Here is a 166,847-nt window from a genome sequence, read left to right as displayed (position 1 = left end):
TATAAAACAGATGCACTCATCAGCCAGAAAGTCAAAATAATTGGAGTTTTGCCGGGCAATTCCCACAGCCCGATTGTTTATCCACTGGCTTTGACCAAACAGGGTGCAAAAAATAAAGAAGCCCTACAATTTGAACAGTTCATAAAAAGCAGTTACCCAGCTAAAAGCATTTTCCAGCAATATGGCTTTAAGCTGAAATCCTAGGCAGATGCAACAGGAGACAGCGAACCCATGTTCAGTCCCGAAGAACTGAGTGCCTTATATCTTTCGGCAAAAGTCGCCTTATGGGCAACGGTCACGAGTCTGCCTCTTGCTATAGCTATGGGCTGGTATTTGGCGCGTTATGAATTCCGGCTGAAGTTTCTGGTCGAAGCGTGTTTACAATTGCCGATGGTCTTGCCGCCTGTGGTTTTGGGTTATTTGCTTTTGGTTCTGTTTGGCAATAAAGGCTGGATCGGACAATATCTGAATGCAATGGGGATTGAACTGGCATTTAACTGGAAGGGGGCAGTACTGGCTTCGATGATTGTGGCGTTTCCATTGATGGTGCAGCCGATTCGCCTGTCTTTTCAATTGATTAATCGGCAATTGGAACAGGTGGCCGGTTCATTGGGAGCAAGTCCGTTCAGGGTATTTTGCAGTATTAGCCTGCCTTTGGCGATTCCCGGAATTGTGATTGGCAGTATTTTATGTTTTAGCCGAAGTCTGGGTGAGTTCGGTGCCACCATTACTTTTGTGGGAAATATTCCTGATGAAACCCGCACCATTCCTATTGCGATTTATTCATTTCTGCAACAGCCGGATGGTGAAAACATGGCAATGCGTCTGGTTGCCTTGTCCTTGGTTTTGGCATTTTCAGCTCTGATTGCCAATTATTTTATTTTGCAAAAGTATCAACGTAAATTGGGAGGCTGATATGTTGAAATGTGATTTTCAATATCAACAGGCTGATTTTTTATTAAAGATCAAACTAGAAGTGCAGCAAACGTTATTAGGCATCGTCGGGGCATCAGGAAGTGGTAAAAGTACATTTCTAAAAAACATTGTTGGGCTGTTGCAACCTCAGCAGGGTTCCATCCAGTTTAATCAGCGTATTTTAGTAGACACAGAGCAAAAAATTTATGTACCGATGCATCAACGTAAAATTGCTTTAGTTTTCCAGAATGCCTTGCTGTTCCCACACATGAATGTACAGCAGAATCTACGTTATGCAGAAAAATTAGTAGCCAACTTGGAAGGAAAATTTCAGTTTGAAGAAGTGCTGGAATTACTGGAATTACGACCCCTGATTCAGCGTAAAGCACATCAACTTTCAGGCGGGGAAGCACAGCGTGTGGCGATTGGCCGTGCCTTATTATCTTCACCGAATTTATTGTTACTGGATGAGCCTTTAACCGGATTGGATAGCAAACTAAAACAGCAGATTTTACCGTTTTTAAAACGGATGAAAGATGAGCTGGATTTGCCGATGATTTATGTGACTCATCATCTGCAGGAACTGGAATATTTAGAGGCAGATATTGTGCAGTTAAATCAAGGGCAACTACAGAATAAGTAAAATCCAATATCTAAGCGGTCATCTTACTTCATTCAATAAAAAATAAAATAGCCTAAGCATTTTAAATCCTAAGATACTCAAGCTATCGCCATAAAAATTAAAATAAATTATTCAGGTTTTTGATATTCATTAATGACTTCAAGTGCGGCACGAAAGGCTTCTTGGGTTGCGGGCGCGCCACAGTAGGGCAAGCTGTGAAGCAATACTTCCTGAATTTCTTCTACCGTCGCCCCGTTATTGAGTGCACCACGGACATGACCCTTAAGCTCAGTTGGGCTTTTTTGTGCAGTTAAAAATGCAATGGTAATGAGTGAGCGGTACTTACGTGGCAATACGCCTTCACGTTGCCAGGTTGAGCCCCAGGCATGTTCATTTATCCAGTCCTGCAAGGGTTGAGTAAAGGGCACAGTATTGTCTTGCGCACGTTTTACGAAAGATTCGCCCATGACTTCGGTACGAACTTTTAAGCCATTTTCAAAATCTTGTTGTGACATATTTTTTTGCTCTTTCAAGGTCTATAAAAAAGAAGTGATCAAAGTTTATTCCCTAATCACGTTCATGCGTATAGTTTTATGGTCGTAGCTCAATTGGAATTTTAATTACTTTCCTACGACGTGTATTTTAATGAATTATTGAGTATTCAAATACATAAAAGCAGCCGAAGCTGCTCTAATTTTCACCTGACTATTTTTAAATATTAAGCTGCATTTAATTCAGTGGTGATCAGTTCCACACCTGTGGCTGCCTGAATCTGTTCAAGCGTGACATCTGTTGCCAGTTCAATCAGTTTGATGCCATCAGCCGTAATATCCATCACGCCTAAATCGCTAATCACCCGGTTGACCACACCTTTTCCGGTTAAAGGCAGGGTACACTGATTGACGATTTTCGGGCTGCCGTCTTTGGCATTCTGTTCCATCAGCACCACTACTTTTTGTACCCCAGCAACCAGATCCATGGCACCGCCCATACCTTTGACTTTTTTACCCGGAATCATCCAGTTGGCCAAATCACCCGTTTCTGATACTTCCATCGCGCCTAAAATCGCGATATTGACATGACCGCCCCGGATCATGGCAAAGGATTCTGAACTCGAAAAAAATGCTGCGCCGGGGCGAGCCGTTACGGTTTGTTTACCGGCATTAATCAGGTCGGCATCGACTGTTTCCGCTGTGGGAAATTCATCAATGCCCAATAAGCCATTTTCTGACTGTAACCAGACATTGATGCCTTCAGGAATATAGTTGGCAACCAGAGTCGGCAAGCCAATCCCTAAATTTACGTAGAAGCCATCTTCAAGCTCAAGCGCAGCGCGCTGTGCCATTTCATTGCGTGTCCAAGCCATGATTTAAGCCTCCACTTTTAAAGTCATTTGTTCAATGCGCTTTTCAGGCGTTGCATTGACGACGATACGGTTGACGTAAATACCTGGTAGATGGATATCATCAGGATCGATCTCTCCAATTTCAACCAGTTGTTCAACCTCAACTACAGTGAACTTACCTGCAATAGCACATTCAGGATTGAAGTTGCGTGCAGTTTTACGGAATACCAAATTGCCGGCCTTGTCTGCTTTATAGGCTTTCACCAAAGCCACCTCAGCAGTCAGGGTGTTTTCCAAGATGTATTCTTTGCCATTAAAAAAACGACTTTCTTTACCTTCAGCAATTGATGTACCAACACCAGTTTGAGTGAAGAATGCGGGAATACCTGCACCGCCAGAACGTAATTTTTCAGCCAGGGTACCTTGGGGAGTGAGTTCGACTTCAAGTTCACCATTTAAATATTGACGTTCAAATTCCTTGTTTTCACCGACATAGGATGAAATCATTTTTTTGATTTGTTTGGTTTGCAATAATTTGCCCAAACCAAAATCATCCACGCCAGCATTGTTGGAAATACAGGTTAAACCTTTCACTCCGGTTTGTTTTAATGCATCAATCAATGCTTCAGGAATACCGCATAACCCAAAACCGCCTACGGCTAAAGTTTGGTGATCTGCGACAATACCGGCTAATGCTTCTTGTGCACTGGCAACGACTTTATTCATGACTCAATCTTCCCCTGATTTTTTAGATCAATCGCCTAGTTTTTTTTAGATCAATGATTAGGAATCCACTTTTGTAAGAGCAGTGGCTTCGTCCAGTTCATCTGCATGCAAGAAATGGGTATGATGGGGTGCACGTTTACTTCGGCTCCACTGTTCCAGCATGTCATATTTCATTTCTTCCGTGATCATGGCGATTTTTGCCGGTGCTTTTTCATCGTCATACGCCAACTCCAGACGGTGACCATTTGGATCGAAGAAGTAGATTGAATGGAAAATACCGTGATTGGTGATGCCCAATACATTGTTGCCATTGGCTTCTAGATGTTCTTTTGCCTCAAGCAGTGCTGCACGGTCTTTTACTTTTAATGCAATGTGCTGTACCCATTTTGGCGTGTTTTCATCACGGCCCATTTCCGGTTGGGTCGGCAATTCAAAGAAGGCCAAAACGTTGCCATTACCGGCATCTAAAAATAAATGCATGTAGGGGTCAAAGGCTTTGGTTGAAGGGACATAGTCTTCAGCAAAGGCTAAAATGAAGTCCATATTGAGGTTCTTTTTGTACCATTCCACGGTTTCTTTGGCATCTTTACAGCGGTAAGCCACGTGGTGAATTTTTTCGATTTGAATCGCCATATAAATATCCTTATTTAAAATTTAAGCTGCATCAGCTTGCGCTTCAGGCGCAGCGTTCTGGAATGCAGAGAGCGTATTACAGTGCTGGTAAATCGCAGCAATTTTAGGGTAGGCTGCTAAATCAATATTGAAACGTAATGCGTTATACACTTGTGGCACCAAGCAGCAATCTGCAAAAGTGGCTGTTTCGCCAAAGCAGAATTTGCCATTTGAATCTTTAAGCTGGACTTCTAATCCGGCAAAACCGGTTTCAACCCAATGCTTGTACCAAGTAGATTTCTGTTCATCCGACACTGTTAAAACGTGGGATAAATATTGCAAAACCCGTAAGTTGTTGAGTGGATGAATATCGCAGGCAATGCTTTGGCTAAAGGCGCGGATCAAGGCACGTTGTTCAATGTCCTGCGGCAATAAGGCTGTTTCTGGATGCTGTTCTTCTAGATATTCCAAAATGCTTAAAGATTGGGTCAGGATGAAGCCACCTTCATGTGCATCCTCAACCCAAGCAGGTACAAGTTCACTCGGATTAATCTGACGGTATTCAGCGCTGTGCTGCTCACCGCCATTTTTAAGCAAATGCACAGGGATAACTTCAGTTTCCAGACTTTTTAAGTTCAAGGCAATCCGTACACGGTATGCCGCAGAACTTCGAAAGTAGCTATACAGTTTCACTGAGTTGCTCCTCGGCAGTATCGGCAGCGAAGTCAAATTCAACCGCAGGCAGCACGGTACCAGACACTTCACCGAAACCGATGCGTAAGCCATCTTTTTCACAGTAGCCTTTCATGGTCAATGTGTCGCCATCTTGTATAAAACTGCGCTGTTCGCCATTGGAAAGGGTCAGTGGCTTAGTCGCATTCCAGGTAATTTCCAGTAAAGAGCCATAAGAGTCAGGTGTAGGACCAGAAATCGTACCTGAACCCATCAAGTCACCGACTTGGACATTACAGCCAGCAATGGTGTGATGGGTTAACTGTTGAGACATCGACCAGTACATATATTTGAAATTGGTTTGGCTGATCACGTCAGCTTTTTCGCTACCTTCAGCCTGAATTTCTACAGATAGGTTAATGTCATAACTGTTGTTTAAATGATCTTCACACAAGTAGGCGAGAGGCTTTGGTTCCTGGACAGGTGAGCTGGTTTTAAATGGCTCAAGTGCTTCCATGGTCACAATCCATGGCGAAATTGAAGATGCAAAAGTTTTTGCATTGAATGGGCCTAAAGGTACGTATTCCCATTGTTGTAAATCGCGTGCCGACCAGTCATTAAATAACACCATGCCAAAAATATGATCCCAGGCATTTTCAATGGAGATGGGTTCACCGAGTTTATTGGGCTTACCCACAATGAAACCGGTTTCAAGTTCGAAATCGAGTTTGCGACAAGCCGAGAATACTGGACGATCACTATTTGCAAGTTTGATCTGACCGGATGGACGCACTATATTTGTACCACTCACGATCACAGAGCTGGCACGACCGTTATAACCTACAGGTAATTCTGACCAGTTGGCCAAGAGTGCATTTTTAGGATCACGGAACATGCAACCGACGTTGGTGGCGTGTTCTTTCGATGAATAGAAATCGGTATAGCCTGGAACATGGACTGGTAAATGCAGCGTTACATCTGCTTGTTTAAAGAAAGCTTGCTTACGTAATGCTTCATTATCACGTAATGTTGCATTCTCTGCAGATAAAATATCTTGAAGTTCTGCACGAACCTTAGACCAATTGGTTTTTCCGGATTCAATGAACTTGTTCAATGTCGATTGATTGAAATAAGTTTCGTCTGGATTGATTTTCAAGAAGCCATTCGCCTCAAGAGCAGCAAGATCGACCACCCACTCGCCTAATGCGACACCCACACGACGTTCGCCTTCAGCTGATTCACTAAATACACCAAAAGGTAAGTTCTGGATGGGGAAATCCGAATCCTGTGCGACCTCAATAAATGATTTTAATTGACCTGTCATGTAAACGTTCCTTGTATTGAAAGGGAGTAATGTCCGGATATTGCTTTACTCATCGAGTTTTAAAAATTATCCACCTAACCCAGACTTGGGTTTTGAATGCTTTAATTTTATTTTTCATTTAAAAAACAAATGATTAATGAAATTAAAAAAACTTATATAACGTATTGCTAAGCTGTCTTGATTTTTGCTATTCCTTTTATAATACTTATTTTATAAAATTACGCAATATATAATTTAATTATGAATAACGTAACTTTGATTAAGTTTTAGATCATCAAGGGAAAAGGGTAGCCTCAGTCGAAAAGCCATTTTTTCTTGTGTAATGCTTTGAAATTGACTAGCTTCGAGTAGAATGCTGGTCATTGCAGTTAAGAGTTTGAAAACCAATGTCAGAAGAAAAAACACAAGCTGGGGTTCAATCTTTAGAAGTAGGGTTGACGGTACTTGATGCGCTGATTGCCCATCGAACCCCCATGATGCTGAAAGAACTTGCTGAAAATTTGTCGATGCATCCTGCAAAAGTTCATCGTTATGTCGTGAGTCTAGTTCGAATGAATTACGCCAGACAACTGGGTGATGGACGATATGCACTCGGGGAACAGGCGTGGCGTTTAGGTTTAAGTTGTATTCAAAGAACCGATACGATTCAGGCGGCTCAACCGATGATTTACGATTTGCACCGCAAGATTGATTGCGGTTTACAGATCAGTAAATGGACCTCTCAGGGACCATTGATCGTGCAATGGATTGAACCGAATCAACAGGTTTCGGTCATTACCCGAGTTGGTTCAATTATGCCGTTACTGAACTCAGCAACCGGTCGTACCTATGCTGCATTCATGGCGGAAGATATTGTTCGACCATTGATGGAACGTGAATGGCAACAGAAACAGGCACTCAGTCAACAGGTTTATCCTGCCAATTGGGAAGAGTTTCTGGAATTGAAACAAAGCATCATCCAGCAAGGTGCTGCGACAGTTTCAGGCGATATGCTGGTGGGTGTAAATGCGATCTGCGTACCAATTTTTAATAGCCATGGCGAGATTGAGTTTTGTATTGCAGCGTTAGCAAGCGACTTACATCTTCCTATTGATTTTGAACACGAAAGAGTTAAAGCATTGAAGGAAACAGCAGCAGCTTTAACTCGTTACATTACTCAAGACTAAAGCTAGGTGATCTGTACTTTTTCCTTGGGTTAGGTGATTGACTGTTCAGGTAATTGACTGTAAGGAAACAGGGGGGAGTACTGAACGACTTGAACAAGTTTTTCTATGCTTGGTAGATTTTTTTGGTGTGAATGGCGGTATTTGGTACAACCATTACACTGACCATTACCCCATTTAATATTTATTTAAATCAGTTGACGCAGTTTATTGGAATTTCACCGACGCAATTTGCTTTGTATTCAATTTTAAGACCGTCATGAGTAATGATCTAAATTTATGTTCAGCTTATTTTGCAGTATTTGTGGTGTTTCGGCTGGGATGCCATTAACTTAAGATCATTAATATTTTATTGAATGTAAATGCATTCTGGTGAAGGGGAGTGCAAAAATAGAATGCCTGTTTTGGTCGTATGCGTGCCTTGAGTTAAAGCAGGGATAAAGGATTGAGATTAAAACTATAAAAATAACGATATAAAAAAAAAGCCCTGATCAATGATCAGGGCTTTTTCGTATTCTGGAGCGGGAAAGGAGACTCGAACTCCCGACCCCAACCTTGGCAAGGTTATGCTCTACCAACTGAGCTATTCCCGCAATGGTTGTGAATTATAGAGAATTTAACGAAACTGTCAACTCTTTATGCTTCCAAATGTTTAATTAATCAGCACGACGCCAGATTGTACCTTGACGTGTATCTTCCAAAACTACACCTTGATCGAGTAAAGACTGGCGAATTTCATCGGCTTTGGCAAATTCTTTGGCTTTTTTGGCCTCAACACGTTGTTGAATTAAATCTTCAATTTGTTCTGCAGTTAAATCTAAAGTTTCCTGACCAATATCGGACTTTAAGAAATCATTCACATTATGTTGAACTAATCCAAGAATATTGGTGAGGTGGCGTAAAGTTGAATAGTAAAGCGTTGCCTGTTCTTGGTTTTCATCTTTTACCGCACGATTTAATTCTTTGTTGATCTCAAAGAGTACTGCAATCGCTTCAGAGGTATTGAAGTCATCACGCATTGCTGTATTAAAACGTTCAACTAAAGTTTCATCTAAATTTTCCACCTGTTTGTCACCATACACTGCTTGATAAGCTTTGAATGAATGGTAGAAACGAGAAAGGGTATTTTTTGCTTCTTTCAGGGCAGTATCCGAGAAATTCACTGGACTACGGTAGTGTGAAGACACAATAAAGTAACGGATCACTTCAGGATGAAATTTATCCATCACATCACGGATAGTGAAGAAGTTGCCTAAAGATTTAGACATTTTTTCGCCATCAACATTAATGAAACCGACGTGCATCCAGTAGTTTACATACTGCTCACCCGTTGATGCTTCACTTTGTGCAATTTCATTTTCATGATGCGGGAAGGTCAAATCCGAACCGCCACCATGAATATCAAAATGATTGCCTAGGCAGCAAGTCGACATGGCTGAACATTCAATATGCCAGCCTGGGCGACCATTGCCCCAAGGTGAAGCCCAAGATGGTTCATTTTCTTTGGCATGTTTCCACAGCACGAAGTCAAACGGATGTTTCTTTTCAACTTCGACATCGACCCGCTCAGAGGCTCCGGCTTGCATATCTTCCAGTTTGCGACCAGAAAGACGACCGTATTTGGCAAATTTTTCAACCTGGAAATACACATCACCATTACTCGATGGATAAGCCGTACCTTTATTGACTAAATTACCAATCATGTTTTGCATTTGATCAATATAGTCAGTCGCACGTGGTGCTTCATCTGGGGCTAAGCAACCCAAATTTTTAGCATCTTCATTCATCGCTTGAATAAAACGATCTGTTAATGCAGTAATGCTTTCGCCATTTTCATTGGCACGTTTAATAATTTTGTCGTCAATGTCAGTAATATTACGAACATATTTTACCTTCCAGCCTTGACTGCGCAAGAAGCGAATAATGTAGTCAAATGCAACCATGACTCGAGCATGTCCAATATGACAATAGTCATATACGGTCATACCGCAAACATACATATCGATATGTCCCTCCACACGCGGAACAAATTCTACTTTTTTACGTTGCTCTGAGTTATATAGAACAAAAGGTTGCATAGGTCTTCAAAAGGCTAAATATAAGATGGCTCATCTTAACCTAAGCATTTTTTTTCATAAAGTTTTATACGCTTTTTTTATATACGTGTGAAAAGTTATACATTTAGAAACGTGAGATTTGCATAGATATGATAAAATTGCGAAAATTATTTTTGCTTGAATAGAGTCAACGCTTTACAGCGTTAAGGTAAACCTACTTTGAACCCACCAAATATGCCAAATCAAATAGATTTCCAAAAAGTCGCCTTAGAAACTTTGCGTATAGAAGAACAAGCGCTAGAAATATTGGCGACGCAAATTGATGACCGTTTTAGTCATGCATGCGAAATTATTTTGCATTGTCGAGGGCGATTAGTCATTACCGGGATGGGCAAATCGGGTCATATTGGCCGTAAAATGGCGGCCACCTTTGCATCTACTGGTACACCCTCATTTTTTATGCATCCAGGTGAAGCAGGGCATGGCGATTTAGGTATGCTGGTACCGGGTGATGTTTTGATTGCAATTTCAAACTCGGGCAAGAGTGATGAAATTATGATGCTAATGCCATTAATTAAGCGTTTGGAAATTCCGTTAATTACCATTAGTGGTGATGACAAAGGACCAATGCCGCAAAATGCAGACGTGGCTTTAACCTTGGGTAATATTCAGGAAGCTTGTCCGCTGGGTTTGGCACCTACTTCAAGTACTACTGCGACTCTAGCCTTGGGTGATGCACTGGCTGTCGCTTTGCTTGATGCACGTGGTTTTACTGCGGATGACTTTGCCATGTCACATCCAGCGGGTGCATTGGGTAAACGTCTGTTATTGCATGTCAAACATTTGATGCATACCGGTGCAGAATTACCCAAAGTATCTCCAGATACACCAATGAATCAGGTTTTATACGAAATTTCAAACAAACGCCTAGGTTTAACCACAATTGTAGATCAAAATGATGTTCTACTGGGTATTTTTACCGATGGTGATTTACGTCGCCTAATTGATAAGCAACAAGGTTTTGATGTGAATTTGGCGGCGTCGGAAGTGATGATTAAAAATCCTTTAACCATTTCGCAAGACGCTCGCGCTGTTGAAGCTTTAGAGCGAATGAACGAAAAGAAAATCAATCAATTTGTTGTTGTAAATGATGTAAATAAAGTCATTGGTGTCATTAGCATGCATGACTTGATTCAAGCTGGGGTAAATTAACAAATGGCATCTTATATTTTATTGGAACAGGCGCGTCATATTGAAGCTTTGGTTCTTGATGTCGATGGTATTTTAAGTGATGGCTTTGTGACACTCACCAATACTGGGGATGAAATTAAATCTTTCGATATTCGTGATGGCCTGGGTATGAAACTTGTACAGCAAGCAGGTGTCAAAGTCATTATTATTACTGGACGTAAAAGCAATATTGTTGAAAAGCGCATGTCTGATTTAGGTGTAGACTTGGTTTTTCAAGGTCGTGAAGATAAAGGTACTGCATTGCGTGAAGCATGTGCACAATTGAATGTTGCTCCAGAAGACTGTTTATATATGGGTGATGATTGGCCTGATCTTTCTGCATTTGCCATTGCAGGCATGAAAGTGACTGTGCCGAATGGTCATGTCGAAGTCCGTCGCCGTGCAGATCTGGTGACTCAGGCAATGGGTGGCCGTGGTGCGGTACGTGAAATCTGCGATATGATTTTGATGGCCAAAGGGGCTTACCAAACGCTTCTTGAAAAATATACGTCTATCCCACATTAATAGTTAAATAATTCATTTCATTTGAGTTAAGTACCACACTTATGGATACAAAAGTTTTATACGTAACTGCTATAGCCATTGCAGCTATAAGTGGTGGTTACTACTATTACAGCGGTAAGGGTAATAAACTTGAGGTTGATTCAGCAAGGAGTATGACCTATTCTGCTGAAAAAATTAATCTTACCCAAACTGATGATAATGGTAATTTGCATGTTCGTGCTCAGGTCGATCGTCTTGAACAGGACATGCAAAAACAAACCTCAAAACTCACCAATCTAAATGCGTCTATGTATAAAAATGGTGCTGTAGATGCCACTTTTTATGCCAAAGTCGCAAATGGTTATGATGATAATGAACGCGTGGTTTTGTCTGGAGATGTGTTGGCGGTTAAGTTGATGCAACAGGGCAAAATGCAGTTTCGAACCACAGAGTTGACTGGATACCCTAAAACTCGTGAAATCGAAACCAATAAACAAGTAATTGTGCAATCTCCGCAAGCTGAATTTGTAAGCCAAGGTCTGAAAGCCAATTTTAATAACGGTCAATACGAATTTTTTAATATTCGAGGAAAATATGAACCAGAATCTTAAGCTTACATTTTCTAAAACCTTGCTTCAGCAAGCAGCTTTAGTCGGTTTGGTTGTATTCTCATCGGCAACGGCATTTGCCATTCCTTCTGACAGAACTCAGCCCATCTCCCTGGTGGCTGATCGGGCAACCTATAATGAAAAGACGGGTGTGACAACTTATAGCGGTAATGTCATCATCGAGCAAGGCACAATGAAATTGCAGGCCAATTCAATTATTGCCAATCTGAACAGTCAAAAAGAAATCAGCACGATTACGGCAACAGGCGGTCCTGCGCGTTTTCAGCAAAAAGTAGATGTCAATAAAGGTTTAGCCAAAGGGCAGGCACAAAAAATTCTCTATAATGCCCAAACCGGAATAATCACCTTGTCGGGCAACGCATTATTAGAGCAAGGTGGCGCAAGTATTCGTGGTAATACTTTGAAATATAGTATGAACAAGGGTGATATTGAAGCTACTGGTACGCCAAATAACACGGGTTCATCTTCAGGTCGTGTTCAAATTGTCATTCCACCTTCTAGTTCAAAATCATTCCCGGGAGCACGTGATTAATGGAACAATCGTTAAACCAACCACAAACGCTTTGTATTAAACATCTTGCAAAAAACTATAGTAAAAGATGGGTGGTTAAGGACGTTTCTTTCCAAATGCAAAGTGGGGAGATTGTCGGATTACTTGGACCAAATGGTGCAGGTAAAACCACGAGTTTCTACATGGTGGTTGGTTTAGTCCGAATGGATAAAGGCGAGATTCATTTGGATGATCTTGATTTATCCGATTTGGCCATGCATGAACGTGCCCGTAAAGGGATTGGTTATTTACCTCAAGAAGCTTCTATTTTTAGAAAACTGACCATTTCTGAGAATATTATGGCGATTCTTGAAACCCGTAAGGATTTGAACAAACAGCAACGCCAACAGCGTTTAAGTGAATTGCTGGCCGATTTTAAAATCAGCCATATTAAAGATTCTTTAGGGATGAGTGTTTCAGGTGGTGAACGCCGTCGTGCCGAAATTGCTCGCGCTTTGGCTGCTGATCCTAAGTTTATGTTACTCGATGAACCTTTTGCCGGGGTCGATCCTATTTCTGTAGGTGATATCAAAGACATTATTCGAAATTTAAAAGATCGTGGAATTGGGGTGCTGATTACTGATCACAATGTACGAGAGACTTTAGCAATTTGTGAGCGCGCTTATATTGTCAGTGAAGGTGCAGTAATTGCAGAAGGAACGCCGCAAGAGGTGCTTGAAAATGAAACGGTGCGCCAAGTGTATTTAGGTGACGATTTTACGGTTTAAAAGTCTAAAAAATAATCAAAATAAAAGATGATTTTGTTAACAATAAATAACAGGATCATCTATACCTTATCATTATAAAAAATAACAATTAATTTATAAAAAAAGACGTATTTTTTACTAAATAAGTTAAGATATTTTTAAATGTAATTGTCACTTAAATAATGTTAAAAAATCAATCTAAATTAGTTTTGCTGCAACACTTATGTAAGAGGAGCATACAATGCCTGATATGTATTGTGCCTCTACAGATAGGCTATGCATATGCAGACGGTTCAAAAGAGTTTATGCAATCGGTCAAGTCTGGGATCAGCCAAATTTTTGTTCCTAAGCCCGATGAAAACTATAATAAAGCTGATATTCAAACCCTTAGTAACTTTCAATTAGATACCTCAAAAGTTCAGGAATTACCTGTAATACAGCGTTCTGATCAGACACATACTTTTTCTAAAAATCAGCCCGTATATCAGCCTGTTAGCCAATTAGGTTTCAATGAAACCATTCTTCGGGCATTACAGCGCAGTCCAGATGTTTCACAGAGTGTTTCGGTTTTAGCTGGACAGGGGGCTTATATTGATGTTGCCAAAGCCGGGTATTATCCCCAGCTTTCAGGTGGATTATCCACCGGAGACTTAAGTTCGGGTGAACGTGGGCATCAGCTCATCAGTCTGAATGCCACCCAGATGCTCTACGATTTTGGCAAAGTGAAAAGTGGAGTTGATATTCAACAGGCAAAACTTAGCGCTGAACAGGCCAATGTTTTAGTGAGCATAGATAATGTAGCTTATGAAACTGTGAATGCGATTGTGAATATTAAGCGTTATCAGGAAATCACCCAAATCGCACAGCAGCAGATTAATGGCATTTCACGCATTGCTGAAATTGCCAATTTAAGGGCAAAGGCCGGGATCAGTACCCAGGCAGATCCCGTTCAGGCACGTGCAAATTTAGAAGCCGCACAAGCCAATTTAGTGGTACAGCAAACCCAGCTGAGAAAATTTCAACAGAAATTGCGCACATTATTGGGTGCAGATGTGACAGGCCAGGATTGGTCTATTCCAGAGCGTGTGGTGAGGGATTCCGATTTATACCGTGATCCAGAATTTAACAAGATTCCGAGTATGATTGCGGCACAGGCCGAGGTCCAAGTTGCTAAATTTCAAAAGCAACAATCAAAATTAAGTAACTATCCAACGCTGAGTGTTAAGGGTTCACTTAGTCAGGCCTTGAATGGCCGTAATCCCAATAATAATGAAGATGATGGGATGTATAATTCCATTATGCTGGAAGCGAGCAGTAATCTGTATCAGGGAGGAGCAAAAGCATCCCAGACCCGCGCTGCCAGTTATGCCGAAGAAGCGGCAAAAGCAAAGGTCAATTCAGTCTATTTGGATGTGCTAGATGAAATCCGGCTATTACGTGAAGAAATCGAAAATAAGCAAGGTTTAATGGGTATTTTGGTTGCGCGTAAGGAAACTACCATTCGTACCCGAGAGCTGTATCAGGAGCAATATAAACTCGGGACACGCTCAGCGGTTGATTTGCTCAATGCAGAACAGTCCATTCACAGTGCAGCTCAGGAAATCGAAAATGCACGTTATGACATTTATGACGCAATTGTAAGATACATTAATGTCACAGGACGTTCTCGTGATCTCTATGAGCTTAATAATATTCCAATCCAGGGGTTTGAGATTCAGCCATGAATAATAAAAACAATTATCAGCCGTGGCTTCAAGCGGTACTTACGATTGCCAAACATTACCGTATAGAACCATCTGAAGAACGTATCCGTTTACAGCTTGACTGGAATTCCAACCAGAATGTAGATGACATCATGACATTAATTACGCGCCAGGTCGGTATGAGTTTGCGTAAGTCTACATTTAGTAAAGATTTAATCAATCCGTGGCGCCTACCTGTTGTGGTGGAATTTAATGATGGTCAGGTCGGTGTTGTTGGAAAAGTTGATGCTGAAGGTAATGCCAATGTCCAGTTGAGTGGTGATCAGGGACTTGCCCAGACTTTAACCCTAGATGTGCTGCAATCCAATATTCGTCAGGTCTATATTCTTCGACCTGAAAAATCCGTACCAGATGCGCGGGTGGATGAATACATCAAACCTTATGAAAGCAGCTGGTTCTGGTCAATTGTGTTACGTGACTGGAAACGTTATATCGATGTGATGTTTGGCTCCATGATTGCCAACATTTTAGCCTTGGCGACTGTTGTTTTTTCCATGAATGTCTATGACCGGGTGATTCCGGCCCAATCTATCCCCACTTTATGGGTACTGGCTGGTGGTGTACTGATTGCTGCAATTTTCGAATTCAGTTTGCGGGTCGCACGAATTTATCTGTCTGATATTATTGGTAAACGTGCAGATTTAAGAATTTCAGATCGAGTTTTTGGTCATGCTTTAAGAATAAAAAATAGTGAGCGATCAAAATCCACAGGTACCTTTATTTCACAGATTCGTGAGCTTGAGGGCGTGCGTGAACTGGTGACATCAACCACAATATCAGCCATTGCCGATTTACCTTTCTTTCTGCTGTTTTTGGGGATTTTCTGGCTGATTGGTGGCAACCTGTTTTGGGTGATGCTTCTGGTGGTGCCTTTAATGATCCTGCCTGGAATTTTGGCACAAAAACCTTTGGCTAAACTGGCCAGTGAAGGAATGCGTGAAGGTGCAATCCGCAATGCCATGCTGGTTGAAGCAGTACAAGGGATTGAAGATATCAAGCTGTTGCGTGCAGAAGCCAAATTCCAGAATCAGTGGAATCACATGAATGAATCATCGGCAGATATTTCAATGCGTCAACGCAAGATTGTGGGTGTCATGAACGCTTGGACCCAGAAAATTCAGGGTTTGACCTTTGCCATTGTAGTGCTTGTGGGTTGTTTTGCGGTGATGAAAGGGGATATGACCACGGGTGCTTTAGTGGCTTGTTCGATGTTGTCTTCACGCATGCTTGGGCCAATTGCGCAAATTACCGGTGTACTTGGTCGCTGGCAGCAAGCCAAAGTGGCTAAAAATGGACTGGATGAGTTAATGAAGAAACCGGTGGATCAGCCGGACCATGCCCACTTGATTCATCGTCCGGCACTAAATGGTCATTATGAATTGACGGGCATGACCTTTAAATATGGTGAAGATGATCCAAAACCAAGCCTAATGATTCCAAATTTAGAAATCAGATCGGGTGAAAAGATTGCGATTCTTGGGCGTAATGGTGCAGGTAAATCGACCCTGCTGCAATTGTTGTCAGGCATGCAAACTCCCGTTCAGGGCAAAATTAAACTTGACGGTGTTGAGCTGAGCTTAATCGACCCTTCGGATGTGCGCCGTGATATGGGGTTGCTGAACCAGAATGCACATTTATTCTTTGGTTCGGTACGCGAAAACCTGACGCTTGGCGCGCCTTTAGCCAGTGATGAAGAAATACTGAATGCCTTGAAAATTACTGGTGCAATTCATTTTGTGCAGGAGAAAAAAGAAGGCTTGGATCATATGATTCTTGAAGGCGGTATTGGTTTTTCTGGTGGTCAGAAACAGGCACTGTTACTGGCACGTTTACTGATTCGCCAGCCAAATATTCTGCTGCTGGATGAACCAACAGCATCAATTGATGATGTATCAGAAAAACAACTGATTGATCATTTGAAATTATGGCTCGGTCAACGCACCCTGATTGTTGCAACACACCGCCGCGCAGTACTGGAACTGGTAGATAGAATTATTGTGGTGAATGATGGCAAGATTGTAATGGATGGACCTCGTGATCAGATTCTCAATCAAAATCAGTCACAGCAACGTCAGGTTTCAGGAGCTAACTCATGAGCGCGAAATCACAGCATCTAAAAAGTACTATTAAAGTTACTGAGCTTGAACCGCCCTTACCTAAAGCCAGTTTGTTTATCTGGATTATCTGTTTAGGATTAGTCACCTTATTGCTATGGGCATGGTTCTTTAAACTTGAAGAAGTGTCTACGGGAAGCGGTAAAGTTGTGCCTTCTTCAAAAGAGCAGACCATCCAGTCCCTTGAAGGTGGTATTTTAACCAAGTTAAATGTTCGTGAAGGTGAAATTGTCAAGCAGGGACAGATCCTGGCTCAGCTCGATCCGACTCGACTTGAATCTAATGTTGGTGAATCAGCTTCATTGCTGATGTCTTCACGCGCCACTTCAGCACGTTTAAGAGCAGAAGTGAACGGAACGCCGCTTTCTTTTCCTGAAGAAGTTTTAAAAGACAGTAAACTGGTGAAGGAAGAAACCGCACTCTATAATTCACGCCGTGCCAATTTGGATGAGTCCATAGCCGGTCTACGTCAGGCGTTAAGTTTGATTGAACAGGAGCTGAGCATGACTGAACCGCTTGTGGCTAAAGGTGCTGCAAGCGAAGTGGAAGTTTTACGTTTAAAACGTGAAGCCAATAATCTGCGTAATCAGATGAATGATATTCGCAACCAGTATTATGTGAAGGCGCGTGAAGAATTATCCAAAGCCAATACCGATGTAGAAACACAGCAACAAGTGGTGAGAGGAAAGTCGGATACTTTAAGTCGTACGGTTTTTAAAGCCCCGATGCGAGGGATAGTCAAAGAAATTGATGTTATGACGATTGGTGGAGTTATTCCTCAAAATGGCAAGCTCATGACCATTGTTCCTTTAGATGAACAGTTATTGATTGAAGCGCGAATTTCACCACGAGATATTGCATTTATTCATCCTGGTCAGGAAGCTTTGGTTAAAGTTACGGCTTATGACTATTCCATTTATGGAGGATTAAAAGGCAAGGTCGCGACTATTTCGCCAGATACCATACGTGATGAAGTGAAGCAGGACCAGTTCTATTACCGGGTCTATATTCGAACCAATACGGATAAACTAATCAATAAAGCGGGTAAGCAATTCAGTATTACGCCTGGTATGGTAGCTACGGTGGACATTAAAACCGGCCAGAAATCAGTACTGGATTATCTGCTTAAACCGTTTAACAAAGCGCAAGAAGCATTACGTGAACGTTGATTAAAATAAGAACCTTGGTTTAAAAATCTTCTTTTTACAGGAGGTTTTTTATTGCTTGGATGAGTGGATGAAGTGTTTTGGTGATTTATTTAGCTCGGAACTGGGATAGTATTTTTCATTCCAAATCCCTTGGCCAAAGCTGACTTCCACTTGAACAGCAAACGAAGATCATCAAAGTTTTACTGATAATGATTATTATAGTAGTGATTGCATCGACTTGGTTTTTGACGCTGTAAATATTTGCCTAAGATAAAAAATCCCGCCGAAGCGGGATTTTTTATCTTTAGTATTGGATTTTCTAAGAAAAGATTTCGAAAAAACTTTTCTTATCTGGCTAATTAAATTTGATTATATTTAATTAAATCATCAAGAACTAAACTTGTACTGGTTGTATTTTGCAAAATAATCAGCTCTGTTGGCGCATAGCTTGGGTCTGTTACCAAACCATCACGATCGATTTTTACTACCGTATCGTCTCCACGCTGTTCGAGTGTTATATAATTTCCAAGATTCGATGCATTTACAGCCTGATCACTCAATAAAGCCGAAACATCAATCATGTCACCTTCAGCAGCATTAAAGTCAGTCCAAATATCGGTACCATTACCCCCAGTCGCATCAGTATTATTCAGTAAATAATAGATTGCAGTATCTGCTCCAGCACCGCCGGTCAGAGTGTCATTACCTGCACCGCCTTGTAACAGGTTATCTGTTGGGTCATCAGCATAGTTAATGATTTGATTTACGGTATCGATATTAATAGTCAAGTCTGCTGAAGCTGTTTCCTCATTCGTCTGTCCAGCATTGCGCGTTACGGTATAGTTGAATACCTCACTGATCGGAGTACCTTGTCCATTTAAACTATTAGAATCATAAATAAAATTACCATCATCATAGAGTTTAAGGACTCCATAGGTTCCCTGAATAAGAGTGAACTTACCATCTGCATCAGTTGAATTAAAAGTTATCGGCAAGCCATTTACTGCAGTTAATACACCATCCCCCCAGTTATCAGCCTGAGTACCATCTTCTGAGGTTTCCTGAATATTTCCTGTTGCACGGTACGTTTCTCCATTCACAACATATACTTCGGCGGTCGTTCCACCTAATATAGTTAATGGATTACTCAAAATTTCTTGAGCCACAATATCCAATAATCCATCGACAGTGGGTAAAACGTTACCTAATCCCAGAGTATTGAGTAATGTATTTATTGAACCTAACAAGCTATTCAATCCAGTTTCCAGGTCGGAACCTTCGAGTACCGTATCTAATAAGATATCTCTAACTAACGGTTCTACTAAATTATCAAATAATGCTTGGCCCGCACCATCTACACCATTCAATATTCCATTTACTAGACTGTTTAGGACTGTACCTAGTCCAAGCGTAGTTAATAGGAATCCTAATGCACCTTCTGCATTACCTGCAATTATGTCGCCTACAGATGTATTATTTAAATCACCCAATAATGAATTATTCAATAAAGGAGAGAGAATAGTATTAACAGCTCCGGTCAAGGTGCCTAAGGCTGGTATGTCAGTAGTTACCTCTAATAACTGGCTGAGTGTCAATTGTTCTAATAGCCCACGGGGATCAGCATCTGGGCCTGTTAAAGCTGTTTCTAGTAAGCCTAATATAGTATCGGACACCAGATCATTGACAGTATTGTCACCTAAGCTCGCTAAATTTACAGTAGCCAAAATATCTGCTAATTGTGAAGAGTCACCATAGATGGAAACTTCATAATTGCCTGCAGGCAAGTCACTAATGTCCAATCTCAGCCCTTGAGCATCTGCAACTCCCCCTAATAATTCTAATCCTAGTGCACCAGCAACTAATCCTCCTTGACTTGTATCTGCTGCTGCCACCTGAAACTCTTCACCAGTCGTCGTATTTCGTACTACGAAAGTGAAAGCACTAGCTAAGTCCACTAAATTATCTTGCTGTACAGCAATCACAACATCTTCTGTACCACTATCAATAGTGAAATTCATTACTGCTATTCTTGAATCTCCAGGAAGAACACTAATCAAATCTTGTTCATCTATTGTCGCAAGTGGTGTAGCTATATCAATAGACTTATTAAAGAGTAAGGCAGAAATCTCATCATTGGCTAAACTCAGTGGTAGTTCCTGATTATTCACTACACCATTTGGCAAATCAGCCGCATCAAATTCTTGCAGCACATTGCCGTCCGAATCCTGGATCCCTTGAGCATCTCCCGGCGTGCTGTCGCTATAGGTGACTTCAACGGTCTGGTTCGCGGAGATTTCAGGGTCAGTGATCAGGGTGATGATGCTGCCATTGATCAGAATGTCCGTCACCGGCACGACTGTACCATCTACAGTTACGGTGAAATCAGCTTCCAGGGGATTGGAACCGGAAACATCTTCATTAAAGCTCAGTTCGATATTGCCATTTTCATTGACTTCAGCATCGATCAGTACCGGTGCATCGACATCCGGATTCTGCTGCTCTGAGTTGTTTTCGACTCCGCCGACATCAACTGCATCAAATTCTTGCAGCACATTGCCGTCCGAATCCTGGATCCCTTGAGCATCTCCCGGCGTGCTGTCGCTATAGGTGACTTCAACGGTCTGGTTCGCGGAGATTTCAGGGTCAGTGATCAGGGTGATGATGCTGCCATTGATCAGAATGTCCGTCACCGGCACGACTGTACCATCTACAGTTACGGTGAAATCAGCTTCCAGGGGATTGGAACCGGAAACATCTTCATTAAAGCTCAGTTCGATATTGCCATTTTCATTGACTTCAGCATCGATCAGTACCGGTGCATCGACATCCGGATTCTGCTGCTCTGAGTTGTTTTCGACTCCGCCGACATCAACTGCATCAAATTCTTGCAGCACATTGCCGTCCGAATCCTGGATCCCTTGAGCATCTCCCGGCGTGCTGTCGCTATAGGTGACTTCAACGGTCTGGTTCGCGGAGATTTCAGGGTCAGTGATCAGGGTGATGATGCTGCCATTGATCAGAATGTCCGTCACCGGCACGACTGTACCATCTACAGTTACGGTGAAATCAGCTTCCAGGGGATTGGAACCGGAAACATCTTCATTAAAGCTCAGTTCGATATTGCCATTTTCATTGACTTCAGCATCGATCAGTAAAGGAGCGGTAGTATCTGGATTTTTTACACCTCCTACTTCAGCCGAATCGAAATCTTCCAGTACATTACCTTCCGAATCTTTGATGCCTTGATCATTATTTGGCGTACTATCTTGATAATCAACGATAACTTCTTGACCGTCGCGAATTTCTGGTTCAGTAACTAAGATAATCTTATCGCCCTCTACGATAATGTTAGTGACTGGAATTTCTTCTCCATCCACGATTACATTAAAATCCTCAGGACGTGGATTTGAACTGTTTATATTCTCATTAAAGCTTAATTCCAGCTGACCATTTTCATTAACAATTATGTCGGTTAATTTAGGTGGGGTATTGTCTCGACTTCCTGAACCAGAATCACCCCCAGAAGAACCTCCTGAACCTGCAGCAGCGGCTATAGCCCCAATCGCTAAAGCTCCACCCAACCATGGTAGAATTCCGGCAGCCATATTTGCGCTTTCGACAGTACCTTCTGTGAGTGGATGATAAAGGATAGTATTCAGCATTTCGCCATTTTGATCAGTAAACTCTGCCCAATATAATTTTCCTTCGTTCTCAAAAACAATTCGATTAGCATTCACCGGATAGTCGAAATAGTTTTCAATAATAATGCTTTCGCCATTTTTGAGGCGAATAACTGCAGAATTTCCTTGACGAGTAATAGTCGCTACTTCATCAATATTTGCACTAATCTGAATAACTGAATTTTGTGTTAGTTTTACAATATTATTATCAATATTCTGAATAACTTCTCCATTTTTCACAGATAATATTTTAATCGTAGCCATATCGAATCTCCCGCCTTTTTTATAAAGTATTTATTTCTAAAAATTAACCAAATTTAAATAACATTAAAATTGAAGATTGGGAATCGAGAAAAAATAGCTTGTAAATTATTTTAAATTTCTAACAAATTATTAATTAAAAACTACAAAATTATAATTAAATGAATTAAAAAGAATTAATTTTTAATTCCTTAAATAGAATAGGGTGTATTTTGTGGTATAAAGCTCAATAAGATCATTACAATGTGTCATATATCACATAAATAAAGGATTTATATTTGTGTAAATTTAGATGCAATTTACTACACAAATAAACAAATATTAAATTATTTTAACTAAATGAAACATTAAGAGGTTAAAAAGACCGCTTTATTTTATAGGTATGTTTAATTTATATTAATCAAAGTAACTAAATTTTTTTATATAAATTTAATTTATAAAAATTTATTGCTTCAATAGAAAACAATAGGATTAAAATTATTTATTCGATATAGAAAGTAAGTTAATAAATAACTGGCTCAACAATTATGTTTACTAAGCCCACGTTATGCTTTCACCATTATAGTTTCAGACATTGTTTCCGAGGAAGAAAGAATTCTTACAGTTTAGTTACACAATGAAATATATTTACCTCACTCAATCATAAAGCGATTGGATTAATACTTTAACTCGCGTAAATTTTTCTAAGCGCTCATTGCTCCTAATACTGGAGCATACTGGATCTGTTGGAGGGTGTTGCAGCTCAAATGCTGATTCAAGTTGGCTACAGATGTTTTAAAACACGTTATAATTTTATATTGATTTTTTTATTGTCAGATTTATGCCATTTACGATTGCCTCACTTGTTTCATTTGAAGAAGACATCAAAAAAAGTCGCTTCCAAGCCATTGCTGTACCTGTCGAAAATGAACAGGCGGTCAAGGATTTTTTGGAGACTCATAAGGATCTTAGTACCACACATCAATGTTGGGCATGGAAAATTGGATACAATGTCCGGTTTAATGATGATGGAGAGCCATCTGGAACTGCAGGAAGGCCGATTCTAGCCACTATTGAAGGCAATGAATTAACCAATATTCTGGTTCTGGTCAATCGCTGGTACGGTGGTATCAAACTCGGAACAGGCGGCTTGGTTCGCGCTTATGGTGGCTGTGCAGGGCAATGTTTATTACTGACCGAAAAAATTGAACTGATTGAAAAGAAAAAAGTCAGTTTTGTCTGTCAGTTTAATGAATGGTCGATCTTTCAATATGAACTTGATCAACAGCAGGTCGAATTTAAAGCAGACTATACCGCAACGGGAGTTCAGGTCGAAGCTTTACTACAAATTCATCAAATTGAACCCTTGTCATTAAAAATTCAGGATGTGACGCGCGGTCGTGAACAACTCAAAATTGTAGAAGAGCCACAGGATGACTGAACAAGATCCACTGTTAAAATATCGTGAACAGCATAGGCACCGTTTGAATTATATGCCGTGGTTATATTGGTCATTAAAACCAAAAAATCGGGATTGGGCCGAAGCATGGCAAAAAGAATATCAGGCCTATTTAATGCAAATGGAAACGGTCGAGATTGGTGAAAACTGTTTCATTTCACCCTTGGCGCATATTTTTGCCGAGCCGGGGCGAAAAATTGTGATTGGCGATAATACCTTTATTGCAGCAGATTGTACTTTGCATGGACCATTAGAAATAGGCAATGAAGTAGCGATTAACCACCACTGCATTCTTGATGGTGGACGCAGAGGGATCAAACTACATGATCAAGTCCGCATCGCTGCATATTGTCATTTGTATGCTTTTGACCATGGTATGGAATTAGAGCAGCCGATTTACCAACAACCAGTGCGTTCACAAGGTATAGAAGTTGGGCAAGATGTGTGGCTAGGTGCACATGTGGGTGTGAAGGATGGCATAAGCATTGGATCGCATGCGGTGGTGGGAATGAATAGCATGGTGACTAAAGATATAGAACCCAAAGCGGTCGTTGCGGGCAATCCTGCCAGATTTATTCGATATCGAGATTAAAAAAAATTCAATAAAATTAAGATAGATATCATCGTAAGTTGTGATTACATAAAAGCATGCACAGTAGGAAAGAGATGTGCTAAGTTAAAAGTAACAAATAGACTTAAAGCCTTCAACGGCGAAAAGCGAGGCGAAAATAAAATGAAACGTGTAATCGCTTGTATTGATTCTTCTCCATGCGTAAATGCGGTTGCTGAAGCTGCAGCATGGGTTGCGAAGCAGACTCAGCGTGAATTGGTGTTATTACAGGTTTTAGATTATTACCCTGCCAGTTATCACTTGGGGGAAATAAGTGGAGTAATAGGCTTTGAAAGTAATGCAATGTTACTCAAAGAGCTGGCTGAACTTGAACAAAAACAAAGCGAATTGGCACTGAATTATAGTAATAATTTACTCGATCATATTAGCGAAATGATTCAGCAAAAATATGGTTTAACTGCTTCACATCTACAAGAAAAAGGCGATTTTTTAGAGCAAAGTTTTAATGTGCTCAGAGATGACGATATTGCGATTATTGGTCGAGTCGGGGAGCGCTCTGCAGAGCGGAATAAACCCATTGGCAGTAATGTTGAAAACTTTATTCGCGGGATAAATTGTACAGTAATGACTGTAGGTGAGAACTTTAAGCCACCGACGCGATTTATTTTCGCCTATGAATATTCACCCACCTGCGTCAATCTAATGAAAAGAATTGCACAAAGTGATTTGTTAAGACTGTTACAGTGCCATGTACTCTATGTGGGTGACCATCCGGAAATATTAAATGAACCTGCACAATATTTAAGAAATGCTGGGCTAGATGTGGTCATGGAATATCGTTATGGTGAGGTTGCTGAAAATATACTTGAATATCAGAGTGAACATGAGATACAACTGATTGTACTCGGTGCATTTAGTCACAGTAAAATTCACCAGTTCTTTTTGGGCAGTGTTGCAACGACTATTTTCCGAAATTCAACTGTGCCGTTACTGGTGGTAAAATAAGCAAAATTGTTGCTTATAACGTGTGATTAAAAATCAGTCATAGTTATCCGCATAACTTGTGGATAACTATATGGACAGTCTGTGTAAATTGTTAATAAATAAATAAAAAAACAGTACGATTGTTTTTTGATCTTTGTGTCAAATTATTTCACTATAGCCAGTGCAAAGCCATCGTGCCCCTTGCTGCCTACGGTTTGTAAGGCAGTACAAGACAGGATTCGAGGATGGTTTTGTAAAGCGACAAACATCTCTCGGATACCTTCAATGCTCGGTTTGTGATTTTCAGGATTGATGATATCGCCAGCACGAATGACATTATCGAGCACGATAATGGTTCCTGAATGAGACAAGTCCAAACTTAATTCTAAATATTCAGGGTAACTCTGTTTATCGGCATCAATAAAAATAAAATCGAAAGCTTCGAAGTCAGCAGGCAAGGATTTTAATACATCAGCTGCCCGTCCAACTTTCAGGTCTATCGTTTGCGGAAGTTTGGCATTGTCGATATTTTCTTGACCCAAAGCTGCATGTGTGTCGCGACCTTCAATGGTTAAGATATACCCATCTTCAGGCAGTGCACGAGCCAGCCATATGGTGCTGTAAGCTGCAAAAGTACCGAGTTCGAGTACACGCTTACACTTGTTCATCTGAATGAGCATTTGCAGTAGCATACCCTGATTGGGAGCGACTGCAAGGTGATCTGGAAAACCTTTTTCTTCGGTGTTTTTTAAAGTTTGTAGAAGAATAGGGTCTTCTGGAATTAAATGTGAATCGATGTAAGCATCAATCTCTGTCCACATTTTTTGCATAGCTTCGTCACCTTTGTTGCGATGCAAGCATTTTAAACCTTTCCATTCAGAGTGCAATTTATCCTTTAGGTTTATTGAAAATAGGGCAATAAAAAAGAGATCATCAAGATCTCTTTTTATCTGAACTAGCCCCTAGTAATTACACATAGATGAATGACGCGATAAATCAGGTCCCCAAGTACGATAACCTTGGGTATCAATATGGATTTGACCTGAAGCATAGAGTCCAAGTCCCATATTCAGACTTTGACCATGTTGCGCCCAGAATTGGCATAATTTAAATTTGGAGTTTTCGATGTAAGCATAATCTTCAGCCTGAGGATAAGCAGGGCCAATACGAAAATCGATCGCAGAGTTAAATAAATGACGAGATGAATTTGCCCCGCCGGCACACTGATTCAGTGGTAAATCACGGTAAACTGAAGTGACTTCAAAGTCTGTGAGAACTTTGGCTGCCACCAGATATTTAAATACACGCAAAGTTGAAATTTGGTTGTCCCACAATTCACGGTTTGGAATCATGTATTGAGAACGGGCGCATTTTTGCCAATCACGTGCTGTACGCATCAGTTCAAAACTGGGAATGATATTGCCCACGCCATTACGTTCAAGAAACACTTCATATTCGCGTACGCGTCGCAAATTATCGCCTATAGCCACCCAAGCATTATAAGCATAAGGAACTGTTTTAGGCGGAACAGAGCGTTCAATAATGATACGTTCTTGTGGAATGAAGATCCGTTTTCCATCGGGAGTCGTGGTGGTACGTCCTTGTTTCTGAGGAGATGTCGTACATCCAATCATGACAAGCGGGATTAAACCGAACCCGATTAATCCCTTTAGAAAATGCTTCATTATAGAAATCAAATATTTATAGATACCTGTACTATTTTAATCTAAATTAAGGGATAAAATTTGAAAATATTGCAATCAAATGTGTGTTTTAGGTATAAAAAAAGATCAGCAATTGCTGATCTTTTTTTTAGTTTAAAAATACTGTTATTTTTCCAAGTATTGTAACTTGTCAGTTTTACCATTCCATTCTTCACGGTCGGCAGGTTGATCACCGATCTGAGTAATATTTGGCCATTTTTGTGAAAGTTCAGTATTCAGTTCAATAAAGACTTCTTGACCTTCTGGTAATTCATCTTCCGAGAAAATAGCATTCGCAGGACATTCAGGTTCGCACAGTGCGCAGTCGATACATTCATCAGGGTTGATGACGAGGAAATTTGGACCTTCGTAGAAACAATCCACTGGACAAACTTCTACGCAGTCTTGGTATTTACATTTAATACAATTTTCAGTGACAACAAAGGTCATGGCGACAGCTACCTAAAAAATATGGTTCTAATTACTCTTGCTGTATTTTAGGCAAAAATGCATGTAAGTAACAATTGCTTTTATTGATATTTGTTATATATAGGGCTGTTAATTTTAATAAAAACTGAATATCTGCCTAAAAGTGCGATATAAATGAAAAAGACTCCTATTTAGAAGCCTTTTTCTTATTCAGTACGCTTTTAAATTAAGCCTCTAGCGCATCTTTCAAAGCATAAATTTGTTGTAGTGCTTCACGGGGTGAAAGATTATCGACATCTAAAGCTCTTAACAGATTCAGCGCAGGCACATCTTTTTCCACTTCCACAACACGTTCAATCACCTGAATGGAAGACTCATCCGCCCCACTGAATAAATCATTTTGTACCGCTTTATTGAGTTGTTGATGTTGCTGTTTTTCCAAAATCTTTAAGCGATTTTGGGCTTCTTTAATTACGCTGGCAGGAATACCGGCTAATTTCGCCACTTGCAGACCATGACTTTGACTGGCTGGTCCATGCTGAACTTTATGCAATAAAATTAAATTGCCATTTAATTCTTTGGCGGTAACATGGTAGTTATCGATGCCAGATTCTTTGCCGAGTTCCGTGAGTTCAAAATAATGGGTCGCAAATAAGCACAGGCATTTAATCCGTTTGCTTAGGTCGATTACACAAGCCCAAGCTAAAGATAAGCCATCATAAGTACTGGTACCGCGTCCTACCTCATCCATTAATACCAGAGACTGGTTGGTGGCATGATGCAGAATTTGTGAAGTTTCAGTCATCTCAACCATAAAGGTCGATTTGCCGGTGGATAAATCATCCGCTGAACCAATACGGGTAAAGACCCGATCAATTGGACCTAATACTGCAGATTTCGCCGGTATATAGCATCCACAGTAAGCTAATAGAGTAATCAGTGCGGTTTGACGCATAAAGGTCGATTTACCGCCCATATTTGGCCCCGTCACAATGGCCATACGGTGGTTAAAATCTAGAGTGGTATCGTTTGGCGTAAAAGCTGTTTTGCTTAAGGCTTCAACTACAGGGTGGCGACCGGCGATAATTTTAACCCCAATTTCAGGGCTGAATTCTGGACGCGACCAGTTGCGTAAACGCGCCTGATGAGCAAAGTTAGCCAGCATATCAATCTGCGCAATCGCACTGCTCATCATTTGTAAATTGCCGATGTCCTGACGTAATTCATCCAGCAGCATTTCAAACAGCATTTTTTCACGCGCTAGTGCACGCGACTCACTGGACAGTACTTTATCTTCAAAAGACTTGAGTTCCGGCGTGATATAGCGCTCTGCATTTTTTAAGGTCTGGCGACGAATGTAGTGATCTGGTGCCTGCTCAGCTTGCGCGCGGGTCAGTTCAATGTAGTAGCCACTAACACGGTTATAACCGATTTTCAGGGTTGAAACCCCAGTATTTTCACGCTCTTGGGTTTCCAGATCAATCAGGAACTGACCGGCATGATCACGGATTTTACGCAGTTCATCCAGTTCACTGTCAAAGCCTTCTGCAATAACATTGCCATCACGTAGTAATACCGGCGGATGTTCAACAATGGCAGACATCAGGCGTTGGTATAACCCCTTAAAATCACCCAGTTCATGATCCAATTGCTGAATTAAGCTAGATTGTTTTGCCTGAGTCATCGGCTGAATGGCATGGCGCAATAAAGGAATTTGCGCACAGGCTTGACGCAGTTGGACTAAATCACGTGGACGTGCACTGCCTAAAGCAATACGGCTCAGCACACGTTCAATATCACTAATCTCTTTCAGCACCAAGCGAATCGGTGACTCATGATAGCCATTGAGCATCGCTGCAGTTGCATCAAGGCGCGCGTCAAGTAATTTGGTATCACGTAGTGGCTGCATTAAGGTACGGCTAAGTAAACGCCCGCCCATCGCAGTTTGACAGTCATTGATCAGTTGAAACAATGAGGTGCCGTGATCAAATAATGGCTCGACTAACTCTAAATTGCGACGCGTGACTGGATCTAAGGCAATAAAGTCACTGCTTTGTTCTAGCTGAATGGAACGGATATGCGGTAAAGCCGTTTTTTGGGTTTCTTTGGCATAGTGAATCAGTGCGGCTGCGGCAGCTTTGGCAAGCGGTAAATGATCAATCCCAAAACCTGACAGTGTCGATACGGCCAACTGATCACATAAGGTTTTTTGCGCATTATTGACGTTGAAATCGACATTTGGACGCTTGGTGACCGGGCACTCAAGTTGCTTTTTGATTTGCTCAATAATATTGGGATCAACAATATCTTCATCCACCAGAATCTCGCTTGGCATTAAGCGGGAGAGCTCAATCGCGAGTTGCTCGTGTTGGAAGTCTAGTTGTTGAACCTTGAAAATACCTGCGCTTAAATCCAACAACGCAATACCAATTTGATTTTGTTGAATGCAAAGCGCGACCAGATTGGAAGATTGATGACTGTTAAGCAGCGCATCATCGGTTAGTGTACCGGGCGTAATAATTCGGACCACACCACGTTCCATAGGGGCTTTACCGCGAGTGCCTGCGCTATCGCCTTCACCGAGCTGTTCACAAATGACAACGGTTTCGCCTTTCTTGACCAAACGTGCCAAATAACCTTCAGCTGCATGGTAAGGTACGCCTGCCATAGGAATAGGTTCACCATTGGCCTTGCCACGATGGGTTAAAGTAATCCCCAGTAATTTGGCAGCTTTATGCGCATCATCAAAAAACAACTCATAAAAGTCACCCATACGGTAAAACATGAGTGAGTGAGGATGCTGCATTTTGACGCTCATGTATTGCTGCATCATGGGTGTTAAAGTGGAAAGATCAGCCATGATTTCCGGGTAACTCATTGAGGTAAAATCCTTAAATATTTGAATAAATCTAAATCACTAAAAACTTGGCTGTCTCACCAATTTCAATTTTTTGCATGAAGATAAGTTTATTTACCAGCAAGACATTCAGGTCTAATATTTTTTGATTTTCTGGCAAGTCGTGTCTATCAAAAAACTTAACTTCATTCGAGTGGCTTATCTTATCAAATTTGCAAGAGTAGAGAAAAATGCTTTGCAACAAATACGTAAAAATGAGGAAACAGTTTTTTGATTTTTTATGAGGATACTGAATAGCCACTAAAATTCTAGACACACGTAACCATCTTTTGATGGGCCTTTTTATAATCTAATGGAGAACGCTGACCATTGGAACCATGTCGTCGTTTCGAGTTGTAAAACATTTCAATATATTCAAATATGTCTGCTCTAGCATCTGATCTCGATACGTAAATTTTCTTCTTAATACGCTCTCGCTTTAGCAACTGAAAGAAACTCTCAGCAACAGCATTGTCATGGCAATTTCCTCTCCTGCTCATACTACTTTCCAGATTATGATGTTTGAGGAAATCTTGCCATTCATGACTTGTATATTGGCTACCTTGATCTGAGTGGATGAGTACTTTGTTCTTCGGTTTCCTTCGCCATAGAGCCATCAATAAGGCATCTAAAACCAGATCTGTCGTCATTCTCGATTTCATAGACCAACCAACAACAAGACGTGAAAATAAGTCAATCACCACAGCAAGGTATAGCCATCCTTCATGTGTACGAATATAAGTAATGTCAGTCACCCACAGTTGTTTGGGATGAGTTGGATTAAACTGCCGATCTAAAGTATTTTCAGCCACAACCGCTGAAGTCCCAGTATGTACTCTAGGTTTACGATAGCCACGTTGTGATTTAAGACCACCCACTTTCATCAACCGATGGACTCGATTGATTCCACAACTTTCACCTATGTCTTTTAAGTCACAGTAAATCTTACGATAGCCGTAAACTCCACCAGATTCGAGCCAGAGTTGTTTAATCAATCCTGAAAGCTCTTGCTGTTTCTGAGCAGTCTTACTGATGGGTTGCTTTAACCATGCGTAATAGCCACTGTGATGAACATCTAAAGTTGAACACAAACGACGGATCGGCCAGATACGCTGGTTGTCCTGAATAAAGGCATACCTCACCTGGACTGGCTTGCGAAGTACACCGCGGCTTTTTTTAATATGTCTCTTTCTTCTGTGACTCTTTGAAGTTCTTTTTTTAGCTTTGCCAATTCCGCAAGTGGATCACCAGATTCTGTGATTTTAGGCTGTTGAGGATCATAACGTTTAATCCAGGCATAAAGACTATGCGTGGTTATACCTAAACGTGCGGCAACTTCAGCCACGCTATGACCTTTTTCAGTCACTTGCTTTACTGCTTCAATTTTGAATTCTTCAGGATATCGTTTGCTACTGCTCATAAACACCTCGTTAATTAGCCATTTTATCTAACTAAAGAGTGTCTACAAAATCGGTGGCTATTCATACTAAGGGTGGATGAATATAGCTGTAATGAAGATCAGTAAGCTACATCTGAACTATTTTAATGATGCTTGGAAATAGTCTAAGAAAATATCTTCACATTAAATTTAATAGAAAATCAGTCGACAATGCTTTATCCACATTATCGCCTGAGATTAGTAAATCTTTGTCCTTAAGGTTTATGTAAACCTAACTGGATGAGATGGAGGCGCAATATTCGACGTAATTCTAAAATGGCTTCTGGTGTTTCTTGAATAGAATGTCCGCCTTTAATGATCTTTTCAGAAACAGCTCCATCTAAGTGAGCACTTTGATAAGTAACGACATCATCGCTAATGATATTCAGATCATCACTGTCGGTGATGTTGCCCATAATAGAATGGAACATGAGGCCTTTACGCGGGTTAATGTCTTTGGTCAGTTCCATAAATTTTGACTGATGGCTTAAGTCACTTGGACCATTTTGAATAAGACCATGATCAATCTGGGTTAAGAGTTCTTTAACGTCAAGATCCTGGGTTTGTATGCTGTCAGTGATGGCAGACAAGAATGCACCCGGTATACGAATAATTTTACGTGCTGCCTTGGTAAACCAGCGATCTGCATAATCGGTTCCTTTATGCGGGGTGGCAAGAAATATCGCACGACTGAAATTAGGAATATCTTTAATTACTAAGCGCTGAGAAATGATCGGTAATTTTTGGTATTTATTTAATTGGCGATTATTCATCATGGCTAAAGCTTTTTTGGTCACATCTGCATCACTTACCAATAACCGGGCAATAATACCGCCCATACTATGTCCAATCAGAACGGCATCTTTTTTGGCTGGTGCTGTGGAATCAACCTGTGCAAAAGCCTGGTTAAGAAGGGCATAGATTTGAAAGCGACTTTCAATAATGGGCATATTGGTTGAATAGAATACTTGCCAAACCTGAAAGTTTTCTCGCAGTACTGCATCTCCCATAATATCATTGGTCAGTCGAATCCATGCTTCAGGACTGCTGGCCAAACCATGCACTAATACAATCACTTTTTTCTTCGGGTTGTAAGGCTCGAGCATGTATAAATGAGGCATAGTGAGATGATTATCACGATCAATCAGGGTTAAGTAGGCAGCTTTGCCTAGATTATTTTGTGCCAGCCATAAACCATAGGGAGTCGAAAAGTTACCTGCAAGCGGGTAGGTCTTACCGGCCATGGTTACTTTTTCATATTTGTAAGGATCAAAGGCTTTTAGTTCAAACTCTGACTTAGTTAAAATGTCCTCAATATTGGTCGCAGATTTTGGTTGCGCGGTAATGGTGGCTGCCAAATAACGGGCCTGATGGATATTCGGATTGATGCCATTTTTGTAGCTAAAATTCATCGGGTCGATAATATATTTATTTTTACCTTCGCCAATATCATCTTTAACTTGGGGTAAAACGACGACAAATTCTGAACCAAAACCATCACGGCGGTTAATGGAGCGTAAACCTGAAAAATTCAAATTATAACTTGAAAGCAATTGCTCAATTTTTTGTTCTTTAAGCTGTGGGTAATAATCAAAGTTAATGCTGTAGATGCTTTTTCCAACTTTAATCTGGTGTTCAACTTCTGTAGGTTTGTGACGCAGCGCATAAGCGGAAACCAGTTTAGCCAAAGCTAAGTTGTAAAAGTCACGAATTTGAACCTGTCTGTTATCAAAAATACGGTCTTGGGGACCGCGTTTTGTTTTAAACATATAGGCATAACTGTATCGAATACTTTTATCCAGCATGTAAAGTTGTTGGTCCAAACATTTATCATAAGTCAGTTGCTGGAGCTGCTGTTTTTCTTGTGATTTGGTGCTAGTTAATATTCCACTCTTACAATCACTTGAATTTTCAAAGGTTAAGGCTTTGGCTAAGTAGACTTCACTGGCAGTAGATAATAATTGTTCATCTTGAATTTGGGGAATTTGTTGCAGTTCCTGCACACATTGTTCAGGTTCGTCAGAGCAGATTTTTGCTTCACGACCTGTCATGGAAAGCACGTTTAAACTCGCTTCACTCAATTTGTTGCGGGTGAGTATGCTTTCTCGTTCATTGGCGATGGTGACGTTGATGGCTTGGCTTTTAACACTTACGATTTGACATCCTGTCAGCAAATAACTACTGACTAGCGCAGCAAATAAAACTTTGTATATCTGTTTTGGCATAATAAAAGTCTGCAATAAGGATTTGTTTGAATTTTTATTCATCATACGACAATTCTTCTAATTTTCAATTCACCCAAATAAAAATAGACCGTACTGGACGGCCTATTTAAATCATTAATTAAAATTAAGATGCTTTAGGTGGAGTAAGGATTTGCCATACATTCCAGCGACCTTGCTTTTCAATTTCAGCAATTAAACGGTCAGCCACTTCAGCTTCTTGCGGATATTTTACTTTGTAATTTTTCAAAGTTTGAATCGCATTTTTCTTTTGTTCCATGGCAATGTAGTTATTTGCCGCAGAGAGATAGGCTTCTTGAACACCCGCTTTCATCGCCTTATCTAAATAAGGAATTGCTTCACGCTGACCACCACCTTCGGATAAACCAAAACCAAACCAGAAGTTTGCTTCCGCATCTTCTTTATTAATTTTTAAAATACGTTGTGCATAGGTTAAAGATTTAGTGGTGTAGACTGAACCCAAGTCCAGGTTACGCGCCATCACGCTGGCTTTAAATGCGCGGATCAGAACATCAAACGATGCATTGTCTCTAGATGCTAATGTATCGAGCTGTTGAGTCAATTCTCTTAATTTTGCTTCAAACCCTTTACGTTCTTGACGCTCAGTAAAACGAGGTGGGTAATGACGTGCTTTACCTTCAACCAGTTGTAAAAAATCATCAATTTCAGTGACATCAATTTCATTTTCACCTGCAAGTACGGCAAATTTTAAATTACGCTCATTGCTGTTCACGGTTGGAATAATCAGCTTGTTTACATCTAGCGTTACTTTCTTGGAAGGATCACTTTGAAGATTCACTTCCACTTTATTTACAGGCTGTACTGCAGCTTGTTTTAAAGCGATTTCAAAAGGAGGCGGAGCATCATAGTTAAATGGATTCAGTGCATAGAATGGGGCAGTCAAATCAGGTTCAGTGAAAATAATCGGACTATTTGGCTTTTCATCTTTTTTAGGGGTCGTGCTACACGCGGATAATAAAGATACAGCAATTAATGTATATGCCAAAGGCTTAAGGGTCATATAGGTCATCCATTCATTTAATTTTAAAATTGATTAGTGTTTACTGCTATATCGTTACGAAGCACTCATTTATAAAATAACTAAATTCCTGCTTCATCTCATATCAGCTAAAAGTATGCGCCGTCACAAACATAAATGAAGTGCCAACAAACCGAACTTGCATGCTCATCAGTCTAAAAAAACTGGCATCAACATGCAAGTTAGCGCTTGTTAATCTTTTAGATAAGTACTTTAGGCTTTGGATTGACTGCTTTGCGCTTCACATTCACGGCGTACATCTTCAATAATTTTAAGTTCTTCAACACTGAACGGCTGTTCGTCTTGCTGTTTTTTAAATGAAGGATCGAGTAAAGATAAACGCTGGCATAAACTGTTCATGCGTTTTTCATTATGCTGAATGCGATCCAGTAGAACACGCATACCATCTAAAATAGGATCTGACTGATCTTGTGTTGCCGCATAGGGTTGGAAACCAATGCTCTCTGCATAATCTCGGCGACGTGCCTCTTCAGCATCTTTGGGTTTGTCTTTGGTGATAAAGCGGGCGGGGTTACCAACAGCCGTAGTATCTGGCGGAACTTCTTTGGTCACAACTGCATTGGAACCGACTTTGGAGTTTTTACCGACAGTAAATGGTCCAAGAATCTTGGCACCAGCACCCACCACCACACCATCTTCAAGGGTTGGATGACGTTTACCTTTATTCCAGGTGGTTCCGCCAAGTGTTACGCCGTGATAAAGCGTGACATCATCCCCGATTTCGGCAGTTTCACCTATCACCACACCCATGCCATGATCGATAAAAAAACGACGACCAATTTTCGCACCCGGGTGAATTTCAATGCCAGTGGCAAAACGGCTAAAAGAAGACAGCAGGCGCGCAGAGCCTTTACACTCTTTTTGCCAAAGTTCATGGGCAATCCGGTGCATAATCAGCGCATGTATGCCGGGATAGGTGGTGAGAACTTCTAGGGTGTTTCGAGCTGCAGGATCGCGCGCGAATACAGCCTGTATATCTTCTTTAAGCTGTTTAAGCATTAGATTGATCCTCTGAAGAATCTGTTGTTTTATCCATAGATTTTTTCCATTTACCGCTATTTATCGCTTGTACACGCGTGAATATGCCGCGAAGTAAATGATATTCCATACGGTCTAATTGTATACGTCCAAAGAGCCGACGCAAGCGTAAAGGCAATAAACGTGGATTTTTTGGATCCATAAATTCAATTTCTGCCAACATTTTTTCAATATGCGGGTAGAACTGTTCCATTTGTTTATGCGTAACCAATGGCTCATCCCAGTGCATGTCAATTTCATCGGTCACATGCATGGTGGCTTCTGGATCTTCTTTCTGCTCAGTCAATGCCATTGCCGCCATACGCATTTCATAGCAAATTACCTGAATGGCTTGGGCAACATTGAGTACGCCGTAATCGTTATTGACCGGAATAGTAACGTGATAATTGGCCATCGCCAATTCTTCATTGGTCAAACCACGGTCTTCACGACCAAATATAATGGCAATTTCCTGTTGGTCATTTACCACAGCATTCAGTGATTTTTCCGCAGCAGGACGAGCATCCAGCAAAGGCCATGGAATGGTACGGCTACGCGCACTGGTGCCAAAAACCAGATGACAGTCTTTAATCGCGTCTTCTAAAGTGGGCACAATTTCAATCTGTTCGATTAAATCTGCCGCACCTGCTGCCAAAGCATTGATGTCCGGGTGCGGATAGGTCTTAGGCTCAACCAGTACCAGCTTGGATAAGCCCATGGTTTTCATTGCACGTAAAGCACTACCGATATTCGCCGGTAATGTGGTATTGACCATGACAATACGCACATGGGAGAGATGTGCTGAAACAACAGCATTGTCAACTTGACTCATAATGTGTCCGATTTGAATTTAAATATTTAAAAATTAAGAATATTGTTTGGCTTCTGCCTGATATAGATCCATCGCATCATCCATGCTGACATTGGCCGGCGGCGGTGCGATCTGGACTGGCTTGCCCTGATGATGCGCAGCCTTCGCGGCTTTGGATTTCACCTGGTATTCAATATGGATGACATCTTTACCAAAATAATCGCGCAATTTTGACAGCAGTTCATCCTGCGGTGCAACTTTCCAATTCAGACCCAAGTGAACTTGCGCTGAAGCGTAGGGGTAATCAATTTGTAATTGCATTGGAATATGATTGCACATATCGACATTACAAAACGGAAGCAGAATCTTTTGTAAATCCTGACTCAATGTTTTGCTCAGATGTTCATGATTGAGTTTAATCTGGATGCTATTGGCACGTTTCTGGCGAATTTCATTCAGGCTAAAGGCTTTGGTCAAGCGTCCCATTGGACGGTCATAACCTTCACGTTCATAGATTTCGCCTTCAATCACCACCACACGGTCGGCCTGAATGACATCTTTAAAACGCTGGAAGCGTTCATGATTGGCAGAAACTTCTATACGTGCCGTACCATCGTCTAGAGTCACCATCATCCGGTTCGGGAAGTTGGCAACATCCACCACCAATCCAGCAAATACCGTGGTGACACCGCGACGTGTCGGGGTTAATTCATTAATTCGTACAGGAATAAAGGATTTTAACTCTGGACGATAAACATCAATCGGATGTCCGGTGAGATACAAGCCAAGCGTGTCTTTTTCGCCTTTAAGGCGAACTTCATCTGACCATGGTTTTACTGGTTTAGACGGTTTGCGTTGAACTTCTTCAACTTCACCAAATAAATCCATAATTCCGGTTTCGCGATTAGAGCGTGCCTGTTCAGCCGCTTGAACCGCTTCAGGCAACTGCGCCATAATGCTGGCACGATCAATGCCCAAACAGTCTAGAGCACCTGAACGGATGAGGGCTTCCAAAGTCCGTTTATTAATTTTTTTCAAATCAATACGGTGGCAAAAATCGAATAAATCTTTGTAAGGACCATCCTGAAAACGTGAGTCAATCACCGATTGCATAGCTGCTTCACCCACGCCTTTAATGGCACCTAGACCATAAACAATGGTTTTTTCATCACTGGCATGGAACTGGTAAAAAGACATATTAATAGAAGGTGGAAACACTTCTAAGCCATTAATTCGGCAGTCATCAATCAAAAATACAATACTGTCGGTATTCTGCATTTCCGAAGTGAGTACTGCTGCCATAAATTCAGACGGATAATAGGCTTTTAACCATGCTGTTTGGTAAGCAATTAAGGCGTAAGCTGCCGCATGTGATTTGTTAAAACCGTAACCTGCAAACTTCTCCATATAGTCAAAAATATGGTTGGCTGTGGCTTCATCAATGTCTTTTTTTGCAGCACCTTCAATAAAGATTTGACGCTGCTTGACCATTTCTTCAGGTTTCTTTTTACCCATGGCGCGACGCAACATGTCCGCGCCACCGAGGGTATAACCGGCACAGTACTGTGCAGCCTGCATCACCTGTTCCTGATATACCATGATCCCGTAAGTCGGCTCAAGCACGCCTTCCAATAAGGGATGCAGATATTCAAACTCACCGCCATGCATACGGTGGATAAAGTCAGGAATAAGATCCATTGGACCCGGACGGTACAAGGATACGAAAGCGATAATTTCTTCGAACTTGCTTGGACGCGCCTCTTTCAGCATTTTTTTCATGCCGACGGATTCAAACTGGAAGATCGCTGTGGTATTGGCATTTGCGAATATCGAATAGGCTTTGGCATCGTCTAGCGGAATATGCGCAATATCCACGGTTTTTTCCGGTCCAACGCGTTTATTAATATTTTGAATCGCATCTTCAATTACGGTCAGGTTACGCAGACCCAAGAAGTCGAATTTGACCAGACCGGCTGATTCAACATCGTCTTTGTCGAATTGGGCGACGCGGTTGGTGCCATCTGCATCACACATGACGGCTGAATAGTCGGTAATTTTACCCGGTGCAATCACCACACCACCGGCATGTTTACCGGTATTACGGGTAATACCTTCAAGTTTCAGCGCCATTTCCCAGATTTCAGCCGCATCATCATTGTCTGGATTGGATGGATTGGTGACGATATCTTTAAGCTGCGGTTCCATGTCGATGGCCGCACGAAGGTCTACACCTAAGGGCTTGGTCGGGATCAACTTGGAGATACGGTCTGCAAGTCCATAAGATTTACCCAGTACACGCGCAACATCTCGGATGGCACCTTTTGCCGCCATGGTGCCGAAAGTGGCAATCTGTGATACTGCATCTCGTCCGTAATGACGGGCCACATAGTCAATCACCCGGTCACGACCTGCAATACAGAAGTCGATGTCAAAGTCGGGCATCGAAACACGTTCAGGGTTCAAGAAACGTTCGAACAGCAGGTCATAACGTAGCGGATCGAGATCGGTAATTTTCAGGCTATACGCCACCAGTGAGCCTGCACCTGAACCACGTCCCGGACCGACCGGTACGCCATTATTTTTGGACCACTGAATGAAGTCCATCACGATCAGGAAGTAGCCGGGGAATCCCATGTTCAGGATGGTACCAATCTCGTAGGCTAGACGTTCATCATAAACTTTACGAATTTCAGGCCAGTCTTCATCACGTTTTTCAACGGGATAAAGGAAATTTAAACGTTCTTCCAGGCCTTCCTGAGAAATATGCTCAAAGAAGGTATCAATGGTATGACCTTCTGGAATGGGGAAGTCGGGAAGGTCATTGAAGCCTAAACGCAAGCTGACATTACAGCGCTTGGCAATGTGGTAGGTATTTTCAATCGCTGTTGGAATGTCTGAAAACAGTTCAGTCATTTGCTCGGCAGTTTTGAAATATTGTTCAGGCGTGTAAGAACGTGGGCGACGGTTATCACCAAGCACATAACCATCGGCAATACACACGCGCGCTTCATGTGCTTCGAAGTCGGTTGGTGCAATAAAATGCACATCATTATGTGCCACAACACCAATATTGTATTTCTGGGCCAGCTTAACTGCGCCTGCAATAAAGCTCTCTTCATCGGGGCGGTCAGTACGGGTCAGAGCCAGATAAACACGATTACCAAATTTTTCAATCCATTCTTCTAGCAGGGCTTCAGCTTTTTGCGGGTTGGAGGAATTGAGCATTTTGCCGACATCACTATGCATGCCTAATAGCACGATGATGTCTTGATTCTGTTCAAGCACCCATTCTTTTTTTACGCAAGGAATATCAAGCTGCTGACCTTCAATAAAGCCACGCGAAACAATTTCAGTGAGACTGCGCCAGCCTTTATTGGTCATGGAAAGCAGGGTTGCTTTATGTTCTGCATCATTCAGGCGAATGACACCGCCCAAAATCGGTTTGATGCCGTTATTCAGACATTTTTTATAAAATTTAACTGCGGCATGCAAATTGGACAGATCTGTTAATGCCAAAGCTGGCATTGCATCATTCTCTGCAGCTTTCATAAGATCAGGTATACGTACGATCGATTCCGTAATTGAAAATTCTGTATGTATTCCAAGATGAACAAAGTGCATAAATGAGTCCCTGCAAAAACTGACGGCTATTTTAGCATGCTCTGAATACAGGAATGGCTTAATATTTATCAAAATCGAAGCAGATTTTTAATTGCAATATTGGTTAGAACTGATGTTTTTATTGATAAAGTCGGAAATTGAATTATTTTTAACCAGAATATTTTTGCCAAATAAAAACCCTCTAAGTAAGTAATGCTGATCAGTTATGAGAGTGAATCATGAACTCCTTAGCTTTTAGCTTATTCACAACGGAGTCTTATCTTTTTAACCCAAGTATTCAGATTTCGTCAGTTCTTTTGTTTAGCCAAATGAGAAGCGAAGCTTCGCAAGAAAAGCATCTTACAAAGACTTTAAATAATTTATTTAAAGTCCTTTCATCGCAAAGCTCGTTCATTACCACCAAGTAGCAAATCTGTCGCAGAAACAGTAACTTGTTAAATATATTCTTGTCTCAAGCAGTTGCGAATGACGTTTCCTCGTCTCAAATAACATGATGAATTCGAAATAAAAAATGCCAGTCAATTTCTTAACTGACTGGCATTATTCTAACTGAGGGTTTTAAAGCTTTGACCGGATGATTATTTATCTTAAATTATCTTAATTTGGCGAGCCATTCACCCATGGTCTGAACAATTTGTACCAAGAGTAAAAGCACAATCACGGTTAAAATGACCACGCTGGTATCAAAGCGTTGATAGCCATAGGAAATCGCCAAATCACCAATACCACCGGCACCGACTGCACCCGCCATCGCGGTTGCACCAATTAAACTGATGGTGGCAGTGGTTAAATTTAAAATCAGTGAACTGCGTGATTCCGGCAAAATAAACTTGAAAATAATTTGTAATGGGGTAGCACCCATGGCCTGAGCAGATTCCACGATGCCTTCATTGACTTCTAATAATGACGTTTCAATCAGGCGTCCCATATACGGGCCAATATAGATGGTCAGTGGAACAATCGCTGCCCAAGTCCCGATTGACGTACCCACTAAAAATTTGGTTAAAGGAATAACCGCAATCAGTAGAATGATGAAAGGGAGCGAGCGTAGGGCATTCACAATCGGATTTAAAATATGATAAACCGCACGATTCGGCAGAATCCCTTCAGGTCGGGTGACCAATAACACAATACCCTGAATAAATCCCCAAATTCCGCCAAACAGCATCGCAAAGAACACCATGTGAAAGGTTTCTTGTAGGGCAGTGACAAACTGGTCAATCGACAGGGAACTCTGCCAAAACGGTGCGGTAAGTTCAGTGAGCCACTGTACGATTAAATCTCTCATACCTGATCTCCTGAATGTTCAACTTTCACGCCATTTTTCTCTAAAAATTCAATTGCTTGCTGGATAATTTCCGGATCACCCAGCAACTGGATAAACATTTGTCCAATTACGGTGCCATTAATTTCAGTCATATTGGCGAACAAGATATTTAAACTGATATCAAATTTCTTAATCACCGCTTGGACCACAGTTTCTTGGGCAGATCTGCCTAAGAACTGCAGGCAATAAATACTGTTGTGATTCTGATTTTCCAGGTTCTTTAATATGTTGACCGGCAACTGTTGCTGAAGCACAGTCTGAATAAAGTTTTTAGTGGTCGGATGTTGTGGCTGACTAAAAATTTCAAGGGTGGAACCGGTTTCAATGACTTTGCCTTGTTCCATCACAGCAACATAATCACAAACCGTTTCAATCACATCCATTTCATGGGTCACCATAACAATGGTGATATTCTGTTCTTTATTGATTTTTTTGAGCAAGGCCAAAACAGATTTGGTGGTTTGTGGATCAAGTGCAGAAGTCGCTTCATCGCAGAGTAAAATTTTGGGATGATTGGCAAGTGCGCGGGCAATACCGACCCGTTGTTTCTGCCCGCCCGAAAGCTCATCGGGGAAAGCATCTTTTTTATGCTTGAGATCAATAAACTCAAGTAATTCGTTTAAGCGCTTTTCACGTTCAACCTTGCTTACACCCAAAAGTTTCAGTGGCATTTCAATATTTGCCGCGACAGTTTTGGTTTGCAATAAATTGAAGTGCTGAAAGATCATACCGATATTTGCACGTTCTTGACGTAATGAGCGTGCATCCAAAGCAGTAAAATCTTTTTGATTAATAATTACCTGACCTTCATTCGGTCGTTCCAATAAATTAATCAAACGAATTAAGGTGCTTTTACCCGCGCCACTATAACCAATAATGCCAAAAATACTGCCTGCTGGAATTTCCAAATTAATTTGGTCCAAGGCACGTATAGTTTGACCTTTGAGCTGATAGTGCTTTGAAATGTTTTTAAATTCAATCATATCGTCAGAAACTAGGCAGAAAATAAAAAACAGGCAAAATGTCTTTGCCTGTTTGGTTTAGATGATTATATTACTATTTCGTTTCAGTTAAATAACTAATTGGTTTATTTACATCAACCTTAGTGCCACCAAAGTGTTCTTGAACATATTTGTTCACAGCTTCAGTATGATACAACGCACCTACTTTCTGTAGTAGAGGATCATCTTTACGTGATTCAGCAGTCGCTAAAATATTTACATTTAACTTGGTGCTTTGGTCTACTGGCTCATAGTAGATCGAATCTTTCAGTACGTTCAAGCCACCTTCAAGCGCTAGCGTATTGCCTAAAACAATTGCATCTACTTCATCTTTCACGCGAACAGCGGTTGCCATTTGAATCGGTTTAATCACGATTTTTTTAGCATTTTCAGTAATGTCGTTTGGAGTGCCTGTTGCAGGATTAAAGTCAGCTTTAAGTTTTAACAGACCTGCAGATTGAAGAAGTAGCAGGGCACGTGCTTCATTTGCTGCATCGTTTGGAATGGCAATGGTTGCACCATTGGCAAATTCTTCAACTTTTTTTACTTTGCTCGAGTAAATACCCATTGGCTCAAGGTAAGTGGTAGACACGGGTGCAATCTTGTCTTTATTCGATGCATTGAATGCTACCAAATAAGCATATGACTGGAATGCATTGATATCGACTTCTTTATTAGCTACCGCAGTATTCATGGCAACATAATCAGTGAAGTTTTTCACTTCAAGCTTAATACCTGCTTGCTTGGTTTCAGGTAATGTAGCAATAAAACGCCAGATATCTGCATCTGAACCCGTCGATGCCATAACTACAGTTTGTTCTTTTGCGGTATCATTTTTTGCCGCGTCAGTTGCAGGTGCTTCTGGTTTAGAGCAGCCTGTCAAGCCAACGGTTAGGCCTAAAACAAGTCCAAGGAGCTTTTTCATGTATTCATCCCAAGTAAATTTAATTTTGGCTTTAAATTTACGAATCATTTATTAAAGAGACTAAGTCGAATCGAAATCAGTATAGAACGAAGGCATGATGACAGTCATCATGTCCAAACTTTTCTCTGATAGATGTGCAGCACTATATAATTTACAAATTACGCTATGCAATCAGCAATCTGTCGAATAATAATTTAAAATGATGATAGTTTTTTAAATCATTGTATTCATTAATAAGATTGCGTTTTTATCCAATCAAAATTTGCCTCATCATAGCAATAAATCTATATGCGTAATAGTGATTATAAATCTTATACTTAGCTTTATTTTGCATAAGAAAGTTTAAATTTTTTATAAATTAATCCATAAAACAATAGATTAATTTTATTGAAATTATGATTTTAATGAATATGTTTAAATAGTGAGCTTTATAAGATTTTATCCAATCTAAATCATAAAAATGGATATATGTGATTCATTGATGGAAGCGGGTTGCATTGGAGATAACTTCATTTGGGAAATAGCGCATGACTTTATCGTGTGCACACATTTTGATAAATGGAGCAGTGTATGAGTCTTGCCATTGGCGGAGGATGAGCCGAGGGGTTGATATTTTGATCATCTTTTTTAAATTCTATATATCCTAGATTGTCTAAATGATTGATTTAAATTTGATTAAAGATATCATCAATTTAATTCAAATCATAATAAGTGCAAAAATGAAGGAAAAGATCATAAAAGACTTAATAATAAGTTATCTAGCTATTATTTTTATCATGTTAATTATAACCTATTTTTTAATCTATCCATTAGCAGTTGATAAGGGGACAGCAATAGCAACCATGTTTGGTTGGTCAGCGGGACTTTTTGCACCATTATCTGCTTTTGTTTTGTTAAATGCATGGAAAGAGCAAAACAATTTCATGGTTAAAAGGGATTTAATGATTAATACATTGGAATATTTAGATGAAGTATCTAGGTCAATAGGTCAAATATATTGATTAATTTATATAAATGAAACCAAGAGTTATTTTTATCCTTACAATGAAAAAAACATACCTTTAGACTTACATAAATTTATTATGGATGAGTATACAATTTTTGTTAAAAATTTAGGGAAATTTCACAAAGTTGCATTGAGGGTTTTAGATAAAGGTGAATCTAATGAGTTTAATGATCTATATAAAACTTTGAATAAGTTGCATGACAAAATCATATATGCCTTAGATTAAAAAAATAAAAAAATTGAAGTAGATGTTCAAACATATAACGATAAATTCCTATTTTGTATGACTATTACCATGAACTTCTTAAACACAAAGAAAAATTTGAGCAAATAGCTAATAATTATCTTATTGCAAAGTAAGAAAAACCCCGCACGCAGCGGGGTTTTTACTTAATTCAAATTAAGATTAAGCATTTTCGCGCGCAATCGCACGGTAACCAATATCTTTACGATATTGAACACCGTTAAAAGTCACTTTTTCACAAAGCTCTAATGCTTTTGCTTGTGCTTCGCCAATTGTGTTACCGAGTGCAGTTACACATAGAACACGACCACCAGCAGTCACAATGTCGCCATTTCCATTGGCTTTCGTACCTGCGTGGAATACTTTCGCATCTGTCATTTCAGTGTCGAGGCCTGAAATTACATCACCATTGCTAGATGTTTCTGGATAGCCTTTAGATGCCAGCACAATACCAACAGTTTTACGCTCATCCCATTCTGCTTCCGCAGGAAGATTACCTTCGAGGCCTGCTTGAACCAAATCTACTAGGGATGATTTTAGACGCATCATGATCGGTTGAGTTTCAGGGTCACCAAAACGGCAGTTGAACTCGATCACTTTCGGTTGACCTTGTTCATCAATCATCAAGCCAGCGTATAAGAAACCTGTGTATACGTGACCGTCTTTTTTCATACCTTCAACAGTCGGACGCATTACTTCATTCATTGCTTTTTCGAAAACGTCAGCAGTCACAACAGGAGCAGGAGAGTAGGCACCCATACCGCCAGTGTTTGGACCTTGGTCGCCTTCAAAGATACGTTTGTGATCTTGTGAGGTCGCCATTGGCAGGATGTTGTCGCCATCAATCATACAAATGAATGATGCTTCTTCACCGGCAAGGAATTCTTCGATTACAACACGAGAACCTGCATCACCAAATTTGTTACCTGCCAACATATCATCAATGGCGTCGAATGCTTCTTGATTGGTCATGGCAACGATGACGCCTTTACCTGCAGCAAGACCATCTGCCTTGATGACGATTGGTGCACCATTTTTTTCAACAAATGCTTTGGCAGCATCTACTTCTGTGAACACATCATAAAATGCGGTTGGAATGTTATGGCGTTTAAGGAAGTGTTTTGCGAAAGCTTTAGAGCCTTCAAGCTGTGCCGCAAATTGAGTTGGACCCCAAACTTTTACATCAGCTGCACGGCAAGCATCCACTACACCGTTTACAAGCGGTGCTTCTGGACCAACAATGACTAAATCAACTGCATTTTCTTGAGCAAAAGTAATGATTGCAGCATTGTCTAAAATGTTGAGTGCAACATTTTCGCATTTGTTTTCTGTTGCTGTGCCGGCATTGCCCGGAGCAACAAAGACTTTCGCTACTTTATCGTCTTGCGCGATTTTCCATGCAAGTGCGTGTTCACGACCACCATTACCCAAAACTAAAATATTCATCGGTTCATACTCCATGAATCGAAATAACATAAAGTCCTCAACCCAAAGGGGAGGAGGACTCTATGAAAGATTTAAGAATCTATTTTATGTAGCACGTATGACTGTAAATAAGTCATGATCAATTCGCCAACTTAGTGACGGAAATGACGCATGCCCGTGAATACCATCGCAATACCAGCTTCATCAGCCGCTGCAATGGTTTCTTCATCACGCATAGAACCGCCCGGTTGAATGATGCATTTGATACCTGCTTTCGCAGCGTTATCAATACCATCACGGAATGGGAAGAATGCATCCGATGCCATAACTGCACCTTCAACCACCAAGCCAGCATGTTCAGCTTTGATTGCAGCAATACGAGCAGAGTTTACGCGGCTCATTTGACCTGCGCCTACACCAATAGTTTGACGACCTTTGGCATAAACAATTGCATTCGATTTGACGTATTTCGCAACTTTCCAGGCAAAAATCATATCGTCGATTTCAGCTTCAGTCGGCGCAACTTTGGTTACAACTTTAAGATCATCTTTAGTGATCATGCCCAAGTCTTGGTCTTGAACCAATAAACCGCCATTCACACGTTTGTAATCAAGTTGCGATTGACGTGCATCAATAGCTGGAAGCTCGCCACATACAAGTACACGGACGTTTTTCTTCGCGCCAGTCACTTCAAGTACGCCATCAGCAATACTTGGTGCAATGATCACTTCAACGAATTGACGATCAACAATGGCTTGTGCAGTTACTACGTCTAACTCACGGTTGAATGCAATGATGCCACCGAAAGCAGATTCAGGATCTGTTGCATAAGCAAGATCATAAGCCGCTTGAATACCGTCAAGAGAAACAGCAACACCACATGGGTTCGCATGTTTAACGATTACACAAGCAGGTTTAGCGAAAGATTTCACACATTCAAGCGCTGCATCTGTATCTGCGATGTTGTTATAAGAAAGTTCTTTACCTTGTAACTGTTTTGCAGTTGAAACAGAGGCTTCAGTTGCTGTGTCTTCTACATAGAATGCAGCAGATTGATGCGGGTTTTCACCGTAACGTAAATCTTGTGCTTTATTCAATTGTGTATTGAAGGTACGTGCAAATTTGTCTGCTTGACCTTCTTCCTTACCTACGCGAGCCCCGAGATAAGAAGCGATCATGCCATCGTATTGTGCAGTATGTTCAAATGCTTTAACGGCTAAGTCGAAACGAGTTTCAAGAGATAACGCACCGTTTGCTTTCATTTCAGCAATCACAGTGTCGTAATCAAAAGCATTGACCACAATACTTACAGAGGCATGATTTTTCGCAGCAGCACGAACCATGGTAGGGCCACCGATGTCGATATTTTCGATTGCATCAGCAAGTGAACAGTTAGGTTTTGCAACAGTTGCAGCAAATGGATAAAGGTTCACAACCACTAAATCAATAGCATCAATGTTGTGTTCAGCCATCACAGCTTCATCTAGACCACGGCGAGCTAAGATACCCCCATGAATTTTAGGATGTAGTGTTTTAACACGACCATCCATCATTTCCGGGAACCCAGTGTGCTCTGAAACTTCTACTACAGCAATATTGTTGTCTTTAAGCAACTTATATGTACCGCCAGTAGATAAAATTTCCACCCCAAGAGCTACAAGGTTTTTAGCAAATTCAACGATCCCTGATTTATCAGATACAGAGATTAATGCGCGTTTAATAGTCATGATTTTCGTCAACAATATTAAAGGTCTAGATTAAAACAGCGGGCAAAACATAAGATAAAAAAAATGCCCACGGTAACCGTGAGCATTTTATCATTTATTCACTCATTAAACCGTGAGCTTTTAACTTTTTACGTAAAGTACCACGGTTGAGTCCGAGAATCTCGGCAGCACGTGTCTGATTTCCACGTGTATATTCTAGAACTACAGATAGAAGAGGTTTCTCCATTTCTGCCAGCACCATGTCATATACCTGAGAAGGTTGCTCGCCTTGTAATTGTGCAAAATAGTGGCGAACTGCGCGATCTACGTGAATACGAAGAGCGACATCAGATTGTGCAGTAAAAATAGGAGATTTGCTATTCATGCGAATTAATCCGAAAAATCAAATATCACTTGGGTAAAGAGATATATAAAAGTGGTATATAAAATTAAATGAACACCGTTTTAGATCCTAAAACGGAAGTTCTAAAACTTGTACATTTAGCTTGCCACAACTCGACAGTTTTTGGTTAAAAAATAAGCGTAACAATAGTTTAATATTTGTTACCGGCCAAAATCAAAACAAAAAATCTACTCAATACGCATTATTAGAATAAAGCGCATATAAGCTAAACTTTAATTGTTGTGAAAATACTGAGGAGTTTGCAGCACAAAGCTTTCGTGGCGCGTATGATAGCATTGTCTAAGAAAAAGTGAGCAAGAAAACTGCATTTTTTTTACATTTTTTTGTTTTTTTTAATAGTTTTTTTCAATATTAAGGTCTAATTATTTCTAAACTATAGGTATCAAAGCTTTTACGTTCAATAGGAAGGCTAAACTTAAATTTAAAAGGACTATTTTGTGGAATTCGTTGTAATCCTTTAAGACTAGCAATTAAATATTCAGAAGGTTGTAAAGAATAAGAAGAAATAATTTCTCCCTTATCTTTTAAATCTACCTTGATGATCGGTAGAGCCAAACTTTTAGAATGGTAATTGATGAGCTCACCGGTAAATTGCGTCTTTTGATTGGAAATTTGTTTTACTTTAACTTTATTGGTTGATATGAGTCGATAATTTTGTTCCATGAGTGAACAATTAAATGCCTGACATGCAGTATTTAACAAAGCACTAAAGACAGGGCTGTTATTTAAAATTTTCGGGTTAAACCAAAAAAATTGAAAAATAAGTAAACCCAGCAGGCATAAATTTACAGCGCCCCATACCATGTAGTTCCAGCTACTTATTTTTTGTTCTGGTTCTGATTTTTCAGACCAATTAAGTGCGGGGTAGGTGCCAATCGGATCTGTGCTGAAATAATTTAAATTGTTGAGATAGGTTTTTAAATCAATATTGGAGTTTTCTACTTTGCGATCAAAAATATCTAATAAATGCGGTTCTGTGTGCTGACTTGCCATGAAAGTCTCAGCCGTGATTTGATGTGATTGAGAATTTTTATTATCAAGATTGAAAGCAGAGGCTGTTGTAGTAGAAGAAGGTTGATCTTTTTCTACTACAAGATGTGTTAACGCATTAAAATTTGTCGAGCATTTTGCACAACAAACCATGCCTCGAGCAACTGTCAGTTGAGCCACGGAGACCTTGTACTTGGTAAAACAGTTGGGGCAGTAGGTTTGTTTTTCGCTCATGGTCTATTCAAAATTTTAATGGATATTTTGGCGTTTTCCCGAAATTCGGCACCAATGTTCATCACGTTTTTCGATTTGGAGTATAGCAAAAAACTCAGAATAAACACTAGAAACATCAGCAACTTGCTCTTCTAATATGCCAGCAAGTGCGAACTCTCCCTCAGATTTAATTAAAGTTGCGAATTCAGGCGCAAGTGTCATAAGCGGGCCGGCAAGAATATTTGCGACAAATACATCCGCTTTTTGATCTTTAAACTCTTCATTAAATTCCTCGGGTAGACCCACAAATAAATTCTCTAATACCCCATTCAATTCAGCATTTTGTTGGGTTGCAAGCACTGCCTGAGGATCAATATCTGTGGCATATACTTTTTTGGCACCTAATAACAGTGCAGCAACCCCTAAAATACCTGAACCACAACCATAGTCGATGACAACTTTATCTTTTAGATCCGTTTTACCGAGCCATTGCAAGCACAAGAATGTACTTGCATGGTTGCCCGTGCCGAAGGCTAGACCTGGGTCAAGCTTAATGTTTACAGCGTCTGCTTCTGGTGCTTCCATCCATTCTGGAACAATCCAGTATTTCTCACCAATTTGAATGGGCTCATAGGCATCCATCCAAGTACGTTCCCATTCTTGGTCTTCAAGAAATTCATGGCGTAATGGCGCTTCAGGCATTTGTGCAGTAATAAATGTCGTTAAAGCATTAACGTCAATTTCTTCGCCTTCTTCTTGGGCATATATACCGGTTACAATGACTTTATTCCAAAGTGGAGTTTCACCTGGAAGTGGTTCAAGTAAGTCCTGATTTTCAGCATCATCCAAAGTTACGCTTACAGCGCCTAAAGAGTTGAGCAGGGTTTCAGTAAAATCGACTTGAGCTTGATCAACGGTAATATGAATTTGTAACCACTTCACGGAGATAACCTAAATTTGTGTTTTTAAAAATAGTATTGTAACGGAACTCGGGCTTGAACAACTACATATTGATAAAAACTATGCTGAAAATAAAAGAACGTAGGTTGAAATCCCTTTATCTTCAGCATATTTATTAACTTGTAACTACTTGTTGTGGCTGGGGTGCAAACTTATTAAGTAACATGCCAAACACAGCGGCAAAAACATACATGAAAATTGAATACACGGCCGCAGGCATAGCAATGGTGGAACTTGCCATGACAGTAAGTGCAATGGTCATGGCAAGGGTGCTGTTATGAATACCAATCTCAAAAGCGCAAGCACGTGCTTGAGCACTATTAATACCCAGCAAGCGCGGTACAAAATAACCAATAATCAAACTACATAGACAGAATAAAACAGTTGCCAGACCCACTTGTGCCAAATATTCTAAAATTTGATGACGTTCTTTTGCGACTGCACCAATAATAATCAGGATCAAAAAACTCACCGCAAAAATACGCAGGGGTTTATTCAGTTTTTCAGTGAAGTTTGGGGCATAGTGCCGAATCAGCATGCCGATACAGACAGGGATAATGATAATGGCAAATACTTGCAATATTTTACTGAACTGCAAGCTGATTTGTTGTCCATCATTCATAAAATGCTGAATTGAAAAGTTAACAATAAAAGGTAGAGTGAAAGCAGCAATGACTGAATTGATCGCAGTTAAAGTAATATTTAATGCTATATCACCTTTAAAAAGATAGCTAAATAAATTGGCTGTACTTCCTCCGGGTGAGGCTGCAAGTAGCATTAAGCCGACAGCAAGAAGAGGAGGCAGCGCTAAGACTTTGCAAATAATAAAGGCAATGCTGACTAAAATAACCAATTGGCAAAACAGGGCAATTAAGACAGCCTTAGGCTCCTTGGTTACGCGAGAGAAATCTTTCGGGGTGAGCTCCAGTCCTAAACCAATCATAATGATGGCAAGTGCTAGAGGTAATAAAATGGTGATAATTCCTGAATCCATTCGAAATTTCCTTTCTTTAAGTGATGCTTTTTTGATTTAGGCTACGTGTTGTTGTATTGATTTTTATACATTGAATGATAATGGTATAGCTGATCAACCCAATATTTGGAATAAGTCGGAATTAACTTTCGATCAGTATAGCTAGAGTGGCCTTAATTTATTTTCGTCTTTCTAAGTAGAATGAAAGCAGTTAAGCGCTAGAATCATTATTTTTTATACCTGATTCATCTGGCAGCTATGAATCAGGTACTTGCTAATCATTGAGTGCTTTTGAATTTCCCTCTTTAAGCAGAAGTGGGCGTCTTGTTAAAATGTAGCCAAAAGAAAATGCAAAAATGTACATGAAAATAGAATAGATTCCTGCAGGAAGCGCAATCGTGGTATTGGATAAAACGGACAGGGCAATCGTCATGGCAAAAGAAGTATTGTGAATACCTATTTCAAAGGTACAGGCGCGTGCCTGTTTGTCAGAGATTCCGGCAAGATGGGGCAATAGATAACCCATTAATAGACTGATAAAACAAAAAAGTGCAGTTGCCAAGCCGATATCAACAAAATACTCACCCAGATTGAAGCGTTCTCTATAAAGTGCAAAAAAGAAAATAGAGAGTAAAAACAGCACGGAAAATAAGCGCATGGGCTTGTTGAGCCGTAATGCAATATGCGGTAGGGTTGAGCGAATAAACATTCCCAAACAGACAGGAATAAAAACAATTAAAAATACCTGTGTGATTTTTTCCGTTGGCATACCAATTTTTGGATGATCACCTAGAAAATAATGAATCGACAGATTGACGATAAACGGCAAGGTGAAAGTACAAATCAGAGAGTTGATTGCGGTGAGAGTGATATTGAGTGCGACATTCCCTTTAAAAAGATAGCTGATTAAGTTTGCAGTTGGTCCACCTGGTGAAGCAGCCAGTAGCATCAAGCCTACAGCTAACAATGGGGGAAGTTTTAATAAGATACAGATTAAAAACGCCACAAGAACCAGAATAATCAGTTGTGTAAATAAAGCTAAAAAAATAACTTTAGGGTGGCGTTGTATACGAAGAAAATCTTTAACTGTAAGTTCTAGCCCTAATCCTGTCATCATAATGGCAAGCGCTACGGGTAAAAAAAAAGCAAATAACCCCGAATCCATGCAATATCCTTTTTTCTATTTTTTATCCTTAATATACTTGGAGTTTAAACGAGTTTTTTAAATAATCAATATGCAAAACGGGTAAAAGTAATTCTTTTACCCGTTGATAATTTTAATAAAATTAGTGTCTTATATAAATTATTGAGACAGAAGTTTAGGTTAAGGTTGCATTTGTGGTTGAGTTTGCATTTCAGGTTGAGAATGCATTTGTGGTTGCATTCCAGGCTGAGAATACATTTGACGTTGCATTTCAGGTGAGGACTGCATTTGACGTTGCATATTAGGTTGAGACTGCATTGAAGGTCGAGGTGGTACAAAACCTAAAGCGCATTTTCCTTTGATTTCTGTACCATTCACCATTGCCATTTTAGCATTCATATCTCCACTACAAGCAGTGGTTAATTCTGCTTCATCTCCATTAACAGAAGCATTTTTTGCAGAAGGGAAGAATTGAGGTTCACAGGTACCATTCCAGATCACACCTCGATAAGCAAAGCTGACTTGAGCGCCTTGAGTTTTACCTTTACAAACCTGTTGATATTTCTGCGCATTATAAACCTTTTCAACTTTATCATTGGCCGAGGCTGCAAACGGTGCAAGACATAAACCACATAGAATGGATGAGAGGAGGAAATTCTTATTCATCTTTTATACCTTTGTTTGTAATGTATCCAACATCAAGCTTAAAAAATAACCAAAATAAAACAATGCCAATCACGTAAATTTTTGCCCACTAAGTGTTTTATTTCTATAGTAACTCTGCAAAGCATGATTACATTTCAACTTTTTTGCGAATGTATGTCCAGTCAAGTCTTCATTGATAAAATCGACTCATTTTGTCAACTTATCTTTCCAAGTTTTGATATAATACTCCGTCATTCTTTTTTATCTCTCAAACCATTATGCATTATCCTAAAGTTTACGATGTCATTGTTATCGGTGGCGGTCACGCAGGTACCGAAGCAGCACTTGCTGCAGCGCGTATGGGTCGCCAGACTTTGCTCTTAACTCATAACATTGAGACTTTAGGGCAGATGAGCTGTAATCCTGCCATCGGTGGTATTGGTAAGTCGCATTTAGTTCGTGAAATTGATGCCTTGGGCGGCGCAATGGCATTGGCTGCCGACAAAGGTGGTATTCAATTCCGTATCTTAAATTCACGTAAAGGTGCTGCAGTACGTGCAACACGTGCGCAAGCAGACCGTGTTCGTTTTAAAGCAGCGATTCGTGAAACTCTGGAAAATCAGGCTAACTTAGATATTTTCCAGCAATCAGCTGATGATTTAATTGTTGAAGGCGATACAGTTAAAGGTGTAGTGACTCAAATGGGGATTCGCTTTGATGCGAAAACTGTTGTGTTGACTACGGGAACCTTCCTGGGTGGTGTCATCCATGTTGGTCTTGAAAAGTCTAGCGGTGGTCGCGCGGGTGATCCACCATCAATTTCATTGGCTGCACGTTTACGTGAATTGAATTTACCAGTCGGTCGCTTAAAAACAGGTACACCGCCACGTATTGATGCGCGTTCAGTGGATTTCTCTGTGATGACGCCACAACCGGGTGATTTTCCGTCTCCAACCATGTCATTCATGGGCGATGCATCTATGCACCCGGAACAGGTGAACTGCTATATCACGCATACCAACGAACGTACGCACGAAATCATCCGTGGCGGACTCGACCGTTCACCGATGTACACCGGTAAAATTGAAGGTGTAGGTCCGCGTTATTGCCCATCCATTGAAGATAAAATCCATAAATTTGCCGATAAAAATTCTCACCAAATATTCCTGGAACCAGAAGGTCTGGATACGCATGAGCTTTATCCAAATGGTATTTCAACATCTTTACCCTTTGACGTACAGTTTGAATTGGTACGTTCAATTCGTGGTATGGAGAATGCGCACATTCTTCGTCCGGGTTATGCAATCGAATACGATTATTTCAATCCACAAGCATTGAAATTCTCACTTGAAACCAAAGCAATCAATAATTTGTACTTTGCTGGCCAAATTAACGGGACCACTGGTTATGAAGAAGCCGGTGCGCAAGGTTTGCTTGCAGGCTTAAACGCAGCACGCCGTGCTTGGGATCAAGAACAATGGACACCAAAACGTGATGAAGCGTATATGGGGGTGCTTGTAGATGACTTGATTACACTCGGGACTAAAGAACCGTATCGTATGTTTACCTCACGTGCCGAATATCGTTTGATGTTGCGTGAAGACAATGCAGATCAGCGTCTAACTGCAATCGGTCGCGAAATAGGCTTGGTTGATGATACGCGTTGGGCAGCTTACTGTGAAAAAATGGAAGCCGTTGAGAAAGAAACAGGTCGTTTACAGCACTTATGGGCAGCACCAAATAATCCAATGGGTAAAAAATTCGTTGAGATGACAGGTGCGGATTTAAGTAAAGAGTGTAGTGCAATTGATTTACTTAAACGTCCAAATATCAGTTTTGCTCAAATTGCAGAATTAACCCATTCTGAAGTCACTCCATTTGTGGGTGAGCAAATTGAAATTGCGGTGAAATATGCCGGTTATATCAACCGACAGCATGAAGATGTTGCTCAGATGAAACGTCTGGAAGAAACGCGTATTCCTGCTGATTTTGACTATGATATCGTTTCTGGTTTGTCTCGTGAAATCACATTGAAATTGAAAGATGTGCGTCCTGAGACTTTGGCACAAGCTAGCCGTATTCCAGGTGTTACACCTGCTGCAGTACAGCTCGTCATGATTACGATTCGTAAGAATGTACAAGCTAAAAAATCTGCATAATTTGCCGATTTAAAAAACTCGCATTATGCGGGTTTTTTAATGCTTAATTTTCATAAATCAATTTTGAGTATAGTTTAATCATAAATAACTACTATAAATGTAAGTGTTTGAAAACAAGTGTTAATAAATAAAACTAAGATTTAAATTGTCTATTTGTTTAATCTTTTAAGTCTAATTTGATTGGTCTTTCATATTTTTATGCCATGAAATCCGACTATTGTAGTGCTATTTCTAGCGAGCGATTGCACAGAGAATGGTGAGATGAGTCGTTATTGTAAAAACGATTTGTATACTATTGATGGAGATCAATCATGGCACAAACACACACAGGGAAACTACAAAAAATCTTAACGATATTTTTGTGTTTTTGGGTCGCATTTTTTGAAGGTTTCGATCTTCAAGCACCGGGTATTGCAGCGAAAGGAATTGCAGCAACCTTCGGTTTAGATCAGGTTCAGATGGGGTATGTCTTTAGTTTAGGCGTATTTGGAATGCTGTTTGGGGCATTCTTTGGTGGGCGTATTGCGGATTATTTGGGACAAAAGAAAGTCCTGATGTTATCTATTGGTATTTTTGGTGTGTTCATGTCGTTGACTGCAATTGCACCAAGCATCGAAATCTTATATGCAGCGCGCTTCTTTACCGGACTTGGCTTGGGTGCGGCAATGCCGACCATGATTTCAGTGGTGGGTGATGAAGCAACGGAAGCCAATCGCGGCAAGTTAAATAGCTTGATGTATTGTGGTTTACCCGTTGGCGCAATTTTTGTAGCGGGTCTGGCAATTTTATTGCCCGAGATTCAATGGCAAACCTTGTTCTTGATTGGTGGTTTAACGCCGTTAGCGCTTATTCCATTTATGGCCATTATTCTTAAAGATAAGCCAAAACCTGTGGCTGTAATGCAAGTGTCTACAGAAGCGGTTCCTGGAATGGCGCAAGTATTGTTTAAAGACCAACAATATAAAAACACCTTGCCACTTTGGGTAGGTTTTTTCTTTACCCTCATGATTAATTATATTTTGATTAGCTGGTTACCCAACTTGCTCATGGAGCAAGGTTTGCAAAAACAACAAGCATTCATGGTGATGTTGGTATTCCAAGTGGGCGCGGTGATTGGAACTTTGGCTTTGGGTTACTTGCTTGATCGCTTAAAACTTTGGCAGATGGCCGTGATTATCTATAGCGGTTTATTTGTTGCCCTGAGTCTGTTGTTCACTACAAATTCTATTCCACTGTTGGTTATGGCAGGTGTAATGGGCGGGATCTTCTCAACAGGTGGGCAGTCTATTCTTTACGGCATTTCACCCATCTTCTATTCGGGCACGGGCAAAGTAACTGGTGTGGGCAGTGCTATTTCACTAGGTCGGTTAGGCGCCATGACTGGACCACTACTGACAGGGAAAATCTTAGCACTCGGTTTAGGAACCACAGGTATTTTAATGGCGAGTTTGCCGGCAGTTGTAATTTCTGCTGTGGCAGTTACTGCATTATCGCGTTATAAATCTGCGCATAAATAGATTTCTGATCTTTAAAAAAACATGACTTTAAAAAGGGAATCTAATGATTCCCTTTTTTATTGCAAATCTTGATTGAAAAAATAAAGAACTTTAGTTTTTTTGCTAAAATGTATGTATAGCAACTTGATGTCTTATATATGGCTTATCAACTTATTCCCTTATCTGTTCAAGCAACGGACAACATTCAGTGTCCACATTGTCAACAAGATGTCATTAATTGGGCTGAAGAGCAGTATGTGCAGCCTTGTGAGCATACCTTATTTATTGCCATGGATATCGGCTTTGAATATATGACCGATGAATTTGAGCAAAGCATGCCGCGTTCGGTGGATGATCTGCATGCGCATGATGATCAGGTGAATATGTTTGCCGAAATCACGCAATCAATTTATCCCAATTATTTGATTTTTAAATCTGATTTGGGCATAGCCGGATATTCTCGCTATGTAGGTTTTACTGCATAAGTAAATAGAACTGAATAAAAAGCTCCCGAAGGAGTAATGCGAGACAGTTAAGAAATTTTAAAATAAATTCTTTAACTTTTTGGTTATTTACGACGGAGTCTTATCTTTTTTAATCAAATTTTTGGAGTTCGGTGGTTCCCTGCGAAACCGTGTTTCTCATTTGCCAAAAGAACCAAAAACATTTTGTCATTCGTAAAACCTGTTCACTTTCTGCATTTTACTACTTTAATGCAAAGACAATAATTTACAAACACCACGCAGGTTGCGAATAACGTTTCCGTGTATCGAATGAATATACAGGATTATAAAAAAGAAAATGCCAATCAATTTTTTAACTGACTGACATTATCCCGAAATAGCTTTATTTTTAGATGAGTAGAAAAATTAGTTTTCGATAACTTCTTCTTCAACATCCTCATCTGCGGTGTCCATTCCTAATTCTTTCAGCTTGCGAGTCAGCGTATTGCGTCCCCAGCCGAGCAATTCAGCAGCATGACGTTTACGACCACGGGTTTGCTGTAAAGCGGCAGTAATTAAAGTACGCTCGAACATGGGTGTAGCAATGTCGAGAATCTTCATTTCGCCGTTTTTAAGTTTTTGGATCGCCCATTGCGCCAGTAATTCATCCCAATGATGTAGCGAAACACGATCAAAAGAACCATGGGGTTGCGCTTCATCACCAGAGCGTTGAATTGGAATTTGTTTTAACTCAGACGGTAAGTCTTCCGGATAAACCTCACGACCTGTGATCATCACCGTTAACCAGCGACAGGTGTTTTCTAGCTGACGGACGTTGCCTTGCCAAGGTAATTGCTGCATATACTCTTGGGTTTCTGGACGTAAGATTTTAGGGTTTACGCCTAACTCCTTACCTGCACGTGCCAAGAAATGCTGCGCCAACATTGGAATGTCTTCACTGCGATGCGCCAGTTTTGGAATATGAATACGAATCACGTTCAGGCGGTGATATAAATCTTCACGGAAGCGACCATCTTGTACCAGTTTCTCCAAGTCCTGATGCGTGGCTGCTACAATCCGCACATCTACTTTAACCGGGATATGGCCACCGACACGATAGAATTCACCATCTGCCAAAACACGCAGTAAACGGGTTTGGGTTTCAAATGGCATATCACCAATTTCGTCTAGAAAGAGCGTGCCGCCATTGGCCTGTTCAAAACGACCTTGGCGTTGCGAGTTGGCACCGGTAAAAGCACCTTTCTCATGACCGAAAAGTTCAGTTTCAATCAGGTCCTTAGGAATAGCGGCCATATTTAAGGCAATAAAAGGCTTGCTGCTACGTGGCGAATGGCGATGCAGGGCATGCGCAACCAGTTCTTTACCCGTTCCCGATTCACCGTTAATCAGTACAGTAATGTGCGACTGTGACAAACGGCCAATCGCGCGGAAAACTTCCTGCATTGCAGGTGATTCACCAATGATCTCGGTCGTTTGAATAGGCGGTGCTGTTTTTGCAGATTCTTGTTGTTGCAACTTGGCAATATGCAAAATTGCGCGATTGACCAATGCCAAAGCTTCATCAATATCAAAAGGTTTTGGCAAATATTCAAAAGCACCGGTTTGATAGCTTGAAACCGCAGATTCCAGATCTGAATGTGCAGTCATAATAATGACAGGTAGATCAGGGTGGCTGGTTTTGACTTTGCCTAAAAAGGTTAGACCATCTATTCCCGGCATACGGATATCGGTCAAAATTACATCAGGTGTGTCTATACTCAGTTGATCAAGCGCAGATTGGGCTTCTTCAAAACTGGTAACGTCAAAACCTTCTTCTTTAAATGTTTTTTCCAGTACCCAGCGCATGGCGCGATCATCATCAATTACCCATATTTTATTTCGCGACATGGTTAAACTCCCAAGGTAAATATAAGCTAAAAACTGTTTTTCCTGGAACTGACTGGCATTCAATCATTCCGCTATGTTGGTGCATAATATTTTGTGCAATGCTCAAACCAAGGCCTGTGCCTTTGGCACGTCCTGTGACCAATGGATAAAACACCGATTCTAAAATTTCTTCCGGCACACCCGGACCATTGTCTTCAATGTCAATACGAACAGCAGAACGCTTTAAAACACCATTAATAGTAACGAGGCGTTGAATTCGTGTTCGCAAGATAAGTTCAGGTTGATGGTCAACAAAGAATTCTTTATTTTCCATCATGGCTTGTACTGCATTTACGCTAATGTTGAGCATGACCTGAATCATTTGATCGCGGTCTGCCATGACATCGGGTAAAGACAAATCATAGTCCCGGATGATTTTGATTTTCTTTTTGGTTTGATTGGTAATCAGCGAACGGACACGTTCAAGTGGCTCATGTACATTGACCAATTCATAACTTGGTAATTGACGTGAACCGAGCATGGTATCCGCCAGATTACGTAAGCGATCCACTTCACTAATAATAATGTCGGTAAATTCTGAATATTGAGGATCATTTAAACTACGTGCCAGCAGTTGGGTTGCACCACGAATGCCGCCTAAGGGATTTTTAATTTCGTGTGCCACACCACGAATCAGTTGGCGGGCAACTTGGTGTTGTTGAATCAGGTTTTCTTCTTTGGAGATTTTTAACATCCGGTCAATTGGATTCAATTCTATCAGTAGAAGAGGGTGATACGGTTTTTGGGCATTTATTTGTGAAACCGTATAATCCACATGAATATCTTTAAAGTTCACACTAATAGTGGCTTCCCGGCGAGTATAGTGCTGTCCTGTGACAAAGGTATTTAACAAGGCTTCTTCAGTATTGAATTCATCATTCGGCATATGCAGTAAATTTAAGACAGGTTGACCTGAAGCACGTAGCAAACTAATGTCAAACAAAGATTCACAAGAAGAATTTAAATAAAAAATATTCAGCTGCCTATCAACCAGTAAAATGGCAGTGGTTAAGTTATCCACTAAAAGGCGATAGTCGATCCCGACGGGTTGATCCATTAGCGAAAGCATCCTGTATTAAAATAGCGCAATGGCATCTGCACCTCTTGTTATTCCTCCCTGTTATGGGACATTCAACGCGTTAAATGTTGTCGAAATAAAGCAAAATGCACGCCAACTTTGAGCATGGGTGAAAATAAAAATTCTGACGCTATAAAAGTGTGCTTTTTGTTGTTTGATTACAGAATTTAAATAGCATATTAAAGGAAATAAAAATATTAGTGAACCAAAATGGTGCGCTTAAAATATTTGGTAAAAATTTGGACGTATTTTGGTGCGTTATGCAAAGAGTCGGCTTTCTACCTATTTTTATAATCGGAAAAGACATACAATACGCGCATTATAGTGGAGTGCAGATTCATGAGATCCCCCAAAGTCGGTTTTGTTTCTTTAGGTTGTCCTAAGGCATTGGTAGATTCCGAACGAATTTTAACTCAGTTAAAGACTGAAGGTTATGATGTAGCATCAGATTATGATGGTGCTGATTTGGTTGTTGTTAATACCTGTGGTTTTATTGAATCTGCAGTACAAGAATCGTTAGATGCCATTGGTGAAGCTATGAGCTCAAATGGTCGTGTCATTGTGACTGGCTGTTTGGGTAAAGATGAAGAAAAAATTCGTAAAATGCACCCGAATGTCCTCAAAGTGACTGGTGCGGCGGCATATCAAGAAGTGATGGAGGCCGTACATCAGTACGTACCTGAACCACCGAAGCATAACCCATATATTGACCTTGTTCCTGAACAAGGAATTCGTTTGACCCCTAAACATTATGCCTATTTGAAAATATCGGAAGGCTGCAACCATCGTTGTACATTCTGTATTATCCCAAGCATGCGTGGTGATCTGGTTTCACGTCCTGTTGGTTCAGTGTTGACTGAAGCACAAGCCTTAAAAAAAGCCGGTGTGAAAGAAGTTCTGGTGATTTCTCAGGACACATCTGCTTATGGTTTAGATACCAAATACAAACTGGATTTCTGGAACGGTCAGCCGGTCAAAACCAAATTCTTCGATATGTGTGAAGCTTTAGGTCAACTCGGTATTTGGGTGCGTCTACATTACGTTTATCCATATCCACATGTAGATGCTGTGATTGACTTGATGGCACAAGGTAAAATCCTGCCATATCTAGACATTCCTTTTCAGCATGCCAGTCCGCGTATCTTAAAATTGATGAAGCGACCAGCGCATAGTGAGAATACATTAGAGCGTCTAAAATTATGGCGTGAAAAATGTCCTGAACTGGTAATTCGTTCAACATTCGTGGTGGGTTTCCCAGGTGAAACTGAAGAAGATTTTCAGATTCTGCTTGAATGGCTCAAAGAAGCCCAGCTTGATCGCGTAGGTTGCTTTACCTATTCACCTGTAGAAGGTGCGACAGCAAATGATCTGCCGGATCATTTACCTGAAGAAATCAAGCAAGACCGTTACGAACGTTTCATGCAAGTACAGCAAGAAATTTCAGCAGCCAAACTGCAAAAACGCATTGGTCAAACCATGACTGTACTGGTTGATGATCTGGAAGATGAATTTCCGGTTGCTGTGGCACGTTCTTATGCAGATGCGCCTGAAATTGACGGCAATGTTTTTGTTGAAGATATTGATAAAAGCCAAATTAAAGCTGGTGATTTGCTTGAAGTCGAAATTACCGATGCAGATGAATATGACTTATACGCAAAGTTAATTCAGATTAAATCAGCTTAAATTTGTAGTTGAAATATACGAAAAAATTTAGATATTGGAAGATTCGGAGATTTCCTGATGTTGGATTCAAAAAAGCCCCGTTACGCACGTATTTTACTCAAACTTTCTGGTGAGGCACTTGCTGGAAACAAAGACATGGGGATTGATGCACAAGTGCTTGATCAAATGTCTTTAGCAATTGCTCATTTGGTCGGTTTGGGTGTGCAAGTCGGTATCGTGGTTGGTGGTGGTAACTTGTACCGCGGTAGCCAACTGCAAAAAGATGGCTTGGTTGGCCGTGTAACCGGTGACCAAATGGGGATGCTTGCGACTGTGATGAACGGTTTAGCATTACGTGATGCATTGGTACGTCGTAACATCAAAACCCGTTTAATGTCTGCTTTACCTATTGGTGCAGTAGTTGAAGCATATTCAAGCCGTGATGCGATTCGTCATTTAACTCAAGGCGAAGTATGCGTATTTGTTGCAGGTACAGGTAACCCGTTCTTTACTACAGATACAGCCGCTTGCTTGCGTGGTATTGAAATTGAAGCCCACTTGATCTTGAAAGCCACTAAAGTAGATGGCGTATATAATAAAGATCCAAGCAAATATGACGATGCAGTAAAATATGAAACCCTTACCTTTGATCAGGTTTTAGACGAAAAGTTGGGCATTATGGATTTGACGGCAATCTGTTTATGCCGTGACCACAATGTGCCACTTCAAGTATTTGACATGAATAAATCGGGTTCATTGCTTTCAGTGGTTATGGGCGAAAAAGAAGGGACTCACGTTACCAATTAATGACGTGGGCCTGAAAGCTCTTTATACTATATCCTATTCAATATTTACATCTCTTAGAATTAAGTAAGGAAGATCATATGATTAACGATCTTAAAAAAGACAGTGAAGACCGTATGAACAAGACTTTAGAGTCTTTAGAACATGGTTTTGCTAAAGTTCGTACTGGCCGCGCACATCCATCTATCTTGAATGGTGTGATGGTTCCTTACTATGGCTCTGACGTGCCTTTAAACCAAGTGGCAAACGTTGGTCTTGAAGATTCTCGTACACTTGTTATACAGCCATTTGAACGTACAATGGTTTCAGCAATTGATAAAGCCATTCGTGAAGCAGGTTTGGGTTTAAATCCGATTACCGCTGATGCCATTCGTGTACCGATGGCTGCATTGACTGAAGAAACACGTCGTGACATGCAGAAGGTTGCGCGCACTGAAGCGGAAAATGCCAAAGTTGCGATCCGTAACATTCGTCGTGATGTATTGGGCGACATTAAAGCATTATTGAAAGAGAAAGAAATTTCTGAAGATGATGATCGTCGTGCGTCTGATGATATTCAGAAAATTACCGATAAATTCGTTGCTGAAGTGGATAAACGCCTCGCTGCGAAAGAAGCTGAATTAATGAAGGTCTAAGATTTAATGACCGTATCAGAAGACAGTTTGCCTCTTCCAAAACATGTTGCCATCATTATGGATGGCAACAATCGTTTTGCAAAAAAAATGCAAATGCAAAAGGGTGCTGGACACCGTGAGGGAAAAAATGTCCTGGATCCGATTGTTGAGCACTGTAGAAAAAATAAAATACAGGCGTTAACTGTTTTTGCATTCTCTAGCGAAAATTGGAATCGTCCCCAGTTTGAGGTTGATTTACTCATGGCATTGTTGGAAGAAACAATCCAAGAGCAGTTACCTCGAATGGAAAAATTCAATATTGCTTTACGTTTTATTGGTGATCGTTCTCGTTTGCCTGCGCATTTACGTGAGTTAATGTTGCAAGCTGAACAAAGGACTGCTAAGTTCGACAGCATGGCCTTGACCATCGCGATTAGTTATGGCGGTATGTGGGATATGGCCCAGACTGCAAAACAAATTGCAGCAGATGCTGTTGCAAAAAAAATCGCAGTTGAAAATATAAATGTTGAGCTGTTTGGACAATATGTCAGTATGGCAGATTTGCCCGCAGTGGATTTATTAATCCGTACGGGTGGTGATTACCGTTTGTCAAACTTTTTACTTTGGCAAGCTGCTTATGCTGAACTGTATTTTACCCAAACCTTATGGCCTGAATTTACTGTTGAAGAATTCGATGATGCATTGGCAGTTTTTGCTGGTCGTGAACGTCGTTTTGGTAAAACTTCAGAGCAAATCCAACAAGAGAAAATTGAGAATTAATAAATGTTAGAGCGGATTATAACCGCATTGGTATTGGTAGCAGTCGTACTTAGTTGTATGTTTGTTACACAGTCTCAGTATCCAATGTTTGTGCTGATGATTGTTGCAGCAGGGGTCGCAGGGTATGAGTGGTTTAAGCTTATGCCAAGAAAAAATAAAAACCTGGTGAAACCGATTGCTTGGGGTTATGGATTAGCGACAGCAGCATTAGCAACTTTGGCATTATATTTTAATGATATCGCTCTATTACTTTGGGCAGCGTCCATTTTTTCATGGATTTTAAGCATCTTTTGGGTTAAATCGTATCCGAGTTATGATGGGTGGTATAACCCAAGCTTAAATGTAATCGGTTTTATTTTAATTTCTGCTGCGGTTACCGCAATTTTTTCGGTTTGGCATAGCTCGCCATGGTGGCTCATGTACCTGTTTTTACTGGTATGGGGCGCAGATAGTGGAGCTTATTTTGTCGGACGTAAGTTGGGTAAGAAAAAACTGGCACCTGATGTGAGTCCAAATAAATCAGTTGAAGGGTTATATGGCGGTATTTTCACTGCAATGATTATTGTGGTGATGGTCGAAGTCGTTTATTTGGATTTAACCTTAGCTCAGCATATTTTATTTTTAATTTTATCTATAATAACTGTATTTAGTTCTGTATTGGGCGATTTGTTCGAGTCTATGATCAAACGTCGTGCAGGAATTAAAGACTCGGGTCGTATTTTGCCAGGTCATGGTGGGGTGCTTGATCGTATTGATTCATTGCTTGCTGCTGCTCCAATTTTTGCTGCAGGCATGTATGTTTTAAAACTTATTGGTGTAGATTTATAGATGTCACAATCTGTTTGTATATTAGGTGTAACGGGTTCCATTGGTCAAAGTACCTTAAAGATTCTGCAACAGCATTCTGAAAAGTATTCTGTATTTGCAGTTACGGCGCATAGTCGAATTTTGGAACTTGTGGAAATATGCAAACAATATCGACCAAAGATCGTGGTTGTTCCATCCAATAAAGTAGATGAACTCAAACAGTATTTTCGAAATCAAAATCTGAAGAATATTGAAATTCTGTCCGGTGAAGCTGGGTTAATTGCCGTTGCTGAACATACAGATGTCGATGTAGTGATGGCAGCGATTGTTGGTGCTGCAGGTTTGTTGCCTACACTGGCTGCAGTGAAAGCCGGTAAGCGTGTTTTATTGGCCAATAAAGAAGCGCTAGTGATGTCGGGTGAACTCATGATGCAAGCTGCACATGATTATCACGCAGAATTGCTTCCTGTCGATTCTGAACATAATGCCATTTTCCAATGCCTGCCTCAGAATTATTTCCAAACAGAACGAAATGGACAACCCAAACAAGGTGTGTCACGTATTTTGCTCACTGCCTCTGGTGGTCCATTTTTAAACCATAGTTTTGAACAATTACAAAGGGTGACCCCTGCACAAGCGTGTAAGCATCCAAATTGGTCGATGGGGCAAAAAATCTCTGTAGATTCTGCAACCTTAATGAATAAAGGCCTGGAACTCATTGAAGCTTGCCATCTGTTTGCAATTTCAGAACAGTTTGTAACAGTGGTGGTTCATCCGCAGAGTATTATCCATTCTATGGTTCAGTATGTGGATGGTTCGACTTTGGCACAAATGGGCAATCCGGATATGTGTACGCCAATTGCACATGCGCTGGCATGGCCAGATCGTATTCAAACCCATGTACCTGCACTTGATCTGTTTATGAATCAACAGTTGGATTTTCAAGAACCTGATACCAGTCGGTTTCCAGCATTGAAACTAGCGCGACAAGCAATGCAAAGTGGCGGTTTGGCACCCGCAATTTTAAATGCTGCCAATGAGATTGCCGTAGCTGCCTTTTTGAAAAATAAAATTGGCTTTACTGAAATTCCTCAAGTGGTTGAGCAGACTTTGAATCAAGTTGAAAGCGGGATTGCAGAATCTATTGACCTTATTTTACAAGCTGACCAAGTTGCTCGTTCTGTAGCACAGCAAATTGTCATCAATAAAGGAAACTAAATCATGAGTGCCTTGTTTATTGTCGTGGCAGCCATTCTTTTACTTGGACCGCTTATTGCGATTCATGAGTTTGGGCATTATATTGTCGCACGTAAACTCGGTGTAAAAGTTTTAGTTTATTCGATTGGTTTTGGACCAACATTGCTGAAATGGACGTCTAAGAAGTCTGGTATTCAATATCAGCTTTCTGCATTGCCATTAGGTGGCTATGTAAAAATGTTGGATGAGCGTGAAGGCAATGTTGCTGAACAGGATTTACCCCGAGCATTTAACCGTCAGCATCCCTGGAAGCGGATTGCGATTGTTGCTGCAGGTCCACTGATTAATTTAGCCTTTGCCGTGGTTTTATTCTGGATTTTATTTATCCCGTCACAAGAACAGCTCAATACTCGCGTAGGTAAAGTGTTGCCGAATACACCGGCTGCAACTGTTCAAATGCAAGTTGGTGACAAAATTACTACAGTAGACGGTACGCAAATTACTACTTGGGAAAAGCTAAATTTTGCCTTGGTCGATCGGGTCGGTGAAACAGGTTCAATCCAGATTCAGGCTGATCGTGACGGGCAAGTTAAAACCTTCCAGTTACCCATTCAAGATTTCTTAAAAAATCAGAATCAATCTGTTTTAGATAGTTTGGGTTTTTTACCCTATCGTCCCTATATCGCACCTGTTGTGAGTAAGCTGAGTGAAGATGGTGCAGCGATCCGCCAAGGGATGAAAGAAGGCGATAAAATTATTGCAATTGATGGTGTAAAAATGAATGACTGGTTCGATGTGGTTCAAGTTGTTCAGGCTTCACCAGAAAAATTGTTAAAAATAGATATTTTACGTCAAAATCAATTGATACATTTAGAAGTGATGCCACAAGGCAAACGTGACAACATGGGTAATGTTTCAGGTGTGCTTGGCGTACAGAATATCCCCGGGAAAATAAATATTCCTGCAGACTATAAACAAATGATTCAATATAGTCCGACTGAAGCATTTATGATGGCAGTTGATAAAACGGGTCAAATTTCAGGTATGATTTTGAACTCAATCATCAAAATGTTTCGTGGTTTAATTGGTCTGGATAATTTATCTGGTCCAATTACCATTGCTAAAGTGGCAGGACAAAGTGCGGAAATGGGTTGGCAGACCTTTATCTCTTTTATGGCTTTAATGAGTGTAAGCTTAGGTATTTTAAATTTATTACCGATTCCTATGCTGGATGGTGGACATTTAGTTTACTATTTTATTGAGCTGATTCGTGGTAAACCTGTTTCTGAACAAATACAATTGGTTGGTTTAAAAATTGGTATGGTACTGCTCGGTAGCATGATGCTCCTTGCATTATTCAATGACTTCATGCGTTTATAACAACGTAGATTCGAAATAAATTAACATCGGAAAAGACTGGCATGCAGCACACACATTTATTTATGCCTTTGGCGCTCATTAGTGCAATGGCAGCAGTACAACAAGTATATGCAGCAGATGAATTCATTGTCCGCGATATCAAAATTGACGGGCTTGTTCGTTTAACGCCAACAAATGTCTATGGGATGTTACCTGTCAATGCTGGCGATCGTGTTGATAATACGACTATTGCAAATTCAATTCGTGCTTTGTATGCCACTGGCTTGTTTGATGATATCAAAGCCTCAAAAGAAGCTGATACGCTGATTTTTACAGTGGTTGAACGTCCATTGATTTCTAAGGTTGAGTTTAAAGGAAATAAGCTTATTCCTAAAGAAGCACTTGAAGAAGGGCTAAAAAAAATGGGTATTGCAGAAGGTGAGGTTTTAAAAAAATCGGCACTGCAAACCATTGAAACCGAGCTTGAACAACAATATATGCAGCAAGGTCGTTATGACGCAGATGTAAGTGTTAAAACGGTGGCTAGACCGAATAACCGTGTTGATTTAACGATTGATTTTGTCGAAGGTAAAGCAGCTAAAGTTGTTGATATCAATATTATTGGCAATACTGTGTTTAAAGAAAGTGAAATCAAGCAAGCTTTTGCAGTCAAAGAAAGTAGTTGGAGTTCGATTGTTACGCGTAACGATCGCTATGCACGTGAGAAAATGGCAGCAAGTCTGGAAGCTTTACGTGCATTGTATTTAAACAAAGGTTATATCAATTTTAATATTACCAATTCAAGTTTGAACTTGAGTGAAGATAAAAAGAATATCTTTGTTGAAGTCACTGTGGAGGAAGGTGAGCAATTTAAATTTGGTGAAACCAAGTTCTTGGGTGATGCACTTTATAAACCAGAAGAATTGAAAGCTCTACAAATTTACAAAGATGGCGAAACTTACTCTCAAGAAAAAGTAAATGCGGTTAAACAGCTTCTACTTCGTAAGTATGGTAATGCAGGTTATTACTATGCCGAAGTGAACATGGTTCCTGAAATTAATGAAGAAACCAAACTGGTTAACTTGAATTACTATATTAATCCAGGTCAACAGGTAACGGTACGTCGTATCAACTTCACCGGTAATACTAAAACTGCGGATGAAGTATTGCGTCGTGAAATGCGTCAAATGGAAGGCGCATTAGCAAGCAATGAAAAAATTGACTTGTCTAAAGTCCGTTTGGAACGTACTGGTTTCTTCAAAACGGTAGATATTAAACCTGCCCGTATTCCTAATGTGCCAGATCAAGTTGATTTAAATATTAATGTGGAAGAGCAACATTCTGGAACAAGTACTTTGGCAGTCGGTTTCTCGCAAAGTGGGGGTGTGACCTTCCAAGCAGGTCTAAGTCAAACGAATTTCTTGGGTACTGGTAATAGTGTTTCGATTGATTTATCCCGTTCAGAAACACAAGATTATTATAATTTAAGTGTGACTGATCCGTACTTCACCATTGATGGTGTGCGTCGCGGTTATAACATGTACTACCGTAAAACCAAGTTGAATGACGACTATAACGTCAACAACTATGTGACGGACAGTTTTGGTGGTGGTATCAGTTTTGGATATCCAATTGATGAGAACCAAAGCATCAGTGCAGGTCTAAATATTGACCAAACTGACGTCACCACAGGTCCATATGTTTCAACTTATGTTCGAGATTATTTATTAGCGAATGGTGGTAAAGCTACGGGTTCAGGTACAAGGTGTGGTGTTACTCTAGTTCCAGATCCAACAACAGGTATACCTACTTGCCCAGCGGGAGCAGAAGTTCCATTTGATAATGAATTTAATGGTGATTTTTTAACCTATAATTTAAATTTAGGTTGGTCTTATAATACTTTAAACCGTCCTGTTTTCCCGACGTCAGGGATGTCACATCGTGTGAATGGTGAAATTGCATTACCAGGCAGTGATGTTGAATATCAAAAACTGACCTATGATGCGCAAGCATTCTTGCCGTTGCCATATGACTTTGTACTTCGTGGCTATGGTAAATTAGGATACGGTAATGATCTACCATTCTATAAAAACTTCTATGCAGGTGGTTTTGGTTCGGTACGTGGTTATGACAACAGTACCTTGGGTCCGAAATACCCGGGCGTAACCTATAATGAGTCGCGAACTAAAGACTATGATCCAGAAGAAGTAGGGGGTAATGCGCTGGTACAGTTTGGAGCAGAACTGGCATTACCATTACCGTTCAAAGGGGATTGGACGCGTCAGGTTCGACCAGTTATTTTTGCTGAAGGGGCACAGGTATTTGATACCCAATGTAAGGTTCCTAGCGGAAACTTGTATTTAAATGGTACTGTAACTGATCCAGGTGTAAGTGCTAAACAATATTGTGAAGACAATTTTGGGTTTGATGCAAATAACATGCGTTATAGCGTAGGCGCTGGCTTTACTTGGATTACCATGATTGGGCCACTTTCACTCAGTTATGCATATCCATTAAATGATAAGACGGGTGACAATACTAAAAATATCCAGTTTGAAATCGGTCGTACTTTCTAAGATAACGTAAGAATAATTCAGGTTGTGTTAATACATTCTCGGGTGAATTGGCACAACCACAAGCTTAAAGAGAAAATAATGAAAAAAATGACGATGGCGATAGGCATCGCCTTGGCAAGCATCGCGTCTTTGACGCAGGCTGCAGGTTATGGGGTGATTGATTTAGAGCGTCTGGTAGAAAATAGTAGCTATTTAAAACAGCAAAATACAGCTGTACAGCAAAAAATTCAGCCGCAGACTACTAAAATTGAACAGTTGTCTAAAGAGCTTGAAACATTACAGCAACGGGCACAGTCCAACACCAAATTTACAGATGCTGAAAAGCAAAAGCTTTCAGCACAGTATCAGGCCAAATTTCAAGAGTTGAATCAATTACAACAATCCGTTCAAGGTAGTGTGCAAAGCTCGATTCAGCAAATTCGCACTGTTTTTGATGCGCGTGTGAAGCAAGCTGCTGAACAATTGCGTAAAGAAAATAACCTGGATATTGTTTTAAATAAAAATTCAGCACTTGCCTATGACCCTAAATATGATTTAACTGATAAAATGATCCAAAAGGTCAATATTATTAAGTAATCAATGAATCCTAGACAATTTCGCTTAGAAGATCTTGCTCGCCTGGTACAAGGCGAGTATGTCGGTCAATCTGATTTACTATTAGAAGGGTTGGCAAGCTTAGATGTCGCTCAAGCTAAACATATTGCGTTTGTAAATGCTGAAAAATATTTAGATCAAGCACGTGCTTCAGCAGCAGGTGCCCTTATTGTTACCTCAGCTTTAAAATCACAATTAGATACGCATAATAATTTTATCATCGTCGATAATCCTTATCTGGCTTTTGCCATCCTGACCCATGTTTTTGAGAAAAAACATACTCAACAAGGGATAGAAAGCACCGCTCAAATACATCCTTCTGCCATCGTATCTGATAGTGCCTATATTGGACATTATGTGGTGATCGGTGAACATTGTGTCGTGGGGAATGAAACCATCATTCAATCCCACGTTAAAATCGATAATGATGTAGAAATCGGCAAACAATGTTTTATTGATTCACACGTCACTTTAACCGGTGAAACCAAAATAGGTAATCGAGTACGTATTCATGCCAACAGTGTGATTGGTGGAGAAGGCTTTGGCTTTGCACCTTATCAAGGTAAATGGCATCGTATTGCACAGTTAGGCTCAGTTAAAATTGGGAATGATGTACGTATTGGATCAAATTGCAGTATTGACCGTGGTGCATTGGATGACACAATTTTAGAAGATGGTGTGATTATTGATAACCTTGTGCAAATTGCCCATAATGTCAAGATTGGTGCCAATACAGCGCTTGCAGCAAAATGTGGTATTGCAGGTAGTACCAAAATTGGCAAAAACTGTGTATTTGCGGGTGCAGTAGGAGTAGTTGGTCATATTAATATTACGGATAATGTGACAATTACTGGCATGTCAATGGTCACAAAAAGTATTTCTGAGGCAGGAAGTTATTCTTCAGGGACACCCATGTTAGAAAGTTTACACTGGAAACGTGCGGCTGTACGCTTTAAACAATTAGCAGATGTGCCATTGACCCAATTAGTGAAACGGCTTGATCATATACAGGCTCAAATCGAGTCCCTTGAATCAACTTTTAAGCGTAAATAGAATATGATGACTGAGTCGAATAATCCTGCATTTACGAAGCCTGAATTGCCAATGCACATTCAACAAATTCGTGAATATTTACCTCACCGCTATCCATTTTTATTGGTCGATCGAATTGTAGATGTGACTGATAATGGTATCGTTGGTTATAAAAATGTTTCAATTAACGAAGAGTTTTTACAAGGACATTTCCCGGGCTACCCAATTATGCCAGGTGTACTGATTGTTGAAGCATTAGCTCAAGTCTCTGGTATACTTGGTTTTATTATGAATAATGAAAAACCAGGCCCAGGTTCATTGTTTCTTTTTGCGGGCGCAGAAAAAGTCCGTTTTAAAAAGCAAGTCGTTGCTGGTGATCAACTGGTATTAAAATCAGAATTGGTTATGCACAGACGTGGCATTTACAAATATAATTGTATAGCCACAGTCGATGGCGTGGTAGCAACAACCGCGGAAATTATGGTTTCGCATCAGAAAATAGAGCAGGCATGAGTAATAACGATTTAATTCACCCAACCGCCATTATTGACTCATCTGCAGTTATTGCTTCAGATGTAAAAATTGGTCCTTATTGTATTATTGGGCCACAGGTCACCATTGGTGAGGGCACTAAGCTACATTCACATGTAGTTATAGGTGGCTACACTCGCATTGGGAAAAACAACGAAATATTCCAGTTTGCGAGTGTGGGTGAAGTTTGTCAGGATTTAAAATATGCTGGCGAAGAAACTTGGCTTGAAATTGGTGATTTTAACCTGATTCGTGAACATTGCAGTTTGCATCGCGGTACGACTCAAGATCAGGGTATTACTAAAATTGGCAGTCATAATTTATTGATGGTCAATACCCATATTGCACATGACTGTGTGGTGGGTGATCATAATATTTTTGCCAATAATGTGGGTGTTGCTGGACATGTGCATGTCGGCGATTATGTAGTAGTTGGAGGGAACTCGGGTATCCATCAATTCTGCAAAATCGATTCTTTTAGTATGATTGGCGGTGCTTCGTTAATTTTGAAAGATGTGCCTGCTTATGTGATGGTTTCAGGCAATCCAGCGCATGCCTTTGCAATGAATGTAGAAGGGATGCGTCGTAAAGGTTGGTCTAAGAATGTGATCCAAGGATTGCGTCAAGGATTTAAATTGATTTACAAGGAAGGTTTAACCACCGAACAGGCGATTCAACAGATTCGTGCGGAAATCCTTCCTGAAGTTCCTGAAGTTCAGTTGCTGATTGATTCTTTAGAACAATCCAAACGTGGTATTGTTCGTTAATTGAATATGCTTCTACAAAAAAAGACACCCTAAAAGGTGTCTTTTTTTGTATTTTTATTTTTTGAAATAACCCGCTTCTTCGGACTTCGGATAATCTTTGATTAACTTGGTTTTAAGTTGATTGGCCAATATTGTATTACGGTCTACATCTTTAGCAATATTATGCAGTTGATACAAGGCAAGTGAAGCCTTGGCCGAATTTGGATATTGATTGATCACAATGTTGTAATTCTTTTTTGCCTCAGCGTAATTAGTCGGTTCAATGGCCAAATTGAATTCTGCCAACCAGAAATAAGCATTACTAATATAAATGCTGTGGGGATTATTTTTAATAAAGTTTTTCATCGGTGCAATGGCTTTTTTCGCACCACCTTGTTTATAGGCATCTAAAGCAACGGTATAAGCAGCTTTGTCCAGATCAGCCGGAGATGTGGTTTGAGTTTTTGTTACAGACGTTTGAGTCGTGACCGCTGCTGGCTGAGTAGAGGCTGTCTTTGCTGCGACTACTGGTGCTGTTGTTGGGGTATTCACGGTGCTGGGAGACGTACCCTGTTGGTTATCCTCCTCTGAAGCAGTACTCTCGGGATCTATTTTTTGCTGTAACAGTTCAAGTCGCTGATCCAGATCAGTATAGCGATTGGTGAGTTCATGTTTCAGTTTTTCTATTTCATTGTCCTGTTCTTCAATTTTACCGCGTAAGGCACGAATATCATTTTCTAGTTGCTGATTTTTTTGCATGATTTGCCAGTTCAGATTGGTCGGCACATTGGCAGTCGTAGCACCAGAATTAATTGCGACGCTGTTAGCGCTCGACTCAACAGGGTTTTGACTTAAACCGCGAGATTCAATTGGAACGTTTGCATAAATTGAAGCTGAACCAAATAAGGCGAGGGCACATAAAACATGCTGTTTGAGCATCATAAAAATATCCATTTCGTATTCTTAGGTATATTCAAAATTTGCAATATTTAGAATGTACCTATTTAAAAGATCTGACCACATTAAAAACGTCCATGCTGTGAAATGCAATATGCATTTACAAACTTGTCGTAGGTTTAAAGTAATTGTTAGCCTTGCTAAAAATATATAAAAATGCTGTTTTTAATCAAGATTGTTTTTTTAATAATCAAATAATATCAATGTTGAACGAAAAGTCATCACAAGGCTTGCAAGTTAAATAAAAATCTCTATACTCTGTTCTTGCAATGGTAGCCCCGCTGGTGGCTTCGCAATTGTACTCTGTGAACCCCGCCAGGACCGGAAGGTAGCAACGGTAACAGAACTATGATGTGCCGAAGTTTTGCTAGTGGGGTTGCCACCATATTGATAATAAAAAAATGATGCAACCATATTTTTTCTTACCCTTATCTATCATTCCTTATTTTAAAATTACATGTAGTATTTTCTATATGATGATCATACTTATTTCTATTTTGCTTACGCTATTGTTCATTTCATTTTAATCCCTTGGTCTTAAGATTTTCATTTGATTATTTGGCACTATAATTTTTTTTATCCTATTTTTAAATCATTTGTTTATGGTGTTATAGGATATTTTATAAATGATCAATGCTTAATGATTGTGGCTCAGAGACGATTGTAATTGGATTTAACGAAAATTGAAGTGATTGATGAATCTATGTTGAATGGATTTAGTTCACATCAATCTTTATTCAAAAGGGTGGAGCAGTCCTGAAATCAGACGTAATGAGCATTTAGAAAAATTCGATGAGCTCCCTATTTATTTTCTCACAGGTTATTCAGATCACGACCGGGATTGATCAAGATTTCGAATTCTGCGAATGGATAGTTTTAATCTTCGCTTTTACGGCTAATTGCTTTCATAATTGTATCCATTTCAAAACCTCGATACATTAAAAAGCGTATTTGTTTTGCTTTAAGTTTTGGTTCTTTTTCTACTTTTGCACCATATTTTTTTACTTTCAATTGGTAAGCCTGTTCAGTCCAATCGGTTTCCTTTAATTCTTCCTGAATTAAACTCGTGTCAATTTTTTTTGATTTTAACGCCAGCTTAATGCGGTTTGGACCTTTGCCTTTACGTTTTTGACTCGATAACATGATTTCTGCCACGCGTTGGTCACTTTGATAATTTTCTTTTGCCAGCTCATCAACCAGCTTTAAAACTTCTTCACGATCCATGGCATACAGTGCCAGCTTTTCAATCAGGTCGGCTTTTGAGTATTCTCTGCGTGTCAGTACTGCAAAGGCATAAGAGCGTAAACGAGAGCCTGTCAGGCCTTTTGGCTTGGGCTGCGGGTCATCTTCAAAATGTAATGCCTCTGATTCTATGGGAGCGGAGAATGCTTCTGATGTCGATTCTGACGATGAATCATCAAATTGGTGCTTGATAGCTTCATAGTCCAGCATTTTGGGGAATTTGGAATTGCTCATATTGTGTATCTATCACATCAAATAAAAAACGCCCCGTAGGGCGTTTTACAGTTTAACTCGAAAAATTCGACTTTAACATCATGCTATTTAAGCATCGAGTAAGTCTGGTTCTTCTTCATCCTTTTCTTCAATTGGCTTGGTGATCGGTGTTAACAGCTTTTCGCGAATCAGGCGATCAAGTTCCTGTGCAATTTGAGGATTTTCCTCTAAATGACGGATAACATTGTTTTTACCCTGACCAATTTTATTGCCTTGGTATGAATACCACGCACCCGCTTTTTGTACCAGTTCTTGCGCAACAGCAAGATCAACCAGTTCACCCAGCTGATTGACACCTTTACCGTACAAAATCTGGAATAACGCTTCTTTGAACGGAGGTGCCATTTTATTCTTCACGACTTTAACACGTGTTTCAGAACCGACAATCTCGTCACCTTCTTTTACTTGACCAATACGACGGATATCCAGACGTACAGAAGCGTAGAATTTAAGTGCGTTACCACCCGTAGTAGTTTCAGGGCTACCGAACATTACACCAATCTTCATACGAATCTGGTTAATGAAGATCACCATACAGTTAGAGCGTTTTGCATTACCGGTAATTTTACGTAATGCCTGACTCATCAAACGTGCTTGTAAGCCCATGTGGGAGTCGCCCATTTCGCCTTCAATTTCTGCACGTGGAGTCAAGGCAGCCACGGAATCGACAACAATCATGTCAACCGCACCAGAGCGAACCAGCATGTCTGCAATCTCAAGTGCCTGTTCACCATTGTCCGGCTGAGAAACCAGCAGGTTGTCAAGGTCTACACCCAGCTTACGTGCATACTGAGGGTCAAGCGCATGCTCAGCATCGATGAAGGCACAGGTACCACCCGCTTTTTGACATTGTGCAATTGCTTGCAAGGTCATTGTGGTTTTACCCGAAGATTCAGGACCGTAGATTTCTACGATACGACCTTTCGGCAAGCCACCAATACCGAGCGCGATGTCCAGGGTTAAAGAACCTGTAGATACCGCTTCAACTGCCAGTACAGTATTATCGCCAAGGCGCATCACTGTATTTTTACCAAATTGTTTTTCAATTTGGCTTAGGGCAGCATTCAGCGCCTTACTTTTATTATCATCCATCTCACAACCTCAAAACGATGTCACAAAAATATTAACTTAAGTGGATGAGTTACTTTAAAACGTGTTCCACCCAAGTATAGTGACAGATTCATTCTTTATGTTCTATATCAATTCGGTCAAGTACGACAGAATATGACGCTTAAATGAGGTCTGTTAACCTTTCATAAATGGCTTGCGCTGTAGGCTAAAATTGAGCAGATGAGGCATGAAACAAAGAGAATAGCGAGACTATTTTCAAGTTTTATAACGACATCTGAGATAATTTTAGCCACAGCCCTACGGGACAAGCATGGTTTTTGCTGCTATATCGTTGCGAAGCAGTCATTTAGAATGACTAAATTTCCTGCTCTACGCCTCATATCAGCTAAAAAATATGCATCGTCGCAGACATAGACGAAGTGCTAACAGCCCCTAATCGCTGTATGACCAGTCTTGGTCAAACTGTTGACCATTATCTTGTTTAAATTTACTGATTTGTCGGCGATCTTTTTTACTTGGCCGATGTTCAGGTCGGGCTAGATTATGCAACTTTCTTTGTGTTGTAAGCAACTCTCGTCGTGCAACACTAACTTCTGTTTCATCATACAGTTGCTGGGCAATCGGGGCTGCACCACGGTTTGCTGACAATGCTTTGATCACAATAGTTTTCCGATCAAAACCTTGCTGAATAGTCAGTTCCATTCCAACGCGAACTTCTTTAGACACTTTAACGCGCTCACCATTGTGATGAACCTTACCACCCTCAATAGCGGCTTTTGATATCGAGCGGGTTTTAAAAAAACGTGCCGCCCATAGCCATTTATCAACACGCATACTTTCAACAGTGTTTTGTTGAGAAGGATTAGGCATATTTTTTCAGATCCTCAGCTTGTTCTAACAGAACGATTAAGTCGGTTAAGTCTTGTAAAATACGATAAGGACTTTCAGTCCGTATCTTTCCTTTAGATGAGGGCTGTGCAATGGTAATTAAATTGCCAATACCAAATTTTTTTGCACTATTAAGTACTTTTTCTGTGTCATCAATAAAATAGGCTTGATTGATTTGGAAGGGGTGAAGTGCTTGTAGTTTTTGCCAGAACTCAATTGACTCTTTGGCGTAACCGATACTTTCACTGCTGATGATCACATCAAAATAATCAGCCAGTTGGGTGTGTTCCAATTTAAACTTTAAGCCTTCGCAATCTGCGTTGGTAGCAATCCAGCAAGGATAGCCATTGGTTTTTAGATAATCGAGTAATTCTAGACAGCCTGAACGCAGCGCAACTTTATGTTTAAATTCATGTTGCAGTGTTAGGGTATCGACCCCCACTTTTGCACTCCAGAACCGGGTTGAATACCAATTTAGGGTATGATTGTGTTCTTGATAAAAATGAAATAAAGATTCAGTGCTTTGTTCGAGCGTGCAGCCATGTGTGACCGCATGGCGAATGGGAAGTTGATGATTCCAGATGAAATCATCATAGGCAAGGTCAAGAAGTGTGCCATCCATATCAAAAATAATAATTGGTCTTTCCATTCAATAATCTCCAATGTTTTTCAAAGTTCAACAAGGCACATAGAAAAACCATACAATCACTGAAAATATTCATTTTTCGCAATTATCAATGCTTTTTAAATATTTTCAAAGTTCAACAAATATGTTTACGTTTCAAGAAAAATTATGTACAAATCTGTGTACATATTTTTGTCTTGTACATGAATGTGAAAATTATAGCGCATTGGATGATACGTAGCATGTCTTTAAGTGATTCATGGTTGAAATCAAATAACGGTAAAGTACGCGATAAAGTTGAAGTGGTGACTGATCGTGACGCCTTGTCTGTTCGCATATCACCAAAGGGGAAAATGGTATTTCAGTACCGGTATCGTTTTAATGGAAAAGCCAAACGTATAGATGTTGGTACATATCCGTTGATGAGTTTAAAAGATGCCAGAATATTGGTGCAGAAATACAAAATCGAATTAGATCAGGGAAAGGACCCACTTCAATTAAAGCTTAAGCGTGAAGATGACTATGCAAAGCAGCCGACGGTAAAGGAAATTTGTGACATCTGGTTTAACACGATTGGTATCAATAAGGTGGCATGCAAAGATGATTACCGAGCCTTTGAAATCCATGTTTACCCACGTGTCGGAAAACGCATTTGTGATGATATATCTCTACAAGAGTGGTCAGAGTTGCTATTTGCAATCGTGACAAATGCAAGAACAGTGGCAGTAAAAATTCTAGGTAACTTGAAATTGATTATGCGGTGGGGGTGTATTCACGGCAAGTTGAATAATCAGCCCATTCAGCATCTGAAAGCTGCCGATCTAAATGTTAAGAAAGTGAAGCGCTCACGTTATCTATCAGAACAAGAAGTATTCTGGGTGGTTCATGCATCACTTAGAAATAACGCGATGTCGCCAAAAAACAAGGCCATAATTATCATGCTTCTATTTTTTGGATGCCGTGTTTCAGAATTGCGATTAGCCAAAAAATCAGACTTCGACTTTCAAGAAAATATTTGGTATATCCCACCTGAAAATCACAAGATGGGGGATAGGACACACAAGCCAATTATTCGCCCCATCATTCCTCAAATTGTGCCATTTTTAAAGTATGTATTTTCATTATCACCAGACAGTTGTGAATATGCTTTCCCTAATTTAAAAGGAAAGAAATACACCAGGCTAGAGAAGGGATTTCAGACCACAATTCCAATGTATGTCGGGAATAGTATTAAAAAAATATTTGATGTGGAGATTGAACAGTGGTCAACCCACGATTTGCGCAGAACAATGAGAACACATATTTCAGAACTTGCACCACCGCATATTTGTGAAATTATGCTTGGGCATGGTTTACCGGCGGTATGGGGAACATACGACTTGCATGAATATTTGAGTGATCAGGCGCAAGCTTATGAAAAGTGGTTTTATAAGCTTTGCGCCATACTGGATAATTATGAGCGATTTGACATTAAAGGCTGTATATCAAGCGACTCAAGCAATCCGTTTCTTTCCTCCCATAATGCTACAGCCTTGATACCGTAGCGACTGCTTGATTTGCCATGTGCTTTGATTAGTGGCTCAGGAAAATCCTTTCTACTGCGCCAGTTAATCAAAGTACCCTTAGAGATACTGTATCGCTCCAAGAGTTCAGGAGTCGAAATATATAATCCCATCACAATCCCTCCAATTTCTTATCTGCTTCAAGACAACTTTCTACATCTGCAATGGCTTGTTTTGTCCTAAGCATAGGTGAGTAAATTTTTTTATTTAACTGCTCGCCACTATAAGGTGAAATAAAGTCTCTAGCTTTATCAATACCGCCATAAGATTCAACAATCCTGTGGCTTTCAACAAGGCGTTTTAGGTCATCCATTTTTACCAATTCATTCAACTGAACTTTGATATGAGATACACACGTATTTTCATTAATAAACATTCTCCCATCATCGGTGACATGGGTATGATTCGGATAATCTCGAACTAAATTTCTTGTATATTGGAGACCATGCTCTTTCATGAACTTATTCGCTTTCATGGCGCCTCCCGCAAACTTTGCAAAATAGTAAAAGGCAACTTCACATCAACGCCTTTCAATTCATTCCGTTCCACATAATCGTTAAAAACTTCATAGGCCAAATCGACTTCTTCACTGCTCATGATGTAATGTGCACCACCAATTTTTCGAGCTGCTAACGATTCAATGAGGTCTTTGGCTTGTTCTAGTTTTTGGTTAATCATGCTGCACCACCTTAATGATTTTTCTAGAAGCATCGCGAAGCTGAGCGACATCATCTTCTTCTAAATAAATTCCAATATTGGCAAATATTGCATGATCTTCTGCGTCATCAAGCCATTTACCAGTAGCAATACCATTTGGTTTTTTGGGATTAAACCACCAATAATTTATGGGAGAGGTTGGTTTGTCTTGTAAAGGAGCAGGAACCTTCACTCCATTGATATAAATAAAAGAAGGCTTGATCCTAAATTTAACAATACGTCCATGGTGGTTAGGCTCGCCTAAAAGACAACCTACTCTGAAACCAGTTTCTTTATTAAAACTTAACCATGCATCATCTTCATCATCAAAGTATTCGACGCTTTCACCTTCATTAACAGCAATAATTGCTTGAATCCCATTCATCCCTTTTGCTCCTGTGCTTTGTATTCGTCATACAACTTGATTGCATGAACAATGGCGTAGCAGCACCAAATATAATGAAAGGTTGATTTAGTCGTGGACGCTTCAAAAAAGTCTGTTAAATCCAAACCACCTGCTTCATCCGCATCCCAAGAATTAATTTCATTCCAAAACTCAAATTCACTCGAGCCTTGAGTTCCGCTTATAAAATCAGTAACAGCTTCTAGTGCTTGTTTGGATTTCTGTCTATCTTCAGGATCAGATAAATCAAGATCAGCAAGAAAATCCGTTAACCATCCTTGTAAAGATGAATTAGCGGTATCTATATCAAACTCACTAATAACGCCAGCTTCTACTTTTTCACCCCAATAACCCGGATTGATGTAGTGACCTGACTGAGGTCGAAAAAATCCAAACATGTCACTGGTGCGTTGAAAAATGAAATCACCCATGTCACCAGTAATCATTAGATAACCTGGGCGAGTGGTAATGTTGTAGTGCATTTCCATCGTGTTAGGATTCGCAATCGTAATATCGCGGAATACACCTTGATCTAAATTCACAGTCAGTTCATGCGAAGCAACATCTTTAAGGAATTGCTCTAAAGTTGGATTCATCCCTTTTGCTCCTGTGCTTCGATCATGGCTTTTTCTTTTGCTACTTTTGCATCATGTTCATAATAGAAATGAACGCTTTCAGGGAGCTTGACGCTCATCAGCATCCAGTGAGATACATAACAACTAACCGACTCCCATCCGTAGCAATTTCTTTGCTTAAATCCACCAGAATATTTTTTATCCCTAGTGGCTTGTACGATATGACCATAGTGATGCACTAAAACCTCCTCACCTTCTTCTGGCAAGCGATCTGAAGCATCAATCCATTCCGGCACCGCTTGGGCTTTGGCTGCTTGCCACATTTCCCAAACCACTTGCAATTGATCATCTTCAAAACATCCACCCAACCAGTTTTTATTTTGAAAGATAAATCCACGGCCATCGAGCTCATGGAAAAATTCGTTATGTTCTTCTTTAATATCCATCACGCCACCTGATTCAATAAGATTGTCAAAACCCCAATCGCTACTAAAAAACCAAATCCATATATAAATTCTTTCATATTCTTCACCAGTGGCCGCACCGGTTAGGGTGCGACCTTATCTAATTAGTCTTGTAATTCAGATTCACGAAGTTGAGCTTCTTTATCGATACGATCACGATCTGCGGCAGATAACTCATCAAATGCCGGATCTGAATATTCAGCGTTAATGTCATCCTGAGACTTGGCGTTTTGAATTCGCTTGATCACAGCATCGACATATGAGACTTCTTCTACTTCGGCAAACATGTCTTGCTGATTTTCTAAGAATGTTTTACGTGCTGCATAATCGGCAAGGACTTCACCCATATCGTCATTGGTTAGCTTCAATTTGTAATCACGAACGGTTGCAGCAATTTCTTTTAATGCTTCAACGCTAGGCGCACTGGCGATTTGATTTTTTAATCCATTTTTAGCCATCTGGCTTTTGATTTCGTTTACTTCAGGCGCTTTGGTTTCTTCCTTTTGAGCAACTAATTTTTCGGCTTCTGCTTGCAATCTTTGCAATTCATTAACACTTAAGTTGTCTGCAGCTGGCTGTTCTTCCGCTTGAACTGGTTCCGGTGCAAATTTTTCATACATCTGTTGAACATTGACTGCTAGCTGTTTTTTATCGCTCTCTGATAAATCAAAACTAGAATCAATTTGAGATTCAATTGCTGCAACTCCACGCTCACTTTTTGCATTATTTAATGCTTTGGCAAACGACTTTTTAACGTCTGCAGAAGTCGGCTTTTTAACTTGTTGCACTTCTACTGGCGGTATTTCCTCCTGGACTGCTTCAGGCTTTTTTGCAGTAGCTACCTCTGCTGCAGGTTGAAATTTCTTACCCTGGGCGCTGATTATTTTTAAAAGTTCTTCACGCTTTGCATCATCAGAAAGCATCAATACTTTGTTTTCTGCTTCATCAAGTGCAGCAGGGGATTTAGCCCCAAGAATTTCACGTTTCAACTGGTTGGTATCGGTTTGTTCAGACACATCTTTTTCAGGTGTAACGTCAATGATTCGGTCTTGTTCTTCATCGGCAGAACGTAAGCCCATTAACAACTCAGGTGCATAGACACGACCAAAGAATGAAGCAGCACGATAGCGAAGCATTTGTTCTGGCATGGTTTGCCATTTAGAACCATTTTTACCGTACCAACCCTCTTTAACAGCCATTTCAATTGTGATTTTTGATGACTCAATACGTTCGCCAGTTTCACGCTCAATCGCAAAGGCAACACAAGACATGTCCTGAATTTTAACTTTTTTAACAATGGTAGATTTTTTGCGATCAACCCATTCAGTTGTTGTGTATTCAACTTCTTTCTCACCTAAATCTACAAGTTCAAAACGAAGGGCAGAGAAACGACCACAGCTATTAATTGCAGCCATAATGAACTGAGAAGACCAAGCCGGGCGACCCTCGATCAGGTAAAGATTTTGCATAACCATTAGCGGATCTGCACCCATACGATTAGACATATTGAGCGCAATAACGCAGTTAGATAAACCGTTTGGATTAGGTTCATCGCGGTAAACCATATTGCCAAAACTATCTTTACCTGCTTTAACTTTAATGGTTGCGCGGTACTGCTCAGGTACAAGAGTTGAATTTGAAAGCATCTTTGCAATACGTTGAGACAGTTCAAACGATTCAAGATTTAAAAGACCAACTGATTGCTGAGATTGAACAGGCATGTTTTGAGTTTGAGCGTTCATAATAAATATTCCTAAAATTTAATTAGTTAAAATCGTTGTCTAAAGCTTGTTTGGTCATGTACGAAGGCAAATAAATGTCTTCTAAATCTTTTGAATAGCCATCCCACTTATCAATTAGTAGAGACTCAGCAAGTAAGGCTTTTGATTTGTTGTAACGCGCATCACCAACACTTAGAAATAAGTCGGAAGCCTTATATTGTTTGACGTTGAAGGGTGTATTTCGTTCAGCAATCAGGAAGATGAAAGGCGGCTTATCTTCTGTTTGGTAATAAGCCTGGAATCCTTCACGGTACATAGACGCTGAAAGGTCATAAGAAAAATTGGCACAGGTACGTGAAAATGCCATTGGACGTGCATCATCAGTCGTTTTTAAGTCGATGATCAGGCCGTTTGGAAACTCTTTACATGGGGCAATGTGCCAGTCAGGACGTATGCGAAGATTCAGACCAAAAACAGGATCAGTGAAGAAAAAACTTGCTTCAGCCATGCCGTAGTTATCTTGCATAGCTTTGTAGATGCTTAACGTACGTAGGTTGGTAGCCATGCGATTTGCGTTGTCTACATCTTCTTCTGATACAAGCATCTTGCCTTCATTGGCCTGTTCCCATGCTGCAGCTTCTTCTTTTCCTGCTTTAGTACGACGATCAAACTTAGGCGCAATCACAAATTCATTTTCAAATTGTTCAGGCTCAAGAAACATGGTGTGAACCAATGTGCCAAAGTTCATAGCAGTTGAAGCTTCTTTTTTAGCTTCCTTGCTGATGCTATTTACATAGAAATGAGCAGCAGAGCGGTTCATGTCTTTCAACTGACTAGAGCTAAACTCAGGGCAAGCGTGGTATTCATCATTGCTCATTTTTTCAATCAATGAGGCGGTAGGTAATTCTGCAAATGCGTTCATGTTAGCCCCCGAAAAATAAAGTGATAAAAAAGCTAATAAGTACCCAGGCTACAAAAGAGAAAGCTGCGAAAAGAAAAATATCTATTACATCCGCTTTAAGTTGAGCACGGCGAGAAAGGCGCATTTCTTCTAATTTAGGGTGCTGAAACAACATAGGCTTTGTATTGCTTTCGTTCTTTGCGAACTCTGGCATTTGACTATGTGAAGGATATTGATTCATAATTGCCTCGTAGTTTTGAAAAAGCCCTTTGATGTCGTAGTCAGGAGGGCTTTTTTGTTTTTACCAGTTGGTGATAACCGCAATAACTTCACCAAGACGAACCACTTTTAGCTCACCATCACAGACAATTAGACTTGTATGGTTTGTGCCAGTTGCTATGGTTTTGAATTGAGCCATGAGTTATCTCGGTTTATTAGGTACAAGACAAATATTAGGCAATCCTAATAATAAAGTAAATAGGTATTCCTAATATTTTTGATATATTTTTTATAAGCATAAAAAAACCGCCATAGTGGCGGTTTAATAAATATTAGCGATTATGCTGTTAAGTCGGTTTTTACAACCCATTTCCCATTATTTGGATTTAACTCAGGGTGTAGTGTAGCGATCACATGACCAACAGCTGAAATATCACGATCATTGTTTGCTGTATCTACAAATCCCCAGTACACCAAGTTACCTTTAGTTATTTTTTCAGCATATTTATCATTGAAGCCAGCAACCAATGTTGTTTTACCCTTATTTGCTAGTTGAACAAGAAAGGCTTGGTTGTTATCTTTCTGCAAAATAATATCCTGGATGATACCAATGTTCATGGTATTTCTATCCATCGTAGCTATATAGTTTTCAGAAGCGTATTTAAACGCAGCTAAATTATTTTTAAAATATAAGTTTTTTTGATTGGGAATGTTTGTGTTTGTTCGTTGTTTTGGTATTTCTTTCTTTGCTTCATCTGCAGGCTCTATCGTTTTCTGTTTTTTCTCCTTGAAAACCCACCGCTTAATCTCGAATAGAATTTGATACCCCCAAGACATCAAAAGACCAAGTGGGATGAGATAGAAGAACAGGTGAAAAAACAATGAATCTCTTGATCCAGGTAAGTAATACGGTTCAAAAAGATCGTCAAACGAAATATCTTCTTTAATCATCCAAGAGAATAGAGAAAGCAAACCAATAACCAGGATGATAATGCCAACCCTTTGAACTGGCGTGGAAGTTCCATAATCCCATATTCTCTTCATAGCAAACTCTTATTATTTATAATCTCTCATATGGCGAACCATCACACCAATGATTGCTATACGGTGATCCCTGGATGAAATGGTTGGATAATCAGGATTTAACGGCACAAGTTCAAATTCTTCTCGACCATACTCATCATATCCAATCACTCGATATTTTTTAAAAGTGGCCTCATAAGATCCGTTCTGGGCAATTACATACGAGCCGGGTTGTGGTGCTAAAGATGCATCAACCACAATCGAATCACCTGGTAAGAACTCAGGTGCCATGCTCATTCCTTCAATAGTTAAGCTGAAAACCTCTGAAGGCTTTGCACTTTGATATGTTGTGTATGTCTTGCCTTTGGGATTAATTCCGTCATAACCGACGGTTCCAAATAAGCCTGCCTGAACAAAATCCAATACCGGAATTTCCATAAACGGTAAATTATTAAAGCTTACATTACTAAATTCAGTATTTTTTTCATCATCGGTCGGTTTCCCGACACCGGTAGCTAGCCACTTAGTATTCACTTTTAAGAATTGAGCAGCACGAATTAAATTTGGCCCTTCCATAGTTTTTGATTTACCACTAAGCCAATCACTAACAGATGGTGGCTTAACCCCAACAGCACGTGCAAGATCGACCCCCTTAATTTTCTTAGGTGGTAATACTTCCATTGCATATTTAAGACGTTCAGAGAGTGTTTTCATTAGGAAATCCTAACATGAAATAAATTAGGTATTCCTATTGATAAAAAATAAGGAATGCCTAATAATTAAAAAATTATTTAGGAGAACAACATGACTGATAACCAGCTTATTGAAGCTTTGGGTGGTCCAGCGGCAGTTGCGCGGTTACTTGGAATTCGCACTCCATCAGTGAGTGGGTGGAAACACATCCCAACTGACAGAAAAATTCGTTTAGCAGTAATTGCAGAGGACAAAGGCATTTCTACAAGAAAGGAGCTTTTTCCAGATACATATCAAGATATTTGGATTGAATTGCGTCCTAAAAAAGTTGCCGAATAAGGAACTGAAAATGTCTGAAAAATTACTCGAAAGTATTACTTTTAAATGTACCGATGGCGAAAAAACCAAAGCTATAGCTATTAGTAAGTCTAAAAAATTTAATTCTGTTTCTGAGTACATACGTGACCTTGTCATGCGAGATATCGCTGAAGTTGAAGCGTATTTAAATACTCTCATGCCGGTTATGGGTCTTACCAAAGAAACCGAAGATACATTTCACCTTGAACTGGCACCACGTCCGATCCGTGACGTAACTCCAAAATATTCAGGCGTAAAAAAAGTCCAACTGTGCGACCAGCTGGACTTTCTTGCCGTTCACTCCGAAAAGTAAACGAGGTATGGAACCGATGTTGAATTTAGCACAAAGCATGAGCGGAAAGAAAGAGCAGTGTGGGGAAATTGCTCAAGTTATCAGTTTCCCCAAGCCTTCATTATTAAAAGGGGCAATTGTGAGCACTCAAAAAAATGAAGATGGTTTTACACCATTACCTAACTTTATTTGTGATGAGGGGTATTTAGCCGTTCTGAGTGGTGAAGCCATCAAATGTTTAGTGTTTTTGAATCGTCATATCAATGGCTTTCATATAGGGCAACGCGCTATGGGCGAATCCTTAGTGATGAAAATTACAGGCATTAAAGATAAACGTACGGTACGTAAATACATGACTGAATTGGCGCACTACCAATTAGTCGAAATTCATAAAGAGAATGGGAAAAGCAACATTTACAGCATTACTTACAGTGAAAGACTACCTGCTAAACCAGTAGCATCGCATGTCACTGGTTATAATGATTCAGCCAATCAAAAACCAGTAGCATCGCATGTACCTAGTACATCAAATGCAGGTACATCTCATGTCACCACACCAGTAGCATCTCATGTACCTACCACCAGTGACATGGCATGTCACTCTGTAAAAGAAATAGATTTAAAAGAAAATATTAAAGAAAAAAAAGAGGAGGATTCTTCTGAAAAATCACGTTCTGAAGATTTCTTGAATTCATTCGAATATCACCAGGACAATCGAAACTTGTACAGCTTGAGAGAGCTTGCAGGTGTGTATTCAATTCAATCTGATTTGCACACCCAAGCGAAGAACCTGAATTCCGAACTTGCTGATGATTTTATTTTTGCTGAACTCAAGGGCTTTGCTCAGTGGGCGACAAACCAGTCAAAAAACACTGCACAGGGTTGGATGAACTTCTGGATCTACCGCATTCAAAATTTGAAATCATCAAAACCTAAATCACAGGTTCAAAAATCGAAAGCAAAAAAACTGTCTGATTCACAGATCAATTACTTCGTTTCAGAGCTTTGTAACTACGAGCCATTTACAGGAAAGTTTTCCAACCCTGGGGAACCACAAAAATCATTTGAAGCCCGAATCAAAGCAAACCTAAGAAACCCTGAACACATCAAAAAATATGGCCGATACCTGCACGAACTTGGGTTTGTCGTTGCTATGGAGGATTTTGCATGAAATACCAATCAGTGAAATTAACGCCGTGTGCGGATGCAGATGTATCAAAGCAAAAGCAACGTGAAGAACTGCAAACTGAAGTTGAGAAATTTTTAAAGCAGGGTGGGAAGGTTAAAAAACTTAAAGCCGCTGGATATGTACCACGTCCAGTTCTTAAAAAAGCTGCGAAAAATGAAAAGAATGCCTCTCTGATTGAAACAAACAAAATTAGAAAGTGGGCGAATGCAGGTGGTTATAACTCTGGAAGACGTACACAACTGGCCAATGCTACCCAAATCAGTCTTAAGCGTGTGCGTTCATTACTCAGCCCGGCTACGGTCCATGGCGCAAAAATGACTCGTGATGAGTTTCTTCTGTTTTCAAAAGCAATTTCAAAAATTGAAAGTGAGGAAGTGTCGCAAGGGAAAGCAGCATGAAACCTGAAGGAGCAACACATATCGAATCAGACGGCACATTTTGGATGAACCAGAACGGCACCTGGTACCACTGGAATAAACATTTTAAAAAATGGTGTGGCTATGCAGGGAATGCAAACCAAGCCTTTTTAAACAAATTAAGAATGGTGGCTTAAATATGAGATGGAGCGAGGAACAGTTAGATAACCATTTAAAAACGCACCAAATGCGAAAAAATGAGGTGTCACAGCCTTCTAAACAAGAAAGTGGGGCAAGAGCACTAGGCAGACTTAAACAGGGCGTAATGAACAAAACAGAGCGAAATTACGCAGGGTACTTAGAAAGCCGAAAATTCAAGGGAGAAATCCAGTATTACGCATTCGATTCAATCAAGTTTCGTCTTGCTGATAAGACGTTTTATTCACCTGATTTTATCGTTTTAAAAGCCAACGGTGAACTCGAAGCACATGAAGTAAAAGGGCACTGGGAAGATGATGCAAAAGTGAAAATAAAAGTAGCCGCTTCAATGCATCCAATTCCCTTCGTTGCCGTGTACTGGAATAGCAAAAACAACAATTGGGAATTTGAGAATTTCTAGGGGAAATTTATGGGAATGACGGTTGATTTATTAGCTTCTGCGGACTCTCCTCGCGCACGCGCGCGTTTTATTAACCAACGAACCAAGAAAAAGGTTAAAGAATTCCTCGTAAAACGTCGTGGATACAAGCGTCCAGACTTCAACCGCATGATCTTAGATTTAGGCCGCTTAGGTTGGACACATGAAAAGATTGCAGACGTTCTACCGGTGTCTGGTGCGTCTACAGTGAGTGAATGGTCAAGGGGCGGCATTCCAAATTACGACAACGGCGATGCATTCATTTTGCTTTGGCAGATTGAAGTTGGTTTAGATCGCTACCCACGTGAAGGTGAATGGGCAACGTACAAGTACAAGATAGGGCAATTAGATATGTTTGATGATTGGGATGAATTAGATGCTGTGATTGAGCAGCTGGATGAGGAGATTGGGAAGTGAAAGCAAATGAGTTTGTAAAGAAGTATGGATGGAATGAAGCAAGATTCTATGCAAAGCAATTTGATGATAAATGGATTGGTTTTGATATTGATGGGGTTGATATCATTCTTAATGCTTTTGAGCTAAAACGCCTGGTTGAAAGTCATGAGTTGATCATTAAAGATTTTGAATCAATTGAAATGGCTAAATATGAATACATGGTTTCAGGTTCACATTCAGATCCTTATTGGATTCAAGTAAAACAAGCCATTGCAGATGTGGAGAGTTGTCAATGACTGACTTTGAAGCAATTCTAAAAACCTTGCCTGAATATAAAAATCTGCTCATTCAACATGGCGAGCGTCTCTTTATTCAGCGTGATGGAGAGTATGAAATCTTAACTGTGAGATTGGCTTATAAATTTCACCACTTGGCAACCATGACCCATGTTGTTATTCCAGATGACGGAGTATTAAAGCCAGATGGGAGTTTGATGAATACAGGGAGAATTATTGCTTGCGACTCTTATGCCCCGATAAAGTCGAGATAATCACCCAACAAACCTCCATACCACTCAACCAACACTAGCCCTATCTATTATCGATAGGGCTTTTTCATGGCACGTCAACCAAGAACACCAGGTGCAACAACAGAAGCACCGAAAACAACAGAAGTAGTCACTCCAACCACGGCGCAACAATCCGATGATGTTTTAAATGAAATCCTCGGTGCACCTGATTCTAAGGATGCTGAAACCTCTGCTTCAACCGAACCAACTGGTACAGCTTACAAACCTGAAATTTTACTTATGGGTGAACCCATCGATGAAGATCCACAGGCTAAAAATGAATATGAAGAATTCCTTGAGTGGCGAAAAAACAAAGCTGTAGCAGCCAAACCAGTAGCACCGCATGTACCTGAATCCAGTGTAGGTGGTGAACCAGTTGCAAAGCGTACTCGTCCGGTTCTTGGTCCTCATGGTTGGACTTCAGAGGAGTACTAAACATGTGCGGAAAACCTAAAACAGTTGAGCAGGATCCAGAAGGCGATGCACAACGTGCCGCTGAAAAGGCAACGGCTGAAGCAAATACCAAGAAAGCTATGCGTCGGACTTCAGCAGGAAGCATGAGTGTTCTTGGTGCACAGCCTGACATCTCTAAAACCAAGTCAACTCTAGGCGGTGGCTAATGAATAAAGACGCTCGGAAGTTTGTTGCTCGTTTAAGTCAGCTTAAATCTGCACGTTCACAGTATGAATCGCACTGGGCAGATTGCTATAAATACGGTGCACCAGAGCGTCAGCAAAACTTTAGTTCTGATTCAAGTGTGAAAGGTCAGCGTGAAACTGAACGTGCTGATTTATACGATTCAACGGCGGCGGATGCACTGCAAGTTCTCGTTTCAATGATTATGAACGGTGTAACTCCTGCCAATGCTATTTGGTTTAAAGCACAGCCTGATGGTGTGGATGATATTTCTGTCTTAACTGAGGGTGAGCGATGGCTTGAAGATGCTGCTCAATTCATGTGGCGCAATATCCATGCAGCAAACTTTGACAGTGAAAGCTTTGAAACGGTCACTGACATTGTTACTGCAGGTTGGGGCGTTCTCTATACGGATATTGATCGTGAAGCAGGTGGCGGTTATGTCTTTGAGTCTTGGCATATCGGGAACTGTTTTATTGGTTCAACACGTGCTGATGGTCGAATAGATACCATTTACCGTGAACATGAAATGACAGTGGAAGCCATGATCAATACGTATGGTGAGAATAACTGTCATCACAGTGTGGTTGAGAAAGCAAAGACCGCCCAAGATGAAAAGATGAAGCTGCTACACGTGATTCAACCACGTAAGCAAGTGGGAGCAGGTCAGATCAACAAGGCTATGCCTTTTGCTTCATACCACGTTGATATCAATAACAATCACATCTTAAAAGAATCCGGGTACCACGAATTTCCATGTTCGGTACCACGATTGAGACGTTTGCCTAATTCAGTCTATGGCAATGGTCAGATGACGATTGCATTACCTGATGCTAAGACTGCCAATGAACTAATGAAAAACACAGTTCGTTCAGCAGATTTGCAGTTAGGTGGCATGTGGATCGCACAAGATGACGGCGTATTAAATCCGCATACCGTTCGTATTGGTCCACGTAAAGTCATCATTGCAAACAGTGTCGATTCAATGAAGCGCCTGGATGATGGCACCAACTTTCAAATTGCAGATTACTTACTCACCAACATTCAAGGCGGCATCCGTCGCAAGTTAATGGCTGATCAGTTGCCAAACATCGGCACCACGCAAATGACCGCTACAGAGATTCACACACGTGTTGAATTAATTCGTCAGATGCTTGGACCAATGTATGGACGACTTCAAACCGAGTACTTGCAATCAATCTTAGATCGTTGTTTTGGTCTGGCTATTCGTTCTGGTGCTTTAGGTCAACCACCTGAAGAACTATGGGGCAGCAATCTTTCATTCAAATTTGTATCGCCTATGGCACGTTCACAACGCATGGAAGAAGTGACAGCAACAGAGCAATACGTCATGAGCCTTTCTCAGTTTGCACAGGTAGATCAAACCATTTTAGACAATGTTGATTTTGACGCAGTTGCCGTCTTTGTCGGGAATGGTCGTGGTGTTCCACAAAACATTATGCGTACAGTTGATGAGGTTAAAGAGCTTCGTGATATGCGTCAGAAGGCACAGGAGGCGCAGAAACAGGCAGAGCAGCAGCAGCAGATGATGCAAATGGCAGGCAGTGCAGTTGCTAAAGGCATTGAGAAGCAAGTGGGTACGGAGACGATGCAATGATTTTGATTATCGCAGTACTGACAATTCTTCTATTGATTGCATGTGTGGGGTGGTGGAACTGCTACAGATCTAGACAGCTTGCAGTTGCTGCAAGTGAATTTGATAGAAGTGCAGCAAACACTCTTGAGTATCAGCTTCATGAAGAACGGTTAAGAGTAAATAACCTTAAAGCCGAACTTGCCGAACGTCCATTACCCGCACCAGAAGAAGAACCAGAAACAGGCAATTTTGTTAAACGCAAAGCCATACGTCGTGCAACCCCTGAAACCTATCGAAATGTATTTGATCTAGACATCAATGGTCAGCGTGTACTTGATCATTTGCAACTTACTTTTGCCAATAAATCTACCTATGTCCGTGGCGGTCAAGATGCTGAACGTGAGTCTTGTTTTAAAGCAGGACAGGCGAACGTCATAGGTTTTATTTTCAATCAAATCAATCAAGCGAATAACCCAGACTATAAGGAAGAAGTAAATGACTGAGCAAACCACAGAGACTCAAACTCAAGATGAAAACACCGAGCAAACTCAAACTAGCGTGTTAGCAGGTGATCAAACTCAGGGTGATGAAACTCAGACTCAAACCACAGAAGAAACTACAGCTGCACCTGGTGCGCCTGAATCAATTGATGGTTATGAAGTCAATGTTGAAGGCTTTAACTATGACGAATTCAAGGCGATTCCTGAAAACCAAGAGTTCTTAGAGCGTGCACGTGAAGCAGGTCTGGACAGTAAAAGCTTAAATTTCTTGCTTGGTGAATATAACCAGTTAATTCCTTCACTCATGGAAGGTAATGCGGCTTTAGACAATGAAGCATGCGTATCTGCCATGAAAGAAACGTGGGGAGCAGATACCGATACTAATTTTGGCTTTGCAAAAGCTGCTGCAAATAATGCTATTCAGAACGGCATTCTTACACCTGAAGAAGTAAACAGCCCTGAATTTGGTAACAATCCACTGGTGCTGAAAATGGCTGCTTATTTCGGCCAACAGCTTAATGAAGATACACCCCCTTCTAACACCCAACAAAGCGGTGCAGCAGATGTTCAATCATTGATGGTATCGGAGGCTTATTTGAATGAGTCGCATCCTGATCATAAACAGGTCTATGCCCAAGTTCAGAAAGCATACTCAAAGCAATATAGATAAGGGGTTAGTTAATGCCTATAGTTAATGAAAACAAAATCACGGCGGCGTTCGTTCAGCAGTTCCATGACAATTATGAATTAGCATCTGCACAGAATGAATCACGCTTGCTTAAAACTGTGGTGAACCGTGGTCGTATTCAAGGTGAATCATTTACGATTAATGATATGGGTCAAGTTGAAATGCAAGCGTCTGGTGCGCGTTTCGGTGATACAACTTGGACAATTCCAGATGCAGGTACTCGTTCGGTATTAATGGCTGATTTTGATTTGTTTATTCCGATTGAGTCACGCGATATTCCAAAGCTGAAAGCGCATCCAAACGATAAATATATCAAGCTTCTTTATAATGCGAAAAACCGCAAAATTGATGATGTTATTTACAGTGCTGCAATCGGTTCAATTAGCCGTAAAAGCGTTGCAGATAATGGCACCGCAACAACTACGCCAACAGTATTGCCGGCAGGTCAAATCATCCTTTCGGGTTTTGGTACCTTGAAACAGAAGATTATCAAAGCAAAATCTATCTTCCGTAAAAACGAAGTGGATGAGCATAACGGTGAACAGCTTTATATCCTCTACACATCAGACATGCTATCTAGCATTTTAGGTGATACCACACTTACATCTGCCGATTTTATGGCAGGGAAAATGCTACAGGATGGCGGTGTAGGTGGTAAGTGGATGGGCTTCAATTGGATTCCATACGAAAAATTAAGCCAAGGTGCGGCTGTAGGGGAGCTTCGTACGGTTGCTTACTCAGGCAGTGCAATTCATTTTGGTGATGCTGCAATCACTGACTTCGACATTACAACTCGTGCTGATAAGAAAAATATTAAACAGGTTGGTGGTGTTCACTCTCTCGCAGCTGGTCGTGCGAATGAGAAGAAAGTCGTTGCGATTGATTTTGTAGTCTAACAGTCAACTTTGGCTTCACACCTCTGAGCAGGGTGTGAGGTCTTTTTTATAAGGAGCAGCCAAAATGATTCAATTCTTAATGTGTCTTTTTGGTTTTCATGGTGCGACTGAGATTGGAACTGATACCAAGCCAGAGTGCCGAAATTGTTTAAAAGAAATTGAATAAGAAGTAGGAGAAACTTATGAATTTACCAAATCAAGAAGTTAGTGGTGAGTTAATTCACTCTGATGCTAATAATGTACTTGTAGATCATATGCAGGCACCTGATTTTCCAGATGGTCATTGGTACCAAATTTATAATCCAGAAAAATTTACAGTCGATATTTCTTTTCAAAACGGCCCAGTAAAAGAACACGGTGTTAATGGTATTACCAATGAAGCCTTGATGGCTATCATTCTTCACCGTTTGCGTATTCTAAATCAAGCTTTCCCATGCCGTGAAAACTCTTTGGCAATCACCAATTTTGAGCAAGGTTTGATGTGGTTAGAGCACCGTACACGCGATCGCTTAAATCGGGGTGTAGAAGGCCAAAACAAAGTTTAACACCCAACAAACCTAACCTTAAAAGCCCTCAAGATCATTAAAACTTGAGGGCTTTTTCTATGACAACTACAAAAGTTTCAATCTGCAATGAAGCACTGAGCATGATTGGTGCTAAGACAATTCAATCCTTTGATGACAATACGGAAAACGCACGTCGTTGTGCAGCTGTCTACGATTCATCACGTCGTGCATTGCTTCGCATGCATCCATGGTCATTTGCAAAGAAACGTGTACAGCTTGCACCAGTAACAACTTATCCAGCATTTGGTTATAGCCACGCCTTTCCATTACCTAAGGATTTTATTCGCGTCATTAGTGCAGGTGGATACAGTTACGAGTTTGAAGAACGTCATATTCTTGCTGATACCAATCTAATTAACCTGGTGTATGTAGCAGATCAGGACAATGAAAAACTATGGGATTCATTATTTTCTGAATGCATGGCGCTGTATCTGGTCCATAAACTTGCCAAGCCAATCACAGGCAGTCAAACCGAAGCGGATAGTGCATGGCAGAAGCTACAAAATATGCTTAAACAGGCACGTGCGATCAATGGCCAGGAACGTCCGGCACAGGATTTTGCAGCAGATTACTACCCTTCATTGATGGGAGTGCGCTACTAATGAAACAGCACATCATGAAGAATAATTTCAGTGCCGGTGAATTAGCACCCACACTGTATACACGTACAGATATTCAGCAGTACAGCAACGGCGCAAAGACGCTTAAAAATGTGATTCCACTGGTTGAAGGTGGAGTACGGAAAAGACCAGGTACTTTCTTTTTAAGCAATCAAAATACTGCAGTTCGTTTAATTCCGTTTGTTGTGAATTCGGACAATTCATTTTTGATTGTTTTGAAGCCTAATCTAATTGAGGTTATCAACCCTAAAACCATGGTTCGGATTGCTAATTTTGCAAGCCCATACACCAAAGAACAAATACCTAACATACAGTTTGTTCAGTATCGCTATGAAATGTTTATGACGCATAGTGAAGTACCTGTTCATCGGTTGTCATGTAATTCAGATTACGGAAATTGGCAAATCAATGAGTTTGTCTATTCTCATGTTCCGACTGATTCTGAAAGTGCACGCTACCCATTTCGAAAGGGTCAATCATCAGGAAAAGATCTAGGGGTATTCGTATCATTCACACTTCAAGCAATCAACAATTGGGTTGAAACACAGCCTTATTTAGCGGGTGACGTTGTTGCTTACACTGGTATTTATTTTCAATCACTTCGAGACAACACAAATAAGCAGCCTAATTTAAATTTCGCAGATTGGGCACCCACTACAGCTGAGCTTGGGGCAGTATTTACTGCAGCAGACATAGGCAAGTACATCGAAGTAAACGGCGGGATTATTAAAATTACGCAGTACATCAATGCAGATTGGGTCAACGGCGAAATTCTTAAAAAGCTTGATGCCAATATTCTAGCAATTGAGCGTTCATGGGGCATTATCCCTCCTGCATTCAATGGAGTGAATGGCTACCCTCGTTGCTGCACTTACTATAAACAGCGTTTAGTTCTGGCCAATACAAAAAAAGCACCAAATAAGATTTGGTTTAGTGGTGTGGGTGCTAATGGTAATTTCCTTGAAACGACAGAAGATGGCGATGCATTTAGTATTGTTTCAGCATCAGGTCTAGCCAACAGTATTTTGTTCTTAGAAGCACAGCGCGGTGTGGTATGCCTCACATCGGGCGGTGAATACATGGTTGATTCAGATGGTGCACTGACGCCTACAACCGTAAATATTAACGAACACAGTGCATATGGTGCTTATCCAATCACACGACCTGAACGAGTGGGTAATGAATTGCTATTCGTACAACGTGGCGGTGAGCGTGTACGTGCCTTGACCTATCGTTTTGAAGTGGACGGATTGGTTTCTCCGGAGATCAGCTCTTTATCTTCTCACATCGGTGAGATCCACAAAGGCATCAATGAGATTTCATACCAACAAGAACCTGAAAATATTGTCTGGTGTGTATTGGGTGATGGAAAAGTAGCATCAATTACCTTCAACCGAGACCAGGAAGTCATTGCATGGGCGCAACATGATTTCGGTGGATCTGTACTTAGCATTAGTTCCATTCCGACTCAACTGGGTTCAGATCGTGCATTCATGCTTATCAATCGCGGTGGCACTGTTTGTTTAGAAGAATTGTCTTTTGATGCCTTGGTTGATTCTCAACGTAGTGTAAATCTTGTCACTGATACCGTAGATAAAGGCGTAACCTATCTAAACAACATTTCAGCTTATCAGCGTGATAGTGATGCAGTTTACCAGGTTGGATTTACTGACAATGGTACAACCATGACATTTGGTGGAATGGCAGGGCAATCTATTAATTTTGGTCAGGCTATCGAATGCATTGTTGAGCTATTCCCACCGGAACTTAGCCAGGCACCCATGTCATCACTCATGCATAAAGCAAAAGTAGATCGTATAAGTTTCTTCTTTAACAAAACCATTGCACCAGAAATCAACGGCGAATTAATCGAATTATTCACCTATGACGACAATCCTTTAGCACCTCAAAAACCCCACACAGGCTATCACCTGCATGAAGGTGGATCATGGGAAAGTCTGCATGAAGTGCCTTTGGTAATTTCACACAACAAACCGCTACCGTTTCACTTGCAAGCTATAGCTATGCAAATGTCTATCAATGAGAAATAACCATGCGATTACGTGTAGCAACGCTTCCCGATGTGCCTGCAATGGTCGCATTGGGGCAGGAATTTATAAAAGAAGCGCCGAATTATCAAAGCCGTCCTTATGTTACTGAGCATGCAGAAAAGCACTTCACCAGTTTGATTAAAGGTGGTGGTGTGATTTTTCTAGTTGAGCACCAGGAACAAATCATTGGTGGTTTTGTGGGTCGCATGGGTGGTGACTGGTTCAACGATATAAAAATTGCATTTGATGATGTGCTGTATGTAGCACCTGAGTTTAGAAAATCCAGAGCAGCTTACATGCTGATTCAAGCATTTATCCGGTGGGCACAATTGATGGGTGCTGATCGCATCCAGTGCGGTACCACAACAGACGTTGAATCCGCTGCATGCATTCGTTTGTACAAACACTTTGGATTCACCGAATACGGCACAGTTTTAGATTTGGAGCTAAAAGCATGAGCGATATTATTTCACCGGATAATACTGGGCTTTTGGCTCATATCTTACTACTGAAATGAACGAGCAGGTGACATTGCTTAAAAATGATGTATCCAATGGAGTACGTAAAGCGCAGGATGCAAATGCGACCTTACAGAAATGGTCACAAGATCGTTACAAGCAGCTTGAAAATGAAATGCCTGGTCATGCTCAAAAACAGTTAAAGCAATACTGGGATGAAAACGTGATTAAGCAGGCACCCGGCTTTTTACCGTTACAACTTCGTGCTGATGCTCAAAAGTCTGTTCAATTGGTGGATCGTGCTTTTGATATTGCAACTCGTTATGAAGAAAAACAGGGTGAGGAATATTTAGATACCTATCTAAGCACCGCTGATATATCTGAAGCCGCTAAGGGTGAGATGCGCCAAAAATACAAATCCACTCGTAACTTGATGTCAGTCGATGGGGTCATTAGTGATGCTGTATCAGCTAAAGATACGGCAAGACTACAAGGCTTAATTACTGATTTAGATGGTGGCAAGTATGCATATCTTGACGGTGCAACGGCGCAGCAAAAGAAAGCACAGGCTTTAAGCCGCATTGATGCCATTACCAAACAAGTTGAAGTTGAGGAAAATAAACGCAAAACAGAATCAGGCAAAGTATTTAATGAGTTTAAATCTCAGGTTCTGACAGGCCGTGCTTTGGATGATGACTATCTGGCGAATGTAGGTACTGCGGTAAAAGGTACTGAGCATGAGGGTGAATATCAATTTTATAAACAACAGTCTACCAATTTTCAAAGTTTTGGCCGTAAGTCTACCAGTCAAATGCTAGAGCTGATTAATCAGCAAAAAGCCAAGATGAAGAACAGTACAACCAGTAATGCCGTGACTGAAGAAAAGGTTTTAGGTGTGTATGAAAGTTTATACCAGGAGAAACTAAACTTACTCAAAGATAATCCGAATCAAGCGGTACGTGAAACAGGTCTAAAAGTTAATGAACTCAGTGCTACTGAATTAAAAACCAATCCTTCTTCCTGGACACAAAAAGCGATTGATAATGGTACAAGCCAGTTAGCCCTTAAAGATGCAAATATAAAACTTGCACCGATTTCTGCCGAGGATTTACCTGAAGCTAAAAAGGCTTTCGAAGGCATGGGGGTAAATGACAAAATCAATTTCATTGGCGGCTTGGTTTCCAATGCAAAAAAATACGGCACAAAAGGTCATGCAATCTGGGGGGCTACTTTGGGTCAGTTAGGCGGTGGTGACCAGTCATATATCTTGGCAGGTATTGCACGTATGAATGGCTTTAAGTCAGATAAAGGCGAAGATGTAGCAACTGCAATTGTGAGTGGTACACAGGCACTTAAAAACAAGCAACTCATCATGCCTAAAGATGACGTGCTTAAAAAGAAATTTAATGACTATGTGGGCAATTCAGCTTCGGGTAATACCGCCAACATGACGTTTTCAGGCTTTAAATCCATTTACGCTCACCTTGCTGAGCGTGATAACTATCAGCATAAAGACAAGGGCGATATAAGTGATTCTATAGCCAACACAGCACTAAGTATGGCAACTGGTGGCGTGTATGATCAGATGAGTTATGGGGAAGCGAAAAGCGGAAAGTCAAAATGGAAAGTATCAAAACCATACGGTATGAGTGATGAGCGTTTTGAAACGATTGTCGATGGTCGTTATTCTGCCATCTCTCAAAAATACAAAATCCCTGAAAATGAATTAAAGGATTTACGTTTACGCCGTGAAGGCACAACCGGCCCTAAAGGTCAGATCCGTTATGCCTTGATCAATGAGCGTGGCAAACCGCTGTACTACATGAACATGCCTGATGGAGTAACCAAGTAATGAGCAATTGGCTATCTGGATATTCAGGTGAAGATCAGCGTCAAGTTGATGAAGTAAACGCCAAAGGTATTGCGCACAAACCAACTCAACAGAAAAAAGAGCCCGGCTTATTTGATGGTGCAGGATCAGCTATTCCTCGTGGTGCTTTAGCGGGTGCGGTAAAGGTTGTTGATGCGGTTGCCAAGCCTTTTGAACGTGTTGCTGACCACATTGGATATTCTGTCAACGACACATTAAACGGAGGTTTAGATGGGGCGCTTGATGTACGTGAGCCATCATTTTCCGAAATTCATGCTGATAAAAATAAAGAGCGTCAAAACAAGCTGGTCATGGAAGTTGAGCAGCTTGAAGATAAAGAAAATACAGGTCTGATCGGCAATATCGCTTTTGGTGTTTCTGACTTTGCCACACGTGCCCTAGGTGGTTCACTTGTCGCAGGTCCTGCGGGGGCAGTGGCAGCAACCGGATTATCTGAAACCAATTACAGCTATGAAGATTTAACCCATAAAGGTGTAGATTCTGGTACGGCTGCAAAGGTTGCTGTAATTGATGGTGTGGTAGCAGGGGCATCAGCTGCATTACCTATTAACTATGGTTTTAAAGGCACAGGCGGTTTAGTAAAAGATGCGGCATTATCTATTGGCGGTGCAACAGCATTATCTACCGGTGGTCAGGCTTTAAGTGGGGAAATTCTCAAATCAGAGGACTACAATAAACAAGCCAAAAAATATGAAGTTACCGCTGAAAGTGTCACCACTGAACTTGTGTTGAATGGCTTGTTATTCGGTGCAGGTCGTTATGCTCAAGGCTTAAATAAAGATATTGATGCAGAACTACATAATATTGATGTAGATGCATTGGAGACTAGAAATACACAAATTCAATCTGCATTGGTATTGAATGAAATGCAGCTTGAGGATGCAGCCGCACCGGTTAAACCCTCTAATCCAATTCAACATAATAACCATCTTAAAAATATGAATGGTGCAGTTGAGAGCTTAAAAGCAGGTCGTCCGGTGAATGTGGTTCATCCTGTTAAAGGTGAAGAAAAGCAAAAACCTGTTAATTATGATTCTATGGCTTTACCAACCAATGCAAAAACAATTGCACGTAAGGCACAGCAAGAAGGTGTAGATCCGAGTGTTGCATTGACCATTGCACATCTAGAAAGCAATTTTAGTCATACAGCCCAACCACCAGTAGGTAAAGATGGTAAGCGCCTATCAACAGCATATGGTTTATTTCAACCACTAGCTAAAACATGGAAGGGCTTGGGTGGAGGTGATAAAAATAATATTGATGAGCAAATTCGCATTGGCCTAAAACACATTAAGCAGGCTGATAGCTATATGCGTAGAAGTCTTGGGCGTGAACCAGTAGCACATGAGCAATATTTAGGTCATTTACTTGGCCCAGGTGGAGCAGCTGCAGTTCTAAAAGCAGATCCAAATGCAAAGCTGATTGATATCGTCCGTAAATATGACTCTAAGAATGCCGATGCCATTGTAAATAATAACGGTATGTCTGGGATGTCTGTAGGACAAGCGATAGATAAGTGGCGTAAGAAGTGGAACACCGTAAGCGCACGTTATGGTGGCAATGGCACCAGTCATGCTATCGGCATGGACGGATCAAGCTATGACATGGCTTATGAAGTTAAATCACTAGATGAGCTAATTGCATCAAATGATGCAGCATATGGCGTAAATCCTAATTACCCATCTGAACTACAGCCGCGTGACCGGACACGTGAAGCATCACGTCAACAAATTGAAAACATGGCTAATGATTTACGTCCTGAACTATTGGGTGAGTCTTATAAGTTGTCTGATGGTGCTCCAATTATCGGCATGGACAATGTTGTAGAGTCTGGTAATGGTCGAACACTTGCCATCGGTAAAGCTTATGAAAATGGTCGTGCTGAAGAATACCGCGCTTATATTGAAGAATATGCAAATACTCGAGGTTGGGATATATCAGGCATAAACAACCCTGTTTTAGTGCGTACACGTCTGACCGATACAGACCGTGTGCAATTCGCCAAGTTAGCCAATGAGTCTGATGTAGCGCAATTCAGCGCATCTGAGCGTGCATCAAGTGACGTTGACCGTTTACCCGACTCATCACTACTTAAAATCAATTCAGACGGAAATATTAACCTCGAGCAATCAATGGACTTTGTACGAGGCTTTGTTAATTCACTACCAAAATCAGAACACGGTTCAGTGATTACCGCTGAATGAGCTGGAAGCAGAAGCGAAACAGGCTCAGCAAGATACTTTAGCCGCACAAACAGCCATTAGTTGTGCTTTACAGTTTGGGCAATAAATCGTTTAATGATTCATCAAATTTAATCGGTAAAAATAGAATGTTTGAAGTAAAAATTCTTTGCCTTGGTGGGCCATTGCACGGGAAAAGGGTGGAAGATAAAGGCGAAAAATTCTCTGAAGATGAATTGGTTTATCGTAAAAAACTTGATGATCAGAAGCACCCTTCTTATGTTTGTGAAACTATGACTGATCAGCAATTCAAGGATTTAAAGGATGAAGTGAAAATGTTCCAAAAAGGTTATGTGTAATACTCAATAAACCACATTTAAAACCATGCTCAGATGATGAAAATTATCTGAGCATTTTTTTATGAAAGACCAATGCAAAGCAGCCGTTGCAAAAGCACTCGGCAAACAATCATTAAACCAACAAGAAGCCAGGGACATTGAAAACCGTATCAAAGATGCAATGAAATCTTTAGCCAAAAAAGATATTCAAAATTGGCGCAATTTATCCGATGCCGACAAACTGACTGAAGCAGGCAAACAAGTTGCAACCGATATTCAAGAACAATTAAAGCGTAAGCATAAAATTGCGGCTCAAGACATTTTGACGCAATCTAAAAACTTAGCACAGCTTGACCATCCAAAATTATCAGCCAGTGAAGTAGTAGATCGCATGGTTGCGCCTCATGGTGATATGTCAGGTGTTCAATCACTTGATTCTAAATCACGTGCTATTGCTTCAATTTACCGTGGTGATCTGGTGGACTTTTACACCAACATTAAAGGCGGTCTAGGTGTATTCACTGACGCAGATTTAGTTCAAAAAATTGTACGTGAGCGTTTTGGACAAGACACCGGGGATGCTCTGGCCAAGAATATATCTGACAAGATGGGCGATGTATTTGAAGGAATGCGTCAGCGGTTCAATAGATCCGGTGGTGATATTGGTAAGCTTGATGATTGGGGACTACCACAAACACATGACTTGCAAAAAATCGCTATTGCCGGGAAAGAAGCATGGGTAAATAAAGCTGAAAATCTGATTGATACATCCAAATACGTGCACGAGGATGGTTCATTTTATTCTCAACAACAGATTCGTGAATTGCTTGAATACTCATTTGATACGCTCACCAGTAACGGTGCCAACAAAACTGAAATAGGTCGTCAAGCTACAGGTGGTTCATCGTCCAAGGTTACCAGCCGACATTCTGAAAGTCGTGTGCTGCATTTTAAAGATGCCGATGCCTGGTTAGATTATCAATCTGATTTTGGTGGTATGCCTTTTGTAGATCTGGTGGAAGCGCATGTAAATGGCTTGTCTAAAGATATCGCCCTGGTTGAGAATCTAGGAAGTAATCCGCGTAATGCCATGCGTATTTTGATGGATGCAGCAGAGAAAAAAGATTGGGCAAAAAGTGTTGATGCTAATGTCACAGGTAAATCACGTAAACGTGCACAAACCATGTTTGATGAGTTTTCAGGGCAGAACACACCACAGTCAGAAGTACTTGCTAATTTAGGTCTGGCATATCGTTCTATGAATGTTGCATCGATGTTGGGTGGTACCACACTTTCATCTATCACCGATCAGGCCATGATTGCCAAAATTGCATCTATTCACAACATTGCCTTCCGTAAAACCTTTGGTGAATTACTTACACAATTAAATCCTAAAAATTCAGAAGATCGTGAACTGGCACATAGCTTGGGTTTAGCCACAGAAGAAATGCTCGGATCTATTGCACGTTGGTCAGATGATGGCTTGACTTCGGTACATGGTAAGTCTCAAAAGTTGGCACGTGTATCAAGTGGTATTGCTTCACAGGTCATGCGTGTTTCTGGACTCAATGCATTAACAGCAGCTTCAAAAGTTGGCTTCAGTAAAATGCTGATGGAGAAATACGGACGTTTAAGCCGTGACAAAGCATGGTCAGACCTGCACGCAGATGACCGTGAGCTCATGGAAAAAACCGGATTGAGTGAACGTGCATGGGAAGTGATGCGCCTGGCTGATCCAGTTGTAGATCGTAAAGGCAATCAGCTTATGTCGGCACGTTCTATTTATGGAATTCCGGATGACCAATTGACCAAGTTTGGCAATCCACAAAAAGTAAAAGATGAAATTGCATCACAGTTTCAGGCTCATTTACTTGATGAGCAGGGAATGGCTGTGGTTGAAGCCGGATTACGTGAACGTACATGGATGACTGCCGGTGCTAAAAAAGGCACGGCAATGGGTGAAATTATCAAAGGGATTACTCAGTTTAAATCCTTCCCCACATCATTCCTTATGCGCCATGGATCACGCGCCATGAGTCTTGAAAAAGGCACATCTAAAGCGGCTTATGCGGCTTCCATATTTGGCATGACAACTTTACTAGGTGCTTTGGTTGTACAGCTTAAAGAAATCGCAAACGGCAATGATCCATCAACCATGTGGGATAATGAAGATCCACAAAAGACGATTAATTTTTTCACCCGTTCAGCGGTTCAAGGCGGTGGCTTATCTATCTTAGGTGACATTCTTGTGGCAGGTACTGATACCAGTGGGCGAAGTGCTACAGATTTCGCTATGGGGCCATTAGGTGCAGACTTTAAAACAGCCTTAGGTTTAACGGTAGGTAACTTCACTCAGTATTATGATGACAAGGATACCAATGCAGCGAATGAGGCATTCAAGGCAGTGAAATCTAAATTACCTGGTCAAAACCTGTGGTACACCAAAGCAGCTGCAAACCGTTTAGTTTTTGATGAAATGCAGGACATGATTGCACCTGGTTACCGTGAGAAATTATTGCGTAAAGCAGAACGTCAGCATGATCGTACACGTTGGCTTGGTGATGATTGGGGCGATATTCAAGCACCAGATATTGAGAAAGTTATGCAATAAAAAAGGGCTGCATTTGCAGCCCCTTTTTACTTAAAAATTAACGGCCACCTGGACGACGGTCAGCAGAACGATCGCCACAAGATGAACCATCTTTAGCAGATTGCCAGCTATGGTCACATGAACCGGCAAAAGTCATAGTTGTTGGTAATGCTAAAAGTGCAGCAATGATGAAATTTTTCATTTAAAAGTACCCCTAGTTATAGTTGATTGATCAGCATACATTCCAAATCATTAACAATCTATGACCATAAAGTAGGACACCCAACAAACCTTCATTTCATCCCTCGTATAAGTAATTTATACGGGGGATTTTTATATGCGTGATGATCAAATCAAGGAACTAGAAGAACTGTCTGAAACGATGACAGATGACATGATTCAGATAGCTTATGCAGCTTCTGAATGCAAGTTTGAAACTCCTGAAGATAGAGGGAATAAGGTTTGGCTTTATAAAGGTTTAAACCAATGTGCATCCGCTATTACTAAAGTTCAGCAGGTTCTCGCTTTCAAGCGTGGCGATGTGTCGCCCATTAGTGCAAACAAAGAGACTCAACGCAAACACGAAGAAAATTTAATCAAGAAGGCCGAAGCTGAAGCGGAAAAACTAAAGGCTAAATATAGCTAATGAGCAAACCGAAGATTAGTTTTCTCGCTTTCTTTCTACTCTGGGCTGAATTTCAGGGTTGGAAAGTACCCGCATTCCATGTGCGGGTCTGCACGTTCTTAGAAAACTTTTATCTTAATGGTCGTACTGGGTTGCTCATGCTTCCACGTGGCCATTCTAAATCAAGCATATTGGACGTATTTAATGCGTGGGTAATCTATTGCTGGCCTGACATTTTAATACTGCATCAAGGCACCACTGACGATGATGCATACAAATGCAGTAATGGTACAAAAAACGTCCTTGAGAATCACCCCTTATGTGTTGATAACGAAGATGTAAAGCGTAAAAAAGGTGAAACTGAACGTTGGTGGGTTAAAGGTGCTACAGATATTCGTTACGGCACTATGTTGTCAAAAGGTATTTTGTCAGGAGTAACAGGACATCGAGCCGGGTTCATTCAAAACGATGACGTAGAAACACCAAAAACTACCGGCACACCAGATGCACGTGAAAAGCTGCGTTTTAGGCTTAGTGAACAAACACATATTGCTTTACCTAAGGCTAAAAAGCTCTGGATTGGAACACCTCACTCACATGATTCGCTGTATGACGATATTAAGAAATTAAAGAAAGTAGACATATTGGTGCTAAAAATGTTTGAGGATGAAAAACGTATTGAAAATGCCAAAGCTGGTCAAATGTATTTATTAGATTTTGATCCAGTTCATGCTTTTGCAGGCATTAGCAAAGGTTCTAAATATTTAGAAAAAGGAAAAGATTATTTATGTAGTAAAAAGGGGAATATATACAAAATCATTCTTATTGAAGACCATTACATTGCTGACTTTTATTCAGAAGGAATATGGGCCGAACGTTTTGATGCGGAGGAAATGACAAGCCGACGTGAGGAATGTAAAACCCTGAATGAATGGGATTCGCAATATCAGATGCATGCAAAACCAGTTGGTGATGTGCGTCTTGATCCTGACAAGATGATTCCTTATGACTGTGAACCAGTCCTGCGCCGTGCCAACGGCAAATACATCATGATGCTGGGTGATCGGCAAATTGTTGGTCTCACTATGCGATGGGACCCATCATCCGGCAAGCTTAAATCGGATATTTCATCCGTGGCTTTGGTTTTACATGATGACTTTGGCGCGAAGTACTGGCACAGATCTATTGCACTGACTGGTGAAGTCGTCACACATGATGCACACGGAAACATTACAGGTGGTCAAGTATGGCAATTATGCGACCTGATTGAGCAATTCAATGTTCCGAGCCTAACGATTGAAACTAACGGTATCGGTAACTTTGCACCTGCAGCATTAAAAGGCGCATTGAAAGCACGTCGTATCCGTTGTGGTGTAAAAGAAGTTCATAACACAAGTGCTAAAAATAAACGCATTCTGGAAGCACTGGAAGGGCCATTAATGTCAGGTCTTTTATGGGTTCATACATCAGTCATTGACACACCAGAAGAAGGTGAAAACAGCTCAAGACAATACAAAAATATGCGTATGTTCAACCCTGCAATTACCGAACAGCCAGATGATGATCTAGATTCTTTAGCAGGTGCTGTCACTGATTCACCAGAACGCATCGGCAAAATACACAGACAAAATGAAGCTAATGAATCGCCTAATTGGAGGACAAACGGTGGTGAAGTTGAAGCCGCCTTAGATTTCGATTAGGGGATAAATCATGGCAGTACCTGAACAAACGCCATACAAAGAATATGTAGCAAATGGTACAACTAAGAAATTTACATTGAACTTTATTTGTGATTCTCAAGACCATTTAGTTGTTACTGTAAATGATATTAAACCAATAACTGGTGCATGGTCATTAATAAATGGAGAAGTTGTTTTTAATCAACCACCATTGGTTAATTCGGTAATAAAAATTTATCGTAATTCACCATTAGTCCGAAACACTCAATTCAAGTCTTATGACAATTCATTTAATGCTACTTCGTTGAATGCTGATCTTGATAAGCTTTGGTTTGTTTTACAAGAATTTGAAGTAAAAATCGGTGGTGGTACTTCTTTACTTCAAAAAATAATAGATTCTTTAGTATCTGGAAATGTGAATGGTTTACCAGGTGAAGTTTTAGCGCGTATATCTGGTGATAATCAACTAAAAGGCTTTATTGATAATGAGGCTCAGCGTGCTTATTTAGCTGAAATAAATCTTAATGAGCGCATAAACCAAGAAGCCATTTTAACTACGCAGAAGGTTAATAGTGAGAATGCTAGAGCTATAGCGGCTGAAGCTGACTTACAGACGCAAGTTAATTCAATTGGAGTTGGTAACAAGTCATACACAACCTATGCACTAATGGATGCGGCCAAAGCGACCATTCCAGCAAATTCTAAAGTTACAGTGACTAACGACCCTGATTCAGCTAAAAATGGCGACTGGCAATATAACGGATCTTCATTCTCCAAATCGATTTATGATCCGCTTCAGCAAGCAAAAAACTATGTTGACGAAAACCCTTTCGCTAAACCTGTACGATTGACAACTCAAAACATTAAATCGCTAACAACCGTGGGCTGGCACTATCAAGTTGGCGGTAGTAACGCCACTCCTGAGCGTGGTTATCCTGTTTTAGATAGCGGTTATTTACTAAATTTAGGCATATTAAATAGTGCAGGCGATAACTGGGCTATCATGATTCAAGTTTATTATGCTGCCAGTTCAGGCAATGTTTATATCGATACATATAACCCAACAACATCACTCTGGCGTGGTTGGATAAAACAAGCAACTTCACCTCAATTAGATGCCTTGAAAGCCGAGTTAAAACTACCCAAGAGTTATGAAATTATATTTGAGCCGTCGGGTAAAAACCTGATCAATGAAAATAATATTAAGAAGGATTTTTATCTAAATACAAGTGGCGTATTAAGGGAAGCAGCAGGTTGGGGGACTACAGATTATATCCCAGTAGTGGCAGGGCAGACGTATACCTTGAGCGGTACTTTCGGGTATTCATGGCTGTCTTTCTTCTCAAGTAACTCAACAATAACTCCAATTAGTCATGAACGTCCTTTGGTTTTTCCTCATACATTTACAGTGCCAGTTGGTGCTAATTTCATAATCGCTAACCTGTATCAGCCAAGTAATCAAAATTACAGTAATGTTCAGTTAGAGTTGGGTAATGTCGCAACCGCTTATGAAAGTGGTACACCTTCTATCAAATTGAAAAAGGAAGCTATTTATCCCGAAGTCTCGGCAGGTGGAGTAGGAGGCATTGGAGCTACCGCGAGTGTTGTAGGAGACGATCTTACAATCAAAGCGAAAACAGTTGAACAAACTGTGAAATTAAAACGGGCATTCTCTTTGACGCAATCTCAAGTGTTCAACTTTATTGAAGCTAAAATCGGCGGTGTCACAATTGCCACAATGTCAGATGATGTTGCGCCACTATACATTGCAGATGCTCAAATTTCAGCAAACCATGGCTATATGGGAGGGAGTATTACACTTGCTGCCCACGGTAAAACTGTAGCTGATATTGGTTCCTTATGGACAGATGCCGCAGGTCGTGAATGTATTATTTTAGATATTCCTGATGCAAATACAATTGTTATGACACAGACGATTACTAACACATCGTTTAGTGCATCCAATCTAGTGTTTACACATAAATCAGGGGCAACAAACACAGCAACTATTAATGCAACCAGCACAGCTTCAGTTCAGGTTTATCCAGTTCTGAATAAGCATAAGACATCGCTGTCGGCAGATGGGATTCCTCTTGATTATAAAACTCAGGAAGTTTCGTACAAACAGGATTTCACGGTGTCTGAGAGTTATGGATTGCTTTTGAAATCGGATATAGTTGCGTATGTAATTGCCAATAAGGGTAAGAAAATCACTTCGTATGAATCTATTACCCCATTCCTACAGTTTAATAATTCTTATGCATTTGATAGCGATGGTGGTTGCACTATTACGAGCGATTTTGTTGTGTTGAAAGCAACTTCCTTTCGTGATTTTATGATGCTTCAAAGCGTTAAAATCGCAGGTAGTGGTTTAACTTACTACGTCCCAAAATCTTTACCATTTTCTCAGGATTCAATCAGTTACGATTTTACCAAAGGTGTGGATATTGCTTTAACACAGAAGCCGACAGTTGCAATTGATTTTACGCCAGATAAGGTAGACCAAACCGTAAACCCAGTTGATCGCTACATTCAGAGATCAAGTGTTGGTGGATTCAGTCTTGGTCTGCTACCCGCTTTAGATGCAGAGCCGACAAGACGCAAGGTATTAACGACAACGAAAGCAGGACGTGTAAATACAACACTTAAAATCTACCATTCACTTGTAGATACAACATCTATCTCAAACTTAGCTGTTGGTGATTACTTTGGTGGCAAGGGTTATAGAAAGTACTTTCCTGCCCCTGATGTAAGTAAAATTTCATCTTATGCTGTATATGATAAAGATGCGGATTACTACTTTATCGACTATAAGCCGAGCGTCTCAAAAGTTGACATTATTGACTTGCCACCTCGTTTGCAAAATCGTGAATTTACAGTTCATGAAAAAACAAACAATGTAAGTGTGATAAGTAAAGCTACAACTTCACAGATTTATTTGAATGTCGTAAATAGTCCTAATGCTGGATACATTGTATTGAAGTTTAAATAACACCCAACAAACCACCATCAACCCTGATCTTTAATTGGATCAGGGTTTTTTATTGCCAAAATTTAGGGGGCGGCATGTCAGATCATGCGCAAGGAATTATAGAAACGACAGGTGTGGTTACATCATCCGCAGTTAAAACAAGTGTGGTGGGTGGAGGTGCTTCAATTCTTGGGAAGTTTACAGGTCTTGATCCAGTCACAATTATTGGCCTGGCAATCGGTCTATTGGGTTTGTTGGTCAGTGTATTTAGTTTTCTAATCAATTGGCACTACAAGAAAAAAGAGGATCAACGCGCTCAAGAATTACACGAATTCGAACTTATGTTGCGCAGGGGGAAATGTGATGTCGAACAAGACTAAATATATCGTAACCATGCTTACGGCAATCAGTGTGGGTGGTATTGCGTATACGCAAAGTAAAGAAGGCACGGTTTTAGTTCCGTACAAAGATAGTGTAGGTGTGGCCACGATCGGCACTGGCACCACGGTTTATCCAAACGGCCAAAAAGTCAAAATGACTGATCCAAAAATCACACAAAAACAAGCCACTGAATATCTGAAATTCCACATCGATAAAGATGCCAAGATTTTCAATAAATCACTTTTGGGCATTCCACTTTCCCAGACTGAATATGACCTGTATATGGACTTCACTTATCAGTTCGGTACTGGTGCCTGGTCATCATCTTCAATGCTTCGCAATTTAAAGCAAGGCAAATATAAACAGGCTTGCGATTCATTATTGAAATGGAAGTATGCAGCAAAGCGCGATTGTTCGGTTAGATCCAACAATTGCTATGGTGTTTGGGTGCGACAGGTGGAACGTCACAGCAAATGCATGGGGGCTAACTAATGCCATTCCTATTAATTATTTGGAACAACAAGCGTTGGACTTTGATCATTGTGCTTTTGTTGTGCTTATTTTTTCAAGCCTGGCATGTGAATGGTTTAGCAGGCGATTTACGCAAAGCTGAAACCGCATGTGATGTACGTGTGGCCAAAGCTATTAAACCCTATGAAGATGCAATTGATCAGGCTCAAGAAGAAAAAGCCACCATCATGCAAACATGGTCAGATAAATATATTGAGGTAGAACAAAATGCGATTAAAAAAATACAAGATGCGAATGCTGCCGCTCGTAGTGCTGAGTTGGCTAATAATGGGCTGTCAAAGCAACTCAGTGAAGCCAACAAGCGTTTGTCCACAGCTTCCCATCAAACCATCGTTGAGTACACCATTACCAACAGTGAGTTACTCGAAGCATGCACAGCAGAATATCGAAGCATGGCAGAAAAAGCAGATGGACACGCAATTGATGTCGAGCGATTAAGTGAAGTATGGCCGGAAGAAAAAGCCTTCAAGTGAGGGCTTTATATTTTCGATGCTTGCTAAGCTATAATGTACATAGCAGATTTTTCAAAGTGTACAAATGTGTGTACATAAAAATCAGGTAAAGTATTTTGATTAAATAAATTTTAATTAAAATAATAACTTATGTTTTAGTACACCCATATCAAAAATGATGGTCGGTTTTTCTGAATAATTCGGCATATATAGGTAATCTATGTTCAAAATAACAACAGCACCACAAGATGCATTAATTTTACAGCTTGTACCTATTGTGACACAGGCATGTGAAATTTTGCGAGTGGAATATCAGGCCTATTGTGCAGGTGGGGATTTTGATGTCGAGAAAAAAAGTGACAATTCGCCTGTAACGCAAGCCGATTATCGGGTCAATGAATTTATCACCCTAGCATTAAAGAAAAAATTTCCTGAGACCCCTTTATTGTCAGAAGAAGGCGACAATACCGAGCGTAAGCGATGGCAAAACTTCTGGTTGCTGGACCCACTGGATGGAACCAAAGAATTCCTGCATAAACGACCTGAGTTTACCATTAACCTAAGTTTGGTTGAAGGTGCATATACGGTCTTCGCGATATTGGCAATTCCAGCCGAGCAAACGCTCTATATTTGTCCGAAGCAAGGTTTACCGTTGAAATTTGAGATTCAAACCGGAAAATGGCTGGAATATGCAGAAGATGAACCATTTGCAGTCATTCAAGTGGGTTTAAGTCAAAGTAGTCAAGGTCGGTCCGAATATGCTGAATATTTGAATATCTTAAAACAGCAAGTTGATGTTGTAGAGTTTAAAGCAGGTAGTGCCTATAAGTTTTGCATGATGCTTGAAGGAAAGGTTGATATTTATCCGCGGTTTCATCCGACAAGCGAGTGGGACACCAGTGCAGGTCAATGTCTGATTGAGCGTATTGGTGGTGGTTTGGTTGATTTAAAAGGAAGATCTTTTTTATATAATCAACGAAGTAGTTTATTGAATGGTGGCTTTATTGCATTTAAAAATATCGAAATGAAAAAAATAGCATTCCAAGCTCTAGGACTTATGGCGAACATCCATTGAGCTGATGTTTTAACATGCTATAGTGTGCCGAACCATGTTTAATTTTTGGCTGCATCATGGCGTTAGACCTACTCCCTACTAGTATGCTCAAGGCAATTGATTTACTGCCTGATGCAAAGACACCTGTGACTTTATTTACTCGTCATTCTATTCGTGAAGTCGTGGCTGGGCAGGGTTTGGCTGGCTACGATTTACAGTTGACCTCGCAAGGTCGTGATTTGGCACAGGCATGGGGCACATATTTAATTGAAAATACAGACCGAAGTATTCAGCACTGTATTTCAAGTCCCATTCAACGCTGTGTCGATACAGCAGCTTTAATGATTCAAGGGGCTGATTCAAGTACGCTTGCACAAAACACCCATTATATCGAAATTGTTGAGCAAGGCTTGTTGGTTGAGCCGGGAAGTTTTGTACTGGATATTAAGCAGGCAGGCCCATATTTCAGAAAACAAGGTGCTTTGGGTTTTATCAATAGTTTTGTCAATAATGCTTTACCGGGAATGAAACATCCGATTACCGGTGTGGTGGACGTACTGGAACTGATTTATAACACCCATCCTCAAGATCATTTTGGTTTAAGTTTGGCAGTCAGTCACGATACGATTTTAGCAGCCATTATTGCAGTGATTTCTGGGCGTAATACCGTGAGTCAGGAAGACTGGCCGAAAATGATGGAAGGGTTGTTTGTCTGGTTTGAAGGTGATGAGTTTTTAGAATCAAAACTTAAATGGATTTGGCGCGGGAAAGTCAGTGAACTTTCAATTCGAGAATTTCAAAAATTAGAAAAATAAAAGTTTTCATTCTAAAAATAAAAATTTAAATCCCTCAATCACATTGAAAGTCTAGCAATATGGTTTTCTATTCAAAAATGATAAATCGCTTTTATCTTGTACAATTTTAACGATTTGAGCTGGACGAATAATCATTGAATTGAAGTTGGTGTTATATCCACTAATTTTTTAAAAAAGAATTATTCATAACTTTAAATATCTTATAGGTAAATGTTCTAATGCACTCACATTTTGCTGAAAAAACTAAGCATAAACCTTGAAAATACAAATATTTAGTATAATCCTTCACATATTTTTTTATAGTGGGATTAATTATTTTAATATATTATTCATTCCCTTAAGTTATTGATTTAAATAATTTTAATATAGTCACATAGTTTTTCTTTTTGGAGAAACTATTGTGCGATTGGGGTGAAAATGTGATGCAATTACGATTTAAATATTTAACTGTATGTACCTTATCTGTAATGCTTATGGCATGTGGTGGGGGCGGTAGTAATGGGGATAGTACAGATATAGTTCAGGAGGTTGATAATTCATGTGAAAATTATAACCTTCGACTTCCTGTTAATAATAATTATGTTGAACCCTCTAGTGATGTTGTTGATGCAAGTGTTCTTGGTTTTAATGATTGTGAATCAAATGGTCAGCTACGTTTAATCCGTAATGATTTGTCAGGTAATTTCAATGCAATGATTCAGTTTGCACAGAGTCATGTTGTCGATCCAAAAGGTAATGAAGCGAAAAAGAAACCTCGCTTAACCAGTGAAAAGGAAGCTCTTTTACTGGTGACTCCAACCGAGGATATGATTAAGGTAGCTCAGTTGACTGCTGAAATCTATCAGGATAATCGATTACTTAGAACAGTCAACTTGAATGATCCTTCACGGCTTGCGTCGTCAGATCAATCCAATATAGATGATCGACCACGAGTGCAATTTTCAAAACGTGCATGGTCAACAGCATTAACCTGGAATGAGGTTCGTCCGGGTTTATCTATTCGTATTGTTGATCCTGTAAACAATAAAAATGGTGATTTACGTTCAGAAGACATTGATTTTGCAGCACCGGGAGAGTTGGTAGTTCAAAGTATCCGCTTAGGTTTGTTAACTGAGCCACCAAAGTCAACGGGTCATTACATGTTGCTAGAACCTGAGAAAGCAGGAACGGATTATTTCCAGACCATTCCAGCAGCACGCATGATTGTCAGTAAATATGAAGATATGAAACTTGACAAAGTGATGGTAGCAAGTGGAGCTATTTATAACTCAGCGAGTGCAACCACGGGTGATGTGTATAGTGGGGATATGCGTGAAAATACCGCTAAATCTACTTTTAGTGTGGGCATTAACCTTGCAAACTGGGGTGTAACCAGTTCATCTATGCAAAGTCAGGAACAACCCCAAGTAACCCAAAGTGTTGTTATCCATCATGCCAGCGGCAATTATAGCAATGGAGTACAAAGTCATGGGTTAAGCGGTGGTAATGGTATTCTGACTTTATATGATTCAGTTGGAAATGAATTTAGTCATGAGATTGGCCATCATTATGGTTTAGGGCATTACCCAGGTTCTGAGGGAACAAATATGTTCTGGGCTGCACATCATGCTGATAGTGGTTGGGGCTATATTGCCTTTAGAAATAAAATGCGCGGGAATTTAAATTGGGGCACGACCAATTTGGGCAATGGTACAAATGGTGTGCCAAACTTCCTTGGTAAGTATGCATATGGTTGGGATGCCATGTCGGGTGGTGCAACAGCCAGCTCTATTTCACGTTATACCCACTATACTGGATACAGTACACAACAAAAAATTCAGCCTGCGTTTGATCGCGATATTTGGGCTGAAGACTCTGTCACAGGTTATAAAAAGTGGAATCCAACAACTCGAATGATGGAGGTATCGCAACCTAAAGTACCGACGAAATCGAATAATGTTTGGTATAACAGTGCAGATGGAAATTATTTAAAGCCGCGTTTGTTTAGTGTGCCCGTATATACCATTGTGGGTGGATATGATCCCGTCAACCAGTCGGGTTTAATTTATCCTGCTGCACGTGGTAACTGGGGGAATGTGTTTGATTTGCCGCAAGCCAATACAAGCGGTACAGCTGCGGGTTGCTGGTTAAAGGTGCAGTCGGCCAATGGTGTGCAAAATATTGCACTAGCACCACAACGACTGAATCCTAACCTTGATCCCCAGAATTTGGCTGTCGTAAATAAGTTTCATATTAATTTAGCACAAAGTGAGAAACCTCAAGCAGTTGATTTATATTGTCAAAAAGACAATGATCAAGCACTTAAACTTTCCAGTATCAATATTCCTGTGGCTACTGACGCTATGTCACCGTATGTGAGTATTGGACAGGAAGATGGTTATTCCGCTTTAAAACGTGTTGAGATGCCAGAACTGGATCAAGCATTTGTGCAAAATAAGGGCAAGGAAATCGTCAATTTATCACCGACATTTAGACTGCTTTATGATTCTTATCATCGCTTTAAAGATGAGTTATCTTCAGATGCTCAAACTGAAATGGAGCGTTATACCCAGCAACAAATTAAAATTTACCGTTTGAATCGTTGGGTAAATGTTTATTATAACGATCTCAGTAACGGTAAGACTGAAGCCTGGGAAGTGTTTCATAAATTTGTTGATAGTCTTGGCTTGAAGAATGATATTCCATTTGCCAATGCAAGTATGTTAGTCATGCCAAAAATGGGCAATAGCTGTCTTAAAGTCGAGAAGTTTGGTACTGGAATATTGAATGTTTATATGAGTGGGAAAAATGGTTGTACAGGTGAAGCATCGACGTTATGGGTGCATGATGCGATTGGTAAAATTCATAGTCAACAATATCCAAACTTATGTTTAACCAGTTCTAGAACACTTACATCATGTAATAATGATTCGCAAAGTCAAGTGTGGGAAGTCGCTATAAATGGTGATACACAACAACTGCGCCAAGGGAAAAGCTGTTTAGACTTGAGTGGGGGGCGTACACCAAGTGCTGATGGGCGCGGTGAAATTACGATATATGGTTGTGGTGGTGGTAATAACCAGAAATGGAGTATTGTTCCGCAAAGTCACAGTCTAATTTTGGCAATATCGAATGGTAAAAATTTACCCTTAGTATCAAAAATTTTAGCAAAATAGTAATACTGTAAAGTGTTAATTAAATAAAATAAGCCCTCAATTGAGGGCTACTTTATCTCTATTTTGCAATTTATTTAAGGTTTTTAAACTGGATGATCACGCTATTGTTACTATCGAGTAACTTCAATTCATTCTTCGAGGCATCGTAACTTACAACCTGGCTTAATGCTTGTGAGAATTTTTGGGGTAAATTAGTTGCACTTGAACAGGCATTATTTTCTATTGATTTTAGATTTGAAAATTTAATCTGAGTTCCCATAACCGCATAACCTCCCATGAATTGATTACATCCATCGTTACCGCTTACTTCACTATTATCGAATATCAGGGTGGGAACAGCAGACTGGCTCGGATCAGCTTTATAAGCAACTTGATTAATTTCTGTTAACACCCAATTTTTATTTTGCAACTGAGCTAAATTTCGATCGGTAGAGGGATTGGGCATGGATGTACTACAACCCACCACAGTTAAAGAAGTTACTACACTGGTAGCAAGAATAATTTTTCTTAACATTACTTTTCTCCAATTAATTTAACATTGCTTGTATCCAGCCAATTTAATGCTTTAAGATAATTGTGAAGCTGTTAAAACAACTTGTATATTATAAAATTTTCTTAGAATTCATTTGATTATTAACTAATCATCTACAAGAGTTGATCTGAAAATAAACATGTATTACTTTGAGTAAACAGAATATATCCAAGCACATTAATACGAATAAACTTAAATTTACAGTTATGGTGAGAATTATTTATTCATCCTATTTTTATTATATGGAATAATTAAACAGCATCGTAATTACTAGGCTTTTCAATTCATTACAATCTTATCTTTATTATCTAAAGTTCAGCGACTCTATTTTTATCATAAATAATTGAATTTTAGACGTAAAAAAAGCCCTTAACGGGCTTTTTTCAATGCAACAACTTAGTTAGCTAAAGCTTTAACTTGTGCATTCAAACGGCTCTTATGACGAGCAGCTTTGTTTTTATGGATGATGCCTTTATCAGCCATACGGTCAATTACAGGAACCGCAGTTTTATATGCTTCTGAAGCAGCAGCATAATCACCAGCAGCGATTGCAGCTACTGTACGTTTAAGATAAGTACGAACCATAGAACGTAAGCTAGCGTTGTGTTTGCGTGCTTTAACGTTTTGACGAGCACGTTTTTTAGCTTGAGCAGAGTTTGCCACTCGTGCACTCCTTGAATTAGATTGGTCTGGGCGGGCTGAAATTGCAACTGAAAACCTTCATCAGAAGAATTATCACCAGCCCGTAAACAAGTGCCATATTGTGATTAAACTATGTTGTTAAGTCAAGTCTTGACTTGCTTTGACAACATTTTAGATGCATAAAAATTCTAAAGAAACCGTTAGATTAGTAATAACCGATAGAGATTGCTTAAAAAATGACTAAATCAATTAAAAGTGCGATTGTAATTGGAGCAACAGGTTTAGTAGGTCGAGAGCTACTGAAACAACTTAATCGTATAGAAAGTTGCGAGAAAATTACTGCGGTAGTCCGCCGTGAAGATTCAGCACTCAAAAGCTTGGAAAAAGTACAACAGTTCATTCTAGACGATTTTCTTTTGCTGAATGATGAAGACGTTAATGGCTATAGCCATGCGTTCAGCTGTTTAGGTACTACGCTTAAAAAAGCAGGGTCAAAAGAAAATTTTTATAATATCGATTACGAAATAAATGCACATTTTGCCGATTTATTTGAATCGACTCATACGCACTACTTGCTAATCAGTGCGATGGGAGCGAATGCCCAGTCAAATTTTTTCTATAATAGAGTCAAAGGTGAACTTGAAAAGCATATCCGAAGTTTGAATCTTGAACATGTATCAATATTGCGGCCTTCATTATTGTTAGGGGATCGTCCAGAACAACGCAGCCTAGAAGATAGGGGTCAAAAGCTTTATCAGAAATTCTCGCATTTAGTTCCTGATTCATTCAAGTATAAGCCAGTGACAGCCGGGCAAGTGGCTCATACTATGATCGAGGCTGCGCAAACACAAACTGAAAAATTTGAAATTTATGATAATTTACGCATACAAAATTCTAAATGAAGGGGAAATAAAAAGTGTCTAAGGTAGCATTCGTAACTTGTGATTTACTTGATGATCATCCAGATAAAGAGATTCAAGTAGTCACTCCATCCATGGATGGTAAATTTTTTAAAAGCTATGGTGCCCGTAAAAGTTTTGCTGGTCAGGTCGTGACTGTTAAATGTTTTGAAGATAATTCCCGGGTAAAAGAACTGCTTGCAACTGATGGTACGGGTAAAGTGCTGGTGGTTGATGGTGGTGCTTCGATGCGCTGTGCCTTGATGGGCGATATGATTGCAGAGTCAGCAGTTAAAAATCACTGGAATGGAGTGGTGATTTATGGCTGTGTACGTGATGTAGATGCGATTGCTGAATTGGATCTGGGCGTACATGCATTGGCCGCAATTCCACAAAAAAGTAATCGCAAAGGCATTGGCGAGGTAGATTTAACTTTGTATTTTGGTGGGGTAAGCATCAGTTCTGGCGATTATCTCTATGCCGATAACAATGGAATTTTAATTGCACAAGAAGAATTAGTCGATTTATAACGACAATTGCATAAGGATAAAATGGTGAATCATCAAATAAAAGTTGTACAGGCTTTAGCTTCAGCCTTGACTGAAGGTGGACGCGGAGTCAGTGGCACTGCCTTTCCTCAACAGCCTGAAAAACCACTCAAACTTTATGAGTTTGAAGGTTCGCCATTTTGCCGTCGTGTACGTGAAGTAATGACCTTATTAAATCTGGATTATGAGGTTTATCCTTGTCCAAAAGGTGGACAGAAATACCGAAAAATTGTCAAAAAGAAAGGTGGAAAAAAACAATTTCCATTTTTTATTGATGAAAACTCGGGTACGCAAATGTATGAATCTCAAGATATCATCCATTATTTATTTAAGCATTATGGTCGAACTGGAAAAACACCGAAAAAATTTGCGAAATATCCCAAAATTCCTGTAGCTGCCTTTGCGGGAACAATTATTAATGGTGCACGTGGAGTGTGGGTAAATAAAAAAATTACTGATCGTGAAGCGCCTACCCAACTTTTAGAATTATGGGGTTTTGAAGCGAGTCCATTTACACGCATTGTACGTGGTGTTTTAACTGAACTGGAACTTCCATTCATATTCCATAATGTGCCTAAAGAACGCTGGCAAGATATGGGGCCGGCTGTGTTGCGTTTAAAACCCGGGAAATATCAACCCTTGACCGGCGGCAAACGTGAGAAGATTGTTGGAATTATGGGACGTGATATCCAGGTTCCTTATTTAGTTGACCCGAATACAGGCGTGAAAATGTTTGAGTCAGCCGATATTGTTAAATATTTGAAAAAACAATATAGCTAAATGATCAGGACTGTAAAAAAAACAGCTTGATCAGCTGTTTTTTATTTTAATGAATCAATTGTTATTTAGCTTTGGCAATGAGACAAACTGAATCTTAAGGAACATTCAGTTGTGGTATTTTAGCGCCCGCAGGCTCAAGAATACGAGATCATGTAGAAAGTTGCCTGATTCAATCCAAGGTGTTTAGTTTACCGAAGTATTTACCTGAAGATGAAGATATAGACTACAAGGTGATTATCGTAAATGCTATAGAAATTGACATACAAAGGTCTAAAAAATAGAAGAAAAGTTAGAACAGCAAGAAAAAGACCTATACCTTTAAGGTACAGACCATAATTTTTATAAAACCCTGAATATTCTGAGTTGATCTATCCGTCGCTGTGCAGTGTATGATTTCGAGTTATTCAAACGAAATTTAAATCGGATTCCTTTTGCAGATAAAAGTGATCAGAGGATCTATAAATTTATACCAATCTTATGTTGCCCTTAAAAGCCAAAAGGTGCTGTAAATTGGCTCCTGAATTGAAAAACTATAATCGGGAAATCAATAAAAGAAGAACAGGCATTGAGCCTGTATTTAAAAGTCTAAAAACTTTCAGAATACTTGCAGGACCTTATCGCAATAGGGCGAAAAGACTCGGATTGAGATTCAATTTAATAGCTGAACTCTATAAATGGGAGCTGAATAAAAAATGATTTATGAAAGAGGTCTATTCGGAAGTATAAAAAAGGGGAAATCTAATTTCCCCTTTTGTTCGGTTTATTCTTGCTCTGTAGCAGGTAATAGCATCAGAATCGATTCATTTAACAAGTTGACGATGTCTTCCAGCATATCTGGATCATAAAGGTTTTCATCGAGTAATACTGAACTGCCGTCAGCCAATTGCTTTAAAAGTGGTGCAAACGCATCTGAAATACAAATGCCTTCGCCATTGGCCCAGAACAGCAACTTATCTTCATCTTTTGTATAAAGTAGACGTGATGCAGGCTCGAGAATGAGGGAATAGCCTTGATCTAACGCTTCTTCCAAATCTCCTGTACCAATGGCTTCTGCCTCTGGAATGTTTTCAGGATATTTCGGTTCTGACATCAAGCTCATGAGCGCATCTTCAAGCACGGTTGGATTTTGTAATTGTGCTAAAAGTTCTGTTTTTAAATACTCAAGTTCAGCGTGACTGATTTGACCGATCGGGCTGATTTTATCGCGAATAATGTCGGTCAGTGGGTTTTTAAGTAATTGATTATCAGCAAATTTATCACTGACGCGATCCATCATTTCAGCCACATTTGGCATACGGAAACCAAACGAGTAGGTCAGACAGTCATCTTCTGCTACGCCGTAGTGTGATAGACCTGGGGGCACATAGAGTAAGTCACCTGGCGCTAAAACTTCATCAAAATGAACTTCCATCTCTGGCAATAATTTTAATGGTTGGCCTGCAACGAACTCGCTTTCTGCATTACACATTTGCCCTAGCTGCCAGCGACGGTGTCCATGACCCTGTACTAAAAATACATCATAAAAATCAAAATGTTTCCCGACTGAGCCGCCTTTTTGGGCATAGGACACCATGATGTCATCGCGACGCCATTGCGGAATAAATGGAAATTTTTTCCACAGTTCTGCCAAATCAAAAGAGTAATGATCTACAGCTTGAACAAGCAGTGTCCAAAGTTTGGGCATCTTCTGAAAATCAGCTTTGGTTAAAGGTGATGATTTTACAGACCACTGGTTTGGATCTTTATCTTTTTGTTTAATCAGACGGGCATTGATATTTTCATCCAGTGCAAGTTCCATAACATCGTTAGGTTCTAACAGATTCACAATTTCAGGAAGTGCATTACGGACCAGTAAGGGTTTTTTCTGCCAATATTCGGCAAGGAATTGTTCAGCGGTAATTCCGCCTAATACATCTAAAGCTTGAGACATAAATACAGCCTAAAATTAAGGAACTAAAATATTCAATTGACGCAGGATATGGCACAGTTGAATCATTGGCATGCCCATTAGTGTGGTTTGGTCTTGCCCAGTCATTTGTTCAAACAGACTAATCCCCAAGCTTTCGCATTTGAAACTACCGGCGCACATTAAAGGCTGTTCAACTTCAATATAGCGCTCAATTTCAGCAAAACCGAGTTTGCGGAATTTGACCTTGTAATGTTCAACCAGTGTATGTTCAAAGCCGGTAGAAAGCTGTTGTACGCTGAGTGCAGTACTGAAATACACAATTTTGTCAGAATTAGCTTGCAATTGTTTCACTGCTTTTTCCACTGTTAAAGGTTTACCAATAAAAATATCCGGTGCACCTTCACGCCAAGCGACCTGATCAGATCCAATTACAATCGCTTGTGGATATTGTTCTGAAATGGCTTTGGCTTTTTCAAAAGCCAGTCTTTTGGCTAAATCATCCGCATGATTTTCACCACGGGGAGATTCATCAATATCAGGTACGATGCTTTGATAAGCGATGCGAAGGCGGTTCATTAAGTCTTTACGGGTTTGGCTGCTTGAAGCCAAAATAATTTGGGGAGTATTCATTACACTGCATATTCCATCAGCACATCAAGCGGAACATAGGAGAGCACAGCTTGATGGCAAGCTTGAATTTTAATCGGAGGGGCAATACCGGCTTGGTATGCTTCGACCCAGCGGGTTACACAAATACACCAAAAATCACCTGGCTCTAAACCTGGAAAATCGACCTCTGGTAAGGGTGTGATCAAGTCGTTACCTACTTTTTGCGAAAAGTTAAGAAATTCTGCGGTCATCTGTACGCACATTGTATGCTGACCAAGATCTGTTATTGCAGTATGACAAAAGCCATTACGAAAATATCCGGTAATAGGAGCATAGCAACAGCTAGCCAGGGATTCGCCTAAAACGTTTAAACGATTGATATTGGGATCTGGGTGAATAGACATAAGCTCTGAATCATGATGTGGCTTTTGACTATCATAATCAAAACTTTGTCTTTCGACAGCTTTTATGCAAAAGAAGCTAACCTTTTTCTGCATAATCATTTAAAATCGGGCGGTTTTTATATCTATAAAGAGAGCTATACATGAATTTTCAGCGTATGACTGACCTCGATTTAACAGGTAAACGTGTTCTTATTCGTGAAGATTTAAACGTACCTGTAAAAAATGGTGAAATTACAAGTGATGCACGTTTACGCGCTGCACTTCCTACAATTAAAGCAGCGGTAGAAAAAGGCGCTGCGGTAATGGTTTGTTCTCACCTTGGTCGTCCCGTTGAAGGTGAACCTAAACCAGAACAGTCTTTAGCACCTGTTGCTGCTTATTTGACTCAAGCTTTGGGTCAAGAGGTTAAATTGTTTAGCGACTACTTAGAGGGTGTTGAGGTTGCAGCAGGTCAAGTGGTATTGCTTGAAAACGTGCGTTTCAACCCAGGTGAAAAGAAAAACAATCCTGAACTTGCACAAAAATATGCGGCACTTTGCGATGTATTTGTGATGGATGCATTTGGTACGGCGCACCGTGCAGAAGCTTCTACTGAAGGTGTAGCTCGTTATGCAACTGTTGCAGCGGCAGGTCCGTTACTTGCAGCTGAACTAGATGCTTTAGGCCGTGCACTTAAAACACCAGAAAAACCGATGGCTGCCATTGTTGCAGGTTCTAAAGTGTCAACTAAGCTTGACGTATTAACTTCACTTTCAGATATTTGCGATCAAATCATCGTCGGTGGTGGTATTGCCAATACCTTCCTGGCTGCTGCTGGCTACAATGTAGGTAAATCATTATGCGAAAATGATTTGATCGACACAGCCAAAGCCATTGCTGCAAAAGTTTCTGTTCCATTACCAACAGACGTTGTGGTTGCAGATGCAGCTGAAATCGACTTTGCTGATTTCTTGGGTTCACTAGCGAAAGCGAAAGCGGTTGTGAAAAATGTTGCTGATGTCAGCGACAATGACATGATTTTAGACGTTGGTCCAAAAACGGCTAAAGCATTTGCTGAAATTATCAAAACTTCAAAAACGATTCTTTGGAATGGTCCCGTGGGTGTGTTTGAAGTCGATCAATTCGGTGAGGGCACTAAAGCATTGTCTTTAGCGATTGCTGAATCAGCAGGTTTCTCTATCGCGGGTGGTGGCGATACTTTAGCTGCAATCGACAAATATGAAGTGGCTGACAAAATTGGTTATATTTCTACCGGTGGCGGTGCTTTCCTTGAGTTTGTAGAAGGCAAAACACTGCCTGCAGTTGCGGTACTACTTGAACGTGCTTAATCTTTAGATCAGAATTTTTTAAATCAAATTAAGCTATAAAGTAAATATGACAGAAGGTTGACTACAGTCAGCCTTTTGTCATTTTGGGATACATATTTTAGTCATCAAAATGAAATATATCTGCAATAACATTACATTCATTAAATCTCCTGTCCTAGGAAACTCTGATGAACTTGAAATTAACACTTGCAGCACTCCTTATTGCACCTTTAGCTTTAACTGCTTGTGCCAAGAAAGATGAAGCTCCAAAAAATGACGCAGCTGCAACAGCAGCCGTAGAAGAAAAAATTACCCCAGAGCAACAAGCGGCAATCGACTCACTTGACAAACCTGTTCTGGATGAAAAAAATACAGATGTACCTGCGGAAATAGCCAATGCGAATGCAGATGAAGCAACTCCTGTAGCCGAAGCCGCCGCTTCTGAAGCCAGTGCACCTTAAGTTTGTTATGTTTTATTTAAAAGTCTCTGCATAAGCAGGGATTTTTTTTGAAATAGTGTTTTTTATTACTGAATTGAAAGCAATCAGCATGTAGAATATGGGGCATCAACTGGGAGGACATTATGGCACTTATCTCATTGCGCCAGCTCTTGGATCACGCCGGCGAACACAACTACGGCGTACCAGCGTTTAACGTAAACAACTTAGAACAAATGCGCGCAATTATGTTAGCCGCAGACGAAACGAATTCACCTGTTATTGTTCAGGCATCTGCGGGTGCTCGTAAATATGCAGGCGCTCCGTTCTTACGTCATTTAATTTTGGCAGCAATTGAAGAGTGGCCACATATTCCAGTGGTTATGCATCAAGATCATGGTACTGACCCTGATGTATGCCAACGCTCGATCCAGTTGGGCTTTTCATCGGTGATGATGGATGGTTCACTAGGTGCGGACGGTAAAACACCGACAAGTTACGAATATAATGTCGATGTAACGCGTCGCACAGTTCAAATGGCGCACGCTTGCGGTGTTTCAGTTGAAGGTGAAATTGGTTGCCTGGGTAGCCTTGAAACCGGTATGGCGGGTGAAGAAGATGGCGTAGGCGCTGAAGGCGTTCTTGACCATTCTCAACTTTTAACTTCAGTTGAAGAAGCGACTCAATTTGTAGCAGATACCAACGTCGATGCTTTGGCAATTGCAGTCGGTACTTCACACGGTGCGTACAAATTCACACGTCCACCCACAGGTGATATTTTAGCGATTGACCGCATTAAAGAAATTCATGCGGCATTGCCAAATACCCATCTTGTTATGCACGGTTCAAGCTCTGTGCCACAAGAATGGTTGGCTGTGATCAACGAATTCGGCGGCGACATAAAAGAAACTTATGGTGTCCCTGTTGAGCAATTGGTTGAAGCAATCAAACACGGTGTTCGTAAAATTAATATCGACACTGATTTACGTTTGGCTTCTACTGGTGCGATGCGGCGTATGATGGCTGAAAAACCAAGCGAATTCGATCCACGTAAATTCTTCTCTGCGACTGTAGATGCAATGAAGCAAATCTGTGTAGATCGTTACACATCATTTGGTACTGCGGGTCATGCAGACAAGATTCGTCCAATTTCTTTAGAGAAAATGGTGAATCGTTATAAATAATCCTTAAAGATTATCTATAATCAAAAGCCCACATTTGTTGTGGGCTTTTCTGTATTTAACCCTAAATCATTATAAATAACGAAAATAAGGCAAAAGATGGAACTTATATTTGCAGCGGCATGCTGTAGTGTCATCATCTCAATTCTGTTAAAGCTCGCCAAAACCAAAGGTTTTGATGCATTACAAATGATTGTCTGGAACTACGCTTCTGCCAGTCTATTATGCTTTATATGGTTTAAGCCAGATCTGCAGCATATTTCCATGGCAAATACGCCGTGGTGGTTAATTGTTGCATTGGGTGTTTTGCTGCCGAGTATTTTTTTATGCTTAGCAAAATCATTGCAATATGCCGGCATTATTAAAACTGAAATTGCCCAGCGTTTATCTGTGGTTTTATCACTACTGGCAGCATTTTTCATTTTTCAGGAACAGTTTAATACCGTAAAAATCATAGGTATTGCTTTGGGGATTGCGGCGGTAATCAGTATTTTATTTTCACATCAAAAAGCCGAAACAGGGCAAACTTCTTCAAAGCAGGCGATGGGGTATCTTGCCTTGGTCTGGTTTGGCTATGCCTTAATTGATGTGTTACTCAAGTACACCACAGGATTAGGCGTACAGTTTGCTGTCGCCCTAAATTTAATGTTTATCTGTGCCTTTATATTGTCATTGGCTTATATTGCAATTACAACGAAAACCGTGGGTAGCAAAAAGAACATGCTTGCGGGTCTAGGTCTGGGAGTTATAAATTTTGCTAATATTGCACTGTATGTTAAAGCGCACGTTTTATTGAAAGACACACCTGCAATTGTATTTGCAGGTATGAATATTCTTGTGGTTGTATTTGGGGCATTAAGTGGCTTAATTATCTTTAAAGAAAAATTAAAGCTTGCTACCGCGGTGGGTTTGGTTTTAGGTTTGGCTAGTGTGATTAGCCTAGCTTATGCGATAACTGTTTAAATAGGGTTTTTGCAAAAGTCTTCGGGTGCTTAACGATGTCAATGGTGTCGGCAGTCCCTAGCAGTAAGCCAGCCTGATTGCAGTGCGGACATGTCGGGTAAAAAGAAAGCGAATTTTTGAAATATTGATGCATATAAATTTTATTGCAGTGTGTGCATTCAAATTTCATGGGCATTTTAGTTGTAGCAGGGATCATGAGATAAACCACCTTTTATTTTTAGCGCAAATATACCTCAATATTGTTGCAAGAATAAGACCTGAAATGACATGAAAGGGGGCTATAACCCCCTTTTATTGTAATGAAACGTTAATTAAAGCTGAGTGAAAATCTGTTCTTTGTCTAGACGTGATTTTGGTAGTTGGGCATTGAAATCATTTTCACTACGATAACCAAGTGTCAGTAATACCGAAGGGACCAAGCCTTTTTCTGTTAACTGTAATTCATCATTGATGATTTGTTCATCAAATCCACCAATGGGCGTTGCATCAATTCCTTCAATTCCGGCAGCTAACAAAATTTGACCTAAAGCAATAAAGGTTTGATTTTCCGCCCAACGCTGAATATCACCTTTTTCATTGCGATAATAATTGACATAACCGCTACGGCTATCTTTTTGGCCTTGTTTAGCTTTTTCATCTTTAAAACGACCACTGATGTCATCTTGAGCGAGCAAGTTATCTAAATGCTGTTCACTAATATCTGCTTTAGTACAGAACAGAATAGTATGTGAAGAATCTAGAACTTTGGGTGCGTTATAGGCATATTTCCCAACCAATGCTTTGGCAATCCGTTCTTTAGCCGCTTGATTGTCAGCAATAAAAAAATGCCAAGGTTGGATATTGATAGAAGATGGAGTCAAACGTAATATTTCTAATAAACGTGCAATCTGTTCTTTCGGGATTTTTCGAATAGGATCATAGGCTTTGGTGGTATAACGGGTTTTCGAGACGTTTAAAAGATCCATGAATGATTACTCCACTTATAAATTATGTCTGTCATTTTACCTGAAGCGTTATCCAAATGGTTTATAACACATGGGTCTGGCTTTAGACTTTGGCATGATAAAAAAGTAATTATAGTAAATAGCATGCTTTACTCAATTTATTACACTTTATATAAAGCAGTATGGGTATCTTGTTTAGCTTAAGTTTCAAGTGTGATCCATGATTTTATAAAATAAAGGATGAGTATTTTTCAATAAATTAAAAGTTTTAGCAGATCAAGAAATATGTTTTCGATATTGGTACTTTTAGAAAAATGGCGTTTAATCAATATTAAGTAAAATGTATGACCATTCCGAGAGCAGGCGTATGGAATTTAGCAATCACTTTAAAAGAAAACTAAAAACCCAACAGCAAATTGGGTTATGGGTTGGTTTGGCAGATGCTTACGCTACAGAAATTGCAGCCAATGTCGGATACGACTGGTTGCTGATTGATGGGGAACATGCGCCAAGTGATTTAAGAACCACACTTTCTCAATTACAAAGTATCGCAGCATACCCATCTCAGGCAGTGGTACGTCCACCCATTGGCAGCGTACAACTGATTAAACAGTTGTTGGATATTGGCGCACAAACCTTACTGATTCCGATGGTGGAAACGGTTGAACAAGCAGAACTGATGGTGAAAGCAGTCCGTTATCCGCCTGAGGGCATTCGTGGTGTAGGTGCAGCTTTGGCACGTGCGACGCGTTGGAACAGTATTCCGAATTACTACGAGACAGCCCATGAAAATATTTGCCTGTTGATTCAGATTGAATCAGTCAAAGGTCTTGAAAACCTAGACGATATTTTAAAGGTGGATGGTATTGATGGGGTATTTATTGGTGCTGTTGATTTGTCTGCAACCATGGGCTATCAAGGCAATCCAAACCATCCGGAAGTGCAAAAAGCAGTAGTTGATGCGGTTCAGCGTATTCGTGCAGCAGATAAGGCCGCGGGGATCTTATCAACACAGCATGAAGCCACGCAGCAATATTTGGAACTTGGTACAGAGTTCGTAGCAATAGGGGTTGATACCAGTGTGTTGATGAATTCACTTCGTGAACTTTTGACCAAATATAAAAATGGGGTAGATGTACCTAAGGTCTCGGATGGGTATTAATTTAAATAATGCGGAACAACTGCGCGGGCTGAAAACAGCCCCTGACTTTTTAGCGAGTCGGGGCTTTTGTATTAGTATGCGTATTTTAAATCGGTATAGTCATTTAACGACATGGCCACATGCTTGTTAATGAATTCACGGATATCGTCGCTAGTCATCGGCTGACCTTGTTTGGTAATCACGTGTTCCATAGGCGCTTGATCTACAGCAGTAATTTTGTAAACAAAGTTACAAACCACTTTATAATTTGAATCAGCTTTGACCATGCAAGTCACGTAGCTATAAGCATGTTCAAAATTCAGATCAGTATGAGAAAAGATAAACTGGTCAAATAATTTCAGCGCTTTACCATCTTGCAGTGCTTTTAATTCATCCACAATATTACTTTCGAACTGTACGGCGTAGCGCTCCGAAACAGGCTTTCCATCAATTAAAAGTGAAACTTTACCGTCATCATGATGGGTTACGGTGATATTGCTAAAATCAGACATGCAGATCTCTAAAATTGAATGAAATGATAGAGGCTGATTATGTTTGAATTGTTTTACAAATCAAGAAATGATTCGGTATGTTGATTATATTCAGGATAAATAAACAACAATTGTGAACTTCTTAATGCACTGTAAATGAATTCGCTTTTATTCGATCAAAATGGCTTGAGTAGCTAAAATTAATAAGTCCAAGTCTTTAATTCTAATGTTTGATGAACTTGTTCGGAATCAATTTCTAAAATTTGAGCTTCATGTTCACGCCAGTCGCCTAAAACAATACGTGATTTACCATTTTCATTATGGATATTAGGGCGGTGGGTATGTCCATGGATCAGTACATCCACTGTTTGAAGTGATTGTTCAACGGCTTTTGGGTTCACATCCATAATCTGATAAGACTTCATTTGCTTAGTTTCGGCACTTTTTTTACGGAAACCATTCGCCAGTTTTTGACGGAAAATTAATGGCATACTTTTAAGAAAACCTAAAAGTAGCGGATTACGAATAATTTTACGGAATTTCTGGTAGGACACATCATCGGTACAAAGTAAGTCGCCATGTTCAAGACGTATCTGGAGGCTACCAATCTTTAAGGTATCTACCTCAGGCAATATACAACCATTGAACTGCTTTAAAAAGCGTTGACCCAGTGCAAAGTCACGGTTGCCGACTTGAAAGTAAACATGATTACCGGCTTGAGTGAATTGTTGTAAAGCGCGGACAATTTCATCTAGCCATGGGGCAGAGTAGTCATCTCCAATCCAAGCATTAAACCAATCGCCTAGAATATAAAGCTGCGTGTCTTTATTTTTATAGTGTGCCAATAAATCCAAAAACCCCCGAACGAGTCGAGGGTGTTCAGGTGACAAATGTAAATCGGCGATAAACAGATGGGTCACGTATTTTCCTTAATAGTTCCTCTAAAGTCCATCGAGTGAATAGAGGGACTATGTCCTTAATATTATTCCTTTTTAAAGCAATGCCTTAAAACTTATTAAAGACGCAGAGGACGTTTTTTATTCAGAAATAATTTTAGCAGATTCAATTACTACATTTTCTAAAGGAACGTCAGCGTGGTAACCACGGTTACCGGTACGAACCCCTTTAATTGCTTCAACCACATCTAAGCCTTCAACAACTTTACCAAATACTGCATAACCCCAACCTTGTGCTGTTTTACCAGTATGGTTAAGGAAAGAGTTGTTTTTCACGTTGATGAAGAACTGAGCAGATGCAGAATGAGGCGCTTGAGTACGTGCCATTGCAACCGTACCTTCTTCATTGCTTAAACCGTTGTCAGCTTCGTTTTCAATAGAATCACGAGTTGCTTTTTCTTTGAAGTTTTCATCCATGCCGCCGCCCTGGATCATGAAGTTTTCAATTACACGGTGAAAAATCACGCCATCATAGAAGCCGTCACGAACATATTCTAAAAAGTTAGCAACAGTCTTAGGTGCTTTTTCAGAGTTTAATTCAAGAACAATACGTCCTTTATTGGTGTTTAATTCGACTTGAGGAAAACTCATTTTATAATCTCCTAATCATGGACAAAAAAAGCCATGGGTTTTTGGTTGAGAGAAGCATAAGCAAACTGTAAACTACAAGGCAAGCAAAAACGTTACTTTCTTTGTTAAAAATTTAGAAAAGCGTTTTAATTATCCTATTTTATCTTATAGAAGTGATTTATCAACTATGAAGCCGAATGATGTTGTTTCATCCCTGCCAAATAACCCGACAACTCAAAATCAATCTGTCGATGCTGCGCAGCAAGAACAACAGCCTGGCTTAGACTTTGTACGCCAAGTGATTACTGACGATCTAGCAGCAGGCCGTACACAACAAGTGGTAACACGTTTCCCGCCAGAACCAAATGGTTATTTACATATTGGTCACGTGAAGGCGATTTGTCTGAACTTTGGCATTGCCCAAGAATTTGATGGCTTGTGCAACCTACGTTTTGACGATACTAATCCAGATGCAGAAGAACAAGAATATGTAGACGGTATTGCCAATGATGTAAAATGGTTAGGGTTTGAATGGAATGGTGAACCTCGCTATGCATCTAGCTATTTTGATCAACTGTACACATGGGCGGTACAACTGATTGAACAAGGCGATGCTTATGTCGATTTGCAAACGCCTGAAGAAATTAAGTTAAACCGGGGTAATTTCGTAGAACCAGGTAAAAATTCACCCTATCGTGATGCTTCATTAGAAGAAAATCTGGCGCGTTTTGAACAAATGCGTAATGGTGAGCTTGGCGAAGGGCAAGCTGTTCTTCGTGCCAAAATTGATATGGCATCTCCAAACGTACATATGCGTGATCCTATTTTGTACCGTGTACTGCATTCTGCACATCATCAAACCGGTGATAAATGGAAAATTTATCCAATGTACGATTATGCGCATCCATTATCAGATGCGATTGAGGGCATTACTCACTCACTGTGTACTTTGGAATTCCAAGATCACCGTCCGTTCTACGACTGGGTGGTTGAAAAAGTTAAGTCGTCATCTGTTCCGCATCAGTACGAATCTAGCCGTTTAAATGTCGATTACACCATTACCTCTAAACGTAAATTGCGTAAATTGGTTGAAGGCAATCATGTTAATGGTTGGGATGACCCACGTATGCCAACCGTAGTCGGTATGCGCCGTCGTGGTTTTACCCCTGAAGGTCTGCGTGATTTCTGTAAGCGTGTCGGTGTTTCTAAAGTGGATGGCAGTATTGTTGATGTTGCAATGCTTGAGTACTGTATCCGCCAATCTTTGGAAAATACCGCTGCACGTGGTATGGCGGTGTTAAATCCATTAAAAGTGACCTTGACCAACTTGCCTGAAGATATGGACCTGAGTCATGCACGTCATCCGAATGTAGACATGGGTGATCGCATTATTCCTTTATCTAAAGAAATTTATATTGATCGTAAAGACTTTGAAGAAGTGCCGCCGAAAGGCTTTAAACGTTTAATTCCAGAAGGTGAGGTACGTTTACGTCATGCTTATGTAATTAAATGCGACGAAGTGATTAAAGATGCCCATGGTGAAGTGGTTGAACTGAAATGTTCAATTGATCCTGAAACCTTGGGCAAAAATCCAGAAGGCCGTAAAGTCAAAGGCGTGGTGCATTGGGTTTCTGCAACCAAAGGAGTACCGGCTGAAGTTCGTGTCTATGATCGTTTATTTACTGAAGCCGCTCCAGATGCAGATGACGATTTCTTGGCGAACTTAAATCCAGAGTCTTTAACTGTGCTTCAAGCGATGATTGAACCTGCGTTAGCGGAAGCTCAAGCTGAAGATCGTTTCCAGTTTGAACGTGAAGGTTACTTCGTGGCAGATCAATATGATCATTCGAGCGATAAACCGGTGTTTAACCGTATTTTGGACTTAAAAGATAGCTTTAAGCCAGGTAAATAATTTATTTGTGGTTTAATTTAAGAAAGCTCAACTTCGGTTGGGCTTTTTTGTAGCATCCAAGCAAAAATTGGTTTTAACTATGTATAGTTTCTTATGTAATCTTATAAAATCTATCCTTTTTTCTGCCCTAAAACCTTTCATCAATGCGAAAGTATAGAGATTATCACTGCAAAAGATGAGGCTAAGGAAAATGAATAATGTCGTTATCGAGACACAGATGTTAATTCGTAAACCGGTTGCTGAGGTGTTCAATGCCTTTATCGATCCAGAAATCACTCGCAAGTTTTGGTTTACTTCCTCTACCGGACATTTAATGGAAAATAAAAACGTAGATTGGTATTGGGAAAAATATGAGGTGACGACCAGTGTTTTTGTGGAACAGTTGATCAATAATCAATTAATCCAGATCATGTGGGGCGAACCAAAGTCTACAGTAGATTTTATTTTTGAAAAAATATCCGAGAATGAAACTTTTCTTAAAATCCGTAACTATGCGATTCCTTTAGAAGGTTCAGAGTTAATTGCTTTTGTGATTAAACAGAGCAATGATTTCACTACACTGCTAGATGGCGCTAAAGCCTACTTGGAATATGGTGCACAACTGAACTTGGTCAATGACAGACTTCCGCCCTTTGATTAGTTAAAGGCTTTGAGAAATTTTCTCGATATAAGCATTTTATTAACTGAGCAAAATTGAAATTTTCATTGTGCTTTTTTTAGAGAGTTTGTAGTTGAATAACACGAGTTGAGCAGTACATCTCTTCAATTCTTTCACGCCCCATTGATATGGGGCTTTTTTTTATCTTTTATAAATAGTGGTTGAATTCAAAATTAAGGATTTTTCTGTTCAGGTTCTTTTAATAGTAAAGAGGGCGGCAGACGTTTTTTTGCTTTATCACGTAATTTTTTCTTGATGTATAACACCAAAGCGAAACAGGTGGTGGTGATGGTCAGCAACATGCTATTCATATAACTCATGATTGAGCTGACATAGCCAATTGTGGTCAGGCGGTTCATCATGCGAATGACTTGTGGACTGCTTTCAATACCGGTAATGGCCCAGGTGCATAAATGTTCGCAATTATTAATAATCAGATGATAGTTGTTTTCGTTCATACGAGAACGCATGCGCCGTACAACTTTACGACCCATGAATTTGGGATTGCTATAGTGTTGAACAATAATGGTTTTGCCAAAACTGAACTTTTCTATTGATGTTATTTCAATTGGACGTTTTTTGAATAAATGTGCAAAACCCGAATAATGAATGACCCGGCCACGCCCTGCATAAATACCATGATGGGAATAGCCTAAGTGTTTAACAATAAGGTGTGTTCCTAAAGGAAACCGGATTTTCTGCTGTTGCATTCCAGACTTAATCAATAAAGTTGCAAAGGTATTTTATTGACCTAGTTTACTGCTTCTCTATGAAAGAGTCGACTATCTCACTAAGCTTAAAACTTCTTTTATAAAAACTTCATCCTTGTATAAAATTTTCAGCCTAAAGCTAGATTGTTCGGGAAAGATAAAATGAAGAATCAATTTTTCTTAAAAGGTACCGTAATTTTCGCTTTAAATTTGGCTCCAACCAGTCATGCAGACGTTTACTCAAAACACTGGCAAAGGGGGACTTTTAATGTAGATATAGTAAAGATAGAACAGTCTCAAAACTTGCGTTTATTTTTAAATGATGCCAAAACAAATCAGCCGCTGCATAAATTTGATGCAGTTCAGAAAAAATTAAGGTCTTGTGAAAAGTTGTTATTTGCCATGAATGCCGGGATGTATCGTTCAGATTATTCTGCAGTCGGTTTATATATAGAAACCTCACAATAAAAGCAGAAATTAAACACAGTAAAACAAGGGTTTGGTAATTTTCATATTCAGCCGAATGGTGGGCTGGCCTGGAATCAGAATAAAAGCATAATCGCCACCACAGATGACTACTCAAAGCTAAAGTTTAATCCAGATTATGCGACGCAATCTGGGCCAATGCTGGTGATTAATGAAAAAATTAATCCAAAATTTTTAGAGCGTTCAGACTCATTTAAAATTCGTAACGGCGTAGGAATTAAAGATCAAACGCTCTATTTTGTGATTAGCAATACTGCTGTAAGTTTTTATCAATTTACACAATTTTTTCAACAACAGTTGAAAGTGCAAAATGCATTGTATCTCGATGGCTCAATTTCAAGCGCATATATCCCCCCATTAAAACATGCAGACTCATTTTTTAAACTTGGCCCCATGCTTGCGTATATTGATACGCAAAACTATCAAAAAGACTAAAAATTTTAAGTTTTAAAATTATCTATTTATGTATTTTATAATTTTAACTGTTTTATTATATTTCATTTATTTTAAATGATTTTAAGCTGAATTTTTATTGTATAAATCTTCAAGTGCTAGATATAAAAATTTGTACTTTGAATTAGACTATTCATCAGTTAAAAGTGATATCCAATTTTTAAACCATAGCCTATGGCGTGATTTTCCCTAAACTCCCCCACTTTTGAAGCTTCTGAAAGGACGGGAAGAGGCAGATCATAAGTTCCATTCTGTGTAGTTACATCTCCCAACCAGAAGTATTTCACTCCGCCTGAAATAAAATAATCAGGTTCGGGATTATATTTTAGTGCTAAACCTACTCCCCAATAGCCCTTCGTTGGATTGAAGATAGAGGCCGGATCGCCTGTACCTGAATCCCAGCCAAGATCAAAAGCACCAGACCATAGGGGAGTCCATTGTTTTGCCACCCCCACAGTGGCGCTCCACTGATTCTTTTGATAGTCATCCAGATTAAATCCACCGGTATAAGTTCCACTACTCATTGTAGTCGTTGCCAGTTGGGATAATGCACCGAATTGGACTGGACGAATCACAAAATCTTTCCAGTTGACCCAACGAATATTGGAATAAAGCAAAGTACTGACCGTAATGCTAGTTTGAAAATCGAGATTAATAGATTGTGGTGTGGAAATTTTAGTTTTACTTTCATCAACCAAAAGCAGAGGTGTCCCTAACACATTTTCGGAAACATTGATTTTGTGATCAATTTTGGAGTGATAGGTCAAGGCGGCTTTTAATGCCATGTCAGGCACTTGATAAGCGAAACCAGCCAGCCAGCCGACAGCCGCATCTTGCTTGAAAATTGCGTTATAACCATTGAAGTCTGCATACACCAATCCGCGTAGAGAAACATGGCCTTTAATGGTTTGAAAGGCCGGCCCTGCATAAAGATTAAAGTTTTTGAAGGGCTGATAACCTAAAATCAGACTGAGATTTTGGCTATCTACATTGATTTGTGTACCTTGTTGGCTCAGTACTGGATCGGAAAAACTGGCATTACGCTTCACCGGATATTCTAAATCTGATCCAAAAGGCTGATCGTACAGGATGCCGAAAGAGAGTTGTGGTTTTAATTGAAGTTTAAGCGCTGCACTATAATATTGAAAACTTTGGCTAATATTATCTGTTGAATAGTCGTCAACACCGGAATTGATCAGGTCGGATCGTGTGTCTAAAGTTCGCCCCGATACTTCGGGATCGGCAGCGGTAATGGAAGCTTCAAAATAATGCCCTACTTCGAGAAAAGGCAGTAAAGATTGTCCGGATTGATCTATAGCTGCGGCTATGCCATGACTTGAGATTAGGCTGCATAATATTGCCAGTCCAGGATAATACGATTTCATATATTTTCCTTTTTATTCGGCTCATTTTTTATTTTTAAGGCATTCTTATTTTACTTTTTATAATTTTTCACATATGAGTAAAGCACTTTTAAATACAGGGGAACAGAGATTTCTAGGCGAAAAGAGAGAAGTATGTTTCTAAGTATTAAAATCGAAGCATATACGTTTTGCACAGGCAAATAAAAAGGCATTTAGTAAACTAAATGCCTTTAAATTAGACTCTACTATTGGAGGGGTAGGTGCTGTAATTCGTTTAACTCTTTACGGCTATAACCTCGTGAAGCTAGAACCTTTTTAATTCCAATGATGACATCTTCATCAGTGGCTTTAGCTAAAGCTTGAATCAGTTCTTCATTCGATTTACAAGAGCAATCATTTTCGACACACGAGATTTGATTCTTGTGTTCGTTTTGCTGTTGATTAGCAGAAAACAGCTTTTGCCAAAAACTCATAGAGCCTTCATACACAACTTAACATAGTTCGAAATATATCCAATCCACTAAATATTACAAGCCTGTATCAGTGATAAAAGCAGCGTTTGAACTTTAAATTTTCCGATGATAAGCACTAACTTTAACGATATTATGAGATTTACTATTGAGAATTAGTTATAAATGATTAATTTTAAATGAAATAAAAATGAAGCTCAACTGAGCTTCATTTAAATAACAACAGATACAAACTTAACAATGAAATAAATTGTTTAAATCTTTTCCAGTAATACACCCGATTCTACATGATGGGTATAAGGAAACTGGTCAAACATCGCAAATTTGGTCACTTTATGCGTGGTTGATAAGGTCTTCAAGTTGTCTTCTAGGGTATCAGGATTACATGAGATATAAATGATGCGCTCAAAACGTTGAATCAGTTTTAAGGTTTCATCATCAATACCCGCACGTGGTGGATCTACAAACACGGTATCGAAATCATAGCTTGAGATATCAATCTCTGCTTCCTGTAACCGGCGGAATTCACGCTCACCATTATAGGCTTGTGTGAAATCTTCAGCTGAAAGACGTGCCACCTGAATATTATCAATCTGATTCTGTTCAATATTCCACTGAGCAGCATAGACAGAGGACTTAGCTAGTTCAGTAGCCAGTACGCGATTGAACTTGGTGGAAAGCGGCAGGGTAAAGTTACCATTGCCACAGTACAATTCCAGTAAGTCTTTATCTGACTGTTCAGCCGCATTGCATGCCCATTTCAGCATCTTCTGGCAGACTTGTGCATTCGGCTGGGTAAAGCTACTTTCGATTTGCTTGTATTGATAAGTACGATCAAATACCTGCAATTCTTCAACCACAAATTCGTCGCTTAATACCATTTTTTGACCGCGGCTACGACCAATCAATTTGATATTCAGTTTTTCAGCCAGTTGTTTGGCCAAGCTTTCCCATTCGGCATCCAGTGGGCAACGATAAATCATTGATACCAGCATCTCGCCTTTTAAAGTCGCTAGGAAATGAATTTCAAACAAGCGTTTAGACAATACCGGACTGCTTTTCAGTTCTTGCAGCAAAATGGGCATCAGTTGATTAATGCTGGCATCTGCAATCGGAAATTCGTCAATGCGAATCACTTGTTTTTGGTTATCTTCACTGCGTTCAAACATGGCATAGAACATATCATCGTCAGTATGCCAAATACGGAATTCTGCACGCATACGGAAGTTTTGTTCAGGCGACGGAAATACGTCTAAAGAAGGGGGATTAAATTCGGCAAATTGAGCAGAAATACGTGCAATCTTGGCATCAAGTTGTAACTGATAAGCTGAAGTCATATGCAGTAAAAATCACGAACACATTGAAAACAGGGATGGTAACAAAGTTTGAATCAGATGACTAAACTTATTGCCCATTCAGCGGCAGAAATATCGTTTCAACCAAAATTTTGGCTAAATATAAAGCGTACTTATTAATTATAAAAATCTTAAGTTTAATGTGTGAATTGATTTAAAAATCAGTAAATTAGATAGATGGTATAAAAAGAAACCAAGTCGACCTGACCAGGGAGCGGTCGACTTGGCAAAGAGGAAAAACATTAGAGTTATAAAATTAAGCTTTTAAATTTAGCCTTAAGTTAAGGTCATCAAGCTGGCATTCCCTCCTGCTGCCGCAGTATTGATACTGATCGCGCGCTCAATCACCAATCGTTCTAAAGGAATATTGTAATCAAGAGGTTCCAAATGGGTGATGCCGATAATCGCACCTGAGCGGACAGCAATCTGATCTTGCAACTTTTGCAGTTGTGCTTGGGTGCCGTGATGTAGTACGGCATCAAAATCATCGGTTGCAATGTTTTGAATCACCATAAAACGCTCGGCGATTTCTTTCGGCATTTTAGAAACATACTTGAGCACGAAGGTATTGTCTTCCAGAACGACAGGCTGACTGCCGACTGCAAAAATTGCAGCCCATTGCTGAAGCTGATCCTGTTCCTGATCCGCTAAAGACAGCACACCTTTTCTTGGCAGTACTACATATTGATTACTTTCACCGGTTGGCCCTTGCAATTCATAATGATGACCAGAGCAAAAAGCAGGGCAAGGCTTCAGATGATATTGAGGAAAAGTTTTTTCAACCCAAGTATAAAAAATCTCGTATAAAGGCTGATGCGCTGGCTGTGTTGCTGTTGATTGAGTTGCGAAAGGAGTTGCCAGTTTTTTAGCAGAGCAGTGCTGCATCAAACGGTACAGATAAATCGGACCGCCTGCTTTAGGTCCGGTACCGGATAAGCCTTCACCGCCGAAGGGTTGAACACCGACCACGGCCCCGACAATATTACGGTTGATGTATAAGTTGCCAACTTCGGCATGTGCAATCACGGTCTGAATGGTTTCATCAATACGGGTATGCAGTCCCATAGTGAGTCCATAACCTTTGGCATTAATCTGTTCAAGTAACTGTTCCAATTGACCATATTTATAACGAATCACATGCAAGACTGGACCGAAAACTTCACGCTGCAAATCATTTAAATTCGGCAATTCAATCAAGGTGGGCGGAATGAAAGTCCCTTGGTTTAAGGATGGATCTTGTGCCGCATTCAACATCAGCTGATGAACGTGATGACCTTTACTGTGCATTTGATCAATATGTTTTTGAATATTGCTTTGTGCCTCAAGATCAATCACCGGACCAATATCAGTTTTTAACAGGAACGGATTACCCACCCGCAGTTGTTGCATCGCGCCTTTGAGCATATTGATGACACTATCGGCATTGTCTTCTTGGACGCAGAGTACACGTAAAGCTGAACAGCGCTGACCGGCACTGTCATAAGCCGAGCTCACCACATCCAGAATGACCTGTTCGGTTAATGCGGACGAGTCCACAATCATGGCATTTTGACCGCCGGTTTCCGCAATTAAAGGAATAGGTTGACCAGATTGACTCAGTCTTTGCGCAAGGGTCTTTTGCAAGATTTTGGCCACATCGGTTGAACCAGTAAACATGATCCCCTGAATACGCGCATCTCCACTTAATTGCGCACCGACGGTTTCACCTTGTCCGGGAAGCAGTTGCAAAACATCTTGAGAAATACCGGCTTGCCATAAGATTTGAATCGCTTGTGCAGCAATCAACGGTGTTTGCTCAGCCGGTTTTGCAAGTACGGTATTTCCGGCAACCAGCGCCGCTGAAATTTGTCCTGTGAAAATAGCCAAGGGGAAATTCCATGGGCTAATACATAACACGGGGCCGAGTGGTTGAATCAATACATCCTGATCCAGATCAATCATTTGTGCAGCATAATAACGCAGAAAGTCGACAGCTTCACGAACTTCTGCAATGGCATTGGCATAGGTTTTACCGCTTTCACGGCACAATAGAATCATCAATTCTTGTAAACGCGATTGCATAATATCTGCAGCGCGTTGCAAACAAGCGGCACGTATATTTTTTGGCGTATTTGTCCATTCAGCTTGGGCGCCGACTGCATTATCTAATGCCAGATTGACTTGTACAGAGCTCGCTTCTCGCACATGACCCACAACATCGGAGTGATTTGCAGGATTTAAAATGGTGATGAGTTCTAAATGTTCATCAGTCAGATTATTTTCGTTACTGAGGTTTTTACCCAAAGCCTGCGCTTGCCATTGTTGCTGACTGAAATCTTGTGCAGTTTGATTCAGCAGCATTAACTCATGGTCATTGGCTAAATCTAAACCGGCTGAGTTTGGACGAGTATCGCCGTATAAATTGGGTGCGAGAGGAATAGCCGGATGCTTTTGACCAAGCTGTGATTCTTTGGCTGCATTTTTCAAAATTTCTGAATGTGGATTTTCAATCAGATCTTCAATTTTTAGGGTTTTATCTGCAATACGATTCACGAAAGAGGTATTGGCGCCGTTTTCCAGTAAACGTCGTACCAGATACGCCAGTAGCGTTTCATGATTGCCGACTGGTGCGTAAATACGGCAAGGCACACCCAGTTTGTTATCTGTTTTATCGCCAACCACTTGTTCGTAGAGTGGTTCACCCATGCCATGCAGACACTGGAACTCATATTGACCGCTGTAATATTGATTTGGATCGGCCAGATGGTAAATGGTGGCAAGGGTTTGGGCATTGTGCGTTGCAAACTGGGGATAAATCTGCTGTGGGGCAGCCAGGAGTTTTTTGGCACAGGCAATATAAGATAGATCAGTATGCACTTTACGGGTAAATACCGGATAGTCAGTCATGCCATCAATTTGAGCTTTCTTGATTTCGCTATCCCAGTAAGCACCTTTCACCAGACGAATCATCAAACGTTTTTGACTGCGTTTTGCTAAATCCACCACGTAATTAACTACGTTGAAACAACGTTTTTGATAGGCCTGAATCACAAAGCCGATGCCTTTCCAGTCGCCAAGACTCGGCTCAAAACACAGGCGCTCTAATAATTCTAAAGAAATTTCCAGACGTTCAGATTCTTCGGCATCAATGTTTAAACCAATATTGTAGTGTTTCGCCAGTTCTGCCAATTGCAGAACTTTAGGATACAGCTCGCCATGTACGCGGCTGATTTGTGCACGCTGATAGCGCGGATGCAGGGCAGAAAGCTTGATCGAAATACCAGGGCCGTCATAAACATCTTTGTCTTTAGATGCTTGACCGATGGCATGAATCGCATTGCTATAATCTTGATAATAACGTTCAGCATCATGTTCTGTGAGTGCCGCTTCACCGAGCATGTCATAAGAATATCGAAAGCCTTTGTCTTCCAGAGGTTCTGCATGTTCTAGCGCTTCTTGAATGGTTTCACCAGTAACAAACTGTTCACCCATCATCCGCATTGCCACATCTACCGCTTTACGGATAATGCCGCGACCACTACATGCCAAAAGCCCGGTCAGTACACTGGATAAACTTTTTTGTTTCGGTGTTTCCATTAGTTTGCCAGTCAGCATGAGACCCCAAGCTGCGGCGTTGACAAACATCAGGCTACTTTGTCCGACATGCTCTTTCCAGTTGCCCTGATTAATTTTGTCGCGAATCAGCAGGTCACGGGTGGCACTGTCCGGAATACGAAGCAAGGCTTCAGCCAGACACATCAGGGCAATGCCTTCTTGAGAGGATAATGAAAATTCTTGCAATAAACCCTGAACGATTCCCGCTTTACCATTCGAGCTTTTACGTTCACGCAGGGTATGGGCAAGATTGAACGCCAAGTCATAAATACGCTGGTTCAATTGTTCAGAAATCTGGCTATGTTCAAGCAGGTTTTCAACACACTCAGGTTCCGCACGGCGCCAGGCAGTATTAACCTCAACTTCATAATCATTCTTTTCTTTGAATTCAGTAATATATTCAAAGTGAGGTTTCGCCAGATTGAGGCGGGTTTCTGTATCCATCATATTCATGCCAACGTCCTGTGACTGCCAATTTTTTTGTTGAGTCAAATACCTTATATAATTTATGATTACAGAAAGGATGCCGAATAACTCACTATAATTTTTATTCATTTTAGAGAATAATTCAGATGACAAGCCCGATTTTTACATTGGACAGAACAGATATCAAAATTTTAGATATTCTGCAAAATGATGGACGAATTTCAAATATCAAAATCGCTGAAGCGGTGAATTTATCAGCCACTGCGGCGCTGGCACGGGTACAGAAGTTAGCCAAAGATGGTTTTATTTTAGGCTATGAAGCCAAGTTGAATCCTGACATGCTGAATGCCAGTTTTGTGGTGTTTGTGGAAATTTTACTGGATAAAACCACACCTAATGTATTGGAGGAATTTTCTGAGGCGATCATGCAATATCCTGAAATTGTGGAATGCCATATGATTAGCGGCGGTTTCGATTTCGTGGTGAAAATTCGCTGTGCCAATATGGAAGAGTTCCGCAGAATTTCGGGACAAGTGCTCTGGCAATTGCCGGGAGTAAAAGAAACACGAAGCTATCCGGTGATGGAAGTGATTAAAGAAAGCTCAAAAATTCATCTTAGAAGTAAAGGACAAAAATAGAAGCAGTAAAAAGGGGCTTAAGCCCCTTATCTTTCAATAAAACTCAAGTAGAAATCATCTGAGTTTTATTAGGAATTTTCAGTTTGAGCCGGTATTCCATTTTTTAACTCAGCCATTTCTTTTTTATACAAATCATCCGCCTGTTCAAAACGTTGCAATACTTCCTGAGAAGGCATTTTTTCAAGCAAACTCACCACAACAATGCCCACGAATGACAGAATAAAGCCCGGAATAATCTCATAAAGTCCCGTATTGGCCAGGGTGTTCTTCCACAAAATAACTGTTAAAGCACCGATAATAATTCCAGCAATCGCGCCGTTTAAGGTCATACGTTTCCAGAATAAGGACAGGATAATCAGCGGGCCAAAAGCAGCACCAAAACCTGCCCATGCATACGCAACAAGACCAAGCACTTTACTGTTCGGGTTGCTTGCAAGTGCAATAGCAAGAACAGCAATCGCTAAAACCATCAGGCGTCCTACCCAGACCAATTCCTTTTGTGACGCATTTTTGCGTAGAAATGATTTATATAAATCTTCAGTCAAGGTACTTGAACAGACCAAAAGCTGACAACTCAGCGTACTCATTACTGCGGCTAAAATGGCAGCCAAAATAATACCGGCAATCCATGGGTTAAACAGAATTTTAGTCAGTTCCATAAAGATCGTTTCTGGATTTTGCGAAACGACTGAAGATAATTCGGGGTGTTGCTGGAAATAGGCAATCCCGATATAGCCTGCACCAATCGCACCCGCTAAGCACATAATCATCCAGCTCATGCCAATACGACGTGCAGCAGGAATCGTCTTCACAGAATCGGCTGCCATAAAACGCACCAGTATATGCGGCTGACCAAAATAGCCTAAGCCCCAAGCTAGAGAAGATAAAATCGCAACGGTACTTAAACCTGAAAGCATATTGCTGGCGTGTGGTCGAGCAGTTTCAATCACGGTTGCAAAATGTTGACTGTGATCACCCAGTGCGAGATAAGCCATAATCGGGGTTAAAATTAAGGCGAAAATCATCAATCCAGCTTGAAAAGTATCGGTCCAGCTAATTGCAAGAAAGCCACCGATACACACATAGCTAATGGTCGCAATGGCACTGATCCAAAGCGCAGTGGTGTAAGTCATACCAAAAATACTTTCAAATAATCGAGCACCTGCAACCATGCCAGAAGCACAATAAATCGAGAAAAAGACCAGAATTACGAGAGCTGAAATAATCCGCAGCACACGTTTACGATCCGCAAAACGACTGGTGAAATAATCCGGTAGGGTTAACGCATTATTTTGAACTTCGGTATGCACACGTAAGCGACCTGCAACCAGCAGCCAATTCAGCCATGCACCGATAATCAAACCAATGGCAATCCACGCTTCCGATAAGCCTGACAGATAAATTGCTCCGGGCAGGCCCATGAGCAGCCAGCCACTCATATCGGATGCACCTGCTGAAAGTGCAGTAACAACACTCCCTAGACTACGCCCACCCAAAATATAATCTGAAAAGTCGGTGGTCGCCTTATAGGCATATAGCCCAATTCCGACCATAGCGATGATATAAAAAATAAATGTGATTAATGTCGGGTTCAGTTGACTCATGTGCTCATCCTTCTGTCCTTATGCATTCATCTATCCGAGATGAATTTTTATACTGGTCCTGTAAGGCGCTGATTCAAACATAAAATTGAAATTACGTTCTGTTACATTTCGAGGGGATTTATTAGCATATTGTGTAGCGGAATGTATTTTTAGATACAATTAATAAAAAATTAAGAAAATTAATCAATTATAAGTAGGGTGCTTAATATCATTAATAAGGTCAATTTAAAGGCTGAATGTGAATTGAAGATCGGCGTTAAAGATTCTTGAACTTAATTTTTTGATGAGAAAAATTGAAAGCGGGAAAGGTAGTTACAAGCCCTTACGCTAGCTACAAAGTCGATGTGTTTGCTCATAGAGTATTGCCAAATAAATATCTTTTTACAATATTTAAAATAGAGCAAAGGTTTAATATTTTTTTTAATTGCACAATTGTGGTGCATAAATGTGAGTATATTTAAAGTGTCTATGGTTCAACTGGATAATACAAGAATAGAACGTGATTTGTTGGGAGCAAAGGAAAGTTCCCACAGCATGTTATTACGGCATTCATACTTTACGTGCTTTAGAGAATTTTCAAATCTCTAATCAGAAAGTCGGAAATCATCATCATTTTATTCGTGCTTTGGCACAGGTTAAAAAAGCTTCGGCACAAACCAATTTAAAATTTAGCAAGATTTCTGAACAAGTCAGCCACGCGATTCAGTTTGCGTGTAATGAATTAATCGAATCTCCAGAGAAATGGAGTCATGCTTTTCCTTTAGATGTTTATCAAGGCGGAGCAGGTACCTCTATTAATATGAATACCAATGAAGTACTGGCCAATATTGCATTAGAGCATTTGGGTTTTCATAAGGGGCAATATGATCATATTCACCCGAATGATCATGTCAATAAATCGCAGTCGACCAATGATGTGTACCCTACGGCTTTACGTTTAGCGACTTATTATAGTTTAGATGATCTTTTAACCCAGACTCAAAAGCTGATTGATACTCTACATATAAAGGTTGCAGAGTTTCAGTATGTTTTAAAAATGGGCCGCACCCAATTACAGGATGCAGTTCCGATGACTTTGGGACAAGAGTTTCGTGCTTTTGCAACCTTATTAAAAGAAGATATCCGTTTAATTCAGCGTACCCGCGAACTTTTACTGGAAGTGAATTTGGGTGCTACCGCTATTGAGACGGGAGTGAATACCCCGAAAGGCTATGCGAATGAAGTCATCCAGTCTTTGCATAAAATTACCGGACTCAACTTAATTGGGGCGGAAGACTATGTGGAAGCCACCAGTGATTGTGGCGTCTTTATTACTTTATCGAGTACGCTTAAACGACTTGCAGTGAAACTTTCAAAAATCTGTAACGACTTGCGCTTGTTGAGTTCGGGTCCACGTACCGGTTTAGCCGAAATTCGCTTACCTGAATTGCAAGCCGGCTCATCAATTATGCCTGCCAAAATCAATCCGGTCATTCCTGAAGTGGTGAATCAGATTGCTTATAGAGTGATAGGGAATGATTTAACGGTAACCATGGCTGCAGAAGCCGGGCAATTACAGTTAAACGTGATGGAACCGGTCATCGCGATTGCAATTAATGAATCGATTGAATTGTTGACACAAGCCATTTCGAGTTTGGATCACAAATGTATTCAGGGCATTCAAGCTAATGAGCAGGTGTGTTATGACGCAGTAATGCGAAGTGTGGGTATTGTGACTTTACTCGATCCAATTTTAGGACATGCCAAATGTGATGAAATTGGCAAGCAATGTATTGCGGAAAACAAGACCATTCAGCAGGTCGTCTTAGAGCAGGAATTACTGACCCAAGAACAGTTAGATGAAATCTTTGCCTTTAGCAATCTGGTTTCAGAAGTGACCGCACAACATGAGCTTTTCGCACAAGTGAGTTAATGCGCTCTGTGCAAAAATTTAACCGCCAGATGAGCAAAAAGGCAGCAGGTTAAAATCGCTGCCTTTTTTATGAAAAATAATGCTGAAGATAAAGCAGCGCAGGGTTAAAATAGTCATGATTTTTTAATCATTGTAATGCTTATGTTGAATAAACTCGCTGGACTATTTACAGGTTCAAAACTGTTTAAAAGTTCCAAGCCATCTGCTGAACAACTTTTTCTAGAAGAAAATGATATCCGGTTCCATCCAGAACAGGGCTATATCGTCGATGGTGTTGTGGTTAATGAACTGTCAGAACGGCTGTCGTATTTCTCCAATCGAAAATTAACCCAGTTTGACGATTTAAAAGCTTTATATTCCGCTGCCATGATTATCAATGAAAAAATTGATCTGGAAATTGTCAGCCAGCGTTTTGTAGCACGATTAGGTAACACCGAAGAAAACCTGTTGCAATTAAAGCAGATCATTCAAAAGCTGAATCAGTATTATCGTAATTTCTTACGCGAAAAATGATTGGAAAATAGGGTCTAAAGACATCCTATCTAAAAGGATTTAGATGGAAAAATCGGTTGCATATAAAAATAACTCAACCGGGAAAAAACCCATGCTAATATACTGCTCATGTCATTTAGACCAAAAGCTATATACATGTTCCAACAAGAAATCTCCCAATTAAATCTGCAGCAATTAAAAGCAGGTGAAAAACGCTGGGTCGGTAATTTACAAGGCTCATCTGCATCTTTATTGTTCAAAGAAATTGCCACGCAAAATAAGCAATTGTTCATTATTGTTGCCAAAAATAATCAGCACTTGGGTCAGTTGGAAAGTGAATTAGAGTTTTACGGCATAAAACCGACCATTTTCCCGGATTGGGAAATTTTGCCCTATGACCGTTTATCGCCCCATCAAGATATCGTGTCAGAGCGTCTTTCAATTTTATCGAATATGACAAAGCAAGGCGTATTGCTTTTATCTGCATCGACTTTGGTACAGCGTGTTGCGCCAACTTCTTGGGTGTTGGGTGAACATTTCGATATTAAAGTGGGTCAAAAGTTTGAACTGGAACAACAAAAACTGCGCTTGATTCAGGCGGGTTATCATCTGGTCGATACGGTTTACGATCATGGTGAGTTTGCGGTACGCGGCAGCATTATGGATATTTATGCATCCGGGCAAAATTCACCGATCCGTATCGATTTGTTTGATGATGAAATTGAAAGCTTAAAATTCTTTGACCCTGAAACCCAAAGAACCACGCAAAATTTGCAACAGTTTTCGGTATTGCCTGCCAAAGAATTTCCACTCAAAGAAGGGCGTGTGACTTTCCGTGACCGTTATGCAGAGAGTTTTCCGAACGCAAATCCTAAGAAAAATCCGGTATATCAAGATGTCCTAGAAGGAATTGCTTCTCCAGGGCTGGAGTTTTATTTCCCTTTATTCTTTAGCAAAGAAGCGATGCAAACACAAAGTACCCTGATGGCGTACTTACCTAAGAATGGCATTGTCATTACAGATAAACATCTGGACGAAAATTTAACCAGTTTTTGGAAGGATGTGGTTCGACGTTATGAAGATCGTCGCCATAATATTGATCATCCCATTTTGCCGCCAGAAGAAATATTCCTGCAACCAAATCAGGTTTTGGAACAACTGAATCACTTTGCCAGAATCATTGCATCTTCAGAAGAGTTTGTAGATAAAACTGGGGTGCTTAATCTTAATACCGAATTGCCCCCACGTTTACCCGTAGATCCAAAACAAGAAAAACCGTTTTCCGCGGTTAAAAAATATATTGATACAGCCAATCATCCGGTACTGTTAGTCGCTGAAAGTGCCGGACGCCGTGAAACCTTAAAAGATGCGTTGCGTCCGACTTTGGGTGATATTCCCAACGTTGAAAATTTTGCAGATTTTAGAAAATCACTCCATGCTATCGCGATTACCAGCGCACCTCTTGATCGTGGTCTAGTGATACCGAATCACCTCACGGTGATTTCTGAAAATCAGCTTTATGAACATCGGGTAGTCCAGCGCCGTCGTAAACGCCAGCAAGAAGTTTCAGAAGAGTTTTTAATCCGCAGTTTAACCGAGCTGAGTATTGGTGCACCGGTGGTGCATATTGATTATGGTGTGGGGCGTTATGCGGGTTTGGTCACTTTAACTATTGATGACCAAGATCATGAATTTTTACAGCTGGATTATGCCGATGCTGCAAAAGTCTATGTACCTGTCACCAATTTGCATTTAATCAGCCGTTATAGTGGTGGCGATCCAGATTTAGCACCTTTACATAAATTAGGTACCGATGCCTGGAACAAGGCAAAACGTAAAGCCTTGGAACAAATTCACGACGTTGCTGCTGAGTTATTACATATTCAGGCACGTCGCCAGTCCAAACCCGGGTTTAGTTTTGAACTTGAGCAAAGCCCATATATGCAGTTTGCCAGCGGCTTTGCTTATGAGGAAACTCTAGATCAAGCCAATGCGATTGAAGCGACATTGCATGATATGCAGCTGGCCAAACCGATGGATCGTCTGGTCTGTGGTGATGTTGGTTTTGGCAAGACTGAAGTCGCGATGCGAGCGGCATTTTTAGCAGTACAAAATAATAAGCAAGTTGCGGTGTTGGTGCCTACAACTTTGCTGGCACAGCAGCATTATGAATCCTTTAAAGACCGTTTTGCCGATTGGCCGATTCGGATTGAAGTGCTTTCACGTTTTGGTTCCAATAAAACCCATTTGAAAATTACCGAAGATTTAGCCAATGGCAAAGTCGATATTGTGATTGGAACGCATAAAATCTTGCAGGAAAGTATCCAGTTTAAAAACTTGGGCCTGATGATTGTCGATGAAGAGCATCGCTTTGGGGTACGCGATAAAGAACGGATTAAAGCCATGCGCGCCGATGTCGATATGCTGACCCTGACTGCAACTCCAATCCCGCGCACCTTAAATATGGCATTTAGCGGTATGCGTGATTTATCTATTATTGCCACGCCACCGGCCCGTCGTTTGGCAGTCAAAACTTTTGTGCAAGAGCAAACCAGTGAATCCATTAAAGAAGCTATTTTGCGTGAATTGCTTCGTGGTGGGCAGGTTTACTTTTTACATAATGAAGTCGACAGTATTGAACGCGCTGCAGCCAGTGTTCGCGAGCTGGTTCCTGAAGCACGTGTCGCGGTTGCGCACGGACAAATGCGCGAGCGTGAACTGGAGCAGGTGATGCAGCAGTTCTATCATAAAGAATATAATGTCTTGGTCTGTTCAACCATCATTGAGACTGGGATTGATGTGCCAAATGCCAACACCATTTTGATTGAGCGTGCAGACAAACTGGGTCTTGCACAGTTACATCAATTACGTGGTCGTGTCGGGCGTTCACACCATCAAGCCTATGCATATCTATTAGTCCCTTCAATTAAAGGTTTGAAGGGAGATGCTGAAAAACGTCTGGATGCCATTCAGCGTGCATCGAATTTAGGTGCCGGTTTTATGTTAGCCACTGAGGATTTGGAGATTCGTGGCGCGGGTGAACTTCTAGGTGAGCAACAAAGTGGTTCGATGCACGCGATCGGTTATAGCTTGTATATGGAAATGCTTGAAAAAGCGACTAAAGCCATTCAAAAAGGTAAAACACCGAATTTTGATGCACCGTTATCATTAACGGCTGAAATTAATCTACATATGCCAGCCTTAATTCCGGATGAGTATTTAGGCGATGTGCACCAACGTCTGATGTTCTATAAACGTATCAGTAATACCGACAATCAGGAAAAACTCGATAATATCCGTATGGAGTTGATTGACCGTTTTGGTGTGCCTCCACAACCTGTGAAGCAGTTATTTGCTGTGCATCAACTCCGTTTAAAAGCAGAGCAGTTGGGGATTACCAAGGTTGATATCAGTTCACACGGCGGTCACATTGAGTTTTCACCCGATACCCCGGTACAGGCAATCAGTATTATTCAAATGATGCAAAAACATCCGACTTTTTTCCGTATGGAGGGTGGTCAACGTTTAAAAATCATGGTGATGCTTGAAGATTATCAAAAAAGAATTCAGTTTATTTCCGATTTGCTGGCGAGTTTGTTAAAAGAAATTCACTGATGAGAAAATGAGTGCATAAATATTATGCACTCATTTCTTAATTCAGCCATAATTTAAGATTTATTGAAAAGAAATGCTTGAATTTTTAGGGGAATTTATTAAATTTGTCTACGCTCGAGTCTTCAAAGCAAATAGTGGTTTATTTGTAATGAAACACATTGCATAGAATATTCACGTCCCATTGGATGTGATAGTATTAGCCATCATTCTAATTTTGCATAATTTATAAAGATATGTTTAGTTTGCATCCACAACTTGCTCAAGATACTTTTTTTGTAGGCGACTTTCCACTGTCAACATGTCGTTTAATGAATGATATGCAATTTCCGTGGCTCATATTAATTCCGCGCGTACCGGGTATTAGTGAATTATATGAATTAAGTCAGGCTGACCAAGAACAATTCCTACGTGAATCTAGCTGGTTATCAAGCCAGTTGGCACGTGTATTCCGTGCAGACAAAATGAATGTTGCTGCTTTAGGAAATATGGTTCCACAATTACATTTTCATCATGTCGTGCGTTACCAGAATGATGTCGCTTGGCCAAAACCAGTTTGGGGCACACCTGCTGTTCCATATAGCAATGAAGTACTTTCACATATGCGTCAAACTTTAATGCTTGCGCTACGTGGTCAAGGTGATATGCCATTTGATTGGCGTATGGATTAATTCAAAGCAATTCAAAAACCAGACAGGGAGTGTTTGGGGGAATACTGGGACCAGGAGTGATTGAGTGCCATTAGACGACTGGATTAGAAAAGAGCCGAGACAATTTGAATACTTTCATCGCTTGATGGGGTATATCATGTTGTCTTTACTGGTCATTGTCTATCATTACACTTCTTCTGATACGCATTATCAAATCTATGTTCCAGTATTTTTATTGTTTGTGTTACTGATTATCCCGAAGTTATCGAATGGGTTGTTGTACCGTTATAATTCAAGAATAAAACGCAGTCTGTTATTCCTTATTGATGTTATTGTTATTTCAGTTATTTTATCTGCCATTCATTTAAATCTGGTACTGACTTTTATTTCATTTTTTGCACTTCTTTATACTGCAATCAGTAATAAAATTTCATTTCTCATGGTGTCATTGGCGAGTCTTATTGGAATCGCAAATTTTTATCTGTGTAATATCTTCATTTTTGGATTGGGTGAGTATTTTGAACAAACCACAGGCGAATTAACTGTCTTGGGTTTTATTTGCCTCATCACTTATTTTGGCGTGGGAAGTTTTTACCAGCGTAGTCAAATTCAGCATATTACTGATCGTAAAGCTTATTATTATGAGCAAATGAATCGCTATATGGAGTTTGCCAACCAGCTCAGCCGTTACGCACCAGTACAGTTGTGGCAATCGATCATGAAGGGTGAGTCGGAAGCCAAAATTGAATACAAGCGTAAGAAAATGACCATTTTCTTTTCAGACATTCAAGGTTTTACCGAACTCTCTGAAACTCTTATCCCGGATGACTTGGCATTCTTGCTGAATGACTACCTAAGTCATATGACAGAAATTGCGAAACAGTATGAAGCGACTGTCGATAAGTTTATGGGAGATGCAATTCTTATTTTCTTTGGTGATCCGATTTCTCAAGGTGTTGAACAAGATGCAAAAACTTGTTTAGACATGGCGATTGATATGCGTCAGCAAATGAAATTATTAAGAGAGCGCTGGATTAAAATGGGCTATCCTGCTTTACATATTCGTATGGGGATTAGTACGGGATATTGTCACGTTGGAAATTATGGCGCGGCTCACCGTATGGCATATACCATCGTTGGACGTGATGCAAATTTGGCGGCGCGTTTGCAAAGTGCGGCAGAAGTAGATGAAATATTAATTTCTGATGATACTTATAATTTAATTAAAAATGATTATTTGTGTGCACCTAAAGCACCAATTAAGCTGAAAGGTATTCAAGGGTCAGTCAACACCTGGCAAGTGATGGAAAAATATACTTCACGTAAATCGGATTATCAGCGCTGGTTTGATTATGAATATAAAGGCTTCCATTTATTGCTGAATCTAGATGAAGTGCAAAACTACGAATATCCAGAGCTAATCAATGTTCTGGAAAAAATGATCAAACGTATACAAAAACAGCAAAAAATGACTAATTCTCAAGGTATTGTAAAACTAAATTTAGAAGATGAAATAATTGAAGATCAGAAAGATGAACAATATCAATAAGCACCATTTCTATTCAATTCCAGATAAAAATATAAAAAATGCATAAAAAACCACGCTTAGCGTGGTTTTTTATGCATCTTTAAATCAATTAATGATTTTCAGAAGCATGATTGATCGTGTATTTCGGAATTTCAACTTCCAAATCTTCATCCACAATTTTTACTTGGCATGAAAGACGTGAGTCAGGTTCAAGACCCCAAGCGCGATCAAGTAAATCTGCTTCAACATCAGTCATTTCTTCCAAGCTGTCAAAACCTTTGCGAACCACAATATGACAAGTGGTACATGCACAAGACATGTCACAGGCATGCTCAATCTTGATGCCATTTTTCAATAAACTTTCACAGAGATTGGCATTCTGTTCGACTTCAAACTCAGCACCGTTCGGGCAAATTTGCGCATGTGGAAGAACTTTAATACGTGGCATAATTTTTACCTATTTATTCGGGTGAGTTTGACCAATCATCAAGTTGAGTGCCTTTAAGCGCAGCATCAATATGTTGATTCATACGTGCTGCAGCAAAGGCATCACTATGTGTTTTAAGCTGTTGCACTGCTTGTTCAATAGCCTTGATATTATTGCTGGCTAATTGGCTTTCAAGTTGAACTTTGGCTTGTTCTAAAGCAACAAGTTGTTCAGCGCTAAGCAGGTTTGAATCAACTTTTAATGCTTGGATGAGTGCTTCAAGTTCACGTTGTGCTTCAACTTTGGTTTCTTGCAAGTGACGAAGATTTTTATCTTCTTCAGCAAATTTAAAACCTTCAATCAATAAGCGTTCAGTATCAGAATCCGATAAACCATAAGAAGGCTTAATATCAATTTGAGCGTGCACGCCAGAGGTGGTTTCTTTTGCTGCAACAGTCAGTAAGCCATCTGCATCCACTTGGAAAGTCACTTCAATACGTGCTTGGCCTGCAGTCATCGGTGGAATGCCATGTAAGACAAAACGGCCTAAACTGCGACAGTGTTCAACCAGATCACGCTCACCTTGTACCACATGAATCAGCATCGCAGTTTGACCATCTTGATAAGTGGTAAACTCTTGACGACGTGCTACAGGAATGGCGGTATTGCGTGAAATAAGGCGCTCAACCAGACCACCCATGGTCTCTAAACCTAAAGAGAGTGGGGTAACATCCAGCAGCAATGAGCCATCTTTATTATTGCCAATCAGCTGATCTGCAGTAATGGCAGCACCAATAGCAACCACTTCATCGGGATTAATGGTGCATAAAGGTTCTTGACTAAACACATCGCGAACAGCTTTTTGTACCGCATAAGAACGGGTTGATCCACCGACCAGAACAACGTTTTGAATGTCATTAAGCTCAAGTTTGGCATCACGCATTACGCGTTTGCATACGCTAATGGTTTTGTCTAAAGCAATTTTAATGATGTCTTCAAAGGTTGCACGTTCTAAAGTTAAAACCTGATTTAGCGCCTGAAGTTCAACTGATTCTAACTCTGTTAATGCTTCTTTGGCGTTACGTGCAGCAACCATCAGATGTGCATGTTCTGCATCATCCAAGGTTTCAATATTAAGCTGTTTCTTTGCCCATTTCACAATTAAGCGATCTAAATCGTCACCACCAAGAGCAGTATGACCACCCGTAGCTAAAACTTCGAATATCCCTTGGGCAAAACGCAAGATAGAAACGTCAAAAGTACCACCGCCTAGATCATAAATTACATAGTTGCGGTCAGAAGCTAAATTGCTTGCTTGATCTAGCCCGTAAGCTACCGCAGCAGCAGTCGGTTCATTCAGTAAACGTAGAACATTTAAACCCGCGAGTTGGGCTGCATCACGAGTGGCCTGACGTTGAGCTTCATCAAAATAGGCAGGAACAGTAATTACTGCACCATTAATTGGATTTTTTAGACTTCCTTCAGCACGCGCTTTTAATTGTTTTAAGATTTCAGCCGAAATTTCAACAGGAGTTTTACGACCTTGGTGAGTTTCAAAAGCTGGCATTTGGTGATCTTCACCTACCAGTGTATATGGATGCTGGAATTTAATATCCGCCTTTGAACGACCCATAAAGCGCTTAACAGAGGTAATAGTATTTTTAGGGTCACTGGTCATGAATGCTTTAGCTTCATCACCATATTGGGTGGCTTCATCTGCATAATGCACAATCGATGGAAGTAACACACGACCTTGTTCATCGTTAAGAACTTTAGCTTTGCCTGATAAAACCGTAGCCACTAAAGAGTGTGTTGTACCTAAATCGATACCAATGGCAATACGGTGTTCATGGGGCGCACTTGATTGACCGGGTTCTGCAATTTGCAAGAGAGCCATTGGGTTACATCCTTTGAACGTCTAAAAGTAGAAATAAATTAAAAATCATCGTCAAGATCGAAAGAATCATCATCTAAAAAGCGATCTTCAGCTTTATCGATATCTGCCATAACTTTCTGGAAAAAACGTAATTTACGTACTGTATCGCGTGCTTCTGCCCAATCTTCTTCAGTATAGTCAATTTTAAATTCACGAACCAAACTGTCAATCCATTGTTGGACTTCGTGTTTAAGTGAAATCAAATCATCACTGGTATGAGCTTCATCTAGCTGTTCACGAATTTCTAACGCAGATTGTAAAAAATCAAAATCGCTGATGGACTGATCAAGCAGATGATCCTGTTTTTTTAACGAAAGCAGATATCCCGCACGACTATCAACTTGAGATAAGACTTTAAAAGCCTGATTGATTTCACTTGATTTAATCAATGCCTGATCTTTGTCTTCAGCTTTATCGGGATGATATTGTTGCTGCAATTTTAAAAATTCATTTTTTAAAGCTGCTAAATCAATATCGAGTGCTACAGGAAGATTGAACAACTCAAAATGATTCATGGGAGATTTGATCCGCGAAAGTTCTATAAAAATTACTGGACATATAAATGCAATTAAAACAGTGTATTGTACACTGTTTTAATGCTTTACAAGAGAATGAAAGGTGCTGATTAAACAGTGAAAGATTCACCACACCCACATTCACCCTTTTTATTGGGGTTGTTAAATTCGAAGCCTTCATTCAAGCCATTTTTCACATAGTCCATTTCTAAACCTTCTAAATAGACACTGCTTTTAGGATCAATGAAAACCTTAACGCCAAACTGTTCAAAAGTTTGATCATGTTCATCAATCTCATCGACGAACTCGAGTACATATGCCAAACCAGAACAGCCTGAAGTTTTCACGCCAACGCGAATGCCTTCACCCTTACCGCGATTTTTTAAGTAATTGCTGATATGAGTTGCAGCATTTTCAGTTAAATGAATCATGAAAACTCCGTTATTCCTTATTCAAAACTTAAAGCGATTAAGCTTTAGCTTTTTTGCTGCGGTAGTCTTCAACAGCAGCTTTAATAGCATCTTCAGCAAGTACAGAACAGTGTACTTTTACTGGAGGAAGCGCGAGTTCAGTTGCAATATCAATGTTTTTGATTGCTTGTGCTTGGTCTAAAGTTTTACCTTTAAGCCATTCAGTGACAAGTGAACTTGAAGCAATAGCAGATCCGCAACCATAAGTTTTGAAACGTGCCTGTTCAATTACACCGTTGTCATCCACTTGAATTTGAAGGCGCATAACATCGCCACAAGCGGGTGCACCGACCATACCTGTACCAACATTTTCAGCGTTTTTATCTAAAACACCAACATTACGGGGGTTTTCGTAATGATCAATTACTTTTTCACTATAAGCCATGATGCGTCTCCAAACCTCGAGGTCAGCCTTGATAAGTATTAATATGGGGGCATCTTACTGAAATTCTATAAGATGCCAAGAATAAATTAGTGTTCAGCCCACTCTACGGTAGAGAGATCTACACCATCTTTGTACATATCCCAAAGAGGGGAAAGATCACGTAGTTTTTGTACAGCAGCTTTGGTTACTTCAATTACATGGTCGATATCTTCTTCAGTGGTATATTTACCGAAGCTGAAACGAATCGAACTGTGAGCAAGTTCATCAGAAAGACCTAATGCACGAAGTACATAAGAAGGCTCAAGTGTTGCAGAAGTACATGCAGAACCCGATGATACAGCTGCATCTTTCAATGCCATCATTAATGATTCGCCTTCAACAAAGTTAAAGCTTACATTTAGATAGTTTGCAACATTGTATTCAGGGTGACCATTTAAGAACACTTGTTCTAAGCCTTGTAGCCCATTCCAAAGTTTGTCACGTAGTACACGCAGACGGTTCTGTTCAGATACCAGGTTTTTACCAGCAAGTTCAAAGGCTTCGCCCATACCTACGATTTGGTGGGTTGGAAGGGTGCCTGAGCGCATACCACGTTCATGACCGCCACCATGCATTTGAGCTTTAAGGCGAACACGCGGACTACGACGTACAAACAGGGCGCCCATACCTTTAGGGCCATAAATTTTATGAGCAGAAAAACTCATTAAATCGATTTTCATGGTTGAAAGATCAATTTCAACTTTACCGGCAGCTTGAGCAGCATCGACGTGGAAATAGGTTTTATTGGCGCGAGTGATTTCACCAATTGCGGCAACATCAGTCACGGTACCAATTTCGTTGTTCACCATCATCAGGGAAACAAGAATGGTATCTGGACGAATCGCAGCTTTAACCATATCAGGCGTAATTAAACCGGTTTTTGGTTCTGGCTCAATATAGGTGATTTCAAAACCTTCTTCTTCGAGTTCACGGCAAGTATCTAAAATTGCTTTATGTTCAATTTTACTGGTAATGATGTGCTTGCCTTTAGAGGCATAGAATTGGGCAACACCTTTTAATGCAAGGTTATCTGATTCAGTTGCGCCAGACGTCCACACGATTTCACGTGGATCTGCTTTAATCAAATTGGCAACTTGTTCACGTGCATATTCTACTTTTTCTTCTGCCTGCCACCCGTAAGCATGAGAACGAGATGCAGCATTACCGAAAGTACCATCGAATGTTAAGCACTCCATCATACGTTCTGCAACTTGAGGGTCTACAGGAGTAGTTGCTGCATAATCAAGATAAATCGGACGTTTCATGTCAAATACCTGTAACCGATAAAAGGGCTGAATCAAAACTTGGTGAATTTTGGCGGATTGCAACGGTTTGAACGTTGTCACGTGCTACAAGATCAGCAAGAGTAATTTTTGCTAAATAATCGGCAATGTGGTGGGAGAGTTCTTGCCATAAATCGTGAGTCAAGCACATTGCACCATTTTGGCAGTTGCCTTTATGGTCGCAACGCGTTGCATCGACTGTTTCGTTTACAGCTTCAATAATTTCTAATACAGTGATTTCATCAGCGCGACGAGCAAGATGGTAGCCACCGTTGGCACCACGTACACTAGACACTAAGCCGTGACGCTTTAATTTCGCAAATAGCTGCTCAAGATAAGCCACAGAAATAGTTTGACGGGCTGCAATTTCAGCAAGCGTGATCGTTTGTTCAGTTGGCTGCAAAGCTAAATCAAGTAGAGCAGTCACTGCGTAGCGACCGCGAGTAGTAAGACGCATGATTCGATACACATGTTAAGACTAGATGTGTCGATTTTAAGAATCCTGACTAAAATAGTCAAGTTTTTTATTAGGCTTTAAGTTTTTTCGTTTTAGAAGAAAAAATGTATATTTATCCAAGCCATAAATTATACACTAATAAAACAATTAAAAGCACTGCCGTTACAATAAACGAAATATTAATTCTTTTCTGTTTTTGTTGAATACGGCGAATCCGGTTTTTATATTGTTTGACTTCAACCTCCAGGCTATTGATTCTGGAGCGTTGCAGGTCAATTTTTTCCAAAAGAGGCGCAATGCGCTTTTTTGAAGCGATAACATCTTGCTCATCAGTGGGTTCATTTAACCACTGCTTCCAATCTGATAAAACTTTTGGAAAACTAAAAAATAGAGCTAAATCGCGGAACTCATCTTTTAAAGTAAGGTCACCATCAATACGCATTTTTTTCAGACTGCGACGGTTGGCAAACACAAAGACTTTAATTAAATCCATAAGGGTGGTGCGGATATCCAGATCAACCGCTTTTTCTGGCGCTTTGGTATCAAATAAAATTCCATGTTCAGTAAATTGAATGTAAAAATCAAAATAGGGTAAATAACTATTGATTTTAATCGCAACCTTTTGATCTATAAATTTTTTAGCTTGCAAACCAATAACGCGATCATGCTTCAAAATAAGGGTAAAAATCGTTTCAAGAACAATCATAACCATTGTTAGCAACAAATGCGGTTGAGTTTGACTTTGCTGCGATTCACTCATAAAACTTAATCCTTACCTGAAATAGAGCATCCTAGCTCGTAAAATATGTTTCAGGACTTTAAACCAAATACATAATAATCTTGCTTTGTAGAACAGTTTAGCAAATCTATCAAGTATTTAATTTGCTATTATCAGTGTATTTTATGGATAAATATGTTTAGCAGTACATAAAACAATTGGGAGATAAAGATCAATGGATAAGCAAGCAAAGGATCAGGAAGATGAACAAAAACAATTGGAAGATATTGATAGGAAAAAGAATAAGTCGCGTGAAGGACGAAGATCAGGGTTGGATTTCCGTAAATATACACAACAAATTTGGCTTGCAGGTTTAGGTGCTTTTTCACGTGCAGAAGAAGAGGGAAATAAATTATTTGACTCTTTGGTTAAAGTGGGAGAAGAACTGGAATCTAAAACTGCGGAAATTGCTGATCAAACTGTGGAAAAGGTGTCGGAGAAAGCCAAAGAGTCAGTTACGGATACTAAAGATAAAGTTGAGAAGCTAATTGACCATAGTGTGAACCATTCTTTAAACCGAATTGGTTTAGTAACGGTAAAAGATATTCAGCATTTAGAAAGTCTCATATTACAATTACATAGCAAGGTTGATTTTTTAGTTGAAGAAAATAAGTTTCTAAAAGAGCAAATTGTAAAAAAATGAAACATTTTTGGTTTTTCTGCATTTTTCAACAATTTTTTTCGCATTTATTTTGCAGAAATCGATATCCAGAGTATTGCGTTTTGCCCTAAAGCATTGCTATAAAGGTGCTATGGAATCCTTAGACCTTAAATAAACGATATTAAGAGGACGTAATCTTCATGAATAAATCAGAATTAATCGATGCAATTGCAGAGAAAGGGGGATTGTCTAAGACTGATGCAGGTAAAGCCTTAGATGCAACAATTGCTTCAATTACTGAAGCACTTAAATCTGGTGATACTGTAACACTTGTTGGTTTTGGTACATTCAACGTAAAAGAACGTGCAGCACGTACTGGTCGTAACCCACAGACTGGTGCAGCTTTAGAAATTAAAGCAAGCAAAGTGCCTAGCTTTAAAGCTGGTAAAGGTTTAAAAGATTCTGTTGCTTAATCTTTTTTAAAGCCGATAAACGCGCCGCATTAGGCGCGTTTTTTTATTAATAGTGGCGATTTTCAGTTTTAACGCATTCATTCATTGTGGGTTTTCGGTTAAAATCGCTCACAAATAAAATATTGGAATACTTATGGAATCTTTTCGTAAAGTTATTAAGGGTTGGTTAGGCAAAGTTTTGCTTATATTGTTTTTGACCCCTTTAGCACTTGTAGGTATTGAAGGATATTTTAGTGGTGGCAAATCCGAAGACACAGCAAAATTAGTGAATGGCCAAGAAATTTCTAAAAAAGAGCTAGAAACACTGACGAAATCATTTAAAGACCAGTACCTGACTTATGCCAATGGTGACGAAACTTTATTGAATCAATCTTTTATTCAAAATAAAGCGATGGATACCTTGGTGGCGCGTACCTTGTTATTACAACAGGCAGAAGAATTGGGTATTTCTTTAAGTGATGCACAGATTGAGCAAATGGTTGCCCAGCAACCAAATTTCCAAGAAAACGGTAAATTTTCTGAAAGCCTGTATGCAAACTATTTGCGTTCAGTGGGGATGACCAGCCAAGCTTTAATTGCAAATTTACGTCAAGACCATGCCTTAAAAATGCTGACTTCAACATTTATAGATTATGCTTTGGTCAGTAAATCAGATATTGAACAAATTGCGAATTTGCAAACTGAACAACGTACATTGCATCTTGCAAGCATTAAACTGGATGAATACAAAAAAAATGTAAAAGTAACAGCTCAGGAAGTTGCTGCTTATTACAACAAACATCAAAATTCATTTAAACAAGTTGCAAGTGTAGATGTGGATTATGTGGTATTAACGCCAGCGAATGTTGCACCTGCCAATACGCAAGTCACAGAGGCGGAATTACAGCAAGCTTATGCAACATTTGTAGATGCGCAAAAGAAAGATGCTAAACCACTCGTGAAGCATATTCTAATTGCAGCAGATACTCGTTCAGATGCAGAAGCGAAGAAATTAGCTACTGAGGTCGCTGCGAAAATTAAAGCAGGGATGAGCTTTACTCAGGCTGCTGCGCAATATTCAGATGATACTGAGTCCAAAGCCAAAGGCGGTGTGGTAGAGGCATATGCCAAAGGTGTATTTGGCGATGCATTTGATCAAGCGGTGGCTTCGTTAAAGTCAGCGCAAGTATCAGCTCCGGTTAAAACTCAGTATGGTTATCATTTAATTGAAACAGAAGCGGCAGCCATTAAGCTTCCATCATTTGAAACTGAAAAACCACGCCTGATGGCCGAATTGCAAAAGAACAAATCTGCAAATGCTTTTTCAGATACGGTAAATGGTCTGAATGAAATGGTCGTCGGTAGTGATGCGCTTGATGTTGTTGCTCAGGAAGTGAAAGGGGTTACTGTTCAATCAATCAAAGGGATGACTTTAGCGACTCAACATTCGGTACTGAGTGATGCGAATGTAAAAGTTAAGCTATTTAATGATGATGTGAAAAATGGTGACCGTAATGCTTCAAGCAGTATCCAGCTAGCGAATGGGGATACAGTTTGGGTGAAAGTACGTAATTATCATGCTGCCGGTGTGCAAACGCTGGCAGAGGCAACACCTCGTGTTAAAGCTAAACTGATTGAACAAAAAGCAGTTGATGCAGCTAAGGCGAAAATCCAAACGGCATTGAATAGCTTCAAGTCACAACCTGCCGCAACTGTATTAGCACAAAGTAAGATCGCATTTGAAAGTGCAGGTGTATTTACCCGTTCACAAGGTCTGAAACGTGAGATTGAACGTGCTGCATTTAGTGTTCCCGCACCAAAAGCAGGCATGTGGTCAGTAACCACAGCTTCCTTGCCAAATGAATTGGTGGTGGTTGCCGTGTCGAATGTAAATAAGACTACAGCTAATGCTTTAACAGATGATCAATTAAATGAATTGTCTAAGTTGTACCAGCAACTTCGTGGTCAACAAGAACTAGATGATTACACTCAATATCTGAAATCGCATGCAAAAATTAAATAATTCTCGATGAAACAAAAAAACCTGCGTTAACGCAGGTTTTTTATAGTCATAAAAAAATAAAATGGTCTTAGCAAAAGATATGATTTGGTTTTGATGGAATTTAAGGTTAAATTACCAAGGAATACAACAAAAACATGATTTTATAACCATAAAACATCAGGTCCATAATGAAAAAAGCCCTTGTTTATACCCCAGTTCAACAATTTTTTTTTAAACTGCTGCAATTTATCTCAGTCAATAAACCTGGCAAAGGTTATGGTCGTGATCAAACAGCCATCTACACCAGAAGTTACTGATTTTAGCGTGCAAACTATCACAGGTACTGCAGATCCAAAAGCAAAGATTAATGTCACTTATGAAGATCAGCAATATCAAACCACAGCAGATGCAAAAGGTTTCTGGAGTATCAATAATCCAATCATTGGCGCTGGTTCAGTTACGATTGTTGCTATAAATGCACAAGGTGTAGCCTCACAGGAAATTTCATTGGCACAGCTTCCATCATTGCCAAGTACGCCATTATTTTCCCAAGTTGGTGATTATCTTGAAGGCACTGCAGATCCGCATGTGACGGTGGTTGTACGCCATGAAGGGGTTGAATATAGTGTTGAACCTGATGAAAATGGGAATTGGTCACTATTAAATCCGCTTGTGCCGGGTACTGCGATCCAGGTGTTTGCGCGTAACGAATTTGGTCTGGAATCGCCAACGATTGTGTCGTATGTGCCACCTGATCCGGTTATTCCGCCAATACCACAGGTTGTGCCATACGCACCTGAAGTTGTAGAGGTTGGTAAAAAGCTGACAGGCACAGCAATGCCTCATGCCCAGATTGTTGCAGTCAGCAATAGTCAGGAATATACGACTATCGCAGATGAGGATGGAAATTGGTCATTAGAGAATCCAATTGCACAAGGTGGAACACTTGAAATTTACCTGATTACAAATGAGGGTTTAAAGTCACCTTCGATCTCTTTAGTGATTCCTGTTATTCTTCCTGAGCCTCCACAAGAACCAGAAGAGTCGAGCTATATTTTGTTTGAACTTGTTATACCAAATATTCTTAAAAATGATGAGCAGCTTGCGGGTCAAGCAATGCCATATGGTAAAATTGTAATTTTGGCGAATGACGTAGAATATATTACTTATGCCGATGAAAATGGTGAATGGTGGATTGAGAATCCAATTGCACAGGGTGGTTTCTTAACTCTGTATTCTGAAAATATCGCAGGTGAGCGTAGTGAAAGTATATCTATCGCGAAGCTGAATTTTCCTGTGATTGAAGAGCAACAGGCTTCAATTGAAGAGATTCTTGTGCTTGGGAATGAAAATACGCCAGATACACTAAGTATTCTTATACCACAGTTAGACAACGACATTGATGTGAATTTATTGTTGCAAGGAATAGAAACACCATCTGCCGTGACACCGCTTAATCCTTTATTTGAAACACCTGTACAGGAAATTATGCCAAGTAGTCCAATTGTCTATTCAACACAAGATTTGCTTCAACCTGCATTTGCTGAACAAAACTGGATGATTGGTTAAACTTTGAGTTTATAGAAATAAAAAAGCGAGATATTAAGTCTCGCTTTTTTTATGTTTTATCAAAAATTACTCAGCACGTAGCTTAAGCTCATAGCCCGAGTATTTGCGAATATTGATCACCCCGGTATCCAAAATCAGGTATTGACCTTTAATCCCGAATAATTTGCCACGAATAATCGGAGTTTTGTCCAGATTATGCGATTTGATTTTCTCAGGATATTCATCTACTGGGTAAACAAACTCACGTGGAAGCTCGCTTTCCATGATTTCAACAGTTTCGTTGAATTCCAGATTTTGACTGAATTCATCACGAATGGTTTGAATTTTCGGAGCAAATTCTTCAATCAACTGTTCACGCACTTCAATTAAATTTAAAGGTTCAGCTTCACCTTTGAGCAGTTTGCGCCAATCAGTTTTATCTGCCACCTGGGTCCCGAACATGATTTCCAGTTGACCGGATAGACGACGTGAACCGACTTTCATGATCGGAAGGGCTTGGGTTGCACCCTGATCAAGCCAGCGGGTTGGCATTTGTCCCTGACGGGTGATGCCTACTTTTAATGCACTGGAATTGGCCAGATAAACAATATGCGGCTGAAAACAGACTTCTTGAGCAAAACTGTCTTGACGGCAAGTACCCAAATGATAATGACAGGTTTCAGGCTTCATAATACACATATCGCATGAAGCTTGGGTTTTAAAGCATTTAAAACAGTGACCTTGCGCATAGGATTTGGGTGTTTTATTGCCGCAGGAAACACAGTAAATATTACCTGTCCATTCGATTTCGACTTCTTGTCCCAGAGTGAAGGGAAGATCAATTTCAGCGCGATCTAGTACAAATTTATATTCTACATTTGCCTTACAGGTCTGGTGATCAGTTACAATAGGGTCCTTTAGACCTGCATGCATTTTATGGCAAATGCCTTGTAGTTCCATGAAGAATACTCTCTCAAATAATAAGGATGCAGTTATGGCTGAACAAAATGTCATTGCTTCAATGCTAGACGATTTATCTAAAGAACAGCCTATTCAAACTGCATTATGTATTGGCCAGAATCTTGCACAATACGACATCAATCAATCAATTCAATGGCACTATTTTACCGTAACTGAGTTTTTAAATCTGCCTTTTACACAGCGCTATGACTTAGGTCTGGTATTGCTTGATTCACAAGAATTAATTCATATTTCTAATATTGAGAAATCACAATTATTGGTCAAGCTGCGCGATTTAATGGCGAAGAGACTTGTGGTGGTCAGTCAGTTGCAGGATGAAAAACTATTACGTGCATTAGGTTTTACCCAACTGATTGATAAAACCAAGCATGAGAGTGATTTTGCTTTATGGCAATTCAATATTCTGACTTATAAGCATGTACCGGACTGGTTTAATTCTAAGTTTTGGGCAAATCCTGAAAACTGGAATAAATTCCGCTGGTAAGACCGAGTTGTTTATATCTTTGCTAAATCTTGCAAAACTTAACAATTTGCCTTCATTGCTGCTTTTGAAAGCATCGTATGCTTTTATAGAGCTTCTATAAGGATAATATGATGACAAACCTAAGTAATATTGTAGAAATATTGGCAAAACAAGCTTTGGGTAATAATCAGCAAAATCAATCACAGAACCAATCGCAACAGGGTGGTTTGGGTGGGATTTTGGGTTCCGTGCTCGGGCAAATAAGTGCTAACAATACCCAACAGCAATCTCAACCCAACCAGCAATCCCAACAACATCAACAAAGTGGTTTAGGCGGGATTTTAGGATCAGTATTGGGACATTTAGGCGGTACACAACAAAGCCAGCCAAGACCGCAAACTGGCGGTTTAGGGGGGGGTGGTACAAAAACTTTATTGATTGCAGTTTTGCCCTTGGTTTTGGCATGGATTCAAAAGCAAGGTGGAATACAAGGCGCTCTGGATAAGTTAAAAGGTTTGGGCTTAAATAAGCAGGTAGATGACTGGGTTTCAACTGGCCCGGGTGAAAATGCCAGTGTAGATCAGCAACAGGTTCAAAGACTGTTTGATGATCAAGAGGTAGAGCAAGTAGCACAGGAAGCACAAGTACCAAAACAGGATATTTATGGTGCAATTTCAAAAGTTTTACCGCAAATTATTGATTCTTTGACACCTCAAGGTGAGCAAACCAATAAACAGGAAGCCAATGATGATATTCAGCAAGTGATGAACTTGGTTTCTGGTTTTTTTAAACGTTAATATTTTTCTCTTTAAGGCCAGTTAGGTGGCTTACTTAACTGGTTTTTATATTCTAAAATTAAATTTTATGGCTTGCTACCTGAATGTTAATGGTGATTTTCCATGCTAAAAAGTGAGTTGGACTTAGATATTTTTTTAGCAATATAGTGTGACTTTTTTAGTCGAATTAAAATAATCTGCGACTGAAATTCGAGTTCACCAAATTCCGGCTCGACTTGAACATAATGCAGCTGACCAAAGCTATCTCTAACCCGTGCTTGTGCAGAAAAGCCAGGACGGGCATTACCACTCGATATGGTTGCTAGGCGCCCAAGCAAACTGACTTGTTGTCTGGTAAAGGTCGGCTTGATGACTTGATCAAGACAATGGATCATAAACACGGTGAAGAAAATTGCAATGATGAGCGCAGGAATGATTAAGTAAAAAGCGGGTAAAAATTCCTGTTGTTGGGTATACACACAAAGTTGAAGAAAATAGCCTGAAAAACTGAAGTTCATCAGTAAGAACACCACTATTAGTGTTTTGGAGAAATTCACATTCAGTAAGGGAGATTCAGAGAGCTTCTTTGGAGACAGTTTCTTTAGATATTGAGTAGGACGAATATTAAAATAATAGCCAATGGTTTCTGCCATGCTGAGTAAAACTAAAGCAAATAAACTTAAATGAAACGGGATTAAGTCATGGTTCTGTAAAAACTCAAGCATGGCAAGATT

At 40.2% G+C, this 166,847-nt stretch carries 156 protein-coding genes, 1 tRNA gene, 1 other RNA gene and 6 pseudogenes; 89 read left to right on the top strand and 75 right to left on the bottom strand.

From position 1 onward, the window contains the following. The 3 genes from AC3CAU_RS11735 to AC3CAU_RS11725 all read left to right on the top strand — a co-directional run. Window positions 1-204: substrate-binding domain-containing protein (locus AC3CAU_RS11735; protein WP_488368488.1), on the top strand; the 204-nt coding region annotated here is incomplete at its 5' end. A 27-nt stretch (window positions 205-231) separates the two neighbouring features. Then, the gene (gene modB, locus AC3CAU_RS11730) at window positions 232-915 is read left to right on the top strand and encodes a molybdate ABC transporter permease subunit (protein WP_424621229.1); all 684 of its coding nucleotides are present in this window, start codon (window positions 232-234) and stop codon (window positions 913-915) included. Window position 916: 1 nt separating this feature from the next. Continuing rightward, a complete protein-coding gene (locus tag AC3CAU_RS11725; protein WP_424621231.1) occupies window positions 917-1,558 on the top strand; it encodes an ATP-binding cassette domain-containing protein in 642 nt (213 codons plus the stop codon). A gap of 107 nt (window positions 1,559-1,665) precedes the next feature. On the opposite strand, the gene AC3CAU_RS11720 is transcribed toward AC3CAU_RS11725, so the two are convergent. The 6 genes from AC3CAU_RS11720 to fahA form a co-directional block, all read right to left on the bottom strand. Further along, entirely contained in the window at window positions 1,666-2,052 is a 387-nt protein-coding gene (locus AC3CAU_RS11720) for a carboxymuconolactone decarboxylase family protein (protein ID WP_131289657.1), read from the bottom strand. A gap of 203 nt (window positions 2,053-2,255) precedes the next feature. Further along, on the bottom strand, window positions 2,256-2,903 hold the full coding sequence (locus AC3CAU_RS11715) for a 3-oxoacid CoA-transferase subunit B (RefSeq protein ID WP_131217023.1): 648 nt from the start codon (window positions 2,901-2,903) through the stop codon (window positions 2,256-2,258). Between the two features lie 3 nt (window positions 2,904-2,906). Continuing rightward, on the bottom strand, window positions 2,907-3,608 hold the full coding sequence (locus tag AC3CAU_RS11710; protein ID WP_447052831.1) for a CoA transferase subunit A: 702 nt from the start codon (window positions 3,606-3,608) through the stop codon (window positions 2,907-2,909). Between the two features lie 57 nt (window positions 3,609-3,665). Further along, window positions 3,666-4,241 carry a VOC family protein gene (locus AC3CAU_RS11705; protein ID WP_447052832.1) on the bottom strand — a complete coding sequence of 192 codons (576 nt, stop codon included), beginning with the start codon at window positions 4,239-4,241 and terminating at the stop codon, window positions 3,666-3,668. A 21-nt stretch (window positions 4,242-4,262) separates the two neighbouring features. Beyond that, a complete protein-coding gene (gene maiA, locus AC3CAU_RS11700; protein WP_424621126.1) occupies window positions 4,263-4,913 on the bottom strand; it encodes a maleylacetoacetate isomerase in 651 nt (216 codons plus the stop codon). After that, window positions 4,900-6,216 (bottom strand): fumarylacetoacetase, encoded by a 1,317-nt coding sequence (gene fahA / locus AC3CAU_RS11695; protein WP_447052833.1) that lies wholly within the window; start codon window positions 6,214-6,216, stop codon window positions 4,900-4,902. Before fahA ends, maiA begins: the two co-directional genes overlap by 14 nt. 386 nt (window positions 6,217-6,602) lie before the next feature. Here fahA and AC3CAU_RS11690 point away from each other — a divergent pair, with 386 nt between their 5' ends. Continuing rightward, window positions 6,603-7,382 carry an IclR family transcriptional regulator gene (locus tag AC3CAU_RS11690; RefSeq protein WP_447052834.1) on the top strand — a complete coding sequence of 260 codons (780 nt, stop codon included), beginning with the start codon at window positions 6,603-6,605 and terminating at the stop codon, window positions 7,380-7,382. A 514-nt stretch (window positions 7,383-7,896) separates the two neighbouring features. Here AC3CAU_RS11690 and AC3CAU_RS11685 read toward each other — a convergent pair. Beyond that, window positions 7,897-7,972, bottom strand: a tRNA-Gly gene (locus AC3CAU_RS11685). 63 nt (window positions 7,973-8,035) lie between these two features. Continuing rightward, window positions 8,036-9,457 (bottom strand): cysteine--tRNA ligase, encoded by a 1,422-nt coding sequence (gene cysS, locus AC3CAU_RS11680; RefSeq protein WP_447052835.1) that lies wholly within the window; start codon window positions 9,455-9,457, stop codon window positions 8,036-8,038. A gap of 213 nt (window positions 9,458-9,670) precedes the next feature. Between cysS and AC3CAU_RS11675 the strand changes: the two genes are divergently transcribed. From AC3CAU_RS11675 to AC3CAU_RS11640, 8 genes are all read left to right on the top strand, one after another. Beyond that, window positions 9,671-10,648, top strand: coding sequence for a KpsF/GutQ family sugar-phosphate isomerase (locus AC3CAU_RS11675; protein ID WP_131217009.1), 978 nt, complete (start codon window positions 9,671-9,673; stop codon window positions 10,646-10,648). A 3-nt stretch (window positions 10,649-10,651) separates the two neighbouring features. Further along, window positions 10,652-11,191 carry a KdsC family phosphatase gene (locus tag AC3CAU_RS11670; RefSeq protein WP_447052836.1) on the top strand — a complete coding sequence of 180 codons (540 nt, stop codon included), beginning with the start codon at window positions 10,652-10,654 and terminating at the stop codon, window positions 11,189-11,191. A 41-nt stretch (window positions 11,192-11,232) separates the two neighbouring features. After that, entirely contained in the window at window positions 11,233-11,781 is a 549-nt protein-coding gene (gene lptC / locus AC3CAU_RS11665) for an LPS export ABC transporter periplasmic protein LptC (RefSeq protein WP_131217005.1), read from the top strand. After that, the gene (gene lptA / locus AC3CAU_RS11660; protein WP_131217003.1) at window positions 11,765-12,331 is read left to right on the top strand and encodes a lipopolysaccharide transport periplasmic protein LptA; all 567 of its coding nucleotides are present in this window, start codon (window positions 11,765-11,767) and stop codon (window positions 12,329-12,331) included. Before lptC ends, lptA begins: the two co-directional genes overlap by 17 nt. Beyond that, window positions 12,331-13,077 (top strand): LPS export ABC transporter ATP-binding protein, encoded by a 747-nt coding sequence (lptB, locus tag AC3CAU_RS11655; protein WP_447052837.1) that lies wholly within the window; start codon window positions 12,331-12,333, stop codon window positions 13,075-13,077. The genes lptA and lptB overlap by 1 nt, the downstream gene beginning before the upstream one ends. A 161-nt stretch (window positions 13,078-13,238) precedes the next feature. Next, window positions 13,239-14,780, top strand: a complete 1,542-nt coding sequence (locus tag AC3CAU_RS11650) for a TolC family outer membrane protein (RefSeq protein ID WP_447052838.1) — start codon at window positions 13,239-13,241, stop codon at window positions 14,778-14,780. Continuing rightward, window positions 14,777-16,915 carry a type I secretion system permease/ATPase gene (locus tag AC3CAU_RS11645; protein ID WP_447052839.1) on the top strand — a complete coding sequence of 713 codons (2,139 nt, stop codon included), beginning with the start codon at window positions 14,777-14,779 and terminating at the stop codon, window positions 16,913-16,915. Before AC3CAU_RS11650 ends, AC3CAU_RS11645 begins: the two co-directional genes overlap by 4 nt. Continuing rightward, window positions 16,912-18,102: an HlyD family type I secretion periplasmic adaptor subunit gene (locus AC3CAU_RS11640; protein ID WP_131216995.1), complete on the top strand. Its 1,191-nt coding sequence runs from the start codon at window positions 16,912-16,914 to the stop codon at window positions 18,100-18,102. The genes AC3CAU_RS11645 and AC3CAU_RS11640 overlap by 4 nt, the downstream gene beginning before the upstream one ends. A gap of 338 nt (window positions 18,103-18,440) precedes the next feature. On the opposite strand, the gene AC3CAU_RS11635 is transcribed toward AC3CAU_RS11640, so the two are convergent. Continuing rightward, entirely contained in the window at window positions 18,441-22,025 is a 3,585-nt protein-coding gene (locus tag AC3CAU_RS11635; RefSeq protein WP_447052840.1) for a SwmB domain-containing protein, read from the bottom strand. Between the two features lie 817 nt (window positions 22,026-22,842). Here AC3CAU_RS11635 and AC3CAU_RS11630 point away from each other — a divergent pair. From AC3CAU_RS11630 to AC3CAU_RS11620, 3 genes are all read left to right on the top strand, one after another. Next, the gene (locus AC3CAU_RS11630) at window positions 22,843-23,442 is read left to right on the top strand and encodes an IMPACT family protein (protein WP_131214654.1); all 600 of its coding nucleotides are present in this window, start codon (window positions 22,843-22,845) and stop codon (window positions 23,440-23,442) included. After that, a complete protein-coding gene (locus AC3CAU_RS11625) occupies window positions 23,435-24,052 on the top strand; it encodes a DapH/DapD/GlmU-related protein (protein WP_131214651.1) in 618 nt (205 codons plus the stop codon). The genes AC3CAU_RS11630 and AC3CAU_RS11625 overlap by 8 nt, the downstream gene beginning before the upstream one ends. 141 nt (window positions 24,053-24,193) lie before the next feature. Next, complete coding sequence (locus AC3CAU_RS11620) at window positions 24,194-25,036, top strand: universal stress protein (protein ID WP_447052841.1); 843 nt, start codon at window positions 24,194-24,196, stop codon at window positions 25,034-25,036. Between the two features lie 143 nt (window positions 25,037-25,179). Here the strand turns inward: AC3CAU_RS11620 and AC3CAU_RS11615 are convergent, their stop codons facing one another. The 14 genes and pseudogenes from AC3CAU_RS11615 to AC3CAU_RS11550 all read right to left on the bottom strand — a co-directional run. Beyond that, entirely contained in the window at window positions 25,180-25,845 is a 666-nt protein-coding gene (locus tag AC3CAU_RS11615) for an O-methyltransferase (RefSeq protein ID WP_131214647.1), read from the bottom strand. A 132-nt stretch (window positions 25,846-25,977) separates the two neighbouring features. Beyond that, a complete protein-coding gene (locus AC3CAU_RS11610; protein WP_131214645.1) occupies window positions 25,978-26,700 on the bottom strand; it encodes a D-Ala-D-Ala carboxypeptidase family metallohydrolase in 723 nt (240 codons plus the stop codon). Window positions 26,701-26,844: 144 nt separating this feature from the next. After that, window positions 26,845-27,168 (bottom strand): ferredoxin FdxA, encoded by a 324-nt coding sequence (gene fdxA / locus AC3CAU_RS11605; protein WP_053580096.1) that lies wholly within the window; start codon window positions 27,166-27,168, stop codon window positions 26,845-26,847. Window positions 27,169-27,373: 205 nt separating this feature from the next. Further along, window positions 27,374-30,025, bottom strand: a complete 2,652-nt coding sequence (mutS, locus tag AC3CAU_RS11600; protein ID WP_447052842.1) for a DNA mismatch repair protein MutS — start codon at window positions 30,023-30,025, stop codon at window positions 27,374-27,376. A 287-nt stretch (window positions 30,026-30,312) separates the two neighbouring features. Beyond that, a protein-coding gene (locus AC3CAU_RS11595) for an IS3 family transposase (protein ID WP_447052843.1) occupies window positions 30,313-31,463 on the bottom strand; the annotation gives its coding sequence in 2 pieces (ribosomal slippage) (window positions 30,313-31,223 and window positions 31,223-31,463; 1,152 coding nt in all). A 233-nt stretch (window positions 31,464-31,696) separates the two neighbouring features. After that, window positions 31,697-33,706 carry an esterase/lipase family protein gene (locus AC3CAU_RS11590; protein ID WP_131214641.1) on the bottom strand — a complete coding sequence of 670 codons (2,010 nt, stop codon included), beginning with the start codon at window positions 33,704-33,706 and terminating at the stop codon, window positions 31,697-31,699. Window positions 33,707-33,830: 124 nt separating this feature from the next. Then, on the bottom strand, window positions 33,831-34,745 hold the full coding sequence (locus AC3CAU_RS11585) for an ABUW_2363 family tetratricopeptide repeat lipoprotein (RefSeq protein ID WP_447052844.1): 915 nt from the start codon (window positions 34,743-34,745) through the stop codon (window positions 33,831-33,833). Window positions 34,746-34,976: 231 nt separating this feature from the next. Further along, window positions 34,977-35,783, bottom strand: coding sequence for a serine O-acetyltransferase (gene cysE, locus AC3CAU_RS11580; protein WP_424619356.1), 807 nt, complete (start codon window positions 35,781-35,783; stop codon window positions 34,977-34,979). Next, entirely contained in the window at window positions 35,776-36,633 is an 858-nt protein-coding gene (locus AC3CAU_RS11575) for an RNA methyltransferase (RefSeq protein WP_424619358.1), read from the bottom strand. Before AC3CAU_RS11575 ends, cysE begins: the two co-directional genes overlap by 8 nt. Window positions 36,634-36,666: 33 nt before the next feature. Continuing rightward, the gene (gene dnaE / locus AC3CAU_RS11570; protein WP_447052845.1) at window positions 36,667-40,233 is read right to left on the bottom strand and encodes a DNA polymerase III subunit alpha; all 3,567 of its coding nucleotides are present in this window, start codon (window positions 40,231-40,233) and stop codon (window positions 36,667-36,669) included. Between the two features lie 592 nt (window positions 40,234-40,825). Continuing rightward, entirely contained in the window at window positions 40,826-41,521 is a 696-nt protein-coding gene (locus AC3CAU_RS11565; RefSeq protein WP_447052846.1) for a methionine ABC transporter permease, read from the bottom strand. Continuing rightward, entirely contained in the window at window positions 41,518-42,543 is a 1,026-nt protein-coding gene (locus AC3CAU_RS11560; protein WP_447052847.1) for a methionine ABC transporter ATP-binding protein, read from the bottom strand. The genes AC3CAU_RS11565 and AC3CAU_RS11560 overlap by 4 nt, the downstream gene beginning before the upstream one ends. Window positions 42,544-42,616: 73 nt before the next feature. Beyond that, entirely contained in the window at window positions 42,617-43,486 is an 870-nt protein-coding gene (locus AC3CAU_RS11555; protein WP_131214626.1) for a MetQ/NlpA family ABC transporter substrate-binding protein, read from the bottom strand. A gap of 484 nt (window positions 43,487-43,970) precedes the next feature. Next, window positions 43,971-44,108, bottom strand: a pseudogene (locus AC3CAU_RS11550) (GNAT family N-acetyltransferase); the annotation flags it as partial. A 34-nt stretch (window positions 44,109-44,142) separates the two neighbouring features. On the opposite strand from AC3CAU_RS11550, the gene AC3CAU_RS11545 reads away from it, so the two are divergent. Next, window positions 44,143-44,487, top strand: coding sequence for a hypothetical protein (locus tag AC3CAU_RS11545; RefSeq protein WP_250697828.1), 345 nt, complete (start codon window positions 44,143-44,145; stop codon window positions 44,485-44,487). Window positions 44,488-44,898: 411 nt separating this feature from the next. Here the strand turns inward: AC3CAU_RS11545 and purD are convergent, their stop codons facing one another. The 8 genes and pseudogenes from purD to AC3CAU_RS11505 form a co-directional block, all read right to left on the bottom strand. Beyond that, window positions 44,899-46,182: a phosphoribosylamine--glycine ligase gene (gene purD / locus AC3CAU_RS11540; protein ID WP_447052848.1), complete on the bottom strand. Its 1,284-nt coding sequence runs from the start codon at window positions 46,180-46,182 to the stop codon at window positions 44,899-44,901. A gap of 131 nt (window positions 46,183-46,313) precedes the next feature. Beyond that, on the bottom strand, window positions 46,314-47,888 hold the full coding sequence (purH, locus tag AC3CAU_RS11535; protein ID WP_131214622.1) for a bifunctional phosphoribosylaminoimidazolecarboxamide formyltransferase/IMP cyclohydrolase: 1,575 nt from the start codon (window positions 47,886-47,888) through the stop codon (window positions 46,314-46,316). Window positions 47,889-47,982: 94 nt separating this feature from the next. Further along, window positions 47,983-48,252, bottom strand: coding sequence for a DNA-binding transcriptional regulator Fis (gene fis / locus AC3CAU_RS11530; RefSeq protein WP_001086304.1), 270 nt, complete (start codon window positions 48,250-48,252; stop codon window positions 47,983-47,985). 390 nt (window positions 48,253-48,642) lie between these two features. Continuing rightward, window positions 48,643-49,515 carry a DUF3426 domain-containing protein gene (locus AC3CAU_RS11525; protein ID WP_131214620.1) on the bottom strand — a complete coding sequence of 291 codons (873 nt, stop codon included), beginning with the start codon at window positions 49,513-49,515 and terminating at the stop codon, window positions 48,643-48,645. Between the two features lie 15 nt (window positions 49,516-49,530). After that, window positions 49,531-50,436, bottom strand: a complete 906-nt coding sequence (prmA, locus tag AC3CAU_RS11520; RefSeq protein ID WP_447052849.1) for a 50S ribosomal protein L11 methyltransferase — start codon at window positions 50,434-50,436, stop codon at window positions 49,531-49,533. A gap of 133 nt (window positions 50,437-50,569) precedes the next feature. Further along, the gene (locus tag AC3CAU_RS11515; RefSeq protein WP_447052850.1) at window positions 50,570-51,448 is read right to left on the bottom strand and encodes a bile acid:sodium symporter family protein; all 879 of its coding nucleotides are present in this window, start codon (window positions 51,446-51,448) and stop codon (window positions 50,570-50,572) included. A gap of 253 nt (window positions 51,449-51,701) precedes the next feature. Continuing rightward, window positions 51,702-52,592, bottom strand: a complete 891-nt coding sequence (locus AC3CAU_RS11510; RefSeq protein WP_447052851.1) for a bile acid:sodium symporter family protein — start codon at window positions 52,590-52,592, stop codon at window positions 51,702-51,704. Between the two features lie 294 nt (window positions 52,593-52,886). Then, window positions 52,887-53,237 (bottom strand): annotated as a pseudogene (locus AC3CAU_RS11505) (hypothetical protein); the annotation flags it as partial. Window positions 53,238-53,494: 257 nt separating this feature from the next. On the opposite strand from AC3CAU_RS11505, the gene mnmG reads away from it, so the two are divergent. The 3 genes from mnmG to AC3CAU_RS11490 all read left to right on the top strand — a co-directional run bounded on the left by mnmG (window position 53,495) and on the right by AC3CAU_RS11490 (window position 57,356). Next, window positions 53,495-55,375, top strand: coding sequence for a tRNA uridine-5-carboxymethylaminomethyl(34) synthesis enzyme MnmG (gene mnmG, locus AC3CAU_RS11500; protein WP_447052852.1), 1,881 nt, complete (start codon window positions 53,495-53,497; stop codon window positions 55,373-55,375). Window positions 55,376-55,686: 311 nt separating this feature from the next. Continuing rightward, window positions 55,687-56,892 carry a 3-(3-hydroxy-phenyl)propionate transporter MhpT gene (mhpT, locus tag AC3CAU_RS11495; RefSeq protein WP_424619782.1) on the top strand — a complete coding sequence of 402 codons (1,206 nt, stop codon included), beginning with the start codon at window positions 55,687-55,689 and terminating at the stop codon, window positions 56,890-56,892. Between the two features lie 137 nt (window positions 56,893-57,029). Beyond that, entirely contained in the window at window positions 57,030-57,356 is a 327-nt protein-coding gene (locus AC3CAU_RS11490) for a hypothetical protein (protein ID WP_447052853.1), read from the top strand. A 384-nt stretch (window positions 57,357-57,740) separates the two neighbouring features. Here AC3CAU_RS11490 and glnG read toward each other — a convergent pair whose 3' ends face one another. Together glnG and glnL are read right to left on the bottom strand one after the other, a co-directional pair. Further along, on the bottom strand, window positions 57,741-59,222 hold the full coding sequence (glnG, locus tag AC3CAU_RS11485) for a nitrogen regulation protein NR(I) (protein WP_131214604.1): 1,482 nt from the start codon (window positions 59,220-59,222) through the stop codon (window positions 57,741-57,743). Continuing rightward, entirely contained in the window at window positions 59,209-60,318 is a 1,110-nt protein-coding gene (glnL, locus tag AC3CAU_RS11480) for a nitrogen regulation protein NR(II) (RefSeq protein ID WP_131214602.1), read from the bottom strand. Before glnL ends, glnG begins: the two co-directional genes overlap by 14 nt. Before the next feature lie 360 nt (window positions 60,319-60,678). Here glnL and rimO point away from each other — a divergent pair, with 360 nt between their 5' ends. The 12 genes from rimO (at window position 60,679) to lpxA (ending at window position 73,062) form a co-directional block, all read left to right on the top strand. Next, a complete protein-coding gene (rimO, locus tag AC3CAU_RS11475; protein WP_131214600.1) occupies window positions 60,679-62,022 on the top strand; it encodes a 30S ribosomal protein S12 methylthiotransferase RimO in 1,344 nt (447 codons plus the stop codon). Between the two features lie 57 nt (window positions 62,023-62,079). After that, on the top strand, window positions 62,080-62,808 hold the full coding sequence (gene pyrH / locus AC3CAU_RS11470; RefSeq protein WP_131214598.1) for a UMP kinase: 729 nt from the start codon (window positions 62,080-62,082) through the stop codon (window positions 62,806-62,808). 77 nt (window positions 62,809-62,885) lie between these two features. Beyond that, on the top strand, window positions 62,886-63,440 hold the full coding sequence (gene frr, locus AC3CAU_RS11465; protein ID WP_131214596.1) for a ribosome recycling factor: 555 nt from the start codon (window positions 62,886-62,888) through the stop codon (window positions 63,438-63,440). Between the two features lie 6 nt (window positions 63,441-63,446). After that, window positions 63,447-64,199: a polyprenyl diphosphate synthase gene (gene uppS, locus AC3CAU_RS11460; RefSeq protein ID WP_447052855.1), complete on the top strand. Its 753-nt coding sequence runs from the start codon at window positions 63,447-63,449 to the stop codon at window positions 64,197-64,199. A 3-nt stretch (window positions 64,200-64,202) separates the two neighbouring features. After that, complete coding sequence (locus tag AC3CAU_RS11455; protein WP_447052856.1) at window positions 64,203-65,027, top strand: phosphatidate cytidylyltransferase; 825 nt, start codon at window positions 64,203-64,205, stop codon at window positions 65,025-65,027. Further along, the gene (gene ispC / locus AC3CAU_RS11450) at window positions 65,028-66,224 is read left to right on the top strand and encodes a 1-deoxy-D-xylulose-5-phosphate reductoisomerase (RefSeq protein ID WP_447052858.1); all 1,197 of its coding nucleotides are present in this window, start codon (window positions 65,028-65,030) and stop codon (window positions 66,222-66,224) included. 3 nt (window positions 66,225-66,227) lie between these two features. Beyond that, the gene (gene rseP, locus AC3CAU_RS11445; protein ID WP_447052859.1) at window positions 66,228-67,583 is read left to right on the top strand and encodes an RIP metalloprotease RseP; all 1,356 of its coding nucleotides are present in this window, start codon (window positions 66,228-66,230) and stop codon (window positions 67,581-67,583) included. 41 nt (window positions 67,584-67,624) lie between these two features. After that, window positions 67,625-70,138 carry an outer membrane protein assembly factor BamA gene (gene bamA / locus AC3CAU_RS11440; protein WP_447052860.1) on the top strand — a complete coding sequence of 838 codons (2,514 nt, stop codon included), beginning with the start codon at window positions 67,625-67,627 and terminating at the stop codon, window positions 70,136-70,138. 78 nt (window positions 70,139-70,216) lie between these two features. Next, on the top strand, window positions 70,217-70,714 hold the full coding sequence (locus AC3CAU_RS11435) for an OmpH/Skp family outer membrane protein (RefSeq protein WP_131214584.1): 498 nt from the start codon (window positions 70,217-70,219) through the stop codon (window positions 70,712-70,714). Window positions 70,715-70,717: 3 nt separating this feature from the next. Further along, window positions 70,718-71,785 carry a UDP-3-O-(3-hydroxymyristoyl)glucosamine N-acyltransferase gene (gene lpxD / locus AC3CAU_RS11430; RefSeq protein ID WP_447052861.1) on the top strand — a complete coding sequence of 356 codons (1,068 nt, stop codon included), beginning with the start codon at window positions 70,718-70,720 and terminating at the stop codon, window positions 71,783-71,785. A 6-nt stretch (window positions 71,786-71,791) separates the two neighbouring features. Continuing rightward, window positions 71,792-72,277: a 3-hydroxyacyl-ACP dehydratase FabZ gene (fabZ, locus tag AC3CAU_RS11425; protein WP_171459127.1), complete on the top strand. Its 486-nt coding sequence runs from the start codon at window positions 71,792-71,794 to the stop codon at window positions 72,275-72,277. Then, window positions 72,274-73,062: an acyl-ACP--UDP-N-acetylglucosamine O-acyltransferase gene (lpxA, locus tag AC3CAU_RS11420; RefSeq protein WP_447052862.1), complete on the top strand. Its 789-nt coding sequence runs from the start codon at window positions 72,274-72,276 to the stop codon at window positions 73,060-73,062. Before fabZ ends, lpxA begins: the two co-directional genes overlap by 4 nt. Window positions 73,063-73,116: 54 nt before the next feature. Here the strand turns inward: lpxA and AC3CAU_RS11415 are convergent, their stop codons facing one another. Next, window positions 73,117-73,983 (bottom strand): YbgF trimerization domain-containing protein, encoded by an 867-nt coding sequence (locus tag AC3CAU_RS11415; RefSeq protein ID WP_424620691.1) that lies wholly within the window; start codon window positions 73,981-73,983, stop codon window positions 73,117-73,119. A 294-nt stretch (window positions 73,984-74,277) separates the two neighbouring features. Here AC3CAU_RS11415 and ffs point away from each other — a divergent pair. After that, an RNA gene (gene ffs / locus AC3CAU_RS11410) (signal recognition particle sRNA small type) lies at window positions 74,278-74,374 on the top strand. Between the two features lie 500 nt (window positions 74,375-74,874). Here the strand turns inward: ffs and AC3CAU_RS11405 are convergent. The 4 genes from AC3CAU_RS11405 to AC3CAU_RS11390 form a co-directional block, all read right to left on the bottom strand. Further along, the gene (locus AC3CAU_RS11405; RefSeq protein ID WP_447052863.1) at window positions 74,875-75,474 is read right to left on the bottom strand and encodes a regulatory protein RecX; all 600 of its coding nucleotides are present in this window, start codon (window positions 75,472-75,474) and stop codon (window positions 74,875-74,877) included. Between the two features lie 87 nt (window positions 75,475-75,561). After that, window positions 75,562-76,605: a recombinase RecA gene (gene recA, locus AC3CAU_RS11400; RefSeq protein WP_131214572.1), complete on the bottom strand. Its 1,044-nt coding sequence runs from the start codon at window positions 76,603-76,605 to the stop codon at window positions 75,562-75,564. Between the two features lie 411 nt (window positions 76,606-77,016). Beyond that, on the bottom strand, window positions 77,017-77,454 hold the full coding sequence (locus AC3CAU_RS11395) for an RNA-binding S4 domain-containing protein (RefSeq protein WP_131214570.1): 438 nt from the start codon (window positions 77,452-77,454) through the stop codon (window positions 77,017-77,019). After that, window positions 77,447-78,121: an HAD-IA family hydrolase gene (locus AC3CAU_RS11390; RefSeq protein ID WP_131214568.1), complete on the bottom strand. Its 675-nt coding sequence runs from the start codon at window positions 78,119-78,121 to the stop codon at window positions 77,447-77,449. The genes AC3CAU_RS11395 and AC3CAU_RS11390 overlap by 8 nt, the downstream gene beginning before the upstream one ends. Before the next feature lie 218 nt (window positions 78,122-78,339). On the opposite strand from AC3CAU_RS11390, the gene AC3CAU_RS11385 reads away from it, so the two are divergent. Further along, window positions 78,340-79,641: a tyrosine-type recombinase/integrase gene (locus tag AC3CAU_RS11385; protein ID WP_131214566.1), complete on the top strand. Its 1,302-nt coding sequence runs from the start codon at window positions 78,340-78,342 to the stop codon at window positions 79,639-79,641. On the opposite strand, the gene AC3CAU_RS11380 is transcribed toward AC3CAU_RS11385, so the two are convergent. From AC3CAU_RS11380 to AC3CAU_RS11330, 11 genes are all read right to left on the bottom strand, one after another. Continuing rightward, window positions 79,551-79,772 carry a hypothetical protein gene (locus tag AC3CAU_RS11380; RefSeq protein ID WP_131214564.1) on the bottom strand — a complete coding sequence of 74 codons (222 nt, stop codon included), beginning with the start codon at window positions 79,770-79,772 and terminating at the stop codon, window positions 79,551-79,553. The two genes, AC3CAU_RS11385 and AC3CAU_RS11380, sit on opposite strands and share 91 nt — an antisense overlap. Then, the gene (locus tag AC3CAU_RS11375; RefSeq protein ID WP_447052864.1) at window positions 79,772-80,134 is read right to left on the bottom strand and encodes a hypothetical protein; all 363 of its coding nucleotides are present in this window, start codon (window positions 80,132-80,134) and stop codon (window positions 79,772-79,774) included. The genes AC3CAU_RS11380 and AC3CAU_RS11375 overlap by 1 nt, the downstream gene beginning before the upstream one ends. Then, entirely contained in the window at window positions 80,131-80,337 is a 207-nt protein-coding gene (locus AC3CAU_RS11370) for a hypothetical protein (protein WP_447052865.1), read from the bottom strand. The genes AC3CAU_RS11375 and AC3CAU_RS11370 overlap by 4 nt, the downstream gene beginning before the upstream one ends. Then, on the bottom strand, window positions 80,330-80,740 hold the full coding sequence (locus AC3CAU_RS11365) for a hypothetical protein (RefSeq protein WP_447052867.1): 411 nt from the start codon (window positions 80,738-80,740) through the stop codon (window positions 80,330-80,332). Before AC3CAU_RS11365 ends, AC3CAU_RS11370 begins: the two co-directional genes overlap by 8 nt. After that, window positions 80,737-81,354, bottom strand: a complete 618-nt coding sequence (locus AC3CAU_RS11360) for a hypothetical protein (RefSeq protein ID WP_447052868.1) — start codon at window positions 81,352-81,354, stop codon at window positions 80,737-80,739. The genes AC3CAU_RS11365 and AC3CAU_RS11360 overlap by 4 nt, the downstream gene beginning before the upstream one ends. After that, the gene (locus tag AC3CAU_RS11355; RefSeq protein WP_447052869.1) at window positions 81,351-81,779 is read right to left on the bottom strand and encodes a DUF551 domain-containing protein; all 429 of its coding nucleotides are present in this window, start codon (window positions 81,777-81,779) and stop codon (window positions 81,351-81,353) included. The genes AC3CAU_RS11360 and AC3CAU_RS11355 overlap by 4 nt, the downstream gene beginning before the upstream one ends. Window positions 81,780-81,901: 122 nt before the next feature. Continuing rightward, the gene (locus tag AC3CAU_RS11350) at window positions 81,902-83,539 is read right to left on the bottom strand and encodes a hypothetical protein (protein WP_447052870.1); all 1,638 of its coding nucleotides are present in this window, start codon (window positions 83,537-83,539) and stop codon (window positions 81,902-81,904) included. Window positions 83,540-83,561: 22 nt separating this feature from the next. Continuing rightward, complete coding sequence (locus AC3CAU_RS11345; protein WP_447052871.1) at window positions 83,562-84,440, bottom strand: PD-(D/E)XK nuclease-like domain-containing protein; 879 nt, start codon at window positions 84,438-84,440, stop codon at window positions 83,562-83,564. A gap of 1 nt (window position 84,441) precedes the next feature. Beyond that, the gene (locus AC3CAU_RS11340; RefSeq protein ID WP_447052872.1) at window positions 84,442-84,660 is read right to left on the bottom strand and encodes a hypothetical protein; all 219 of its coding nucleotides are present in this window, start codon (window positions 84,658-84,660) and stop codon (window positions 84,442-84,444) included. 317 nt (window positions 84,661-84,977) lie between these two features. Continuing rightward, entirely contained in the window at window positions 84,978-85,682 is a 705-nt protein-coding gene (locus AC3CAU_RS11335) for a hypothetical protein (RefSeq protein WP_447052873.1), read from the bottom strand. A 12-nt stretch (window positions 85,683-85,694) separates the two neighbouring features. After that, window positions 85,695-86,375, bottom strand: coding sequence for a LexA family protein (locus AC3CAU_RS11330; RefSeq protein ID WP_447052874.1), 681 nt, complete (start codon window positions 86,373-86,375; stop codon window positions 85,695-85,697). 90 nt (window positions 86,376-86,465) lie between these two features. Between AC3CAU_RS11330 and AC3CAU_RS11325 the strand changes: the two genes are divergently transcribed. The 23 genes and pseudogenes from AC3CAU_RS11325 to AC3CAU_RS11215 all read left to right on the top strand — a co-directional run bounded on the left by AC3CAU_RS11325 (window position 86,466) and on the right by AC3CAU_RS11215 (window position 105,181). After that, window positions 86,466-86,693, top strand: coding sequence for a Cro/CI family transcriptional regulator (locus tag AC3CAU_RS11325; protein WP_447052875.1), 228 nt, complete (start codon window positions 86,466-86,468; stop codon window positions 86,691-86,693). Between the two features lie 10 nt (window positions 86,694-86,703). Continuing rightward, window positions 86,704-87,024, top strand: a complete 321-nt coding sequence (locus AC3CAU_RS11320; RefSeq protein WP_171529009.1) for a hypothetical protein — start codon at window positions 86,704-86,706, stop codon at window positions 87,022-87,024. A gap of 16 nt (window positions 87,025-87,040) precedes the next feature. Then, window positions 87,041-88,174 (top strand): hypothetical protein, encoded by a 1,134-nt coding sequence (locus AC3CAU_RS11315; RefSeq protein WP_447052876.1) that lies wholly within the window; start codon window positions 87,041-87,043, stop codon window positions 88,172-88,174. Further along, entirely contained in the window at window positions 88,171-88,590 is a 420-nt protein-coding gene (locus AC3CAU_RS11310; protein ID WP_447052877.1) for a hypothetical protein, read from the top strand. Before AC3CAU_RS11315 ends, AC3CAU_RS11310 begins: the two co-directional genes overlap by 4 nt. Beyond that, the gene (locus AC3CAU_RS11305) at window positions 88,587-88,745 is read left to right on the top strand and encodes a hypothetical protein (RefSeq protein ID WP_447052878.1); all 159 of its coding nucleotides are present in this window, start codon (window positions 88,587-88,589) and stop codon (window positions 88,743-88,745) included. Before AC3CAU_RS11310 ends, AC3CAU_RS11305 begins: the two co-directional genes overlap by 4 nt. Window positions 88,746-88,747: 2 nt before the next feature. Then, the gene (locus tag AC3CAU_RS11300) at window positions 88,748-89,167 is read left to right on the top strand and encodes a hypothetical protein (RefSeq protein WP_447052879.1); all 420 of its coding nucleotides are present in this window, start codon (window positions 88,748-88,750) and stop codon (window positions 89,165-89,167) included. A 9-nt stretch (window positions 89,168-89,176) separates the two neighbouring features. Then, on the top strand, window positions 89,177-89,602 hold the full coding sequence (locus AC3CAU_RS11295; RefSeq protein WP_447052880.1) for a hypothetical protein: 426 nt from the start codon (window positions 89,177-89,179) through the stop codon (window positions 89,600-89,602). Next, window positions 89,599-89,877 carry a hypothetical protein gene (locus tag AC3CAU_RS11290; protein WP_447052881.1) on the top strand — a complete coding sequence of 93 codons (279 nt, stop codon included), beginning with the start codon at window positions 89,599-89,601 and terminating at the stop codon, window positions 89,875-89,877. Before AC3CAU_RS11295 ends, AC3CAU_RS11290 begins: the two co-directional genes overlap by 4 nt. Beyond that, a complete protein-coding gene (locus AC3CAU_RS11285; RefSeq protein WP_447052882.1) occupies window positions 89,874-90,131 on the top strand; it encodes a hypothetical protein in 258 nt (85 codons plus the stop codon). Before AC3CAU_RS11290 ends, AC3CAU_RS11285 begins: the two co-directional genes overlap by 4 nt. A 66-nt stretch (window positions 90,132-90,197) precedes the next feature. Beyond that, entirely contained in the window at window positions 90,198-90,584 is a 387-nt protein-coding gene (locus AC3CAU_RS11280) for a hypothetical protein (protein WP_447052883.1), read from the top strand. A 2-nt stretch (window positions 90,585-90,586) separates the two neighbouring features. Continuing rightward, window positions 90,587-90,769 carry a hypothetical protein gene (locus tag AC3CAU_RS11275; RefSeq protein WP_131213622.1) on the top strand — a complete coding sequence of 61 codons (183 nt, stop codon included), beginning with the start codon at window positions 90,587-90,589 and terminating at the stop codon, window positions 90,767-90,769. Continuing rightward, window positions 90,769-92,403 (top strand): portal protein, encoded by a 1,635-nt coding sequence (locus AC3CAU_RS11270; RefSeq protein ID WP_447052884.1) that lies wholly within the window; start codon window positions 90,769-90,771, stop codon window positions 92,401-92,403. Before AC3CAU_RS11275 ends, AC3CAU_RS11270 begins: the two co-directional genes overlap by 1 nt. Next, window positions 92,400-92,885, top strand: a complete 486-nt coding sequence (locus AC3CAU_RS11265) for a Bbp19 family protein (RefSeq protein ID WP_447052885.1) — start codon at window positions 92,400-92,402, stop codon at window positions 92,883-92,885. The genes AC3CAU_RS11270 and AC3CAU_RS11265 overlap by 4 nt, the downstream gene beginning before the upstream one ends. Next, window positions 92,878-93,552 (top strand): hypothetical protein, encoded by a 675-nt coding sequence (locus AC3CAU_RS11260; RefSeq protein ID WP_447052886.1) that lies wholly within the window; start codon window positions 92,878-92,880, stop codon window positions 93,550-93,552. Before AC3CAU_RS11265 ends, AC3CAU_RS11260 begins: the two co-directional genes overlap by 8 nt. 17 nt (window positions 93,553-93,569) lie before the next feature. Continuing rightward, window positions 93,570-94,466, top strand: a complete 897-nt coding sequence (locus AC3CAU_RS11255; RefSeq protein ID WP_447054307.1) for a phage capsid protein — start codon at window positions 93,570-93,572, stop codon at window positions 94,464-94,466. A 320-nt stretch (window positions 94,467-94,786) separates the two neighbouring features. After that, window positions 94,787-95,011: pseudogene (locus AC3CAU_RS11250) on the top strand (Acb2/Tad1 domain-containing protein); the annotation flags it as partial. A gap of 59 nt (window positions 95,012-95,070) precedes the next feature. After that, entirely contained in the window at window positions 95,071-95,634 is a 564-nt protein-coding gene (locus tag AC3CAU_RS11245; protein ID WP_447052887.1) for a phage connector family protein, read from the top strand. Beyond that, window positions 95,634-97,703, top strand: coding sequence for a phage tail protein (locus AC3CAU_RS11240; protein WP_447052888.1), 2,070 nt, complete (start codon window positions 95,634-95,636; stop codon window positions 97,701-97,703). The genes AC3CAU_RS11245 and AC3CAU_RS11240 overlap by 1 nt, the downstream gene beginning before the upstream one ends. A 2-nt stretch (window positions 97,704-97,705) precedes the next feature. Continuing rightward, window positions 97,706-98,161, top strand: coding sequence for a GNAT family N-acetyltransferase (locus AC3CAU_RS11235; protein ID WP_447052889.1), 456 nt, complete (start codon window positions 97,706-97,708; stop codon window positions 98,159-98,161). Between the two features lie 67 nt (window positions 98,162-98,228). Beyond that, a complete protein-coding gene (locus AC3CAU_RS11230) occupies window positions 98,229-100,013 on the top strand; it encodes a methyl-coenzyme M reductase (protein WP_447052890.1) in 1,785 nt (594 codons plus the stop codon). Then, window positions 100,013-102,256, top strand: a complete 2,244-nt coding sequence (locus tag AC3CAU_RS11225) for a lytic transglycosylase domain-containing protein (RefSeq protein ID WP_447052891.1) — start codon at window positions 100,013-100,015, stop codon at window positions 102,254-102,256. The genes AC3CAU_RS11230 and AC3CAU_RS11225 overlap by 1 nt, the downstream gene beginning before the upstream one ends. 125 nt (window positions 102,257-102,381) lie before the next feature. Further along, entirely contained in the window at window positions 102,382-102,591 is a 210-nt protein-coding gene (locus AC3CAU_RS11220) for a hypothetical protein (protein ID WP_447052892.1), read from the top strand. Window positions 102,592-102,652: 61 nt separating this feature from the next. Beyond that, on the top strand, window positions 102,653-105,181 hold the full coding sequence (locus tag AC3CAU_RS11215; RefSeq protein WP_447052893.1) for a hypothetical protein: 2,529 nt from the start codon (window positions 102,653-102,655) through the stop codon (window positions 105,179-105,181). A gap of 37 nt (window positions 105,182-105,218) precedes the next feature. Here the strand turns inward: AC3CAU_RS11215 and AC3CAU_RS11210 are convergent, their stop codons facing one another. Next, on the bottom strand, window positions 105,219-105,362 hold the full coding sequence (locus AC3CAU_RS11210; RefSeq protein WP_447052894.1) for a hypothetical protein: 144 nt from the start codon (window positions 105,360-105,362) through the stop codon (window positions 105,219-105,221). A gap of 135 nt (window positions 105,363-105,497) precedes the next feature. Here AC3CAU_RS11210 and AC3CAU_RS11205 point away from each other — a divergent pair, with 135 nt between their 5' ends. The 9 genes from AC3CAU_RS11205 (at window position 105,498) to AC3CAU_RS11165 (ending at window position 116,823) form a co-directional block, all read left to right on the top strand. Further along, window positions 105,498-105,806: a hypothetical protein gene (locus AC3CAU_RS11205; RefSeq protein ID WP_447052895.1), complete on the top strand. Its 309-nt coding sequence runs from the start codon at window positions 105,498-105,500 to the stop codon at window positions 105,804-105,806. Further along, a complete protein-coding gene (gene terL / locus AC3CAU_RS11200) occupies window positions 105,806-107,485 on the top strand; it encodes a phage terminase large subunit (protein WP_447052896.1) in 1,680 nt (559 codons plus the stop codon). Before AC3CAU_RS11205 ends, terL begins: the two co-directional genes overlap by 1 nt. A gap of 10 nt (window positions 107,486-107,495) precedes the next feature. Continuing rightward, entirely contained in the window at window positions 107,496-110,456 is a 2,961-nt protein-coding gene (locus AC3CAU_RS11195; RefSeq protein WP_447052897.1) for a pyocin knob domain-containing protein, read from the top strand. Between the two features lie 74 nt (window positions 110,457-110,530). Beyond that, entirely contained in the window at window positions 110,531-110,815 is a 285-nt protein-coding gene (locus tag AC3CAU_RS11190; protein WP_284066716.1) for a holin, read from the top strand. After that, complete coding sequence (locus AC3CAU_RS11185; protein ID WP_447052898.1) at window positions 110,799-111,308, top strand: lysozyme; 510 nt, start codon at window positions 110,799-110,801, stop codon at window positions 111,306-111,308. Before AC3CAU_RS11190 ends, AC3CAU_RS11185 begins: the two co-directional genes overlap by 17 nt. Beyond that, window positions 111,308-111,820, top strand: coding sequence for a hypothetical protein (locus AC3CAU_RS11180; protein ID WP_447052900.1), 513 nt, complete (start codon window positions 111,308-111,310; stop codon window positions 111,818-111,820). Before AC3CAU_RS11185 ends, AC3CAU_RS11180 begins: the two co-directional genes overlap by 1 nt. A 199-nt stretch (window positions 111,821-112,019) precedes the next feature. Then, entirely contained in the window at window positions 112,020-112,874 is an 855-nt protein-coding gene (locus AC3CAU_RS11175; protein WP_131214447.1) for a 3'(2'),5'-bisphosphate nucleotidase CysQ family protein, read from the top strand. 56 nt (window positions 112,875-112,930) lie between these two features. Beyond that, window positions 112,931-113,668, top strand: a complete 738-nt coding sequence (locus AC3CAU_RS11170; protein ID WP_131214445.1) for a histidine phosphatase family protein — start codon at window positions 112,931-112,933, stop codon at window positions 113,666-113,668. Window positions 113,669-114,090: 422 nt separating this feature from the next. After that, complete coding sequence (locus AC3CAU_RS11165) at window positions 114,091-116,823, top strand: M66 family metalloprotease (RefSeq protein WP_447052901.1); 2,733 nt, start codon at window positions 114,091-114,093, stop codon at window positions 116,821-116,823. Between the two features lie 70 nt (window positions 116,824-116,893). Here AC3CAU_RS11165 and AC3CAU_RS11160 read toward each other — a convergent pair whose 3' ends face one another. Together AC3CAU_RS11160 and rpsT are read right to left on the bottom strand one after the other, a co-directional pair. After that, window positions 116,894-117,337, bottom strand: coding sequence for an META domain-containing protein (locus AC3CAU_RS11160; RefSeq protein WP_447052902.1), 444 nt, complete (start codon window positions 117,335-117,337; stop codon window positions 116,894-116,896). 414 nt (window positions 117,338-117,751) lie between these two features. Next, a complete protein-coding gene (rpsT, locus tag AC3CAU_RS11155) occupies window positions 117,752-118,018 on the bottom strand; it encodes a 30S ribosomal protein S20 (RefSeq protein WP_005010321.1) in 267 nt (88 codons plus the stop codon). Window positions 118,019-118,233: 215 nt separating this feature from the next. Here rpsT and AC3CAU_RS11150 point away from each other — a divergent pair, with 215 nt between their 5' ends. From AC3CAU_RS11150 to AC3CAU_RS11135, 4 genes and pseudogenes are all read left to right on the top strand, one after another. Next, window positions 118,234-118,899, top strand: a complete 666-nt coding sequence (locus tag AC3CAU_RS11150; protein ID WP_447052904.1) for an NAD(P)H-binding protein — start codon at window positions 118,234-118,236, stop codon at window positions 118,897-118,899. A 14-nt stretch (window positions 118,900-118,913) separates the two neighbouring features. Further along, on the top strand, window positions 118,914-119,426 hold the full coding sequence (gene rraA, locus AC3CAU_RS11145; RefSeq protein ID WP_447052905.1) for a ribonuclease E activity regulator RraA: 513 nt from the start codon (window positions 118,914-118,916) through the stop codon (window positions 119,424-119,426). A gap of 21 nt (window positions 119,427-119,447) precedes the next feature. After that, window positions 119,448-120,224: a glutathione S-transferase N-terminal domain-containing protein gene (locus tag AC3CAU_RS11140; protein ID WP_447052906.1), complete on the top strand. Its 777-nt coding sequence runs from the start codon at window positions 119,448-119,450 to the stop codon at window positions 120,222-120,224. Between the two features lie 585 nt (window positions 120,225-120,809). Further along, a pseudogene (locus AC3CAU_RS11135) lies at window positions 120,810-120,920 on the top strand (IS5/IS1182 family transposase); the annotation flags it as partial. A gap of 64 nt (window positions 120,921-120,984) precedes the next feature. Here AC3CAU_RS11135 and AC3CAU_RS11130 read toward each other — a convergent pair. From AC3CAU_RS11130 to AC3CAU_RS11120, 3 genes are read right to left on the bottom strand one after another with little or no spacing between them, the layout of a single operon-like run. Then, on the bottom strand, window positions 120,985-122,154 hold the full coding sequence (locus AC3CAU_RS11130) for a ribosomal protein uL16 3-hydroxylase (protein WP_447052907.1): 1,170 nt from the start codon (window positions 122,152-122,154) through the stop codon (window positions 120,985-120,987). A gap of 15 nt (window positions 122,155-122,169) precedes the next feature. Further along, a complete protein-coding gene (locus AC3CAU_RS11125; RefSeq protein ID WP_447052909.1) occupies window positions 122,170-122,763 on the bottom strand; it encodes a Maf family protein in 594 nt (197 codons plus the stop codon). Beyond that, on the bottom strand, window positions 122,763-123,146 hold the full coding sequence (locus tag AC3CAU_RS11120; protein WP_131214428.1) for a DUF2237 family protein: 384 nt from the start codon (window positions 123,144-123,146) through the stop codon (window positions 122,763-122,765). Before AC3CAU_RS11120 ends, AC3CAU_RS11125 begins: the two co-directional genes overlap by 1 nt. A 140-nt stretch (window positions 123,147-123,286) precedes the next feature. On the opposite strand from AC3CAU_RS11120, the gene AC3CAU_RS11115 reads away from it, so the two are divergent. The 4 genes from AC3CAU_RS11115 to AC3CAU_RS11100 all read left to right on the top strand — a co-directional run bounded on the left by AC3CAU_RS11115 (window position 123,287) and on the right by AC3CAU_RS11100 (window position 127,034). Beyond that, window positions 123,287-124,474 (top strand): phosphoglycerate kinase, encoded by a 1,188-nt coding sequence (locus AC3CAU_RS11115; RefSeq protein ID WP_447052910.1) that lies wholly within the window; start codon window positions 123,287-123,289, stop codon window positions 124,472-124,474. Between the two features lie 167 nt (window positions 124,475-124,641). After that, entirely contained in the window at window positions 124,642-124,914 is a 273-nt protein-coding gene (locus AC3CAU_RS11110; protein ID WP_447052911.1) for a hypothetical protein, read from the top strand. A 122-nt stretch (window positions 124,915-125,036) separates the two neighbouring features. Next, window positions 125,037-126,074, top strand: a complete 1,038-nt coding sequence (gene fba / locus AC3CAU_RS11105; protein ID WP_131214423.1) for a class II fructose-bisphosphate aldolase — start codon at window positions 125,037-125,039, stop codon at window positions 126,072-126,074. Between the two features lie 96 nt (window positions 126,075-126,170). Next, entirely contained in the window at window positions 126,171-127,034 is an 864-nt protein-coding gene (locus AC3CAU_RS11100) for an EamA family transporter (RefSeq protein WP_447052912.1), read from the top strand. 311 nt (window positions 127,035-127,345) lie between these two features. On the opposite strand, the gene nfsB is transcribed toward AC3CAU_RS11100, so the two are convergent. After that, on the bottom strand, window positions 127,346-127,999 hold the full coding sequence (nfsB, locus tag AC3CAU_RS11095; RefSeq protein WP_424621074.1) for an oxygen-insensitive NAD(P)H nitroreductase: 654 nt from the start codon (window positions 127,997-127,999) through the stop codon (window positions 127,346-127,348). A gap of 346 nt (window positions 128,000-128,345) precedes the next feature. Here nfsB and hpaI point away from each other — a divergent pair, with 346 nt between their 5' ends. Then, the gene (gene hpaI, locus AC3CAU_RS11090; RefSeq protein ID WP_447052913.1) at window positions 128,346-129,140 is read left to right on the top strand and encodes a 4-hydroxy-2-oxoheptanedioate aldolase; all 795 of its coding nucleotides are present in this window, start codon (window positions 128,346-128,348) and stop codon (window positions 129,138-129,140) included. Window positions 129,141-129,211: 71 nt separating this feature from the next. On the opposite strand, the gene AC3CAU_RS11085 is transcribed toward hpaI, so the two are convergent. From AC3CAU_RS11085 to AC3CAU_RS11075, 3 genes are all read right to left on the bottom strand, one after another. Further along, on the bottom strand, window positions 129,212-129,631 hold the full coding sequence (locus AC3CAU_RS11085; RefSeq protein ID WP_131214416.1) for a hypothetical protein: 420 nt from the start codon (window positions 129,629-129,631) through the stop codon (window positions 129,212-129,214). A 179-nt stretch (window positions 129,632-129,810) separates the two neighbouring features. Next, window positions 129,811-130,530, bottom strand: coding sequence for a UDP-2,3-diacylglucosamine diphosphatase (locus AC3CAU_RS11080; protein ID WP_424621079.1), 720 nt, complete (start codon window positions 130,528-130,530; stop codon window positions 129,811-129,813). Window positions 130,531-130,647: 117 nt separating this feature from the next. Continuing rightward, window positions 130,648-131,157: a peptidylprolyl isomerase gene (locus AC3CAU_RS11075; RefSeq protein ID WP_131214414.1), complete on the bottom strand. Its 510-nt coding sequence runs from the start codon at window positions 131,155-131,157 to the stop codon at window positions 130,648-130,650. A gap of 166 nt (window positions 131,158-131,323) precedes the next feature. Between AC3CAU_RS11075 and AC3CAU_RS11070 the strand changes: the two genes are divergently transcribed. Together AC3CAU_RS11070 and AC3CAU_RS11065 are read left to right on the top strand one after the other, a co-directional pair. Continuing rightward, window positions 131,324-133,048 carry a glutamine--tRNA ligase/YqeY domain fusion protein gene (locus tag AC3CAU_RS11070; RefSeq protein ID WP_447052914.1) on the top strand — a complete coding sequence of 575 codons (1,725 nt, stop codon included), beginning with the start codon at window positions 131,324-131,326 and terminating at the stop codon, window positions 133,046-133,048. A 190-nt stretch (window positions 133,049-133,238) separates the two neighbouring features. Next, complete coding sequence (locus tag AC3CAU_RS11065; RefSeq protein ID WP_250697820.1) at window positions 133,239-133,688, top strand: SRPBCC domain-containing protein; 450 nt, start codon at window positions 133,239-133,241, stop codon at window positions 133,686-133,688. Window positions 133,689-133,879: 191 nt separating this feature from the next. On the opposite strand, the gene AC3CAU_RS11060 is transcribed toward AC3CAU_RS11065, so the two are convergent. After that, window positions 133,880-134,416 (bottom strand): lecithin retinol acyltransferase family protein, encoded by a 537-nt coding sequence (locus AC3CAU_RS11060; protein WP_131214412.1) that lies wholly within the window; start codon window positions 134,414-134,416, stop codon window positions 133,880-133,882. Window positions 134,417-134,578: 162 nt separating this feature from the next. Here AC3CAU_RS11060 and AC3CAU_RS11055 point away from each other — a divergent pair. Beyond that, window positions 134,579-135,337: pseudogene (locus tag AC3CAU_RS11055) on the top strand (phosphodiester glycosidase family protein). 158 nt (window positions 135,338-135,495) lie between these two features. Here AC3CAU_RS11055 and AC3CAU_RS11050 read toward each other — a convergent pair. From AC3CAU_RS11050 to putA, 4 genes are all read right to left on the bottom strand, one after another. Further along, the gene (locus tag AC3CAU_RS11050; protein WP_131214409.1) at window positions 135,496-136,740 is read right to left on the bottom strand and encodes an outer membrane protein transport protein; all 1,245 of its coding nucleotides are present in this window, start codon (window positions 136,738-136,740) and stop codon (window positions 135,496-135,498) included. 224 nt (window positions 136,741-136,964) lie between these two features. Continuing rightward, window positions 136,965-137,192, bottom strand: coding sequence for a hypothetical protein (locus AC3CAU_RS11045; protein ID WP_131214408.1), 228 nt, complete (start codon window positions 137,190-137,192; stop codon window positions 136,965-136,967). A 251-nt stretch (window positions 137,193-137,443) separates the two neighbouring features. Further along, window positions 137,444-138,526, bottom strand: coding sequence for a tRNA (uridine(54)-C5)-methyltransferase TrmA (gene trmA / locus AC3CAU_RS11040; protein WP_447052915.1), 1,083 nt, complete (start codon window positions 138,524-138,526; stop codon window positions 137,444-137,446). 294 nt (window positions 138,527-138,820) lie between these two features. Beyond that, window positions 138,821-142,591 carry a trifunctional transcriptional regulator/proline dehydrogenase/L-glutamate gamma-semialdehyde dehydrogenase gene (putA, locus tag AC3CAU_RS11035; protein ID WP_447052916.1) on the bottom strand — a complete coding sequence of 1,257 codons (3,771 nt, stop codon included), beginning with the start codon at window positions 142,589-142,591 and terminating at the stop codon, window positions 138,821-138,823. A 119-nt stretch (window positions 142,592-142,710) separates the two neighbouring features. On the opposite strand from putA, the gene AC3CAU_RS11030 reads away from it, so the two are divergent. After that, the gene (locus AC3CAU_RS11030; RefSeq protein ID WP_131214405.1) at window positions 142,711-143,202 is read left to right on the top strand and encodes an Lrp/AsnC ligand binding domain-containing protein; all 492 of its coding nucleotides are present in this window, start codon (window positions 142,711-142,713) and stop codon (window positions 143,200-143,202) included. 68 nt (window positions 143,203-143,270) lie between these two features. Here the strand turns inward: AC3CAU_RS11030 and putP are convergent, their stop codons facing one another. Beyond that, window positions 143,271-144,806 carry a sodium/proline symporter PutP gene (gene putP, locus AC3CAU_RS11025; protein ID WP_131214404.1) on the bottom strand — a complete coding sequence of 512 codons (1,536 nt, stop codon included), beginning with the start codon at window positions 144,804-144,806 and terminating at the stop codon, window positions 143,271-143,273. A 468-nt stretch (window positions 144,807-145,274) separates the two neighbouring features. Here putP and aspA point away from each other — a divergent pair. The 5 genes and pseudogenes from aspA to AC3CAU_RS11000 all read left to right on the top strand — a co-directional run bounded on the left by aspA (window position 145,275) and on the right by AC3CAU_RS11000 (window position 153,021). Continuing rightward, window positions 145,275-146,718: pseudogene (aspA, locus tag AC3CAU_RS11020) on the top strand (aspartate ammonia-lyase). Between the two features lie 141 nt (window positions 146,719-146,859). Next, the gene (locus tag AC3CAU_RS11015) at window positions 146,860-147,231 is read left to right on the top strand and encodes a hypothetical protein (RefSeq protein ID WP_447052917.1); all 372 of its coding nucleotides are present in this window, start codon (window positions 146,860-146,862) and stop codon (window positions 147,229-147,231) included. A gap of 135 nt (window positions 147,232-147,366) precedes the next feature. Beyond that, window positions 147,367-150,825 (top strand): transcription-repair coupling factor, encoded by a 3,459-nt coding sequence (gene mfd, locus AC3CAU_RS11010; RefSeq protein ID WP_447052918.1) that lies wholly within the window; start codon window positions 147,367-147,369, stop codon window positions 150,823-150,825. Window positions 150,826-151,058: 233 nt separating this feature from the next. Beyond that, complete coding sequence (locus AC3CAU_RS11005) at window positions 151,059-151,493, top strand: HIT domain-containing protein (RefSeq protein ID WP_131214401.1); 435 nt, start codon at window positions 151,059-151,061, stop codon at window positions 151,491-151,493. 64 nt (window positions 151,494-151,557) lie between these two features. After that, a complete protein-coding gene (locus AC3CAU_RS11000; protein WP_447052919.1) occupies window positions 151,558-153,021 on the top strand; it encodes an adenylate/guanylate cyclase domain-containing protein in 1,464 nt (487 codons plus the stop codon). Between the two features lie 88 nt (window positions 153,022-153,109). Here AC3CAU_RS11000 and fdx read toward each other — a convergent pair whose 3' ends face one another. The 8 genes from fdx to AC3CAU_RS10960 form a co-directional block, all read right to left on the bottom strand. Beyond that, window positions 153,110-153,448, bottom strand: coding sequence for an ISC system 2Fe-2S type ferredoxin (gene fdx / locus AC3CAU_RS10995; protein ID WP_131214399.1), 339 nt, complete (start codon window positions 153,446-153,448; stop codon window positions 153,110-153,112). A 13-nt stretch (window positions 153,449-153,461) separates the two neighbouring features. Beyond that, window positions 153,462-155,324 carry a Fe-S protein assembly chaperone HscA gene (gene hscA / locus AC3CAU_RS10990; RefSeq protein ID WP_447052920.1) on the bottom strand — a complete coding sequence of 621 codons (1,863 nt, stop codon included), beginning with the start codon at window positions 155,322-155,324 and terminating at the stop codon, window positions 153,462-153,464. Window positions 155,325-155,362: 38 nt separating this feature from the next. Then, on the bottom strand, window positions 155,363-155,878 hold the full coding sequence (gene hscB / locus AC3CAU_RS10985) for a Fe-S protein assembly co-chaperone HscB (protein ID WP_131214397.1): 516 nt from the start codon (window positions 155,876-155,878) through the stop codon (window positions 155,363-155,365). A gap of 110 nt (window positions 155,879-155,988) precedes the next feature. Next, entirely contained in the window at window positions 155,989-156,309 is a 321-nt protein-coding gene (iscA, locus tag AC3CAU_RS10980) for an iron-sulfur cluster assembly protein IscA (protein WP_131214396.1), read from the bottom strand. A 37-nt stretch (window positions 156,310-156,346) separates the two neighbouring features. Beyond that, window positions 156,347-156,733: a Fe-S cluster assembly scaffold IscU gene (gene iscU, locus AC3CAU_RS10975; protein WP_004651785.1), complete on the bottom strand. Its 387-nt coding sequence runs from the start codon at window positions 156,731-156,733 to the stop codon at window positions 156,347-156,349. Window positions 156,734-156,819: 86 nt separating this feature from the next. Continuing rightward, window positions 156,820-158,037, bottom strand: coding sequence for an IscS subfamily cysteine desulfurase (locus AC3CAU_RS10970; protein ID WP_447052921.1), 1,218 nt, complete (start codon window positions 158,035-158,037; stop codon window positions 156,820-156,822). 1 nt (window position 158,038) lies between these two features. Next, window positions 158,039-158,512, bottom strand: a complete 474-nt coding sequence (locus AC3CAU_RS10965) for an Rrf2 family transcriptional regulator (RefSeq protein WP_131214394.1) — start codon at window positions 158,510-158,512, stop codon at window positions 158,039-158,041. A 112-nt stretch (window positions 158,513-158,624) separates the two neighbouring features. Then, entirely contained in the window at window positions 158,625-159,272 is a 648-nt protein-coding gene (locus AC3CAU_RS10960) for a hypothetical protein (protein ID WP_447052922.1), read from the bottom strand. A gap of 193 nt (window positions 159,273-159,465) precedes the next feature. On the opposite strand from AC3CAU_RS10960, the gene AC3CAU_RS10955 reads away from it, so the two are divergent. The 4 genes from AC3CAU_RS10955 to AC3CAU_RS10940 all read left to right on the top strand — a co-directional run bounded on the left by AC3CAU_RS10955 (window position 159,466) and on the right by AC3CAU_RS10940 (window position 163,914). Next, a complete protein-coding gene (locus AC3CAU_RS10955) occupies window positions 159,466-159,933 on the top strand; it encodes a phasin family protein (RefSeq protein WP_447052923.1) in 468 nt (155 codons plus the stop codon). Window positions 159,934-160,091: 158 nt separating this feature from the next. After that, the gene (locus AC3CAU_RS10950; RefSeq protein ID WP_004651791.1) at window positions 160,092-160,364 is read left to right on the top strand and encodes an HU family DNA-binding protein; all 273 of its coding nucleotides are present in this window, start codon (window positions 160,092-160,094) and stop codon (window positions 160,362-160,364) included. Window positions 160,365-160,497: 133 nt separating this feature from the next. Continuing rightward, window positions 160,498-162,366 (top strand): SurA N-terminal domain-containing protein, encoded by a 1,869-nt coding sequence (locus AC3CAU_RS10945; protein ID WP_447052924.1) that lies wholly within the window; start codon window positions 160,498-160,500, stop codon window positions 162,364-162,366. A 255-nt stretch (window positions 162,367-162,621) separates the two neighbouring features. Further along, window positions 162,622-163,914 carry a hypothetical protein gene (locus tag AC3CAU_RS10940; RefSeq protein ID WP_447052925.1) on the top strand — a complete coding sequence of 431 codons (1,293 nt, stop codon included), beginning with the start codon at window positions 162,622-162,624 and terminating at the stop codon, window positions 163,912-163,914. Between the two features lie 66 nt (window positions 163,915-163,980). On the opposite strand, the gene AC3CAU_RS10935 is transcribed toward AC3CAU_RS10940, so the two are convergent. Next, on the bottom strand, window positions 163,981-164,853 hold the full coding sequence (locus AC3CAU_RS10935; RefSeq protein WP_447052926.1) for a DUF2797 domain-containing protein: 873 nt from the start codon (window positions 164,851-164,853) through the stop codon (window positions 163,981-163,983). A gap of 34 nt (window positions 164,854-164,887) precedes the next feature. Here AC3CAU_RS10935 and AC3CAU_RS10930 point away from each other — a divergent pair, with 34 nt between their 5' ends. Both AC3CAU_RS10930 and AC3CAU_RS10925 read left to right on the top strand, forming a co-directional pair. Further along, the gene (locus AC3CAU_RS10930; protein WP_447052927.1) at window positions 164,888-165,358 is read left to right on the top strand and encodes a DUF6231 family protein; all 471 of its coding nucleotides are present in this window, start codon (window positions 164,888-164,890) and stop codon (window positions 165,356-165,358) included. Window positions 165,359-165,468: 110 nt separating this feature from the next. Beyond that, a complete protein-coding gene (locus tag AC3CAU_RS10925) occupies window positions 165,469-166,134 on the top strand; it encodes a YidB family protein (protein ID WP_131214388.1) in 666 nt (221 codons plus the stop codon). 86 nt (window positions 166,135-166,220) lie between these two features. On the opposite strand, the gene AC3CAU_RS10920 is transcribed toward AC3CAU_RS10925, so the two are convergent. Next, on the bottom strand, window positions 166,221-166,838 hold the full coding sequence (locus AC3CAU_RS10920) for an OB-fold-containig protein (protein ID WP_131214387.1): 618 nt from the start codon (window positions 166,836-166,838) through the stop codon (window positions 166,221-166,223). Between the last annotated feature and the right edge of the window lie 9 nt (window positions 166,839-166,847).

The sequence above is a fragment of the Acinetobacter sp. GG23 genome, from assembly GCF_057766365.1.
This window is presented reverse-complemented; position numbering and strand designations above follow the sequence as displayed.

What these genes read in the sequence shown, in the direction of transcription:
- pyrH (WP_131214598.1), top strand. Translation starts at nt 62,080, where the DNA reads ATGTTGGATTCAAAAAAGCCCCGTTACGCACGTATTTTACTCAAACTT.
- iscU (WP_004651785.1), bottom strand. Translation starts at nt 156,733, where the DNA reads ATGGCTTATAGTGAAAAAGTAATTGATCATTACGAAAACCCCCGTAAT.
- AC3CAU_RS11015 (WP_447052917.1), top strand. Translation starts at nt 146,860, where the DNA reads ATGTTGAATAAACTCGCTGGACTATTTACAGGTTCAAAACTGTTTAAA.
- AC3CAU_RS11235 (WP_447052889.1), top strand. Translation starts at nt 97,706, where the DNA reads ATGCGATTACGTGTAGCAACGCTTCCCGATGTGCCTGCAATGGTCGCA.
- AC3CAU_RS10925 (WP_131214388.1), top strand. Translation starts at nt 165,469, where the DNA reads ATGACAAACCTAAGTAATATTGTAGAAATATTGGCAAAACAAGCTTTG.
- AC3CAU_RS11725 (WP_424621231.1), top strand. Translation starts at nt 917, where the DNA reads ATGTTGAAATGTGATTTTCAATATCAACAGGCTGATTTTTTATTAAAG.
- AC3CAU_RS11620 (WP_447052841.1), top strand. Translation starts at nt 24,194, where the DNA reads ATGAAACGTGTAATCGCTTGTATTGATTCTTCTCCATGCGTAAATGCG.
- AC3CAU_RS11370 (WP_447052865.1), bottom strand. Translation starts at nt 80,337, where the DNA reads ATGATTAACCAAAAACTAGAACAAGCCAAAGACCTCATTGAATCGTTA.
- AC3CAU_RS11325 (WP_447052875.1), top strand. Translation starts at nt 86,466, where the DNA reads ATGACTGATAACCAGCTTATTGAAGCTTTGGGTGGTCCAGCGGCAGTT.
- recA (WP_131214572.1), bottom strand. Translation starts at nt 76,605, where the DNA reads ATGGATGATAATAAAAGTAAGGCGCTGAATGCTGCCCTAAGCCAAATT.
- AC3CAU_RS11185 (WP_447052898.1), top strand. Translation starts at nt 110,799, where the DNA reads ATGTCGAACAAGACTAAATATATCGTAACCATGCTTACGGCAATCAGT.
- AC3CAU_RS11705 (WP_447052832.1), bottom strand. Translation starts at nt 4,241, where the DNA reads ATGGCGATTCAAATCGAAAAAATTCACCACGTGGCTTACCGCTGTAAA.
- lptC (WP_131217005.1), top strand. Translation starts at nt 11,233, where the DNA reads ATGGATACAAAAGTTTTATACGTAACTGCTATAGCCATTGCAGCTATA.
- fahA (WP_447052833.1), bottom strand. Translation starts at nt 6,216, where the DNA reads ATGACAGGTCAATTAAAATCATTTATTGAGGTCGCACAGGATTCGGAT.
- iscA (WP_131214396.1), bottom strand. Translation starts at nt 156,309, where the DNA reads ATGATTCATTTAACTGAAAATGCTGCAACTCATATCAGCAATTACTTA.
- AC3CAU_RS11310 (WP_447052877.1), top strand. Translation starts at nt 88,171, where the DNA reads ATGAAATACCAATCAGTGAAATTAACGCCGTGTGCGGATGCAGATGTA.
- AC3CAU_RS11610 (WP_131214645.1), bottom strand. Translation starts at nt 26,700, where the DNA reads ATGAAGCATTTTCTAAAGGGATTAATCGGGTTCGGTTTAATCCCGCTT.
- AC3CAU_RS10970 (WP_447052921.1), bottom strand. Translation starts at nt 158,037, where the DNA reads ATGAAACGTCCGATTTATCTTGATTATGCAGCAACTACTCCTGTAGAC.
- AC3CAU_RS11180 (WP_447052900.1), top strand. Translation starts at nt 111,308, where the DNA reads ATGCCATTCCTATTAATTATTTGGAACAACAAGCGTTGGACTTTGATC.
- AC3CAU_RS11285 (WP_447052882.1), top strand. Translation starts at nt 89,874, where the DNA reads ATGACTGACTTTGAAGCAATTCTAAAAACCTTGCCTGAATATAAAAAT.
- AC3CAU_RS10950 (WP_004651791.1), top strand. Translation starts at nt 160,092, where the DNA reads ATGAATAAATCAGAATTAATCGATGCAATTGCAGAGAAAGGGGGATTG.
- AC3CAU_RS11385 (WP_131214566.1), top strand. Translation starts at nt 78,340, where the DNA reads ATGTCTTTAAGTGATTCATGGTTGAAATCAAATAACGGTAAAGTACGC.
- lptA (WP_131217003.1), top strand. Translation starts at nt 11,765, where the DNA reads ATGAACCAGAATCTTAAGCTTACATTTTCTAAAACCTTGCTTCAGCAA.
- AC3CAU_RS11100 (WP_447052912.1), top strand. Translation starts at nt 126,171, where the DNA reads ATGGAACTTATATTTGCAGCGGCATGCTGTAGTGTCATCATCTCAATT.
- AC3CAU_RS11125 (WP_447052909.1), bottom strand. Translation starts at nt 122,763, where the DNA reads ATGAATACTCCCCAAATTATTTTGGCTTCAAGCAGCCAAACCCGTAAA.
- AC3CAU_RS11130 (WP_447052907.1), bottom strand. Translation starts at nt 122,154, where the DNA reads ATGTCTCAAGCTTTAGATGTATTAGGCGGAATTACCGCTGAACAATTC.
- AC3CAU_RS11270 (WP_447052884.1), top strand. Translation starts at nt 90,769, where the DNA reads ATGAATAAAGACGCTCGGAAGTTTGTTGCTCGTTTAAGTCAGCTTAAA.
- AC3CAU_RS11120 (WP_131214428.1), bottom strand. Translation starts at nt 123,146, where the DNA reads ATGTCTATTCACCCAGATCCCAATATCAATCGTTTAAACGTTTTAGGC.
- AC3CAU_RS11050 (WP_131214409.1), bottom strand. Translation starts at nt 136,740, where the DNA reads ATGAAATCGTATTATCCTGGACTGGCAATATTATGCAGCCTAATCTCA.
- AC3CAU_RS11115 (WP_447052910.1), top strand. Translation starts at nt 123,287, where the DNA reads ATGAATTTTCAGCGTATGACTGACCTCGATTTAACAGGTAAACGTGTT.
- AC3CAU_RS11315 (WP_447052876.1), top strand. Translation starts at nt 87,041, where the DNA reads ATGTTGAATTTAGCACAAAGCATGAGCGGAAAGAAAGAGCAGTGTGGG.
- AC3CAU_RS11170 (WP_131214445.1), top strand. Translation starts at nt 112,931, where the DNA reads ATGGCGTTAGACCTACTCCCTACTAGTATGCTCAAGGCAATTGATTTA.
- AC3CAU_RS11190 (WP_284066716.1), top strand. Translation starts at nt 110,531, where the DNA reads ATGTCAGATCATGCGCAAGGAATTATAGAAACGACAGGTGTGGTTACA.
- AC3CAU_RS11320 (WP_171529009.1), top strand. Translation starts at nt 86,704, where the DNA reads ATGTCTGAAAAATTACTCGAAAGTATTACTTTTAAATGTACCGATGGC.
- AC3CAU_RS11280 (WP_447052883.1), top strand. Translation starts at nt 90,198, where the DNA reads ATGGCACGTCAACCAAGAACACCAGGTGCAACAACAGAAGCACCGAAA.
- mnmG (WP_447052852.1), top strand. Translation starts at nt 53,495, where the DNA reads ATGCATTATCCTAAAGTTTACGATGTCATTGTTATCGGTGGCGGTCAC.
- purD (WP_447052848.1), bottom strand. Translation starts at nt 46,182, where the DNA reads ATGAATATTTTAGTTTTGGGTAATGGTGGTCGTGAACACGCACTTGCA.
- AC3CAU_RS11435 (WP_131214584.1), top strand. Translation starts at nt 70,217, where the DNA reads ATGAAAAAAATGACGATGGCGATAGGCATCGCCTTGGCAAGCATCGCG.
- putP (WP_131214404.1), bottom strand. Translation starts at nt 144,806, where the DNA reads ATGAGTCAACTGAACCCGACATTAATCACATTTATTTTTTATATCATC.
- AC3CAU_RS11330 (WP_447052874.1), bottom strand. Translation starts at nt 86,375, where the DNA reads ATGAAAACACTCTCTGAACGTCTTAAATATGCAATGGAAGTATTACCA.
- AC3CAU_RS10955 (WP_447052923.1), top strand. Translation starts at nt 159,466, where the DNA reads ATGGATAAGCAAGCAAAGGATCAGGAAGATGAACAAAAACAATTGGAA.
- AC3CAU_RS11390 (WP_131214568.1), bottom strand. Translation starts at nt 78,121, where the DNA reads ATGGAAAGACCAATTATTATTTTTGATATGGATGGCACACTTCTTGAC.
- cysE (WP_424619356.1), bottom strand. Translation starts at nt 35,783, where the DNA reads ATGCTTAAACAGCTTAAAGAAGATATACAGGCTGTATTCGCGCGCGAT.
- trmA (WP_447052915.1), bottom strand. Translation starts at nt 138,526, where the DNA reads ATGACTTCAGCTTATCAGTTACAACTTGATGCCAAGATTGCACGTATT.
- AC3CAU_RS11225 (WP_447052891.1), top strand. Translation starts at nt 100,013, where the DNA reads ATGAGCAATTGGCTATCTGGATATTCAGGTGAAGATCAGCGTCAAGTT.
- AC3CAU_RS11490 (WP_447052853.1), top strand. Translation starts at nt 57,030, where the DNA reads ATGGCTTATCAACTTATTCCCTTATCTGTTCAAGCAACGGACAACATT.
- AC3CAU_RS11060 (WP_131214412.1), bottom strand. Translation starts at nt 134,416, where the DNA reads ATGCAACAGCAGAAAATCCGGTTTCCTTTAGGAACACACCTTATTGTT.
- mutS (WP_447052842.1), bottom strand. Translation starts at nt 30,025, where the DNA reads ATGAGTTACCCGGAAATCATGGCTGATCTTTCCACTTTAACACCCATG.
- AC3CAU_RS11675 (WP_131217009.1), top strand. Translation starts at nt 9,671, where the DNA reads ATGCCAAATCAAATAGATTTCCAAAAAGTCGCCTTAGAAACTTTGCGT.
- hpaI (WP_447052913.1), top strand. Translation starts at nt 128,346, where the DNA reads ATGGAATTTAGCAATCACTTTAAAAGAAAACTAAAAACCCAACAGCAA.
- AC3CAU_RS11300 (WP_447052879.1), top strand. Translation starts at nt 88,748, where the DNA reads ATGAGATGGAGCGAGGAACAGTTAGATAACCATTTAAAAACGCACCAA.
- rseP (WP_447052859.1), top strand. Translation starts at nt 66,228, where the DNA reads ATGAGTGCCTTGTTTATTGTCGTGGCAGCCATTCTTTTACTTGGACCG.
- fis (WP_001086304.1), bottom strand. Translation starts at nt 48,252, where the DNA reads ATGAATAGCAAATCTCCTATTTTTACTGCACAATCTGATGTCGCTCTT.
- AC3CAU_RS11210 (WP_447052894.1), bottom strand. Translation starts at nt 105,362, where the DNA reads ATGAAAAATTTCATCATTGCTGCACTTTTAGCATTACCAACAACTATG.
- AC3CAU_RS11005 (WP_131214401.1), top strand. Translation starts at nt 151,059, where the DNA reads ATGTTTAGTTTGCATCCACAACTTGCTCAAGATACTTTTTTTGTAGGC.
- glnL (WP_131214602.1), bottom strand. Translation starts at nt 60,318, where the DNA reads ATGGATCAACCCGTCGGGATCGACTATCGCCTTTTAGTGGATAACTTA.
- fabZ (WP_171459127.1), top strand. Translation starts at nt 71,792, where the DNA reads ATGACTGAGTCGAATAATCCTGCATTTACGAAGCCTGAATTGCCAATG.
- AC3CAU_RS11630 (WP_131214654.1), top strand. Translation starts at nt 22,843, where the DNA reads ATGCCATTTACGATTGCCTCACTTGTTTCATTTGAAGAAGACATCAAA.
- hscA (WP_447052920.1), bottom strand. Translation starts at nt 155,324, where the DNA reads ATGGCTCTCTTGCAAATTGCAGAACCCGGTCAATCAAGTGCGCCCCAT.
- frr (WP_131214596.1), top strand. Translation starts at nt 62,886, where the DNA reads ATGATTAACGATCTTAAAAAAGACAGTGAAGACCGTATGAACAAGACT.
- AC3CAU_RS11715 (WP_131217023.1), bottom strand. Translation starts at nt 2,903, where the DNA reads ATGGCTTGGACACGCAATGAAATGGCACAGCGCGCTGCGCTTGAGCTT.
- AC3CAU_RS11350 (WP_447052870.1), bottom strand. Translation starts at nt 83,539, where the DNA reads ATGAACGCTCAAACTCAAAACATGCCTGTTCAATCTCAGCAATCAGTT.
- AC3CAU_RS11205 (WP_447052895.1), top strand. Translation starts at nt 105,498, where the DNA reads ATGCGTGATGATCAAATCAAGGAACTAGAAGAACTGTCTGAAACGATG.
- AC3CAU_RS11560 (WP_447052847.1), bottom strand. Translation starts at nt 42,543, where the DNA reads ATGATTGAATTTAAAAACATTTCAAAGCACTATCAGCTCAAAGGTCAA.
- AC3CAU_RS11575 (WP_424619358.1), bottom strand. Translation starts at nt 36,633, where the DNA reads ATGAGTCAAGTTGACAATGCTGTTGTTTCAGCACATCTCTCCCATGTG.
- AC3CAU_RS11065 (WP_250697820.1), top strand. Translation starts at nt 133,239, where the DNA reads ATGAATAATGTCGTTATCGAGACACAGATGTTAATTCGTAAACCGGTT.
- AC3CAU_RS11275 (WP_131213622.1), top strand. Translation starts at nt 90,587, where the DNA reads ATGTGCGGAAAACCTAAAACAGTTGAGCAGGATCCAGAAGGCGATGCA.
- AC3CAU_RS11720 (WP_131289657.1), bottom strand. Translation starts at nt 2,052, where the DNA reads ATGTCACAACAAGATTTTGAAAATGGCTTAAAAGTTCGTACCGAAGTC.
- rimO (WP_131214600.1), top strand. Translation starts at nt 60,679, where the DNA reads ATGAGATCCCCCAAAGTCGGTTTTGTTTCTTTAGGTTGTCCTAAGGCA.
- bamA (WP_447052860.1), top strand. Translation starts at nt 67,625, where the DNA reads ATGCAGCACACACATTTATTTATGCCTTTGGCGCTCATTAGTGCAATG.
- AC3CAU_RS11335 (WP_447052873.1), bottom strand. Translation starts at nt 85,682, where the DNA reads ATGAAGAGAATATGGGATTATGGAACTTCCACGCCAGTTCAAAGGGTT.
- nfsB (WP_424621074.1), bottom strand. Translation starts at nt 127,999, where the DNA reads ATGGATCTTTTAAACGTCTCGAAAACCCGTTATACCACCAAAGCCTAT.
- AC3CAU_RS10935 (WP_447052926.1), bottom strand. Translation starts at nt 164,853, where the DNA reads ATGGAACTACAAGGCATTTGCCATAAAATGCATGCAGGTCTAAAGGAC.
- AC3CAU_RS11110 (WP_447052911.1), top strand. Translation starts at nt 124,642, where the DNA reads ATGAACTTGAAATTAACACTTGCAGCACTCCTTATTGCACCTTTAGCT.
- lptB (WP_447052837.1), top strand. Translation starts at nt 12,331, where the DNA reads ATGGAACAATCGTTAAACCAACCACAAACGCTTTGTATTAAACATCTT.
- AC3CAU_RS11585 (WP_447052844.1), bottom strand. Translation starts at nt 34,745, where the DNA reads ATGACCCTTAAGCCTTTGGCATATACATTAATTGCTGTATCTTTATTA.
- AC3CAU_RS10930 (WP_447052927.1), top strand. Translation starts at nt 164,888, where the DNA reads ATGGCTGAACAAAATGTCATTGCTTCAATGCTAGACGATTTATCTAAA.
- AC3CAU_RS11625 (WP_131214651.1), top strand. Translation starts at nt 23,435, where the DNA reads ATGACTGAACAAGATCCACTGTTAAAATATCGTGAACAGCATAGGCAC.
- AC3CAU_RS11245 (WP_447052887.1), top strand. Translation starts at nt 95,071, where the DNA reads ATGACAACTACAAAAGTTTCAATCTGCAATGAAGCACTGAGCATGATT.
- AC3CAU_RS11355 (WP_447052869.1), bottom strand. Translation starts at nt 81,779, where the DNA reads ATGGATATTAAAGAAGAACATAACGAATTTTTCCATGAGCTCGATGGC.
- glnG (WP_131214604.1), bottom strand. Translation starts at nt 59,222, where the DNA reads ATGTCGCGAAATAAAATATGGGTAATTGATGATGATCGCGCCATGCGC.
- mhpT (WP_424619782.1), top strand. Translation starts at nt 55,687, where the DNA reads ATGGCACAAACACACACAGGGAAACTACAAAAAATCTTAACGATATTT.
- AC3CAU_RS11635 (WP_447052840.1), bottom strand. Translation starts at nt 22,025, where the DNA reads ATGGCTACGATTAAAATATTATCTGTGAAAAATGGAGAAGTTATTCAG.
- AC3CAU_RS11555 (WP_131214626.1), bottom strand. Translation starts at nt 43,486, where the DNA reads ATGAAAAAGCTCCTTGGACTTGTTTTAGGCCTAACCGTTGGCTTGACA.
- cysS (WP_447052835.1), bottom strand. Translation starts at nt 9,457, where the DNA reads ATGCAACCTTTTGTTCTATATAACTCAGAGCAACGTAAAAAAGTAGAA.
- AC3CAU_RS11215 (WP_447052893.1), top strand. Translation starts at nt 102,653, where the DNA reads ATGAAAGACCAATGCAAAGCAGCCGTTGCAAAAGCACTCGGCAAACAA.
- AC3CAU_RS10940 (WP_447052925.1), top strand. Translation starts at nt 162,622, where the DNA reads ATGGTCGTGATCAAACAGCCATCTACACCAGAAGTTACTGATTTTAGC.
- fba (WP_131214423.1), top strand. Translation starts at nt 125,037, where the DNA reads ATGGCACTTATCTCATTGCGCCAGCTCTTGGATCACGCCGGCGAACAC.
- AC3CAU_RS11070 (WP_447052914.1), top strand. Translation starts at nt 131,324, where the DNA reads ATGAAGCCGAATGATGTTGTTTCATCCCTGCCAAATAACCCGACAACT.
- ispC (WP_447052858.1), top strand. Translation starts at nt 65,028, where the DNA reads ATGTCACAATCTGTTTGTATATTAGGTGTAACGGGTTCCATTGGTCAA.
- AC3CAU_RS11615 (WP_131214647.1), bottom strand. Translation starts at nt 25,845, where the DNA reads ATGCAAAAAATGTGGACAGAGATTGATGCTTACATCGATTCACATTTA.
- AC3CAU_RS11150 (WP_447052904.1), top strand. Translation starts at nt 118,234, where the DNA reads ATGACTAAATCAATTAAAAGTGCGATTGTAATTGGAGCAACAGGTTTA.
- putA (WP_447052916.1), bottom strand. Translation starts at nt 142,591, where the DNA reads ATGAATATGATGGATACAGAAACCCGCCTCAATCTGGCGAAACCTCAC.
- AC3CAU_RS11545 (WP_250697828.1), top strand. Translation starts at nt 44,143, where the DNA reads ATGATTGATTTAAATTTGATTAAAGATATCATCAATTTAATTCAAATC.
- AC3CAU_RS11140 (WP_447052906.1), top strand. Translation starts at nt 119,448, where the DNA reads ATGGTGAATCATCAAATAAAAGTTGTACAGGCTTTAGCTTCAGCCTTG.
- AC3CAU_RS11165 (WP_447052901.1), top strand. Translation starts at nt 114,091, where the DNA reads ATGCAATTACGATTTAAATATTTAACTGTATGTACCTTATCTGTAATG.
- mfd (WP_447052918.1), top strand. Translation starts at nt 147,367, where the DNA reads ATGTTCCAACAAGAAATCTCCCAATTAAATCTGCAGCAATTAAAAGCA.
- AC3CAU_RS11650 (WP_447052838.1), top strand. Translation starts at nt 13,239, where the DNA reads ATGTTAAAAAATCAATCTAAATTAGTTTTGCTGCAACACTTATGTAAG.
- AC3CAU_RS11030 (WP_131214405.1), top strand. Translation starts at nt 142,711, where the DNA reads ATGACAAGCCCGATTTTTACATTGGACAGAACAGATATCAAAATTTTA.
- AC3CAU_RS11240 (WP_447052888.1), top strand. Translation starts at nt 95,634, where the DNA reads ATGAAACAGCACATCATGAAGAATAATTTCAGTGCCGGTGAATTAGCA.
- AC3CAU_RS11375 (WP_447052864.1), bottom strand. Translation starts at nt 80,134, where the DNA reads ATGAAAGCGAATAAGTTCATGAAAGAGCATGGTCTCCAATATACAAGA.
- AC3CAU_RS11365 (WP_447052867.1), bottom strand. Translation starts at nt 80,740, where the DNA reads ATGAATGGGATTCAAGCAATTATTGCTGTTAATGAAGGTGAAAGCGTC.
- AC3CAU_RS11295 (WP_447052880.1), top strand. Translation starts at nt 89,177, where the DNA reads ATGGGAATGACGGTTGATTTATTAGCTTCTGCGGACTCTCCTCGCGCA.
- AC3CAU_RS11045 (WP_131214408.1), bottom strand. Translation starts at nt 137,192, where the DNA reads ATGAGTTTTTGGCAAAAGCTGTTTTCTGCTAATCAACAGCAAAACGAA.
- AC3CAU_RS11455 (WP_447052856.1), top strand. Translation starts at nt 64,203, where the DNA reads ATGTTAGAGCGGATTATAACCGCATTGGTATTGGTAGCAGTCGTACTT.
- AC3CAU_RS11340 (WP_447052872.1), bottom strand. Translation starts at nt 84,660, where the DNA reads ATGAATCAATATCCTTCACATAGTCAAATGCCAGAGTTCGCAAAGAAC.
- AC3CAU_RS11415 (WP_424620691.1), bottom strand. Translation starts at nt 73,983, where the DNA reads ATGATGCTCAAACAGCATGTTTTATGTGCCCTCGCCTTATTTGGTTCA.
- AC3CAU_RS11690 (WP_447052834.1), top strand. Translation starts at nt 6,603, where the DNA reads ATGTCAGAAGAAAAAACACAAGCTGGGGTTCAATCTTTAGAAGTAGGG.
- AC3CAU_RS11220 (WP_447052892.1), top strand. Translation starts at nt 102,382, where the DNA reads ATGTTTGAAGTAAAAATTCTTTGCCTTGGTGGGCCATTGCACGGGAAA.
- purH (WP_131214622.1), bottom strand. Translation starts at nt 47,888, where the DNA reads ATGACTATTAAACGCGCATTAATCTCTGTATCTGATAAATCAGGGATC.
- AC3CAU_RS10945 (WP_447052924.1), top strand. Translation starts at nt 160,498, where the DNA reads ATGGAATCTTTTCGTAAAGTTATTAAGGGTTGGTTAGGCAAAGTTTTG.
- AC3CAU_RS11710 (WP_447052831.1), bottom strand. Translation starts at nt 3,608, where the DNA reads ATGAATAAAGTCGTTGCCAGTGCACAAGAAGCATTAGCCGGTATTGTC.
- AC3CAU_RS11195 (WP_447052897.1), top strand. Translation starts at nt 107,496, where the DNA reads ATGGCAGTACCTGAACAAACGCCATACAAAGAATATGTAGCAAATGGT.
- modB (WP_424621229.1), top strand. Translation starts at nt 232, where the DNA reads ATGTTCAGTCCCGAAGAACTGAGTGCCTTATATCTTTCGGCAAAAGTC.
- AC3CAU_RS11525 (WP_131214620.1), bottom strand. Translation starts at nt 49,515, where the DNA reads ATGAGCGAAAAACAAACCTACTGCCCCAACTGTTTTACCAAGTACAAG.
- hscB (WP_131214397.1), bottom strand. Translation starts at nt 155,878, where the DNA reads ATGAATCATTTTGAGTTGTTCAATCTTCCTGTAGCACTCGATATTGAT.
- AC3CAU_RS11670 (WP_447052836.1), top strand. Translation starts at nt 10,652, where the DNA reads ATGGCATCTTATATTTTATTGGAACAGGCGCGTCATATTGAAGCTTTG.
- lpxA (WP_447052862.1), top strand. Translation starts at nt 72,274, where the DNA reads ATGAGTAATAACGATTTAATTCACCCAACCGCCATTATTGACTCATCT.
- AC3CAU_RS11510 (WP_447052851.1), bottom strand. Translation starts at nt 52,592, where the DNA reads ATGGATTCGGGGTTATTTGCTTTTTTTTTACCCGTAGCGCTTGCCATT.
- AC3CAU_RS10960 (WP_447052922.1), bottom strand. Translation starts at nt 159,272, where the DNA reads ATGAGTGAATCGCAGCAAAGTCAAACTCAACCGCATTTGTTGCTAACA.
- AC3CAU_RS11395 (WP_131214570.1), bottom strand. Translation starts at nt 77,454, where the DNA reads ATGCCTAATCCTTCTCAACAAAACACTGTTGAAAGTATGCGTGTTGAT.
- AC3CAU_RS11405 (WP_447052863.1), bottom strand. Translation starts at nt 75,474, where the DNA reads ATGAGCAATTCCAAATTCCCCAAAATGCTGGACTATGAAGCTATCAAG.
- AC3CAU_RS11085 (WP_131214416.1), bottom strand. Translation starts at nt 129,631, where the DNA reads ATGTCTGATTTTAGCAATATCACCGTAACCCATCATGATGACGGTAAA.
- uppS (WP_447052855.1), top strand. Translation starts at nt 63,447, where the DNA reads ATGACCGTATCAGAAGACAGTTTGCCTCTTCCAAAACATGTTGCCATC.
- AC3CAU_RS11345 (WP_447052871.1), bottom strand. Translation starts at nt 84,440, where the DNA reads ATGAACGCATTTGCAGAATTACCTACCGCCTCATTGATTGAAAAAATG.
- AC3CAU_RS11075 (WP_131214414.1), bottom strand. Translation starts at nt 131,157, where the DNA reads ATGAGTTTTCCTCAAGTCGAATTAAACACCAATAAAGGACGTATTGTT.
- AC3CAU_RS11640 (WP_131216995.1), top strand. Translation starts at nt 16,912, where the DNA reads ATGAGCGCGAAATCACAGCATCTAAAAAGTACTATTAAAGTTACTGAG.
- AC3CAU_RS11565 (WP_447052846.1), bottom strand. Translation starts at nt 41,521, where the DNA reads ATGAGAGATTTAATCGTACAGTGGCTCACTGAACTTACCGCACCGTTT.
- AC3CAU_RS11645 (WP_447052839.1), top strand. Translation starts at nt 14,777, where the DNA reads ATGAATAATAAAAACAATTATCAGCCGTGGCTTCAAGCGGTACTTACG.
- AC3CAU_RS11175 (WP_131214447.1), top strand. Translation starts at nt 112,020, where the DNA reads ATGTTCAAAATAACAACAGCACCACAAGATGCATTAATTTTACAGCTT.
- fdx (WP_131214399.1), bottom strand. Translation starts at nt 153,448, where the DNA reads ATGCCACGTATTAAAGTTCTTCCACATGCGCAAATTTGCCCGAACGGT.
- AC3CAU_RS11590 (WP_131214641.1), bottom strand. Translation starts at nt 33,706, where the DNA reads ATGCCAAAACAGATATACAAAGTTTTATTTGCTGCGCTAGTCAGTAGT.
- AC3CAU_RS11360 (WP_447052868.1), bottom strand. Translation starts at nt 81,354, where the DNA reads ATGAATCCAACTTTAGAGCAATTCCTTAAAGATGTTGCTTCGCATGAA.
- AC3CAU_RS10965 (WP_131214394.1), bottom strand. Translation starts at nt 158,512, where the DNA reads ATGCGTCTTACTACTCGCGGTCGCTACGCAGTGACTGCTCTACTTGAT.
- fdxA (WP_053580096.1), bottom strand. Translation starts at nt 27,168, where the DNA reads ATGACCTTTGTTGTCACTGAAAATTGTATTAAATGTAAATACCAAGAC.
- terL (WP_447052896.1), top strand. Translation starts at nt 105,806, where the DNA reads ATGAGCAAACCGAAGATTAGTTTTCTCGCTTTCTTTCTACTCTGGGCT.
- AC3CAU_RS11515 (WP_447052850.1), bottom strand. Translation starts at nt 51,448, where the DNA reads ATGGATTCAGGAATTATCACCATTTTATTACCTCTAGCACTTGCCATC.
- AC3CAU_RS11380 (WP_131214564.1), bottom strand. Translation starts at nt 79,772, where the DNA reads ATGGGATTATATATTTCGACTCCTGAACTCTTGGAGCGATACAGTATC.
- AC3CAU_RS10920 (WP_131214387.1), bottom strand. Translation starts at nt 166,838, where the DNA reads ATGCTTGAGTTTTTACAGAACCATGACTTAATCCCGTTTCATTTAAGT.
- AC3CAU_RS11265 (WP_447052885.1), top strand. Translation starts at nt 92,400, where the DNA reads ATGATTTTGATTATCGCAGTACTGACAATTCTTCTATTGATTGCATGT.
- AC3CAU_RS11305 (WP_447052878.1), top strand. Translation starts at nt 88,587, where the DNA reads ATGAAACCTGAAGGAGCAACACATATCGAATCAGACGGCACATTTTGG.
- AC3CAU_RS11160 (WP_447052902.1), bottom strand. Translation starts at nt 117,337, where the DNA reads ATGTTAAGAAAAATTATTCTTGCTACCAGTGTAGTAACTTCTTTAACT.
- dnaE (WP_447052845.1), bottom strand. Translation starts at nt 40,233, where the DNA reads ATGCACTTTGTTCATCTTGGAATACATACAGAATTTTCAATTACGGAA.
- lpxD (WP_447052861.1), top strand. Translation starts at nt 70,718, where the DNA reads ATGAATCCTAGACAATTTCGCTTAGAAGATCTTGCTCGCCTGGTACAA.
- AC3CAU_RS11260 (WP_447052886.1), top strand. Translation starts at nt 92,878, where the DNA reads ATGACTGAGCAAACCACAGAGACTCAAACTCAAGATGAAAACACCGAG.